General features: G+C 45.0%; 180 protein-coding genes, 17 tRNA genes, 2 rRNA genes and 1 pseudogene (1 of these 200 cut by a window edge). 71 read left to right on the forward strand and 129 right to left on the reverse strand.

The features are described 5' to 3' along the window. The 5 genes from JMA39_RS10230 to JMA39_RS10250 form a co-directional block, all read left to right on the forward strand. Window positions 1-1,854, forward strand: the 3' portion of a protein-coding gene (locus JMA39_RS10230) for a tetratricopeptide repeat protein (protein WP_237732762.1). Its footprint begins 327 nt before the window's first position; the window shows 1,854 of its 2,181 coding nt (coding positions 328-2,181); its start codon lies off the left edge, out of view; it ends in the stop codon at window positions 1,852-1,854. Between the two features lie 118 nt (window positions 1,855-1,972). Continuing rightward, the gene (locus JMA39_RS10235) at window positions 1,973-3,529 is read left to right on the forward strand and encodes a GGDEF domain-containing protein (RefSeq protein ID WP_202721782.1); all 1,557 of its coding nucleotides are present in this window, start codon (window positions 1,973-1,975) and stop codon (window positions 3,527-3,529) included. A gap of 76 nt (window positions 3,530-3,605) precedes the next feature. Further along, a complete protein-coding gene (gene ppnN, locus JMA39_RS10240) occupies window positions 3,606-4,958 on the forward strand; it encodes a nucleotide 5'-monophosphate nucleosidase PpnN (RefSeq protein ID WP_202721783.1) in 1,353 nt (450 codons plus the stop codon). A 139-nt stretch (window positions 4,959-5,097) separates the two neighbouring features. Beyond that, on the forward strand, window positions 5,098-5,868 hold the full coding sequence (gene xni / locus JMA39_RS10245) for a flap endonuclease Xni (protein WP_202721784.1): 771 nt from the start codon (window positions 5,098-5,100) through the stop codon (window positions 5,866-5,868). Between the two features lie 105 nt (window positions 5,869-5,973). Continuing rightward, the gene (locus tag JMA39_RS10250; RefSeq protein ID WP_202721785.1) at window positions 5,974-6,360 is read left to right on the forward strand and encodes a DUF3192 domain-containing protein; all 387 of its coding nucleotides are present in this window, start codon (window positions 5,974-5,976) and stop codon (window positions 6,358-6,360) included. A gap of 155 nt (window positions 6,361-6,515) precedes the next feature. Here the strand turns inward: JMA39_RS10250 and JMA39_RS10255 are convergent, their stop codons facing one another. Then, window positions 6,516-6,740 carry a hypothetical protein gene (locus tag JMA39_RS10255; protein ID WP_202721786.1) on the reverse strand — a complete coding sequence of 75 codons (225 nt, stop codon included), beginning with the start codon at window positions 6,738-6,740 and terminating at the stop codon, window positions 6,516-6,518. Between the two features lie 292 nt (window positions 6,741-7,032). Then, window positions 7,033-9,828 carry an alpha/beta hydrolase family protein gene (locus tag JMA39_RS10260; protein ID WP_202721787.1) on the reverse strand — a complete coding sequence of 932 codons (2,796 nt, stop codon included), beginning with the start codon at window positions 9,826-9,828 and terminating at the stop codon, window positions 7,033-7,035. Window positions 9,829-10,080: 252 nt separating this feature from the next. Between JMA39_RS10260 and JMA39_RS10265 the strand changes: the two genes are divergently transcribed. After that, on the forward strand, window positions 10,081-11,091 hold the full coding sequence (locus JMA39_RS10265; RefSeq protein WP_202721788.1) for an isocitrate dehydrogenase: 1,011 nt from the start codon (window positions 10,081-10,083) through the stop codon (window positions 11,089-11,091). A gap of 109 nt (window positions 11,092-11,200) precedes the next feature. Here JMA39_RS10265 and rlmM read toward each other — a convergent pair whose 3' ends face one another. The 4 genes from rlmM to JMA39_RS10285 form a co-directional block, all read right to left on the reverse strand. Next, complete coding sequence (gene rlmM, locus JMA39_RS10270) at window positions 11,201-12,283, reverse strand: 23S rRNA (cytidine(2498)-2'-O)-methyltransferase RlmM (RefSeq protein WP_202721789.1); 1,083 nt, start codon at window positions 12,281-12,283, stop codon at window positions 11,201-11,203. Window positions 12,284-12,514: 231 nt separating this feature from the next. Further along, the gene (locus tag JMA39_RS10275) at window positions 12,515-12,901 is read right to left on the reverse strand and encodes a DUF423 domain-containing protein (protein ID WP_202721790.1); all 387 of its coding nucleotides are present in this window, start codon (window positions 12,899-12,901) and stop codon (window positions 12,515-12,517) included. An 88-nt stretch (window positions 12,902-12,989) separates the two neighbouring features. After that, window positions 12,990-13,700: an alpha/beta fold hydrolase gene (locus tag JMA39_RS10280; RefSeq protein WP_202721791.1), complete on the reverse strand. Its 711-nt coding sequence runs from the start codon at window positions 13,698-13,700 to the stop codon at window positions 12,990-12,992. Beyond that, window positions 13,681-14,592 (reverse strand): transcriptional regulator GcvA, encoded by a 912-nt coding sequence (locus JMA39_RS10285; protein WP_202721792.1) that lies wholly within the window; start codon window positions 14,590-14,592, stop codon window positions 13,681-13,683. Before JMA39_RS10285 ends, JMA39_RS10280 begins: the two co-directional genes overlap by 20 nt. 181 nt (window positions 14,593-14,773) lie before the next feature. Here JMA39_RS10285 and JMA39_RS10290 point away from each other — a divergent pair, with 181 nt between their 5' ends. Further along, window positions 14,774-15,007 (forward strand): hypothetical protein, encoded by a 234-nt coding sequence (locus tag JMA39_RS10290; protein ID WP_202721793.1) that lies wholly within the window; start codon window positions 14,774-14,776, stop codon window positions 15,005-15,007. Between the two features lie 151 nt (window positions 15,008-15,158). Here JMA39_RS10290 and thiI read toward each other — a convergent pair whose 3' ends face one another. The 3 genes from thiI to pomA all read right to left on the reverse strand — a co-directional run bounded on the left by thiI (window position 15,159) and on the right by pomA (window position 18,553). After that, a complete protein-coding gene (gene thiI / locus JMA39_RS10295; protein WP_202721794.1) occupies window positions 15,159-16,613 on the reverse strand; it encodes a tRNA uracil 4-sulfurtransferase ThiI in 1,455 nt (484 codons plus the stop codon). A 199-nt stretch (window positions 16,614-16,812) separates the two neighbouring features. Continuing rightward, complete coding sequence (locus tag JMA39_RS10300) at window positions 16,813-17,781, reverse strand: flagellar motor protein MotB (RefSeq protein WP_202721795.1); 969 nt, start codon at window positions 17,779-17,781, stop codon at window positions 16,813-16,815. Window positions 17,782-17,785: 4 nt separating this feature from the next. Next, window positions 17,786-18,553 carry a flagellar motor protein PomA gene (gene pomA / locus JMA39_RS10305; RefSeq protein WP_202721796.1) on the reverse strand — a complete coding sequence of 256 codons (768 nt, stop codon included), beginning with the start codon at window positions 18,551-18,553 and terminating at the stop codon, window positions 17,786-17,788. Between the two features lie 442 nt (window positions 18,554-18,995). Here pomA and xseB point away from each other — a divergent pair, with 442 nt between their 5' ends. From xseB to dxs, 3 genes are read left to right on the forward strand one after another with little or no spacing between them, the layout of a single operon-like run. Continuing rightward, the gene (gene xseB, locus JMA39_RS10310; protein ID WP_202721797.1) at window positions 18,996-19,235 is read left to right on the forward strand and encodes an exodeoxyribonuclease VII small subunit; all 240 of its coding nucleotides are present in this window, start codon (window positions 18,996-18,998) and stop codon (window positions 19,233-19,235) included. Continuing rightward, window positions 19,236-20,117 carry a (2E,6E)-farnesyl diphosphate synthase gene (gene ispA / locus JMA39_RS10315; protein WP_202721798.1) on the forward strand — a complete coding sequence of 294 codons (882 nt, stop codon included), beginning with the start codon at window positions 19,236-19,238 and terminating at the stop codon, window positions 20,115-20,117. A 22-nt stretch (window positions 20,118-20,139) separates the two neighbouring features. After that, entirely contained in the window at window positions 20,140-22,005 is a 1,866-nt protein-coding gene (gene dxs / locus JMA39_RS10320) for a 1-deoxy-D-xylulose-5-phosphate synthase (protein ID WP_202721799.1), read from the forward strand. 115 nt (window positions 22,006-22,120) lie between these two features. Here the strand turns inward: dxs and grpE are convergent, their stop codons facing one another. After that, window positions 22,121-22,723 (reverse strand): nucleotide exchange factor GrpE, encoded by a 603-nt coding sequence (gene grpE / locus JMA39_RS10325; RefSeq protein ID WP_202721800.1) that lies wholly within the window; start codon window positions 22,721-22,723, stop codon window positions 22,121-22,123. 100 nt (window positions 22,724-22,823) lie between these two features. Between grpE and nadK the strand changes: the two genes are divergently transcribed. The 6 genes from nadK (at window position 22,824) to JMA39_RS10355 (ending at window position 32,025) form a co-directional block, all read left to right on the forward strand. Further along, a complete protein-coding gene (gene nadK, locus JMA39_RS10330; RefSeq protein WP_202721801.1) occupies window positions 22,824-23,702 on the forward strand; it encodes an NAD(+) kinase in 879 nt (292 codons plus the stop codon). Between the two features lie 659 nt (window positions 23,703-24,361). Further along, window positions 24,362-26,005, forward strand: a complete 1,644-nt coding sequence (locus JMA39_RS10335; RefSeq protein WP_202721802.1) for an L-lactate permease — start codon at window positions 24,362-24,364, stop codon at window positions 26,003-26,005. Window positions 26,006-26,108: 103 nt separating this feature from the next. After that, on the forward strand, window positions 26,109-28,937 hold the full coding sequence (locus JMA39_RS10340; RefSeq protein ID WP_202721803.1) for an FAD-binding and (Fe-S)-binding domain-containing protein: 2,829 nt from the start codon (window positions 26,109-26,111) through the stop codon (window positions 28,935-28,937). A gap of 388 nt (window positions 28,938-29,325) precedes the next feature. Next, window positions 29,326-30,069: a (Fe-S)-binding protein gene (locus tag JMA39_RS10345; RefSeq protein ID WP_012278159.1), complete on the forward strand. Its 744-nt coding sequence runs from the start codon at window positions 29,326-29,328 to the stop codon at window positions 30,067-30,069. A gap of 8 nt (window positions 30,070-30,077) precedes the next feature. Continuing rightward, window positions 30,078-31,451 carry a lactate utilization protein B gene (locus JMA39_RS10350; protein ID WP_202721804.1) on the forward strand — a complete coding sequence of 458 codons (1,374 nt, stop codon included), beginning with the start codon at window positions 30,078-30,080 and terminating at the stop codon, window positions 31,449-31,451. Window positions 31,452-31,455: 4 nt separating this feature from the next. Next, window positions 31,456-32,025 (forward strand): LutC/YkgG family protein, encoded by a 570-nt coding sequence (locus JMA39_RS10355; RefSeq protein ID WP_202721805.1) that lies wholly within the window; start codon window positions 31,456-31,458, stop codon window positions 32,023-32,025. Between the two features lie 72 nt (window positions 32,026-32,097). Here JMA39_RS10355 and JMA39_RS10360 read toward each other — a convergent pair whose 3' ends face one another. The 7 genes from JMA39_RS10360 to JMA39_RS10390 all read right to left on the reverse strand — a co-directional run bounded on the left by JMA39_RS10360 (window position 32,098) and on the right by JMA39_RS10390 (window position 42,280). Next, window positions 32,098-33,240, reverse strand: a complete 1,143-nt coding sequence (locus tag JMA39_RS10360) for a TonB family protein (RefSeq protein ID WP_202721806.1) — start codon at window positions 33,238-33,240, stop codon at window positions 32,098-32,100. A 187-nt stretch (window positions 33,241-33,427) separates the two neighbouring features. Further along, window positions 33,428-34,786 (reverse strand): MATE family efflux transporter, encoded by a 1,359-nt coding sequence (locus tag JMA39_RS10365; protein WP_373316323.1) that lies wholly within the window; start codon window positions 34,784-34,786, stop codon window positions 33,428-33,430. Between the two features lie 139 nt (window positions 34,787-34,925). Further along, the gene (locus JMA39_RS10370; protein WP_202721808.1) at window positions 34,926-36,050 is read right to left on the reverse strand and encodes a CobW family GTP-binding protein; all 1,125 of its coding nucleotides are present in this window, start codon (window positions 36,048-36,050) and stop codon (window positions 34,926-34,928) included. 269 nt (window positions 36,051-36,319) lie between these two features. Next, window positions 36,320-36,673 (reverse strand): hypothetical protein, encoded by a 354-nt coding sequence (locus JMA39_RS10375; RefSeq protein ID WP_202721809.1) that lies wholly within the window; start codon window positions 36,671-36,673, stop codon window positions 36,320-36,322. Window positions 36,674-36,878: 205 nt separating this feature from the next. Then, the gene (locus tag JMA39_RS10380; protein WP_202721810.1) at window positions 36,879-38,216 is read right to left on the reverse strand and encodes a DEAD/DEAH box helicase; all 1,338 of its coding nucleotides are present in this window, start codon (window positions 38,214-38,216) and stop codon (window positions 36,879-36,881) included. A 121-nt stretch (window positions 38,217-38,337) separates the two neighbouring features. Continuing rightward, window positions 38,338-41,385, reverse strand: a complete 3,048-nt coding sequence (locus JMA39_RS10385) for an EAL domain-containing protein (protein ID WP_202721811.1) — start codon at window positions 41,383-41,385, stop codon at window positions 38,338-38,340. Between the two features lie 454 nt (window positions 41,386-41,839). Then, window positions 41,840-42,280, reverse strand: a complete 441-nt coding sequence (locus JMA39_RS10390; RefSeq protein ID WP_202721812.1) for an OsmC family protein — start codon at window positions 42,278-42,280, stop codon at window positions 41,840-41,842. Window positions 42,281-42,453: 173 nt separating this feature from the next. Here JMA39_RS10390 and JMA39_RS10395 point away from each other — a divergent pair, with 173 nt between their 5' ends. After that, the gene (locus JMA39_RS10395) at window positions 42,454-42,930 is read left to right on the forward strand and encodes a thioesterase family protein (RefSeq protein WP_202721813.1); all 477 of its coding nucleotides are present in this window, start codon (window positions 42,454-42,456) and stop codon (window positions 42,928-42,930) included. Window positions 42,931-42,994: 64 nt separating this feature from the next. Here JMA39_RS10395 and JMA39_RS10400 read toward each other — a convergent pair whose 3' ends face one another. Then, the gene (locus JMA39_RS10400) at window positions 42,995-44,470 is read right to left on the reverse strand and encodes a putative bifunctional diguanylate cyclase/phosphodiesterase (RefSeq protein ID WP_202721814.1); all 1,476 of its coding nucleotides are present in this window, start codon (window positions 44,468-44,470) and stop codon (window positions 42,995-42,997) included. Between the two features lie 123 nt (window positions 44,471-44,593). Continuing rightward, window positions 44,594-45,436, reverse strand: coding sequence for an HDOD domain-containing protein (locus JMA39_RS10405; RefSeq protein ID WP_202721815.1), 843 nt, complete (start codon window positions 45,434-45,436; stop codon window positions 44,594-44,596). A 289-nt stretch (window positions 45,437-45,725) separates the two neighbouring features. Between JMA39_RS10405 and trhP the strand changes: the two genes are divergently transcribed. Further along, window positions 45,726-47,093, forward strand: a complete 1,368-nt coding sequence (gene trhP, locus JMA39_RS10410) for a prephenate-dependent tRNA uridine(34) hydroxylase TrhP (protein ID WP_202721816.1) — start codon at window positions 45,726-45,728, stop codon at window positions 47,091-47,093. 212 nt (window positions 47,094-47,305) lie between these two features. Here trhP and JMA39_RS10415 read toward each other — a convergent pair whose 3' ends face one another. After that, window positions 47,306-48,214, reverse strand: coding sequence for a helix-turn-helix domain-containing protein (locus JMA39_RS10415; RefSeq protein WP_237732763.1), 909 nt, complete (start codon window positions 48,212-48,214; stop codon window positions 47,306-47,308). A gap of 363 nt (window positions 48,215-48,577) precedes the next feature. On the opposite strand from JMA39_RS10415, the gene JMA39_RS10420 reads away from it, so the two are divergent. Together JMA39_RS10420 and JMA39_RS10425 are read left to right on the forward strand one after the other, a co-directional pair. Continuing rightward, on the forward strand, window positions 48,578-48,835 hold the full coding sequence (locus JMA39_RS10420; RefSeq protein ID WP_012156237.1) for a YfhL family 4Fe-4S dicluster ferredoxin: 258 nt from the start codon (window positions 48,578-48,580) through the stop codon (window positions 48,833-48,835). Between the two features lie 214 nt (window positions 48,836-49,049). Then, on the forward strand, window positions 49,050-50,753 hold the full coding sequence (locus JMA39_RS10425) for an RluA family pseudouridine synthase (protein WP_202721956.1): 1,704 nt from the start codon (window positions 49,050-49,052) through the stop codon (window positions 50,751-50,753). 69 nt (window positions 50,754-50,822) lie between these two features. On the opposite strand, the gene ubiT is transcribed toward JMA39_RS10425, so the two are convergent. Next, window positions 50,823-51,335: a ubiquinone anaerobic biosynthesis accessory factor UbiT gene (gene ubiT / locus JMA39_RS10430; RefSeq protein ID WP_202721817.1), complete on the reverse strand. Its 513-nt coding sequence runs from the start codon at window positions 51,333-51,335 to the stop codon at window positions 50,823-50,825. Window positions 51,336-51,467: 132 nt separating this feature from the next. Here ubiT and ubiU point away from each other — a divergent pair, with 132 nt between their 5' ends. From ubiU to JMA39_RS10445, 3 genes are all read left to right on the forward strand, one after another. Then, on the forward strand, window positions 51,468-52,469 hold the full coding sequence (gene ubiU / locus JMA39_RS10435; RefSeq protein ID WP_202721818.1) for a ubiquinone anaerobic biosynthesis protein UbiU: 1,002 nt from the start codon (window positions 51,468-51,470) through the stop codon (window positions 52,467-52,469). Between the two features lie 9 nt (window positions 52,470-52,478). Continuing rightward, window positions 52,479-53,336: a U32 family peptidase gene (locus JMA39_RS10440; RefSeq protein ID WP_202721819.1), complete on the forward strand. Its 858-nt coding sequence runs from the start codon at window positions 52,479-52,481 to the stop codon at window positions 53,334-53,336. Window positions 53,337-53,933: 597 nt separating this feature from the next. Next, on the forward strand, window positions 53,934-55,064 hold the full coding sequence (locus JMA39_RS10445) for an S-(hydroxymethyl)glutathione dehydrogenase/class III alcohol dehydrogenase (RefSeq protein WP_237732764.1): 1,131 nt from the start codon (window positions 53,934-53,936) through the stop codon (window positions 55,062-55,064). A 186-nt stretch (window positions 55,065-55,250) separates the two neighbouring features. Here JMA39_RS10445 and JMA39_RS10450 read toward each other — a convergent pair whose 3' ends face one another. Beyond that, a complete protein-coding gene (locus JMA39_RS10450; protein ID WP_237732765.1) occupies window positions 55,251-55,889 on the reverse strand; it encodes a DUF998 domain-containing protein in 639 nt (212 codons plus the stop codon). Between the two features lie 1,245 nt (window positions 55,890-57,134). Here JMA39_RS10450 and JMA39_RS10455 point away from each other — a divergent pair. Then, on the forward strand, window positions 57,135-58,490 hold the full coding sequence (locus tag JMA39_RS10455; RefSeq protein WP_202721821.1) for a YjiH family protein: 1,356 nt from the start codon (window positions 57,135-57,137) through the stop codon (window positions 58,488-58,490). A gap of 466 nt (window positions 58,491-58,956) precedes the next feature. On the opposite strand, the gene JMA39_RS10460 is transcribed toward JMA39_RS10455, so the two are convergent. The 3 genes from JMA39_RS10460 to JMA39_RS10470 all read right to left on the reverse strand — a co-directional run bounded on the left by JMA39_RS10460 (window position 58,957) and on the right by JMA39_RS10470 (window position 63,400). Then, a complete protein-coding gene (locus JMA39_RS10460; RefSeq protein ID WP_202721822.1) occupies window positions 58,957-60,315 on the reverse strand; it encodes an NCS2 family permease in 1,359 nt (452 codons plus the stop codon). A 346-nt stretch (window positions 60,316-60,661) separates the two neighbouring features. Next, the gene (locus JMA39_RS10465; RefSeq protein WP_202721823.1) at window positions 60,662-61,900 is read right to left on the reverse strand and encodes a DEAD/DEAH box helicase; all 1,239 of its coding nucleotides are present in this window, start codon (window positions 61,898-61,900) and stop codon (window positions 60,662-60,664) included. Between the two features lie 519 nt (window positions 61,901-62,419). Continuing rightward, window positions 62,420-63,400, reverse strand: a complete 981-nt coding sequence (locus JMA39_RS10470; RefSeq protein WP_202721824.1) for a type 2 periplasmic-binding domain-containing protein — start codon at window positions 63,398-63,400, stop codon at window positions 62,420-62,422. Between the two features lie 224 nt (window positions 63,401-63,624). Between JMA39_RS10470 and JMA39_RS10475 the strand changes: the two genes are divergently transcribed. The 3 genes from JMA39_RS10475 (at window position 63,625) to JMA39_RS10485 (ending at window position 66,027) form a co-directional block, all read left to right on the forward strand. Continuing rightward, window positions 63,625-64,812: a BamA/TamA family outer membrane protein gene (locus tag JMA39_RS10475; protein ID WP_237732767.1), complete on the forward strand. Its 1,188-nt coding sequence runs from the start codon at window positions 63,625-63,627 to the stop codon at window positions 64,810-64,812. 187 nt (window positions 64,813-64,999) lie between these two features. Further along, window positions 65,000-65,530, forward strand: a complete 531-nt coding sequence (locus tag JMA39_RS10480) for a YgjV family protein (RefSeq protein ID WP_202721825.1) — start codon at window positions 65,000-65,002, stop codon at window positions 65,528-65,530. 131 nt (window positions 65,531-65,661) lie between these two features. Next, window positions 65,662-66,027, forward strand: coding sequence for a PilZ domain-containing protein (locus tag JMA39_RS10485; protein ID WP_202721826.1), 366 nt, complete (start codon window positions 65,662-65,664; stop codon window positions 66,025-66,027). Window positions 66,028-66,084: 57 nt separating this feature from the next. On the opposite strand, the gene radA is transcribed toward JMA39_RS10485, so the two are convergent. Then, window positions 66,085-67,458 (reverse strand): DNA repair protein RadA, encoded by a 1,374-nt coding sequence (gene radA / locus JMA39_RS10490; RefSeq protein ID WP_202721827.1) that lies wholly within the window; start codon window positions 67,456-67,458, stop codon window positions 66,085-66,087. Between the two features lie 417 nt (window positions 67,459-67,875). Between radA and JMA39_RS10495 the strand changes: the two genes are divergently transcribed. Continuing rightward, window positions 67,876-70,293, forward strand: a complete 2,418-nt coding sequence (locus JMA39_RS10495) for a PilZ domain-containing protein (RefSeq protein ID WP_202721828.1) — start codon at window positions 67,876-67,878, stop codon at window positions 70,291-70,293. Between the two features lie 159 nt (window positions 70,294-70,452). Here JMA39_RS10495 and JMA39_RS10500 read toward each other — a convergent pair whose 3' ends face one another. After that, window positions 70,453-70,914 (reverse strand): DUF2127 domain-containing protein, encoded by a 462-nt coding sequence (locus JMA39_RS10500; protein WP_202721829.1) that lies wholly within the window; start codon window positions 70,912-70,914, stop codon window positions 70,453-70,455. Window positions 70,915-71,349: 435 nt separating this feature from the next. On the opposite strand from JMA39_RS10500, the gene JMA39_RS10505 reads away from it, so the two are divergent. Then, on the forward strand, window positions 71,350-72,081 hold the full coding sequence (locus JMA39_RS10505) for a DedA family protein (protein WP_202721830.1): 732 nt from the start codon (window positions 71,350-71,352) through the stop codon (window positions 72,079-72,081). A gap of 479 nt (window positions 72,082-72,560) precedes the next feature. Here the strand turns inward: JMA39_RS10505 and nrfD are convergent, their stop codons facing one another. From nrfD to JMA39_RS10525, 4 genes are all read right to left on the reverse strand, one after another. Next, window positions 72,561-73,508: an NrfD/PsrC family molybdoenzyme membrane anchor subunit gene (gene nrfD / locus JMA39_RS10510; protein ID WP_202721831.1), complete on the reverse strand. Its 948-nt coding sequence runs from the start codon at window positions 73,506-73,508 to the stop codon at window positions 72,561-72,563. Next, complete coding sequence (locus tag JMA39_RS10515) at window positions 73,505-74,077, reverse strand: 4Fe-4S dicluster domain-containing protein (RefSeq protein ID WP_202721832.1); 573 nt, start codon at window positions 74,075-74,077, stop codon at window positions 73,505-73,507. The genes nrfD and JMA39_RS10515 overlap by 4 nt, the downstream gene beginning before the upstream one ends. Before the next feature lie 12 nt (window positions 74,078-74,089). Next, window positions 74,090-76,366, reverse strand: a complete 2,277-nt coding sequence (gene phsA, locus JMA39_RS10520; RefSeq protein ID WP_202721833.1) for a thiosulfate reductase PhsA — start codon at window positions 76,364-76,366, stop codon at window positions 74,090-74,092. A gap of 342 nt (window positions 76,367-76,708) precedes the next feature. Further along, on the reverse strand, window positions 76,709-78,493 hold the full coding sequence (locus JMA39_RS10525) for a sensor histidine kinase (RefSeq protein WP_202721834.1): 1,785 nt from the start codon (window positions 78,491-78,493) through the stop codon (window positions 76,709-76,711). Window positions 78,494-78,721: 228 nt separating this feature from the next. On the opposite strand from JMA39_RS10525, the gene JMA39_RS10530 reads away from it, so the two are divergent. Beyond that, window positions 78,722-79,333 carry a response regulator transcription factor gene (locus JMA39_RS10530; RefSeq protein WP_202721835.1) on the forward strand — a complete coding sequence of 204 codons (612 nt, stop codon included), beginning with the start codon at window positions 78,722-78,724 and terminating at the stop codon, window positions 79,331-79,333. Window positions 79,334-79,370: 37 nt separating this feature from the next. On the opposite strand, the gene JMA39_RS10535 is transcribed toward JMA39_RS10530, so the two are convergent. Together JMA39_RS10535 and serB are read right to left on the reverse strand one after the other, a co-directional pair. Beyond that, entirely contained in the window at window positions 79,371-80,279 is a 909-nt protein-coding gene (locus JMA39_RS10535; RefSeq protein WP_202721836.1) for an alpha/beta fold hydrolase, read from the reverse strand. A 250-nt stretch (window positions 80,280-80,529) separates the two neighbouring features. Beyond that, window positions 80,530-81,537 (reverse strand): phosphoserine phosphatase SerB, encoded by a 1,008-nt coding sequence (serB, locus tag JMA39_RS10540; RefSeq protein WP_202721837.1) that lies wholly within the window; start codon window positions 81,535-81,537, stop codon window positions 80,530-80,532. A 78-nt stretch (window positions 81,538-81,615) separates the two neighbouring features. On the opposite strand from serB, the gene JMA39_RS10545 reads away from it, so the two are divergent. After that, window positions 81,616-82,803 carry an AhpA/YtjB family protein gene (locus tag JMA39_RS10545; RefSeq protein ID WP_202721838.1) on the forward strand — a complete coding sequence of 396 codons (1,188 nt, stop codon included), beginning with the start codon at window positions 81,616-81,618 and terminating at the stop codon, window positions 82,801-82,803. Window positions 82,804-83,011: 208 nt separating this feature from the next. On the opposite strand, the gene deoD is transcribed toward JMA39_RS10545, so the two are convergent. The 10 genes from deoD to pnp form a co-directional block, all read right to left on the reverse strand. After that, the gene (deoD, locus tag JMA39_RS10550; protein ID WP_202721839.1) at window positions 83,012-83,722 is read right to left on the reverse strand and encodes a purine-nucleoside phosphorylase; all 711 of its coding nucleotides are present in this window, start codon (window positions 83,720-83,722) and stop codon (window positions 83,012-83,014) included. A 102-nt stretch (window positions 83,723-83,824) separates the two neighbouring features. Then, complete coding sequence (locus tag JMA39_RS10555) at window positions 83,825-85,045, reverse strand: phosphopentomutase (protein WP_202721840.1); 1,221 nt, start codon at window positions 85,043-85,045, stop codon at window positions 83,825-83,827. 13 nt (window positions 85,046-85,058) lie between these two features. Further along, on the reverse strand, window positions 85,059-86,390 hold the full coding sequence (deoA, locus tag JMA39_RS10560; protein ID WP_202721841.1) for a thymidine phosphorylase: 1,332 nt from the start codon (window positions 86,388-86,390) through the stop codon (window positions 85,059-85,061). A gap of 163 nt (window positions 86,391-86,553) precedes the next feature. Continuing rightward, window positions 86,554-87,327 (reverse strand): deoxyribose-phosphate aldolase, encoded by a 774-nt coding sequence (gene deoC / locus JMA39_RS10565; RefSeq protein ID WP_202721842.1) that lies wholly within the window; start codon window positions 87,325-87,327, stop codon window positions 86,554-86,556. A gap of 585 nt (window positions 87,328-87,912) precedes the next feature. Next, window positions 87,913-88,770 (reverse strand): nucleoside-specific channel-forming Tsx family protein, encoded by an 858-nt coding sequence (locus tag JMA39_RS10570; RefSeq protein WP_202721843.1) that lies wholly within the window; start codon window positions 88,768-88,770, stop codon window positions 87,913-87,915. Between the two features lie 341 nt (window positions 88,771-89,111). Beyond that, window positions 89,112-90,371: a NupC/NupG family nucleoside CNT transporter gene (locus JMA39_RS10575; protein WP_202721844.1), complete on the reverse strand. Its 1,260-nt coding sequence runs from the start codon at window positions 90,369-90,371 to the stop codon at window positions 89,112-89,114. 179 nt (window positions 90,372-90,550) lie between these two features. Next, a complete protein-coding gene (locus tag JMA39_RS10580; RefSeq protein ID WP_202721845.1) occupies window positions 90,551-91,324 on the reverse strand; it encodes a TatD family hydrolase in 774 nt (257 codons plus the stop codon). Between the two features lie 351 nt (window positions 91,325-91,675). Then, on the reverse strand, window positions 91,676-93,256 hold the full coding sequence (prfC, locus tag JMA39_RS10585) for a peptide chain release factor 3 (protein ID WP_202721846.1): 1,581 nt from the start codon (window positions 93,254-93,256) through the stop codon (window positions 91,676-91,678). 157 nt (window positions 93,257-93,413) lie between these two features. Beyond that, entirely contained in the window at window positions 93,414-94,307 is an 894-nt protein-coding gene (nlpI, locus tag JMA39_RS10590) for a lipoprotein NlpI (RefSeq protein WP_202721847.1), read from the reverse strand. 171 nt (window positions 94,308-94,478) lie between these two features. Further along, entirely contained in the window at window positions 94,479-96,584 is a 2,106-nt protein-coding gene (gene pnp, locus JMA39_RS10595) for a polyribonucleotide nucleotidyltransferase (protein WP_202721848.1), read from the reverse strand. Window positions 96,585-96,786: 202 nt separating this feature from the next. Here pnp and JMA39_RS10600 point away from each other — a divergent pair, with 202 nt between their 5' ends. Continuing rightward, on the forward strand, window positions 96,787-98,829 hold the full coding sequence (locus tag JMA39_RS10600) for a putative bifunctional diguanylate cyclase/phosphodiesterase (protein WP_202721849.1): 2,043 nt from the start codon (window positions 96,787-96,789) through the stop codon (window positions 98,827-98,829). Between the two features lie 127 nt (window positions 98,830-98,956). Here JMA39_RS10600 and rpsO read toward each other — a convergent pair whose 3' ends face one another. The 14 genes from rpsO to rlmE all read right to left on the reverse strand — a co-directional run bounded on the left by rpsO (window position 98,957) and on the right by rlmE (window position 112,306). Next, window positions 98,957-99,226, reverse strand: a complete 270-nt coding sequence (gene rpsO / locus JMA39_RS10605; protein ID WP_202721850.1) for a 30S ribosomal protein S15 — start codon at window positions 99,224-99,226, stop codon at window positions 98,957-98,959. Window positions 99,227-99,347: 121 nt separating this feature from the next. After that, on the reverse strand, window positions 99,348-100,295 hold the full coding sequence (truB, locus tag JMA39_RS10610; RefSeq protein WP_202721851.1) for a tRNA pseudouridine(55) synthase TruB: 948 nt from the start codon (window positions 100,293-100,295) through the stop codon (window positions 99,348-99,350). After that, complete coding sequence (gene rbfA, locus JMA39_RS10615; protein WP_202721852.1) at window positions 100,295-100,720, reverse strand: 30S ribosome-binding factor RbfA; 426 nt, start codon at window positions 100,718-100,720, stop codon at window positions 100,295-100,297. The genes truB and rbfA overlap by 1 nt, the downstream gene beginning before the upstream one ends. A gap of 60 nt (window positions 100,721-100,780) precedes the next feature. Continuing rightward, window positions 100,781-103,462 (reverse strand): translation initiation factor IF-2, encoded by a 2,682-nt coding sequence (gene infB, locus JMA39_RS10620; protein ID WP_202721853.1) that lies wholly within the window; start codon window positions 103,460-103,462, stop codon window positions 100,781-100,783. 27 nt (window positions 103,463-103,489) lie between these two features. Further along, window positions 103,490-104,989 carry a transcription termination factor NusA gene (gene nusA, locus JMA39_RS10625; protein ID WP_202721854.1) on the reverse strand — a complete coding sequence of 500 codons (1,500 nt, stop codon included), beginning with the start codon at window positions 104,987-104,989 and terminating at the stop codon, window positions 103,490-103,492. A gap of 27 nt (window positions 104,990-105,016) precedes the next feature. Continuing rightward, entirely contained in the window at window positions 105,017-105,472 is a 456-nt protein-coding gene (rimP, locus tag JMA39_RS10630) for a ribosome maturation factor RimP (protein ID WP_202721855.1), read from the reverse strand. A 161-nt stretch (window positions 105,473-105,633) separates the two neighbouring features. Beyond that, window positions 105,634-105,710: transfer RNA gene (locus JMA39_RS10635), tRNA-Met, on the reverse strand. Window positions 105,711-105,813: 103 nt separating this feature from the next. Then, a tRNA-Leu gene (locus JMA39_RS10640) sits at window positions 105,814-105,899 on the reverse strand. A 113-nt stretch (window positions 105,900-106,012) separates the two neighbouring features. Then, on the reverse strand, window positions 106,013-106,348 hold the full coding sequence (gene secG / locus JMA39_RS10645) for a preprotein translocase subunit SecG (RefSeq protein WP_202721856.1): 336 nt from the start codon (window positions 106,346-106,348) through the stop codon (window positions 106,013-106,015). Between the two features lies 1 nt (window position 106,349). Next, window positions 106,350-107,132, reverse strand: coding sequence for a triose-phosphate isomerase (tpiA, locus tag JMA39_RS10650; RefSeq protein ID WP_202721857.1), 783 nt, complete (start codon window positions 107,130-107,132; stop codon window positions 106,350-106,352). Window positions 107,133-107,329: 197 nt separating this feature from the next. Then, window positions 107,330-108,667: a phosphoglucosamine mutase gene (gene glmM / locus JMA39_RS10655; protein ID WP_202721858.1), complete on the reverse strand. Its 1,338-nt coding sequence runs from the start codon at window positions 108,665-108,667 to the stop codon at window positions 107,330-107,332. 95 nt (window positions 108,668-108,762) lie between these two features. Further along, window positions 108,763-109,551: a dihydropteroate synthase gene (folP, locus tag JMA39_RS10660; RefSeq protein ID WP_373316329.1), complete on the reverse strand. Its 789-nt coding sequence runs from the start codon at window positions 109,549-109,551 to the stop codon at window positions 108,763-108,765. A 112-nt stretch (window positions 109,552-109,663) separates the two neighbouring features. Then, complete coding sequence (gene ftsH / locus JMA39_RS10665; protein WP_237732769.1) at window positions 109,664-111,607, reverse strand: ATP-dependent zinc metalloprotease FtsH; 1,944 nt, start codon at window positions 111,605-111,607, stop codon at window positions 109,664-109,666. Window positions 111,608-111,676: 69 nt separating this feature from the next. After that, complete coding sequence (rlmE, locus tag JMA39_RS10670) at window positions 111,677-112,306, reverse strand: 23S rRNA (uridine(2552)-2'-O)-methyltransferase RlmE (protein ID WP_202721861.1); 630 nt, start codon at window positions 112,304-112,306, stop codon at window positions 111,677-111,679. 93 nt (window positions 112,307-112,399) lie between these two features. On the opposite strand from rlmE, the gene yhbY reads away from it, so the two are divergent. Beyond that, the gene (gene yhbY, locus JMA39_RS10675) at window positions 112,400-112,699 is read left to right on the forward strand and encodes a ribosome assembly RNA-binding protein YhbY (RefSeq protein ID WP_202721862.1); all 300 of its coding nucleotides are present in this window, start codon (window positions 112,400-112,402) and stop codon (window positions 112,697-112,699) included. A gap of 103 nt (window positions 112,700-112,802) precedes the next feature. On the opposite strand, the gene secF is transcribed toward yhbY, so the two are convergent. The 11 genes from secF to dnaK form a co-directional block, all read right to left on the reverse strand. Next, entirely contained in the window at window positions 112,803-113,711 is a 909-nt protein-coding gene (gene secF, locus JMA39_RS10680) for a protein translocase subunit SecF (RefSeq protein ID WP_202721863.1), read from the reverse strand. 1 nt (window position 113,712) lies between these two features. After that, window positions 113,713-115,527, reverse strand: coding sequence for a protein translocase subunit SecD (gene secD, locus JMA39_RS10685; protein WP_202721864.1), 1,815 nt, complete (start codon window positions 115,525-115,527; stop codon window positions 113,713-113,715). A 296-nt stretch (window positions 115,528-115,823) separates the two neighbouring features. Next, window positions 115,824-116,324 carry a hypothetical protein gene (locus tag JMA39_RS10690; RefSeq protein WP_237732770.1) on the reverse strand — a complete coding sequence of 167 codons (501 nt, stop codon included), beginning with the start codon at window positions 116,322-116,324 and terminating at the stop codon, window positions 115,824-115,826. Window positions 116,325-116,497: 173 nt separating this feature from the next. Next, a complete protein-coding gene (greA, locus tag JMA39_RS10695) occupies window positions 116,498-116,974 on the reverse strand; it encodes a transcription elongation factor GreA (protein ID WP_202721866.1) in 477 nt (158 codons plus the stop codon). 340 nt (window positions 116,975-117,314) lie between these two features. Continuing rightward, window positions 117,315-120,536 carry a carbamoyl-phosphate synthase large subunit gene (gene carB, locus JMA39_RS10700; RefSeq protein WP_202721867.1) on the reverse strand — a complete coding sequence of 1,074 codons (3,222 nt, stop codon included), beginning with the start codon at window positions 120,534-120,536 and terminating at the stop codon, window positions 117,315-117,317. Window positions 120,537-120,563: 27 nt separating this feature from the next. Beyond that, the gene (gene carA / locus JMA39_RS10705) at window positions 120,564-121,736 is read right to left on the reverse strand and encodes a glutamine-hydrolyzing carbamoyl-phosphate synthase small subunit (protein ID WP_202721868.1); all 1,173 of its coding nucleotides are present in this window, start codon (window positions 121,734-121,736) and stop codon (window positions 120,564-120,566) included. A gap of 174 nt (window positions 121,737-121,910) precedes the next feature. Continuing rightward, on the reverse strand, window positions 121,911-122,726 hold the full coding sequence (gene dapB / locus JMA39_RS10710) for a 4-hydroxy-tetrahydrodipicolinate reductase (RefSeq protein ID WP_202721869.1): 816 nt from the start codon (window positions 122,724-122,726) through the stop codon (window positions 121,911-121,913). A 63-nt stretch (window positions 122,727-122,789) separates the two neighbouring features. Beyond that, the gene (locus tag JMA39_RS10715; protein WP_202721870.1) at window positions 122,790-123,407 is read right to left on the reverse strand and encodes an FKBP-type peptidyl-prolyl cis-trans isomerase; all 618 of its coding nucleotides are present in this window, start codon (window positions 123,405-123,407) and stop codon (window positions 122,790-122,792) included. A gap of 83 nt (window positions 123,408-123,490) precedes the next feature. Next, a complete protein-coding gene (locus JMA39_RS10720; protein ID WP_202721871.1) occupies window positions 123,491-124,291 on the reverse strand; it encodes a M48 family metallopeptidase in 801 nt (266 codons plus the stop codon). 91 nt (window positions 124,292-124,382) lie between these two features. Next, on the reverse strand, window positions 124,383-125,513 hold the full coding sequence (dnaJ, locus tag JMA39_RS10725; RefSeq protein WP_202721872.1) for a molecular chaperone DnaJ: 1,131 nt from the start codon (window positions 125,511-125,513) through the stop codon (window positions 124,383-124,385). Between the two features lie 90 nt (window positions 125,514-125,603). After that, complete coding sequence (gene dnaK, locus JMA39_RS10730) at window positions 125,604-127,520, reverse strand: molecular chaperone DnaK (protein ID WP_202721873.1); 1,917 nt, start codon at window positions 127,518-127,520, stop codon at window positions 125,604-125,606. A gap of 307 nt (window positions 127,521-127,827) precedes the next feature. Here dnaK and JMA39_RS10735 point away from each other — a divergent pair, with 307 nt between their 5' ends. Both JMA39_RS10735 and JMA39_RS10740 read left to right on the forward strand, forming a co-directional pair. Then, window positions 127,828-128,742 (forward strand): DMT family transporter, encoded by a 915-nt coding sequence (locus tag JMA39_RS10735; protein ID WP_202721874.1) that lies wholly within the window; start codon window positions 127,828-127,830, stop codon window positions 128,740-128,742. Between the two features lie 149 nt (window positions 128,743-128,891). Further along, window positions 128,892-129,215, forward strand: coding sequence for a hypothetical protein (locus JMA39_RS10740; RefSeq protein WP_202721875.1), 324 nt, complete (start codon window positions 128,892-128,894; stop codon window positions 129,213-129,215). Window positions 129,216-129,322: 107 nt separating this feature from the next. Here the strand turns inward: JMA39_RS10740 and JMA39_RS10745 are convergent, their stop codons facing one another. From JMA39_RS10745 to JMA39_RS10760, 4 genes are all read right to left on the reverse strand, one after another. After that, entirely contained in the window at window positions 129,323-130,591 is a 1,269-nt protein-coding gene (locus JMA39_RS10745) for a glutamate-5-semialdehyde dehydrogenase (protein WP_202721876.1), read from the reverse strand. Continuing rightward, a complete protein-coding gene (gene proB, locus JMA39_RS10750; RefSeq protein WP_202721877.1) occupies window positions 130,588-131,706 on the reverse strand; it encodes a glutamate 5-kinase in 1,119 nt (372 codons plus the stop codon). Before proB ends, JMA39_RS10745 begins: the two co-directional genes overlap by 4 nt. Before the next feature lie 245 nt (window positions 131,707-131,951). Then, window positions 131,952-133,241 carry an NCS2 family permease gene (locus tag JMA39_RS10755; RefSeq protein ID WP_202721878.1) on the reverse strand — a complete coding sequence of 430 codons (1,290 nt, stop codon included), beginning with the start codon at window positions 133,239-133,241 and terminating at the stop codon, window positions 131,952-131,954. A gap of 824 nt (window positions 133,242-134,065) precedes the next feature. Next, complete coding sequence (locus JMA39_RS10760) at window positions 134,066-137,341, reverse strand: hypothetical protein (RefSeq protein ID WP_202721879.1); 3,276 nt, start codon at window positions 137,339-137,341, stop codon at window positions 134,066-134,068. Between the two features lie 322 nt (window positions 137,342-137,663). Between JMA39_RS10760 and JMA39_RS10765 the strand changes: the two genes are divergently transcribed. Continuing rightward, on the forward strand, window positions 137,664-137,828 hold the full coding sequence (locus JMA39_RS10765) for a hypothetical protein (RefSeq protein WP_202721880.1): 165 nt from the start codon (window positions 137,664-137,666) through the stop codon (window positions 137,826-137,828). Window positions 137,829-139,140: 1,312 nt separating this feature from the next. On the opposite strand, the gene JMA39_RS10770 is transcribed toward JMA39_RS10765, so the two are convergent. Continuing rightward, window positions 139,141-140,688, reverse strand: a complete 1,548-nt coding sequence (locus JMA39_RS10770) for a M17 family metallopeptidase (protein WP_202721881.1) — start codon at window positions 140,686-140,688, stop codon at window positions 139,141-139,143. Window positions 140,689-140,911: 223 nt separating this feature from the next. On the opposite strand from JMA39_RS10770, the gene JMA39_RS10775 reads away from it, so the two are divergent. Continuing rightward, window positions 140,912-142,372, forward strand: coding sequence for an aminoacyl-histidine dipeptidase (locus JMA39_RS10775; protein ID WP_202721882.1), 1,461 nt, complete (start codon window positions 140,912-140,914; stop codon window positions 142,370-142,372). A gap of 298 nt (window positions 142,373-142,670) precedes the next feature. On the opposite strand, the gene dinB is transcribed toward JMA39_RS10775, so the two are convergent. From dinB to JMA39_RS10865, 18 genes are all read right to left on the reverse strand, one after another. Further along, window positions 142,671-143,747, reverse strand: coding sequence for a DNA polymerase IV (gene dinB, locus JMA39_RS10780; protein WP_202721883.1), 1,077 nt, complete (start codon window positions 143,745-143,747; stop codon window positions 142,671-142,673). Window positions 143,748-143,875: 128 nt separating this feature from the next. After that, a complete protein-coding gene (locus JMA39_RS10785; RefSeq protein ID WP_202721884.1) occupies window positions 143,876-144,103 on the reverse strand; it encodes a hypothetical protein in 228 nt (75 codons plus the stop codon). Window positions 144,104-144,316: 213 nt separating this feature from the next. Further along, on the reverse strand, window positions 144,317-144,784 hold the full coding sequence (gene bfr, locus JMA39_RS10790; protein WP_202721885.1) for a bacterioferritin: 468 nt from the start codon (window positions 144,782-144,784) through the stop codon (window positions 144,317-144,319). A 12-nt stretch (window positions 144,785-144,796) separates the two neighbouring features. Then, window positions 144,797-145,264: a bacterioferritin gene (gene bfr, locus JMA39_RS10795; RefSeq protein WP_202721886.1), complete on the reverse strand. Its 468-nt coding sequence runs from the start codon at window positions 145,262-145,264 to the stop codon at window positions 144,797-144,799. Window positions 145,265-145,597: 333 nt separating this feature from the next. Beyond that, window positions 145,598-145,819 (reverse strand): (Na+)-NQR maturation NqrM, encoded by a 222-nt coding sequence (gene nqrM, locus JMA39_RS10800; RefSeq protein WP_202721887.1) that lies wholly within the window; start codon window positions 145,817-145,819, stop codon window positions 145,598-145,600. A gap of 12 nt (window positions 145,820-145,831) precedes the next feature. Further along, window positions 145,832-146,848 (reverse strand): FAD:protein FMN transferase, encoded by a 1,017-nt coding sequence (locus JMA39_RS10805; RefSeq protein WP_202721888.1) that lies wholly within the window; start codon window positions 146,846-146,848, stop codon window positions 145,832-145,834. Window positions 146,849-146,877: 29 nt separating this feature from the next. Continuing rightward, window positions 146,878-148,125 carry an NADH:ubiquinone reductase (Na(+)-transporting) subunit F gene (gene nqrF / locus JMA39_RS10810; protein ID WP_202721889.1) on the reverse strand — a complete coding sequence of 416 codons (1,248 nt, stop codon included), beginning with the start codon at window positions 148,123-148,125 and terminating at the stop codon, window positions 146,878-146,880. Between the two features lie 48 nt (window positions 148,126-148,173). Next, entirely contained in the window at window positions 148,174-148,782 is a 609-nt protein-coding gene (gene nqrE / locus JMA39_RS10815; RefSeq protein ID WP_202721890.1) for an NADH:ubiquinone reductase (Na(+)-transporting) subunit E, read from the reverse strand. Window positions 148,783-148,787: 5 nt separating this feature from the next. Further along, complete coding sequence (locus tag JMA39_RS10820; RefSeq protein WP_202721891.1) at window positions 148,788-149,420, reverse strand: NADH:ubiquinone reductase (Na(+)-transporting) subunit D; 633 nt, start codon at window positions 149,418-149,420, stop codon at window positions 148,788-148,790. Beyond that, on the reverse strand, window positions 149,420-150,217 hold the full coding sequence (locus JMA39_RS10825) for a Na(+)-translocating NADH-quinone reductase subunit C (protein ID WP_202721892.1): 798 nt from the start codon (window positions 150,215-150,217) through the stop codon (window positions 149,420-149,422). Before JMA39_RS10825 ends, JMA39_RS10820 begins: the two co-directional genes overlap by 1 nt. After that, window positions 150,210-151,409, reverse strand: coding sequence for an NADH:ubiquinone reductase (Na(+)-transporting) subunit B (locus tag JMA39_RS10830; RefSeq protein ID WP_202721893.1), 1,200 nt, complete (start codon window positions 151,407-151,409; stop codon window positions 150,210-150,212). Before JMA39_RS10830 ends, JMA39_RS10825 begins: the two co-directional genes overlap by 8 nt. Further along, a complete protein-coding gene (locus JMA39_RS10835) occupies window positions 151,409-152,743 on the reverse strand; it encodes a Na(+)-translocating NADH-quinone reductase subunit A (RefSeq protein WP_202721894.1) in 1,335 nt (444 codons plus the stop codon). Before JMA39_RS10835 ends, JMA39_RS10830 begins: the two co-directional genes overlap by 1 nt. A gap of 616 nt (window positions 152,744-153,359) precedes the next feature. After that, on the reverse strand, window positions 153,360-153,869 hold the full coding sequence (gene luxS / locus JMA39_RS10840) for an S-ribosylhomocysteine lyase (protein WP_202721895.1): 510 nt from the start codon (window positions 153,867-153,869) through the stop codon (window positions 153,360-153,362). A 48-nt stretch (window positions 153,870-153,917) separates the two neighbouring features. Next, complete coding sequence (locus JMA39_RS10845; RefSeq protein WP_202721896.1) at window positions 153,918-155,015, reverse strand: TRAP transporter substrate-binding protein; 1,098 nt, start codon at window positions 155,013-155,015, stop codon at window positions 153,918-153,920. 56 nt (window positions 155,016-155,071) lie between these two features. Beyond that, window positions 155,072-156,436: a TRAP transporter large permease gene (locus JMA39_RS10850; protein ID WP_202721897.1), complete on the reverse strand. Its 1,365-nt coding sequence runs from the start codon at window positions 156,434-156,436 to the stop codon at window positions 155,072-155,074. Next, entirely contained in the window at window positions 156,436-156,939 is a 504-nt protein-coding gene (locus tag JMA39_RS10855; protein ID WP_202721898.1) for a TRAP transporter small permease subunit, read from the reverse strand. Before JMA39_RS10855 ends, JMA39_RS10850 begins: the two co-directional genes overlap by 1 nt. A gap of 208 nt (window positions 156,940-157,147) precedes the next feature. Beyond that, complete coding sequence (locus JMA39_RS10860; protein ID WP_202721899.1) at window positions 157,148-157,447, reverse strand: BolA family protein; 300 nt, start codon at window positions 157,445-157,447, stop codon at window positions 157,148-157,150. 122 nt (window positions 157,448-157,569) lie between these two features. Continuing rightward, a complete protein-coding gene (locus JMA39_RS10865; RefSeq protein WP_237732788.1) occupies window positions 157,570-158,169 on the reverse strand; it encodes an alpha-ketoglutarate-dependent dioxygenase AlkB family protein in 600 nt (199 codons plus the stop codon). 298 nt (window positions 158,170-158,467) lie between these two features. On the opposite strand from JMA39_RS10865, the gene JMA39_RS10870 reads away from it, so the two are divergent. Further along, window positions 158,468-159,709, forward strand: a complete 1,242-nt coding sequence (locus JMA39_RS10870; RefSeq protein WP_202721960.1) for a methyltransferase — start codon at window positions 158,468-158,470, stop codon at window positions 159,707-159,709. A 109-nt stretch (window positions 159,710-159,818) separates the two neighbouring features. Here the strand turns inward: JMA39_RS10870 and JMA39_RS10875 are convergent, their stop codons facing one another. Both JMA39_RS10875 and JMA39_RS10880 read right to left on the reverse strand, forming a co-directional pair. Then, window positions 159,819-160,883, reverse strand: a complete 1,065-nt coding sequence (locus JMA39_RS10875; RefSeq protein WP_202721900.1) for a DUF2804 domain-containing protein — start codon at window positions 160,881-160,883, stop codon at window positions 159,819-159,821. Between the two features lie 271 nt (window positions 160,884-161,154). Continuing rightward, window positions 161,155-161,715, reverse strand: a complete 561-nt coding sequence (locus JMA39_RS10880; RefSeq protein WP_202721901.1) for a porin family protein — start codon at window positions 161,713-161,715, stop codon at window positions 161,155-161,157. A gap of 227 nt (window positions 161,716-161,942) precedes the next feature. Between JMA39_RS10880 and JMA39_RS10885 the strand changes: the two genes are divergently transcribed. The 4 genes from JMA39_RS10885 to JMA39_RS10900 all read left to right on the forward strand — a co-directional run bounded on the left by JMA39_RS10885 (window position 161,943) and on the right by JMA39_RS10900 (window position 165,254). Continuing rightward, the gene (locus JMA39_RS10885) at window positions 161,943-162,509 is read left to right on the forward strand and encodes a YajG family lipoprotein (RefSeq protein WP_202721902.1); all 567 of its coding nucleotides are present in this window, start codon (window positions 161,943-161,945) and stop codon (window positions 162,507-162,509) included. Between the two features lie 48 nt (window positions 162,510-162,557). Further along, a complete protein-coding gene (locus tag JMA39_RS10890) occupies window positions 162,558-163,184 on the forward strand; it encodes a peptidylprolyl isomerase (RefSeq protein ID WP_237732771.1) in 627 nt (208 codons plus the stop codon). 118 nt (window positions 163,185-163,302) lie between these two features. Next, on the forward strand, window positions 163,303-163,623 hold the full coding sequence (locus tag JMA39_RS10895; protein ID WP_202721903.1) for a hypothetical protein: 321 nt from the start codon (window positions 163,303-163,305) through the stop codon (window positions 163,621-163,623). A gap of 194 nt (window positions 163,624-163,817) precedes the next feature. After that, a complete protein-coding gene (locus JMA39_RS10900; protein WP_202721904.1) occupies window positions 163,818-165,254 on the forward strand; it encodes an AmpG family muropeptide MFS transporter in 1,437 nt (478 codons plus the stop codon). 148 nt (window positions 165,255-165,402) lie between these two features. Here JMA39_RS10900 and JMA39_RS10905 read toward each other — a convergent pair whose 3' ends face one another. Continuing rightward, entirely contained in the window at window positions 165,403-165,888 is a 486-nt protein-coding gene (locus JMA39_RS10905) for a YajQ family cyclic di-GMP-binding protein (protein ID WP_202721905.1), read from the reverse strand. 125 nt (window positions 165,889-166,013) lie between these two features. Between JMA39_RS10905 and JMA39_RS10910 the strand changes: the two genes are divergently transcribed. From JMA39_RS10910 to JMA39_RS10925, 4 genes and pseudogenes are all read left to right on the forward strand, one after another. After that, a complete protein-coding gene (locus tag JMA39_RS10910; protein ID WP_373316328.1) occupies window positions 166,014-166,418 on the forward strand; it encodes a VanZ family protein in 405 nt (134 codons plus the stop codon). A 6-nt stretch (window positions 166,419-166,424) separates the two neighbouring features. Beyond that, window positions 166,425-167,381 (forward strand): ketopantoate reductase family protein, encoded by a 957-nt coding sequence (locus tag JMA39_RS10915; RefSeq protein WP_202721906.1) that lies wholly within the window; start codon window positions 166,425-166,427, stop codon window positions 167,379-167,381. Window positions 167,382-167,554: 173 nt separating this feature from the next. Further along, window positions 167,555-169,051: pseudogene (locus JMA39_RS10920) on the forward strand (sodium-dependent transporter). Between the two features lie 20 nt (window positions 169,052-169,071). After that, window positions 169,072-169,152, forward strand: a complete 81-nt coding sequence (locus JMA39_RS10925; RefSeq protein WP_237732791.1) for a MetS family NSS transporter small subunit — start codon at window positions 169,072-169,074, stop codon at window positions 169,150-169,152. Between the two features lie 97 nt (window positions 169,153-169,249). On the opposite strand, the gene JMA39_RS10930 is transcribed toward JMA39_RS10925, so the two are convergent. Beyond that, window positions 169,250-170,455: a C45 family autoproteolytic acyltransferase/hydolase gene (locus JMA39_RS10930; RefSeq protein ID WP_202721908.1), complete on the reverse strand. Its 1,206-nt coding sequence runs from the start codon at window positions 170,453-170,455 to the stop codon at window positions 169,250-169,252. A gap of 170 nt (window positions 170,456-170,625) precedes the next feature. On the opposite strand from JMA39_RS10930, the gene JMA39_RS10935 reads away from it, so the two are divergent. Continuing rightward, the gene (locus JMA39_RS10935; RefSeq protein WP_202721909.1) at window positions 170,626-171,363 is read left to right on the forward strand and encodes a phosphatase PAP2 family protein; all 738 of its coding nucleotides are present in this window, start codon (window positions 170,626-170,628) and stop codon (window positions 171,361-171,363) included. An 18-nt stretch (window positions 171,364-171,381) separates the two neighbouring features. Here JMA39_RS10935 and JMA39_RS10940 read toward each other — a convergent pair whose 3' ends face one another. The 6 genes from JMA39_RS10940 to JMA39_RS10965 form a co-directional block, all read right to left on the reverse strand. Further along, window positions 171,382-172,257: a DMT family transporter gene (locus JMA39_RS10940; protein ID WP_202721910.1), complete on the reverse strand. Its 876-nt coding sequence runs from the start codon at window positions 172,255-172,257 to the stop codon at window positions 171,382-171,384. A 191-nt stretch (window positions 172,258-172,448) separates the two neighbouring features. Continuing rightward, complete coding sequence (locus tag JMA39_RS10945) at window positions 172,449-174,011, reverse strand: AbgT family transporter (RefSeq protein ID WP_202721963.1); 1,563 nt, start codon at window positions 174,009-174,011, stop codon at window positions 172,449-172,451. Window positions 174,012-174,217: 206 nt separating this feature from the next. Next, window positions 174,218-175,066, reverse strand: a complete 849-nt coding sequence (gene kdsA, locus JMA39_RS10950) for a 3-deoxy-8-phosphooctulonate synthase (RefSeq protein ID WP_202721911.1) — start codon at window positions 175,064-175,066, stop codon at window positions 174,218-174,220. 69 nt (window positions 175,067-175,135) lie between these two features. Continuing rightward, window positions 175,136-176,404, reverse strand: a complete 1,269-nt coding sequence (locus JMA39_RS10955) for a DUF819 family protein (RefSeq protein ID WP_202721912.1) — start codon at window positions 176,402-176,404, stop codon at window positions 175,136-175,138. A 188-nt stretch (window positions 176,405-176,592) separates the two neighbouring features. Continuing rightward, window positions 176,593-177,381: a transglutaminase family protein gene (locus JMA39_RS10960; protein WP_202721913.1), complete on the reverse strand. Its 789-nt coding sequence runs from the start codon at window positions 177,379-177,381 to the stop codon at window positions 176,593-176,595. Next, window positions 177,381-177,776, reverse strand: coding sequence for a SirB2 family protein (locus JMA39_RS10965; RefSeq protein ID WP_202721914.1), 396 nt, complete (start codon window positions 177,774-177,776; stop codon window positions 177,381-177,383). Before JMA39_RS10965 ends, JMA39_RS10960 begins: the two co-directional genes overlap by 1 nt. Window positions 177,777-177,974: 198 nt before the next feature. Between JMA39_RS10965 and JMA39_RS10970 the strand changes: the two genes are divergently transcribed. Continuing rightward, a complete protein-coding gene (locus JMA39_RS10970) occupies window positions 177,975-178,397 on the forward strand; it encodes a GNAT family N-acetyltransferase (RefSeq protein WP_202721915.1) in 423 nt (140 codons plus the stop codon). A gap of 111 nt (window positions 178,398-178,508) precedes the next feature. Here JMA39_RS10970 and prmC read toward each other — a convergent pair whose 3' ends face one another. From prmC to hemA, 3 genes are read right to left on the reverse strand one after another with little or no spacing between them, the layout of a single operon-like run. Beyond that, on the reverse strand, window positions 178,509-179,351 hold the full coding sequence (gene prmC / locus JMA39_RS10975; protein WP_202721916.1) for a peptide chain release factor N(5)-glutamine methyltransferase: 843 nt from the start codon (window positions 179,349-179,351) through the stop codon (window positions 178,509-178,511). A gap of 43 nt (window positions 179,352-179,394) precedes the next feature. Further along, entirely contained in the window at window positions 179,395-180,480 is a 1,086-nt protein-coding gene (gene prfA / locus JMA39_RS10980) for a peptide chain release factor 1 (protein ID WP_202721917.1), read from the reverse strand. A gap of 13 nt (window positions 180,481-180,493) precedes the next feature. Beyond that, window positions 180,494-181,744, reverse strand: a complete 1,251-nt coding sequence (gene hemA / locus JMA39_RS10985) for a glutamyl-tRNA reductase (RefSeq protein ID WP_202721918.1) — start codon at window positions 181,742-181,744, stop codon at window positions 180,494-180,496. Between the two features lie 269 nt (window positions 181,745-182,013). On the opposite strand from hemA, the gene lolB reads away from it, so the two are divergent. The 3 genes from lolB (at window position 182,014) to JMA39_RS11000 (ending at window position 184,536) form a co-directional block, all read left to right on the forward strand. Continuing rightward, window positions 182,014-182,673, forward strand: a complete 660-nt coding sequence (gene lolB / locus JMA39_RS10990; protein ID WP_202721919.1) for a lipoprotein insertase outer membrane protein LolB — start codon at window positions 182,014-182,016, stop codon at window positions 182,671-182,673. Next, window positions 182,670-183,524 (forward strand): 4-(cytidine 5'-diphospho)-2-C-methyl-D-erythritol kinase, encoded by an 855-nt coding sequence (gene ispE, locus JMA39_RS10995; protein ID WP_202721920.1) that lies wholly within the window; start codon window positions 182,670-182,672, stop codon window positions 183,522-183,524. Before lolB ends, ispE begins: the two co-directional genes overlap by 4 nt. Window positions 183,525-183,588: 64 nt before the next feature. Further along, window positions 183,589-184,536, forward strand: a complete 948-nt coding sequence (locus JMA39_RS11000) for a ribose-phosphate pyrophosphokinase (protein ID WP_202721921.1) — start codon at window positions 183,589-183,591, stop codon at window positions 184,534-184,536. 95 nt (window positions 184,537-184,631) lie between these two features. On the opposite strand, the gene JMA39_RS11005 is transcribed toward JMA39_RS11000, so the two are convergent. From JMA39_RS11005 to JMA39_RS11090, 18 genes are all read right to left on the reverse strand, one after another. Further along, a complete protein-coding gene (locus JMA39_RS11005; RefSeq protein WP_202721922.1) occupies window positions 184,632-185,048 on the reverse strand; it encodes a hypothetical protein in 417 nt (138 codons plus the stop codon). 19 nt (window positions 185,049-185,067) lie between these two features. Then, window positions 185,068-185,526 carry a hypothetical protein gene (locus JMA39_RS11010; RefSeq protein WP_202721923.1) on the reverse strand — a complete coding sequence of 153 codons (459 nt, stop codon included), beginning with the start codon at window positions 185,524-185,526 and terminating at the stop codon, window positions 185,068-185,070. A 155-nt stretch (window positions 185,527-185,681) separates the two neighbouring features. After that, window positions 185,682-185,756, reverse strand: a tRNA-Gln gene (locus tag JMA39_RS11015). Between the two features lie 51 nt (window positions 185,757-185,807). After that, window positions 185,808-185,892: transfer RNA gene (locus JMA39_RS11020), tRNA-Leu, on the reverse strand. 121 nt (window positions 185,893-186,013) lie between these two features. Then, window positions 186,014-186,088 (reverse strand) — tRNA-Gln (locus JMA39_RS11025). Window positions 186,089-186,108: 20 nt separating this feature from the next. Further along, window positions 186,109-186,193, reverse strand: a tRNA-Leu gene (locus JMA39_RS11030). A gap of 86 nt (window positions 186,194-186,279) precedes the next feature. Beyond that, window positions 186,280-186,354, reverse strand: a tRNA-Gln gene (locus JMA39_RS11035). 49 nt (window positions 186,355-186,403) lie between these two features. After that, a tRNA-Leu gene (locus JMA39_RS11040) sits at window positions 186,404-186,488 on the reverse strand. 134 nt (window positions 186,489-186,622) lie between these two features. Beyond that, a tRNA-Met gene (locus tag JMA39_RS11045) sits at window positions 186,623-186,699 on the reverse strand. A gap of 5 nt (window positions 186,700-186,704) precedes the next feature. Continuing rightward, window positions 186,705-186,779: transfer RNA gene (locus JMA39_RS11050), tRNA-Gln, on the reverse strand. Between the two features lie 49 nt (window positions 186,780-186,828). Next, a tRNA-Leu gene (locus JMA39_RS11055) sits at window positions 186,829-186,913 on the reverse strand. Between the two features lie 133 nt (window positions 186,914-187,046). Then, window positions 187,047-187,123: transfer RNA gene (locus JMA39_RS11060), tRNA-Met, on the reverse strand. A 5-nt stretch (window positions 187,124-187,128) separates the two neighbouring features. After that, window positions 187,129-187,203: transfer RNA gene (locus tag JMA39_RS11065), tRNA-Gln, on the reverse strand. Between the two features lie 47 nt (window positions 187,204-187,250). After that, window positions 187,251-187,335: transfer RNA gene (locus JMA39_RS11070), tRNA-Leu, on the reverse strand. A gap of 107 nt (window positions 187,336-187,442) precedes the next feature. Beyond that, a tRNA-Met gene (locus JMA39_RS11075) sits at window positions 187,443-187,519 on the reverse strand. A gap of 498 nt (window positions 187,520-188,017) precedes the next feature. After that, window positions 188,018-189,109: a redox-regulated ATPase YchF gene (ychF, locus tag JMA39_RS11080; RefSeq protein ID WP_202721924.1), complete on the reverse strand. Its 1,092-nt coding sequence runs from the start codon at window positions 189,107-189,109 to the stop codon at window positions 188,018-188,020. A gap of 52 nt (window positions 189,110-189,161) precedes the next feature. Then, window positions 189,162-189,746: an aminoacyl-tRNA hydrolase gene (gene pth, locus JMA39_RS11085; RefSeq protein ID WP_202721925.1), complete on the reverse strand. Its 585-nt coding sequence runs from the start codon at window positions 189,744-189,746 to the stop codon at window positions 189,162-189,164. A gap of 264 nt (window positions 189,747-190,010) precedes the next feature. After that, the gene (locus tag JMA39_RS11090; protein WP_237732792.1) at window positions 190,011-191,153 is read right to left on the reverse strand and encodes an FAD-dependent monooxygenase; all 1,143 of its coding nucleotides are present in this window, start codon (window positions 191,151-191,153) and stop codon (window positions 190,011-190,013) included. A gap of 365 nt (window positions 191,154-191,518) precedes the next feature. Between JMA39_RS11090 and JMA39_RS11095 the strand changes: the two genes are divergently transcribed. From JMA39_RS11095 to lnt, 6 genes are all read left to right on the forward strand, one after another. Continuing rightward, window positions 191,519-191,833 (forward strand): hypothetical protein, encoded by a 315-nt coding sequence (locus JMA39_RS11095; RefSeq protein WP_202721927.1) that lies wholly within the window; start codon window positions 191,519-191,521, stop codon window positions 191,831-191,833. Between the two features lie 95 nt (window positions 191,834-191,928). Continuing rightward, entirely contained in the window at window positions 191,929-193,356 is a 1,428-nt protein-coding gene (miaB, locus tag JMA39_RS11100; RefSeq protein ID WP_202721928.1) for a tRNA (N6-isopentenyl adenosine(37)-C2)-methylthiotransferase MiaB, read from the forward strand. Between the two features lie 162 nt (window positions 193,357-193,518). Further along, window positions 193,519-194,559 (forward strand): PhoH family protein, encoded by a 1,041-nt coding sequence (locus tag JMA39_RS11105; protein ID WP_202721929.1) that lies wholly within the window; start codon window positions 193,519-193,521, stop codon window positions 194,557-194,559. Then, window positions 194,552-195,022 (forward strand): rRNA maturation RNase YbeY, encoded by a 471-nt coding sequence (ybeY, locus tag JMA39_RS11110; protein ID WP_202721930.1) that lies wholly within the window; start codon window positions 194,552-194,554, stop codon window positions 195,020-195,022. The genes JMA39_RS11105 and ybeY overlap by 8 nt, the downstream gene beginning before the upstream one ends. Window positions 195,023-195,049: 27 nt before the next feature. Continuing rightward, the gene (gene corC, locus JMA39_RS11115; protein ID WP_202721964.1) at window positions 195,050-195,934 is read left to right on the forward strand and encodes a CNNM family magnesium/cobalt transport protein CorC; all 885 of its coding nucleotides are present in this window, start codon (window positions 195,050-195,052) and stop codon (window positions 195,932-195,934) included. 39 nt (window positions 195,935-195,973) lie between these two features. Next, window positions 195,974-197,518 carry an apolipoprotein N-acyltransferase gene (gene lnt / locus JMA39_RS11120; RefSeq protein WP_202721931.1) on the forward strand — a complete coding sequence of 515 codons (1,545 nt, stop codon included), beginning with the start codon at window positions 195,974-195,976 and terminating at the stop codon, window positions 197,516-197,518. Window positions 197,519-197,672: 154 nt separating this feature from the next. Here lnt and JMA39_RS11125 read toward each other — a convergent pair whose 3' ends face one another. After that, window positions 197,673-198,173 (reverse strand): zinc ribbon-containing protein, encoded by a 501-nt coding sequence (locus JMA39_RS11125; protein WP_202721932.1) that lies wholly within the window; start codon window positions 198,171-198,173, stop codon window positions 197,673-197,675. A gap of 120 nt (window positions 198,174-198,293) precedes the next feature. Here JMA39_RS11125 and leuS point away from each other — a divergent pair, with 120 nt between their 5' ends. From leuS to lipA, 14 genes are all read left to right on the forward strand, one after another. After that, window positions 198,294-200,873 (forward strand): leucine--tRNA ligase, encoded by a 2,580-nt coding sequence (gene leuS, locus JMA39_RS11130; protein ID WP_202721965.1) that lies wholly within the window; start codon window positions 198,294-198,296, stop codon window positions 200,871-200,873. A 33-nt stretch (window positions 200,874-200,906) separates the two neighbouring features. Then, a complete protein-coding gene (locus JMA39_RS11135) occupies window positions 200,907-201,401 on the forward strand; it encodes an LPS-assembly lipoprotein LptE (protein ID WP_202721933.1) in 495 nt (164 codons plus the stop codon). Then, on the forward strand, window positions 201,401-202,432 hold the full coding sequence (gene holA, locus JMA39_RS11140) for a DNA polymerase III subunit delta (protein ID WP_202721934.1): 1,032 nt from the start codon (window positions 201,401-201,403) through the stop codon (window positions 202,430-202,432). The genes JMA39_RS11135 and holA overlap by 1 nt, the downstream gene beginning before the upstream one ends. Continuing rightward, entirely contained in the window at window positions 202,432-203,082 is a 651-nt protein-coding gene (gene nadD, locus JMA39_RS11145) for a nicotinate-nucleotide adenylyltransferase (RefSeq protein ID WP_202721935.1), read from the forward strand. Before holA ends, nadD begins: the two co-directional genes overlap by 1 nt. A gap of 98 nt (window positions 203,083-203,180) precedes the next feature. Next, entirely contained in the window at window positions 203,181-203,510 is a 330-nt protein-coding gene (gene rsfS / locus JMA39_RS11150; protein WP_202721936.1) for a ribosome silencing factor, read from the forward strand. Then, entirely contained in the window at window positions 203,510-203,980 is a 471-nt protein-coding gene (gene rlmH / locus JMA39_RS11155; protein WP_028769232.1) for a 23S rRNA (pseudouridine(1915)-N(3))-methyltransferase RlmH, read from the forward strand. Before rsfS ends, rlmH begins: the two co-directional genes overlap by 1 nt. An 84-nt stretch (window positions 203,981-204,064) precedes the next feature. Further along, window positions 204,065-205,921 carry a penicillin-binding protein 2 gene (mrdA, locus tag JMA39_RS11160; RefSeq protein ID WP_202721937.1) on the forward strand — a complete coding sequence of 619 codons (1,857 nt, stop codon included), beginning with the start codon at window positions 204,065-204,067 and terminating at the stop codon, window positions 205,919-205,921. After that, window positions 205,918-207,024 carry a rod shape-determining protein RodA gene (gene rodA / locus JMA39_RS11165; RefSeq protein ID WP_202721938.1) on the forward strand — a complete coding sequence of 369 codons (1,107 nt, stop codon included), beginning with the start codon at window positions 205,918-205,920 and terminating at the stop codon, window positions 207,022-207,024. The genes mrdA and rodA overlap by 4 nt, the downstream gene beginning before the upstream one ends. A 136-nt stretch (window positions 207,025-207,160) precedes the next feature. Then, entirely contained in the window at window positions 207,161-208,159 is a 999-nt protein-coding gene (mltB, locus tag JMA39_RS11170) for a lytic murein transglycosylase B (protein ID WP_202721939.1), read from the forward strand. After that, window positions 208,146-208,928, forward strand: a complete 783-nt coding sequence (locus JMA39_RS11175) for a septal ring lytic transglycosylase RlpA family protein (protein WP_202721940.1) — start codon at window positions 208,146-208,148, stop codon at window positions 208,926-208,928. Before mltB ends, JMA39_RS11175 begins: the two co-directional genes overlap by 14 nt. A 105-nt stretch (window positions 208,929-209,033) precedes the next feature. Then, complete coding sequence (locus JMA39_RS11180) at window positions 209,034-210,206, forward strand: serine hydrolase (protein WP_202721941.1); 1,173 nt, start codon at window positions 209,034-209,036, stop codon at window positions 210,204-210,206. A gap of 124 nt (window positions 210,207-210,330) precedes the next feature. Next, window positions 210,331-210,597 (forward strand): DUF493 family protein YbeD, encoded by a 267-nt coding sequence (ybeD, locus tag JMA39_RS11185; RefSeq protein WP_202721942.1) that lies wholly within the window; start codon window positions 210,331-210,333, stop codon window positions 210,595-210,597. 94 nt (window positions 210,598-210,691) lie between these two features. Further along, on the forward strand, window positions 210,692-211,351 hold the full coding sequence (gene lipB, locus JMA39_RS11190) for a lipoyl(octanoyl) transferase LipB (protein WP_202721943.1): 660 nt from the start codon (window positions 210,692-210,694) through the stop codon (window positions 211,349-211,351). After that, window positions 211,344-212,309, forward strand: coding sequence for a lipoyl synthase (gene lipA / locus JMA39_RS11195; protein WP_202721944.1), 966 nt, complete (start codon window positions 211,344-211,346; stop codon window positions 212,307-212,309). The genes lipB and lipA overlap by 8 nt, the downstream gene beginning before the upstream one ends. A gap of 82 nt (window positions 212,310-212,391) precedes the next feature. Here the strand turns inward: lipA and rimI are convergent, their stop codons facing one another. From rimI to JMA39_RS11225, 6 genes are all read right to left on the reverse strand, one after another. Next, entirely contained in the window at window positions 212,392-212,829 is a 438-nt protein-coding gene (gene rimI, locus JMA39_RS11200) for a ribosomal protein S18-alanine N-acetyltransferase (RefSeq protein ID WP_202721945.1), read from the reverse strand. Beyond that, window positions 212,829-213,176: a hypothetical protein gene (locus JMA39_RS11205; RefSeq protein ID WP_202721946.1), complete on the reverse strand. Its 348-nt coding sequence runs from the start codon at window positions 213,174-213,176 to the stop codon at window positions 212,829-212,831. The genes rimI and JMA39_RS11205 overlap by 1 nt, the downstream gene beginning before the upstream one ends. 216 nt (window positions 213,177-213,392) lie before the next feature. Continuing rightward, window positions 213,393-213,469, reverse strand: a tRNA-Trp gene (locus JMA39_RS11210). 168 nt (window positions 213,470-213,637) lie between these two features. Beyond that, a tRNA-Trp gene (locus tag JMA39_RS11215) sits at window positions 213,638-213,714 on the reverse strand. A 1,567-nt stretch (window positions 213,715-215,281) separates the two neighbouring features. Beyond that, a 5S ribosomal RNA gene (gene rrf, locus JMA39_RS11220) occupies window positions 215,282-215,397 on the reverse strand. A gap of 140 nt (window positions 215,398-215,537) precedes the next feature. Then, window positions 215,538-215,624 (reverse strand): 23S ribosomal RNA (locus JMA39_RS11225); the annotation flags it as partial.

A 215,624-nucleotide genomic window follows, 5' to 3' on the forward strand; every position in this document is an offset into this window, starting at 1 on the left:
CTAATAAGCAATAGTGCCTTCGATAAGAGCTATGTGCTAATGCTCAAGGGACGCCATGCTGGTAGGAGCCAACAAGATTACACCAGCGCCATCTCCTTGTATCAACAAGCAGTAACGCTCATGGAGATGTCTACGGATGAGACAAGTTTAATCTTGCGCTATACCCTGCAGGAACATCTTGGGATGATGCATATGATCTTGCGGGAGGAAACAACGGCACTATTACATTTAAAAGAGCTATCTAGACTATCTAAACAGCTTCAGAATGACTATTTGATTGCGCATGCCGAGTCCGTGCTAGGTAAGTATTTTTATAAGCAAAACCAGCTTGGTAAATCCCTGTCTCACTACACCGAGGCGACTAAATACTCCCAAGGCGATAAGAGTTCATCTCAGAGTGCTCATATCGAGCTACAGCTCGCTAGGATCTATCGTGACTTAGAATCTTGGGAGGAAGCCCTTAGCGCTGCTAACAATGCAGCGGAAACATTTAGCCAGCTCGGTAACGAAAACTATGTCTCTTCATCGATGACGGTTATCGCCATGATATACGCCAACCAAGGACAGTGGTATAAAGCGATTGATTATCACCTCAATGCGCAACATATCGAGTCAAAACTTGGAAACTATATCGGTCTAGGACTTAATCTGCATAACTTAGGGGAAGCCTATTATAAAATTGGTGATACCCACAGCGCTCTTGAAAACCTTAAGCGAGCTAATGAGATCTTCACTTCGAGAAAGAGTAATCACTACCTCGTTTATAATGACCTGCTTATCTCAGAAGTCGCAGCGAATGACGCTAACTGGGAGATGTCGCTAGATTACGCATCAAAGGCGGCAGACATTGCCGAGTCCAAACAACTGAACGCAGAACTTAAAGAAGCCATATCGAGACAGACTGACGCCTTCGAAGCACTTGGCTTGTATGAAGAGGCCTTTAACAGCGCGAAGAAGTTAAACAGCCTCAACAAATTGATTCAACCACAATCAACTGGATTTGATGAGCAAAAATCAATTATTGCCGAGCAAAAGCTCGAACTCAGTCTTAGCCAAGCACAGAATGAGTTACAAACTAAGATAGAGCAATTTAATAACGCTCGATTGGTGACCATCTTTTGTGTATTTGCACTTTGCTTAACCCTGCTGATATTACTCAAACTTTGGCGACATAAAAACAAACTCAGCATCGAAACCAAAATGCTGCAGCAAACTCAATTATTAGAGCCTTTTACTCGGCTTCATGGTTACTTAGCTTTTAAACAAGACTATGCGAACTCTAGTAATAACCCGATGAAAACCATGGCACTTATCTCACTGTCTGATCAACTCAACGCCGATATCTCTCAAGGTTATGAGTGTAATTCCGAGATGAATAAACAACAAATTCTAGCGATTAAAAACAGCTTAAACTGTCACACCTATGTTATTCGCCCTGGTCTGTTTTTACTCGGCTTTAATGAATCGATAGAGCCTAATCACCTGCTCACTCTGCTTAGGAATATCATCTCGAACCACCATGGGAAAACAAGCCTACATATGGGAATATTGCACCTACCATTACTCGCTGACCCCGCCATAAAACTCACCGCAGCACAGCACTATGGTAGCCTACAGATGATGCTTCATGCCGCCAGAACACTCGGTAACGATAAAGATTACTTTGTGACAATGAAGATGCTCAATTTTGCCTCTGCAGGCATATTTAATAACCCTCTTTACCTTAATATCGAAAAAAGTATCGTACGCGGGATCATTAAAGTCGACACTAATGGCAACAAGGAAAAGATCATTTGGCCCAGATGGAAGAGCCATCAAGACATAGACATTAATGAGGATAAATTAGCCATATAACTCTTTGAAGGCTAGGGAATAACGATGTTAATATCTCTTTTTTAGCACTACTGATAAGATAAGCTCTAAAAAGAGTCTATATTTCGACACTACGTAATTGATAGGAAAAATAAAAACTATGAAGGATGCCGCCATAGGTACGTCTCAAGTTAGTGTACTGCAGCAGAAACTTTACTCTGCAAAGCAGGCGTTAGAAGAGATGAACGAAGAGCAAAATGAAAAGCTGCGCATCCTCATGCAATTTATTGCCCAATTAAGTCTAGCCTGTAAAGGGCAAAGTCTAGAGCTTGATAATAAACTGGCAAAGTTACGACATAAGTTAGCAAGCTTTAGTCAAGTTGAAGAGTCGTTACCAACCCTTTATGAAGCCGAAGCGACATTGAAGCAGCAATATGCCCATGTCATGCTTCAACTTGAAGATAGTCGCAAATCATTATCGAATATAGTCGGCCAAATCCAAAGAGTGGAGTCGCTACCGAGCAAGTTAAAACTTGAGATCTCTTATTTCAAAAAAGACCTGCTTAAGCCATTTCATAGCTACTGGGATTACATACCCAAAGTTGAGAAGATCATTGGCTTCTATGATGCTATCTTGCAAGAGAAACTGAATTTAGGTGATCAGTTTGAGGTGTTACCTCGCCACCGTCAGGCTGCTCATGAATTGGCACAGCTACTTTCTGAGATCGAGTTTCGAAAAGAGCAGCGAATTCAAATTTCTGAAATCAAACAACAACTCACCGAAGAGTTTGAACTCAACATTCTGCTCAACGCCTACCAGATAGTACTCGGCTTATTACTGGATAATATCGCCCGAGAGAAGACGGCATCGCAAGAATTTTTATACGTACTCAATAATGCCTTGAGCAACGTACAAGAGGTCGTCGCAGACTCATATAGCCACTCAATCAAAAACTATCAGGTTGCTAAGCAACTCAACCGCGATATCAACCATCAAGTCGATAACGTCGGAGAAACCGTGATAGAAGTTGATGATATCAACGAGCTAAAGAACCAAATCACGACCCACCTCGCCTCATTACGTAAGTCTCTTAGTCGTAAAGAGCTACTAGAAAATAGAGAGCAAGCTCAGCTGAAGCAGTCAGTAGAGACTCTGCGTCGGGAGCTTAAAGAACTTGGAAAAGAGACGGAGTCTTACAAGGAGCGTTTGTTTGAGCAGCAAAAACTCAATCTACTCGACTCACTCACTCAATTGCCTAATCGCAGCGCATTAGAAGAGCGAATGGATATTGAGTATCGTAATCACAAGCGCACTAAGCAGCCATTATGGGTGGCAGTCGCCGATATTGATCACTTCAAAACCATTAATGATAGCTTCGGTCACAGCACGGGAGATAAAACACTGCAAGTCATTGCTATGGCTCTAAAAAATTCGTTACGCGAATCAGAGTTTGTGGCACGTTATGGCGGTGAAGAGTTTGTCCTTTTGCTACCCGATGTTGCCGAGAGTGATATCCTCCCTCTACTTAACCGAGTGAGAGAAAAGATAAAAAGTATACCGTTTAAGTTTAAAAATCAGCGAATTACAGTTACAGTGTCTATAGGTGCTGCGCAAATAATTGAAAATGAGCTTATCACTGAAACGTTCGACCGAGCCGACGCAGCACTATATAAAGCCAAAAACGAAAGCAGAGATAGGGTCATCATAGACTTCTAAGCTTCTCCCCTTGTGTTAACGCCCGTTACACCTCTCTTTTTGGGATAGCTTACTCATCACTGCTTAAGGAGTTGCTATGATAGTAAAAATAAGTCCTAGAGGAAGCCTAGATCAGCTTTCACAACTGGAAGTTGATCGGTTAAAACAAAACGCCAAAAGTGAGCTTTATCAGCTCTACCGCAACTGCTCACTCGCCGTACTCGCATCAGGCCTTAAAAGCGATAATGCCGAGGGGCTCTTCAACCAATTTAGTGATTTTAATGTTAATGTGTTACGCCGAGAGCGTGGCATTAAAATCGAGTTAACCAATCCACCGGAAGAAGCTTTCGTGGACGGTGAAATCATCGCGGGGATCCAAGAGCATCTCTTTGCGGTATTGAGGGATATCGTCTATATCAACGATAAGTACGATAACCTTAAGCATATCAATCTCACGAATGCGAGCCACATCACTAACGTCGTATTCGATATCTTACGCAATGCGCGCTCGATGCCGATGCTCGACCCAAATATTGTCGTTTGCTGGGGCGGACACAGCATCAACCCCGTCGAGTATCAATATACCCGTGAAGTGGGTTACGAGTTAGGCTTACGTAAACTCGATATCTGCACAGGCTGTGGACCCGGCGCTATGGAAGGGCCGATGAAAGGTGCAGCTATTGGTCACGCAAAACAACGAGTGAACCACGCTCGTTATATTGGTCTAACTGAACCGAGTATTATTGCCGCAGAGCCACCTAACCAGATCGTCAACGAACTGGTCATTCTGCCTGATATTGAAAAACGCTTAGAGGCCTTTGTGAGGCTCGGCCACGGCATCATTATTTTCCCAGGCGGCGCAGGAACAGCCGAAGAGTTACTTTACCTGCTGGGTATTCTACTCAATAAGGATAACCGCGATATCCCATTCCCGTTAGTGCTTACAGGCCCTAAAGAGAGTGAAGAGTATTTTCTGCGCATCGATGAGTTTATTGGCGCAACCCTAGGTGAGGAAGCACAGAGCAAGTATCAAATCGTGATTGATGATCCGGTAAAGGTCGCTCGAATACAGAAACAGGCTATGGAGGAGATCAAAACTTTCCGTAGAGAAAATGGCGACTCTTATCAATACCAGTGGTCGTTAAAAATTGAGCCTGAGTTCCAGCTTCCTTTTGAGCCAACCCATGAGGTGATGAGTAACTTAGACCTGTACTCTCAAGCTAATAAGGCCGAGCTTGCGGCAAACCTGCGTAAAGCGTTTTCAGGGATTGTCGCAGGTAATGTCAAAATGGATACCATTAAAGCGATTGAAACCTATGGCCCCTTCGAGCTTAAAGGTGATCCTGAGCTTATGACGCTAATGGACGACCTATTAGGTGCCTTTGTTTCCCAACAGCGAATGAAATTACCGGGAAGTGAATACATTCCCTGCTACAAAGTTATAAAGTAGTTAAATGGATAAACTGCTTATTTCCATGCTATGAACTTAGTGCGGCGGATCCACGCCGCACAGTCCAATGAGTCAGATGTTACAGGTAAGCGAGTACTTTCCCTGTTATAAAAGAAAGTCATATAGTAAAAGTGATTAAATGAATAAACTGCTTATTATCGATGGTATGAACTTGGTGCGCCGGATCCACGCCGCACAGCCCAATGAGTCTGATGTCACTGGGTTAAAGGAGCGTGTCAATGGTGCCTGTCGCAAGCTACTAAAGTTCCATGCCCCAACACATGCAACTATCGTCTGGGACGGCGATGCTATCTCGTGGCGTAAAGTCCTCTATGAAGATTACAAAAAAGGCCGCAAGCCTATGCCAGAAGCATTAGCTAATGGCCTTAATGACATCAAAACTTATCTAGCAGAGCACCACATTCACTCTATTGATGCAGAATCTGAAGCTGATGATGTGATAGCGACCTTAGCCACAAAGCTTGTCAACATCGATGGCGAAGCGATTATCGTCTCAACCGATAAAGGCTTCAGCCAATTAAATCACCCCAATATCAAGCAATGGGATCACTTTAATCAAACCTATCTGACAATTGAGGAGATGGAGAAAAAGCTTGGGATTGAACGCACTCAATTAATAGACTACTTGGCATTAGCGGGTGATAGTGGTAATAAAATTCCGGGAGTTCCCGGTATCGGACCAAAATCAGCGGTTGAGTTACTCAGAATTTATCGCTCTCTAGCAAACATCTATAACTCCATCGACAAGGTGGGCTCTAAACAAGCCAAAAAACTTGAAGAGGGAAAACAGATGGCGCGCCTAAGTTACAAATTGGTTCAACTAAAAACCGATATGCCTTTATGCGCAAACTTGAAACAGTTTAGAATCGAGAAATCGGATCCCGCTTAAACTTACATTTGTTAACATAAAGTTGTCATCCTAGCGTTTACCGTTGTACGTTCACGTAGTATCTTAAGCTAATTGAAAGAGCCGCATGAAGGAGCCGTTGCTAGGATGAAATCTAAACTCCCCGTTATTATCATCAGTATTTTCGTCGCTTACGTTGCTTTCGTCGCCGTAATAATGCTCACTTACGATCCCAGCCCCGATGAGATGAAATGGGAAGATAGGCAAGCCTACAACAAAGCAATGATGACCGAAATCACCATAGGCCAAAGTATCGCTGAGATAAAATCCCTGTTTGGTAAAGCCGATTTTACCGAAGCTAAAATCTCAAATGAGCAACAGTTACAGGTACTTTTCTATCGAACTCATCATGTTACCTCAGATGGTGAAACCTCAAAGGAGGAGTGTACTCCGTTACTGTTTAAGCAGGGAGTGCTCATCGCTTGGGGTGAAGATACGTATAACCAATATCTTGCCAGCCAGATTGATAGCTAAACCATCATCAAGATTGAGTCACTACTCAATAAAGCCTACTTAGACTTGGGTGGTAGAAAACAAAAAAGCAGCATCTCGATGCTGCTTTTTGAAATTAGAATGGGTAACCTGCACTCATTCTGAGCTAATATTTTTAGCTCTTGTTTCTAGCTAGATTAGTTATCCTGTAGTTCCTTCTGAAGCTCTTTTTCCGCCTGTTCTCGTTTAGCTAATTCGGCTAACAAACGCTGCTCCTCAGTTGGTTTAATCTCACCTTTATCACCCGCTCTTTTTCTCGCCTCCCAATCAGGCTCACCTTCAAGCGGAGCTTTTGCAGTGACTATAGCGGACCAGCCTAACAACATCACAGTAACTAACGTTATCACCTTGGACTTATTCATATACCTTCCTTGAGTATGAATCAAAACTAAATCGTCATTTTATCTGTTACGATACCGACAATATGCTCCTTCCAACAAGATAAAGATGCACCTAGCGATATTCCTGCTAGGCACAACAATCATCATAACTGATTAAGATTAAAACAGCTATTTAGCAGAAGTCTAATATTCGACACCAGCCACACGACCTTGCTGTCAACGCAACCTCGTTGCTCAGCCAAGCGCCCTACTTCATTAGGCAAAAAAATGCCGAGGTAAAGAACCTCGGCAATTTAACAGTTAACAATCTTATTTAATCGGCCTTTTTATATTCGGTATAAGCTTCACCTTCACTCAACCACTTAGGCGCAGGCAAGCCCTTTAGGTAATGATCGAAGTATTCCATCATGCGAATACTGTAATCTAGCTTATTAGGGTACTTCTTAAGATGATGTGGTTCATCTTGATACTGCAAGAACACCACATCCTTGCCCGCACGGCGCATAGCGAGATACAACTCAACCCCTTGCTCCCAAGGCACCGCATCATCTTTATCACCAAACATGATCATCATAGGTGTCTTGATCCGCTCAGCATAAAATACTGGTGAGTTCTCAATATATTTCTGTGGTGATTTAAACAAGCTTTCACCAATACGGCTCTGGCCTGTTTCATATTGGAACTGTCTCGCAAGGCCACTGCCATGACGAATACCGCTATAAGCACTGGTCATATTAGACACTGGAGCACCTGTGACAGCAGCTTTAAAGATATTGGTTTTTGTTACCGCGAAAGCCGTTTGATATCCGCCCCAAGAATGGCCCTGAATACCCACAGCTTGTGGATCGGCAACCCCAATATCAATCAGATGCTGTACGCCAGAGGTCAATGCTTGAACAGAGGTCTCTCCAGGATAACCCACTTCAAAACGAATATCGGGCAAGAAAATGGCGTATCCGTTATCGGCGTACCAAGCAAAATTCGGCCTATGGTTAATTTTCATCTGTGGGAAGGCGTGCAATCTGTCACTCATAAAGCGGTAAAAATAGACAAGTACAGGATAACGCTGACCTTCGACATAATTGGTTGGCTTGATCAATACACCATCAAGGAGCTTACCATCGCCATTAGTCCACTGAACTAGCTCAGACTGTCCCCAGTTAAAAGCGTCACGCTGCTTATCTAAGTGAGTTTGGCGTGCTGCGTTTTGCGGTGCATCCACAGAGGCGGTGTAAAGATCGGGGAACTGATCGTACTGCTCTTTAGAATACACTATTGTTTGTGCATCTTTACTGCGGGCCAGTAACTTAAGTTTATAGTCCCCCTCCAATAAAGGAGTCACTCCCGCAACGCCGATCTGCACCTGATAAAAACCATCGCCCTTAGTATTATCGTTATAGCCATGAAGCAAAACTTTATCATCATTTGCTAGAACACTTGGGTATTCTTTATCTTGAACCAAGCCCGTCACTCGATATTGGATCTGCTGCTTACGTCCCTGACCTGCTGTCAGCTTAAATGTGTCATTAGATAGGGGATTAACCTGCCAAATATCATATTTATCGTAAATCAAAAAACCTGCATCATCACGGATCCAAGGACCAAAGCCATAACTTGGTGCATTTGATGGGTAGTCATGATCTTCATCTGCAAAAGAAACACCTAAGTCTTTAGTGATATTGGTGCGTCTATCTTGAGCTATCTCATACAGGAACACATTTCCATGCAAGTAATAGGACACAAACTTTTCACCCGGAGACAAATTAGGCTCTTCTGAGCTGCTCTGCTGGGTTAGCAGTGGGATCTTCTGTCCAGTGTTGAGATCAACAAGATAGAAGTCACGATAAAACCCGGCCCAAGTGATCATCTTTCGGTATGGTAGATCTGAACTTGCCAGTGCATAGCGCTGCTGTTGCTTCACCTCAACATCAGGTACCTCCAAGTCTGCAAGCTGTACTAAGTTATTCCCCTTAACGTGCAGTACCGCTAAATAGGTTCGTTTAACCTCTTTTTTATACTGCTTTACTTCATGGGATTTAATGCGAGGATCCTCACCATGCCATACTCTGAGCGCACGGTTTGAGGTAATAATATCTTTATTAAATAGATCATCCTGCTGCTCATATTTAGCCAGTTCTAATTGTTGGGCAACTTGGGGAACACGGCCAAAGAACAAACGTTGACTGTCATCGGAAAAGCGAAGCTGTGCGTAACGATTCAGTGTCCAATCTGGTGACTTAGGCGTTTCAACAAGCTGATTATTTTCAAGACTCAAAAGCGCCAGTTCATATTCACGACCAAAAGGTGCAACCTTGGCATCACCATAGGTAAAAGCTAAATACTGACCATCATTCGATAACGCAATCGAACCGAACTGCTGCTGTTTTAAACTATGGACAATTGAAGCGCTATTATCGGCCAGTTTAACTCGCCTTAATTCATGCTTATTGGTTTCGATGTTATTTATCGCCAATGCAAAATTTAACCCTGACTTATCGAAACTAAGCGCGGTAACATCTTTAAAGGTAATTGATTTCAGGCTCTTAAGAGAAACAAGCTCGACTTTAGTCCCCTTATCCTCTTTATCGACTTTTATATCACTTTTAACGCTTTGCCCATTATCTGCTGGTTTTTCATCTTTTTGGGGTTCTTCAGCTTCAAACCAAATAGCTAAATGAGTCCCTTTATCATTGAACTCAAAGGATTTTACGCGCTCATAGCGTATCTCTTCTCCCGTTGAGGTATCTAACAAAACCAAGCCAGACTTAAGTTTCTTCTTGGCTTTCTTACTGGCTTTCTCTGAGTCCAGTAACGGGACTTCATCGACAAACGCCACAAAACGGCCATCTTGGCTAATTTTTGGCTTGCTACCACCTTTTACCTTAAACTGCTTATTGGCAAGGAGGTTCTTTACCAGGCCATGACTATCGCCACGATCCGGGGCGACTTCAACGGCCAGCATATTGCCAGCATCTGAAATAACAGGCTTTTTAAGCGATTCGAATCGCATAATATCGTCGGGAGTGATGCTATTGTTGGCCGCCACCAAGTTTGCTGACAGCAAGCTTGTCGAGAATAGCAATAAAGATGTAATAGGTAATGACTTCAAGGTCTTCCTCATTATTTATTATTAGACTAAAGTAGACTTTTTAACCTTCTAACGATCAATCATCGTCATAAGCAGTTATTTATGCAAGTTACCCTACAGAAAAAAACGTGAGATTGCTCACTATTTCCTGTGAAAGTTGTGTAAAAGTGTTTAAAATACATCGAGCAAAAAGAAAATAATTCCAACTAAGTTGCCGTGTCCTTAGACATGGTCAGACAATTGCAGTAACGCCTAACCGCGGTAGGACTATCCATGACAAAAAGAACGATAACCGTTATCCCTGGTGATGGGATTGGCCCAAGCATTATTGACTCAGCTCTAAAAATTCTTGATAAAGCTGGTTGTGATTTTGAGTATGAGTTCGCAGACGCAGGTTTAACTGCACTAGAAAAGCACGGTGAACTATTACCTCAGCGTACCCTAGAGCTTATTGAAAAAAACCGTATCACCCTAAAAGGCCCATTGACGACACCAGTAGGTGAAGGCTTCACCTCTATCAACGTAAGCCTACGTAAGCAATTTAGCCTTTACGCAAACGTACGCCCAGTGCTGTCTTTTAAAGGTACACAGGCGCGTTATGACAATATTGATATCATCACCGTTCGTGAAAACACTGAAGGTATGTATTCAGGACTAGGGCAAACCGTCTCTGATGACGGCACGACAGCTGAAGCGACCAGTATCATCACTCGCCAAGGCGCAGAGCAAATCACCACATTTGCTTATGAGCTTGCCCGTAAGGAAGGTCGTAAAAAGGTCACTATCGTCCATAAAGCTAACATCATGAAGTCAACATCTGGGCTATTTTTAAAAGTCGCTCGTGAAGTGAGTCAGCGTTACCCAGACATCACTACCGAAGAGATGATTGTTGACGCAACATGCATGAAGCTGGTGATGAACCCAGAAAATTTCGATGTGATTGTAACCACAAACCTATTTGGTGACATCCTTTCGGATCTTTGTGCTGGCCTCGTTGGCGGCCTAGGTATGGCACCTGGTGCTAACATTGGTAGCGATGCAGCAATCTTTGAAGCAGTGCACGGTAGTGCGCCAGATATCGCTGGTAAGAACCTAGCAAACCCAACCTCTGTTGTTCTTGCATCGATTCAAATGCTTGAATACTTAGGCATGTCAGATAAAGCCGAACTAATTCGCGCAGCGATTACTGCTGTGATTGAAGATGGTGATCGCACCACACGCGATCTAGGTGGTACTCACGGAACAACTGATTTCACTCAAGCTGTGATTGAACGTCTATCTTAATCCGCTTTAATCAGCGGTATTAAAACTAAAAGGCCCCATGTTTTCACATGGGGCCTTTTTATATCTATTCGCTATCAGCTAAATAGTTATCTGAAGCATGATTAAGCGATTACCAAGGCTGAGTCGGTCTCAGACAAAGGTGAACGGTCACTTCATCGCGGTCATGGTAAAGATGCTTAGCGGCAATAGAGAAATCATCGACGCCGTTCTCTTTTAAGATCTCATCCATGGTCGCTAAAATGGTCGATACTTCTTTATAACGTGCTTTCATTGGTAGCTTTAAGTTAAAGATAGCTTCTTTAAACCAGCCATTAATCGCCCACGCTTCGATCAACTCTGCCACACGAGATGGCTTTTCAATCATGTCACACACAAGCCAGGTGATGTTCTTTCTTGGTGGTTCGAATCTAAAGCCGTCGGCTTGGTAGTGCTTTACCTGCCCAGTATCCATTAGGCCTTGATCCATAGGGCCATTATCAACAGCGGCGACAAACATGCCGCGTCTCACTAGCTGATAGGTCCAGCCACCTGGACATGCACCTAGATCCACAGCCTTCATGCCACTGCTAAGACGCGTTTCTTGCTCTTCTTTAGGGATAAAGTGGATAAAGGCTTCATCAAGTTTTAAAGTCGAGCGACTCGGGGCATCGGCTGCGATCTTAAGTCTTGGGATCCCCATAAAATATGGCGAGCTATTGTTACTTAACGAGTAACCGACATAGGCTTGACCCGAAGCAACGAAGCAGACATGAATAATCGGACGCTTGCTATTTTCTTTCTCTAACAAGGTGCCCGACTTCTTTAAAGCCTGTCTTAGCGGCACAGTAAACTTACGACAGAAGTTAGATAGCTCTTTCGCTTCGTTAGTATCAGGCGTCTCAACCCGTAACTCACCAGCTTTATGTACTTGAGCTAATGCTTCAACAATCGGACTAATTCTATCTTGCTCAGGCAGGCCTTTGAGTAGTTCCTTGGCCGCAAACATTTGTCTGGCAAAAATAAGTGAGTCCAGACTGATATTTTTAGCTAAGACCTCTGCATCACCGGCTTGGAAGCATTGAAAAATCACATAAGCATCGTTGGTGTTGGTTTTTACAAATCCACCAATATCGAGCTCAGCCGCGCGCACTTGGATCTCTGCTGCGCAATCTTTCTCATAACCAGCACGGCAAAATAAAAATAGGTTTATCATTGAATTTCCTGAAGATAAAAATAATATCAATCAAAGTACCAATAATTAAAATGGCACAATTGCTTCAAAGCATAGCGCTAAAAACGGTCTGCGCTATTGAAATATTGATATAAAAAAGCGGCCAACAAAGTTGTTGCCCGCTATTTTACACTGTTCAAGCTTAGCTGTGTACTGTCTAAAATTTAATATTCACCGCTTAGTCTCAGATTGCTGATGCCAACCGCTATAAGCTTAATCGAGCTCTTTAACACGATTACGCCAAACTGCGACGGCAATAAATAACCAACCTAACAGCAAGCAGACGCCCCCCATAGGGGTGACAGGACCGGTCCATTTAGCGCCTATCAATGCATAGAGGTATAAAGATCCTGAAAACAGCACCATACCCGTGATAAACAGATAGCCAGCCCAGTCCAGTAGTCGTGACTTTAACCAGTGGCCAGATAACGCCACCGCAATCAGTGCGAACGTATGGTAAAACTGATACTCAACGCCTAAATTAAAGATGGCAATGAGCTCTGGCGGTGCCACATTCTTCAATCCATGGGCACCAAACGCACCTAATGCGACGGCAATAAAACCACTCAATGCTGCTAGCAGCAAAAATCCATTACGCATTTATCCTCCAACAATCTATCGGCTCACCTGCCGACAGATAGAAAATTAGCCATACAAATAACTGTATCGTCTCTCGTTATGATGACTGTTAAATAAAGTCTTTGATAAGTGAGACAGCCTGACCTAGATTAGCCTCTAAGGTTGCCCCTGACGACTTCCTAGGCTTAAAACTATGATCGCCATCGGTTAACCAATGTAGTTGTACGCTTTTCATCACAGGCCAAGTATCAACTAACCCCTTATGACCAAACTTATCTCGCTCACCTTGGATCACCATCAGCGGCACCAAACACTTCTCGATCGGCTCTAAACGCGGCTCCCCACCACTGAGCGGAATAAAGGGGTACCCAAGGCAGACGACACCATCAACCTTTAGGCTTTCGGCCAAAATAGCCGACATTCGACCGCCCATAGACTTGCCCACCAAATAGACTTTCTTCGGCTTAAACTGCTGTTTAAGAATACTAAGCTGCAGTGCATAATCGGCAATTAACTTAGGCGCCCTGTCTGGCGGACGACGCTTACCATCGATGGCATTGGCGCGCATGTAGGGAAAATTAAAACGCACCACGGTGGCATCCACACTCAGGGCATTTGCCATATCAGCCATAAACTCATGACACATATTCGCACCCGCACCATGGGCCAGTATAATCAAGGTGTCGCAGTCTTTATCGACGCAGTCAACAAGGTATTGCTGCGCATCGAAAGCTAATTCTTCTTGCTTTAACTCGGCAACGGCCGCAGCTAACTTACCGTCTAGATAGGCTTGCTTTAATTTATCCTGTAAGCAGCTCACTGCGAGTCTCCTCTTCGAACATATCTAGCATCCACTCTCTAAAGGCCGCGACTTTACCAATATCGGCATGGCTTTGTTGGCACACCAAGTAATATGCATTTTTACTGACTAAAACTTCGGGGAAAGGGCAGATTAGACGGCCCGCCTTAATATCGGGTCTTGCCAGTACACTGTAGCCTAGCGCCACACCTTGACCATGAGCGGCAGCTTGAAGCACTAACGAGGAATGACTAAATATTGGCCCCTGGTTCACATTAATATCAGTAATTCCACACTGCCTAAACCAAGCCTGCCAATCTTGACGGCTAGAGTCATGTAATAGAGTATGATTTTTCAAATCACTGGGTTTTTCTAATGGCTTAGGACCGCTTAATAATAGAGGCGAACAGACAGGAATTAATACCTCATTTCTGAGCTTATCAGCTCGCATTCCAGACCAGTTCCCCATACCATAGTAGATAGCAACATCGACGTCATCGGTCAGCGAACCATCTTCATCATCTACCGCCTTAATTCGCACATCGATCTCGGGATTTTTCTCACTAAACTTAGCCAAACGCGGTACCAACCACTGAATAGCAAAGCTCGGAGAAGTCGCTACAGTAAGGGAGCCGATAGCACTTCGAGCTAATAATCTATCGGTAGCATCGGCAAGTTGAGTGAAAATATCTTTGATGTCGAGAAAGTAGCTTTGCCCCTCCTCAGTTAGCAGTAATGAGCGGTTCTTACGTCTAAATAATTTTAATCCTAGATACTCTTCTAATGCCTTGATTTGGTGACTCACGGCGGCCTGGGTAACAAACAACTCTTCTGCCGCTCGAGTGAAGCTCAAATGCCTAGCTGCTGCCTCAAATGCCTTCACCGCATTCAGGGGAGGTAATCGTCTTGCCATAGTGATCCAGATCCCGGTTTTTAATTAGTTTTTCTAATGGCTATTGTTACATTTTATCGTTTGTTAAGGCTAGTACTTTCGTTCAGAATTTGCCCCAACGAAATGATACTAGTTGGACAGCCTCTACGACGTAATTGGGGAGTGTCTAACAACCCGAATACTAGCCTGGAGGCTACCGCGTATGTTAAACCTAAAATCTGTATTTGTTATCGTAATCCTCGGTGCGTCAGCCAGTGTTAGTGCTGATGAGATCTCTATCAACACCAAAGATGTTGAAGCCACATTAACAGCTAACCTAGCAGAAAGCATGGAGTTAATGCAGACTCAACTTACTGCTGAGCTAGATACCATGTTAGCGACTGATGAACTAAAGAAGAGCGAAGAAGCCACGGCCCAAGTATTACTAGCCGACTAGTTTAGCCTAGTTCTTCAACGTTAAAACCACCTTATTAGAGGTGGTTTTTTTGTATCTATTAATGACAAGCTAGAATAGTAAAGCAACAAAAAGGCGACCAATATTGGTCGCCTTTGTCGTTTAAGCCCAAACAAGCGCTCAAAAACGCAGTTTAAGGACGGTAAACCTTAACATTGTTATAACCTTGCTCTTGTAAATAAAGAGCCTGTAGTTTGCTCATGACGCCACGGTCACAATAGAGAAGATAGTTCTTCTCTTTATCAAGATCACCAAACTGTGTCGCTAACTTATAGAAAGGAATCGCCTTCACTTCGACACCTTCGATCTCAAGTGGAGACTTCTCCTCCTCTTCCGGTGCACGGACGTCAATGATGATCTCACCAGCACTAATCGCATCGACTGTTTCTGTTGCGGTAATTTTGGTATCCATCTGCGTAGCAATCTCCCTAATATCGATAACTTCTGCATCTGCGATCACACGATCGAGCAGATCTTCAGAAAACTTCGCTTCTTCGGCTTCAACTTTTGACAATACCGCCTTTACCGTTGGCTTTTGAGAAATCACGCCACAATACTCAGGAATTGACTTGGCAAAGTCTTCAGTACCGATTTGACGGCTAATATTGATGATGTCTTGCTTATCCATTGCAATCAAAGGACGTAAGATTAGCTGTTCAGTACAGCGGTCGATGACATTTAAATTGGTTAAGGTTTGGCTAGAAACCTGCCCCATCGCCTCGCCAGTCACCAAAGCTTGAATACCCAACTTGTGAGCCACTCTAGCTGCTGCACGCATCATCATACGCTTCAATACCACGCCCATCTGGCCGTTATCGACGCGCTCTAGAATTTCTTGTACCACAGGATCGAACGGTACAGAGATAAACTTAACCTTATGTGATTCACCGTACTTCTGCCACAAGTGATAAGCCACCTGCTTAACACCGATTTCGTGTTGGTCGCCACCTAAGTTAAAGAAGCAGTAGTGAGTACGAGATCCACGCTTAATGAACTGGTAACTCGACACGCCAGAGTCAAAGCCGCCAGAAATCAATGACAAAACATCTTCCTGAGTCGCCATAGGGAAGCCGCCTAGGCCTTCGATACGCTTGTCGATAAGATAAAGATTGTCATTATCAATCTCTAGATGCACAGTCATATCAGGATCTTTTAAGCGTACACCTGCCGCTTCAGTGAATTGATTCAATCCACCACCCACATAACGCTCAACTTCAATAGAGTTAAAGTCATGTTTACCGGCGCGCTTAACACGTACACAGAAGGTCTTGCCTACAAGTTGCTCTTTATAAACAGCTAACGTCTGCTGGTAGATATCATCTACTGAAGTGAAAGTACTCACGTTAACTTGTAGTACATGAGCGATACCAGGAATACAGGCTAAACGCTCACCAAAGGCTTCGACCAGATCAGGCCTATCATCTGGCACCATCACCATGATCTTGTCCCACTGACGCTGTACTTTAGCGGACTCATCCACCTTTTTAAGTACATTACGAATATTGGTCTCGAGCATCTTGGTAAAACGCATTCTTACCGGCTTGCTCTTCATCATGATTTCAGGAAACAGTTTTACGATAAATTTCATTGGTCTTCCGCGAGGGGGTAGTTTAAACAGCAATTTTCCGATTATAACAAGAACGCAGGCTAATTGCGTATATCCAATGTCAGTTTGTCACCATAAAAAATCAATTATTCTAGCGCCCAAATGCATCACTTAAGCCTTAAAAACAAAAACACCTAATCAAGTTGCCTCAATTAAGTGCTTTTATCGGGATAAAATATGGCTACTGACTCACTTGGATCTCATGAGATTCTTTAGCTTTGCCCTGCTCTATCGCAATCTCTACTCGGCGATTTCGCGCGCGATTCGCGCTGGAGTTGTTCTCCACTAACGGATCCGATGACGCCATTCCCACCACCTTCATCCGATTCGGATCAAAGCCCTTCACTTTAATCAGTTCATGACCAACAGCCACTGCACGCTTGCTCGATAGATCCCAATTAGAGCTATAAAGCTCATTAGAGATATTCCAGTCGTCGGTATGCCCCGACACAGTAACAATTCCTGGCACATCTTTAAGCAGTTCACCGACGCGGCGTACCACAGGTTTAAACCTAGGTTGCAAGAAACCAGAACCCGAAGCAAAAGCGCCTTTTTCTCGAATCCGGATGATAATCTGTTGCCCAAGAGACTCTATCTCGATGGCACCATCGACGATCTCTTTATTGAGCTCCTGAGCCATCTTCTTCACTTGCTCATTAATTTCATCTTGAGCAGAGGCTTGAGTTTTTGTGGATTGCGTATCCGATTGAGCCGCATTTTCAGCCTTAGCTTCAGCCTCACTCTGCTCCTGTGCCGTCGCCGATGCTTGGCCACCGCGCTGTTCGCCCCGTTGCTGCTGAATACCGCCAGCACTATCATCTTCGCCCTCTTGAAACTCGAGCATAGGCTCTGTCATCTCGTTAGTTTGCTGGTTGATGATCTCAATCGGCGTCGGCTCTGGCCGGCCCGGTCTAAATTCAAGGGCAATCACCGAAGTGCCTTTAGGGATATCTTTAACTTCAACCTTATTCTGCACACCGAAAGCGTATTTCATCGAGCCAGCAATCTGCTTAAACTTCATCACATCCATTTCTGAAAACGCGAGCAGCAGTACGAAGAAACACATCAACAGTGACATCAAGTCTGCGAAGGTTGCCAACCAAAGCGGCGCACCGGGTGGCGGACAATCACATTTGGCTTTTTTAGCCATCTGTTTACGCCCCGTCCAAGGTGTCTATTTTTCTTGATTTTTCAGATAGGTAATTTTTCAAAAAGCCTTCAATCACTCTTGGATTCTGGCCATCTTGAATCGCCAACACCGCATCCATAATAAGGTTACGGTTTAACATCTCCTCACTCATTCTAAGGGATAGCTTATCGGCAATCGGTAGTGCGACCATATTGGCAACCACTGCCCCATATAAGGTCGTTAATAGTGCAACCGCCATCGCAGGGCCAATAGACTTAGGATCATCCATGTTCGATAGCATGCCGACAAGACCGATTAGGGTACCGATCATTCCCATCGCTGGCGCCACATCACCAATAGACTTAAAAATACCGATACCTGTTTTATGTCGCTCCTCGGTCAGGGCGATATCTTTCTCTAACGCGTCTCTGACCACATCCCCATCGTGGCCATCCACCAGCATGTCGACCGCTTTTTGCATAAAGCTGTTACTGATCTCCGCCTCTTCCAATGCGAGGAACCCCCCCTTACGCGCAGCATCGGCCATAGAGATGGATTGTTCGATAAGATCTTCTGGTTTATCTAACTTGAAAATAAAAGCCTTAGCAGCAATTTTAGCGGAGCCTAAAAACTGTTTGAGGTTATATTTCATCATAACCACAAATAATGAGCCGATTAAAACAATGAGAATCGAGGGCACATTGATAAAAATACCAATGCCACCACTACTGACCATTGCCATGATAATGAAGACAAATGCGCCAATAAGTCCAATTAGGGTTGCTAAATCCAAAACCGCTCCTCAAATACCAATCAATACACTGTTTATCGACTGTCTCGAATACCAAGTGCTACATAAAATGCTGAGAATAAAAATAAGTAGCGACAATATTACGCCTTAGATGCTACGGCAAGTGCCAAGACACGAAACATGCCATTAGCCGCTATTTTTTGGCATTCCAACTTATATAACGACCAAAATGATAATCTCTTGAGTGATATTTCCAGCAATTCTTGCTCATTTTCCGCTAAAATACGCCTTCGCTTGCAGGAAGTCGCCAATCCCCTAACTGTTTGGCCGTAGGTCAGCACTGTTAACTCATGGATGTTTTACTTACTTTAAAAGCATGTTTGCGATTTAAAGCGTGCTTTTGCGCAAATAGTCAACGGCTCAATTTGACCCATGTGCCCTGCTGATATACTTTGTGTACCGCTTATTTCTAGGAATGATCATCGTGGCAAAAAAACCAGAAAATCTCTCATTTGAAGATTCACTTTCCGAGCTAGAAAAAATCGTAACCGATTTAGAGCATGGCGACATCGCTCTCGATGATGCATTAAAGCAATTCGAGCGCGGAATTAAACTTGTGCGCAATAGTCAGAGCAAGTTAGAAAATGCCCAACAAAAAGTCGCGGTGCTAATGCAAGATGAGGGTGTCGACACCCTTAAACCTTATGATGTTGAGGGTGAGTAATTGTTAGTAGCGTCACTGAAACAGTACCAAGAGCGTATCAATCAACAACTTGAATTACGCATCGACTCGCTCGCCGATATCGAACCGCGGTTAAAGGCAGCCATGAAACATGGTGCCTTAATCGGCGGAAAACGAATTAGACCCTTTCTGGTTTATGCTATCGGCGATATGTTAGGCGTAAAACTTTCAACCTTAGACTCTTGTGCTGCAGCCGTTGAATGTATTCATGCTTACTCGCTTATTCATGACGACTTACCCGCCATGGATGACGATGCGCTGCGCCGCGGTCAACCTACGGTGCATATCGCTTTTGACGAAGCGACAGCGATATTAGCTGGTGACGCACTGCAGGCACTTGCCTTCGAAATTATCAGTGATCCGATTGAAAACATCACTCCATCACAGAATTTAGCAATGGTTAAAGCCTTAGCCAACGCCTCTGGGTATAGTGGTATGTGCGGTGGTCAGGCGATGGACTTAAGTGCCACCAATAAGCAGATCGAACTCGCCACCCTAATACAGTTACACAAATTAAAAACCGGTGCGCTTATTCGCTGTGCGGTGGAGTTTGCCATTATTGCCGCAAAAGTAGAGGGACAAGAGCGTCAAGCCCTACTCGACTTTGCCGATGCTATCGGCCTCGCCTTTCAGGTACAAGACGATGTGCTCGATATTATCGCGAGCACCGAAGAGCTCGGAAAACCGCAAGGTTCAGATACAGATTCAAACAAAAGCACCTATCCAAAGTTGCTTGGATTAGAGGGCGCCCAAAAAACTGCTAGCAGTTTGATTGAGGACGCACTATCAGCGCTGGCCAAATTACCATACAATAGCCAGCTAATTGCAGAATTCGCCCGTTATATCGTTGAGCGAAGAGTATAATAAAGAGACAAAGAATCTCGATATGAGTTTTGATATTTCTCAATTCCCTGTGCTTGCACAGGCTAATACCCCAGATGAGCTAAGACAGCTCCCTCAGGCCGTATTGCCACAACTGGCAGATGAGCTTAGAGGTTTCCTATTGAAGTCTGTTGGTAAATCAAGCGGTCATTTCGCTTCGGGCCTTGGTACGGTGGAACTCACCGTAGCACTTCATTACGTGTACAACACGCCATTCGATAGACTTGTCTGGGACGTAGGCCATCAAGCCTACCCACATAAAATCCTGACAGGTCGCCGCGAAAGAATGCACACCATTCGTCAGAAAGGTGGCGTGCATCCATTCCCATGGCGTGAAGAAAGTGAATACGACACCTTTAGCGTTGGTCACTCAGGTACCTCAATCAGTGCAGCATTAGCTATGGCAGTTGCCGCCGAAAAAGAGCAAGCTGGCCGTAAGGTTGTAGCGGTTATCGGTGACGGCGCCATGACAGGCGGCATGGTATTTGAGGCAATGAACCACGCGGGTGACTTGCATAACGACATGCTAGTGGTGCTAAACGATAATGAGATGTCTATCTCTGAAAACGTTGGCGCACTAAATAACCATCTTGCCCAGTTGATGTCAGGTCGTTTCTACACCACGATTCGCGAAAGCAGCAAGAAAGTGCTTCAAGGTATGCCTGTTATCAAAGAGATGGCTAAGCGCACCGAGGAGCATCTTAAAGGTATGGTCGTGCCGGGCACCATGTTCGAGGAGCTAGGCTTCAACTACATAGGTCCAATCGATGGCCATGATGTTGATGCCCTCGTCGAAACCATGCGCAATATGCGCAATCTAAGTGGACCACAGATTTTACATATCATGACCAAGAAGGGTCGTGGTTATGAACCTGCAGAAAAAGATCCTATCGGCTGGCATGCGGTTCCTAAGTTTGATCCGTCAACCTTTGAGAAGCCAGCTACCATGCCGTCAGACCCAACCTTCTCTGAAGTGTTTGGTAAGTGGCTATGTGATATTGCTGAAAAAGACGAAAAGGTCTTGGGGATTACCCCGGCTATGCGCGAAGGCTCAGGTATGGTTGAATTTTCTCAACGATTCCCTAAGCAGTACTTTGACGCCGCAATTGCCGAGCAACACGCCGTAACCTTAGGTGCTGGTTTCGCCTGCGAAGGCTACAAGCCTGTGGTGGCAATTTATTCGACCTTCCTGCAACGTGGCTACGATCAAATGATCCACGATGTCGCACTGCAGAGACTACCGGTACTGTTTGCTATCGACCGCGGCGGTATTGTCGGTGCCGATGGCCCAACTCACCAAGGTGCATTCGACTTAAGCTTTATGCGCACCGTACCTAATATGGTGATCATGGCACCATCTGATGAAAATGAATGTCGTCAGATGCTGTATACCGGTTATTGCTATAACGATGGCCCGACAGCTGTGCGCTACCCACGTGGCAGTGCCACAGGGGCCAAACAAGTGGAAACCATGACGGCGATGCCAATTGGTAAAGGCTTGATTAAGCGTCAAGGCAAAAAAGTGGCTATCCTAAACTTTGGTACCACATTAGCGAGCAGCTTAGTCGCCGCCGAAGCACTGGATGCTACCGTTGCCGATATGCGCTTTGTTAAGCCGCTTGATGTTGAACTGGTTAAAGAGTTAGCTGCAAACCATGATGTGCTAGTGACAGTTGAAGAAAATGCCATTATGGGCGGCGCGGGTTCTGGCGTACTCGAACTATTACAGACACTTAAGATGCCAAAGCCGGTATTACTCATCGGTTTGCCTGATGAGTTTATTAAGCACGGTGCACCTGAAGAGATCATCAGCGAGCTAGGGTTAGATGCTGCGGGTATTCAAAGGCAGATCGAAGAGTTTCTTGCGTAACCTTATCTTACTTGAATAGAAGCTTTGATTGAAAAACAGCTAAATAAAAAGGACTGCCATGGCAGTCCTTTTTTATACCTTTGATGCTAAACAACCGCTTAGCATCAATAGCTCATTAACCTTGAGAAACCATCACCATCGCAGGACGAAGTAAACGATCATTCAAAGTGTAACCCTTCTGCATCACCATCATAACCGTATTTGCAGGAAAATCTGCGCTTGGCTGCATACCAATAGCTTGATGTAACTCAGGGTTGAAAGTGTCACCTTGTGGATCGACCTGAACTAAGCCAAACTTCTCAACAGCGCTTACAAAGCTCTTAGCGGTTAACTCTACGCCTTCGTAAATAGCCTTAGTCGCTTCAGCTTCAGCGTCAGTTCCTTGCAGAGCGCGCTCCATATTATCTAATACAGGAAGCAACTCATTAATGAACTTTTCTAAGGCAAACTTGTGCGCCTTCTCAACATCGATTGCTGCGCGACGACGAATATTGTCAACTTCTGCAGCGGCACGGATCACTGAGTCTTTTTGCGCTTCAACTTTTGCTTCAGCTTCTTGCAAAGCTTTTTCTAACTCTTCAACACGGAAGTTAGCCAGAGTAAGCTCATCCATCAAAGAGGCTTCGTCAGTGGTTTCTGTGCCGTTCTTATTTAGCAATTCACCCTCTACGATCTCTTCAACTTGGTTCTCTTGTGCTTTATTTGTTTGGTTGCTCATTTTTGCTCCAGCTAAAAATGCTTTGTTTCTGCATGCTCTGAGCATATTATGGGGATCAAATTTAAGGTTTCAAGGCCTAAAGCCGGATCTAACATAAATTATGAGCAATACGTTTCACACAATTGGTCTAATCGGTAAACCTAACCATAAAGGAACCACGCAAACCTTAAAAAGGTTGCATCATTGGCTTAGCATGCAAGGCTACAAAGTCTTGGTAGAAGAACGCGTCGCTGGTGAGCTTGGGCCTCAAGTCCAATCTGTAGACCTATTAGAAATTGGTCAGCAATGTGATTTAGCCATCGTAGTCGGTGGTGATGGTAATATGCTAGGTGCAGCTCGTGTACTTGCAAGATTTAATATCGGCGTGATTGGTGTTAACCGTGGTAACTTAGGCTTTTTGACCGACCTGCCACCGGACTCTTTTGAAGAAGCCTTATCAAAAGTGCTTGAGGGCGAATTTGAAATTGAGCAGCGCTTTCTACTCGAAGCTGAAGTTCACCGTCATGGCGAGTTAAAGTCGAGTAATACCGCGGTCAACGAAGCGGTGCTTCATCCGGGTAAGATTGCCCATATGATTGAATTTGAAGTTTATATCGATGACAAATTCATGTATAGCCAACGGGCCGATGGCATGATTGTGTCTACTCCTACAGGCTCGACGGCCTATTCACTGTCGGCTGGCGGCGCCATCTTAACCCCTAATCTTTCCGCCGTGATCTTAGTCCCAATGTTTCCCCATACTCTCTCATGTCGACCCATTGTCGTCGATGCCGCCAGCATTATTAAGCTAGTTGTGTCCCCCCATAACGGCGACAATTTGGAAGTTAGCTGTGATGGTCATGTGCACCTGTCTGTTTTGCCTGGAGATGAGATCATCATCAAACGTAGTGAAGAAACCCTAAGGCTAGTGCACCCTAAAGGTCATAACTACTTTCACGTATTGCGCAGCAAGCTAGGCTGGGGCAGTAAACTTTTCTAATGATGTAACACTGCCGATATGCCGACTTAGGCTATCGGCATAACTCTCCCCTCCTTTAAACTCGTAAATTTCATTACTTTCACTGTTAGTAAGCTACTGTATTTTTTGCATCCTAATTTAGGCTGTAAAACCTAATGTGATGCTCGTTAAATAACTAAGCTAGCTGAAACATTAACTTAGATTAATAATGATATTTAAACGCAAAAGAACAACACCCAAAGTGAGACGCAAGTCACACAAGGGATAATAACCAAAGCTATTAGTAAGTACCCAATAAGAAAGTTAACGATCAAATTCAACGCAAATTCACTGCAAAAAGTTACACATCGATACGTTTGACGTGGAAAATGTTGCAAACATCCCTATGCGCATGACAACCTAGCATCAACGACTACATTTAGCGTGATCGCGATCACCTTATGCAAAACCAAAGAATTGTGATCGATCTCACTAACGGTATTATCAACCACAATTAGGGCGGAGCATGATCTAGATCATCTTTATTAATTACTAATTCACGTTTAGTACACACCTCTACCCGTCACAACTAGCAATAACCAGATATTCGGGTAGCAACAATTGAAGTGAATCACTCAAATTTAATCATTTGAAGTAGAAATTGAAGTTAGATACAGAAATTTAAATCAAACGAGGCAAGCATGACCTTTATTCAACTACTCGCAAGCTTAACGCCGATCATCAGCGTAATGCTGTTTTTAGTCCTATTGCGGATGCCAGCATCTAGAGCAATGCCAATTTCTATGGTGTTCACAGGGCTTGCAGCAGTATTTATCTGGCAGATGGATACCACCTTCCTTGCCGCCTCAGTGGTTGAGGGCTTACTTTCAGCTTTAACGCCATTGACCATTATTTTTGGTGCGGTATTCCTGCTTAATACCCTTAAGTATTCAGGTGCAATGGATACCATTCGTGCAGGTTTCACCAATATTAGCGGTGATGCCCGAGTACAGGTGATTATCATCTGTTGGCTATTTGGTTCGTTTATTGAGGGTTCAGCAGGCTTTGGTACGCCAGCTGCAATTGCAGCTCCGCTACTCGTATTACTGGGCATTCCACCGATTGCTGCGGCTGTGGTGGCACTGATTGCCGACTCAACTTCAGTATCATTTGGCGCTATCGGTCTGCCTGTACTATTTGGTATGGAGCAAGGCCTAACCCAAGGTGGCTCAAATATGGCTGCTGAGCAGATTGCTCAGCATGGCGGTAGTTTCTCAGATTTTGCCCAGTTTATTGCGATGCATATGATCACCATCGACCTTGTTACGGGCACTCTGATCCCATTAACTATGGTAGCGATTCTTACAGGCTTCTTCGGTCGAAACAAATCCTTCAAAGAAGGTCTAGCTATCTGGAAGTTTGCCCTGTTTGCAGGCCTTGCCTTCACGGTTCCCGCTTGGTTGATCAACTACTTTGCAGGCCCAGAGTTCCCATCGGTTATCGGTGCTCTTGTCGGTATGGCATTGGTTATTCCGGTTGCTAAGAAAGGTTACCTACTACCTAAAGAACAGTGGAATGATTTTGCAGAGAATGATGGCCAACAGCGCAAAGAGCTAGAGACTGAAGTCAAGTTCTCGCAGCTTGCCGCTTGGTCTCCATATCTTATCATGGCTGCCCTACTGGTACTTTCACGTACAGTCGCACCACTCAAAGCCTGGTTATCTAGCTTCAACATCAGTTGGACTGGCTTATTAGGTACAGAATTAAAAGCAGGTTTTGCAACACTCTACGCACCAGGAGCCTTCTTCATCTTAGTCTGTATCCTTGGTTTCTTCCTATTTAGAATGAAGTCTCCGGCGATAAAGGAATCTATCTCGGTATCGTGTAAGTCTATGGTACCCACCATTATCTCCCTTGGTGCATCAGTGCCTATGGTGAAAATTTTCCTAAACTCAGGTGAAAATGCCTCAGGTCTTGCCTCTATGCCTGTTGCACTGGCCGATACATTAGCAAACAGCATGGGTGCGGTGTGGGCTTGGGTCTCGCCAATTGTGGGGATTTTTGGTGCTTTCCTATCAGGCTCAGCCACCTTCTCAAATATGATGTTCTCAGGCCTTCAATATAGCGTTGCAGATAACATTGGTGCTAACCATGCGCTTATTCTAGCAATGCAAGGTATTGGCGCTAACGCCGGTAACATGATGTGTGTAATGAACGTGGTTGCCGCTGCAACGGTTGTGGGTATGGCTGGACGCGAGTCAGAGATCATCCGTAAAACAATGCCTGTGGCACTAGGCTATGCTTTAGTCGCTGGTACTATCGCTGCGGTTTGGGGTGGCTTCTAAACTCCTCCTCTCCGGCAAAAATAGATAGATAAAATAATAACATCGAAAAGCCGCAGAAACTGCGGCTTTAATTCACTCAAAGTCAGTGTGTGAGAGAAAGTTCATGTCGATTAATTATGAAGCTGTATTAAGAGATTTACGCAGACAAGTTGGCGAGCATGCCGCTACCAACGATCCTGTTCGCCGTTTTGCCTGGTCAACCGACGCCAGTTATTTCCGTATCGTGCCAGAGATTGTGGTTCACGCCGATACGCTAGAGCAAGCTAAGCGCACATTGGCCATTGCCCGTACCTACGGCGCACCAGTCACTTTTAGAGCAGCGGGCACCAGTCTTTCAGGCCAAGCCATCGGTGAAGGTATTTTGCTGATCTTAGGTCATGACGGTTTCAGAACCCTAACGGTCAGTGAAGATGCATCAAAGATCACCTTAGGCACAGCCGTCATTGGCGGCGATGCTAATGCGGTTTTGAAACCGCTAAATAAGAAAATTGGTCCAGATCCGGCAACTATTGCATCGGCTAAAATCGGCGGTATCGTGTCTAACAACGCCTCAGGGATGTGTTGTGGTACAGCGCAAAATAGCTACCAAACAATCGCTTCGGCCAAACTACTGTTTGCCGATGGCACAGAACTCGATACAGGCTGTGAAGAGTCAAAGGCCGCCTTTACGCAGTCTCACCCACAACTTTTAAAAGAGCTAACTGAGCTGGCAGAGCTAACGGTTAACAACACAGTGCTCGCTCAACGCATTCGTAAAAAGTTCTCTATTAAAAACACCACAGGTTATAGCCTCAATGCCTTAGTTGATTTTGCCGACCCCTTCGAGCTGATCAATCACTTAATTGTGGGGGCAGAAGGCACCTTGGCCTTTGTCGAAGAGGTCACTTACCACACGGTCGATGAAGCACGCTTTAAAGCCTCTGCCATGGCGGTATTTTTCAATATGGAAGATGCCGCTCGCGCGGTTCCACCACTTGTGGGTGACAGCGTAGCCGCTGCAGAGCTATTGGACTGGGCCTCTATCAAGGCTGTAACGGGCAAAGCGGGTATGCCAGAGTGGTTAGCACAGCTACCTGAAGGCGCCGCCATTTTGCTGATTGAATCTCGTGCTAACGATAAACAAACCTTAGATAGCTATACCCAAGATGTTATCGCTAAGCTTGCTCATATCGAGACAGAGCGCCCTATCAGCTTCAGTGATGACCCTGCCGTATTTGGCCAGTACTGGGCAATGCGTTCAGGCTTGTTCCCTATTATTGGTGGCGAGCGCCCTAAAGGCACCTCGGTAATCATCGAAGATGTCGCTTTTGAACTTGAACACCTAGCGGCCGCGGCAAATGACTTGACCGAGCTGTTCCATAAGCATAACTACCCAGAGGGGGTTATCTATGGTCATGCACTTGCGGGTAACTTCCACTTCATCATTACGCCGACCTTCAACTCTCAAGCCGATATCGAACGCTTCCACGCCTTTATGCAAGATGTTGCCGAGATGGTGATCAATAAATATGACGGCTCAATGAAAGCTGAGCATGGCACAGGCCGCGCAGTTGCGCCTTTTGTTGAAATGGAATGGGGTAGTGACGCTTACACCTTGATGAAACGCATTAAGCAGATTTTTGATCCTGAAGGTCTGTTAAATCCAGGGGTTATTCTTAACGATGATAACCAAATTCACGTTAAAAATATCAAGCCGTGCCCTGTAGTCGATGACTTAGTCGACAAGTGTATCGAATGTGGTTTCTGTGAAAAGACCTGCCCGACTTCGGCGCTAAATATGTCTCCACGTCAACGCATTGCGACCTTACGAGAGATCGAGCGTCTAGAGCAATCTGGTGATAAAAAAGCGGCAGAAGAGATGCGCGCCGCCGCCAAATATGATGTGGTCGATACCTGCGCCGCCTGTCAGCTTTGTACTATTGCCTGCCCTGTTGATAACAGCATGGGAGAGCTAGTACGTAAACTCAGAACGCCTTATATCACCAGCACAGAACAAAAAGTGCTCGACTTCCAAGCTAAGCACTTTGGCGCGGTAAATCAGGTGATCAGCACTGGTTTCGATGTACTGGGTACCATTCACAAGATAACGGGCAGCGCGATTACCGGCGCGATAATGAAAGCGGGACGCGTAGTCAGCAAAGAAGTGCCCTATTGGAACCCCGACTTTCCAAAGGGTGGGAAATTACCAAGGCTCAGCGCACCGATCCCTGGTCAGGAAACCGTGGTTTACTTCCCCGCCTGTGGCGGCCGCACCTTTGGTCCGACACCAAAAGATCCCGATAACCGAACCTTACCTGAGGTGGTGGTGACGCTACTCGAGCGCTCAGGCTATAACGTGATCACACCAGAAAAGACGCGTGAGTTATGTTGCGGGCAGATGTGGGAGTCCAAGGGGGATTTTAAAAATGCCGATGCTAAACGCAAGGAACTAATTGAGACTGTTGCAGCAATGACACAAGGTGGCAAGTTACCCGTGATCATCGATGCGCTTTCATGCACGTACCGCACTCTTGCAGGTGATAAATCACTGAGCGATAAGGTCGAGATTATCGAGATTGTTGATATGGTTGACTTCATCCATGACAAACTGCTTGATAAGCTAACCATCACACGCCAAAAACCAGCTGTCGCACTACACCTAGGTTGTAGCGCACGCAAGATGAAGATTGAGCCTAAGATGGAAGCGATTGTCGATGCTTGTACTAAGCGAGTGGTTCGTCCTGCAGGTATAAACTGCTGTGGTTATGCCGGCGAGAAAGGCCTGTATAAGCCTGAGATCAACGCTAGCGCACTGCGCAACATCAAGAAGCTTATCCCCGTCGATGTGAGTGAAGGTTACTATGCTAACCGCATGTGTGAAGTGGGTCTAACTCAACATAGTGGGATCTCGTATCGTCACCTCGCTTATCTGCTAGAGGAGTGTACTCGTTAACCCAGTGCAATATTTTGCCTAAATCTGAGCAATATTCAATTAATTAGGGGCAGATACTGTCCCTAATTAATTCATTTTCATCAAGATATCCCCCACCTCAACCAAACAAACCATTTTTAGTCAGTCAGATTACCCACCTAGAGTATCAACTCAATAATTACCATATTATACAAATAGATAGATTATTTTCATTTTTGCAAAAATGCCCGTTATTATTTGCTAAATTAGCACTACTTTTTACAAGGTTATCGGCCTATATTTAGTGTGTGAATAAATATAGGCGAATGACCGCTTACGATAAAGTCGGCTTTTTGAGCAGGCTTTTTGCGGCTACTTTTACAGTTAGAAAGTCGCTAACAATGTCTGCAAATATAGAAGAGAAAACACAATGAAGATCGCACTTTTCATTCCGTGTCTAGTGAATCAGATGGTCCCAGAAGTGGGAATCGCCACCTTAGAATTATTAGAAAAGCTCGGACACCAAGTCATACTGCCAAAAGGTCAAACATGTTGCGGCCAGCCAATGACAAACTCAGGTTGTTATAACGAAGCCAAGAAGACCACCATGAAACTACTTAATGCCTTCAAGGGTGTTGAGTGTGATGCCATCGTCTGCCCAGCCGCTTCCTGCCTCGTTGCCGCTAAAGAGAACTTTCATGAGTTCGATAGCAGCCCAGAGGCTCAAGCTGTCATTGATAAACTGTATGAGTTAACCGAGTTTCTTCACGACATCTCTCCTATTCCAGCCTTTAGTAAGCCTTTCCCACACAAGATCAGCCTACAGATGAGCTGCCACGGCATTCGCATGCTGGATCTTGCCACTCCAAGTGAGCAGATGGGGCCACGCATGAACAAGTTCGAAGCCGTACTTGCTGCGATTCCCGAGATTGAAATTGTCTACCCAGATCGCCGCGATGAATGCTGCGGCTTTGGTGGTACCTTCGCCCTAGACGAGGGGGCGGTATCCGCTAAGATGGGCAAAGATAAAGCACAGGCGCATGCCGAAACAGGCGCAGCTTATGCCGTTGGCTTCGATCCCTCTTGCCTACTGCATATCGATGGTATGGTCAGAAGGCAGAAATTGCCAATTGAGACTCGCCATATCGCTCAAATCATCAACGCAGCGCTTTAGGAGAAGATATGTCTAGCTCTAAATCAGCGGTACATGCCTATAAAGCGGAGATCTTCTGTAAAGATGAGTCTCGTGTCGATTGGCACTCAAAAGCCTTGTGGATGTTACGAGAAAAACGCGACCGCGCTGCTGGCAGCCTGCCAGAGTGGGAGCAGTTGCGTCAAATTGGCTCAGAGATGAAACTGCATACGCTAACGCATCTAGCGGAGTATCTCGAAGAGTTTGAGCAAAACTGCCTCAAAAACAATATTAAAGTGCACTGGGCTAAAGATGGCGCAGAGCATAATCGTATCGTGCATGAGATCTTGGCTAAACATCAGGTCAAGAAGCTGGTTAAGTCTAAATCTATGCTCACCGAAGAGTGCCACATGAATCCATTTTTGGAGCAGCGGGGCATCGAGGTGATCGATACCGACTTAGGTGAACGTATTATCCAGCTCGCAGGGCAGCCACCATCACATATTGTAGTGCCGGCGATTCACCTGAAAAAAGAGGAAGTGGGCGATCTATTCCACGACAAACTCGGCACCGAGGCAGGAGCCTCAGATCCGCTGTACTTAACCCGCGCCGCCCGTGCGCACCTGCGTGAGCAGTTCCTATCCGCCGATGCGGCGATGACAGGGGTTAACATGGCGATAGCAGACAAAGGAGCTGTGGTAGTGTGTACCAACGAGGGCAACGCCGATATGGGCGCCAACCTGCCTAAGTTGCAACTGCACTCAATGGGCATAGACAAAATCGTGCCTAACATCGACAGCGCTGCAGTACTGCTGCGTACACTGGCTAGAAATGCTACAGGCCAGCCTATCACCACTTACAGCTCTTTCTATCGCGGCCCACAAGAGGGCGGCGAGATGCATGTGATTATTGTCGATAATGGCCGTACTGATATGCTGAAAGACAAAATCTTGGCCGAATCACTTAAGTGTATTCGCTGTGGTGGCTGTCTTAATACTTGCCCAGTTTATCGCCGCTCTGGTGGCTATAGCTATAATTACACCATTCCCGGCCCAATCGGTATCGCTGTAGGGGCGAAAATCGATGATACTAACTCTATCCCTTGGGCCTGTACCTTGTGTGGTAGTTGCTCCTATGTGTGCCCAACGAAAGTGCCACTGGATAAGATCATCCATCACCACCGTCGCCTAAAAGCCGAAGCGGGGAAACTGCCTTACGGTAAGTCTAGTTATATGCCATTAGTAGGTAAGTTTATGGCCAGTGAAACGGCGCTTAATTGCTCGATGAGTATTGCCCGTACGGCACTAAAAATCCTGCCTGGTAGCCTATTAAAACCATTCTCAGGCGCTTGGGGGAAATATCGCGAGTTACCTGTGGCACCCAACTCAAGCTTCGAAGCTTGGTTTAAGAAAAATAGAGGGTAGAAACATGTCTAGTAAACACGACATTCTTAACGCGCTAAAGAGCGCCGCAATCGCGCCTCAAGCTATGCCGGTTATCAAGGTTTCACCGCGAATTGATGACTTAGTCGGTCAGTTCGAAGCCAGCCTTAATACCGTAGCTGGCACTTTGCACCGCGAAGGAGGCCTAGCTAAATTACAAGAACAAGTTGATCAACATATTGCACAGGGCATGCAGATCATCTCTATGGTTGATGGCATTAAAGGCAACCGCGAGGTGACCGATACCGCCCACCAGCTAAGAGATATCGATTATGCGGTGATCCCTGGAGACTTAGGTGTCGCCGAAAATGGGGCAATCTGGGTTAACAACAAAAACCTTGGCCACCGCGTGACGCCGTTTATCTGTGAAAATCTATTCTTAGTATTAGATTCGAGCACGATAGTGGCTAACATGCATCAAGCTGCGAGTAAGCTAACTCTGAATTCTGGCCAGTTCGGTACTTTTATCGCAGGTCCATCAAAGACTGCCGATATCGAGCAAGCATTGGTTGTCGGTGCCCACGGCGCGTGTAGCCTGAACGTATATTTGGTTTAACTCTCAGATAAATCAAGTTCGATCAAAAAAGCCCTAACATTATGCTAGGGCTTTTTCATATATAGAGTTTTTCTAGCGTACAGGACCAAGATTATAATGTAGCAGTACTTTAAGCCCTTTAACTTCAACTGCTTTTCCGTCAACAAACTTTGGGGCATAGCGCCACTTTTTGAGCGCTATTAGTGACTCTTTCTCAAACTTACTGCCCCCCTTTAAGTCAACAACCACGACATCTTTAACGAAACCCATTTTATCTATGGTAAACGTCATCTCTGTACTGCCTTCTTTGCCAGCTTTTACATAAGAGATCGGATAATCAGGCGGTTTTCGAAACAGAGGTACAGGTTCGATATCCTCTTTCCAAGGAACCATAGTACCGATAGCAATACAGTGCTGGGTAGACTTGTCACTTTGCCCTTCAAGTTCATATAGCTCAACTAACTTGGCATGAGCAGCAAGCTCATAAGGATGACTAAAATCAAGCTGCTTGAACTGCTTAATCACCTCAAGTAATAACACTTCTGCCTCATCATAATCTTTTTCAGCAAAACGAATATTACCCACAGTGAAACTAGCAAGCACTCGCTTCATTGCGTTATCTGGTAGTAACTCGACATAGATTTCCTGAGCTTCGATAGCATAATTACGCACCTTGCGGCTGTAATAGGAAGAGTTGACTAAGCGCTTAAAATAGGCCATCTGGGTATCGGCAAGTAGCAAGCGATTATCTGAGTCTTCGGCTATATCGAGTGCATCATCTAAATACTCACGAGCATCTTTTTTACTGCTAGCGTCACTTAACCCCATAAGCGGGTCAATCAGTTCGACCGCCTCTTCGCCATATGTTTCTCGATAAGTTCGAAGTGTCACTTGATAAAGCTCAAATGCCTGCTGCTTTAGCTTTTTAGCCTTAGCAGCGTTTTCTTCATCGAAGGTGTACTCAGGCAGGTTCGCAATCAAAGCATCACCCGCATTGAGAGCCAATATCGCCGTATCTAAACTATCGGCGCCGAGTTTTACTTTACCAAGCTCATAAGCCTTAAGTGCATAAGTCTGGGTATCCACTTTATCCTTGGCTGTCACTGCCGCCTTATAGGCTGAATAGGCGTCACCAAACTCTGAAGCTACCAGCTGAGGAGGGAAAACCATTGCACTTGCCAAGAGAGCTGTACAGATCAAATTACGGCAATTTAGGCTATGTCGTCCTTGTAACATGAAAAATCCTTATTCATTGTTATTATCATTGTTATCGACTTCAATCTTCATTGATTTCAAAAGTTATTCCAGTTCAACTTTTGCACTGCAACACATAAAACTAACATAACCACTGACCTCCAAACAAGACTGAAAGTGGTTACAACAATTAAAATCAACGGCTTAACCCCATTTCCTACCGCCAGATTTAGGCTAACAGTTTAGTGTGGGTTCGCTTCATAATCCAGCCCATCCAGATCACCAATATCGTGCTGCAAGTCGCCAGTGAAATCCACACGCCAGGTACGCCAAAGGCCCAAGCAAACACATACAAAATAGCTGCAAACAGGATCAGTTTGGCGCCAGTTAAAATAGAGGCCTCTTTTGAGTAATTGATGGCTTGGAAGAAAGAGGCGCCAACTAATAACAAGCCCTCCATCGGTAACCCCCAGAAATACCAGCGCATTCCTTCGGTTGCTATTGGGGTGAGTAAGGCGTTGTCGCCAGCAAAGATATACACAAACAGCTGCGGTACCGAATAGATAAACACTAATCCAAGCGCAGCACAGACTAAGGTCACCGAGAAGGCCATCTTCAGCGCCTGCTTCACCCTATCGAAGCGCTTGGCGCCAGCGTTAAAGCTTAAGATAGGCTGCACCCCGAAAGCGATCCCCTCAAACAACAGATAGAAAAAGGCTTCGGTATAACTCACCACCCCATATGCCGCCACATGCAGCGGCGTGCCCACCGTGAGAAACGCCACATTGTGCAGCGTTAGCACCACGGTCAGGTACATATTCATTAAGAAGCTGGGAATACCAACACGGATGATATTGGCGCAGTGATCCCACTTAAGCTTCATCTGCTCAAGATTGATGCCGATTTCGGTTCGACTCGAAAAGAAATGTTGTAAACACAGTGCGCCAGTGACGGCTTGGGAGATCATGGTCGCAATTGCCGCGCCCATCAATCCGTAGGGAAACACGACGATGAGTAACCAGTCGAGCACGGTATTAAGTACGCCACCTAGAATTAAAACAAATGTCACAAATCCTGGGCGGCCATCGTTTCTAAGTAACGCGGTAAATGCCATCGACACAATTGGAAATGTGCCTAAGGCAAAATACCAAAACAGATAATCATCGGCGCTACTGAGGATCTCTCCCTCAGCCCCAAGCAACACCAAGATATCTCTTGAAAAATAACAACCTAGTACCGTAGTAATTAAGCCAGAAAGCAAACATAGGCTAAAGGTATTTCCCAATATACGCCGCGCAATATGACTCTCACCTTGCCCGAGGTGGATTGAGACAAGGGCTGCACCGCCCATACCCAGAGTGGCACCAATAGCATAGAGCACTGCAGCGATAGGATAGGCCAAGATCATGCCCGCTAGCCCAACCTCGCCCAAATAATGGCCGATAAACATACCATCGATGGTGACGTAAATTCCCGTCACTAACATAGATAGAATTGTCGGTATACTATAACGCCAAAATAGCTTGCCTATTGGCTCGGTGATCATCGGCGAGTCAACTGCGACTCGATTCGTTTCAGCTGGCGGCATAGGGTGGGTCATGGTCATTCTCTTATTATTGTTATTCTTTCGCCGATTTACAGCTCTACAACTTAATCGCTAATAAGCTACTTAAAATAGTAGCGAGTTAACATGCAAGTGAGCAAAATAGCTATTTCAACATGGATAGCTAGATGCCAAGACGCGAAGATAGTGCGAGCAAAGCCGCCTCTACTGTTTCGATATCGATTGGTGACATAGATAACAGCTCAATTCGCGAGTCCATCGCATCATCGAGCTCAACAATGGATAGCTCTGAATCAACACGATTAAAGCCTGCAATCCCCTCTTCGGTGATCATCACAGCTTTAAGCCTAACCACATCTAACCCTGTAACTAACGTCAGCAGCTGGTCAAAGTCGAACTCATAGCTTGGCTCAAACACCCAGCCACAACTATAAAAGCCATCACCTTGATTGGTCTTACGCTGCAGCCCGCATTGATCAAATTCAATATATTGACTCGAAGCTGAGCCTGTATCTTGCTCAGAAAAGAGTGGACTATAATTTAGATCTATCAGACGCGGCTGCTGAATGCTCTTTGCACTTGCAGCCATTATTTTAGGCTCAACGCCAGAAACTGAATCTTTCGCTCTATTTGCACTGATAGAGGTCACGCCTTTATGGGGAAGGTCTAATAAGGCTAAAATTGACGGACTGAGTTCCTCTGCTTGTTTAAGGCTCCACGGCTTAACAGTAACGGCTTGCCTATCGGCGCCGTTAACTAATTCAAGGTAATCCGTTAATCGTGTCATGAGTGATACTTGGTAGCTATCAACCTTACTCGCCAGCACCAGATCGGCAACTTGCAGCTGCTGATTAAAGATTTCATGTTCGGTATAACGCTTATCATCGAGCTTTCTCGCGTCCACTAGAGTCACGCAGGCTTTCATCGCTAGGACTTGTCGGTAATGAGGCTGAGTCAACACCTTAAGCACCTCTTTGGGATGACCTAGACCCGTAGGCTCAATCAGTAACCTGTCGGGCTTAGCTTTGGCAATAAGCTGGTTGATTGCCACCTGCATAGGTAAGCCTGCCGCGCAGCACATACAGCCGCCCGCCACCTCTTTGATCTGCACCTGGTCGCTGCCCGTATCAAGCAGCCCGGCATCGATACCGATCTCACCAAACTCATTGACTAAAACGGCCCATACCTCTCCCTCTGGCTTATGTTGCAATAGGGTTTTAATTAAAGAGGTCTTGCCGACACCTAGAAAGCCGGTAATGACATTAGTTGGGATTATTTTGTGGATCATAGCCTAACTCATTCAATCTAGTAGCTAGAGATTCTAATCGTTAAGAGGCTTAGATGTCACGTCATAGCCAAATAGCAAAGTGGCCATATAGACTCTAAATCTGTGGCAAATACTTAATCTGCCCCCTCTAAAACAACTGTCTTGGTGTGTATTTGTATGCACTCCCACTACATAGCAGTTTTGAGCAAAGGTCACAAAAATTTTGAAAAGACTGCAACTTAAGTTAACGCGTTAAGTTAACCGCTAGCATTAAGAGCTTAAATTAACAGCTAGGGCCGACTAAGATAATGCTTTTCGATATAATCACACCACTGCTCAGAGTCTAACTTTGGATTTGCCTCATTACCACGAATCCCCAGTTTAAACTCAACGACAGAGCGCCACTCTAACGAGCCAAGATCGGGGCCATGCCCTTGTCCATCTCCAGTGGAAATTTGCTTTTCGACTTGCTTAAACCAGGCTAAATTACAACGATTTGGATTAGACTCAGGCGCCGATGCCTGCTTAACTTCAGTTTGCTGCGCTATCGATTGCTCGGAACTCGCTTGCTCATCATAAGCGGCGCAGCCCAGTAGCAGACTTGTCACGGTTGCAACCAAACCCAAGTTAATTAACTTGCTCATCTTTCTCTCCTCTTTCGCTTTTAAACAATTCGCTTATTCCTCTGCTTAGGAGCCTAAAATAAACTAAACCTAAACTTCTCACTAACAGCGCTTATATTTCCCTTTCGAATTTTTACTTTAAAAGACTTACCTTACCCCATAAAAAAAGTGAACACACGAGTAATCGATATGTTCACTTTCTGCACTTAATTAACGGCGGTGTCCGCTATTTTTTTGCTTTGTCTTTCGAGCGGCCATAACTGCTCTTACCCGATGTCGCGCCGCGGAAGTTGCTCTTACCCACGGCGTTTTTAGCGGTGCGGTTTTTGTCTTGATACTTTCGCTTATTATGGCTCTTCTCTTTAACCGGTTTCGCCACCACGTCACGATAGCGAGCCGGTAAAGGGGCACCCTCTTCATAGCCAGGCATGGTGATGCACGGCAAGCTCTGACCGATTAACAGTTCAATCTCCTGCAACATGCTTTTATCTTGCGGTGATACAAACGAGATAGCATGACCAGCAAGACCTGCACGCCCAGTGCGGCCAACACGATGCACATAGTCCTCGGCGGCAAATGGCAACTCAAGGTTAATCACCAAAGGCAAAGCTTCGATGTCTAAACCGCGTGCAGCCACATCGGTCGCCACCATGACTCTTAATTTTCCAGACTTAAACTCTTCAAGTGCACGATTTCTCGCCCCTTGAGTCTTCTCACCATGAAAAACGGCGTTTTTCACACCATCAAGTTTTAACTCTGTATGCAGATGCTCGGCACTTTCTCGAGTGCTAACAAACACCAATACTTGCTGCCAATTATTACGACCAATCAATTCAGAGAGTAGCTCAGACTTTCGGCGAGTATCGACTAGGTAAACTTCCTGAGTGATAAGACTCGCCGTGGTCGATGTCGCAACATTGATCCATTCCGGCGCAATCAACATCTTCTCGGCTAACTTTTTAACCTCTTCACTGTAAGTTGCTGAGAAGAAAAGTGTTTGGTGACTAGCAGCCACCAGCTTTTTGACCTTTTCGATATCACGAACAAACCCCATATCCAGCATGCGATCGGCTTCATCAACCACTAAGTGAGTCACATTCGACAGATCGAGACCAAATTGACCAATATGATCGAACAAGCGACCCGGTGTAGCGACCAGAATATCGACTCCAGCTTGCAGCGCCTTACGCTGGGGATTCATGTTTGATCCACCATATACCGCAGTGGTCTTAAAGGGTAAGAACTGCGCATAAGCGGTGATATTATCGGCGACTTGAATGGCAAGCTCGCGTGTAGGCGTCAACACCAATACCCTCAGCTGAGATTGGTACTCAAGTTCTGCCTCATCCTGTCCTGAGAGGTTATATTCCTTAACTAACCAGTTTAACAACGGCAGGGCAAAGGCGGCAGTTTTACCTGTACCGGTTTGCGCACACGCCATAATGTCTTTACCTTCCATGGCAACGGGTAAAACCTGCGATTGAACTTGGGTCAATTGCTGGTATCCGCGCGCAGAAACTGCATCTAATATTTGGGGATGTAAATCGAATGCATCAAAGTTCATGGTCGGCTCAATAGGACTAAGTAAGGGTATAAGGAATAAAAGTGAGCGCGGAGTCTAGCAAAATACCGCGTCAGATAATAGCCAAGATCAAGCCTAAACCTTTTCTACTAAGCTCTTTCTATCAAGCTCTCTCTATTAAGGTATTGTCGGGCTCTAGATAGGCCTGCTCAAATTTTTCAACTGGGACAGGTCTTGAAAATAGATAACCTTGTCCGTAATCACAGCCTGCACCTGCTAGTACCTTACGTTGGTAATCAGTCTCAACCCCTTCTGCTATCACTTTCATACCTAATTTATGGGCCATCACAATAATCGCTTCACACAGGGTAAAATCATCACTATTACTGTCTAAGTTGCGAGTGAAAGACTGATCTATCTTTAAAAAGTCTATTTCAAACTTCTTTAGGTAGGCCAATGAAGAGTAGCCCGTACCAAAGTCATCTAGTGAGATCTGTATGCCTGAGTCACGATATTGTTTCAATTTAGAAGAGATAGCACTATTACCGTCAAGCAATAAGCCTTCGGTAATCTCGATACAGATGTTGTTATTGGTTAAATTTAGTGTCTTTAACAAGGATACCCAAGACTCAAAACTTTCACCTTCATCCCTAAACTGTACGGGAGACTTGTTAATACTTATCTGTACCTCAACTCCGAAGCGATCACGCCATAACGCACTCTGCCGAGCCGCTTGCTGAAATACCCAATTACCTATTTCAATAATTAGCCCTGTTTCCTCTGCAACTGCTATAAACTCTATTGGCGAAACCAAACCACGTTTAGGGTGACGCCAGCGGATCAAAGCCTCAGCCTTAAGTCCCTGCTCCCCCTGCAAACAGACTATGGGCTGGTAGTAGAGTTCAAACTCTTGATTAGCAATTGCCTGACGTAAATCTTGGATCAATCGCATCCGGTACTTAGCGTATCGCTGCATCGATGGAGTGAAATAATGAAAACGATTTCGCCCTTCATCTTTGGCAGCATACATAGCCTGATCGGCATGCTTTAATAGCCCTTCAATAATCGAGGCATCATCGGGATAAAGAGTAATTCCGATACTACCACTAATATAGGCCGTTTCCTCGCCTAAATTATAGGGCTCTGCAATACGAGTTAAGATATGCTTCGCCACCTTATCAACACCTTTGATGTCGGTGATCCCCGATAAAACAATGGTAAACTCATCTCCCCCCAACCTTGCCACAACATCGGTTTCCCGAATACACCCTTTAAGTCGCTTGGCGGTTTCTGTTAACAGCATATCGCCCATATCATGACCGAGCGTGTCGTTCACTTCTTTAAAGTAATCTAAGTCTAAAAACATCAATGCAAAATGCAGCTCTCGAGTGTCTGACTTCAAGATCTCAGCATTAAGATAGTCAAGCAACATGCGTCTATTAGGTAAACCCGTTAGCGGGTCGTAGTTTGCCTGTTTCCAAATAATCTGCTCAGCTTGCTTCTTTTCGGTGATATCAGAAAACAGTGCCACCCGTAGCTGGCTCTGGGCTTCGGCATCAAATAGCGCATTTAATGTAAGCCAAACCACGAACTCCTCACCACTTTTGCGCCTTAGCCATATCTCCCCCTGCCAACGCCCCTCCTCCTCGAGGGCCAAATTCATCTGCTCATAGGCACCACGATTGTTACGGCTGCACTGCAATATCCTAATATTTTGATGCTTAACTTCGGCTTCGCTGTAACCAGTAATATCGGTAAACGCCGAATTGATATTAATAATGAAGCCCTGCTCATCCTGTACACTCATGGCTTCGCAGCTGTTGTTATACACTGATGCCGCAAGCTTTAATGACTCCTCAACTCGCTTTCTTTCAGTGATATCGGTATGGATACCGCACATTCTTATGGGGCAACCACTTTGATCGCGGCTCATCACTTTGCCAGAGTCTAAAATCCACAATGTTTCAGCAGCCTGATTACGGATACGGTACTCAATTTTATGCTGCTTAGTTTCACCGTTAAGATGAGCCTGTATCGAGTTAATCACCGCGACTCTGTCCTCAGGATGAATCGAATTAACCCACAATTCTGGCGTTCGATTAAGGGTATCAAGATCACACCCCAGTAAAGCGGCGCTATGCTCATTACGCTCGATGACATCACTAGGAATATCCCAATCCCAAAATCCCAGCGCGCTGCTGCCAAGCACTAACCCTAATTGCTCCTGACTCGCAGCTCTGTCTTTCTCGGCCTCCTTTTGAGAGGTACGATTCAATAACCCGGTAATGATCAACGCAACCTTTGATTGCACTCTTTGACATGCCACCGTCATGTGGGTGTACACAATCGACTCATCTTTTGCGATAAGAGCGACATCGAGTTCAAATTCGTCAACCTCTCCCTCAACCATCTGAGTAAAATAATGCTGATACAGATGAAAGTCATCTGCTGGAATCAACTCCTCCCAAGAGAAACCCAATAGCTCCTCTTCGGTATATTTGAGCATCTGACACAGGTTTGGATTAACTTTAATCCACTGATGATCGACATCGGTTATTGCGATGGCCATATTGCCGCTATGGAAATGTGACTTAAACAACAGGTGATCCTGTAACTTGAGCTTTTGCTCTCGCTCAATTTCAATCCGCCGAGATAATAACAGCCCCAATAACACGGTCGTGATAGGAAAGATAAGCAACAAGGGGATAGTGATCTGCTTTAATAAATCGACAGCCATTTCTGTAGGCATGGTCAAGCCCCAGAGTAAGGCCACACTGTTTGTCAAAAAGCCAAAGGCCAATAACTCAATGATGCGGATATCCTCTATATCGCCTTTACGATACTTTCCCCACAGGTAACCAATAAGCCCTGATGTCACTATGGTACCTACGCCTGACCATACGGCGATTCCACCTTCATTCAAACGATATAGGCTACTGAGAACCACCGCGACGAGTGTGGGAATACCACCAAAAAATAGACCACAAATACTCAGAATAATGGTTCTTGAATCTAAGAAAATACCATCACTGTACTGCCAGGGCATTAACATAATGGCGATGGTGATAACCGCAATAAGGCAACCACTGCCGACACGCCATAAGTTAGCTAATGAACGTTTTTGAGTACGCGGAAAGGCGTCATAGACGAGTACTATCGCAAGTAATAAGGCGGCATTTTGTATGAGTGAGAGAACTAAGCCTTGATCCATAAGAAGCTATTCATCCTTGATAAATTCTTTTTAAAAGTTATTTTTATAGTTCGTAACCTATTCTAGAAGGCGGCGATTACGCCTTGTTGGTAGCGATTAAACCATTAACGCCTACCAAGCCTAAAAAGTGTCTAATGCTCCATAGGTATGGGACAATATTGAACTCAGCGGCATTATTTCCCCTCTTACAAAGATAAACGCTAAATAGCTAAATTTCAAAGAACTTAGGCGAAATATTACACTAAGCAAACATCAGACATGGTGAAGGTTTGGAGGAGTGAGCCGCTAGTACAATAAAAAGTGCGATTGAAAGTATCGAGTAAGAACTATGCGCCCAAAGAGTCTGGGTTGCATAACACTGGTGCGTTCAATTATTTAGGCGATAAACCGCTTAAGCCGTCAAGCAATACTTCACCACCGCTTTAGTGTGATGAAGTATTGCAAATATTTATGATTAGCCCGCTTGATGGGTCACTAACGTTGGCTTTAATAGATTGTCATGCACAGGGCAGCGATGACAAACTGTATCGATAAACGTCTGTTTTTGCGCTTCGGTTAATGGTTCATTATTAGCTGCAGCATCCATCTCAACGGTGATATCGATATGTTTAAATCCAACCGGATCGTCTGTGGTCTTACCCAGCAGACCTAACGTATTTAGCTGTGCCTTAATGGATACATCAAAATGGTTAAGTGTTATTTTTTGTTCTCTAGCGACCATTCGAGCTATGGTGGAGATACAGCCCGCGAGAGAGAATATAAATGTTTCTAATGGATTCGCCCCTTCGTTACCCGCTGTTGGCTGATCGATTATTAACTGGTGCTCTCTTACCTGAGCGGTAACCTTCCAACCTTCACCCATGTGTGTTTTAACTTCAATGCACTTCTCTGCCATCAGACCCGACTCCATTAGATTTAGTTTAATGAGATTATTCTAATGGTTATTTCAACAAAAACTCAAGCACTGCTCACGCTTTCTCCAATTTTTCAGTTAGCGATTTATAGAACGCGACTATGATAAACTGATGACTACAGATCCTACATTGGCAAAAATAAAGCTAAATCACTATGTCACAAACTCAATCTCTGCAGTCAAATACGTCTGAGTCTAAAGCTGTACAGTACAGCAAGACCTATCACTTCCCGGTTCAAATTTACTATGAAGATACCGATTTTTCAGGTGTGGTTTACCACCCTAACTTTCTAAAATACTTCGAGCGTGCGCGCGAGCACGTAATAGGTGCCAACGAGTTAGCCAGCTTATGGGATGAGTATGACTTAGGGTTTGCCGTATATCGTAGCGATATGCTTTGTCACGACGGCGTCGAGTTTGCCGATATTATCGATATTAGAACCAAGTTTTACTTTGAGAGTAAATACCGTACGGTTTGGTTACAGGAGATCTGGCGTCCCAATGGGAAAAAACCTGCAGTCACTGCTCAGATTGAGATGATCTGCATGAATAAGAAACGTCAGCTAAGTCCAATGCCTGCACAGTTAATTGGGCGACTAGGTGAAGCCTTCTCTGAAGCGATTATTTTTTAAAGCCTAACCAAGACTGACAAAGGTAAGTCTCAAAGTTGATCTGGGACTTACTTTTTTTGGAGTGTTACGTCTTACTTATTTTCGCCCAGCGGGACTCCAACTCTTTCGCCGTTAAAGGCTTAGAAAAAATATCACCTTGAATTTTATCAACGCCCATACTGAGCAGTAACTGCAAAACATCTTCTGTTTCCACCCCTTCAACAGTCACCTTAAAACCAAGGCCTTTCGCCAGTCTAATGCTGGTATCCATGATATGCCTCGCCCTGTCATCAACGTCAAGATCATCTAAGAAAGCTTTATCAATCTTGACTTCATCGACAGGTAAATACTTAAGATAAGCCAGAGATGAGTGGCCAGTACCAAAGTCATCAATAGCCACATCGACGCCAATTTGGCGTAAACGCTTAATAGTGGCGACCGCACCGTCAAGATCTTGCATAAGCTTGCTTTCGGTGATCTCTATCGAAATCATTTCCGCGTTGAACTTATACTGCTCAAGCCTAGCCTCTATACCTGTGATCAAAGAGGCATTACGCAGATCTTGAGTCGATAGATTAACCGCTACCTGCAGTTTTATGCCACTTTGCAGCCATTGGGCTTGCTGGGCGAAAACTTCATCCAAGACCCATTGGCTAACGATATCTATCATGCCGGAGTATTCGGCTAATGGAATGAACTCTGCGGGCGAGATCTTCCCCAGTAACGGGTGCTGCCAGCGCATTAACGCCTCAACCTGATGGCAATCGCCTTGGGGGATACTTTGCTTAGGCTGATACACCATATAAAGCTCGCCATCCCGTAGAGCCTTGGCGAGACTATTGATAATCGAAACTTCCCTAAGCTGCACCGCATCATCACCCAACAAGTATTCAGACAGTGCCACATCTCGGGTCTTAGCTTTTTTTAGCGCTAAATCGAGCCGACGTAGCATGGTACTAATATCACTGTGAAACGGCTCTAACGCCAAGTGCCCCATCTGCACTCTTGTGGTTATGATGCTACCAAAGATGTCATAGGGGAGCTGTAGCTTATCGATAAGCTGCTGCAGCTGCGGCTCTGTCATTGCACTAGTGAAATAGATTAGAAACTCATCTTCATTCATTCTGGCAATGAGCGAACCTTCGGGAGCAAGGCTTCTCACTCTCGCGGCTATCTGTTTAAGCAGTTCGTCGCCAAAGTTAAAACCAAACAGATCATTCACGTAGCGAAAACGATAGATATCGAGTAAAACTAAACTGCCTTTATCTAACGGCATCATGGCCGCCATCTTACGTTTCATACTCAAGCGATTATCAAGCTCGGTGAGCTTATCGCGTTCTGATTGCAGACTCTGTGCATAGAGGCTTGCGATGAGTTCTTGTAAGCCTTTCAATTTAGCAGATAAAGAGGCGGGGCTAGAGGGGAGCTGAATATCTTTAAGGCTTAGGTGGTTAAACAGCTTATTAATTTGATTACGCAGTCTATAGTACCGCCACAATACCCATACTAACAAAATAAGCAGTAATAAACACACAGTGGAAATCATCCAAAAACTGTCCATAAATGAGTACTTTACCTGTTATCACGCCTCAACTTATTCTGATATAAACTATAGCGCCTGATTGCATCAACGCCAGCAAACACTATAGTTTAACTTTGCAAACTAGTACCACTAACGACTCACTTATTCGTAGCTAGCCTTAATAGATTGATAATTATCTAGAAACTTCTCACTGGTTAATTCTTCGGTCGATACAGGTAGGCCACGCTCAATAAATACAGCCATTCTTTGTTCTAGATCTGCACCCGCTCTCAACTCGCCGGTATAAAAAGCCGCGGCTCGAATGAAGTCCAAATAGGTCACTCGCTCTGTACTGTAGGTCAGATCAGCCCAGCGCTCGACGACTTCCATCACATCAGGAGAAAACTCCCAACTGCGCAATACCGCACGACCTAATGGCCCCTGCAGCTTTTTAACCAAACCACGCAGTAACTCGATATTATCGAATAACTCAGGTTGCGCTTCTGCTTCGGTCAACACAGGTAATGCCCCGATATTATGCACCAGCCCCGCGAGCGTCATGGTGTCATAATTTAGAGCGCTTGCAGGATGTGTTTCATTGTAAAGCTGTAACATGGCACATGCGGCTGAAGTGACATCAATAGAGGAGTTCCACACCTCATCCATCACCTGCCACACCATCTGATTGGTCGAGATGAAGAGTTGCTCCATCGCTATAGAAGTTGCAATCGATTTTATCTGCATCAAACCGATTCGATTAATCGCAGCATTAAGGTTATCGGCAGGGATCCCACGGCTGTATAGGGCACTATTAGCGATGCGGATCACCCGAGCTGAAATCGCCGCGTCTTGACCAATGATCATCGCCACATCTTTAAGGCTGACATCGTCTCGGCCAACCACCTCCTGCACTCGCATCGCCACTTCAGGCAACGTAGGCAGAATTAAGGCATCTGACTTTAATTTTTTCAACAAACCAACTAATACTTGATGCTCTGTAGACATCCCTACTCCCTTATTATTCGTATTAATTTGCAGCGAATTGAGTATATCAGTAGAACGCTTTAAGCGTGTGTGCAAAATGTTATTAAAGCGCTAATACTTAAACAAGTGCCAAGATTAGCGTCAAATCGCTTAAAAATTGATAACGGGATCACAAGACTTTATAATAAACGACTCAGATCGACCCTAATCCACTTATTATATACGGCTGACTTTCTTGCATTAGCACACCCGCATTCAGTAAAATGCGCGGCCGATTGTCGAGCCCTTATCCGTTAACAGAGAAGCTATTATGTTTAAACCTGAGCTATTATCCCCCGCCGGTACGTTAAAAAATATGCGTTACGCCTTTGCCTATGGCGCCGATGCAGTTTATGCCGGCCAGCCAAGATATAGTCTTCGCGTACGTAATAACGACTTTAAAATGGAGAATCTAGCAGCGGGTATTAAAGAAGCCCACAGCCTGAATAAAAAGCTCTATGTGGTCAGCAATATTGCACCGCACAACGCCAAGCTTAAGACTTACATCAAAGATATGGAGCCAGTGGTTGCTATGCAGCCTGACGCGTTAATCATGTCAGATCCAGGTCTTATCATGATGGTACGTGAAGCGTTTCCAGATCAAGTGGTTCACTTATCGGTTCAAGCCAACGCCATCAACTGGGCATCGGTCAAGTTCTGGGAATCACAAGGTATCAAACGCGTCATTCTTTCTCGCGAGCTGTCTCTTGATGAAATTGAAGAAATTCGTCAACGCTGCCCAGATATCGAGTTAGAAGTCTTCGTTCACGGCGCACTATGCATGGCCTATTCTGGTCGCTGCTTACTGTCTGGTTATATCAACAAGCGTGATCCTAACCAAGGAACTTGTACTAATGCTTGCCGCTGGAAGTACGATGTCCATGAAGCCAAGCAAACAGAGAGCGGTGATGTGGTTGCCGTTAACCCTGAAGTACAGATAGAGACACCGACTTTAGGGGCTGGCCAGCCATCTGATCAGATCGTACTGCTACAAGAGGCGGGACGTCCAGGCGAATATATGCCAGCATTTGAAGATGAGCATGGTACTTACATCATGAACTCAAAAGATCTGCGTGCCATTCAACACGTAGAGCGCTTAACTAAGATGGGCGTTGACTCACTTAAAATTGAAGGCCGCACTAAGTCTTTCTACTATGTAGCCCGTACCGCACAGCTTTATCGCCAAGCGATTGAAGATGCCGCTGCAGGTAAAGATTTCGACCGTACCTTGATGCATAACCTAGAAGGTCTTGCACACAGAGGCTACACCGAAGGCTTCCTACGTCGTCACGTACATGACGAATATCAAAACTACGAGTATGGCTATTCAATCAGCGATACCCAGCAGTTTGTAGGCGAGTTCACCGGCGTTCGTAATGAAGCAGGTTTTGCTGAAGTAGACGTGAAAAACAAGTTCCTTGTTGGCGACAGCGTTGAAGTGATGACACCACAAGGCAACTTGACCCTAAACGTTGATAGTCTAATCAACCGTAAAGGTGAGAGTGTTGAGGCGGGTCTGGGTTCTGGACACTTCGTATTCTTAGACGTGCCAGCAGGTGTAGAGCTAGATAAAGCCGTGTTACTGCGTAACTTGCCACAAGGTCAAGATACCCGTAACCCGCATCAGCCAACAGCTTAATGCTCTTTGCAGAGTTCGTAACACAGCTCTGAAATCTAAACGCTACAAATTTAAAAAAGGCCTCTATTAAGAGGCCTTTTTAGTTTGGGTTGAAATAAGTTTGAACTTGTTAACTATAAGCTTATTAGAAAGTCACTCTCGCCCTTAAACCTATAACCCAAGCATCATCTTCGGTTAAAATAGCTGGGTTTTCAATATACTGAAGATTAAGATTAATCAAACTGACGGCGATACTGACTGGGCGTCATGTTCATTTGGCGTTTAAAAGCCCGGGTAAAATGAGCTGCATCTGAGTAACCCATCCTGATCGCAATTGAGGTGATTTTTAATGAGGGGCATTTTAGTAGATCTAAGGTTTGCTCAAGCACCATCTCCTCTATCACAGCCCCATATTGAACGTCCTCCTTTGCTAAGCGGCGCTGCAAAGTTCTCACATTTAAGTTTAAAATTTGGGCAGCGGTCTTAATCGGTAACTTTCCCATCGACAGGTAAGGCTGGATAGCCAATTTGAAGGTCCCTAGAAAGCACCCCAATCTAGGCTCCGCAGCGAGATGAGCTGCAGTTGAAATATAGGGATGGGTAACAGGCGCCATCATTAGGCTTTCTGAAATAGAAAAAGCCGTTACCGGCCGATTGGTGAAGAACTGAGCGCGACTCAGCTGTGGTAAACTAGAAAATACAGCGTCATTTGTGGATTGGATCCCCACTTGCTTCGGTCGCCATTTATTGTTTGTAAGCGCTGATAACAATTCACAAATAAATATCGCAGAAAATAACTCTGCATGGGTGAACCAGGCTTTATCCACTCCTTCTTTTTCCCGAACTAACCACCACCGGTCTCCACTGAACTGGGTATAGACCTGAGTGTGGGTCATGTTAACTTTTAATTGCTCAGCAAACTCATCTAAGGCCGCTTTTAAGGAGTCCTTCTGGGTTAAACGTCTAATAAAAATCGGGATATAAATATTTTTGCATGCGGTCTGGATAAGTTGAACAAATTCTTGAGGTTCGAGTTTTTCGCCCAGTGTTTGAATGAGGTTTTTAACGGTATTTTCAGGAAGGTAGTCATAGTTGCTCTCATTAGAGTAGAGATCAACCGGAACCTTTGCTTGTTGCAACATAGGATAAATACTTCCATCTAACCCTCTGAGCAAACTTGCAAAAATACCACATCTTGACGCTGAATCAGCGGTATTGCTTCATTATAAGAATCCGAGCGAGAATCAGACGACATAGCTTCCCCTTAATAATATTTTTTAGTTATAAATCAATATAGAATGCCTGTCTATAACCCCCCTAAAGCTCATCTTAACCTTGATAAATTACCTGTACGCATTTAAAGCATGCTATCAGCATGATAATAGTCCGTCTTACCTCACGACTAGCCTAGTCTGTGGCCCTTTGTATGGTATAATTAGCGGGTATCACTTTTAGACTGCTCCGCTAAGCGGAGTTTAAGTACATTTAATAGGCACGCTAATTCAATGGCATTATTAATCGACGACAGCTGTATCAACTGCGACATGTGTGAACCCGAGTGCCCTAACCAGGCCATTACGATGGGGGAAGAGATTTATGAAATTGACCCTGTACTTTGCACCGAATGCGTCGGCCATTACGACAAACCTACTTGTATCTCTGTGTGTCCTATCGACTGTATCGCTGTCGACCCTGACCATAAAGAGTCAGATGACGAGCTGTTAATTAAATATCATATCATCACAGGTAAGCCAGTGGAGTAAACCTAGCTTATTGATATAAATGGAGCCAATTGGCTCCATTTTTGTTTTAACGGTAAATGATAGGTTCTAAGGTCATTTTCGTTTAGTTGTTTAAGGTTGAGGTCACTCAAAAAATACCCACAGACTAATGACTTCGTTATCGTGACAGCGTAAAATCTCGCCTCCCTAAGTGCTAGCCTAGCTTAGCGCTCGTTTATAAAGATGTTAGATGCCCATGTACTCTGCTCAGCACTGTTTTATCCCTTTTAAATCTGCAGTTAATGATTATGAACTGCCACAGCGCTTTACCTTTCCGTTTTATTACGAGCCACACCCGCTATGCTTGTTGGCCGCCAAAGAGCTGCAAAGCTATTTGAGCACCCAGAATGACTGGCAGCATAACTTTGGTTTAGACGACGCTGTCGACAATAAAAGCGGTGCCATTGGCAAGATGTTTGGGGTATTGCTGGTGCGAAATTCAAACGGTGAACTTGGCTATTTGGCGGCGTTTTCCGGCAAACTCGCCGAGCAAAACCTAATCAATGGTTTTGTGCCGCCAGTATTCGATATGCTAACTCAAGGAAGTTTCTTTCAAACAGGGACGCTAACGCTCAATCAATTGACAGAGCAACTACAAAGCTTGGAGAAACGCCCTGAAATTGAAGCCTTAACAGCGAAACTCGCTGAGTTACAAACTCAAGCCGATAGTGAGTTAGAGGCGATTCGAGCACAAATTATTGAAAACCGTAAGGCACGCAAACAACGTCGTACGCTTGCAGAGGCAGAGCAAAACCCAGCACAGCTTAACCAGCTTAATATTGAACTCGGTAAAGAGAGTGTGGCTGAGAAGTTTGAGCTAAAAGCTGCCAAGCAAAACTGGGATCATCGATGTGCCGAGGTGTCATCACAGCTAGAGCGCCTAATCAGCGAAATTGCAGAAATTAAGGCTAAGCGAGCTCAACTCTCTAATCAATTGCAAAAACAATTGTTTGCCCAGTATCGATTCTTAAACCCTGCTGGTGAGTTTAAAGATCTCAACGAGATCTTTAAAACGGCTCCCAATCAACAACCGCCAGCGGGTGCCGGTGAGTGCGCCGCCCCTAAACTACTGCAATTTGCATTTAGCCAAGGCTTTACCCCCTTGGCAATGGCTGAGTTTTGGTGGGGCGCGTCGCCTAAGTCTGAAATCAAGCAGCATAAGAACTTCTATGGTTCGTGTCAGGGAAAATGCCAACCTATTTTGAGCCACATGCTCGAAGGTGTTGAGATGGATCCGAATCCTTTGCTGAGCAATCCCGCCGAAGGTAAATCGCTAGAGATTGTCTACCAAGATGAGGTAATGGTTGTGGTAAACAAACCAGCCGAATTTCTCTCCGTACCTGGTAAAAATGTGACAGATTCAGTTTATGCTCGAATGAAATCGATGTTTCCTCAGGCTACTGGTCCACTCATCGTGCACAGGCTAGATATGTCGACCTCGGGCTTAATGGTGATTGCGCTAACTCGAGATGCCAATAAGTCACTGGCACAGCAGTTTATTGCGCGAACGGTAGAGAAGCGTTACGTGGCGCAAGTTGCCGGTGTGGTACAAGGGGATCAAGGGGAAATTAGCTTGCCGCTTAGAGTCGATTTGGATGACAGACCGCGCCAGTTAGTATGTTATGAGCATGGTAAGCATGCCCATACTCTGTGGCAGGTAAAATCTCGCAGCACAAAACACACCATGCTGTACCTCTACCCTCACACAGGAAGAACCCACCAACTGCGAGTGCATTGTGCTCATCAAGATGGCTTACATCTACCGATTATTGGCGATGATCTCTATGGAAGTAAAGCCAATCGATTACATCTTCATGCCCAAAGGTTGGTACTCAATCACCCCGTGACTAATGAGCGTTTAACCTTTGAGGTCGATACCAACTTTAACTTAGAGGCTTAGCCTTTAACTAAAGGTATCTGGCTTAGCCTAAATGGCTAAGCCAGATTGCAAAACGATTAGCTTAATCCGTTACGCAAAGCTAGGCTGGGCTCTTGCTTGCAAGGTTTGTAGCGCCTCTGCCAACTTTTCAATCGTCACTCTAATGGCCGCAGGCATGGCATCAAACTCCACACTTAACAGTAAGTTTTTCACCTCGAGTCCAAGCTCAGTATCGCCTTCAATGCAAAGCTTACGCTGGAAAAACAGTGTATCAGGATCTTCTTTAGCTGCGGCGATTAATAACAGCTCTTTAGACTGAGCGGTAAAGGTCACCTCAGCACCTTGCAGCTGTCGTACATGCCAGCATTCATCATAGGTGACTTCGAAGGTTAACCCTAAGTCTTCAATGTTAATCGCAACCCAGCGGCCTTCTAAAAAGCTCAACTCATCGTCTTCAGCTTGCTCTGAAAGTAACAAGCCTAAGATACGCTTTAGCAGTTCAGCCTTCATAGCAAAGGGTACGATGGCTAATGGACGAGCAATCACTTTAGGCCCAATTTCGAGTATTTGTTGCGCTAATTTATGAGGAAGAAAACCTTGCATGTAGAAATGTATCCAAAATGTGGCAAAGAAAGGAATATTACCTAGATTTTATGATCACAAACATGTTTTACATCAAAAATATGATCTTCATTCCCTTTTAAACTCCTGTTTCATTCTTTTTGGAGCATCCATATGGAACTGCTGTGCCCCGCGGGAAATCTCGCTTCTTTGAAAACCGCTCTCAATGCAGGAGCCGATGCGGTCTACTTGGGTCTAAAAGACGATACCAATGCGCGCTCATTTGCAGGATTAAACTTTACACCTAAAAAGCTACAACAAGCTGCTGAATACACGAAAAAATGTGGCAAGAAACTATTTCTAACCATCAATACCTTTCCCAAACCTGGCGAAGAGAGTCGCTGGTATCAGGCGATCGATCTTGCTGCCGATACAGGTGTCGATGCGTTAATCATGGCTGACTTATCACTGCTCGATTACGCTCATAGTCGTTACCCCCATCTCCCCTTACACCTATCGGTACAGGCCAGTGCCACTAACTTAGGTGCACTGACGCTATATAAGGAAGAGTTTAATATTGAGCGTGCAGTACTGCCACGAGTGCTATCGATGAAGCAAGTGCGCGATCTTGCCAAAGTGACCCCAGTCGATTTAGAAGTCTTTGCTTTTGGTAGCCTATGCATTATGGCCGAAGGACGCTGCCACCTCTCTTCTTATGTTACAGGGCAATCACCTAACACAGGCGGCTCATGCTCGCCTGCTAAACACGTACGTTGGCAAGAGGCAGGAAATGACCGCCTAACGCTACTAAACGATGTATTGATTGATAAATCAGGCTTAGATGAGCAGATGGGATACCCTGTGGTATGTAAAGGCCGTTACACCACAGATGAGAACCATAGCCCCAGCCATATTCTTGAGTCACCAACTAGCCTAAATACCTTAAGCTTGCTGCCCGAGCTTGCCAAAGCCAACGTGGTATCGCTGAAAATTGAGGGGCGTCAACGAAGCCCAGCTTATGTTGAACAGGTCACTAAGGTGTGGCGCGCAGCCATCGACAGTTATATGTCTGCACCTGAAAAGTACCAAACACAGCAGTCTTGGGATCAGGCCCTAGCAAAAGTTTCTGAGGGACAAACTACGACTCTTGGTGCTTATGAGCGTAACTGGCAATAAGGAATAATAATGAAAACGTCACTCGGACCACTGCAGTATTGCTGGGAAAAAGAAAAAGTTACCGCTTTTTATGACCAAGTTGCCCAGAGCAATATTCCTTTAATTTACTTAGGCGAAACGGTATGCAGTCGCCGACGCCAGCTTAAGTTTTCCGATTACTTCGCTCTGGCACAGATGCTAAAGGAGTCAGGCAAACAAGTCGTCCTCTCGACTCTGGCACTATTAGAGGCGCCATCGGAATACAATGAGCTTAAAAAACATGTCGATAATGGCGAGTTTATGATTGAAGCTAATGACATGGGTGCGGTACAAGCGGCAAAAGAGCGTAACTTACCCTTTGTCTGCGGACCAACAGTGAACAACTATAACTTCGCCACACTTAAAAAACTCCACCAGTGGGGTATGCAGCGCTTCGTGATGCCTGTCGAGCTGTCTAAAGAGTGGTTAACTAGCGTTATTGAAACTGAACAGCCAATACCTTTTGAAGTGGAAGTCTTTGGTCATGGCTATTTGCCATTGGCGCACTCTGCACGCTGCTTTACCGCTAGACAGCAGGGACTACAGAAAGATAACTGCCAAATAGTGTGCTTATCCCATTCCAAGGGGTTGCTTGCCCAAACTATGGATGACCAACCTCTACTCAGGCTAAACGGTATTCAAACCCAATCGGCAAGCTTAATTGATCTCTCCAATGAAGTTGAGCAGATGAAACTGATGGGTGTCGACTACTTTAGAGTGTCACCAAATAGTCTACAGAGCATAGAGGTTGCAGAACAGATCCTGCAGCAACCTAGCAGCGATAAAACTCAGTCCTGTAATGGCTATTGGCATCAAACCGCTGGATTCAATCAAGTCTCCTCAAGCTAAAAATAACTGAGTCTTCAATTATATAGCAAAAGCCCGCTTATCTTTCGATAGCGGGCTTTTTGTTAACAGGAGTTTAGGCTAAACGCACTGCTATACAGTTAACGCCCAAGGCTTTATGTCACAAAGATAGCGTCAGTTTGTTAAGAGACCTATCACCTGGTACAAACATAGATTATCAAACAAAGTGAGCAGCACTCGCTAACAACCAATAGCTCCAAGCTTGACCTATCGGTATCCCTTTGCCACCTCAATACCTGCCGCCTCTGGTTGATGCTTTTACTCCACCAGTAACCTTTAGCCATCTTCAATAAGTACTAATAGTCAAAGCTTCATAGTTATCCCTTGTGATTGGACTAAAAATCAAAACAGCCACTCAAAAGAGTAAAAATTAGCCACTGTGCTTATTATGGGCTATGCATAATAGACGGGATTAACCACAGAGCAATCTTCACCTAGAAAAGTTACCAACTATTACTCAATGGTAAAAGTTATTTGCATTTAGTGGCGATTATCGCCGGCTTGGAATTAGTTATAATCTTTCCCACTAACTACGGTGGTGAGCCGTACTTCTAAATTCATTTAAAGTAGGAATAAAAGATGACAGCAAAAACGATCAAATCAAAAGCGGCAGTTGCTTGGGCTGTTGGTGAACCACTCTCTATGGAGATCGTAGATGTTATGCCACCTCAAAAGGGCGAGGTACGTATTAAAATGATAGCAACCGGTGTTTGCCACACCGATGCATTCACCCTTTCAGGTGACGACCCAGAAGGTATTTTCCCTTGTATTCTTGGCCACGAAGGCGGCGGTATCGTTGAATCTATCGGTGAAGGGGTAACGAGCGTAAAAGTAGGCGATCACGTGATCCCGCTTTACACACCAGAATGTGGTGAGTGTAAGTATTGTAAGTCAGGCAAGACTAACCTTTGTCAGAAGATCCGTGAAACCCAAGGTAAAGGCTTAATGCCTGACGGCACCACGCGTTTCTCTAAAGATGGTCAACCTATCTTCCATTACATGGGGACATCGACATTCTCTGAGTACACTGTTTTACCGGAGATCTCATTAGCAAAAGTGAACCCTGCTGCACCACTTGAAGAGGTGTGTCTATTAGGCTGTGGTGTCACTACTGGTATGGGCGCGGTAATGAATACCGCTAAAGTAGAAGCGGGCTCGACTGTTGCCGTATTCGGTATGGGCGGCATTGGCTTATCAGCCATTATTGGTGCTGTAATGGCTAAAGCATCACGCATCATTGCCATCGATATCAATGAAAGCAAGTTTGAGCTAGCGCGTAAACTGGGCGCAACTGATTGCATCAACCCTAAAGATTACGACAAGCCAATCCAAGATGTGATTGTTGAGCTAACTGATGGTGGCGTGGATTACTCGTTCGAGTGTATCGGTAACGTACATGTAATGCGTAGCGCACTTGAGTGCTGCCATAAAGGTTGGGGGGAGTCTGTCATCATAGGCGTTGCAGGTGCAGGTCAAGAGATCTCAACTCGTCCATTCCAATTGGTAACGGGTCGAGTATGGAAAGGTAGTGCATTCGGTGGCGTAAAAGGACGCTCAGAGCTGCCAGAATACGTTGAGCGTTACATGGCTGGTGAGTTCAAGTTAGATGACTTTATCACCCACACTATGGGTCTTGAGCAAGTTAACGACGCGTTTGACCTTATGCACGAAGGTAAGAGTATCCGTACGGTGCTTCACTTTGATAAGTAAATAGTCGATAAAACAATAAGCGCTCTCGGGCGCTTATTTTATCTAAGGGGCCAAACAGTGGCACCTCATTAGGAATAAATATCAACCCTCAAAGTAGCCACAATCCCCCTTATTACTTTACTTCGAGCTTTATTGAGGACCACCTTCACTTCAATAGTCGTCAATTAATAGGTTTCAAATCCCTTTTTAGGACCTAACATCAACGGCTTTAGTTTTTATCACTAAAGCTGTCCAAAATAGAAATGTCGTTAGGCTAGCCCATTGAATGATGGCTGGCCACCAGATCTCAGCTCTAGACGGCTCGGCTAACAACTCATTATAAAAAGCGCTGTCTCCCACAGTAAAGCCCAATTCGAGTAGAGGCAGTAATAGAAAAGAGGTCATAAAAACAAAGGCAAACAAGGCGCAAATATAGGTCAAAATTGACCCTTGTGTTTCAGAGGCTATCCACTGTTCCAAGCCATAAAGTATTAAAGTGGCGCTACCAAAGATAAAGAAATATTTAATCGCGATAATATGTAGATGGTAGACATTAATAGGAAATAATCCCGTCGCAGCAAGGGCAAAATAGGTTAACCCTAGGCTAACGTAAAAAAAATAGCTCCAAGGCGAGGCGTCAAGTTGTAGGCTTAGCAAACAAAACAGCACTACGCAAAGCCCGCCGAAAAACAGCCCGCCGTTAACGATCACCGCAAAATAGGAGTGACCATAACTCCCCAGCTCACTTAATGTATTGCTCAAAAAACTAAAGTTTGTACCATCAAACTGCTCAAACATCAGCACAGATAAAACCAATCCCAGCACTTGCCCAAAAATACCAAGCATGCCGAACCTGAATGCTAACCTTGAAACTTTACTGTATTTCTTAACGAGCATAGTTCCCTATTTAATCATTTTATTAACGTTTATTAATGTACATCGAATCGGCTAATGGTAAAGAGGCATAGCTCAGAGTTCTAACAAACCGTTACAGCACAGTTATGTAACATAATTGTTATTTTTATAATCTGCGCAATAGAAATTCAAGCTTTTTACTAAAAACAATCTAAAAATAATAGACAAAAAAGAGAATAAACCCAAAACCTTAACTAAATTTTGTCAATAGAATTGTTCATGGTAAAGCCGCATAAATAAGCGGCCATTATAGTTTAAACGCTTGTATCAATGTTACACACTATGAGCATGCGTTAATGCATGGCAACACGTTCAAGAAGATACAATAAACCCCATGACGTCCAGAGATTGGCACCTCAAGTTAACTAGACTGATAATCCCCACCAGCCAATCAGCCAATCAGCCAATCAGCCAATCAGCCAATCAGCCAATCAGCCAATCAAGAGTCAGCCAGTGCAATATCATAGACCATCAGCATATCTAAAAGTGATAATAAAAGCTCTCTATGCTGCCCTCTAGTCGAAGTAGTGGTTAAGAGTAAGTCTCAAGCATTATTATGCAGTGAAGATGCTGAAATTTCCGTTATAAAGGTGGAAACCATCCACCAGACAGTGAAAAACATTCAAGAATTAACCATTCAGAACGCGTTTACTGGCGAGCAACAGTCCTTGGTCGAGACTGGAATTAACCAAAATTTCAACAAAACCAGCCAAACCTTAAGTGAGGATCTATGCGCTACAAGTTTGGTAGAGGTCTAGATGATATAGTTATTGCTCTATGTTGAAAAAGCAAAATCATGGAGAAAAACATTTAGTTAATCCCTCTTCAAAAGCCCATTAAGCCGTCAAGATATAAACTTAACGGCTAAAACACCCCACAAGCAAACAACTCGAGCGCAACATTTATAAACATATGTTTTAAAAAAGATTTAACCAAAAAAAGTTTTGTGCTTTTTCGCAAACTTCCGATACAATATAAATAATCATATTGAGCTAATAACTATTCGACAGTAGTGGGTATCACTACTGAATAACTGAATCGTTTTACTGAGATATTTTAAGGCGGTAACCTCGCCGACTAACAGTTGAATGGATATTCAATAATATTTATGTTGATGCATAGACGTCTATTTATCGTCATATTAAGCAAAAACTCGTTATTTAGGGTGTAGAGAAAGTGTCAGAAAAACAAACCCATAATATAAAAACAATACTTACGTTCATCGTGCCATCATTGATAGGTCTATTGCTGTTCATGATGCCGATCAGCTATCAAGATGCACTGACGATCCCTATCGCAATCATCTCAAAAGGCCTGCAAAATCTTTTAAGCGGCGTACTCGTCGGTATCGTAACAGCGATTGTTATCTTCACCGCTGTCGCCTCGCTAATTACAAAAGTATTACAGCCAAAAATTATTGTTGAGAATCATTTTTTTAACGCTCTCTTTAACGTAAGCCCCATCTGGCTAGTCGTGCGCATATTGGGTGCGATTTTTATCGCTTTGACATTCTTCGATGTTGGCCCTGAAGCAATCCGTTCGGGTAGCACTGGCGCTTTGGTGCTTAACGACCTACTACCTGTACTATTTTCAGTATTTTTATTTGCAGGTATGTTGCTGCCACTGCTGTTGAACTTCGGTTTGCTTGAGCTTCTAGGTACCATGCTGACTAAAGTTATGCGCCCTATCTTTAACCTACCAGGTCGTAGTGCTATCGACTGTATGGCCTCTTGGTTAGGTGACGGTAGTGTTGGTATTTTGATGACGAGCAAGCAGTACGAGGCCCGCTTCTACACTCAAAGAGAAGCAGCCGTTATCGGCACCACCTTCTCAGCGGTATCGATTACCTTCTCGTTAGTGGTCATCTCTCAGGTTCAGCTAGAGCACCTATTTGTTCCTTTCTATTTGACCGTGTGTCTTGCAGGTTTTGTCGCTGCGATCGTCGTGCCTAAGCTGCCACCACTGTCTTGGAAGAAAGATCTCTATGTCGATGAAACACCTCGCCATGCTGATGATGAAACTATTCCTGCTGGCCACGGCGTATTCTCATGGGGTCTGCACCAAGCACTCGCTAAAGCTTCTCAAGCTGGCGGCGTTAAGCACACCCTCGTAGATGGCATGAAGAACGTAGTCGATATGATCTTTGGCGTGATCCCTGTCGTTATGGGTATCGGTACTATCGCGCTAATGATTGCCGAGTTCACCCCAGTCTTTGAATACTTAGGTATGCCTTTCATTCCGCTACTAGAGCTATTACAGGTACCGGAAGCGGCTGCCGCATCTAAGACGATTATGGTTGGCTATGCGGATATGTTTATCCCTGCAATCCTAGCAAGCTCTATCGAATCAGACATGACTCGCTTTATCATCGCGACCTTGTCTGTAACTCAGCTTATCTATATGAGCGAAGTGGGTGCATTACTGATTGGTAGTAAGATCCCGGTTAACTTCCTTGAGCTATTCGTTATCTTCATCCTAAGAACGTTAGTAACGCTACCTGTGATTGCCGGTGTTGCTCACCTAATCTTCTAAAACCGACCTCAAATAGAGTCACGGTTTTAGCTAAGCCAGTTGCTATTGCGACTGGCTTTTTTTATCTTTTTAATTCATTACATTTGTCTGCCTTCAGACTATCTTCAGCAATCTTGTCTATCCAACTTAATGACTAAGTCAAAGTGCTAATGTACAGCTCTTCACAGCCTCTTTAATGACATTCTGCGAAGCTTAATCACTAGTTCCCCCTAGTACGCTATTAACGTTGCGACCCTTTAGCCTCAGCCTAGGAGCCATCCTTACTCACTTAATCTGTCTGTATCTGGCTCAATCTGTCTTTACACAAAGGGGCTTCAATCTAAGCCCTCATATGAGCTTACGCTTCATGAATATGCTTACAACGAGTAAGAGTCTCTAAACACTGGAAGCTATAAACGCAGACAAAAAAGCCAGTCATCAATGACTGGCTTTTCTATTCGTATGGGTAACGCTACGGCTATGCTTATTAAATTGCCCAACCGCCCATGTAGAACACCACTAAACCTAAGGTAATGGCGAGCACACCAGGCTTTAGTTTACGCCACTCGCCGCTGCATAGACGACCAATGACTAAGGTCACAAAACCTAGCATAATCCCCGTCACGATATTACAACTTAGAATGATAAATACCGCACAGGTTAGGCCAGCCATCGCATCAACTTTATCGTCAAAATCAAGCTTAGTGACATTACTTAGCATCAGTAGACCCACATACATCAATGCAGGTGCAGTTGCGTAAGCTGGAACTAGGTAGCTTAGTGGTGCTAAGAACATCATAAGTAGGAATAACACACCGACTATCGTCGCCGTTAGACCCGTCTTACCACCCGCTGCCGTACCCGCTGCAGATTCGATATAAACAGCGGCCGGAGCACCACCGACCGCGCCAGCAAAGATACTGCTCACTGAGTCTGAGGTTAGTGCCTTGCCACCATCGATAATGTTGTCATTCTTATCGAGCAGGTCAGCTTGACCCGCAACTGCACGAATAGTGCCTGTTGCATCGAAGATAGCCGTCATCACCAATGCTAATACGATAGGCAGCACCACAGGATTTAATGCCCCCATGATATCGAGCTGACCGATAAGTGACTTATCAGACATCAGATCTGGCAGAGCGAAAAAGCCTTGGAACTTAACTGCAGGATCGAATATTAACCCAAATACAGATAGCGCAACGATCACCAATAAGATGCCACCAGGCATGCCACGGCGCTCTAGCCCGATAGTCGCCGCCAGGCCGATGATGGTCGCAATCACAGGTAGGCTATGAATATCGCCTAGCGCTACAGGCAAGCCCGTATCGTTGGCAACAATCAACTGCACACTGTTAGTCGCAATCAGTAGTAAAAACAGACCAATACCAATACCGGTTCCGTGAGCGATGCCCTTTGGTAAGTTGGTTAGTACCCACTGACGTACGCCTGTTACGCTCACTAGCGTGAATACGACGCCCATTAAGAAGATAGCGCCCAGGGTCACCGGAATCGAAATCCCCTGCCCAAGTACCATACTAAACGCGGTGAAGGCTGTGAGTGAAATAGCACAGCCAATTGCCATAGGCAAGTTAGCCCACAAGCCCATCAATAGCGAACCAAAGGCCGCGATTAAACAGGTGGCAATAAATACTGCACCAGTATCAAAACCGGCGGCGCCCAACATATTCGGCACAACAATTACCGAGTACACCATGGCTAGGAACGTAGTAAAGCCCGCGATCACTTCGCGTCTTAAAGTACTTCCACGGGCTGAAATATTGAAGTAACGATCCAGAATAGAATCACTAGGAGTAGCAGAGTTTGGCAGAGTCTGTTCAGACTTCATAGTTTTAACCTTTTGATCTCTTAAATATTAGGCAAACCAACTGGGTTCAGTTGGCGACTAGGCTATGGCAGGTAGAGCCCCGACTAAAATATCGGGTGAGAGATCCACTTATGTCAAAATCGACACCGGTGACCTGCGAGCAATATGCCTGGTAAAATTTACTCTTACCAACACAGCCTTTGTTGGCGCGGAGTTTACAACAATCGAGACAGCGGAAATAGCTAACGAGGAATATTTTTGATTAGCATCAATAAAAATATGCGATTAGCTGACGATTATTCTTCTTAGGTGCAGTAAAACGCAAAAAGCAGCACTTAAGCACTGCTTTTTTACTCTAAGCTAATACTTAACGGCGACGCTTACCGCCACCTAAGGCACGCTTCTTTGCTCTTTGGCGCTGAGCTGCCTTACTGTTTTTTCGGCTAACTGGCTCCATTTTAGTAAGATCGGGCTCAAAGCCTGCAAGCCATTGCGGCGCTAGACGTTTATCCAATACCGTTTCAACCTCCTCCAGCAGCAAGGCATCATCTTCACTATAGAGTGTTATCGCCTTGCCAACACTGCCCGCTCTTCCCGTACGGCCGATACGATGAATATAATCTTCGGCAACAAAAGGGATCTCGTAGTTGACCACATATTTAAGCTCAACAATATCCAGTCCTCTCGCTGCTACATCAGTCGCTACCAAGGCTTTAATCTTACCCTGCTTAAAATCGTTCAGTACCTGCTCACGAGCGCCTTGACCTAAGTCACCGTGAAACGCCTTCGTCTCAATACCTGCAGCTAACATCTTCTGCGCGATACTGTCTGCCGTCTGTTTTTTACGGCTAAAAATAAGCACCTGATGCCAGTCGTGCTTGTTAATCAGATGACAAAGCAACTCTGTCTTACGATCGCTATCTACCGCATACACTATCTGCTCGACACTATCTGCCGCACTATTGGCCTTATCGACCTCTATACGCACTGGCTTATGCAATAGTTTCTTACTTAAATCATAAATCGCTGGACTAAATGTCGCCGAAAAAAGCAAGGTCTGACGCTTAGCTGGCAGTTGTTTTAAGATCGCACTAATTTCATCCATAAAGCCCATGTCTAGCATGCGGTCGGCTTCATCAAAGACTAAATAGTCGATACTCGATAAGTTCAATGAGCCACGACGAAGATGATCCAATAGGCGACCTGGTGTCGCCACCACTATGTCACAACCCGCCCTAAGCTTTGTCGCCTGAGCATCAATACTCACGCCGCCATAGATCACCACGCTAGAAATATCGCTATTAGCCGCATATTGACCAACATTGGCATTAACCTGTACAGCCAACTCTCGCGTTGGGGCTAAGATAAGTGCCGTAGGCTGCTTATTTGATAAAGAGGCATCAACCGCCTTATCGAGTAAACGTTGCAATAAAGGGAGGGTGAATGCCGCGGTTTTACCGGTACCGGTTTGTGCACTAGCCATAATATCTTGGCCAGCTAAAATAGCCGGGATAGCCTCAGCTTGAATCGCTGTTGGCTGCTGATAGCCCTTCTGTGCAATCACGCGTTGAAGTTTGTCACCTAAGAGGAGTGATGAAAATGACACGCTGGCATTCCTTAACTTGATACAGAAATCACAATCTAAACGGCTGTAGAGTTTAACAGAACTCAAGGCGAATAAACGCTAACATTTATCCCTATCAGTATAAAGATTTGGTCGCTCAGCGAGAGTTTAGCGGTTATGAGGCAAGGTCATTAAATTCTCCTCGGTAACGGCTCCTGCGTTACTCCACCTTTTACGTACATTAATGACATTCCCTCCATAGATGAAGGGAATGTCATTAATGTATGCCAGGAACATACAAGAGCATGTAGTTTGCAACGAGTGAAGAGCATAGCTGAACTAGGAGTAAGCTCGTTAACACAGCATCAGAACCGCTAAAACTCGCCATTCTGGAGCGTTTTTGGCTGCCTACTTCAGCGTTGAACCACTTCACAAGGGAATAACCATTCTTTCAGTTATTCGCCTTGAATTAGTTTGCCAAAAAACGCTCTGAGTAGCTCAACCCCTTATACTGATTGGTATTAAACATCCACAAAAGAAAGCTCTCTGATGAGCAAAGGGCTAGTGCAGCCACCAGCTTTTATCTATCTCAGGAGTACTTGCAGGCAACGTCGGGTTAGCTAAGTGAAACAGTTTGCGCTGAGGTAATTGCGCTTGCTTTATCAGCCCTTTATGGTGCTTTAAGAATAACTGCTTAAAAGAGCCATCGGCGAGCGCCCTGTTTAGCCCCTCCTCAATACGCTTTGCCAGTGTGGTGTTATTCTTATTCACGAAAAAATACACCGGGTATTCGTATTGTAGCGCGATATATTTATCAACAACCAAGTCAGGGTAAGCTTTTGAGTATTCAGCTATTTCCCGCCAAACTTCATTGACACCTCGGGGAAAATAATCGAAGCGTTTTGCGCTGAGCATAGCAAATAGGTTTTCATAGTTAGGTTGTTTCTGCACCGGAATTTGATTACTTTCCAAGATAGCCAAATCTGCCCAATGAAATACAAAGCCAGCCTCAAGTTGCTTAAATTGCTCGAAGCTATCTGCTGTAGAGCCTGCCACGCTGGCAAACCGATCAATATTATCTCTATGGATCAGTAACACTCTTAAGCCTAAGATCCCACGCATGATAGGTATTTTTACCGCTAAAAATGCTTGCTCCCGCTGCTTAGTTGTCGCTAGAAAAACCACATCTATCTCGTTATCTTGCAACATCACTAGACCGCGGCTCTGAGTAACGACCTGCTCGATAGGCTCAAGTTTGGCAGTACCATACTTCGCAGCGGTTTTCTCTAACACCAAGTTAAGCAGCGCAATACGGTAATTGAAGCGAGAATCCAGTTGATAGTATTTAACCACCTGCGGCTCTGTAGACAAGCCAAAACTTGAAACGGCTTGCCCATGGCTGACTTGAACAGTTCCTGTCTCCACAGGGGTAACGGCGCTTTCATTAGACTCACTAGCGATATCGTTAGCTAATGAGCTCCAGCTAGCGATAGTGAGCGCTATCGTAGCAAATCGCTTAAGAGGCTTACTTCTGCTAGTCATCTGATCACCCTATCACCAACTCTTGGTATACCTTGCTATGCAGCTATGATGGCCGAATAGCCAAATAATTGAAACCGCTTTTATGACTCATCAGCAATGATGAGCAAACTCATTTTACAGCCTATCGTTATCGCATCAAAAATTTCATTACCCACTTGTTATTTGCTTGTTTTTTATACTTTTTCTTATACTATATCTACATCATTAATTATAAGAAAAATAATATGATCCCAAGCAAAATAGCCAACATTAGCCTTGCCGCTATCATCTGCTCTCTAGGCTTTGACTCTACTGCGGCGGTTGAGTTTTTCGATCCTATCGATGGCTACTTTGATGCAGGGCAATACCTTGCAGAAAACGCCTATGGCTTTTTACCCGTCCCCACCATTATCACCGAGCCTTCGGTGGGTAATGGCATTGCCGTTATGGGCATGTTTTTACATGAAAGTCCCCAACAGCAACAAGCGCGTAAGGAGCTTGCCACTCATTCTGTCGATGGCGGCGCTCAGCTATTGACCCCCGGGATCTCAGTTGTCGGTATTGGTGCAACGGATAACGGCACTAAAATGGGATTTGCTGGTCACAGGCAAACCTGGTCACAAGACAGCATTCGCTACCTTGTTGGCGGTGGTTATGGCGATATCAATATGAGCTTTTACAGCCAAAGGGATTTTGCTCAAGGCTTGTCGTTAGATATGAATATGCAGGGTTTTGGTGTGATTCAAAAACTTCAATATCGTATCGGCTCCAGCCCACTCTTCCTTGGCCTATCACAAAAGTATGTCAGCTTAGATTTAAGCAGTCGCCGTGAGTTTGAAAATATTCCACCAGAGCTTATAGATAGGTTAGCTGATATCATAGACACCTCCCCAAGGGTCTCCTCGATTGGAGCCATTGCCGAGTATGATAGTTTGAACAACTTCTTCATGCCCACCAGTGGCTACAACTATCTACTTGAGTATGATTGGTTTAGTAAAGATCTCGGCAGTGATTACAACTACCAAACACTGAATGTTAAGGGGCTGAACTATTGGCCGCTGTCCAACAGCCTCACCTTAGGGTTAAAACTGCATTATCAAACCATAGACAGCGATGGGCGCCTGCCGATTTTCACCTACCCTTTTATCGATCTACGGGGGATCCCTAAGAATCGCTATCAGGGCCAAAACGTCGGCTCAGGAGAGGTTCAAATCATGTGGAAGCTTTCCCCTCGCTGGATGCTCCTTTCATTTGCAGGGAGTGGAGTCGCAGGTAAGAGTAATAGCGATATGTGGGACAGCGAACAGCAAAATGCTTATGGCGTAGGTTTTAGGTACACAATAGCGCGGCGTTACGGTTTACATATGGGAGTCGATGTAGCTCGTGGTCCAGAAGATACCGCTTTATATATCAATGTCGGCAGCGGGCTTTAAAGAAACAACAGCGTCCTTCGCTAAAGACATTAATTTAGGTAAGACTGATGTAATGAGAACTGGCTCACAACTCCTCCCAAAATCGAATAACTAAAACTGGGTAAACCGCTTAAGATCACAGCTTTCAAGCTCAAAAAAACGACAATGACAATCCGTTTTTCCCTTGTGTTTTAGGTTTTGCTGTTTAGTGTTCGAATTATCACATCACGCGTTATTATGGGCTCAAGCCTTAGGCTTCATCTCAATGGCTGTAGGTTGGTGGGCCAACTCCCAGAAAAATGACCGACAATTACTCTCTGGCAACCTCATAGCTTCAAGTATTACAGCCATTCACTTAGGTCTGCTTGGCAGCAGCTTAGGCATGTTTAATCAGCTGCTTAATGCTGTACGCTTCGCGACATGTCAAAAGCGCAGTCGTCGTGGGTTCTTGCCTATTCTATTTTCAACTGTTGCCATTATGCAGGGATTGATATTTGCAGAGCATTGGAGCGAATGGTGCGCCGTTACAAGCGCCGTGTTGATAAGTTTTGCTCTATTTTACTCAAGCGGTGCGAAATTGCGCTCGGCAATGGTGATAAGTAATCTTCTTAACTTAACCCTTTCCGTCTATCTATGCTCTTGGTCTGGGATTTTATATCAAGTTGTGACACTGCTGATATTAACCCGTAGTCTGATGCCTCATAAACAGGCTAAGTGCTTTGATGAACAGACCGCTTAAATGTTCCAACTTGCTATCTAACGTCAATTTATTCGCTGTAAATTTGTACAAGGATAATCACTTAGCTATGATTGCCATAATATTATGACACACGCATAGCTGTTCACAGGCTGTAGGGATCACGGTTAGATATGGATGACAGACGATTATTTTCGCGGGTACTATTTGCAACGGATGCCAAGTTAATCAATCACGATAGGTGCTGGGCGACCAAGCTATTGGATATTAGCCTTAATGGCGCCTTAGTCGAACTCCCCCAAGACTTTAACTTTAATGGCACCGAACTGACACTGGAGTTCAGCCTTCAAGAACCTGAATTTAAGATTTCGATGCTAACAAAGTTAGTACACAGGGAAAATCAACAGCTGGGGCTAGCATGCCAGCACATTGATGTTGAAAGCATTAGTCACCTTCGCAGACTACTGGAACTTAACTTAGGCGATGCCACTTTACTCGACCGAGAATTAGAGCGCTTGTTCAAGCAAAATAACGGATAGCTTCAGATAAAAGCGCCGCAATTTATAGCGGCGCATTTTGTTGTCGTTTATGAATCGCTAGTTGATTAACTCCAGCAACTCATGGATCGTCTTCACCGGAATAATCTTCGCTCCAGATCCTTCCATCGACTTATGATAGTTTCGATAGGGAATAAATATCTCTGTGAAACCATGCTGAATCGCTTCCCTGACTCGCGGCACGCCGCTATCGATTGGGCGAACATCACCGTTTAAACTCAGCTCGCCCATAATGCAGGTGGTTCTCGGCACCACAAAGTCATTCAAGCTACTGAGCAGCGCCGTCACCAACGCCAGATCGATACAGGTTTCAGACTCATCAATTTTAAGGCCGCCCACTAAGTTAAAGTAAGTATCATGGAAAATCTTGGTCTTAGTGTGCTTACGCAAAATACCGGTTAACATCTTAATACGGTTCATGTTCAAGCCTACACAAACTCGCTGGGGGAACTCCGCCTCAGTTTCAGTGGTTAAACACTGGATCTCAAGCAGTAAATTACGATTACCCTTACGGATACAGGTAATTGCTGCCCCCGGTGACTCGGTGGTTGAGCCTGACAGAAAGATCTCACTCGGATTGTCGACACTTATCATGCCGCGCTCTGTCATCTTAAATATGCCCACAGTATCGACATCGCCAAAACGGTTCTTATTCGCCCTAAGGGTACGTACTTGCCCGTCATTACACTCGATATGAGTTAAACAATCGACGATATGAATAAGGGTTTGTGGCCCCGCAGTTTCATTGTTCTTATTAACGTGAGCTACTAAAAACATCGTCACGTTGTTTTGCTTACAATACTGAGTTAATGCCTGCGCACTGCCCTTAACCTGTGACGGCGAACCTGGGCTACCATTCGCTAAATCGGTCACTACGGCCTGAATTGAATCGATGACTGCAAACTTAATCTTCTTCTCTTCTAGCTCGGCGATAATAGCTTCTACACTGGTTTCAGCCATCAAGTAGAGGTTATCTTCATTACAGTCTAACTTAAGACGATTTACTCGGTTTTTAAACTGCGACAAAGACTCTTCGGCAGTACAATAAAGTGATGGCATTAACTGCGACATGCGAGAGACGAGATCCGACAAAATCGTGGTTTTACCTGCCCCCGGATCGCCCGAAATAATATTCACTGAGCCCGTGGTTAATCCACCACAAAGGACTCGGTCCAGCTCACCAATCCCCGTGAGCATCTTTTGAGCTTCAAACTCTTCAATCTCGGTTAACTTTTTGGAGCCGCCGCCCACAGAGCCTGCGTAGCCAGAAACCGAAGCGCGAGCGGGTTTAACCGCCGAGATCTTCAGTTCACTAATGGTGTTCCACTCCTGACAGGCACTACACTGCCCCTGCCAGCGAGGAAAATCCTGACCACATTCATTACATACGTAAGCTGTTTTATTCTTTGCCATAGCCCTTTCTAAATCACATAAAATCGGTAAAGTAATGCCAATATTGGCCGATACTAATTAAAGTAGGGATAATAAGCGAATACTCCCTTAAAAAATTGTCTAATACCAATCAATATAAGAAGCTGATCTACTCAGAGCGCTTTTTGGCAAACTAATTCAAGGCGAATAGCTGAAAGAATGGTTACTCCCTTGTGAAGCTGTTCAACGCAGAAGTAGGCAGCCAAAAACGCTCCAGAATGGCGAGTTTTAGCGCCTCTGATGCAGTGTTAACGAGCTTAACCGTAGAATAACTATGCTCTTCACTCGTTGCCTTGCCTCAGAACCGCTAAACTCTCGCTGAGCGTCCAGATCTTTATACTGATTGGTATAAAATCCTATCAGCCATCGCTCTATTTAGCACCCCAAAAGAAGTGATTAATGACTTTAGAATTGCATAAAGCCCTTATTGAACAGTTAAAACCCCTATTAATGGAGCCTGAGTTTTCGGAATTATTCGAACAACTAACTGCCGATGAAACCAATTCAACTCGCTTTTTGCTCAAGATGGAACTCAATAGACTGGCCTCAGCCTGCACTAGACTGATCGATTTACGCAATAAAACCGAGCTCGACTGTGAGGAATTTACTTTCGCAGGCCAGCAGCACTATCTCGATGCTCCAGCTAAAGAAAGCTTTTTACAAGCCCTTGCGCTTTACCGCGACGAGTATACCTTAGGTGTTTACGAGCAGGTGATAGAGGCGCATAAGCGTCGAGTTTTAAAACAGCGACAATCTAACCAGAGCGAGATCATTAGTGATGCTTCACCGTTTGTAGCCAAGGCTGTGGTATTAGGCAGTTACTTTGCCCGTAGCGAAGAGCGCATGAACTACAGCATGCGTATCAATGTTACTCAGGGGCACCTAAGTTTTAACGGCATCACCGTCGATCTCTCCGTTGGCGGTGTGAGGATCCGCATTCCAGCGAAGCATGGCTTGCAGCCGAATATACCTGTCCGTATTAAGCTGTTGGAGCTTGGGGAGGAGTACTATCATGAGGATCTACAACAAGGTATCGACTATCAAATTGTCGATACAGACCAAAATCATGAATACAGCTGGTTAAGACTAAAGCGAGTTTCCGGCAGTGAAGCATTAGCACAAATGCTAGAAAAACTGATCCAAGGTTATAAGTTTCGCTACAAGGTCGATGTTAATGATGTCTTAGTGACGACAAAAGGACTGGGATTTGAACGCCATTACCTACCGCACCTGCCACATCTACCACTGTTTGTCAGCAACAAAGCTGACGGGACTGATACTGATGAGGCAAAACTATCACTGAGTCATATGCTACTGAGTCGTGATAATCAAAATGTCAGTGAATACTTTAAAGATGAAGATAATATTAGTCAGCTAGGCGCGTTTCTCACCCAAGCTAGAATCAAACGTATTATCGACTCTGAAGACAATAGCCCGCACACTCAATTCTTCAGCTTTACTTTTAAAGCGCAAGGAGCGGTCTACTTTTACTCAGCAAGCCTAGCCGAGCTTAAGTCACTTAACCTGCTGGCACTTTTCCTTAGCTTTGCCTCTACCAAGCCTAGCTTTCGGATTTTTAAAGTCACTAAGCAAATGATTGACCACCAGCAATCCTACAAGGCCAGTATTCTTCCCAGCGAAGAAGCACGCTACTCAGCGCTCACCGAAGCACAACTTGGCACATTTAGCCATGTACTGCAGCTTAGTGATATCACCCCAGAAAAAGCGGCAGAGCAATATCAGAGTTGGAACGAAGTCCATTTAGCTGGCGATACTCAAACCGGAGTGAATGAACTAAAAATCTTTGGTCAAAAGAAAGTTACTCAACACGACATAAATCCGATTTCACTGCAGTTTAGCGAGCGTCGCAATGAGTCGCGCTTCGCCTTTAAAACCGCCGTGATGTTAAGCCAAGGTGAGCTACATACAACGGCAAGTACTGACGATATTTCCAGCCGCGGCATGAAGCTCACGCTCACAAGTCCCGTCAAGTTTAATCAATCTGAGCCTATTTTAACTAGCTTCCCTAAACTGCAGGCTATCGCAGGCAAACGCACGCTCCAATCCCTGCCCTATCGTTTGATCCGTACCCGTAAGGATGGAGTAACCATGCATTTTGCGGCGCAAATAGGTCACACGCCTCATGTGGGGGTCGAGTTCTTAAATCAGTTAATTGAACAGAATCGCGAAAAGCTAGAAAAACTCAGCGAGAACAATCAAGACGTAAAAGAACTGGCCGATGGCATGAAAAACATCGTCATGCGTAAGCTTGCCTCTTTACCTTATTTTCTAGAGCGCACGCCAAAATCGGCCTATATCTCAACCTTAGGTATAGGGACTGAGCAGAACCATATCGCCAATATTTTTGCATCTAAACGTGATAGCACCACTAAGTATGATCTTGCACCACTGTTAAATAACGACAGACTAAAACGTGATTTCATCACCCCAATTCGCACAATGAAACCACAACAGGGTTTATCCCATTTTGAAATCTATGTGCAGATCTCACGTATGTCCCAAGGACAGATAAAAGTACGCTGCATCGGTGAGCAAGATCTAGCTGAACGCTCACAACAACTGAGCTTTATCCAGCGCAGTCAAAACCTTGGTGAATTTGTGGCACTGAGAGTCTATCGCGGCGCGACTGGCAAACCCGACTTAAACTATATTCGCAAAGAACGAGATTACATTCAGACCCATTCCCCCCATAAAGCTAAGAAGCTAGAGGAGCAACTGTGGAATATTATTGGCGTTGGCGAGTTACTCGATGTCACCCATGAGGTTCTATTACGCTTTCCCGAGCTTAACGGTTAACTCATTGCTATTACTATAAAAAGTCATAGGGCACCTGTCACGGCATTCAAATAACGGTGACTAACCCATAACCTGCAGCCGAGGCATATCGCTGCAATGCGCTAAGCCTCAGCTCCTAAACTTAAGAAGCCTGAACTTAAATATCTAAAGTTGAGAAAACTAGACTCGAGGATCTGGGTGATGTTTTATCACCCTATACATATAGCCGACAACCACAAGATTAATCATTAACACGGCAACCGTGATAAAGTTAGGTTTCGTAAATAATTCATAAGCTTCAAAAGGTAGGTAAATTCCGCCACTGAGTAATGCAAACCACTCGGTCCACACCAAACTATGCCACAAGCCATAAGCTTCGATAAAACGTATAGCCGCGTACAACAAGGCGCCAGCTATCACAAACATAATATTGGCCTCTGTCACCTTCCCGGCCTCAGTAATCACCTCCTGTACTAGGTGATTCGCAGGGTTTAAATGAGAGTGCCGCAGTAACTCTTCCACCACTAACTGAATATCTTGCCCGGCCAGTTTATGCAGCCCAAAAACGACTAATACCGATATTAAGCCTTTCGTAGCCTCGAGAAGTGCGATGGCTTTTAAGCCTTTCTTAACTGATGACATGGGATCCTTTAGGGCTACAGGGAGACTCTGTAGCTATCAATGATAAAAAAATAGCGCTATTTACTTATTTTACGTCATTTTACAATATATAAGTGCGGTATTAATTACCTTTAATGGTGAAGTAAATTTTAACAACATTAGTGCAACCAAGGTCGACGTACTTAAACTCATTTTCAAGCTCATTTTTAATGGCCTGAATGACTAATTATTAGCCTCTCATTAATTAATGATGAACTGAAGATGTATTTTTATTAATGAAAGCGAATAGTTAATTAGCCCTGATAACTCCTGAGGTATAGTGCTAACTAAGGCAATTTATGCCTGTAAAGTGGCGATGTTCTAGGTCTGTAAAATCACTACGACTAGCAACAAGCTCACCACTTTGCAGTATTAAGCAATCGCCTTGATAACTATGCCCCTTTAGGAACACCAACAATGCTAGATTCATTCGTCTCAGTCATTACAGCCCTATGGCAACAAGACTTCGCTTTGCTACAAAGCCCTGGCAGCGCAACCATGATATACGTTTGCGTTTTCACCTTAATTTGGCTAGAAAGTGCATTTCTTCCCGCGGCTCCCATGCCCTGTGATAGCGTGGTTATCCTCTCAGGCAGCCTAGCCGCAGCAGGAATCATCAGTTTACCCATGGTATTTGCCGCTTTAGTTATTGCTGGCGCAACTGGCAGCTGGGTGGCTTTCATTCAAGGCAGATGGCTACATAGGCTACCTAAAATCCAGCGCTGGATCGATGCCGTCCCAGAGAAACGCATGAAGACGGTGGATACTTTACTTAATAAACATGGACTGCTGGCCCTGTTTACTGCGCGCTTCATTCCTGTTGTACGCCCTCTATTACCATTAATGATGGGATTACACATAAAGAAAGTCTCAAACTTTCATTACTTTGCCTGGTTAAGCGCGGCGATCTGGTGTGCACTATTAATTGGCTTTGGTTACGGTTTATCTTACCTACCTGAGAGCATTGCACGCGTTGTCACCATGGTACTCATTATCGCTCCATTTGTGACGCTAGCAATTGCCATTGTGAGTCTGCTAAGCGGCTTCATTATTAAGAAGAGGCGCGCTAGAAAAGCTATTGTCAGCGAGCTAATTCAAGAGACAGTGCTACCAAAGGCGCAGCCTATAATGAAGAAAACCATAAAGTAACGTCTTAGACGACAAGCTATCAGATAGCTTGGTTTTACAACTGAAGCCACCTTGGGGTGGCTTTTCTATATCAGCAACTTGAGCTCCAAAGTCACTTAGACCTCGCCTCTGTAAATGCCGTTCACAACACCAATATTCCCTACCAGCACAACCACTTAATCGAATTTATCCAAACGTGCGCTCATGCCAAGCTATTCATATGCGCAATAGCTGCAAATATCAAAACCAATACTGGCTCTTAAACCTACAACCGCACAGTTTAAGGTCTGTTGAGAGGTCAAGCCATCACCACTCCCTAAACCGTGGTTAATACTTGCTATTGCCGCCTTTAAAAGCGCCTGCTATATCCTGATATCCAGCGATTTGAGTGCAGCCTAGGAAAAGTAAAAAATCCACCGCTTCAGTAGATAGTTAGCCTTGAAAACAAAAAGCCCAAACTTACGTTTGGGCTTTCAATGGAGTCTCGAGTTATTTAGGCGTTAGCTGATATAGCTCTGACCCGCGTAAACCACGAAGTGTCTCAGTGCGAGTACGCCAAGAATCGTGCTACAAGATACAGTGATCAAGAAGCCTTTGCTGTGACGCCATGCCTTAGGGGCTAATGTACTGGCCAATACCGGTACCACAAGACCTAAGCCCACAACGCCAATCCAAAATACACTGGCCCAAGTACCCGTCGTTATCGCTGCCGTTGCCGCCTGAGCCGCAGGGCCAGAGAAGTTAAGGCCGACGAATAACAGTACTAAACAGAGTGCTTCGTTAAAGGCCACCGGGTATTCGATACGATGAACCTGCTCGATACAATCTGACTCTTTCTTGCTGAAGAACAAAGTTGCCACTAAGATATTACCCGCTGAGCCCACAGATAAGGCTGAGGCCAAGAACAACGCAGGCAGTACTGCGGTGTTCAGGATTGGGTAACTGATCATCGCTGACAACAAGAAGCCAGTATAAACACCCACACCAAGACCCAGAGCAAAAATCAGCTTATTAAGGCTATTCTCCACCTGACGGCACACTTTAAGCGTACCAGCGAGCCAAGGCGCATATTGCAGAACCTGTTTTTCAAATACCAGCGCCGAAAATACAAACACGAGTGGAATATAAACCAGCAGTGCGATTACACCCCATGCCATCACTGACGTTAAGTTGTAGTTGAGCAGGATATGATAAAACTCAAATGGTTTCGTCAAATCCAGCACCAGCAGCGCCATACCTAAACAGATAGCCACAGGGCCAATCACAGCCGCGGCCTTAATAACAGGCAAACCTTCTGTCGGCTGACCACGACTCTGCTTATACCATTTAAGACCTATAGCCACCAGCATAGAGCCAGCAGATAATCCCGCCATAAACAAGTACACCGCGATGATCCAGTTCCAAACTACCGGATCGTATTGCTCCATCGAGCCCCAGATATTGTTCATGCTTTGATCCCTCCTTTACGGCTAGGAATACGGTAGACGCGAGGCTCGGTGCCAAGGTTTACCTTCTGTTGGTAGTTAGGTTTCGTGTCTAACACTTTGCGTACTTCAGAGTTCATGTCATTTGCATCACCAAACACCAGTGCTTGAGTTGGGCAAACGGTTACGCAAGCTGGCTCTTCACCGCGAGCTAAGCGCGTTTCTTTACAGAAGTCACACTTATCTGGCACTCGTGTTTCTGGGTTAATGAATCGAACCTTGTATGGACAGGCCGCAACACAGTAGAGACAGCCCACACACTTCTTTTCGTTAATAGAGACGATGCCGTCATCATTAACGTAAGCGGCACCCGTTGGGCAAACCTTTACGCAAGGTGCGTTTTCACACTGCTCACAAGAGACACGGTTATACTTAAAATGTAGGTGTGGGAAGTTGCCGTAAGGCCCCTCGATTCTGACCTGAATGCGAGTCACCGACTCAGGCACATTGTTTTCACTGCGGCAAGCCACGTTACACGCTTGGCAGCCAATGCACTTATTTTCATCGTGCACGAGAACATAACGCTTAGTCATAATTAACTCCGATTAAATCTTGGCAATCTTGACACCGGTGGTATGCAAGTTCATACCTGTTACCGGAGAGGTCACATGAGGAAGTAAGTTACCGCAATGCACACCTTTACCGGTCGCACGAGCGAGTTCCTTGTTCTTTGAACCACAGCCCATATAGGCAAAGACAGTATCTGGGCGTATACCTGGCGTAACTAAGGCATGACCTTCCTCACTGCCGGTATCGTTATAGATACGGATCTTGTCGCCGCTGGCGATCTTCAATAGCCCTGCTGTTATCGGGTGGATCCAAACGGCATTATCTGACATCAGATTTGCCAGCATAGGCACGTTCTGCGTACCTGCGTTGGTATGAACGGCAACCTTACCTTGAATGAAAAATAACTCGTCGGCCTTTTTCATCGTCACTTCGCGGTAACGGATCACCCCGCGCCCAGGCGCCATTTTCTCGACTTTGGCAGAACTCAACTCAATCTTGCCTGTCGGCGTTTTAAAACTTAGCTGGCTAGCGTAAGTACCATCTTCATCAACCGCTTTAGCATTCGGGTAAGTATTTACAAAGTCTCTCACCATGCCACGTTCACGCAGCATTAGTGGTTTACCAAAGCTCACATAACCGTCTTGTTTGATTTTTCTCAATAAGTCAAAGTCACGCTGCACTTGGAACAGCTGCAAGGTTTCCATATTCTCCCAAGGGAAGTACTGGCCTTGGCCGAGTCTGTCAGCCAACTCTTTCCAAATTAACCAGCTCGGCTTAGTGTCGCCAATAGTTTCAACCACGCGTTGACGTACATAGTAGGCAGGGTTCTTACCCGACTTATCGGCAACCTCTTCATCACGCTCAAGATAGGTAGACTCAGGAAGGAAGACATCGGCATAGGCCGCGCTCTCACTGATATAGATATCGCACGCCACCACGAAATCGAGTTTTTGCAACGTCTTAACGATGCGTGCTCTATCTGTCATGGTTTGCATAGGGTTTGTACGACTCATCACCCACGCACGTAGCTGATAAGGAGTCGCGTCCAGTGTAGAGTCAAGAATCGTCTGGTAAATACCACCAGAAGACCAAGTTAAGGCATACTGCTCATCCACCATATCGATACGCTTAGCATCAATTTTGGGCATGCCATCGACACCAGGTTTGGCTAGAGTCGGCGCAACAGGCTCACCTGCGAACTTGTTGTAGCTCGAGGCTTTCTTACCAAAGTACAAGCCACCTTTACGCTCAATGTTACCAATCAATACGTTGGCAGCGTATAGCGCACGGCGCATCTCAAACTCTTCGGTGGTAAACGATGAACGGTGACCAAAATCCACCATAGCATGTGGTGCAGCCGCTGCGTATTCATGGGTAATGCGGCGAATATCTTCGGCAGGTACGTCACTGATAGACTCAGCCCACTCTGGGGTGTACGCCTTCACCTCTTTGGCAAAATCGTCAAAGCCTGACACGTACTGTGCAACGAAAGCTTTATCGTATAGATCGTCTTCAATCAACACATGACATATCGCCAATGCAACGGCGACATCGGTACCCGGTTTAATCGCATACCATTCATCGGCTTTGTCAGCCACAATCGAGAAGCGTGGTTCAAATACCACTAGCTTTGCGCCCTTTTCCATCTGTGCATTCATCATGCCTCTGGTTTCTGACATATTAATGCCTTCATAGAGGTTATGACCGAAGTTGATGATGTACTTAGAGTTGCTTAAGTCACGCTTAATCTTGCCACCAAACATCGCTTTGGCTGCGATAACATAACTGCCTGGACAGGTCGATGCATGGGTAAAGGTATTTGGACTGCCAAAGGCCTTGGCTAAATGGAAAAGATGTCCTGAGAGTGAGCCTGACTTTGATGAGAATGCGACAGTTTCTGCGCCATGCTCAGCTTTGATTTTATTAAGGTTCTGTGCAATCAGCTCATAGGCTTCATCCCACTCAATCTCTTGCCAATTGCCTTCACCACGCTCACCAACGCGCTTCAATGGCTTAACGATTCGCTGTTTATCATAAAGCTGGCTATGACCCGCACCACCACGAGCACAGACGGCGCCACCAAATGACTTAGCATTTTTGTTACCGAGAATCGATACGTTCTTACCATTAACGACACGTGCCGATATAGGGCAGCGAGTTGAACACATTTCACAAATACTTGCGACAGACTCTGCACTACCTTGCAGTTTTGAATCACCAAAGGCAGCTAAAGAGCCTGGAAGCGTTGCTAATGCGCAAGTCGCTGTGCCGGCTCCGGCCCCTTTGATAAAGGTTCGCCGATCTAGTTTCATGTTAAATCTCCCAATGACAGTTGTCCTTAGGAGAGCTGTAGGTGAAGCCCTGAGTTAACCGCTTAGCACAGTTAACATCCTCCTAAGGTTTTCATCATTGTTATTGAGGAGAGTAATATTGGATATTGTGGTAAACCACATACCGAATGTGAGATAGCAGCGTTTGTGAAGCAATTCACAGTTCAAATTTGCACCAACACAGCTAAGTAAATGTGTAAATTGTGGTAAACCACATAAAGGAAAAAAGGTTAAAACTTTGCTGGTTACGCCATGTTTTCGATACAAAACGTGCGGCTAAATAGCCGCACATTTCATTAAACTAACGTCACGATTGCGGCTTAGCTAAACCTCTATCGGTGCCTCACTGCCACGCTTTTTCAAGCTCAGCATTGCCACACAGCCTAAGACACCATCATCACGGTTGCATAGCATAAAGTGGCCATCATGGTCGCTAATCACCTCTTTACAGATGGCAAGCCCTAGGCCTAAGCCATCTACCTTAGTCGTGTAGAAGGTCGCCATAACCGTATCGGAATCCATCGCTAAACCTTGGCCATTATCGGTAATATGCACATTGACTTGAAACTCTTTAAAATTCAGTTCGATGTTAATTTTACCAGCACGGGCATTTTCACTATCCGCTATCGCATCTAAACTATTTTTGATGAGGTTTATTAGCACCTGCAGCAGACCGACACGGTCGGCGCTAATAAAGAAGGGCTCACCTTTTATCTGGGTATTAATCTGTATCTCTCGTCTGGCTAACTCGAGTCTTAATAGTGAGATACTCTCCTCGACTAAAGTAAGGATATTCACATCGACCATCACCGCCTCACGGCGCTTAAGCAGGCCTCGAATTCGATGCACTACCTCACCTGCGCGAGTCGATTGCTTATGGATTTTCTCTAAAAGTTCGATACAAGACTCAACATCGGCTTGCTGCTTTCCTTGCAGACGCATGATGCCACCCTCACTGTAACTGGTTATCGCTGCGATAGGCTGGTTGATCTCATGGGCCAAACCAGCACCAATCTCCCCCACAATAGAAGCGCTTTGTAAACGCTCAAGCGCCACAGCCTGCTGTTTAAGTTGGCGCTCTGACTCGATTAACGAGCTGCTCTTTTGATGAAAGCGGTATTCAATCCATAGGTGATAAAGCGTAGCGATAATAAACACGAAAACGGACAGAATGCCCCAGTGACGATTCTCCTCTAGCCACTTTTTCACCGCCTCCCAGCGGCTACTATCAGGAGTTTTAACATGCAATTCTTTAAATAACTTAATCACTGCAAGCTGACTAATGGGAGAAGTCCACCCCTTAAGTTGCGCCTTGATAGCTGCTGGTGAATCCGAAGGCAGCTCCAATAATGCTTGGGTGATCTCTTTGCTCAGTTCAGGACTAACGCTCTCTGTCGCAGCAAATGACCAGTTAGGGTACAAGGTCGTACTGCACTGACACTCAACCCCATCAGGGCGACTCGGATTCAACACTCGAAAATCACTACTTTTAAGTACCCCACGCGCCACCATATCTTCTAAGGTACACAGAGGGGTAATGGCCGCATCCACATTGCCATCTCGCACTTGATAGAGCAGCGGATCGAGTGGGAACCCTAGAAACTTGGTCTCGCCAAAAAAGGTATCAGGATCCATACCTAAACTGTGCATCAAGCCCACAGTTGCTTGATATCCACCCAGCGCATGGGGATCACTCGCCGCGACCACCTTGCCTTTTAAGTCATACAAGGTGCGATAGTTACTGTCGGCCTTAACAATTATCGCCGAGCCAATTGCCGAAGTGGTGCCGTTATGGCGCTTAGAGCGCATCGTCGCCAGCCAAGACAGGGGGTATTGGTTCGATAGGTATAGATATTGTCCTGGGTTGGTGATAATGAACTGGATTTGCCCCAGCTCCATAGCAAGATTAAGCGCCTCAAAATTTCCCGGATACACATGGAACTCGGCATCAGGAACATGCTCATTCAGATACTCCATCATGGGCGTCCAACGCTCTATCGCGTGTTGATGCCCCCAGTTTGCTAACACGCCCACATAGAACTGCTGCGGCTTAGACCAAGCTACCGATGAGAACAAAAGTACACATATACAAAGCAACAACCGAGACAATTAACGTTCCTTAAAATCCACTCCACTCGGTATCTAGCTATAAAGCCATAACGCAACAATATTAGGCGCTCGCTTAGGTAAAAGTGGAGTTATGTTATTTAGCAATAGCTTACGCTAGCCTGTGAATTTTAGAGCGTGATGCAATTCATGCTTTATAGATTATTGTTGGATTAAAGCGGCAAACTGGGATATCTATCATCTAAACACCAACAAACATAAGGGGTTTGCGTGCAACAGGAGATAAATGGGCCAGTCTATCTAGTCGATGACGATGACGCGATTGTCGACTCGATAGGTTTTCTGATGGAAGGTTATGGCTATAAACTCAATAGTTTTAACAGTGGCGATCGTTTTTTGGCTGAAGTCGACTTAACCCAAGCAGGATGCGTAATATTAGATGCGCGCATGCCAGGACTAACAGGACCTCAAGTACAACAACTACTCTGTGATGCCAAGAGCCCACTGGCTGTAATTTTTTTAACCGGACATGGCGATGTACCTATGGCGGTAGATGCCTTTAAGAACGGGGCTTTCGACTTCTTCCAAAAACCGGTTCAAGGTAGCTTACTGGCGCAATCTATCGCCAAAGGGTTGGCTTACAGTACAGAGCAACATCAAAAGCTCACAAACCAAGCCTTAATTGATACCTTATCAGAGCGGGAAGCCCAGATTTTCCAGCTAGTGATTGCAGGCAACACCAATAAGCAGATGGCAAATGAGCTTTGCGTTGCGATTCGCACTATCGAAGTTCATCGCTCAAAACTGATGACTAAGCTAGGAGTAAATAACTTAGCTGAACTCGTCAAACTTGCTCCACTACTTGGCCATAAGGCTGAATAGGTTCAGCTAAGATAATGGCTAGCTGTCATCCAGTCAGCTAGCTATTAAAATTATGGTACCAATCTCGAACCCGAGGAAAATGATCCTTCACCGCATCTTTGTGAGTCAGCATTCCGCCGTGATCATAGTCATGTTTAAAGCCCTGCTTTTTTGACAACAAAGTATAATCGACCTGCTTAATTTGGCACTCGGCGATCATCCGCTGTACGTCACTTGGATTACCCAGTACCGTATCGCCTTTGGCTGCGATAAACCAAGACTTGGGCCAATTAGCGTGACTCGCCGCAAGTTGGTAGTCAAAGCCATCGTCGTGATCGACCCACTTGCCTCGTACCCAATCGATGCTCTGACGTAATGATGCCCGAGACTCATTATCCATGCCAATTCTGAGTTTATCGGCAGGCAGATAACCACTACGCCACGCTATCATCGGTGCCACCTTGTTCCAAACGAGATCGACACTCAGCCACTTTTTAATAGACTTGACCTTAATGCGGCGTTTACTACCAAAAGTCACCAAGGAGGCAACGGACTCTTGCAAACTGCTATAACGAGCAATGGCACTGGCCATCAACACCCCACCCCAGGAATGAGCACACCAATGCACTCGCTTAACCTTAGGGTGAAGCGATAAAATATACTGTTGAATAAGCGGCAGTTGCTCTCGAATAACCTCACCTTGACCCGCTTTAAAACCACGAGCTAGCTTCGGTTCACTCAAGCCTCGCCCTAAGGTATCTAATACATATACCACCACACCCGAATCAGCCAAATAACAGCCCAGCCCTTTGCCCGACTCACTGTAAAACACGCGTCCATTCGACATAGCGCCATGCAGCATGAGCACTGGCGGCTTACTCATATCTGCTTGAATAGGACTTATCTGCCTTAAGTGCAGATGGCCGTGATTGTAGGGGATATAGAGGGATTTCTGCTGAATATTCAAATGCTAAAACTCTTATTTTTTTCTAAAACTACTGAAGTTAGAGGGCAAAAACAAGAGCAAAAACTCTAATCAAATAGCTGTGGTAAGGCATTTAAAACAGACATAATAGCCAGCAGACTAAAAGGATCAAAGTGATAGGGGCCTTTTTTAAACGTAAAAAAGGCTCATAACAAAATTGTTATGAGCCTAAAAGCTGAACGTCAGTATTAACAATCAAACTTGATGTCCAATCCCTAGCACTATTTACCAGCTAAGTGCGTTGAAACAGATAAGGTAACACCTTAAGGTTGAGTCGATTGATACTGACATCCGCAGCTTGAACCAGCTTTGGCTTAGCATGGTAGGCAATACCAAAGTCTGCAGTATTGATCATCGGAATATCGTTTGCGCCATCACCTATCGCCACCCTCTGCCCTACAGCAATCTGCCACTGCTTGGCGCAGTTAAGCACGGTATCGGCCTTATATTGAGCATCGACCACTTGACCTGAAACCGTACCAAGCAGCTTACCGTTATCAATATCTAGCTTATTAGCAAAAGCAGCATCAAGCGCCAAAAGCTGTTTAAGGTGGTTCACAAAGGGAGTAAAACCACCTGATGCCACCACAGTGCGCCAGCCATGACTCTGCAGCTCGGCAACCATCTCCTTAAGACCCGGCATTAATGGTAACTTGGCACATAGGGTATCGATAATTTCAGCATCGGCACCTTTAAGCTTAGCAACGCGCGCTCTAAGGCTCTGTTCGAAATCCAGTTCACCTTGCATTGCCAGCTCGGTAACTTCCGCTACAGCGGGTCCCACCCCCGCCATTGCAGCTAATTCGTCGATACACTCGATTTCAATCGCCGTTGAGTCCATATCCATGACTAAAAGACCCACTTGGCTTAGCTGGGGCGCATCGAAAGTTAACTCAAATAACTCTAAAAAAGCCGTCTCACTAATAGCGGCAATCTGTTCGGCGCTTAAAGGCTCTGGAGTACAGACTTCAATGCAATTGAGGCCGCAATCACGTTTAATCAGGGCAAGGCTCAACTTGCAATTTAGGGACTCAAGCCAACGGTCTACGGCCTCATTAATAATCTGCAGCTGCGTAGCGTTTAGGGTTTCTAGTTCGGAAAACAGGATCCGATAACGAGAAAACCCTTTTGGATATTCCGTCTCATTATGACGAAAATAACTTTGTTCCCCAGCAGTAAAAGACATGCTACCTTCAGTACTTAACCAAGCAAAAACAGTCGATTGACTCAAACTTTCCATTAGTTATAGCTCTCCAGCTACCGAGCACAGACATAATCAATTATGATTAGGTGAGTACACAATAAATTAAGGGTTTCAGTGTTCTATTTAAAAGGCCTAAAAAAGAGCCATCGAATAAGTCGCCTACTACAAATCATTATAGCGATCGCCCTATTCATCGGTCTCGATCAGTTGTGGGAAACTAGCCTACTACAAGGACAGCAGCTTCTAAAGTCCCAAACAGAAAAGATGGCAAGATTGCTGGTTCAGCAAACGGCTTATGGGGCTGCGCCTGCGCTTCAATTGGAAAATGATGAACAACTGCAGTGGCTGGCACAAGCATTGGTGTTAGACCCTAAAGTCATGTCCGCCAGCATCTTCAGCGAAGATGGTGTCAGGTTATCATTCGCTCAAAGCGTTATCGATGAAGAACTAGAGCCTGATTCTGAAGAACTCGCCTCTATTTTAGAGCAATACCCCCCCTATGTTGAAGCCGTGTCTCAAGATGGCAAAAACTTAGGTTATGTTGAGGTGCGTCTAGAACCAAAGTATTTCTTTAATGAGATTAAAGAAGCTCATCATATCAATATGGAACAGCAACAGATAATGCTGCTGATTGCAGGCCTCATCGGCATGTTGCTATCTCGAGCGCTCTCTTTTAAGCGCGCAGACTTTGATAGGCGTAAGGCCAGAGTCAAACTACGACGACTACTGGCAAAAAAAGCTGAGAAGGCCGCGGCAAAGGCTGCAAAAAAACAAGCAAACGATGCCAAAAAGCAGGCTAAAAAAGTAAGCTCAGATGATATGGGAAATGCTAAGTCAGCTCACGATGTAGCAACACTACCGCCCGAAGCTGGACAGGTTGAGTCTGAATCTACAACGCCTAAATCCACTGAGTCAGCAGTGGCTGTCGTCGAAACGAAAGCGAAACCTGCGACGAATATCGTACCGAAAACAGAATCTGAGACTGTGACTCATATTGAGTCCATGACTGAAACGCAGGTAAGGCCTGAAGTCAAAGCGAAGCCAGAAATAACGGTTAAACCAAAAACAGCGGTAAAACCTAAGGCTACAACCAAGTCAAAAGTGACGGTTAAAACGGCATCAAAGCCCAAGGCAGCGACAAAGGCTGGATCTGAAAGTAAGACGAAAGCGAAGGCTACACCTAAGGCTGAATCTAAGACTAAGCCAAAGCCAAAGCCAAAGCCAAAAGCTCAACCTAAGCCCGCTCCGAAGACGACTCCAGACTCAGACTCAGACTCTGCATCAGAGTCAGAATCTGACTAATACTAAAAATCAGACGATGAGCCAGTGCAAAATTCAGCTGACCACATGCTCAGGCAGGCTCTTACGGGTATGAGTTACAGAGAAGCCTTAAATGTATGGGGTATAACTGACTGACAAGTCACATAAATACAACTGAAGCAGAAAACAAAAACGGACGCATAAGCGTCCGTTTTATTACACTGCAGTCTGCGACTGCAAAGCATTACAATTACAGAGTAATTGCAGCTTCTAGAGTCATCTCGATCATTTCGTTGAAGGTAGTTTGACGCTCATCAGAAGAGGTCTTCTCACCTGTACGGATATGATCTGATACAGTAACAACACATAGTGCCTTAGCACCGAACTCTTTTGCTACGCCGTATAGACCAGCAGCTTCCATTTCGACACCTAGAACGTCCATCTTTTCCATTACGTCAAACATAGTTGGATCTGGTGTGTAGAAAAGGTCAGCAGAGAAAACGTTACCAACGCGGTACTTAGTACCTTTTGCGTCAGCAGCTTTAACAACTGCGCTTAGTAGGCTGTAATCACAGATAGCAGCGAAGTCTTGGCCTTTAAAACGTAAACGGTTAACTTGTGAGTCAGTACATGCACCCATACCGATGATTACGTCGCGAACTTTAACGTCAGTGCTAATCGCGCCACAAGTGCCCACGCGGATTAGGTTCTTAACACCATAATCTTTGATCAATTCAGTTGCATAGATTGAGCAAGATGGGATACCCATGCCTGAACCCATAACTGAAATGCGAACGCCTTTGTAAGTACCAGTGAAACCTAGCATGTTACGAACGTCAGTCACTTGCTCAACGTTTTCTAGAAACGTTTCAGCAATGTACTTAGCGCGTAGTGGATCGCCTGGAAATAGAACTGTATCGCCAAATGCACCGTCTACGGCATTAATGTGTGGTGTTGCCATCAGAATAACCCCTATTTGTATTTTTTAGACCGTCGTTAATAACTTGAGTCTTTGTTTACTAACGGTCCAAAGTGAACCGTCAAATTTAAATATTTTCACGGTTTATGAACGAACAAATGACTCGCCATATTCCATAGGTTCAAGCTTAAAGTAACTCGCAATTGACTGCCCCATGTCAGCAAAACTGCTGCGGCGTCCTAATGAGCCAGCGTCAAGACCTGCACCATAAGCTAAAACAGGTACGCGCTCACGAGTATGATCGCTACCAGGCCAGGTTGGATCACAGCCGTGGTCTGCGGTTAGCAGTAAGAAATCATCTTCGTCGAGTAACGCTAAGATCTCTGGTAAACGTGAGTCAAAATACTCAAGGCTACGCGCATATCCAGCAACATCACGGCGGTGACCATAATGAGAGTCAAAGTCGACAAAGTTAGTAAATACAATCGTATTTTCGCCCGCTTGCTTAACTTGCTCTAAAGTCGCATCGAATAGATCTTCAAGACCTGTAGCCTTGACCTTCTTAGTGATACCACAGTGTGCGTAAATATCAGCGATCTTACCAACACTGACCACTTCACCGCCTGCCGCTTTAAGCTTATCGAGCACGGTGGGTGCTGGCGGCTCAACTGCGTAGTCACGTCGATTACCTGTACGAGCGAAATCACTAGGGCCAGTACCAATAAACGGACGCGCAATCACACGACCAATATTGTAATCTGCTAGTTCCTCACGAGCGATAATGCAAAGCTCATAAAGCTTCTCAAGACCAAATGTCTCTTCGTGACAAGCTATCTGGAACACCGAATCGGCAGAGGTGTAGAAAATAGGCTTACCAGTGCGCATATGCTCTTCACCAAGCTCCTCTAAGATAACTGTACCAGAAGAGTGGCAGTTACCAAGAAAATCACTTAAACCCGCTCTGGCTAGAATCTTATCTGTGAGCGCTTTTGGAAAAGAGTCCTGCTTATCACCAAAGTAGCCCCATTCATAAAGAACAGGTACACCCGCCATCTCCCAATGCCCACTCGGTGTATCTTTACCCGAGCTTAACTCGTCAGCATGGCCATAAGCGCCAATGATCTCGACATCATCACCAAAGCCTGCAGGAAACTCACCCGTGCTCTCTTTTGATGCATGACCTAAGCCTAAACGTGCCAGGTTTGGAAGCTTCAATGGCCCTTCTCGACCATCATTTGCCTTACCTTCTGCACACGCTTTAGCGATATTGCCAAAGGTGTTTGAACCCACATCACCAAAGGCCTCTGCATCGTGTGCTGCACCGATGCCGAACGAATCTAGCATCATGATTATAGTACGTTTCATAAACTGTGCTCCGTTACAGATCCGACTCGCGGATATAACGATAAATTTCCGGTGTTTTTTCCGGTTTAGTATCGCCAATGTGAATCGCTTTTTTCACTGCAGCTTCAGCTTCAGCAAAGGCGTTTTCAGATTGAGCATGAATAAAGGCAATCGGCTTATCAGCATTGATCTCATCGCCCAGCGCACAGACCTTAGAAAGTCCAACACTATAGTCCAGAGTATCCCCTGGCTTGCGGCGACCGCCGCCGAGTGTAACAACTGCAAGGCCGAGTTCACGAGTGTCCATTGACGATGCAAAACCAGCTCTGTCCGCATAAACAGGACGAATAATTTGCGAGTCTGGTAGATACTTACTGTAGTTCTCAACAAAATCAGTTGGACCACCAAGACCTGACACCATGCGACCAAAGATCTCTGCGGCTTTACCGTTATCCAGTACCGCGTTCAATTTGGCGCGCGCATCGCTTTCGCTACTTGCAATACCACCAAGCTGTAGCATTTCTGCGCACAGACCCATAGTCACTTCATATAGACGTGGGTTACGGTATGCACCTGTCATAAAGTCGACCGCTTCTTTGACTTCAACCGCGTTACCTGCACATGACGCCAATACTTGGTTCATGTCAGTGAGTAATGCCGTCGTCTTAGTACCAGCACCATTGGCAACAGCAGTAATGCTGCGCGCTAACTCTTCAGAAGCTTCATAGGTTGGCATAAATGCGCCCGTGCCAACTTTTACGTCCATGGCTAATGCATCTAGACCGGCAGCAAGCTTTTTAGAAAGAATGGAAGCTGTGATTAACGAGATAGACTCAACCGTTGCGGTATTATCACGAATAGAATAGAAGCGCTTATCAGCAGGAACCAGATCGCCTGTTTGACCAATAATGGCCACGCCGGCTTCTTTTACTACCTTGCGAAACAGTGCGCTGTCTGGCTCAGTATTGTAACCAGGGATGGCATCAAACTTATCTAGGGTACCACCAGTGTGGCCAAGGCCTCGACCAGAGATCATTGGCACATAACCACCGCAAGCCGCCGCCATAGGGCCTAACATCAAACTAATGACATCCCCCACACCGCCAGTTGAGTGCTTATCGATAATCGGACCATTAAGATCCAATGACTGCCAGTTGAGCACAGTGCCGGAGTCACACATCGCAGTGGTTAACGCAATACGCTCATCCATGTTCATGTCATTGAAATAGACCGCCATGCCCAGGGCTGCGATCTGACCTTCTGAAACCGTATTGTTAGTTATCCCTTTGACGAAGAATTGGATCTCTTCAGTCGTTAGGGCCTGTGCATTACGTTTTTTACGAATAATTTCTTGAGCTAAAAACATGTACTACCTCCAAGAATGTAACTGAGTTTCTACTAGGTGGAAATTTCAGTTATCAATCTGCTTAAGGGGAATCAAAAGTCGTAATATTGTTACATACTAACGAACTTTTGATACACCTAATTAGATTTAGATCACACTTAACAACAAGCTTAATCTTTAAAGGTTAGTAACCTTGTGCACCTTGTGGAGCATCGCCTAACTCAAGCGTATGAAGCAGGTTAGTCAAAAGACTTGAAGCACCAAAACGGAATGTCGCTGGAGTTGCCCAGTCGTCACCTAGAAGACGAGCTGCAACGCCTAAGAACTCAGCTGCAGCTGCAGCGTCTTTTACGCCACCCGCAGGCTTAAAGCCAACTTTAGGATTCTTTTCGCTAATCACTGTCATCATGATCTCAGCCGCTTCTAGAGTTGCGTTTACAGCAACTTTACCAGTAGAAGTCTTGATGAAATCAGCACCCGCATCGATAGATAGCTCAGACGCCTTACGAATAAGAGCAGGATCGGCTAATACACCTGATTCGATGATCACTTTAAGAAGTACATCTTCGCCGCATGCTTCTTTACAGGCTTTAACCAGCTCGAAACCAACCGTTTCGTTACCTTCCATTAGTGCGCGGTATGGGAATACTACGTCAACTTCATCAGCGCCGTAAGCAACTGCAGCGCGAGTCTCTAATACTGCGATAGCGATATCATCGTTACCGTGTGGGAAGTTAGTCACTGTTGCGATTTTAATGTCATCGCCACCGATTTCATTCAACGTTTTACGTGCAATAGGAATGAAGCGAGGGTAAATACAGATTGCAGCGGTATCACCAGCTGGTGTCTTAGCTTTATGACAAAGCTCAATCACCTTCTGATCGGTGTCGTCGTCATTAAGAGTTGTAAGATCCATTAGACTAATGGCTTGTTGTGCTGCTTTTTTTAAGTCGCTCATAATAGCTCTCCGAGAAAGATTCAAATTATTAATTTAAAACAGAAAATTATCGCACGGCGATGCCTAAAACTGGCTGATTTTGATTATAGTTATGGGCCGGGCCTTCGGACATTACCGAATATATGTTTAACGGCCAATAGGCATTAAACACAAAAATACTATACAGGTATCCAACGTTGTTAACTCCAATGAGCGCAACTATCCTGACACTAGTGTCACGACTTGAATCCATGAAGACCGGGAAGGGAAATTGATACTACTTATTTCTGCCTTTCCGCGAAAAATCCATTTTAGCGCGTAATTAATCTATTATAACTTTTTCTGTAACTTCTCTTATGTCGCTTTTTTATTCGAGAAGAGTCGTTAATACTTACCTAAACAAGCTTGTTAGCTGAGCCCCGTTAAGTGAGCATAATAAATATAGCTGATGCTTAAGTAAAAATTAACACCTTAATATTACCGTTTGCGATTTAGCTGACCAAAAATTGAAATAAAATTTTAAGAACAAAAGAACAGTGAGTGGAAGTTAGATAGAGCCGCGAAATTCGCGGCTCTGACATAAACTCACAAAGTTTAAGCTAATGCTTAGAACTTGTAAGTCGCAGTGAAGTAATGTGCGAAACCAGTAGATTCTAGACCGAAAGTACCGTCATCTTTAAGAAGGTAAACATCGTTGTATGCCTTCAGACCGTAACCAAGAGCATAGTTCTCTGAGTGCCAGTGTAGACCGAAGTATGCAGCACCACCACTAGAAGTGAAGGTAGTGTTTACGAAGTCACCATTGTCGTCGTATGCATTAACTTCATCAGCGCCAAACTGGTAATCAACATAACCTTGGAAAGAGATGAAAGATCCGTTGTCGAAGTTAACAACTGGCTTGAACCAGTTCATAGAGAACTGGTAACCGTTCCAGTCTTTAGCATTCATGTCATAGTATGAGTATAGGTTCATGCCAGTTTTACCTAACCATGGAACCATTACGTCAGCACCAATACCAACTGAAGCATTGTTAACGTCTTCACCGATAACACCACCACCCCAGTTAAATAGAGTTGCGATATAAACTTCTTGGATAGGACCAACAGAAAGATCCATACCTGTCATAGCATCGATAGAGAAGCGAGGAGCAAACTTCATGAACATTCTGCTCTTGTCTGCGCCTACAGCTTTGTCGCCTGAGCTGCTAGTTGTTAGGTTGAACACGTCAACGTAACCGTATAGATCAACGATGCCAGCACGGCCACCGAATTCCATCTCTAGGTAATCGTGACCGCCGTCATCAGCTTCAGAACGTGGAAGTTCGTTTACAGCGTACATAGCGTTAAACTGCATCCAGCTGTAATCGCCAGCGCGAAGGTCAGTACGGTCAGCAGCGAATGTAGGTGCAGACATTGTTGCAGCAACTGCAGTAGCAGCTAGTGCTAAAGTTTTAACGTTTTTCATCATCAACCCCATTTCTATTTATGGTTTGCTGCTCCTCTTTATTGAAGAGTCAGCGTTTCTTTTTTATGGCGCGCATTCTACTTTATTTACATCAAACATCAACATTATTAATGTAAAAATGCGAACACTAAGTTTTAACATTCGAACAACTTTATGGTTTTGAGACAGCTTATGCTGTCACATCACTCTTATTGTTGTTTTTAAGCCGAAACAAACCCTAACCCTAGTTATTGATCATTTCGTTAAATGTTAAGTTTGGAAAACGATTGACTTACATTTGTTTTAGCTCGACTAGAGCTAAAACAAAGACTGAGCCATATAGGCTCAGTCTAATTTAAGGCTTACAACGCTAGGAATAGACCCGCAATTGTTGCACTCATTAAGTTAGCTAGAGAGCCAGCGATAACCGCGCGGATACCAAGCTTAGCTAGGTCATGGCGACGAGTTGGAGCCATAGAACCTAGACCACCAAGTAGAATCGCGATTGACGATAGGTTAGCGAAACCACATAGAGCGAAAGAGATAATCGCTTTAGTACGGTCAGACATTGCTACGCCAGTCTCTGCAACAACCATACCGCCGTCAGCAAGATCTTTCAGGTATGGAGCAAAGTTCAGGTAAGCAACGAATTCGTTAATGACAATCTTCTGACCGATGAAAGAACCTGCAACTAGTGCTTCGTTCCAAGGTACACCGATAAGGAATGCTAGCGGCATGAAGATGTAACCTAGAATCAATTCTAGTGTTAGATTTTCCATACCGAACCATCCGCCTACACCACCGATGATGCCGTTGATCATAGCGATCAAACCAACGAATGCTAGAAGCATCGCACCAACGTTTAGTGCTAAGTGCATACCAGATGAAGCACCCGCAGCAGCAGCGTCAAGAACGTTAGCTGGCTTATCAGGATCTTCTGGTAAGTCGCTCATGTCGTTCTTTGCTTCTTCAGTTTCAGGATGCATCAGCTTAGCCATTAATAGACCAGCTGGTGCTGCCATGAATGAAGCGGCAACAAGGTATTCGATTGGTACACCCATCTGCGCGTAACCAGCCATTACTGAACCCGCGATAGATGCAAGACCACCAACCATAACAGCGAATAGCTCAGAGTTAGTCATCGTCGCGATGAACGGACGAACAACAAGTGGCGCTTCTGTTTGACCAACGAAGATGTTAGCGGTAGCTGACATTGACTCTGTACGACTTGTGCCAAGCGCTTTTTGTAGAGCACCACCGATGATACGGATGATCCACTGCATGATGCCTAAGTAGTAAAGAACTGCGATTAGAGAAGAGAAGAAAACGATGATAGGTAGTACGTTAATGGCAAAAATAAAGCCAACTTTGAAGTTAGCTAAATCACCAAATAAGAAACCGATACCACTTTGAGCGTATCCAATAACACTAGATACGGCATCCGACACGCCTTGCAGAATGTCTTTACCGACTGGGACATATAGAACAAAACCACCAAAAGCGGCCTGAATTGCTAATGCACCAAATACAGTACGTTTATTAATTGCTTTTCTATTGTTTGATAACCCGAAAGCTATCGCTAGTAGGGTGACCACCCCTACCAAACTCATTAAAATATCCATTAACCATCACCCTATTGTTAATACTTTTTAATTATGTTGTTAACCAACCTTTTTTTACGACCCCGATTATACCCGACCAAGCTGCTAAAAGCGTTGTCTTGATCAAATTTTTGAGGTTTTATTTCAATGATTTCGTTGAGATTTATGGTGCGAGATACATCTGTTTAAATAGAAAAAAACTAAAGGTCAAAGAGTTGCGTGACATTAAAAAACATCTGTTCTGAAATAAGAACGGCTGATTTTTTTTGTAAATCTGCCATTTTTTCTATGATATTGGGCAAAATTAATGGGGTATTGCGATTATTTCGACTACTTTTGGGTGCCATCGAAGGTGAATCTGTTTCTAAAACGAATGACTCTAACGGTAAATCAACCACGGTTTGTTGTAACTTAGGTGCATTATCATTGAGTAATTGACCGCCTATGCCTAACTTGTAACCTAAATTTACATACTGCCTTGCTAGCTGCGGTCCACCGTAAAAACCATGAACGACCCCTTTTCGTGATGGGCTCTCAGTTTTAAGACACTTTAGGATCTCATCATGGGCTTTAACAGCATGCATTATGAGAGGTAGATCAAATTCCTTTGCTAGACTAATTTGAGATCTAAAGAGCTCTATTTGTGTAACGAAATTACCTTTATGTAACTTATCAAGCCCACATTCACCCACCGCAACTAAACTTGCATCATCTTTATGCCGCTCAAGCAAGGCTCTTAAGTTCCGCATATCTTTCGGCGTTACACCTTCACAGCTCCAGGGGTGAATGCCTAATGAGTAGTAACAACCATATTGCTTAGCTATCTCTATCTGTTTTTTCCACTTATCGGGGGATACGGCAGGGATCAGCAACTGTTTAATGCCGACTCGATGCATCTGCTCAAACAGAGAGTCTCGGTCGTTATCAAATTCGGGAAAATCCATGTGCGCATGACTATCAATAATGGGCAGCATAAGCGTTACTGGTTATCCTTATATGATTTTAGGCTCACTGTAACTGTTTCTTTTGATTGTAAGGGCTGGTCAACTTTCGATTTTATGCTCGTCAACTTAAGTTTAGGATCCGACAAGCGGGGCGCACAACTACGACGATTCTCGGGTGTTAAGCCCATGCTGTCACACCATCTGATATATCTTGCCCAAATCGCGCGAATAAACTTCATATCAGCCTCCTGTAACCTTATTTGAGTTTATCCTAACTAATATGGGTTACCAATATAATTGAAAAGATGAAAACTCAGCGATGTAAAAAGCAAAACCCCAGGCAGAGCCTGGGGTTTTTAGTATTGAATAGTTAACCGCGTATTAGTTTTCGCGCGTCTTAGCAAATTCAATATCTGGGTAACGCTCCATCGAAAGATTGAGGTTAACCATGGTTGGTGCGATATAAGTCAGGTTGTCACCACCGTCTAACGCAAGATTTTGGCTACACTTACGTTTGAACTCATCAAGCTTCTTATGATCATCACAGTACACCCAACGCGCTGTGGCAACACTGATCGCTTCGTAAATCGCTTCAACCTTATATTCGGTCTTTAGACGGCCTACAACCACTTCAAACTGCAGTACACCCACAGCGCCAACAATTAAGTCATTGCTATCGAGTGGTCTAAATACCTGTACAGCCCCCTCTTCAGAAAGCTGAACAAGACCTTTAAGCAACTGCTTTTGCTTAAGTGGGTCTTTTAGACGAATACGACGGAACATCTCAGGTGCGAAGTTAGGCACCCCGGTAAAGCGAAGTTTCTCACCTTGGGTAAAGGTGTCACCAATTCGAATCGTGCCGTGGTTATGTAAACCGATAATATCGCCTGGGTAAGCCGCTTCAGCTCGGTTACGATCGCCAGCCATAAAGGTCAAAGCATCGCTCACGTTAACGTCTTTACCTAGACGCACATGATGCATCTTCATGCCCTGCTCGTAACGACCAGAACAGATACGCATAAAGGCAACACGGTCACGATGCTTAGGATCCATGTTCGCTTGGATCTTAAATACGAAACCGCTAAACTTTTCTTCTTCAGGCTGCACATCACGCACTTCAGTTTCACGAGGTTGTGGTGTTGGCGCCCACTCAACGATACCGTCAAGAATATGGTCAACACCAAAGTTACCTAACGCAGTACCGAAGTAAACAGGTGTCAGCTCGCCTTTTAAGAACAACTCATGGTCAAATTCGTGTGATGCACCAACAACCAACTCCATCTCATCTCGGATATCAGCAGCATAACTACCAATCGCTTCATCTAGTTCAGGGTTATCTAGCCCCTTGATGATCCGAGAGTCTTGGATAGTGTGCCCCATACCACCTTGATAAAGGATCACTTCATCACGTAGCAGGTGGTAAACACCTTTAAACTCTTTACCCGCGCCAATTGGCCAAGTAATAGGAGCACACGCAATATTGAGCACTTCTTCGACTTCATCCATCAGTTCGATAGGATCACGAATATCACGGTCAAGCTTGTTCATGAAGGTAACGATTGGCGTATCACGCAAACGGGTCACTTCCATTAACTTAATGGTACGTTGCTCAACACCTTTCGCAGAGTCGATAACCATTAGACATGAGTCTACCGCCGTCAAAGTACGGTAAGTATCTTCAGAGAAATCTTCGTGACCAGGCGTGTCTAGCAGGTTAACGAGTGCGTCGTGATATGGAAACTGCATCACAGAGGTTGTAATTGAGATCCCGCGATCTTTTTCCATCTCCATCCAGTCAGACTTAGCATGCTGACCTGACTTTTTGCCTTTTACCGTACCCGCTTTCTGCAGCGCGTTTCCGAATAAAAGAACCTTTTCAGTAATGGTGGTTTTACCCGCATCTGGGTGAGAGATGATGGCAAAAGTGCGACGTTTGTCGACCTCAACTTTATAGCCTGACATGTTTACCTGTAATTCTGGGAGTTCACAAAGGCCGCAATTATAGCCCCTCACCTATCTTTTAGCTACCAAACAAGGGCGTAAAATAAGGATGTCCGCAATTTGTAATTCAAGCGCAATAAAAAAGCCTCCCGTAGGAGGCTTTTAAAGCTAATTAACTTTAGTTTGTTGTCGCTTTTAATGCTTCATTGGTTCTAGCTAACTCAAGCCTTGCATAACGGTGCTCAACAAAGTCATAGATGTTGGTTGCCAGTGCTAACCTAAAGTAGTTAGCGGCCTCAGCGTTATCGCCACGCTTTTGCGCAATCTTAGCCATATAGAAGTAGGCCTCACAGAGTCGCTCTGCATATTCATTAGGATGCTTTAATCCCTCTTTTGCGAGATTGAATACCTCTTCCTTACTCTTTTGCCCTAAATAGTAATCGACCAAGGCACTTGACCAGGCGTTAGGCTGAAGGCGCTTACGATTCTCCGTTAGCTGGGCTTGTGCACCTTGCTCATCAACCTCGCGCTCGGCTAAATAAAGCCACAATACTCTATACCCATCAGACGGGTCTCGGTCATAAAAGGCACTCATATCCGATACGGCGAGTTCCATACGCTCACCATAATAAAGCGAAATACCGCGGTTAAGATAAGCATAATCGTAATCTGGCGACAGCTCTAATACTGCATCGAATGCTTCATAGGCACTTTCGAACTCACTTTCTTGGGTGTAATAGATCCCAAGGAAATTATAAGCATCGGCTAAGTTAGGCTGCAATTTTAACGCTTGATGGAAATCGATACGGCTTAATATACGCAGGCCGACACGATCATAGATAACACCTCGGTCATAATGAAAACGCGCACGCTGCTCTGGCGTTAACTCCACCGAAGCCAAGATCTCATTCAACTTAGCTAAGGTAATTTCTAACTTATAATCGGGCGAAACAGGGGCAACCCTTATCGATGCTTGCTGATCACTATCTGGCTGAGTAGATACACATCCTGTCAGCAGCATACTCACACTTGCCATAGCCAATACCACGGCAGTTCGTATCTTTTGATTCATCCATTTAACCTTTTGATTTCGCCAATAGCACCAATCATAGCAACCCCTTATCACTACTGCTATCAAGGAATTGAAAATATTCCACTTAATGTAGATTAATTCAACACCCTATTAAATTGCAGACATAAAAAAGGAGGCCAATGGCCTCCTTTTCATTCAAAGTGCGAGTGCTTATTCAGCAGCTGGCGCTTCAGCTTTAGGTGTCGCTTCTTTCATAGAAAGACGTACACGGCCTTGGCGGTCAACTTCCATCACCTTAACTTTAACTTCTTGACCTACTTCTAGGTAGTCAGACACATTAGCAACGCGCTCTTCAGCGATTTGAGAAATGTGTACTAGACCATCTTTACCTGGAAGAATCGTTACGAATGCACCGAAGTCTACGATACGAACAACTTTACCGTTGTAAACAGTACCTACTTCAACTTCTGCAGTGATCTCTTCGATACGACGGATAGCTTCTTTAGTCGCTTCACCGTTTGAAGATGCAATCTTCACTGTACCGTCATCGTCAAGCTCGATAGTCGTACCGGTTTCTTCAGTAAGTGCACGAATAGTCGCACCACCTTTACCGATAACATCACGGATCTTCTCTGGGTTGATCTTGATAGTCGTGATGCGTGGAGCGTGGTCAGAGATATCTTCACGGTGACCTGAGATAGCTTGGTCCATTACGTTTAGGATATGAACACGTGCGCCGTAAGCTTGCTGTAGAGCAATCTGCATGATCTCTTTAGTGATACCTTCGATCTTGATATCCATCTGCAGTGCAGTAATACCGTCGCGAGTACCCGCTACTTTAAAGTCCATGTCACCAAGGTGATCTTCATCGCCTAGGATGTCAGAAAGAACTACGAAATCGTCGCCTTCTTTAACTAGACCCATAGCGATACCAGCTACAGAAGTCTTGATTGGTACACCTGCATCCATAAGAGCAAGAGAAGTACCACAAACAGACGCCATAGAGCTTGAACCGTTTGATTCAGTGATTTCTGATACGATACGAACGCTGTATGGGAACTCTTCAGCTGTAGGCATAACAGCGTTAATACCACGCCATGCTAGCTTACCGTGACCAATTTCACGACGCTTAGGAGAACCAACCATGCCTGTTTCACCAACAGAGTATGGAGGGAAGTTGTAGTGAAGCATAAAGCGGTTAGTAGACTCGCCCATGATGCTATCAATCTTCTGTGCATCACGCTCAGTACCAAGGGTACAAGTTACTAGTGCCTGAGTTTCACCACGAGTGAACAGTGAGCTACCGTGTGTACGAGGAAGTACACCCGCCATAACGTTAAGAGCACGAACCATATCTGGCTCACGACCATCGATACGTGGGTTGCCAGCGATGATGCGGCTACGAACGACTTTCTTCTCTAGGCTACCAAGAAGGCCATCGATTTCGCGTAAATCAGCGTCTGCGTTTTCAGCCAATAATGCTTCTTTAGCAGCATTCTTAACGACACCGACCTGAGCGTAACGATCTTGCTTAACTTCGATTTGGTAAGCTTCAGTTAGACCAGCTTCAGCCAAATCTTTGATCTTAGCAACAAGCTCTTGGTCTTGAACTGGTGCAGTCCAATCCCATACAGGCTTGTTAACTTCAGCTTGTAGCTCTTTAATTGCTTTGATTACAACTTGCTGCTGATCGTGGCCATAAACAACCGCGCCTAGCATGACTTCTTCAGGCAGTGCGTTTGCTTCAGACTCAACCATTAGTACTGCACTTTCAGTACCTGCAACAGACAGCTCAAGCTGACTATCAACTAGCTGAGAAACTGTTGGGTTAAGAATATATTCGCCATTAACATAACCAACACGCGCAGAACCTAGCGGACCATTAAATGGAATACCAGAGATAGATAGTGCTGCAGAAGTACCAATCATAGAGATAACTTCTGGGCTGATTTCTGGATCGACAGAAACAACAGTGATGATTACTTGAACTTCGTTCTTGAAACCGTTCGGGAATAGTGGACGGATTGGACGGTCAATTAGGCGTGCTGTTAGCGTTTCACCTTCTGATGGACGACCTTCACGCTTGAAGAATCCACCAGGGATCTTACCTGCTGCGTATGTTTTTTCCTGGTAATTAACGGTTAGCGGGAAAAAGTCACGGCCTGGCTCTTCAAACTTCTTGCCAACAACAGTAACCAATACTGTTGTATCACCCATACTTGCCAAAACAGCTGCATCTGCTTGACGTGCAATAACCCCAGTCTCTAATGTGACTGTGTGCTGACCATATTCAAAACTCTTTACGATTGGATTCACGTGAACCATTCCTTAATATTTAATTACCTTAATTACGCGCGTAAGTATACTGCAAGTTTATTCAATAGATAAAGAGAATAGATTGATGACAAAGCACAATCTTTTCTCTAAAGTGAATCAATTCGTCAGTTACCAACGTAACACTAGCTGGCCACCAACGTGCAAAAGAAGCCTAAGCCATTGATACAAGGGAAGATAATTGATGAAGGAGAGTTTCAAATCGCTCACATGGAAACAGACATTCTTACTCGTTTCTTCCACTTTATTTTTTGCCGTGGCAATCTTTTTAATTGAAATTTTTCTACTCGTTACTGAAGCGCGAGAGGAGCTCAGCAAGACCCAACATGAGCTAATCGATTCTGTTGAGCAACCAGCGACGAATGCGATTTGGGCTCTAGATAATTTATTAGCGGCGCAAACCATTCAAGGGATCCTAAAAGTAGAGCACGTTGGATCAGCAATATTGGAACTTGAAGACGGAAGTCGCTTTGTATCAGTCAATAATGGTGCCCCCGCGGTTAATCTAGAGTTTTTTACCCATCTCAGTGCCGAACTGTTTGGCGATCTAAAAGAAATTTCTCGTTCCTTATATCGGCCCTACTACACTGATGTGAATGGCGATAGAGAGCTTATAGGTACCTTAACCGTCTTTTACGACACGCAAGAGCTGACCAACTCTTTAATTTCGAGTCTCAGGTTTAACCTTTGGGCCACCTTAGCAAGGGCTTTTTTGTTGACTCTTGTTTTATCGATTGTCTTCCACCGTTTTCTCACCCAGCCTATCGCTAAGATAAGCGACGCTATCGATAAAATAGATCCTGAGTCCCCGGCTAAACACCTACTTCCTGTCACTCGTTCCCATAGCAATGATGAACTTGGAATGGTCATCTCCAAGCTCAACCTGATTTTAATTCAGTTCGACGCGACGCAAAATAAATTACGCAAAATGGCTACCCGAGATCCTCTCACGGGCTTACCTAATCGAACCCTGCTCCTAGAAACCATCACAGTAAATATTCAGCGAGCAAGAGCACAAGAAGGCCGGTTTGTCTTACTGTTTATTGACTTGGATCGTTTTAAAAACATCAACGACTCCTTAGGGCACGACATTGGGGATCAATTTTTGGTTCGAGTGGCTCGTAATCTCGAGCTTTTTGCTGGCCAGGTAGGCACAGTATCTAGGCTAGGCGGCGACGAATTTGTGGTATTAGCTGATGGCATTCAATCACCAACACTTGCGGCGGAATTTGTAGATAAATTACTCGTTCAACTCAACGCGCCTATGCAGCTTAATGAACATACAGTCCATCCAGCAGCTTCTGTAGGAATCGCCATCTACCCCGATGACGGCCTGCGAGCAGAAGATCTTATTCGCCACGCAGATATCGCCATGTATAGTGCCAAAGCTGCGGGTTCGAATCAGTGGGCATTCTTTAAACCACAGATGACGGAGCGAGCAGCGGTGCGCTTAAGAACCGAAGCCTCCCTGCATGATGCCCTAGAAAATAATGAATTCTTACTCCATTTTCAGCCAAAATTGGATCTTAAAAGTGGAGAAGTCGTTGGTTGTGAAGCACTGATCCGCTGGCAAAAAGAGGGGCGTCTTATCAGCCCTGCCTCATTTATTCCAGTTGCCGAGGAAACCGGGATAATCATCCCCATTGGCCGCTGGGTCATAGAGCAGAGCTGTAAAATCATTCAAGAGTGGAAAGTTAAATATAATCTTTCCATGCCGATAGCAATTAACGTCTCCTCTCAGCAGTTTCAAGACGCAAGCCTAGTACCGGATATAAAACAAGCTGCATTGCGCTACCAAATAGCCCCAGAGCTATTGGAAATAGAGATTACTGAAACTTCTCTGATGAACGATATTGAGTCTGCAATCATTAAACTGAATCAATTAAAATCAGCTGGGTTTGGTATTGCGGTAGATGATTTTGGCACAGGTTACTCCTCTCTGTCTTATCTACGTCGTCTGCCGATAAGCACCATGAAAATTGATCGTGGCTTTGTTTCCGATCTACCTGGTGACAGTGCGATAGCATCGACGATTTTAATGCTAGGAAAACAACTCAAACTGAGCATTGTCGCTGAGGGAATCGAAAATGAGCAGCAACTCGAATGGTTACAAAAACGAGGCTGTGAGATAGGCCAAGGCTTCTACTTTAGTAAGCCTCTAGCAATAGACAGCTTTGAAGCCAAATATCTGGTGCCAAACCACATTGCTATCGAAACCAGTAGTTGAGTATGCAGTGTTAACAGCTACAGTTTGCCATTAAGCAACTGAGGTTTAACTGTATTAAGAAATGCCCGTATCAAACAGGCACAAAAAAAGGAGGCATAGCCTCCTTTTAATAGATCAGACGTTAAAATTAACGACGTAGACCTAACTTCTTGATTAGCTCTTGGTAACGTACGTTTTCAGTACGCTTAAGGTAAGCAAGAAGCTTACGACGAGAGCTAACCATACGTAGTAGACCACGACGTGAATGGTGATCGTGGATGTGCTCTTTGAAGTGACCTTGTAGGTGGTTGATTTGTGCAGTTAACAATGCAACCTGAACTTCAGTAGAACCAGTGTCGTTTTCGCAACGACCGAATTCAGCTAGGATTTGAGCTTTAGCTTCAACACTTAGTGACATTTCTATCTCCAAAATATTACATTAAAATTCTTTAGCCGATCACTAACTCAGCCAAAGGGGCGCGCCATTCTACCTATTTAGACAATAGGTAGCAAGACTAATGTCGGATTAATCTCCTTAATTAGTCTTGTTGCTCCCTTAATACAATAAGGCGCTTAGGGGCCAGTAAGCCGTCATCGTTCATCTGACCAATACCAACAAACTGATGTGATTCACCTATAGTGATCCGTACCAGCTCGTCAACAGGTAAATTAGCCACCTGAACAGGATTACCGTTCATCAAGTAAGTCGCTAACTCATCAGAGACGTTAATCTCTTTAAAGCCACTTACCGCTGTATCCATAGGCAATAACAGTGGGTCTAGCACCTCTGCTAACGGTAAAGATTCGGCATCGGCCTTAGCAACTAACTCTTCTAGCTGCTTAAGCGACACCATCTTATCGTAGGGGTAGCCAGCAACTTGAGTACGGCGCAACATAATGACATGCGCGCCACAACCTAGCATCTCACCTAAGTCATCGGTGATAGTGCGGATATAAGTGCCCTTTGAACAATGAATATCTAAGGTTAATTCATCACCTTCAAGGCTGATAAAGTTAAGCTCAAACACATTGATTGGACGTGCCTCGCGAGGAACTTCAATGCCTTCACGGGCATACTTATACAAAGGCTGACCTTGGTACTTTAGTGCCGAATACATTGAGGGAACTTGCATCGTCTCACCGCGAAAATGTTCCAGAGCCGTATCTAACTGCTCTTGAGTGAAGTTAACTTCTCTCGTTTGAACAACTTCACCGTCTGAATCACTAGTATCGGTACGTTGACCAAGCTTAGCAGTCACCAAGTAACGCTTATCGGCATCGAGCAGATGCTGAGAAAACTTAGTCGCTTCACCTAAACAGATTGGTAACATGCCAGTGGCTAATGGATCCAGAGCACCAGTATGGCCCGCTTTATTTGCATTAAAAAAGCGCTTCACTCTTTGTAGAGCAAAGTTTGAGCTCATGCCGGTGTCTTTATCTAACAGTACAATACCGTCGATAAAACGGCCGCGAGAACGACGTGCCATTATTTGTCGCCCTCTTCCTTGCTGTCTTGCTCAGCATCCGGCTCAATGCCATGTTGCTTCTGCTTTGCTTCATCATTGCTGATAACGCGGCTAACAAGGTTAGACATGCGCATACCTTCAACCAAAGAGCTATCGTAGATAAAGCGCAGTTCAGGCATCACGCGCAATTTCATGCGGCCAGCAACCAGTGAACGGATATAACCTGCCGCGGCATCTAATGCTTCTACTTTCTGTTCAACTAGCTTTACGTCTTCTTCGAAGAAGGTCACGTAAACTTTTGCGTAGTTTAAATCGCGAGAAACATCAACGTCATTGACTGTGACAAACCCAATGCGCGGGTCTTTCATATCACGCTGAAGAACAACGGCTAGCTCTTGTTGTAGCTGCTGTGCAATACGGCGTGTACGACTAAATTCTTTTGCCATAATATTATTGCCATAAATATTAAGGGCGGCTTGCGCCGCCCTTATAACTAATAAGATAGATTACAAGGTACGTGCTATCTCAACGGTTTCGAATACTTCAATCTGATCGCCAACTCTGACGTCATTATAGTTCTTCACACCGATACCACATTCCATGCCGTTACGAACTTCGTTAACGTCATCTTTAAAGCGACGAAGTGATTCAAGCTCACCTTCGTAGATAACAACGTTTTCACGTAGTACGCGAATTGGAGCGCTACGCTTGATGGTACCTTCGGTAACCATACAGCCCGCAATTGCACCAATCTTAGGAGACTTAAACACGTCGCGAACTTCAGCAAGACCGATAATTTCTTGTCTGAATTCTGGTGCTAGCATGCCGCCCATCGCGTCACGAACTTCATCGATCAACTGATAGATGATGCTGTAATAACGCAGATCAACACTTTCGCTATCAACAACTTTACGCGCCTGTGCATCAGCACGAACGTTAAAACCAACCATGATAGCGTTAGACGCTGCAGCTAGAGTTGCATCAGTCTCAGTCAAGCCACCTACACCGCGAGCGATGATGTTAACTTTAACTTCGTCTGTAGATAGCTTCTCAAGTGAGTCAGCAATCGCTTCAAGTGAACCTTGAACGTCAGCTTTAAGTACCAAGTTAAGCTCTTGAACTTCACCTTCAACCATGTTGGCGAACATGTTTTCAAGCTTAGACTTCTGCTGGCGTGCAAGTTTAACATCACGGAACTTACCTTGACGGTAAAGTGCAACTTCACGTGCTTTACGCTCATCACGTACTACTGTCGCTTCGTCACCCGCTGATGGCACACCTGATAGACCTAAGATCTCAACAGGGATAGATGGACCCGCTTCAGTGATAGACTTACCGTTCTCATCTTTCATTGCACGGACTTTACCGTACTCTAGACCACATAGAACGATATCGCCTTGCTTAAGCGTACCTTCTTGTACAAGTACTGTTGCAACTGGACCGCGGCCTTTATCAAGCTTAGATTCAACAACAACACCAGCAGCCATACCTTCACGAACAGCTTGAAGCTCTAGTACTTCTGCTTCAAGAAGGATACCTTCTAGTAGCTCATCAATACCTTCACCCGTCTTAGCTGAAACGTGAACAAACATGTTGTTTCCGCCCCAATCTTCAGACATTACGCCATGCTGAGAAAGCTCAGACTTAACGCGATCAGGATCTGCCTCTGGCTTATCAATCTTGTTAACTGCAACAATCAGAGGCACACCACCCGCTTTAGCGTGTTGGATAGCTTCGATTGTTTGTGGCATCACGCCGTCATCAGCCGCAACCACAAGAATAACGATATCGGTCGCCTTAGCACCACGAGCACGCATAGCGGTAAACGCCGCGTGACCAGGAGTATCTAAGAAGGTGATCATACCGTTGTCTGTTTCAACGTGGTACGCACCGATATGCTGGGTAATACCACCCGCTTCGCCTGAAGCTACTTTCGCGCGGCGAATGTAGTCAAGAAGCGATGTTTTACCGTGGTCAACGTGACCCATGATGGTAACAACTGGTGCACGTGGCTCAACTTTAACGTCGCCGTTACGGTCAGCAAGTACTTGATGCTCTAGCTCGTTCTCACGAGTTAGTACAACTTTATGACCCATTTCTTCAGCAACTAGCTGTGCAGTTTCTTGGTCTAGTACTTGGTTAATGGTAACCATAGAGCCCATCTTCATCATCTGTTTGATGATTTCAGTGGCCTTGATAGACATCTTAGAAGCAAGCTCTGCAACAGAAACTGTTTCACCGATACTTACGTCAGCCTTAACAACTGCTGCTGGCTTAGTGAACGCGTGGTCCATTGACTCAGGAGCAACGCTACGGTTGTTACGTGAGTTACGTGGGTTACGGCTATCGCGACGGTTATCTTTACCACCGCGCTTACCTTTACCTTTACCAGCTGGGCTGCCGCTATTCGCGTCATTACCCGCTTTTGCAGCAGGCTTACGTGGGCGACGACCGCGCTTTTCTGCGTTTGCGTCTGCAGTATCTTCGGCCGCACGCGCTTCTGAAGATGTTGTCACATGGTGATCAACACTCTTCTCAGCTTCTTTACGTGCTTTCTCTTCTTCTGCCCAACGCTTCTCGTTTTCTTCAGCTAAGCGACGTGCTTCTTCAGCAGCAGCGCGAGCTTCTTCGTCAGCCTTAGCTTTCGCAGCAGCTTCTTGAGCCGCTAACAATTTAGCTTCTTCAGCTTTAGCTTCTTTGTCGTCTGCAGTTTCTGCTACTGGCTTAGCGACTTGAGCTTTAGCCTTAGCTTCTGCCTCGGCTTTAACCTTTGCTTTCGCTTCAGCATCGGCTTTAGCCTTTGCTTCAGCTTCTGCCTTAGCTTTCGCCTCTGCTTCTGCAGCAGCTTTAGCTTCCGCTTCAGCCTTAGCGGCTAATTCAGCTTCAGCCGCTGCATCGCGCTTAACGAAAGTACGCTTCTTACGCACTTCAACTTTAACGTCTTTTGATTGACCGCCGCTACCCGCCACGCTCAATGTCGAAACTGACTTACGCTGTAACGTCATTTTCGTTGGTGCTGAATCGCCACCATGCTGCTTCTTAAGAAAATCAAGTAGCTGCTGTTTCTCTGATTCAGAAACGGTATCCGTTGCAGTTTTCTTTATACCAGCTTGTGAAAACTGCTCGACCAAGCGTTCAGCGCTTTTCCCTACTTCTTTGGCCAATTTATCTACTGTAGTATCTGCCATCTATAAAACTCCCCTCTGCTGATCGACTTATGCTTCTTCGCCAAACCAACAGATATTACGGGCAGCCATAATTAGCTCACCTGCTTTTTCTTCTGTTAATTCTTCTATTTCGATCAAATCATCAATGCCTTGTTCGGCTAAGTCTTCAAGCGTAATTACGCCTTTGCTTGCCATTACGAATGCCAAGTGTCTATCTAGACCTTCTAACGCAAGAAGTTCTTCACTTGGTTCAGCACCGTCAAGTGCTTCCTCAGTCGCAAGTGCGCGAGTAGAGATCGCCGCCTTGGCGCGCTCTCTTAATGACTCAACGATATCCTCGTCGAATCCATCAATTTCTAGTAATTCTGATTCTGGTACGTAAGCAATCTCTTCAAGAGAAGTGAAGCCTTCGTCAGAAAGCAGTTGTGCAAACTCTTCATCAACGTCTAGTGCTTGGATGAATAGGTTCACCACTTTAGCGCTTTCAGCCTGATGCTTAGCTTTCATGTCATCAACTGTCATTACGTTTAGTTCCCAACCAGATAGCTGAGTGGCTAGACGAATATTTTGACCATTACGACCAATTGCTTGCGCTAAGCTGTCTGCTTCAACGGCGATATCCATTGAGTGGTTATCTTCATCAACGATGATCGATGCCACGTCAGCAGGAGCCATACAGTTAATAACGTACTGTGCTGGGTTATCATCCCAAAGCACGATATCAACACGCTCACCACCAAGCTCGTTTGATACAGCTTGAACACGAGCGCCACGCATACCAACACACGCACCGATAGGATCGATACGACGGTCGTTAGACTTAACCGCAATCTTAGCGCGAGAACCTGGATCACGAGCAGCGCCCATGATTTCGATCATCTCGTCTTGAATTTCAGGTACTTCAACGCGGAATAGCTCAATCAGCATATCTGGCTTAGTACGAGTCAAGAACAGCTGTGCACCACGTGCTTCTGGACGTACAGAGTAAAGCAATGCACGAACGCGGTCGCCAGGTCGGAATGATTCACGAGAAATCAAATCTTCTTTAAACAACACACCATCTGCGTTGTTACCTAGATCAACAACCACACTTTCACGGTTGCTCTTCTTAACGACACCAACAATCAATTCACCTTCACGGTCACGGAACTGATCAACGATCTGCGCACGCTCAGCTTCACGTACTTTCTGTACGATCACTTGCTTAGCGGTTTGAGTAGTGATGCGGTCAAATGCAACTGAGTCAATTTCATCTTCGATGAAACCGCCTAGCTCAACTTCTGGATCATCAAACTTTGCTGCTTCAAGCGTAATTTCGCGGAATGGGTTCTCTAAAGGAACACCTGCGTCTTCTACAACCATCCAACGACGGAAAGTTTCATACGCACCGGTTTTACGATCAATAGCAACACGAACGTCGATATCACCTTCGTATTTTTTCTTGGTTGCTGTGGCTAGTGCAATTTCCAGCGCTTCGAAAATCTTCTCGCGCGGTACACCTTTCTCATTTGAAACCGCCTCAGCGACTAGCAGAATCTCTTTATTCATTGTCTTGCCTCGTTCACCTTGAATTCATCAAAACTTAGCGATTAAGTTGCCTTTACGGATATTATCCAAAGCAACGATCAGTTCGTTCCCATCTACCGACAGATTAAGCATTTGCCCATCAACGCCAGTAACGGTGCCTTTTAAATTACGACTGCCTGCGACAGGCATCGTTAATTGTACTTTTACGGTCTCACCGATGTAGGCCTTGTACTGCTCAGCAGTAAACAATGGTCTATCTACACCAGGAGAAGAAACTTCTAGTGTGTATTCTGTTGAAATTGGATCTTCAACATCCATTACGGCACTGACTTGGCGGCTGGTTTCGGCGCAATCTTCAATGAAGATGCCTTTCTCATTGTCTATATATAAACGCAAGATAGAATGCTTGCCTGCTTGAATATATTCCAAACCCCAAAGCTGATGCCCTAATGCTTCAACTGGCGCTTTGAGCATCTCTACCAGTTTGCGTTCTAATGTAGCCAAGGTTAACCCCCAGAAAAACAAAAAAGGGCCTAATAGCCCCAGTACACGTCACCCTCGGTGACAGGTTTTATAAGCTCCAGATAACAAAAAACCCCGTAATGACGAGGTTGATATATCCAGAACCTGTAACAGCATAGAAATAAATTTCTTTACTGGGAAGCTGGTTGCGGGGGCCGGATTTGAACCGACGACCTTCGGGTTATGAGCCCGACGAGCTACCAAACTGCTCCACCCCGCGACAACTTGTGCAAGTATATTGAGAAACCTCTCAACTTGCAATAATAAAGGGCTCTTTAGCCACTTTATTATCCTCGATTCCGTCGTTAACGAAATCAGGGATTTGGTGCGGATGGAGGGACTTGAACCCTCACGAGCATAGCTCACCACCCCCTCAAGATGGCGTGTCTACCAATTCCACCACATCCGCATAAAACCGTATTGTTGACTGTTTTTCCTTGCTGCCACTTTGAGAGGTTAATGGCAGTTTTACAGTCGGTATCAATCGATATCGATTGATACCATCATAAGTTAACTTATGATTTAGTCAGGGATCTTATCTTCTGACTTTTCAGCTTCTTGCTGAACTTGTTCTACAACTTGAGCTGCATCGCTTCCTAAATCGTCCCATGCACCTTCTGCTTTAGAGTGATTTGCACTTAAGTTACCGATAGTAAGACTTAGTGCGAAAAACGCTACCGCTAGAACCGCAGTTGAACGAGTCAAAAAGTTACCAGAACCAGATGAACCGAACAGAGTACCTGAAGCACCGGCGCCGAAAGAGGCCCCCATGTCAGCACCTTTACCTTGCTGGATTAAGATCAGGCCAACTAGACCAATCGCAACCAACAAGTAAACAACCATTAGAACTTCATACATATTATGCGCTCATCGCTATCGTACATAAACTGAGAAATTCGGTAGCATTGAGGCTTACACCGCCAATCAAACCACCATCTACATCAGGTTGAGCAAACAAGTCTGCTGCATTACTCGGTGTTACGCTACCACCGTACAAAATCCTGATGTTTTCTCCGATAAATGGAGATACTTCAGAGAGGCGTTTGCGAATAAACGCATGAACTTCTTGAGCCTGCTCTGGCGTAGCACTCTTACCAGTTCCTACTGCCCATAATGGCTCGTAGGCGATAATCGCGTTGTCAAAAGCCATGGTGCCATTCTTTTCGATGACCACATCTAACTCTTCAGCAATCACTTCAAAAGTGCGTCTTGCTTCACGAGCTGGACCCGACTCACCAACACATAAGATTGGGGTCAAACCGTGCTTCTGAGCTGCAGCAAATTTCTCTGCTACAATGTTGCTCGTCTCTCCGTACATACGGCGACGTTCTGAATGTCCGATAATAACATATCGACATCCTGAATCTTTTAACATCTGACCAGATATTTCACCAGTATAGGCACCGAAGTCATGCTGACTTAGGTTTTGAGTTCCCATTCTGACTAAGCAACCGTTTAAGGTTTCTTTGTTTTCATCTAGTAGCTGTCGAACACTTTCTAAGTAAATAGAAGGTGGACACAAGACCACTTCCACTGAATCATCTTGGAGCTTGGTAGCGAATTTTTTGAATAGCTCTTGCGCTAACTGCGCACTGCCGTTCATTTTCCAATTACCAGCAACCATGGGACGTCTGAGTGCCATTACTGTCTCCTTTGAAAGCGGCGTGAATAATAGCGAACCACTTGTGAAGTTACAATACCTAAAGGTGTTATTTTTTCATAATATCGGCGAGAACGCGCACTTTTTACACGACCACCTTTGCAATGACACGATTAAACATCAATTTGCAGAATATTTAATCGCGTCATAGGTTAACACCTTAGTTAATCCATTAATTACTAAACTAAATTACGTACGGCATCGGCAATATAATTAGCATATTCAGTCACTGCAGCTTGGTCATCACCTTCAACCATCACTCGCAGTAGAGGTTCAGTACCAGACTTACGCAGTAATACTCGTCCACGAGCTCCTAGCTTTTGCTCAACCTCTGCTTGTGCAGCAAGCACGATCTCTGAAGACAGTGGATCGTTGTCTCCTTCGAATCGAACATTGACTAACACCTGTGGTAGCATCTTAATCTCAGCAGTTAACTCTTCTAGAGTGGCGTTTTGACGCTGCATCGCAGCTAACACCAAAATCCCCGCAACGATACCGTCACCAGTCGTACCATGATCTAAGTTCAAGATATGACCTGAATTTTCACCACCAATACGCCAATCATGCTCTTTTAGTAGTTCCATCACATAACGGTCACCCACTTTAGAGCGAACAAATGGGATCTCGAGTGCTTGTAGCGCTAGATCTAGGCCTAGATTTGACATCAAGGTGCCAACCACCCCACCGCGTAGCACACCACGTTTTTGTGCATCACAGGCTAAGATATATAAGATCTCATCGCCATCGATTACGCGTCCATGACGGTTAACCATCATGATTCGATCGCCATCACCATCGAGCGCGATACCTAAATCAGCATTTTCAGCCAATACGGTCTCACAGATCTGTGCCATAGATGTCGCACCGACTTTATCGTTGATATTCAACCCATTTGGCTTGTCACCAATCGCAATCACTTCCGCGCCAAGCTCTCTGAAGACACTCGGTGCGATATGGTAAGTTGCGCCGTGAGCACAATCGACAACAATTTTTAGTCCGCTTAACGTCTGCTCCGCTGGGAAGTGACTCTTACAGTATTCAATATAACGACCCGCAGCGTCGTCGATACGATTAACCTTGCCAAGTAAGTGAGACTCAACACAGGTCAGTGGCTTTTCAAGCTCGGCTTCAATTTCAAGTTCGACTTCATCATCGAGCTTGCTACCATCGTTGGAAAAGAACTTAATACCGTTGTCATAATAAGGGTTATGGGAAGCACTGATCACAATTCCTGCCTCGGCGCGGAATGTACGAGTCAAATAAGCAACAGCTGGCGTTGGCATAGGACCAATCAACATCACATCGAGACCAGCAGCTGAAAGCCCAGCTTCTAAAGCCGACTCAAACAGGTAACCAGAAATACGGGTATCTTTACCTATAATCACCTTCTGGGTACCTGAGCGAGATAATACTCGACCAGCAGCCCAACCAAGCTTCAGTGCAAGCTCTGGGGTCATCTTACCCGCGCCGACTTTGCCACGAATACCATCTGTACCAAAAAATTGTCTCTGTTTCACTTGAACTCCAAACTCAATAACGAGGAAGAAATAAATCCGTCATTTCTACCATAAAAACACTAACCTCAGCTTAATGACCTTTGTATTTAAGGGGGTTAAGCTAAAGCCTTATAATCTTTTGTTGCGTTTAATACTGCTATCATATCTGCGGTTTCTTGCACATCATGCACACGCACTATCTTTGCACCCGCTTGTATTGCCAGCATATTACCAGCAAGTGTGGCACTTAATCTTTGTGATACCTCACGCCCAAGTAATTGACCGAACATACTTTTACGCGATAACCCTGCCAACACGGGTAAGTTGAAGCTTGAGAACTCAGCCATCCGATTGAGCAACTCATAATTATGAGCGAGTGACTTACCAAAACCAAAGCCAGGGTCTAGCACAATATGCTCTCGTTTTATTCCAGCGGCAATACAGATATCGATTCGTTCGCTAAAAAACGCACTGATATCGCTCACCACATCATCATAATGGGGCGCATTCTGCATGGTTCTAGGCTGTCCCTGCATATGCATCAAACATACTGGTACATCTAACTTGGCCGCCACAGCTAACGCTCCAGGCTCCTGTAGCGCTCTGACGTCATTAATTAGATGTGCGCCAGCCTTCACCGCAGCCTCCATCACGTCAGCCTTACTGGTGTCGATAGAGATCCACACATCATGATTGTGACTAACATATTCAATTAAGGGCAGCACGCGCGCTAACTCATCCTCAATCGAAACCTCTTTCGCTCCGGGACGGGTCGATTCACCACCGATATCGATAATTTTAGCGCCCTGCGCTACCATCAAGTCGACTTGCTCACAAGCGGTTGCAATCGATGAGTATTCGCCGCCATCCGAGAAAGAATCAGGCGTAACATTGAGGATCCCCATCACTACAGGAGAGCTCAAATCAAGCTGGTTTTGACCACTGGTTAATATAGACAAAATAAAGTTCCGTAAACAAGAAAACCCCTAGACGGGGTTTTCTTTATCAAACTAAAAATTACTTAGCTGGAGATTCGTCAGCATCACTGACATCTGGCTTATCTTCTTTAGTTTCCTTGATCTCTTCTTTCTTTTCAGATGAAGTGTTATTGCTGTCATTATCGTTAGACAGATCATCTTTCTGCCATTCAGCAGGCATACGCACTTCGCGACGAGCCATCAAGTCATCGATCTGTTCAGAGTCGATAGTCTCATATTTCATCAATGCATCTTTCATCGCATGAAGAATATCCATATTTTCGGTTAAGAAAGTATGAGCTCTACCGTAATTGGCATCGATAAGCATCTTCACTTCTGCATCGATAACACGAGCAGTATCATCAGACATATGCTGAGATTTACCCATGCTACGTCCTAAGAATACTTCGTTCTCATCTTCAGCGTAAAGTACTGGCCCTAGCTTCTCAGAGAAGCCCCATTGAGTCACCATGTTACGCGCGATAGAAGTTGCATACTTAATGTCTTGTGATGCACCGGTAGACACTTTCTCACTACCGTAAATCAAATCTTCAGCAATACGTCCACCGTAGGCAACCGAGATCTGACTCTCAAGCTTACGACGGCTCTGACTAATTGCATCCGCTTCTGGTAGGAAGAAGGTCACACCAAGCGCGCGACCACGTGGAATAATAGTCACCTTATGCACAGGATCGTGCTCAGGAACCAAACAACCCACAATCGCATGACCCGCTTCGTGATAAGCGGTCATCTCTTTCTCTTCTTCCGACATCACCATAGTGCGACGCTCAGCGCCCATCATGATCTTGTCTTTAGCACTCTCAAACTCTTCCATACCGACTACACGGCGGCTGTTACGGGCAGCAAACAAGGCCGCTTCGTTAACTAGGTTTGCAAGGTCAGCACCTGAGAAACCTGGGGTACCACGAGCGATAACACTAGCTTTGACGCCATCAGCCAAAGGCACTTTACGCATATGAACTTTAAGAATTTGCTCACGACCACGAACATCTGGCAAACCTACAACCACTTGACGGTCAAAACGACCTGGACGTAATAGTGCAGCATCCAGTACGTCTGGACGGTTAGTCGCAGCGATAACGATAATACCTTCGTTACCTTCGAAACCATCCATCTCAACTAGCATCTGGTTAAGTGTCTGCTCACGTTCATCGTGACCACCACCCACACCCGCGCCACGCTGACGACCTACGGCATCGATCTCATCGATAAAGATGATACAAGGTGCAGACTTCTTCGCTTGCTCGAACATGTCACGTACACGTGATGCACCGACACCCACGAACATCTCAACGAAATCAGAACCTGAAATTGTAAAGAAAGGTACTTTAGCTTCGCCGGCAATTGCCTTAGCAAGCAAAGTTTTACCCGTACCTGGTGGGCCAACTAGTAGTACACCCGTTGGGATACGTCCACCTAGCTTTTGGAATTTCGTTGGCTCTTTTAGGTAATCAACCAGCTCTTTAACGTCTTCTTTGGCTTCATCACAACCTGCAACGTCACCAAAAGTCGTCTTGATCTGATCTTCGCTCATCAACTTGGCTTTACTCTTACCAAATGACATCGCGCCTTTACCGCCACCGCCTTGCATCTGGCGCATAAAGAAGATCCACACACCAATCAGCAATAGCATAGGGAACCAAGAGATAAAGATCTGAGTTAAGAACCCTGACTCTTCAGCTTCTTCGCCCTTGAATGTAATCCCCTTGCGATTTAACTCATTAATTAGATCTAAGTCTGGTAACGGCATAACAGTGACAAACTTTTCACCGGTACGCGTTGTTCCCTCAATAGTGCGCTGATCGCTTTTAACCGTCGCAGTACTGACTTGTCCATCTTTAACGTTATCTAAAAATGTTGAATAATCCATCTTCTGTTTAGTCGTAGAAGAGGGGGAATAGCCCTGAAAAACTGACATCAACACAACGGCGATGACAACCCAGAGAATTAAATTTTTTGCCATGTCACTCAAATTACTCGACCTCTTTTAAAGTCTTCCGAAAACTAATGTTAGAGTACTTACGATAGATTACTATAACTTGTAACCAGTCGCCACAAGATAGACTTCACGAGAGCGTGGTCTCGAAGAATCTGGCTTACGTGTTTTAACGGTTTTAAACGCCTCTTTAACCGCCTTCATGTATTCATCAAAACCCTCCCCCTGAAAGACTTTGACTGCAAAGCTACCATTAGGTGCCAACACTTGATGACACATATCTAACGCAAGCTCCACTAAATACATAGCGCGAGGCTGATCGACCCCACCTGAACCACTCATGTTTGGCGCCATATCGGATAATACAACATCAACCTTGGCATCGCCTACACGCGTGAGTAATGCGTCTAGCACTTTCTCTTCACGGAAATCCCCCTGTAGGAAATCAACACCAACAATCGGGTCCATCGGTAGGATATCACAAGCAATAACTTTACCACTGTCTCCTGCCAATTTAACGGCAATTTGAGACCAACCACCCGGCGCGGCACCTAAATCGACAACCGTCATTCCCGGACGAATGAGTTTATCTTTTTCTTGGATCTCTTCAATCTTAAAGGCCGCACGCGACCTTAAACCACGCTTTTGCGATAGTTTGACATAGTGATCGTCGAAATGTTCCTGCATCCAGCGAGATGAACTAGCTGTTCGTTTTTTTCCTGACATTTAAAATCCGCAACAAAATTGAGAGTTACACAAAGAGTATATAAGGGTAGAATAGCGGGTTTTCAACAGTAACTCAGCATAAAGTTGGTATAAATGAACTTAACAACCAAACAAAAACAGCACTTAAAAGGCTTAGCGCACAGTCTCAAGCCTGTAGTGATGCTTGGTGGCAACGGCCTGACTGAAGGAGTACTGGCTGAAATTGATAATGCACTTTCTCATCATGAATTGATTAAAGTGAAAGTAGCCTCTGGTGACAGAGAGCTTAAAAACGCTATCGTAGACGCCATTGTACGTGAAACTCAAGCTGAAAAAGTACAGCTTATCGGTCACGTCTTAGTACTGTTCCGTCAGTCTGAAGAAATGAAAATTGCTGTGCCTAAGGCAAAGTAATTAGCAAAGGCTTCTTTAAGAAGCCGTTGCAAGATAAATAAAAAGAGCCGCTGTATTAACAGCGGCTCTTTTTTTGTCCAAGTTTTATCCATTTGATAAAACGCTAGGGAGCATCGCTAATAGGTTCGACCTTGTAATGTTCAGCACTTACCTTTAAGTATTCAGGTAAGCAAGTACCTACAGATACCGATGAGATTGTTCCAATCATAATGCCGAGAAACATGGCAATGGAAAATCCCTGCAACGGGGCGCCGCCCATTATCCATAACGCAGCAACGGTAAACAGGGTTGTACCACTGGTGACCATGGTGCGTGAAAAAGTGGCTTGCACCGCACTACTACAGACCTCATCAATCGCCATCTTAGGCTTGGCGATTAGAACCTCTCTCACCCTATCGGCAATCACGATAGAGTCATTTAGGGAGTAGCCTAAAATTGCCAGTACCGCAGCCAGAATCGTTAAATTAAACTCCATCTGAGTTAACGAGAAGAAAGCCAACACGAAGATGACATCATGAAACAGTGCCAATAAGGCTCCACTGGCAAGACGCCACTCAAAGCGAAAACTCAGATAAGCCAGAATACATATCATTGCCGCAAGCAACGCCAAGCCGCCCTGCTCAGCTAGCTCTTGACCAATTTGTGGTCCAACAATACTAGAGTTAAGCACTTCAACATTATCAGTCAACGGTGCCAATACCGTTTTGATATCCTCTGCCCCAGCATTATCTACTTTGGCATAACGCAAAATCCAGCGACCAGGCTCACCCGCGGAAATAACGCTAACCTCCTGCTCAGAGGTTTTTGCTAATAACTCACTGATTTGTTCGGCCTTAATATTGGGATCAAGTTTGACTTCAGTAACAATGCCACCAGTGAAATCTAAGCCCCAATTGAAACCATTGACTAAAATAATGCCGATAGATGACAGCATAATCAGCACAGAGAAGATACTTGAAAGGTAACGTGCCTTAGTCAACTTACTTAATTTACTCATATTTTTAAGTTCCATATTACACCTTCACATTACGACTAAAGTTACGACCATATGCCCAGTTAACTAATGCTCTGGATGCAAATATTCCGGTAAACATACTGGTTAACAAACCTAATCCTAGGGTTAATGCAAAGCCTTGAATGGGCCCGTTACCGATAGCGTAAAGCACGACGGCTGTTATCATGGTGGTGAAGTTAGCATCGACAATGGTTGAAAAGGCACTATCAAAGCCCCTATCGATAGCATGAGCAAAGCTTCTCCCTTCCTTTAACTTGTCCTTAATCCTCTCAAATATTAATACGTTAGTATCGACTGCCATGCCGACGGTCAACACGAGTCCGGCAATCCCCGGCAGAGTTAATACTGCACCAGGGATTAATGCCATTAAGCCAAAAATAAGGATCATGTTGGCTATAAGTGCCACGTTTGCTATCCAGCCTAATCGGCGGTACCAAAGCCCCATAAACAGCAAAGTCACTGCCATACCTAAAGCAAGTGCTGAAAAACCATTGGTGATATTCTCCTCGCCGAGGCTCGGACCGATAGTACGCTCCTCAACGATAGTCACAGGCGCAGTCATCGACCCTGCACGCAGCAATAGCGCTAACTGCTGTGCCGCGGCGTATTCCCCTACGCCAGTAATACTAAAGCGGTCACCAAGTTGTGCTTGTATTGTCGCAACACTGATCACCTCGGTGGTTTGTCTTATCTGGCCTCTGTCGTCACGGCTATACTCGCTGTATGAGGTCGCCATGGGCTTACCAATATTGTCACGAGAAAAGTCTGACATCATGGCGCCGCCTTCCCTATCTAAGTGAATAACCACTTCCGGCAAGCCCATCTCTCCAAGAGACGCTCTCGCATCGACAATATGCTCACCGCCTAGTACCGCACGTCTAGCGACATAGATAGGTTGGCCCTGCTCATCTTTGAGAACTTTGGCGTTAACAGAGCCCTGCTGCTTAACTTGATAAAAAGCGAGGCTTGCTGTAGCGCCGATCACCGATTTTGCGGCCGCAGGATCTTGTACGCCTGGGAGCTCAATGCGAATGCGGTGCTCACCTTGACGCTGAACCACGGCCTCACTGATCCCAAGCTGTTCAATACGGCTACGCATGATCTGTAAGTTTTGCTTCACAGTTAGATCGCGAATATTAATTTTTTCAGCTTCAGATAGCCCAACATTCAAAGAGTGCTCACCGGAATTAGTCATTTGCCAATTAGGATACTGAGTATTAATAAACTCTCTTATCGTCGCTCTTTGAGTTAGGTCTGTTGTTGCAATATTCACATGACCGTCAGCCTGTTCCTGAATCGTGACCCCATATAGCGATTGTTCTCGCACATATTGTCTAACGGACTCAATGAAGGTATTAGAGTGCAGCTTATAGACGGGATCTATTTCAACATCGAGTAGAAACTGCACTCCGCCTCGCAGATCCAGCCCCAGTTTAATGGGTGAAAAACCAAGTGACAGTAGCCAGTTCGGCGCAGCTGGTGCGAGAGTAAGGGTTAACTTTGAAGGATCTTCTACTTGGCTGACAAGTAGTGTCTTGAGCTTGCTCTGTTGTGAATTGTCATCAAGCACAATCAAGGTTTGGCCTGACGCTTGATCGATACGCTTAACCTTGACACCTTGGGACACCAATAGCTGATGCAGCTCCAAGGGATTGATTTTTAGCCCGGCCTCATCACTAACCTGTACCGCAGCATCCTCACCAAAGAATGTAGGTAACGCGCTGAATAACATAATGGTGATAGTGACGATTAACAGCACATATTTCCATGCACTGTAATGATTTAAGATTGTTGGACTCTTGTTTTCTCTCATGATTTTTTTGCTCTTTATATTGCCTAAGAACGCGATAACAACTTGCCAATAGTCCGGGTTATTAACCTGTAAAGATGGACTCGCGCGCAAGTAACATCGCGGTAATCGCTATCGAGAAATTCTGCTTTTAGTGACCTGTCAGGTCATGCTTAAAACAGCAAATAGTTCTTACCAATGCAGTCCTAACCCATAAAAATGAGCGGATAAACACACGGATAGGCAGGAAACTTAGGCTTCTTGCTACTGCACAGAGGCAAAAATATTCTCGATAGGTAAGCCAAAACGGCTTATCGAACTTAGCTAATGAAGCGAGCTTGAGAGAAGCGATAGAGAAGATTGGACTCTTTCCAAGCGGAGAGTCGATGGGTGGAACTTGGGATATGTAACAACCAATCAAGAGCGGGAGTAAACTCCACTCGGTAACCAACCGTTAAAGAAGGGACGGATGGCGATATAAATTCAAACGCAAGTAGGTAATCGGGGCGAGTCTGCTGTGGATCATGCTGTGAAAAGCTAACGAAACGTGATGAAACAAGCGGTGCATATTCAGAGTCATTACCCTGCTTCTTCTCCGCGTGGTTATCCTTTAGCGTAACTGAGTTGACATCTGATGGGCTTAACACAGATAAAATATTATTGGCCAGAGCCAAGTTAGAAGCTTGCAGCGCAATCGCTTGCTCTTTTAATTGCGATGGTTCGTTAGAGTGCTTAGGCGCTGAAACTTCAGCTTGCTGTAGGTTTTGCTCAGACGCACTTGCAGGCACAGGTGTGAGAAATAATCCCCCTATGAACAACAAGATAAATCCAAACCGCACCAATAACTGCAATTAACACCCTAATTATATGTCTTATTTACCGCTAACATAGTAAACACAGTTAGCAGAAGACACAAACCTTTTATCCTAATTAAACCAATAATAAAGCCGCTAAAAAGCGGCTTTATTCAACTCTCTCATTTTAAAGTTATCTGTTAGATATATTCAACTTTAATGATTTCAAAATCGTTAGTGCCACCTGGCGTTACGATAGAGATCTCGTCATCTAAGTTCTTGCCGATAAGCCCACGGGCAATCGGAGAGCTTACAGACAGAAGGTTTTCTTTAATATTCGCTTCGTCTTCACCTACGATGCGATAAGTCACCTCTTCATCAGTATCGACATTCAAAATGGTAACGGTAGAGCCAAAGATAACACGGCCGTTATTATCCATCGTAGTCACGTCGATGATCTGTGCGTGTGACAACTTACCTTCGATATCTCTAACGCGAGCCTCGCACAAGCCTTGCTCTTCACGAGCGGCGTGATATTCAGCGTTTTCTTTTAGATCGCCTAGTTCACGTGCTTCACCAATTGCTTCAGCAATTTTTGGGCGACGCTCAAATTTAAGATGATCTAATTCTTTACGCAGTCGTTCAGCACCGACAACTGTCATTGGAACCGTACTCATAAGCTTCTTTCGTCTCCTTTAAAACAAAAGCATGCCCCACTGAGCCTAACTGTCAGTGAGATAAATAATCTGGTGGAATTGCGCTATTGTAAACGCTGAGGGCAAACGATGCACCCTAATCTATCTGTTGCGCTCGATAACCTATCTTTTGTGTTCAAAATATAAGTCAAGCTGGCGATATAAACGAGGAATACTGCAATTACGATATCGCGGCAGCTAGACTAGAGCTTACTCAACCTTAGCTAGAGTTACTAGCCGCTACAGATAAATTTTTATTAACCCGCTTCTCGCCTGCAATAAAAAAGGCCGCGATAAGCGGCCTTTTAATTGCAAGCTTAACTTACTTAGTAATGCGCTTATGTAGCTCTTGTACTGAAGTCACGTTCGAGCGGTCATCCGCCGAGTGTGCCATACAAGTTGCAAATGCAGCATTTAACGTGGTTGTGTAGTTCACCTTGTAACGCAGTGCACCACGGCGAAGTTGACGCGAGTCTTCAATCGCCTTACGGCCTTCTGTCGTGTTAACTATGTAGGTGTATTCACCGTTCTTGATGCGGTCAAGAATGTGTGGACGACCTTCATGTACCTTGTTCACTAGACGTGGGTTAATACCCGCTTCGCCTAAGATCACTGCGGTACCGTGCGTTGCATCGATTTGATAACCAAGTTCAATTAGCTGCGCCGCCAAATCTGCTACACGAGCCTTATCGCTGTTACGAACAGACAATAGTGCGCGGCCAGACTTAGGTACTTCTGATGTCGCACCTAACTGCGCTTTAGCATAGGCTTCGGCAAATGTATCACCCACGCCCATCACTTCGCCTGTTGAGCGCATTTCAGGGCCAAGTAGAGGGTCAACACCTGGGAACTTGTTAAATGGCAATACCACTTCTTTTACAGAGAAGAATGGCGGAATCACTTCCTTGGTAAAGTTCTGTGACTTAAGGCTTTGGCCGGCCATCACTCGCGCAGCAATCTTGGCTAATGGCACGCCAGTTGCTTTCGATACGAATGGTACGGTACGCGCTGCTCGAGGGTTAACTTCAATCATATAGATCTCGTTATCCTTCACTGCAAACTGTACGTTCATCAAACCGATTACGCCAAGTTCCATTGCCAGCTTACCGACCTGCTCACGCATGCGGTCTTGAATCTCTTGACTCAAGCTATATGGAGGTAGTGAACAACCAGAGTCACCAGAGTGAACACCCGCCTGCTCGATATGCTCCATGATTGAGCCAATCACAACCGTTTCGCCATCACATACTGCATCGATATCGATTTCAATCGCGTTGTCTAGGAAACAGTCCAGTAACACTGGAGATGCGTTTGAGACACTTACCGCTTCATTAAAGTAGCGACGTAAGTCTTGCTCGTCATATACGATTTCCATTGCGCGGCCACCAAGTACATAAGATGGACGAACAACTAGCGGATAACCGATACGCTCTGCAGAAATCACAGCACCTTCAACAGTGGTTACTGTATCGTTTTCTGGCTGCTTCATGCCTAAACGTTCAATCGCTTGCTGGAAACGCTCACGGTCTTCAGCGCGGTCGATTGCATCTGGGCTTGTACCAATAATCGGTACGCCAGCCGCTTCTAGGTCACGTGCAAGCTTAAGCGGTGTTTGGCCACCGTACTGTACGATAACGCCCTTTGGCTTCTCGATACGTACAATTTCAAGCACGTCTTCAAATGTCACAGATTCGAAGTACAAACGATCTGATGTGTCGTAGTCGGTTGAAACTGTTTCAGGGTTACAGTTAACCATGATGGTCTCATAACCGTCTTCACGTAGCGCTAGCGCCGCATGTACACAGCAGTAATCAAACTCAATACCTTGACCAATACGGTTTGGACCGCCACCTAATACCATAATCTTGTCACGGTTCGATGGATTCGCTTCACACTCTTCTTCATAAGTAGAGTACATGTAAGCGGTGTCAGTTGAGAACTCAGCCGCACAGGTATCAACACGCTTGTAAACTGGATGAATTTCAAAGCGAGTACGCAGTTTGCGCACTTCCGATTCGCTCACACCAGCAAGAGCCGCAAGACGAGAGTCGGCAAAACCTTTACGCTTAAGCTTGCGTAGCAAGTCTTCGTTCAAACCTGCAAGACCGGCTTCAGCTACGTCAGTTTCAGACTTTAGCAGATCTTCAAGCTGTACAAGGAACCATGGGTCAATATTCGTTAGGCCAAAGATATCTTCGACAGAAAGACCTGCACGGAATGCATCGGCGATGTACCAAATACGCTCTGCGCCTGGCTCTTTTAGCTCATGACGAATGCGAGTTAGCGCTTCGCTGTCAGCTAGGTCGATATGTGGACATAAGCCATTCTTACCCACTTCAAGACCACGTAGTGCTTTTTGCAATGACTCTTGGAACGTACGGCCAATCGCCATCACTTCGCCCACAGACTTCATCTGTGTCGTTAGGCGATCGTTTGCACCAGCAAACTTTTCGAAGTTAAAGCGTGGAACCTTAGTCACAACGTAATCAATTGCAGGCTCAAATGATGCTGGAGTTGCACCGCCAGTGATATCGTTACTTAGCTCATCAAGTGTAAAGCCAACTGCTAGCTTAGCGGCGATCTTAGCAATCGGGAAACCGGTTGCTTTAGATGCAAGTGCAGATGAGCGCGATACACGAGGGTTCATCTCGATGATAACCATACGGCCATCTTTCGGGTTGATACCAAACTGTACGTTTGAGCCACCAGTTTCAACACCAATTTCGCGCAGAACAGCTAGCGATGCATTACGCATCAACTGGTATTCTTTATCAGTTAGGGTTTGCGCCGGTGCGACAGTGATTGAGTCACCGGTGTGCACGCCCATTGGGTCGAAGTTTTCGATTGAACAGACGATAATACAGTTGTCGTTGCGGTCACGAACCACTTCCATCTCGTACTCTTTCCAACCAATCAAAGATTCGTCGATAAGCAGTTCATTAGTTGGTGACAACTCAAGACCTTGAGAACAGATATCCTCAAACTCTTCTTTGTTATAGGCGATACCGCCGCCGCTACCACCCATAGTGAATGATGGACGGATAATACATGGGAAGCCAACTTGGTCTAATACGCCGTAAGCTTCTTCCATGGTATGTGCGATACCCGCACGCGGACACTCAAGGCCAATCGACTTCATCGCTTTATCGAAACGGCTACGGTCTTCCGCTTTGTCGATTGCATCGGCTGTTGCGCCAATCATATCAACATTGAACTCTTTTAGTACGCCACGGCTTTCAAGCTCTAGTGCACAGTTAAGTGCAGTCTGGCCGCCCATAGTTGGCAAAATTGCGTCAGGACGCTCTTTAGCAATAATGTTACGTACCACTTCCCAGTGAATTGGTTCGATGTATGTTGCATCGGCCATCTCTGGGTCAGTCATAATAGTTGCAGGGTTAGAGTTAACTAGAATAACTCGGTAGCCTTCTTCGCGTAGGGCTTTACAGGCTTGAGCGCCTGAGTAGTCAAACTCACAGGCTTGACCAATAACAATTGGTCCAGCACCTAGGATAAGAATACTCTTTATATCTGTACGTTTTGGCATTGCTTAAATCTTCTCCCGGTGAATTTACTACTTGGCGTTTTTACGGTACAACTCAATCAAATCAATAAAGTGATTGAATAATGGCGCAGCATCGTGTGGTCCAGGGCTCGCCTCTGGGTGGCCTTGGAAACTAAATGCTGGCTTATCAGTAAGGTGAATACCTTGCAAAGAGCCATCAAATAGTGACTTATGCGTCACTTTAATGTTGGCTGGTAGTGTGGTTTCATCGGCAGCAAAACCGTGGTTTTGGCTGGTGATCATCACATTACCTTGCTCAATATTGCTCACTGGGTGGTTAGCACCATGGTGACCAAACTTCATTTTCAGTGTTTTAGCACCTGAAGCTAACGCTAATAGCTGGTGACCCAAACAGATACCGAAAACAGGAATGTCTGTTTTTAAGATCTCTTGGATTGCAGCAATCGCGTAATCACATGGCTCTGGGTCGCCAGGACCGTTCGATAGGAAAACCCCATCTGGGTTCATCGCTAGCACTTCGGCTGCAGGAGTTTGTGCAGGTACCACAGTCACATCACAACCGCGGTCAACCAACATACGTAGGATGTTGCGCTTAACACCATAGTCGTAGGCTACCACTTTATACTTAAGCTCAGCTTCAGGGGTGTCAGATGGCAAACCGCCAACTAAACGCCAGCTGCCGCTGCGCCATGAGTACGTTTCGTTTGTTGTAACTTCTTTGGCTAAATCCATGCCTTTAAGACCAGGGAAGGCTTTAGCTGCAGCTAGCGCTTTAGCTTCATCTAAATCACCCACCATGATACAACCGGCTTGAGCACCTTTTTCACGTAGGATACGAGTTAATTTACGGGTATCGATATCAGCAATGCCAACAACGTTGTGAGCGATCAAATAATCGCTTAAAGATTGCTGATTACGAAAGTTACTTGCGATTAGCGGCAAGTCTCGAATGATAAGGCCACATGCATGAACAGAATCAGATTCTGTATCTTCTTCATTGGTACCAGTATTACCAATATGTGGATAAGTGAGGGTTACCATTTGACGTGAATATGATGGATCAGTCAAAATTTCTTGGTAACCAGTCATTGAAGTGTTAAAAACGACTTCACCAACAGACATCCCTTCAGCACCGATTGCAGTGCCAGAAAAAATGGTTCCATCTTCAAGTACGAGTAAGGCAGACTTTGTCAACGCGACCTCCGGAAAGAGCCAAATCATTGAAATTGATTGTTTTTTGTATGTTTTTAAAATACCAACTTTCGCTATAATGCGAAATTTTGACAAATTCCGCCGATTTTATATGTAAAATAACAACCTGTCCATAGCTCAAATAAATATTTTGTCAAAAAAATTTTATTGCAAAAAAAAACCGCTAATAGCGGTTTTAAATAATTATGCTTTCAAGCCCAAGACTTGCTGCATATCGTAGAGCCCTGCATCTTGCTCAACGAGCCAAGTTGCGGCGCGCATCGCACCATTGGCAAAGGTCATTCGGCTTGATGCTTTATGGGTGATCTCTAAACGCTCGCCGATATCGGCAAATAGCGCAGTGTGTTCACCAACGATATCGCCTGCACGCACAGTCGCAAAGCCTATGGTTTCTCTGTCACGCTCACCGGTAATGCCTTCGCGGCCATAAACAGCACACTTTTCAAGGTCACGGCCTAAGGTTTCGGCGATCACTTCACCCATCTTAAGCGCCGTGCCTGACGGCGCGTCTTTCTTATATCTATGGTGGCCTTCGATGATCTCAATATCGCAGTAATTCCCCATCACCTCTGCAGCCACTTCAAGTAGCTTCCACATCAGGTTTACGCCGACGGCCATATTGGGTGCCATTACAATCGGAATTTGATCAGCATAGGCTAAAACTTGCTCTTTCTGAGCATGATTGAACCCGGTCGTGCCGATAACGATTGCCTTACCGTTTCTTGCACACCAATCGGTATGCACCACACTGGCTTCAGGAGAGGTAAAATCGATAAGTACATCGAAATCGTCCACCGCTTTATCCAATGAGTCAGTAATAGCCACGTTCATCGAGCCGACACCAGCAAGCTCGCCCGCATCAACGCCCATTAGGGTCGAACCTGCACGCTCAATCGCTGCGCCTAGCAAAATAGCGTCATTTTGCTTTGCCGCTTCAATAAGAGTACGTCCCATACGACCACTGCCGCCGGTGATTGCCACTCTTACTCGTTCAGTCATCTCAGTTACTCCCTACATATGTCAAAAAAAAGCCTAAGTATTAACTTAGGCTTATTGTCCAACTTAGATAATATCTAATAATTCAACTTCGAATACCAAAGTTGAATATGGTGGGATCGCTGCACCTGCGCCGCGCTCACCATAAGCTAGGTGCTGTGGTACGAACAGTCTCCACTTAGAACCTGTAGGCATAAGCTGTAGTGCTTCAGTCCAGCCAGCGATAACGCCTGAAACTGGGAATTCAGCTGGTTCACCACGAGCTACTGAGCTATCGAATACATCACCAGAGATGAAAGTACCGTGATAGTGAGTACGTACAGTAGAGTCGTAACCTGGCTTCTCACCATTACCTTCAGTAATGATTTCGTACTGTAGACCTGAGTCTAAAGTCACAACGCCTTCACGTGCACCGTTATCAGCAAGGTACTTATCACCCTCTTCAGATGCAGCAGCCGCAGCAGCTTCTTGAACTTTCTGGATACGCTGACTGATTTCAGTGAATGCAATTTGCATATCTTGCATAGATACAACACTTTCTTTACCTTCGAAAGCGTCAGATAGACCCAATTGAACAGCAGAAATATCGATACCTTCAAACGAGTTAGCAGCTAGTTGCTCACCTAGTTGACGACCAACACCGTAGCTTGCTTGCGCTTCAATTGTACTGAACTTCTCAGACATAATGATTGTACTCTCAATGATTCAAATGAATTTTCGCGCGCAACTTTATCATAATTTCTGTGATATTGCCCTAAAAACCGTAGCTATTTTGGTCTTTGACAACTATTTTTCACACTCAATTTATTCGCTTGATATAAAGGTTGGGCTTTTGCCTGCATCTGTTGCAGTTGAGCGATACGCTCTCCATGGGATGGATGGGTAGAGAGCAGTTCTGGTCCTTGCTCCCCGCCCGCTTTTGACATGTTCTTCCAAAGTTCAACGCTTTGCGCGGGGTCAAAACCCGCTTTTGCCATCAGCTCAACACCGATCACATCGGCTTCTGACTCTTGGTCCCGTCCGTAAGGTAATATGTAGCCCACCTGCACACCGAGCCCAAGTGCTGCCATGTACAGCTCTTTATCAGCGATACCGCCAACACCGAGAGCCAAATCGGCGAGTTGCATACCCGCACCTGTCATCTGCGCCCGAGAAACTTGCTCGTTACTGTGGTTTGCCAGTACGTGAGCCACCTCATGACCAATGACTGTTGCGAGCTGGTCGGCACTTATCGCCACATCAAGCAAGCCGGTATACACGCCAATATGCCCCCCTGGTAAAGCAAAGGCGTTCACTTGATCTGACTCAAATACCACGACTTCCCAAGGTAAGCTTTGATCGGGTAGAGCTTGGGTCACTCTATCTGCAACACAATTAACGTACGCGTTTACCGCTTTGTCCTGACTAATTTTCTCCTGCTGCTTTATTTGAGCAAATGAGGAGTCACCAAGTTGTGACATCTCTTGAGAAGAAAAGAGCAAGGTTTGACCACGACCAGTGGGTGATTGGTGTGTTGCGCAGCCCGTTAAAAACAGCGCAGCGCCAAGCAGTATTAGTATTCCTTTCATAGTGCTAAATTCCCTATTAGGTGTAGAAAGTACAGCCAATAAAAAGCCCCGCAATCGCGAGGCTTAAATTATATACTGGATGAATCCAGTTTTAGCTATTTAGATCTTGAAAAAACTTCTTCACGCCATCGAAGAAACCTTCAGCCTTTGGGCTATGTTTCTTTGACTGACCTGTTAAGGTCTCTTCAAATTCACGAAGTAACTCTTTTTGGCGCTCGTTAAGGTTAACTGGCGTTTCCATCACAACCTTACATAGCAAGTCACCTACCGCATGGCTGCGTACCGACTTAACGCCTTTACCACGCATGCGGAACATACGACCTGTTTGCGTTTCAGCTGGGATCTTAAGGTTAACCTTGCCATCAAGTGTTGGTACTTCAATCTCGCCACCTAAAGCAGCCTTGCTAAATGAGATTGGTACTTCACAGTAGAGGTTGTTGCCATCACGCTGGAAAATAGCATGTTCACGAACACTTACCTGTACATATAAGTCACCTGGTGGTGCACCGAATTCGCCCGCTTCACCTTCGCCAGATAGACGAATGCGATCGCCAGTGTCGACACCGGCAGGGATCTTAACTGACAGTGTCTTGCTCTTCTCAACGCGGCCTTCACCATGACACTTGTTACAAGGATCTTTAATGATCTTGCCGCGGCCATGACAAGTAGGACAGGCTTGCTGTACTGCGAAGAAACCTTGGCGCATCTGCACTTGGCCTTGGCCATGACAGGTACCACAGGTGGTTGGTGAAGAGCCTTTCTTAGCACCGCTACCGTCACATGCGTCACAGGCAGCCAATGTTGGAATACGTAGCTCTTTAGTCAGGCCGCGAACAGCCTCTTCTAGAGATAGCTCTAGGTTGTAACGCAGATCGCTACCGCGTGCTGCTTGGCGCTGACCACCGCGGCGTCCACCGCCGAAGATATCACCAAACACATCGCCAAATACGTCGCCAAAATCGGCTCCGCCACCGAAACCACCGCCACCGCGGTTAGGATCGACACCTGCATGACCAAACTGATCATAGGCTGCTTTTTTATCGCCGTCGGTTAGGATCTCGTAAGCTTCTTTAGCTTCCTTAAAGCTGGCTTCAGCCTCTTTATCACCCGGGTTACGATCTGGGTGAAATTTCATAGCTAAACGCTTGTAAGCTTTCTTAATTTCGCGTTCGCTGGCATCACGTCCGACACCTAATATTTCGTAATAATCACGCTTTGACATAGTTTTAATACTTTCTTTGCTAAAGTTGCACAAACGGGCGTTAGAGTTTCCTCGTAACGCCCGCTACAATAATTTAGGAGTTACCCGGCATTATTTTTTGTCATCTTTAACTTCTTCAAACTCTGCATCTACTACGTCATCTTCAGGCTTAGCAGACTTTGCTTCACCTTCTGGTTGACCTTGCTGTGCTTGCGCTTTAGCTTGAGCGATTTCCATTAACTTAGAAGACGCTTCCATTAGCTCTTGAGTAGACTTTTCAATCGCTTCTTTGTCATTGCCTTTAACAGCAGTTTCAACGTTAGCCATTGCAGCTTCAATCTTCTCTTTCTCGTCCGCTGGTAGTGCTTCACCCGCTTCTTCGATCTGCTTCTTAGTTGCGTGAACCATGCCATCAGCTTGGTTACGAGCTGTTACTAGCTCTTCGAACTTAGCATCTTCGTCAGCGTGTGCTTCAGCGTCACGAACCATAGCTTCAACTTCTTCATCACTTAGACCTGAAGAGGCTTTGATGGTGATGTTTTGTGCTTTACCAGTCTTCTTATCTGTAGCAGATACATGCAAGATACCGTCAGCATCGATGTCGAAAGCAACTTCAATTTGTGGCATGCCACGTGGAGCTGGCTCGATACCTTCTAGGTTAAATTGACCTAGAGACTTGTTACCGCTAGATTGCTTACGCTCACCTTGAAGTACGTGAATAGTCACGGCACTTTGGTTGTCGTCAGCAGTCGAGAATGTTTGTGAAGCTTTAGTCGGGATAGTGGTGTTCTTCTCGATTAGCTTAGTCATTACGCTACCCATAGTCTCAATACCTAGAGATAGTGGAGTAACGTCTAGTAGCAATACGTCTTTAACGTCGCCAGATAGTACACCCGCCTGAACAGCTGCACCAATAGCTACCGCTTCATCAGGGTTAACGTCTTGACGTAGCTCTTTACCGAAGAATGCAGAAACTTCTTCGCGTACTTTAGGCATACGAGTCTGGCCACCCACTAGAATCACTTCGTTGATGTCAGAAACTGAAAGGTCAGCATCTGCAAGTGCAACTTTTAGTGGCTCAAGTGAACGCTTGATCAAGTCTTCAACTAGTGACTCAAGTTTTGCACGAGTGATCTTAACCACTAAGTGCTTAGGACCTGTTGCATCTGCAGTGATGTATGGCAGGTTAACTTCAGTTTGTGTTGTGCTTGATAGTTCGATCTTCGCTTTTTCTGCCGCTTCTTTTAGACGCTGCATCGCGAGAGGATCGTTACGTAGGTCAAGACCTTGCTCTTTCTTGAACTCGTCAGCAAGATACTTAATCATACGGTTATCAAAGTCTTCACCACCTAAGTGAGTATCACCGTTAGTCGCTAGTACTTCAAACGTTTGCTCGCCATCAACACTGTCGATTTCGATGATAGAGATATCGAATGTACCACCACCTAAATCGTATACAGCAACGATGTTGTCGCCTTGCTTCTTATCGATACCGTAAGCAAGTGCAGCCGCTGTTGGCTCGTTGATGATACGCTTAACTTCAAGACCCGCGATACGACCCGCATCTTTAGTAGCTTGACGCTGTGAATCGTTAAAGTATGCAGGAACAGTAATAACCGCTTCTGTTACTTCTTCACCTAAGTAATCTTCAGCTGTCTTCTTCATCTTCTTCAAGATTTCAGCAGAGATTTGTGGTGGAGCCATTTTCTTGCCTTGTGCTTCAACCCAAGCGTCACCGTTGTCGGCGCCGATGATTTTGAATGGCATGATATCAACGTCACGTTGAACTTCGTCATCTTTAAAACGACGGCCAATAAGACGCTTAATAGCAAATACTGTGTTAGTTGGGTTTGTTACAGCCTGACGCTTTGCAGACTGACCAACTAAAGTTTCATCAGCAGTGTATGCGATGATTGATGGTGTAGTACGATCGCCTTCAGCATTCTCCAAGACGCGCGCTTTGTCGCCATCTAATACTGCAACACAAGAGTTAGTTGTGCCTAAATCGATACCAATAATTCTACCCATGGAGTCCTCCGAAAAAACTTTTAAAAACTAAATTTGTTGTCTGTTTATTGAAATGGGGATAGACCGAATCGTTTTCAAGTCTTTTTTTTCATCCCAAATCGTCTCTTAACCCCTATATTGGGACGTTTAGAATGAATACAAGGGAAAATTTAAAAATTATCTTAAGAATGCATTAATTTGATCTGTGACTCGTTCGCAATCACAGTGAAAACGTATAATGGATACAATCTAGAGGTAGCGTGTCAATTGGCTTCATCAAGAATCAATTTACGCTTAGTTGTCATCTCATTTTGTAGAGTAGTAAACATTGAAATCATCCCATCAAGCCTATCTGTTTGGTATCGGTGCCATTTTTCTATGGTCCACCGTTGCAACTGCATTTAAGTTGGCATTGGCGCACTATACGCCGCTGCAATTGGTATTCGTTGCCGTCACCACCTCAATATTTGCTTTAGGCGCCATCTTAATCGCACAAAGAAAGTTGCCACTCATTAAGCAGCAGTTTCTCGCGAGGCCGTTTTTCTACTTACAGACGGGACTACTAAATCCATTCCTATACTATTTAGTTTTATTTAAAGCTTACGATCTACTGCCTGCTCAGCAAGCATTGTCTCTTAATTACACCTGGGCAATTTTACTGCCGCTACTATCGGTACCTTTGCTGGGTCAAGTACTGCGCAAGAGCGATATCACTGCGGCTTTGGTTGCCTATTGTGGTGTGTTCTTTATTGCCACCAAAGGCAATATTACCAACTTTCAGTTCGAAAGCATGGCAGGTGTCGCCCTTGCGCTGACTAGCACCGTGCTTTGGTCGCTCTATTGGATAGTGAATACTAAAGATAAAGGCGATCCCGTGGTCAGTTTGCTGCTCAGCTTTTTAGTGGGCTTACCCTTTATTGTTGTCGCACTCATGCTGACCCAGTCGCTACCAAGTCTAGATATGAAGGCACTATTTGCGGGCGTCTACGTGGGTCTATTCGAAATGGGCGTCACCTTTGTTCTGTGGCTAGTTGCCTTAAAGAAAGCCGAGCGCACTGCCAGTATCAGTACTCTGGTATTTATTACCCCGGTGATGTCGATAGGCTTTATCGCTTGGATATTGCAAGAGAGCATAGAAAAGTCGACCTATATAGGGTTAGGGCTAATTATTCTCGCACTGATATTGCAGCAGGTTTTACCCAAAGTCGGCCAATGGCGAACAAAAAAACGCATATCTGCTTAAACGCCTAAATTAGATAAGTTAGCCCTATAGCCGAACCCAGTGTTCGGTTTTTTTTAGTTTCAAAAGGTATTTATGAACTAAACTATAATTGTAAATCAGCTTAGGCACGGGTATAAAGTAACAACTGCGTAACAAAATGGACCTTAGTTATGTATTACAAATATATGGATGCATTTAAATTTTTCAGGCAACCCAAAGTAGCCATGTTTATCAGACTTAGCTCAATGCTAGTTGCCGTGGCGATGCTATTACATGAGTTACAGCTAGGACGCTCTTACTCTTGGTATTTTGCGTTTCTATACTGCTTTTTTCTCATTCCCTCACTCTACTTTACCCGAGCGAACCGATACCGACATTTCTTCCATATGCGGGACGTGCTTAAACCCTTTAGGATCTATACGGTACTGATGACCCTGACCTATTTTGTGTTGTACCTACACCAAATCATTACTTATGAGCCTCTGCCCACATAACAACCCTGCTCATATAACAACATAGTGTTCAGCCCGAAAAAGTCATAAAAAAAGCCGCTCAATGCGGCTTTTTTATGTGGACTTAAAACGGAGTAAGTAAACCCAGTTTAACCACGAATCGTATAATCGCCCCAAGCTAACCATTTATAGGTCGTCAGTGCTTCTAGTCCCATAGGTCCACGAGCATGCAGTTTTTGCGTACTCACCGCCACTTCGGCGCCTAGGCCAAACTCACCACCATCGGTAAAGCGGGTACTTGCGTTCACATATACGGCCGCCGAATCAACCGCGTTCATAAACTCACTCGCGGTATGAATATTATCGGTCAGAATTGACTCAGAGTGGCCACTTGAGAAAGTGCGGATATGCTCAACGGCATCGGCTAACTCTGCAACCACTTTGATCCCTAGGGTCAGGGATAACCACTCTGTCGCAAAGGTCTCGTCGGTTGCAGCAGCAACAGCGATACCTTCGACAGCCAAGATAGCTTGCGTCTGATCGCAGCCGCAGAACTTAACGCCTAAACTGCTAAGGTGTTTTGCTAAAGCGGGAATGAACGTTTTTGCATGACTTTGGTGAATAAGCACAGTATCCAGCGCATTACACACCGTTGGCCGCTGCACTTTAGCATTTTCAATAACCGCAACCGCTTTGTCTAGGTTAGCCTCAGCGTCAACATAGATATGACAGATACCAATACCGCCCAGGATCACTGGAATGGTGGCTTGCTCGGCACACAGACGCTGCAAGTTTTGCCCACCGCGAGGCACGATCATATCGACATACTTATCTAGCTTTAACAGACCAGAAACTAGTGCGCGATCAGGATTGTCAATTAACTGTACGCAATCTTCAGGCAAGCCCTGTTCTACCATGGCACTACGGATCACTTTACACAGCGCCTTATTCGAAGCGAGGGTCTCTTTACCACCACGAAGAATAACCGCATTACCGGTTTTCAGTGCTAATACCGCAATATCAACGGTCACATTTGGGCGTGCTTCATAAATAACCCCGATGACCCCAAGAGGCACACGGCGACGTGACAATCGTAAACCGTTATCCAACAAACGACTATCGATCTCGCTACCAACAGGGTCGGTCAAACCGATCACATTATCGATGTCGCTAATTACGCCCATTAAGCGTGCTTCATCGAGTAATAGGCGGTCAATCATCGCATCTGACAGGCCATTAGCCTTCGCCTGTGCCACGTCTTGTTGGTTAGCGCTAACTATATCGGCTTTAGCAGCCGTGAGTTTATCGGCTATACAGCGAAGCAGTGCCGACTTTTGCTGTCCAGAAAGATTCGCTAAAGCATAACTTGCCTGTTTAGCATTCTGCCCTAAAGCCGTTAAATATCCGTCGTTACTCATAACACCACCATGTCGTTGCGGTGAACCACTGCATCACCATAATCATATCCAAGCACCTCTTCGATACTATCGGAGTGCTTTCCTGCAATCTTAGTCATATCTACTGAGCCATAACGGCTCATGCCTTTAGCATACACCTTGCCCTTGGCATCAATCAGCTCGATGGTATCGCCACGCTGAAACTGGCCTTTAACCTCGGTAATACCTTTAGAAAGTAAACTTCTGCCCTTCTCGGTCACAGCTGTAATGGCACCAGTATCCAGCACGACTTGTCCGCGAGCTTTAGGTCCGGCCAAAATCCACTGTTTACGGCTTTCTAGTGGGTGCTCAAGCGCGGTAAAGTGAGTACCGACAGGCTTAGCGCAAACCACATTTTGAATAACATCTTTATGGTGACCAGAGGCAATAACCACCTCAATCCCTGCGCGACGCGCAATATCAGCAGCCTCAAGCTTAGTCGCCATACCGCCCGTTCCAAGCCCAGATACCGCACCACCCGCTAGCATGCGCAAACTATCATCGATATTTTGCACTTCGGTGATCAATTTGGCGTCTGGATTTTTACGCGGGTCGGCGTCAAATAAGCCTTTCTGATCGGTCAACAGAATCAATAAGTCCGCATCACACAATAGTGCGGCGCGAGCCGATAAGTTATCGTTGTCGCCAACCTTGATTTCCGCTGTTGCGACCGCGTCATTCTCGTTAATAATTGGAATGATGCCATTGTTAAGCAAGGCATTAAGCGAATCTCTCGCGTTTAAATAACGTTCTCTGTCATGCAGATCGGCGCGGGTTAACAATAGCTGCCCAACATGCAAACCATAGATACTAAATAACTGAGACCAGGCAAGGATCAGTTGACTCTGCCCAACCGCAGCAAGCAACTGCTTACTGGCAATGGTATCGGGTAATTCGGGGTAGCCTAAATGCTCTTTACCTGCAGCGATTGCTCCAGAGGTACACAAGACGACTTCGACACCCGCTTTCATCAAGCAAGCCATCTGCCGTGCTAATTCAACCATGTGCGCTTTATCTAGTTTTCGGCTGCCAGATGTCAGTACACTCGTTCCCAATTTAACCACTACGCGGCGGTAACTAATCTCACTTAAGTTCATTATCTGCTAACAAAATTACATTGAATAAAACCTTATACCCAATCTAGGTTTGAAATGGTAGTAAGCACCAACAAAGAAACTGAAAAAAAAAGATGAAATAGGGTTATCTCATGATAATTGCTGGAAATTTAGCAGAATATTGAAATTTCACGCGAGATTTTTTAACAGTCGACGCTAAATCGTCATAAGAGAAAGCCACACTGAGTGTGGCTTTAAATTGGCTTATGAGCAGTTAACAAGACTGACTAGCCATAGATAAACTTAGCAACAAACAGTGCGGCTAAGATCACCACTCCGACGCTTAAATCTTTATAGCGTCCGCTCATCAATTTTATCACCGCATAAGAGATAAAGCCCATGGCTATTCCTGTTGCAATAGAGAAAGTCAGCGGCATTAAGATACAGACAACCACCACCGGTGCCGCCTCGGTAATATCTTCCCATTCAACATGAACCAGCCCCGCCATCATCAAGATAGCGACGTAAAAAAGTGTCCCCGCCGTCGCATAAGCAGGCACCATTCCCGCTAATGGCGAGATAAATAATGCCCCTAAAAATAGAAGCCCCACGACCACCGCGGTTAATCCTGTACGGCCGCCAGCACTGACACCCGCGGTACTTTCGATATAGCTGGTTGTGGTTGAGGTACCCAACATGGCACCGGCAATGGTTGCGGTGCTGTCAGCGGTTAAAGCTCGGTTTAATCGCGGTAAACGCCCTTTATCATCTAGAAAGCCACCACGCTGCGCCACGGCCACTAAGGTGCCGGAGGTATCAAATAGATCGACAAATAGGAAGGCAAACACCACAGATAGCATGCTGATCTCTAACACACTAGAGAGATCCATCTTCATAAATGTTGGCATGATAGACGGCGGCGTTGAGACAATACCTTGATACTGAACATCTCCAAATAGCAGACCTAACCCGGTAATCGCCAATATGCTAATAATAACGGCTGACTTCATTCCACGATGAACCATGGCAATAATAAGGAAAAATCCTAACGCCGCCATAACCGCTGGAAAAGCAGTAATATCCCCCATAGCCACCAGTGTTGCCGGGTTAGCCACAACAATGCCAGCACTCTTAAGGCCAATCAAAGCCAAAAACAGACCAATACCCGCAGCAATACCGATCCGCAGCGACATTGGGATGCTATTTACCACCCACTCACGAATGCGCACCAAAGATAAAACTAAGAAGCAAATACCAGACAGGAACACCGCACCTAATGCCGTTTCCCATGAGTAGCCCATCTCACCCACGACGGTGTAGGTAAAGAAGGCGTTTAAGCCCATACCTGGAGCCAAGGCGATTGGATAGTTAGCAACGAGTCCCATGACTAAACAGCCGATGGCCGCCGCTAAACAGGTCGCGACAAACACGGCGCCGTGATCCATACCCGCATCGGCTAGCATCATAGGATTGACAAAAATGATGTAAGCCATGGTCAGGAAGGTCGTTAGTCCTGCGATGACCTCTTGCTTTAGTGTTGTTTGATTTTGTTTTAATTTGAATAATTTTTCTAACATGGAACTAAGTCCCTTGGTTTTTATTATATTGATTTGTAGGGTGTAATCATTGGTAACTTAAGTAAGACTTTTCTATTTAGCAAACAATCATTATTTGATTCACAGTGAGCCTTGGTTAACAAAGTACGAATATGGATATGTACAAAAACCGCTCAACCTGTACATTTCGGTGCGATTATACGGGGGGTTTAGGTCAGAGACCAGTTATTTAAAACACCTGTTTGTTTGTGAGTTGGGCAACTTTGGAGGCCACTCGGGAGGCGACTTGGTTCAGCTTCAGTCAGCTTTAGCGATCTGATTGTTTTGCTGTTAACAACAATTAGGAACTGTCGAGTTTTCTACTTGAAAGTTAGACTGCGTCTAACAATTAATACCGTGGCTATGCCACATATCAAGCTGCGCTTGACCAACGTCGCGGCGCTTCGCCCGCACCCGAGAGATTGTATAACATAGCCATAATGTTATTTTTAGGCCAAGCATGACAATCAGCTAAAGTGGTTCCAATGGCCTGCGGCCAGCGCATGTGCAGACACTGCCGTGACACGCTGCAAGTCCATCCATGGAAGCTCGGCCATGACGTCCTTGTCATGGACGGTCACGGCCGTATCTACACCGAGTTAGAAAAGCACAATCTTTAATGTTTAGAGTTACGGCTAAAGTCCTAGCTCGTTTTTGGACAAAAATTGGTTAGAGCAACGAGTCTAAAGCTGGGTCGTGGGAGGAGGAAAAATATGATTCTCAAATAAAGTTTACCCTGACCCCACATATCCTTTTGTGACCCCACATATCCTTTTGTGACCCCACATATCCTTTTGTAGCTTTTATCATTCTTCTTCCATGCTTTTTACTTCTGTTTTAATACAAGAACGATCTTCTGCTAAACCAATTTGCATCCAATAATTTATTGATAATACACCAATATTTTCATTTTCAGATGGTTCATAATTAACTTTAACAAACTGCTTTTCAGTAACCTTACCAATTTCGATAGACTCGAATAAATCTTTAGTAGTCAGCAAGCTGAAGTTAACGTCCGAAAATCGAATACTGTATACGATAATATTACCTATATGACAGATATAATTTCGTCCATAACCATCGATAAACGATATATCAAATTTATCTGCTAAATCTTGTTTATACTCTGCTTCTCGAAGTAATTGATTTAACTCCGAGCTTCCTGAGAACAAAACAGGGTTTAAAATATTTTTGCTTAACTCTGAAATATCAAAAATATTATCTTCTGCATTGGCATAGAGTTTTGAATCAGAGGTTTTGTAGCGCAGTAGCTTCCTTAATATATTGAGTTTAAGATTGTTTCCTGTTGATTCTTTTAGCCAATCGTCCTCGTTAAAAGCTCTATTGGTATCAATCCTTTTCGCAATTTTCTCTTTTAAATACCCCTGTATGTTTAATTTGCATAAATTATCTTCCATAGGGGTACCATTAAAACTAACCGATTTAAAGAGGTTCATAGGAAATTCCAAATTCTGCTCTTCGCCTGTAAAAGCCTCGGAACAAGTTAAACCAAACTCTGTTAGAAGCTCTTCGTCAATTTCAGCATCTGTAACTATGTCATTCTGTCGTTGGTTTATTTGATTAATCACCTGCTGAACTGAAGCTTTAAAGTTATCTAGGTTACTATCAAACTCTTCTCTAGAGATAAGGAATGGCTCTTTGATTTCGTCAGACAATTTAAGCCATTGTTGTAAGTCACGAACAAGGGAATTTTGATCTTGATGGCGAAACGCATCTGAAAAAATGATATCGAACCATTTACGTTCAAGTTGCCATTGGTTATTTGAAAATGAAACGGCAATTTCAACATAAGCACTATTCATACTATGAGGATCGTTGCGTCCCCAGCCTGAATAGGTACGTCCTGATACTCTTCGCTTTTCATTAACGCGCCCAAAAGACTCAAGAACTTTTGAAAGCCATGAGCCGTAGCTACTGTCACCATAATTGGGGTAATCTCTATGCCTAATATACGCCCCAAGGATGTCGTTAGCATTAGATACAGATTTCGTTCTACCACCAATTGAGCCTGTTGGATGGATTGAATCACTAGAAAATAGTGCTCTAACATATTGTCTTATTTTATCGTCATCGTTCAAGTTAGGCTTGAGCAGAATGTAACAAGCAGTAATAATTCTCAGGTCAAACGCAGCATTCTTTAGTGCAATATTAAAAGCAGGTTGAAGCTTAAATTCATTACCATTCAAAGCAGTAATCCATGACGGCGCATCGAAGCTTTTAAGCAACATGTCATGGGTCACCAATTCTGAGTGCCATGCATATTCTTCAAATACATGACCATAATCTTCTACAGAAAACTTTTCGTGCCAGTTATTTAACATGTCTACTCCCCAACCAGCAGCTTCAACATTGTTATACCTCAATGCTGATACTGCGGTATGAGCTGTAAACTCTAGGTGTGCAAGGAACAATGGTAATGAATCAGTAAAATTATCCAGCCGTTTACTTCTTGGTTCAATGTAATCCAGCCAAGACTCCCATGACCCAACAAAATCAAAAAGTACGTCTTCATATTTATTGGCTACACGCATATCTGGTGAAGAAGAGTTATATGAACGCCATTCCATCAATAATGACCAAGTAAAGTAACTACCTTGGATCAATGAAATCCCCTCATGCTTAACTAATTTTTCTCGATCTGAAAATATTCGCTTATGCAAATAAATGACTTCGTCAAAGTATTCAATGTTTTCAGGGATTAGTTCGACAGCAGCTTTAGCAATTTGAAAATATTCTGTCAAAATTTCATCGAGATAACTTCTACTGAAAAAGCCGGCCGTTGGCAGCAATAACCAGTTGTCGTCTTCTCTATTATCATTTAAGAAGCTTAAAGCTGAAGCTATCTCGATGTGCCATTTCACGATGTTGTCTAAAGCATATTTGAATTCTACAGTGTTCTTTTCTCGAATCGAGTCATTAGCTGAGCCAACCAAGCCTAGCATCATGGATGTCAGGCTCTTATCATGTTGTTCTTCGTTTTTCTTAGTTGCAAAACTATTTTTAATCAGTGTTTTAGATAACCAACCTAGATCAAAACCAGTATATCTAACAACTACGAGACCCGTTTCATTTTCTCTAGTCCAAAAAGGTTGTAGTACTAATTCTGGCTTATCATTAAAATCTAAACCCTGCCTGCCAAAACCTTTTTTCGAAACTAGCCACTTGCCCAAACTCCGGCAACTGAACCAACTAAGTACTTTGAACTTCTTAACTTGGTAACGAATTACCGCGTTGATGATTGCGAAGTAGACATTAGTAACCTGAATTGGAGCTGCTGCCGGAACTATAATTTCGTTGTACTTATCAGTAGAGTAGTTATAAGTGCTAACTTTCAGTACGTTTTCATCTGGGCTAGCCAGAATATTATTCTGCACTGAGTTTAGTAGTAATAGCTCATGAATTCTTTGCCTAATATCGGTCTCACACAGTTCATGAATAGTGAACCGAACAACTAACCTGTCACGTTTCGTTTCATCTAGCATAAAAAATGTAGCAGTAAAAAACCAACTAGTTAATAGGATATTAAGAATCAACCATAGAGCTGTAGTTATGCAAATCGCTAGATAAGTTGAGTGATCCATACTTGCACTGAGGAAATAGCCTGCAACTATAAAAATGGACAAAAATAAACCACTCAGACCAGCAAACATGAAGCCAGAGTACATCTGATAAATAGGAAACAGTGTTTTCTTACCTGACTTATTCTGAAAAAGCACACCAATCAAACCAATAACAAGGGGATACACAACGCCGACAATGGTTAGCTGTCCTGCTAGAAAACCTCCTTGCCAGTCAATTAATTTTTTCCAGTGAGGGAAATACTCAATAGCAAATGGAGTTAATTCTTCTTTCCAGAGTAATAAATTAGTAACAAGCAAACTAGCTAAGGCGAAGGTGAGAAAGGTGTAATAACTATGCCTTTGAGACCAGCGTAATATGTTGTGTTCAAAAAAACTCCACTTACTAGATAAGAACGCCTTGTTTTGATAAAGAGTTTCATCAATGTTTTTATTTACATGATACTGAAGTGAATTTAACATTTTCTCGATTTTAACAAACACTTAAGTGCCTCAAACAGCTAGAAGGATCATTTTCAAGTACAACCACTTTACTAGAAAGCGTGTGTTAATCAATGATATGCGTACCTTTATATTGTTTAGTGCTTATGATGGGGAGTCAGGCCTTGCTTTTTGCATTCCGATTAAAATATGTATGGCAAACGTAGCTGACTACTGAGTGTCTTTTTTCGAGATGAAAATGATAAAGGGGCAAAAGTAAGTTACTAAACATACGGGAAACACCCATTCCCCATCGGAGTTGCCGAAGTACGCAGATAAAAATGCCGTGGAGCCATCATGGATGATGGCTCTGGCTCGGAGGGACATGGATGTCCCATCTGAGCCGTTAGGCGATTTTTATTGGAGTATGAGGAATCACAACTTCGTCGGGGCGGCTGGGGAGATCCAAGAGGGGGTAGCTGTTGCCCCCTTCTTGGCCGAGTGTGAGCTGGAAGCTCACGGCTTTGGTCAGGTGCAACCTGATTTATAGCCTTAAATTCAAGGCAAAAAAAACCAGCTCAAAGGAGCTGGCAAGACATGTTTCAAGTGTTCCAAAAGGAAATCGGTTAGCGCGCTAGCGTTAATCAATGGTATATCAACAAGGTCAACATACCACTTGAGTCTAAACACACCCAAAGGGTGTTATAAGGTTGATGGATGATGGAACTACCTTTAAGGAGGGTTAGCCCTTAAAAGTCATGGCGTATAAACCGCCACGCAAAACAGTTGAATCCAACCAAGTGTTTTGCCAGTAAATCGTAGTTTGTCCTGTATAAGGCACAGTCAATACTCCTAACAAAGTTGTAAACATACACTCAAATTAAATCAGTCAAAGGGGTTGAGCCAAACTAATTTAATGAGTCAACTTGTCGCTCGATTCCTTGGAGAATTATCCTTCCTGGATAGACTTCTTAATTGGCAGACATCTGTCTAACCAAGGAGGGTGATTATAGAGCGCTGTAATTTTATTACAACCCTTTCTTGTAAAAAATGCTTAAAAACGATCTAAGCGGTAATTTTACGACAAACTAGAGCGATGCAGATCACAAAACTGGGGCGCTATCGGCTTACATTCACAATCAAACACTTTTTCTGATCAAAAAAACACATCTTTAACTGCTGTTTTATGGATCTTCCATGCTCTCTTAGTAAATAAAATACAAAAAAAAGCCCACTCAATGAGTGGGCAAGACATTTCAAGCGTTCCTAACGGAAATTGGTTAACGCGCCAGCGGTAATCAATGGCAAGCAGCGGGAGTATACTAACTCAGGCTGTCTGCGACTTGGTCTACAAGTATCTAAAAGATACATTAAAGGTTGATGGAAACTGATTAACTAAAAAGGAGGGTTAGCCCTTGAAAGTCATGGCGTATAAACCGCCGCGCAAAACCTCAGTGTTTAACCAAAAGCTCTGCGAATAAATAGTGTTACTAAAAAACATAATTAATACTCCTAACAAAGTTGAATTCCAAATACTCTACTTTCATAAAAGCCGTTCGATGGCTTGTAGAGTCAACTTGTCGCTCGATTCCTTGGAGAATTATCCTTCCTGGATAGACTAAGTGTCGCTAAGCACCTTTGCTTACCCGACGAAAGCTATTATAGATAAATGTAGTTTTATTACAAGCTTTTTATTTAAAAAAGCCTAAAAAAGCTTATTTTGGTAATTTTATTACATCAATTACTAAAGCAAGCAGACTCTCGGGCCATTTCGGTTAGCCAAGAACATAAGCTTTGCATGCAATGAAAGTTAAAAAGCCGATAAAAAAATCGGCTTTTAAAAGTGACGGTGTGGCCTGTAGCTACCTCGTGGTCATATAACTAAATAAGCCGACTAATGGGGTGGCCGTTGGCGTACCATATTGAGGATGCCCCTCGGTTGCGCTACCCGCAATATCTAAGTGTGTATAAGCAATCGGCTTGTGATCATTTAAACCATGGCCACTTAGGCCTGAGGCTTCAATCAAGAATGCAGCAGGATACTGATGGCCTCGTGCCGTCACCGATGAAGGGGCATTATTTGACGACAACATGTCTGCAGCAGCAGAGGGATCGACAATTTTGCTAAAATCATCACGACGTAACTGAGTCACCTCAATCGGCTCACCCCAAAGTGATGCTTGCTCTTGCATGTTATAGGCAAGATTAGCCTGCTTAGCGACACTGTTTTCAACCGCCGCAGTGTATCCACCAAAGCAGCGCACCACATGACCCGTTAATGTCGCTACCGAGAACATCTGTGGATTAACCGCAGCAACAGCCTTTAAACGCAGGTGGGAGAGCAGATCGGCCAAGACTAGACGCCCCTCTGCATCGGTATTACCAATTCGGACGCGTTTGCCTGCATGGCTGGTGATGATCTCATCGGTGACAAATGCTTCACTGCCGATACTGTTTCGCACTAGGCCCAATTCGGCCACAACACGGATCCCCTTAGGTTTAAGCATGCTGATGGTCTTCATCAGGCCTGCGACCGCAGCCGCACCACCTTTATCTCGGCTCATCCCCGCCATACCACCCGCTATTTTTAGATCGGCGCCGCCAGTATCGTAGACCACACCTTTACCGGCAAACAGATAAGTATGTTCAATCTCCCCTTCGCCAACATACTCAAGCTTTACCACCCGAGGTTGATGCCTTAATACGGCAAAAGAGGAGCGACCGACAGCGCTTAATAGTGGATAGTCACGCTCGAGAATATCTCTATCTTCAACCACGCTCATGGTTAAACCTGAATTTGCAAGTGCTGCAACACAGTAATCGGCAAAAGCGGGCGCAGACATACGCTCAGGTTCAGTGCCACAAAGATCGCGCGCAAGTGTACGCCCCGATTCAATCGCGGTTAGTGTGTTAGCACAGGTTGCTCCCTCTTTAGTGTCAGCTAATAGTCCTATCGCCTCTAAAGGTTCATCACCGCCACCGGCCTCTCTTAGCTCCAGTGCTTGCCAAAGCTCTTGCCCACAAGCGAGCGCTGCAACCTGAGCCGCATGTTGGTAACGCTGCTCGGTTGATGCGTTCACTAATAGTAGAGGCCGCTTCGCTCCCGCCTCTTTAGCCAGTTTAATCCCCTCTCTCGCCGCATCGGCAAACACCCGCACATCTTGGTAATCATCATCTGCCTTTTTAACTGGCGCGATAATCAAGCGCCCCCCTGCGAGTCCTGGAGCAAAGAGTAAAGTAACTGATTGACCAACACGCTTATCAACCTTTTGACCATGATTCGCCAGCAGTGAAACTTCATCGAGTTTTACCGAGCTGAGATCTGGGGTAACCACCACCAGCGCATCCCAACCACTGCCTTCGAAAATGGCATCTTGTTCTACTACATCAACAAATTTTACCGACCCCATAATCTATCCTTGTTATATTTTATTTTTGATTACGCATTATTCCCCTATTAAAGCTAGATTGCCAACGAGTCAAATCTATATGTGGAAACTTACCCTGACAAGAGCACTTAAGGGGTGTTGTAAACGACTCTGCTGCGCACTAAGACTATGCTAGACTGTCTGCAATTTCTGCCTTAATGGCAGCTGCGCTGCTATAGACATTACTCGAATAGGGGATTTTTAAGTGACCACTCTAAGTCAGTTACAACCACAAGCACTCTGGCAATGGTTCGAACAGATCTGTGCCATTCCGCATCCATCTAAACACGAGCAAGCTTTGAGTGCTCATATTCAAGCTTGGGCTAAAGATAAACAACTGAGTGTCGTTGAAGACAAAGTCGGTAACCTGATCATTAAGAAACCGGCTACCGCTGGCATGGAAAACCGTAAAACTGTCGTGCTGCAAGCGCATATCGACATGGTGCCACAGAAAAATGCAGACAAAGTTCATGACTTTGAGAAAGACCCAATTGAAGCCTATGTCGATGGCGACTGGGTTAAAGCCAAAGGCACAACGTTAGGTGCCGATAACGGTATTGGTATGGCTTCTGCGCTAGCGATTCTCGGCGCCAATGATATTCCTCACGGCCCACTAGAAGTGCTGCTGACAATTGACGAAGAAGCAGGCATGACAGGTGCTTTCGGCTTAGAAGCTGGCATGCTAGATGCTGAGATCCTAATCAATACCGACTCTGAGCAGGAAGGCGAGATCTACATGGGCTGTGCTGGCGGCGTCGATGCGCAGCTTAGCGTGCCTATGGTTTGGCAATCTCCAGAGCCGACTAATGCCAGTTATAAGCTGTCGATCTCAGGCCTAAAAGGTGGTCACTCAGGAGTTAACATTCATTTAGGTCGTGGCAACGCTAACAAGCTTTTGGCTCGTTTCCTGTTTACTCACGGTGATGAGCTTGCGATTGAGCTAACGCAATTTACTGGCGGCTCACTACGTAATGCTATTCCTCGCGAAGCGGAAGTAAGCTTTATGCTACCCGCTGAAAACATAGCGCTACTGCAAGAGCGAGCGACACAGTTCCAAGCATTAGTGCGTGAAGAGTTAGCGATTGCCGACCCAGATACTGTGCTCACACTGGAAGAGATCCCAGCGCAGATGCAGGTGATGAGTGAAGAGTCACAACAGATCTTAATTGATCTGCTTAATGCTTGCCCTAACGGCGTGATTCGCATGAGTGACGAAGTAAAAGGTGTGACAGAAACCTCGCTTAACGTTGGCGTGATCAGCACCGAAGACAATGGTGTACAAATTCTTTGTCTGATCCGCTCACTTATCGACTCAGGCCGTGAAGAGATTGAAGGCGTTTTAAGCTCGCTGGCAAACCTTGCAGGTGCAAACGTTGAGTTTAGCGGCGCCTACCCTGGTTGGAAGCCAGATAATAGCTCACCAGTAATGGCAAGCGTGCGTGAAACCTATGAGGCAATTTATAACAAAGAGCCGACCATCATGGTGATCCACGCAGGTCTTGAATGTGGTCTATTTAAGAAGCCTTACCCAGAGATGGATATGGTCTCTATTGGTCCAACGATTCGTTACCCACACAGCCCTGATGAAAAGGTTAACATCACTACAGTAGATCAATACTGGAAGCTGTTATTAGCTGTACTGGAACGTACTCCAGTCAAAGGCTAATCAACCTTGAATAGTCAAAAGGCCACTTAGCAATAAGTGGCCTTTATTATTTCTAGCAGAAGTTAGGGGACCGATTACCGTTCTGGCCCAAAGCCATTCGTTATCCACTTTACCAAAACAAGAACCCAGATGAAAAAGTTAGCATCACTACAGTAGATCAATACTGGAAGCTGTTATTAGCTGTACTGGAACGTACTCCAGTCAAAGGCTAGTCCCGCAGTTAACACCAAACTAAAACCCAAAAGGCCGCAAATTAGCGGCCTTTTTAATATCTAAGTATCACTTAACGACAACACGCCTAAAAGCCTAAATCCATCTGCGAGCTATCCACATCTGCCTGATCCGAAACAACGCTATTAGAGGCGAGTCCAACGGAAACTCCCAAGAGGCGGATCCCTCGTTCATGCTGTCTCTCCATCGCTTGTTCAAGCAGCTGGTAAAATAAGTTTACTGATATTTCATCACTTCTATGCTCTATCGTCGTCTGCTTAAAGTCTTCAAACTTAAGTTTAACCACTTGCTTATTGATCACCCTATCCTTTGCGCTGCGGTTCACACGGGCTGCCAGCTCCTGAATCAGTTGCGGCATCACGGCCCTACACTGCTCCAGTGTGTGAATATCTTTTGCCAAGGTGGTTTCAACCCCTACAGACTTTCGCTCTCGGTTAGGTGAAATACCTCGTTTGTCGACCCCTTTGGACCGCTCAATCAGCACGCTACCGAATTTTCCAAAACGTTCAATCAGCTTAGGCTCAGGGTAAGCCTGAATATCGCTACAGGTATGCAGCCCCAACTCTGCTAGCTTTTTGGCAGTGACCTTGCCCACGCCAGGTATTTTTATCAAGGGGAGAGTTTTAACAAACTCATCAATCATGTCCGGTCGAATCACATACTGTCCATTGGGTTTATTAAGATCGGAAGCTATCTTGGCCAAAAACTTCACCGGTGCGATGCCTGCCGATGCGGTCAGACCCGTTTCGGCCAAGATATCGGCCCGAATGGCCTCGGCGATTAAGGTTGCAGAGCCCTTGCAATGGCAGCTGTCGGTTACATCTAGGTAGGCTTCATCTAGCGATAGTGGCTCGATTAGGTCGGTGTAGCGCTCAAATACCGCTCTGATCTGGCTCGATACCTCTTTATAGACCTGCATACGCCCTGGAACCAAAATCAAGTTGGGGCACAGCTTTAATGCGTAACCTGATGCCATCGCCGAGCGCACACCAAATTGGCGCGCCTCATAGTTACAGGTACTGATCACCCCGCGGCGATCGCTGCGTCCACCGACGGCTATCGGTTTGCCTCTTAGTTCGGGAAAATCACGCATCTCCACTGCGGCGTAGAAGCAATCCATGTCTACATGAATAATTTTTTGCAAGCCCATATCCTCCGAAAAGAATATTACTGTATATAAAAACAGTATTCAATATAAAGCACACAGATCAAATGCTAACTTTTGAAATTGGCGGTGAGTAAAAACGCTAAGTAATTATTCTAAAATATGATTTACATTTTAGGCTCGCGGTAAAATAGCTGACTGAGCATCGTCAGCTCTTCTGCAGATAGAATGGATGAAGGCTTTATGTGAGCAGAGAAGCTCTGCCTCGCTGCCGCTATAAGCTGGTCATCACAAATCTGCGCCTCACGGCGCTCGATATAATCAAGCAGGTAGTCAATCTGAAACTGATTATCGACACTAAGGCAAATCTGCTCTGCTTTCGCTATCGTCAACATAGCCTGCTCCCCCACTGTCAAATAGATATTTAAGACTCATAACGGCACAGTGTATTCAAATCACTGCCGTTAACATCGATAACGCTATCATCAGACTAACTCAAACCGGCTGAATACAAGCTGTATAAGCAATTTGTAAAGTGACAATTTGGCTATAGAGGAAATAAAAAAGAGGCGCATTTAGCGCCTCTTTTTATTCATTATTGTATGACTCTACATTTTGCTCTGTAGATAATTTTGTAAACCGACTTTGTCAATCAATCCAAGCTGCTTCTCGAGCCAATACATATGATCAGACTCAGTCTCCTCGAGCAAGACCTCTAAGATCTCTCGACTCTCATAATCACTTTTTTGCTCACAAAGCGCTATCGCACTGCGTAAGTTATCGGCGACTTGATACTCATAAGCTAAGTCATTCTTAAGCATCTGCTCTGTATCTTTACCAATATTAAGCGGTTCTCTGCTCGCCACATCGGGTGTGCCTTCAAGGAACAAAATACGCTGTACTAACTTCTTCGCGTGCTCTCTTTCATCATCTGACTCATGAGAGATCCGCTCATGTAACTCATTAAGCCCCCAATCTTCATACATCAAACCATGAACAAAATATTGATCCATTGCAGACAGCTCACCAGTGAGTAGTTTATTCAGAGTATCTATGACTTCTTGGTTACCTTTCATGTTAGCCTCCAGTTAGCTCATCTTTGACTGCAAGTAGTTTTGAATGCCCATCAGTGAAATAAGCTCTAACTGAGCTTCGAGCCAATCTAAGTGCTCCTCTTCATCTTCTAACAGGTCTTCGAGAATGTCTCGGCTGACATAATCGGCCTCTAGTTCACATAAAGCTATTGCCTCGCGAAGTAACTGTAACTCCTCCTCGAGCATCACCTTGTCACACTCAAGCATCTCTTGGCTATGCTCGCCAATACGAATTTTGTCGAGCTGCTGCAAATTCGGCAGACCTTCAAGAAACAACACCCGCTCAATCAACTTGTCAGCATGCTTCATATCTTGAATCGATTTCTTGTAAGCCTTCTCGTCTAGCTCACCTAATCCCCAATTTTTGTACATGCGCGCGTGGAGAAAATACTGATTAATCGCGGTAAGCTCGCTGGTCAGCACCTTGTTAAGCTGACTAATGACCTTAGGTTGTCCTTTCATCTGTTCATCCTTAGTAAAAATTGATCTATATCAATATTCACAACCTAGAACAAAAAACACCCAAATTCAAATAAACTTTATATTTCAAAACCTTAATAAAGAAAATAATTATCATTAGCACTATATTTTCCACTTGGTAATTGGTGCGGACAAATCAGTTAATTATGTAAGGAAACTAAGCAATTAGTAATGAAAGTCACAATTAAAATAGACAGGTTAGAAGCCCAAGCGGGGGCGGGATATTAGCTCAAGCAGTAATAAACGCGAGATTTAGTGAAAATTGATATAAAAAAGGCTCCTAAAAGGAGCCTTAATCTGCGCCGAGTAAACGAGCTAAATAATACGATTCTGCTCTAATTTTTCACGACGTTCTTGTTCAGCCATTTTGGCCTTACGTTTATCGCAAGGGTCGTCACAATCACAGGCTTTCTCGATTCCGAGTGCACCTAGGCCACCACAGCTGCCAGCCACTGCTTTCTTCTTAAGTAAATAACCGATCGACATTAAGAAAAAGAATGCCAGTAATACGACAAATGCCGCAATAAATGTGCTCATATTCGTCTCCAACTACTGAGTAACGAAAGGTTTGAAGGCTTCGCTATAGAAAACCTTAAAGCCGTCATCTTGCTTTTCAATTAGCATTATCGCTAGATGCTCACGTTTAGCAAGTTCTAATGATGCTTTTGTGCCCAACACCATCATGGCTGTTGCGTAGCCATCTGCAACCATTGATTCAGGGTGCAGTACAGTAACCGAAGCCAATCGATGATTTATCGGGTATCCCGTACGCGGGTCAATCAAGTGAGAAAAGCGCTGTCCGTCCTCTTCATAATAATTCCGATAATCGCCCGATGTGGCCATCGCCATGTTCTTAGGTGAAATGACCTGTTGTACTGCGGTACCTGAATCTGATGGCTGCTCTATTGCGATACGCCATAGTGAACCATCGGCTTTAGTGCCTCGAAGACTAATTTCGCCACCAATCTCAACAAGATAGCCAGTAGGGTGGTACTTATCTAGCAGTGCTGCGACTTTATCGACACCAAAGCCTTTCGCGATAGACGAGAGATCCACATAGATGTCAGGATTCTGCTTACTGATCCTATTACCATCGACCTCTATTGCTTCAATTCCTGTGCGATCCATTGCTGTATCGATCTCTTGCTGCGAAGGGATCTGCGTTGGGCGCTTATCGGGACCAAAACCCCATAAGTTAACGATAGGACCTAGGGTGATATCCAGAGCTCCATCTGTTTTTTTGTAAAGCTCGATACCTTCCTCAATGACGGTCGCGGTATCGGCCGATACTTGCATTCGCTCTGGGCGGGTCATCTGATTAAACTGAGATAACTCTGAATCAGGACGATATGTCGACATCTGATCGTTAACCTTTTCAAGGGCTAAATCGATCTCAGCTTGCAATAAGTGGGGGTCAGGCATCGTTTCATTAGGCACGACCTTAATATGATAAGTCGTCCCCATAGTGTTGCCAGACAGTGAAATCACTTCAGCTTGTTTAGAACAACCTGAAATAAAAAAGGCTAACCCGATAAGGGCCAGCCAATTTACTAAGGTCTTAACCATTTTGACCTAGATCTCCAATAAGCGAGAGGTTAGCCACCGAAGTCATCCAATAGGATGTTTTCATCTTCGACACCAAGGTCTTTCAGCATACCGATTACGGCAGCGTTCATCATTGGCGGGCCACACATGTAATACTCACAATCTTCAGGTGCTTCATGATCACGCAAGTAGTTCTCATACAATACGTTATGAATAAAGCCTGTGTATCCGGTCCAGTTGTCTTCAGGCTGAGGATCAGAAAGAGCAACATGCCATTGGAAGTTATCATTCTCTGCCGCTAGGCCATCAAAATCTTCAACATAGAACATTTCACGGCTCGAACGTGCACCATACCAGAAACTCATCTTGCGCTTAGACTTAAGACGCTTAAGTTGGTCGAAGATATGAGAGCGCATTGGCGCCATACCAGCACCACCACCGATGAACACCATTTCGGCATCGGTATCTTTAGCGAAGAATTCACCAAATGGACCAGAAATCGTCACCTTATCACCCGCTTTTAGGCTAAAGATGTACGAAGACATCTTACCACAAGGCAGAGACAAATTGCGTGGGGGTGGTGTCGCAATACGTACGTTTAACATGATGATCCCTTCCTCTAAAGGATAGTTCGCCATCGAGTAAGCACGGATTGTGTCATCATCAACCTGAGATTCTAGCTTGAAGAAGCCAAAGTGTTCCCAATCACCACGGTATTCAGCAGGAATATCGTAGTCTGCATATTTTACATGGTGCGCAGGGGCTTCAATCTGAATATAACCACCAGCACGGAAAGGAACTGAATCACCATCAGGGATTTGAAGCTTAAGCTCTTTAATGAAGGTGGCTTTGCTATCGTTTGAGATAACTGTACATTCCCACTTTTTAACACCAAAGATCTCTTCTTCAAGTTCAATCTCCATGTCCGATTTTACGTTTACCTGACAAGATAAACGACAACCGCCACGAGCTTCCCCTTTAGTAATATGATCCATCTCAGTTGGTAGAATATCACCACCACCTGATTTAACGTGTACTTTACACTGACCACAAGTACCGCCACCACCACATGCAGACGAAACGAAAATCCCGTTCTCTGCTAAAGCGCCTAGTAGCTTTCCACCTGCAGCTGTTTTAATTGCTTTATCTGCATCATCGTTGATGCCGATTGTGACATCACCACTTGGTACTAACTTTGATTTGGCAAACAAGATGACCAAAACCAAAATCAATACAATCGCGGTAAACATACTCACACCGAGATATACATCGATTGGTGTAGATTCAAGAATACCCATTAACTTATCCTTAAAGGTTCAAATTAAGACGTCGTTATGGTGTCTCTATTACAGAGACACTCCAGAAAACGACATGAAACCTAGAGCCATCAAACCTGCAGTCACAAAAGTGATACCGAGACCGCGCAGCCCATCAGGAACATCAGCATATTTCAACTTTTCACGGATACCAGCCAGTAGCACGAGTGCTAATGCCCAACCGATACCAGAACCTATGCCAAACACCAAGCTTTCACCTAGGTTGTAGTCACGCTCAACCATGAAAGATACCGCACCAAAAATCGCACAGTTTACAGTGATTAGCGGTAAGAAAATCCCCAACGCATTGTATAGTGGTGGGAAATACTTATCTAATGTCATCTCAAGGATCTGAACCAAAGCCGCAATCACACCGATAAAGGTAATGAACTTCAAGAAGCTCAAGTCAGCATCCGGAACACCAGCCCAAGCTAATGCACCTGGAGCGAGTAAACTTTGATAAATAATTTGGTTAACTGGAACTGAGATAGCCAGTACCACGATAACTGCAACACCCAGACCCATGGCGGTTTTTACTTTCTTCGATACCGCAAGAAAAGTACACATACCAAGGAAAAAGGATAGCGCCATGTTTTCAATGAAAACAGAACGAATTAATAGACTAATATAATGTTCCATTATGCTTATCCTTTCGCTTCAACTTGCTCTGGCTTCATCACACGAATAATCCAGATCAATGCACCGATCAAGAAGAACGCACTAGGAGGCAGAAGCAATAGACCGTTAGGCTGATACCAGCCACCGTCTGAAACCTTGCTCAAGATTTCAACGCCGAATAATGAACCATTACCAAACAATTCACGTACGAAGCCAACTGATAACAAGATTGCACCGTAACCAAGACCATTACCGATACCGTCCATGAAGCTCATCATAGGAGGAGTCTTCATTGCATAGGCTTCAGCACGGCCCATTACGATACAGTTAGTAATAATCAAGCCAACAAATACCGATAGTTGCTTAGCAACATCATAAGCGTAAGCTTGCAGTACTTGGTCAACCACGATTACCAATGACGCAATAATCGTCATCTGTACGATAATACGTACGCTGCTTGGAATGTGATTACGAATTAATGAGATAAATAGATTTGACAGAGCACATACTGCTGTAAGTGCAATCGTCATTACCAATGCTGTTTCCATCTTACTGGTTACAGCCAAGGCACTACATACACCCAAAATTTGTAGAGCAATCGGGTTATTGCTGAGGATAGGTCCGATTAGAACCTGTTTAAGTTCTTTAGCATCAGCCATTAGCTAAGTCCTCCATTACGAGCTTTGTCGATGAAGCGTGCAAAGCCTTCATTACCTAACCAAAACTCCAGCGAATACTGCACACCGTTACTGGTTAATGTTGCACCTGAAAGGGCATCAACACCATAAACAGTTTCCGCAATAGCTGGGTTTTTAGTGATAGTAATCGCCAACTCGCCCTTATCGTTATATAACTTTTTACCTTGCCACTTAGCAACCCATTGTGGGTTTTGTACTTCACCGCCTAGACCAGGTGTTTCACCTGCACCAGAAAAGTCGTAATAAACTAAGTTTTGAATGCTATTCAGATCTGGATCCAATGCTAAAAATGCATACATCGTTGACCACAGACCATAGCCTTTAATCGGTAAAATAACGCTAACCAGATGACCAGCATCGTCTTTAACCAAATAGACAACAGCATCATTAGCAACACGCTTTACTGACGCGATATCATTTTTAGGCACAAAAGATGATTTAGGATCTCGAGCGGCTTTTTTCATATCAAACGTGTTGCCATCAACACCTTCAACAAAATCACCGGTACTCAGTGAAACCACTTTTGCTTCAACATGTTTGTCGTAAAGTGCCAAGATGTCAGCCTTAGACACATCGCCATCTTTAGTCGAAATCAAATTTGCCGCTTCTAGGATGTATTTTTGCTTATCGAGAAGCTTGTTTTCCTGCTGAATCGGTTTCAACAAAACTGCAGCTGTCGAAACGAACATAGAGCAGATAAAGCACAAGCCTACAACAACAAAAATTGTTCTTCCGAATGAATCTTTATTACTAGCCACGAGCAATCCTCCGCTTGATATTCGACTGAACCACGAAATGGTCAAATAATGGAGCAAATAGGTTAGCGAACAAGATGGCCAACATCATGCCTTCAGGGAAAGCAGGGTTGATAACACGAATGAAAATGGCCATAGCACCAATAAGAATACCGTAAGCCCATTTCGCGTTATTAGTGAAAGACGCCGATACCGGGTCTGTCGCCATAAACATCATACCGAACGCAAAGCCACCTAATACAAGGTGCCAGTACCAAGGCATTGCAAACATTGGATTCGTGTCACTACCGATAAAGTTAAGTAGGTAAGAAACAGCAATCATACCGACCATCACACCACCAACGATGCGCCATGATGCGATACGGGTGTAGATGATAACCGCGCCACCAATCAAGATAGCCAGCGTAGAGACTTCACCAACAGAACCAGGAATGAAACCGAAGAAAGCGTCCCACCAGTCTGCCGTTAGTCCGTACTCCAGTGTGCCTTGCGCCGCTTGACTCAGTGCAGTAGCACCAGAGAAGCCGTCAGCAACAACCCAAGTGGTGTCACCAGACATGTTTAGCGGGTAAGCAAAGAAGAGGAATGCTCGACCAGCCAGTGCAGGGTTTAGGAAGTTACGTCCTGTACCACCGAAGATCTCTTTCGCGACAACCACACCAAAGGTGATACCTAAGGCTACCATCCATAAAGGAATGGTCGCAGGCAGTGTCAAAGCAAAAAGAATTGAGGTAACGAAGAAGCCTTCGTTTACTTCATGACCACGGACGGAGGCGAACAAGACTTCCCAAAAACCACCGACAGCGAATGTCACAGCATAGATGGGCAGGAACCAACAGGCACCGTACCACATCAACGCGGCAATACCTGAGCTTGCGGTCAATTCCGTACCAAATAACCCAAATAGGGCGACTTGCCATGTGTCTGGAGTAGAGAAGCCAGCAGCAAGTGCTTCTTGCGCCTGAAGACCTACGTTATACATACCTACAAACATCGCAGGGAATGCACAAGCCCAAACCATGATCATCATACGTTTTAGGTCTAAGTTATCACGAACATGGGTACGTCCCTTGTTCACCAGACCTGGAGTGTAAAAGACAGTGTATGCCGCTTCAAAAAGCGCATAAAACTTCTCGTATTTTCCGCCTTTTTCAAATTGCGGTTCAATATTCTCGAAAAACTGTTTTAAGCCCATTAGCCTTCCCTCACTATCGTATCTAAGCAGTCACGTAGATATGATGCATAATCATATTTACCAGGACATACGAAAGTACACAGTGCTAAATCTTCTTCATCTAACTCCAGTGCACCTAAAGTTGCTGCGCCATCATAGTCGCCAGAAACAAGGTCACGAAGTAGCATGGTAGGAAGAATATCTAGCGGCATAACACGCTCATAGCTACCGATAGGTACCATGGCGCGATCTGAGCCACCAGTGCTCGTAGTCATGTTAAACATGCGAGAAGATGAAAGATGGCCTAAGAATGCACGAGTGATTGAGAACTTTTGAGCACCAGGCATCGCCCAGCCAATAAACTCTTTCTCTGTGCCCTCTTCCAACAAACTCACTTGATTATGGTAACGACCAAGATAAGCATGTGGTCCAGTTGCATTGCGGCCATTTAAAACTGAACCGGAAATACAACGGATATTGCCTTGTGCCACTTCGCCGTCAGTCAATTGCGCCATAGAAGCACCCATTTGGGTACGAACTAGACGAGGCTTAAGCGCTTTAGGGCCAGCAATAGCCACTACACGTTGCGTATTTAGCTCACCAGTCACAAAAAGCTGACCGATAGCGATTACGTCTTGATAGTTGATATGCCATACCGTTCTGTTAGCAGAGGCTGGCAGTAGATAGTGAATGTGTGTGCCAGGCAATCCTGCAGGATGCAAACCAGCAAACTCTTCAACTTGAGCATTAGCAGCGGGAATATCAGCACCAGGTGCCTTACAAAGGTAAACCTTACCTTCTGTTAGCTTAGAAAGAAGCTTTAAGCCATTCTCAAAATCTGCTTTGTGCTCAGCAATCACGATAGCAGGGTCGGCTGCTAGCGGTTGCGTATCAATCGCGGTGACGAAAATACCAGCGGCGACAGAGTCAACTGCGGGTACTCGACTGAAAGGGCGTGTACGCAAAGCCGTCCACAAGCCTGACTGGATCAGGTTGTCACGTACTTGCTTCGGTTCAACTGTATCGATTGCAGTGGCGTCATATTTAGCGAAAGAGATAGATTCATCCCCTTCTACATCTATAACAACAGACTGCAGAACACGTTGAGCGCCCCGGTTAACTTCGGAAATTATGCCACTGGCTAAAGCAGTATATATCACGCCAGGGTTCTTTTTATCTTCAAAAATAACCTGACCTTTCTTAACTTTGTCTCCCACCTTAATTTTCATGGTAGGACGTAAGCCGATATACTCTTCACCCAAAGTAGCTACGTGTTTGATGGCAGGGCCATCATGGATAACTTGCTCTGGCCCGCCTGCTATAGGCAGGTCCAATCCTTTCTTTATTGTAATCATATCCACAAGCACTACGTTATGAAGGAAAGACAATGCGCCGCGTTCCTGCTAAACACACAAGTTTAAAACAAACCATTAACGTGTTGAGCTAGCGCAGATTTATCACGGAAATGCGACAGCAATCACGCTAGTCGCGCGCATTTTACCGCAAATATCACAAGGTAGCCATGAAAATTGTGTCTGTTTTGAAAGCTTGCGTACGTTTTGATTACAAACTAGCAAGATAGATGAAGAGATTAAGAGTTTTCGAATATAGCTACAGGCCACATTCCCCATACAATTAAAGGGGTTAATTAACTTTGACCTCATTATAGCAGCAGAAAGATTACATCAAATAATAAAAAATCCGATTATTTCCAACTGCACACTATTTAACCTAACAAGATCTCGCTCACGAAGATTTTCGTCTGTTAAAAAAGCAATTTAGCACGCCCTTTGAGTAGCAACAATTGATTAACAACTCAATATTCTAATGTTATTTCTCATTGAGTTAGATCGCTATAAATAAGCTTCTCAATGAAATTTGCACTAAAAGTCGGTGAAAGAGTGCTCTCTAGTACAACAAAAAACGGCCGTAGCCGTTTTATTGTTAATAGACTTTTGCCTATATGAGCACTTATAGGCCGTTTAAGATCTCAGCACTTAACGCTAACTCATCGTTGCGATTCACATTAACCCCCGCAGAGATGACATTACGGGCAATCTCTTTTGCTTGCTCGAGCGAGTGCATCTCACAGGTACCACACTGATATTCGTTAAGCTCGGGAATATCTGATTGCGCAGCAACCTTAAGCACATCTTGCATGGCAGCAAGCCAAGCATCGGCTACCACAGATTCGCTCGGCGAACCGATAAGGCACATATAGAAGCCTGTACGACACCCCATAGGAGAGATATCGATGATCTCAATGCTATCTCCGTTAAGGTGATCACGCATAAAGCCAGCAAACAGATGCTCTAAAGTATGGATACCACGCTCACTCAAGATCTCTTTGTTAGGCGCGCAAAAACGCAAATCAAATACCGTTATCGTATCGCCTTTAGGCGTCGCCATGGTTTTAGCGACACGAACCGCAGGCGCATTCATTCGAGTATGGTCAACGGTAAAACTATCTAATAACGGCATATTCATTTCTCCAAATTCGCTCTAACGTGCTTATGAGCATGGGTTAAGTTACTGCCTAAATCGACTGTAAGCATCTTCTGAGATTAAGTGATACTTACGTACCCCCGCTTCGTAGTCAACATATGCATCATAAACTTTTTTCATAGCCGCATTCTGCTTAGACTGCTCGGCTATCACTTGCTTAGATAAAACGGCAAGCGTAGCCATCACTTCATCGGGGAACGGTTTGATAATCACGCCGTGATCATTGACTAAAGACTCGAGGGCAGCGATATGACGGGTGGTGTACTCATCTAACATATCTTGATTAACCGCTTTCGCAGCCACTTTCACTATGGCTTGTAGATCGGCTGGCAAAGCATTGAAAACTTTCTGATTAACAAGAAACTCTAAAGTCGTTCCTGGCTCATGCCACCCCGGATAATAATAAAACTTGGCCGCCTTATGTAAGCCAAAGGCTAAATCATTAAAAGGCCCCACCCACTCTGTGGCATCAATGGCTCCTGTTTGTAGCGCGGTATACAGCTCACGGCCTGGCAAGGTTACTGGCACACCACCCGCTTTTTTAAGCACTTCACCACCGAGGCCAGGCAGACGCATCTTAAGGCCTTTCAGATCCGCCATCGAGTTAATCTCTTTATTAAACCACCCGCCCATCTGCACGCCAGTATTGCCACCCGCAAGTGGCATGATCCCAAAAGGCTGGTACAACTCCTGCCACAGATCCATGCCCCCACCATAGGTCAGCCAACTATTCATCTCCTGAGCATTTAATCCAAATGGAATCGAACTAAAAAACTGCGCCGCGGGTACCTTACCTTTCCAGTAATAGGCTGCACTATGGCCCATCTGCACCGTGCCTTGGCTGACAGCATCGAAGACTTCAAATGCAGGCATGAGCTCTCCAGCGCCGTAGACCTTGATCTTAAGTCGGCCGTTTGACATCTGCGTCACCAGCTGGGCAAAGCGCTCGGGAGCCATGCCTAACCCAGGAAAATTCTTCGGCCATGAGGTCACCAACTTCCACTCTATCGGTTTAACTTCAGTAGCATTCACGACACTTGTGTGTGTGTCGCCGGACTCCTGTTGGCAGCCGCCTAACAATGAGACCAAGAGTGTAAACAGCATCCCAAGTAAAAATCTCATAGCAGTATCTCCTTTACTTTCATAAGTCACGATTATCCTTATCTCTATAATAAAACTTAGCCATAAATCTGGGCTGGCAACCAAGTGATGAGTGCAGGCCAAATACTTAACAGTAACAGCAACAAGAGCTGCATCAATACAAAGGGCAGAACGCCACGATAGATCTGAGCGCTACTGAGTAGCTCTTTGGTCACCCCACGCAGATAAAATAGGGCGAAGCCAAAAGGCGGAGTCAAAAATGAGGTCTGTAGATTGACCGCTATCATTATTCCAAGCCAAATGGGGTCTAAGCCCATCGCAAGCAAAATGGGAGCGACGAGAGGCACAACAACGAAGGTTATTTCGATAAAATCCAGAATGAAGCCCAAAAGAAAGATCACCAACATCACTAATAGCGTCGCACCTATGACCCCACCCGGCATATTGGTAAACAGCTGATGGATTAGCTCTTCACCGCCTAAGCCACGAAACACCAAAGAAAATATAGATGCGCCAATTAAGATCAAAAACACCATAGAGGTCACTTTAACCGTGCTTATCATCACCTCTTTAAGCACGGCTAACTGCAACTGTTTTTTACTCATCGCAATCACTAACGCACCAAATGCCCCCACAGATGCAGCCTCAGTTGGCGTTGCCACACCAAATAAAATTGAGCCCAGTACCAAGAAAATAAGCACTAGTGGCGGTATTAAGGCATTAAGGATCCGCAGGATAAAACTGAGATTTACAGGCTGAATCTGTGTTGGCTTGGGAAAACTATCGGGCTTTAACTTAATTAATATGAGGGTATATAGGCAGTACATCCCCAACAGCAACAGTCCTGGCACGATAGCGCCAGCAAACAGGTCGCCAACCGATACCGACTTTGGACTAAAGATCCCCATCTCTAATTGCGCTTGCTGGTAGGCGTTAGATAGCACGTCGCCAAGTAACACTAGGGCTATCGATGGCGGAATAATCTGCCCTAAGGTACCCGTCGCGCAGATAGCCCCTGCACTAAAGGCTGGATCATAGCCCCTCTTCAATAGGGTCGGCAGCGACATCAGCCCCATAGTCACGACCGTTGCCCCAACGATTCCAGTACTTGCCGCCAGCAACATACCGACAAAAAACACACTGAAGATAAGACCACCACGAAAGCGACCAAACAGCTCAGCCATACTGATTAATAGTTGCTCCGCCACCTTTGACTTTTCAAGCACCACCCCCATAAAGACAAACAGCGGCACCGCCATTAGAATCGAATTATTAATAATACCAAACAGTCGGTTAGGTAGCGCGCCAAGCAGCGTGGCATCGAATAGCCCGATGAACTGACCTATACCTGCAAACATCAGTGCGACGCCCGCCAAGGTGAGCGCCACCGGGTAACCAAGCATCAAGACGAGACAAACGGTGACAAAGAGTAAGATAGCCACTATTTTACCTCTCGAGGAGATAAAAATAGCGCCTTACCATGACGAGCCAAGTCAACAATTCCTTGCAACATAAGACTTATAGGTAACAGTAGTAAAAGGGATTTTTGCAGATAAACAAAGGCAAGCCCCCCCGCCTCGACTGACGTCTCGCCATAGCGCCAAGAAGCCATGACATAGTCGAAACTCATATAGGCTATAAATAGCGATACGGGAAAAAGAAACAGTAACGTGCCGAGAAAATCGACCCAGTGTCGGCCTTTGTCAGAAAAGCGCCGATAAAAGATATCCACTCGAACATGGGAGTCATGCTTTAGGGTATATCCTGCGGCTAAGGTAAACAGCGCACCGTGCAGATACAGAGCCGTTTCTTGAAGTGCTGTCGCACCAATATTAAATACATACCTTAAAATCACCACCAACAAGGTAATGACCACCATAAACAGGGTAAACCAACTTATGCAGCGCCCTAGGGTTTCTGTAAAATTCTCAAGCAGCTTTATCATCAACAAGTACGGCCAGAACCAAATATAAATTATTGATAACAGAAAAATAACAACAATGATACACAACTCAAGAAATGATACGGGTCCTCGGATCTGATACTAAAAAGCCACAGCAATTAATACCGTGGCTTTAATTCTCACCCTGATGGGGATAATGACCTAAATAAGGAGGGCCTTTAGTGCGGCCTAATAAACGGGTCTTGGCAGTTTAACCCTTGCACTTAGGTGAAGCTGGCACATCAACCTCTACAGCCCATTCTTCTGGTGTATAGGTGTGCATTGAAAGTGCATGTAGGCCTTTAGCAAACTCTTCTGCTAACGCTTCATTTACAGCTCGGTGACGACCAATAAGACGTTTACCCTCAAATTCACTGCTGGTGATGATCACTTTAAAGTGAGTCTCTGAGTTTGGTGGCACGTGGTGATTCTGACTCTCGTTGATCACTTCAAGATGAGATGGTGACAGTGCGGCGGTGAGTTTTTCGGTAATGATCTGTTCAACTGACATAACGATGTTCTCAATAAGGCATAAATGCGACTGCGGCAGATTACTGCGATAGTCTACAAAGATCAACTTATGAGGCCTCAACCTTTATAGGTTCAAAAAAGCTAAAGCTGCAGCACTTAGCTTTATTCGCGAGCTCTCCCCTGATGAAAACCAACGATTAAGCGCCTAAAGGTGTAGTTAAACCGTGCTTGCTTCTCTTTGAGACGCCTCGGCAGCGAGTGCTCCCACTGCGATTGCATCGGCCAATGCATAATAAGTAAGTCCCCACTATCAAGATGTAAACACACCTTTTGCCGAGTGGTTTTATGACGAATAAAAAAGTCTCGACTCGCACCGAGCGTCACCGAAGCAATATCTGAGCCCGAGTCAATCTCTGGCTCATCATCACTGTGCCACCCCATTGACTCATTGCCGTCTGCATATCGATTCACCAGTACACCATTGGCGATAAGACCAAAATCGCTTGCCAACTTTAAACGGAGTTTTTGGGCATACTTGGGCCAAGGCGACGCCTGAATAAATAGGCCGGAATAGAGGTAGTCACACCCCTCATCGGCAAACCAAACTTGGCTACGGGGAATGGGATGACTCTTTCCAAATAGGCTGACTTGCGGCCGCGTAAATTCATAATGTTGCGATTCATTAATCAGCGCTTGTTGCTGCTGTAGATTCAGGTAACCTTTGATTAGGGTGTAAGGCGGCTTCTCTAGCGGGGCTGGCATGTTCGATGTTGAATCGTGCTTTGTTGGGCTAGACCCAACAGCACTAGCGGTATTAAATTGCGCTCGCTCATCAGAATCAGAGCTCGTATTGGTGTCAGTATTGGTGTCAGTGTTGATGTCAAAATCAAAGCCCTTTTGCTGCATCATTTAGTCCTTCACTAATAATAAGCATCACAAAAATGTTAATCTCACATTGGTCCTCTAAATTCCCCCTTTAACATATCACTACTCCATCATATACCTGCTATAAGAAATCTGCGATAATATGCGCCCTAATTTATTTGGTACTTATTGGCATATGACGACACAGTTTTCAGTATCGGGTATTGAACTCGAACTCTTCCGTTACCCTAGCAAACAAGAGTCTAACTTGCAGGCGTGGGACGCCGCCGATGAGCACCTAATTAAATACCTAATCGATAACGAGCAAGCCAGCGTAAACACAGCCGTTGTTAACGATAGCTTCGGCGCATTGTCTGCGGCGCTATTGTCTATCGACCCAAGCTGGCCGCTCACATTTGAGACTGACGCCAAGACCAGCTTATTAGGCGCCAGCCAAAACCTCAGCCATAACCATTTATCGCAAGAGTCGGTAACTTGGGTTAATAGCCGTGACGAATTCCCCCGAGGGTTTGAATTGGTACTGATGAAGTTACCAAAGAACCTCAACTACTTTAGCCACCAGCTAAACCGACTTTCCCATGTATTGCCAGCGGGCACCCGGGTGTTAATTGGCGCAAAAGCAAAGTCGATCAATAAATCACTGCTAGAAACTATCGAGAAAAATTTAGGTACGGCGAGCGCCAGCCTAACTTGGAAGAAGACCCGCGTTATCACCTGCATTAGCGATGGCAAGGCTCGGGCATTACCAAAAGCTACAATCTGGTCGGTACCTGAGTTTAAGCTGCAGATCAGCAACCTCAGTAACGTGTTTGCCGCCAATAAACTCGATATTGGTGCCAGAATCATGCTGGATAATATGCCAAAGGGTAACTTCAAGTCGATTGTCGACTTAGGTTGCGGCAACGGGATTTTGGGACTACACGCTAAGCAGGTATTCCCAGAGGCTTATATTCACTTTATCGATGACTCAGAGATGGCCGTGGCGTCAGCTAAAGAAAACTGGGCACTGAACCAGTTGGATAATCCGGCGCTTGTGGGCGAACAAGCAACCTTTGCTTGGGATGACTGCTTAACCAATATGAGTGAAGGGTTCCGCCCAGATCTGGTCTTGTGTAATCCACCGTTCCATCAAGGTGAAGCGATTACCGATCATATCGCATGGCAGATGTTTTTAGATGCCTTTAGACGCTTAAAGAATGGTGGAATATTACACGTTGTGGGTAACCGTCATTTGGCCTATCACGTCAAGTTACAGCGGATCTTTAAGAACTGCACCACGGTGGCATCAAACGGTAAGTTTGTAATTTTACAAGCTCAAAAAATCAGTAAAAAGGCTCAAGAGCCAGAGATAGACTCAAGCACTGAAACCGACGCGCCTCATCCTCAGAGCGCGCTATATGGCAAGCCTAAAGCCTAATCTATTGCAGCCTTTGCGACTAAAAAGCCACCTTTGAATAAGGTGGCTTTTTGTTATTGGTGCTGGCTTATGGATGACGGTGAATGGCTTTACACTTCACATTCAAGAGCTACCAGCGCGCAAAATGATCTTCGGTTAAGCCCTGTACTGCTTGTAACAGATGCTTGTCTCCAAAATTATCGATTATGTAACCGTCAAAGAAACCTAGATATTGCCTAAAGTTACTCTTTAGCAGCCAGAGATTTAGCTTTTCTTGGCGACAATTTTGCGCTGTAAAAATCAGCTCTACTTGACCGTTATCGGAATAGACTCGCCAGTGCCCCACAGGCTCGTTTCTGTCTCGCTGGCGGATAAACTCAAAATGAACCGGGCCGAGCAGATGGCGCTCACCATCATGCCAAAACGCATTCTCATGGCACCCCGTCTCGTTGACCCCTGCGGCTAAGTTAAGCCCAATGCTGCCCTGCTCCGTTAAGCTATTAATACTGGCCCAGCGCCAGCTGGTTTCACGGCGCATGTATCCGGCGCTAAAATCATATCCGGCAGTAACACGCTGCAGGGGCTGTGGTTCATGGTTAATCACCAGACTGCCCTTAACATTTAAGCCATTGTGCTTTTGGGTATAGGTCCAGCCGCTATAACCCGTTGGGTTACACATCGCCATGGGTAAACTCAGCGCTGTAGGGTGCAGAGTTAAATCGGCCTCAATCCCTAGGGCTGCTATTTTAATTCGCCATATTCCCTGCTCAATAGCAAACTCAAGCCTACCCTTAGCGCCTTTTATCTTGGTGACGCCTTGCATGGGGGATGACGACATTTGATAGCCCATTCCAAGCGGTCTTAGCCAACGGGTCTCAATAAGTCTATTTCGATGAATATCATACAGATAGCAAAATGCGTTACCAAGATAGCGAATATCGGCTATCGCCATCCCTATAACGAAGTGGGGCGTTACTATGCTGACAAATTGAAACTGCTTATAGTCAAAATGCTTAGACCAAGAGGATGCAGGCTTATCCATCTCATTAAAGTAGGCAAACTTATCGATGGCTAGCTGCTCGACGGGTCCATCGAAATGGCCATAAACAGGGCAACCAGTATCATCGATCAGACTTTTAGGTGCTGCAGCACTGGTCAGGATTGTTGGTGTCCAAGGCTGGCTATTTTCTGGCATAAATCAGGTTCCCAAGAGCATCGTCACACCTTTTACTCTAACTGGAATTGACTGAGGTTAAAAGCCGTTCAATTTTTCCTTAGCTCGATAAAACCTACAAAAACCAGACTGAGACAATCACCTTGCAACAATAAGCCGTAACAGCATTAAGTAAGCTAGAACGATAAAAGCGCCTTTAAAGGCGCTTTTATTCAAAACTGTTATTCCGAAACTGTGTATTGAATGCAGTTTTGAAAGCCGTTGGATCCGAAATTGACCAGTCCGGTCTCAATTAAAAGCGGTAACTCACGCCAATATTAAGATTCTGTACCTCTAATATTTGTACTGGCACATATTGATACTCAATATTAATCCCTATCCCAGAGTTAAACCTAAGGCCCCAGCCAACGGCAGCATATATGTCGGTCCCATCCGTTTCTATATGGTTAACCTCGTCACTCCCCCAACGACCCACATTGTAAGAAAGTTCATTTGCACTAGCACCTAACTTTGCATACAAACGATTACTTTTAGATAGCATGTACTCACCATATAAAGCAGCTCTATAACCTGAGTACTCAATATCGGTAATTCGACTAATAATTCCAGTAAAGATACTCGCAACTCCGCCGCTACCTGCAAAGTATCCAGCCTCAATACCAAAATTATCGTGCCACATGTAACGGTAATAAATGTCAGCAACAAAGTTATCACCACCACTACTGTTGTGACTTTCAGATTGTTCTAAATCTTGAAAACCGTAACCCACGCTTCCGCCCAAAATATGAGGAGACTCTGCAGCAACAGCGTTACAACTTAATAAACCTATAAAAAGCACAGTAAAAATACGCATATAAATCCCTTAATGCACTGGATACACAGTAGTGTATTACACGACATGTTTAACAAATCACGGTTAATAACTTATATCGATGCAATACTACAATAGCGTTGTCGACACTATCTAGGTTTTATAACGCTAATCAATAGCCAAATTAGCAAAAGTTAACACAGACTCTGGAATCACAAACATCTTCTGGTATGCTGATGGCACTTAAAATTAGATAAACTATAGTGACAATGAAACGTTTACTTTTACTTATTACCACCGCAGTTTCGCTTGTAGGCTGTGCTAGCCAAGGTCCGTCTCATATAGCCTTAAACCCTGAGGTGCCGAGCATCACTCAACAAACTGAAATGGAACTTCCTGTCGCACTTGAAACTATTGATACCCGCTCAGCCAACTTTATTGTCCGCTTTAATGATGGTGATAAAGCTGCACGCTTGGTGAGTCCAAGTGAGGCACCACGAGCACAGATGGATCAAGTCTTTAGAGATGGCTTTACCCAAGCTGGATATCGTATAGCTCCAAGTTCAGTCAATCATATGCAATTCCAATTAGAGCAACTGTTAACTGATGTCGATGAAGGTACATTTGGATTCGAAGCTAATAGCCAGATTATTATCAATGTCATCGCTAAAAACGCCAATCAAGAACTCACTAAGCGCTATCGTGCAAAAGGCTTGTTAAAAGGGCCTTTCAGTGCAGACTTTGCCACTCTCGAGCTTGAGATGAATAAACTATTGGGTGAACTGACTCGCGATATCATCAATGATCCTGAGCTTAATACCTTTATTCAACAATAGATATCTGGCTAGGCTTGCTGTATTCAACTTGCCATGAAAAGGGACACTATGAAAACTTGGATAACCAACATAACTAAACTAACAACTAAATTAGCCAAGGCATTCGCGCCATTGGCCCTGTTAGCCGTCAGTCAATGCTCCTATGCTGTGGATATTCAGCCTAACACCCTTTACCCACAAGTCGAACTCGATACGACTATGGGCAAAATAGTGGTGGAATTAGATAGAACTCGTTCACCAATTACTGTCGATAACTTTCTAACCTATGTGGTTAAGGGGCACTATGACAACACCCTATTCCACCGAGTCATCGCCGACTTTGTGGTCCAGGGGGGCGGTTTAGACTTAAACAAAGAGGAGAGACCGACCGATAAGCCTATCGTCAATGAGTCGGGTAATGGCCTGTCTAACCTCACGGGAACCATCGCCATGGCTCGCGAAGCCGAGCCGCACACGGCCACCAGCCAGTTCTACTTTAATGTGGTCGATAATGAGAAGTTAGACCCCTCTTCTCGTCGTTGGGGCTATACCGTCTTTGGTGAAGTCACCTCTGGAATGGAAGTGCTGCAAGCCATGTCACTGGTACCTACTGAATTCAATACTCAGATAGAGTGGCCAGACTTCCCTGTGCAAGATATTGTTTTAAAAAAGGCGACCTTGCTACCTCGAAACTAATCTGTCTATATTGAGCAAATATAGACTTTGAATTTTTTTGAAATAATTTGAAATATTTTGAGCATAACTCCTAATCTTCTGCCTATACTTATTGCGTTAACTAGAAGGAGGCGGCTCAGTGACACCTAACGAGTTCATTGACGATAAAGCGCCCCAGCTGGCTTTCTATGGAAAAGCGTTTTTGAGCGACAAGCTCGATTTCAAAGAGATCCAGTTATATCTATGGGACACCCTAGAAGAATGGCAGATGTACAATCATCAGGGTGATGCGCAAACAGATATGGAACGTGTGTTTTGGCACCTGCTACATGCCTTTGATAGGTGGCCAAGTTGGGCGATTCGTGGCAATCAGTTTTTGCGAAAACAGGTCGACGATTGCTGTGATTACCTCAGCATTGGTGGTCAAATTCCTCAAGGCTGTATCGGGATTAGACCTTAACATCTGACACATTAGTATCCATAAGAAAATATCCACCTAAAGAGCAATCTAGCTCGATCAAAGCCCAGACCACTTTTTTGGTTTGGGCTTTTTACTGCCTTCATAGTATAAACGGGCTAAATCTGGCTAAATACCTTGAACCTCACTGCGCTGAACCGTAAGATTTAGACAACTAATTCCAGTAAAGCTTGTTTATGTCTTCTGCATTCGTGCCCTCTTTTTTTCAGCGTTTTAAAAACGCCGCATCAATCTATTGCCATAAAAGGGTATTAATCTTACTTCTACTCGGTTTTTCGGCTGGCTTACCCCTGATGCTGGTTTTTTCCACCCTATCATTCTGGTTACGTGAAGCAGGAGTTGATCGTACTGCCATCGGTTACTTTAGCTGGATAGCACTCGCTTATGGCTTTAAGTGGGCTTGGTCCCCCCTTGTGGATCGGATGTCACTGCCAATATTCACTCGGCTGTTAGGACGCAGGCGCGGTTGGATGATGTTCGCCCAGCTACTGCTCGTCGCCGCAATTATCGGCATGAGTCAAAGTGATCCCCTTGCCGATCTCGAAAGGCTAGCCCTATTTGCCTTAATGGTTGCCTTTGCCTCTGCCACCCAAGATATTGTTATCGATGCATTTCGAATTGAGTCGGCGCCGGTGAAAATGCAGGCCGCACTGGCTGCCGCCTATCAAGTGGGCTATCGAAGCGCCATGATTGTCGCGACAGCTGGTGCACTTACAATAGCTGCATGGATAGAGCCTAACAGCGAAAGCTACAGCTTAATGTCATGGCAAACAGCGTATTTAGTCATGGCAGGTCTCATGTCTATCGGCATTTTAACCACGCTGTTTAGCACCGAGCCCGCCGTTGAAACTAAAGAGGTCGATGAAAAAGAGGCCGAACTAAAAGTTAAATTTGCCGCACGTTACCCCAAGGTTGTCGCCGCCAGTTTATCTTGGCTCTATACCGCGAGCGTACTGCCTTTTATTGACTTCTTTAAGCGTTATGGTCGCAGCGCAATCCTCATCCTAATACTGATCTCCTGTTACCGCATCTCTGATATCGTAATGGGGATCATGGCTAATGTGTTTTATGTGGATATGGGATTTTCGAAAACTGAAATCGCCACATTGAGTAAGATCTATGGTCTGATAATGACTTTGGTTGGCGCAGGAGCAGGCGGACTACTCATTGCCCGCTATGGCACCATGAAGATATTGTTCTTAGGTGCACTCTTGGTCGCGGTGACGAATCTGCTTTTTGCCTATCAAGCTATGATTGGCTATAACGTCAGCTTCCTCACTTTCGCCATTTCGGTGGATAACTTCAGTGCGGGTATCGCCACTGCAGCCTTTATTGCCTACCTATCGAGCTTAACCAGCAGTGGCTACAGTGCGACGCAATATGCCCTGCTGTCATCGATTATGCTGCTTTTCCCTAAGTTTGTGGCAGGCTTCTCCGGTGCTTATATCGATGCCTATGATTATGTCAGCTTCTTTATCGCCGCCAGCTTAATTGGCTTCCCGGTACTTGGGCTTATTATACTGGTGCAGAAATATGCGCCTAATCCAAGCTTGAGTGAACAAAGCGAAAATGATTCTGTTGAACAAGACAAACAAAAAGAGCTCGGCACTTAGTGATTAACTAAGCCCAAGCCCTTGTTAACATGCGTAGCCATTGAGCTGCGCATTTTTATGCTTTCAGTGATGGTTAACTAAATAGCAATCAATATGAATCACTGGTCAACGTATCAAACGCCTACTTATAAGCGGATAGTGAGTGCGATTAGTCTCTGAAGTTATTAAACTGGAATGGTTGTCCAAGTTCAGATTCGCGAGCAAGTGCCATTACCTGCTGTAGATCATCACGCTTCTTACCCGTAACACGCACTGAGTCACCTTGAATAGATGATTGTACTTTCAGCTTGCTGTCTTTAATTATCTTAACTAACTTTTTGGCGACTAGAGTTTCGATACCTTCTTTAAACTTCACTTTTAAAGAGAAAGTCTTACCGCTATGTACCGCCTTTTCATCGACATCCATCGACTTAGGATCGACATCACGCTTACTCATCTGCATACGTAAAATATCGACCAGTTGACGACACTGAAAGTCATCTTCTGCAGTCAAGGTGACAACATGATCTTTATATTCGATGCTGGCTTCTTTGCCGCGAAAGTCAAAGCGACCTTTCAATTCGCGAACTGAATTATCAACCGCATTACGCAGTTCAACTTCATTTACTTCTGAAACAATATCCATTGAAGGCATAAGTTTGGTCCTTAAAAATTTGCTGTAGCCATATTTTACGCACAGAGCCTGTGAACTTGAAACAAATAAACCATTAAAGCATAGGAAATTGTGGGTTATTGATGACTTTACTGTCGGGTTTTCTTATGATTGAAACAAATAACCCTGATGAATACGACGTGATAAACAGACAAACAATTTTTAAATGGGCACTGGCTATAATGCTTATTCTGGTGAGTTACTTGGTTTTTTCAAAACCTAGCTACCCCACAGGGATCCCTAACTTAGATAAAATTGGTCACCTTGGTAGCTTCTTCATTTTATCTTACCTGACCTATCTGGCCTTTAAACCTAAGTGGTACGTTCTAGCCGTCATTTTAGCGGGCTATGCCGTATTTATCGAAGTCGTACAATCCCAGCTCTCTTATCGTAGCGCCTCTTTTGCCGACTTTATTGCCGACATGGTCGGTATTTCATTGTTCTATTTTACTCATTGGCTTTATTGCCGCTACTTCAAAACAGCTAAGCTCACTGAACCAGACATCCAGTAACCTAACATGCCTTCAAGACCATCGACCCCGGTAAGCCCTAAGCAGATAACAATATTAGGCGCTGGTGCTATAGGCCAGCTCATCTTCCATCAGCTTGCTGAGGCTAATCAGCAAACGGCTTCACGACTAAACTTTATCAGTAAAGAGACTGATTCTGCTGTTACCCCACTTAAATTTACCACACTTGATGGCCAGCAAATCACTCGCCACGCCAAGTTTGTCGGCCTTAAAGATTACGCTCATGAACTTGCCAATACCGAGCTACTGCTAGTCTGTGTTAAGGCATATCAAGTCAAAGCAGCACTTAATTCGGTACTGCCCTACCTGTCCGCAGATGCCCATATTCTGCTGCTGCATAATGGCATGGGACCACATCTAGAGGTTCAGCCAGACCTTGATAGTCGCAGCTTAAGCCTAGGCACTACCTCACAAGGCGCGTTCAGAATAGACAGGTACCATGTAAAACAGACGGGAGCGGGGCTAACTCAGCTTGGGGCATTTATTGGGGCCGAGCTGAGTGAAGAACTTAAGACATTATTACTCAGTAATATTGACCGAAGTACATGGCATAGCGATATCTTACCGCTGCTTTGGCAAAAGCTGGCTATCAATGTGGCGATAAACCCCTTAACGGCGATTCATGATTGCCCTAATGGCGAACTAGCCAAGATTGAATATCGAGATACAATCCACAAAGCGGTCAAAGAGCTCGTTGAAGTTGCCGCAGCAGATGGCCTCAAACTAGAGTTAGCGCTTTTAATTGAGCGTGTTTATCAAGTTATCGAGCTCACCGCACAAAACTTCTCCTCCATGCATCAAGATGTCTACCATCAAAGGCAAACTGAGATAGATGCGATTAATGGCTTCGTTCTGAAACGAGCCCAAACCCACCAAATCTCAGCCCCTTTTAACCTGCGGCTTGTCGAGCAGATAAAGCAGCTAGAAGCGAAATACTCTTATTAGTCTTGTTGTATCGCAAGTCTGGCGAGCCATACATCTTTAACCTATTGCCTTTATCATTAAAATTAAGCATTTCATAAAGTAAAAACCTCAAGCAAGTTCTTCAATTGTGACTAAAATTAGTTCTGTTAGTCCTATTTACAATCGTGTAATAGGAAATAATACAGGCGCACTCAATGCAAAGAGAGCAATGGAACTCAAGGACAGGCTTTATTCTCGCGGCTGTAGGCTCGGCAATTGGCCTGGGGAATATATGGCGTTTCCCCTATATGGCCTACGAAAATGGTGGCGGCGCCTTCTTTATCCCCTATCTGTTTGCCATGCTTACAGCAGGCATCCCCTTTATGATAATGGAGTTCAGCCTCGGCCATAAGTACCGCGGCGCGGCGCCTAAGATCTTCGCCCAACTCGGTAAATCACTCGGCTTTAGGTTAGAGTGGTTAGGTTGGTTCCAAGTGTTTATCGCCGCAGTAATAGCAATCTATTATGTTGCAATTATTGGCTGGGCTATCTCCTACTTCACTTTTTCTATATCCCAAAGCTGGGGAACAGATACCAATGCCTTCTTCTTCAATGAGTATCTGCAATTAGGCGATAACTCTCCAACCAAGCTAGGCTCAATACAGTTTCATATTGCTATCCCAATGGCGATTGCTTGGAGCATTACCACTTTGGCGGTGTATAGCGGCGTTAAAGGCGGTATTGAGCGTGCTAGCAAGATAATGATGCCGCTACTGTTCATCATGGTGCTGCTATTTATTGCACGTATTATTTTTCTGCCCGGTGCCTTAGAGGGCCTCAACTACCTATTTAGACCCGATTTCAGCATGATTTTAGATGCAAGAGTTTGGTCTGCGGCCTATGGTCAGATATTTTTCACCTTAAGTGTCGGCTTTGCGATTATGTTGGCGTACTCCAGCTATCTGCCTGAAAAATCCGATATTAATAACAATGCCTTTATGACAGTGCTTATCAACTGCGGTTTCTCTATCTTAGGCGGTATTATGATCTTCTCCGTTCTCGGCTATATGTCCGAAGAGCAAGCAAAACCCATCACAGATGTGGTGTCATCTGGTGTAGGGCTGGCCTTTGTTACCATACCTGCCGCCATCAATTTACTCCCCGCCCCCTATATCCTGGGTCCGCTATTCTTCTTAGCCCTAGTGGTGGCAGGAATTAGCTCACATATCTCGATTATCGAAGCGGTAGTCTCAGCAGTAATCGATAAACTGTCGATATCGCGAAAAAAAGCCGCACTGCTGGTGTGCGGAACGGGGTTTATTCTCTCCATGGCTTTTTCGAGCAATGGCGGGTTATTACTGCTCGATCTTATCGATTACTTCATAAATAACATCGCCCTACTCTCTAGTTGCCTAATATAATTGGTTATTCTCGCTTGGCTATTTAGGATTGCCGATATTCGCGACTACGCCAACCGATGTAGTGAGTTTAGTATCGGTAAGTGGGCAGAGATCTGCTTGCGCTTTATCTGTCCAATCATGCTAGCAATCATTCTGGTTAAGAACCTTATCAATACACTGGCCAATGGCTATGGTGACTATCCGATAGTGGATCAGTTATTTCTCGGTTGGGGATTAGTGGCCAGCATGCTATTTTTCGCCATCTTTATCAGCGTCATTTCTGGCAACCATTCAAAGGAGCCTGAAGCATGAGTACCGGTGCAATGATAATGATGATATTCGCTTTACTCATCACCTGGGGCGGTGCAGCTGTCTGCATCTCTATCGCGATGAAAGCATCAAGAAGAAAATAACACACTTTAATAAGCCGCTTACCAATAGCAATAAAGGAGCCCTAGGCTCCTTTATTGCTATTGGTATTGGTATAAACATTGATATGAATATCGAGGTTTAATAATTCTTTATATGGACCTCTGGATGAGCATCATCGGTTTTTATGTACATATCAACCTTATCGCCATGAACATCAAAACGGGTCGAGGTCACTGTTCCCATCATCTCGCCTCGCCCTTTCCAAAGCACAGATGTCTCGGCAAAGTGTTGAGATTGTGCCTTGCTTGTATCCACCGTAGCTTTTTGCATAAATGCTTCTGCTGCCGCCTGACGCGCTAAAGACTTAGCGGCAAAGGTATCATCAACGAATTTTTTAGCCTGATACAAAGAGTGGTTAGCATGCACTTTCTTATCGGCATATGAGTAACTCACTTTACCGCCGTTGCTGCCACCAAAGTTATTTTCGATATTCAAAACAGGCTTATCGCTATCGACTACTGTGTAAGTGAAAAATGCCGTGTATTCATCATAAGCATTAAACACAGAGATCAAATCGCTAGGCTGCTCAATATTATAGGCTTCCCAGCTGAGATAATATGATGGCGTTGCATTAGCCGTTAAGATCTCGCCATCGGCTTTTTCACGGGCAGTGCCTTCATCGGCCATGGTGTTCATCAACATGGCTTGGCCACCTTTAGCAATACCGCCATAAGGAATTAATCCGGCCCATGTCTGAATAACTCGAGTTTTCCCATCAGAATCGATGTGATTTAACACTATCAGACCTTCATAGTTAATCCCCATATAGTCAAAATTAGCCTGACCCCATGCACGTCCCTCTTGATCTGACATCCCCATCACGGTGCATTTAGCAGGAGCTGCCGGATCATGTGATGGCTTTTCAGCTTGCAAGAACCCCATACCACCTGAACGCTGAGACTCTAGAATCGCTTCATCGGACATGCCAACAGCAAGCAATAAATTAGGAGAGCGATTAAGTGACTCGGACAGACCTTGAATATAAGCCGCAGCATCGGGTGAGCTTGCTTGAAGCTTACCAAACACATCTTGAGCATCAAATGACTTAGACAAAGCGATAACATTGAGGCCCGGTAACATAACGCCAAGGGTTTGATCAAATCGGTCAATCCCATCTAAGATCTGAGCTTTGGCAACCTCACCAACATGCTTGCCCAACTCATAGCTTGAACCCTCAAACTTAACTTCTGCAATTTGGTCTGTATGCTGAATAATTTCAGCCTGTGCTCCCGCAGTGAATAACGAAGATAAAGCTAGCGATACCGCAATGATTGTTCTGTTCATGCTAAGTCCTCCACAAGATGTTGAGGCTAGAATAGTCACTCTTGCTTTACTATGCATTTCTAAGAGAATTAGTTAACTTAGTAACCAAGTTAATAAGGTATTAAGATAAACTTGTAATTAAGACTAGGTACCCATACCGCTTCAGCAATCCAGTTAGAGTCACCATTTGAATGAATCAAACAGATAAGCAGTCAGCATCGACAGACAGCCCAGCTTTATCCCAACGCCAAGCATGTGCTTTACGCAACTGTGTATGGTTATATCTAGGGGCAATTAGCTGCACTGTTTTTAGCGTGCTGTTTTTAGACCGCCCACTATCAACTTGGCTACACCACAATGTTGATGCCAGTGCCATCTTTAAACCGCTCAGCCAGATGCCTTTGCTGTTCGAAAGCCTCTCTGCCGTCATCATTCTTGCTTGCATTAATTCCGTCTGGCGTAACAAGCTTGCCTCTATGGCGCGAGCACTGTTAATAACCTTACTTATTGCCAGCATCGCCAGAGTCGGCGCTAAATTTATATTTGGTCGCACCTGGCCAGAAACTTGGATCTACACAGATACCAGCAGCAATCTCTCTTGGATCCACAACGGCGTAGAGAGGTTCCATCCTTTTGCCATAGGCGCTGCCTATAACTCCTTCCCCTCTGGTCACGCACTGTTCACTTTTGCGTTGGTCACTGTTTTTTGGTGGCGCTTTCCCAAACTCTATGGTTTGTGGCTATTGGCTATGCTCGGGGCTATTGCTGGACAGTTAGGGCAGAATTATCACTTCCTCGGAGACCTGCTCGCAGGCGCAACCTTAGGCGTACTGAGCGCTCAAATAGCGATCAGGCTCAGTTGCAAGAGTGTTGTGAAAAACCCCTTCAATTCTGATCCTTCAGGCAGCCCTTCTAAAAAAATTCGTTGATATTCAGACCTACGCTAGCTAACTCCACATTACTAAGATAGCGGCAACGGCAATCAGAACCAGCCCTAGCATATCTTTAATTTTCACCTTGTCTTTGAGCCAGAATGTGGCGATAAGCAAGGTGAAGAACACCTCTACCTGACCAAGCGTCTTAACATAAGGCACTGCTTGCAATGACATGGCACTAAACCAACCTATTGAGCCTAGACAACTCGCACTACTGGTAAGCAGCGTCAGCTTTGGCCTTTGCAGTAATCCATCTATGGTGTTCTTGTCTATGACATAGGCGTAAATCAACAGCATCGTTGTCTGTATCGAAATAACTAACAGCAATACCCATGCTGCGCGATGGGGAAAGGGCAGGTCTAGGTTAAGGCTGGCCTCTCTTACCCAAAGAGAGGTCAAAGCAAAAGCTGTACCGCAAGCGAGCCCGAGTAAAACCGTCGATAAGGAGAGTTGTTTAATTCCTTGCTTGCAGCTCATCATAAACACGGCAATACTGCCGACAAACACACCAATCCAACCAAGCAGTGACAGATGAGTACCAAAAAACAGTACCCCAAGAATCGCAGCCACTAAAGCTTCACTCTTAGCTAGGCCGGCCCCCACTGCAAAGTTATTCATTTTGAATAGCTTGACCATCAAAGCCGTTGCAAGAATCTGCACCGCCGCGGCACCAAGCACATAAACGCTAAATTTGAGCGTGATATACGGTAAGCCTACTGGTTGCCAAATATAAAGCGCTACCAAATAGATAATCGCTATCGGCGTAGCCCAGATAAACCGCGCTAGGGTGACGCCTGCAATATTAACCTCTCTACTTAGCTGACTTTGAAAGGCATTGCGCCAAGCCTGCATCGAGGCAGCTAGAAGAGTAAATAAGATCCATGCCATGGAGGTAAGTGCCAAAATTAAAAACGCTATTATGCCTGTAGAAACAAACTGGCGGTGAACAAACGGACAATACTGAAAATAACTCTTGGTGATAATGTGAAACAGTCACAAGTGATGAGCAAGAATAAAAAGGGCAGCGTCTATACGCTGCCCTTTTTCATCATGGAAATTTTCTCGCTAAAAGCTAGAGGCTAGAGCCCGTAGGTGTAGCTAGCACCGAGCCCTAATGGGAAACCTAACGCCCAGTAGGCTAGTAACCACACACTCCATATCGACAGTAGTGCCAAGCTAAATGGCAGCATCATAGAGATCAGCGTACCGATACCGATATTCTTCACATAGCGCTGGCAGTAAACCACCACTAACGGGAAGTAAGGCATCAGTGGTGTAATAATATTTGAGCTTGAATCACCAACGCGATATGCCGCTTGAGACAGATCAGGGCTGATATTAAGCTGCATTAACATAGGCACAAGAACAGGGCCAATCAATGCCCACTTAGCAGATGATGACCCCACAAATAGGTTCACAAAACCCACTAGAATAATCATACCCACAACGGTAATTTCCGCAGGTAAGTTCAGTGCTTTAAGACCACCAGCACCTTCAACCGCAATCAAAGCACCAAGGTTAGATGCTGAGAATGCTGCCACAAACTGAGCACAGAAAAAGGCCATCACGATGTAGTGCGACATACCGCTCATCGATTTAGACATCGCCTGCACAACATCAGCCGATGTCTTAAACGCACCAGTCATATACCCGTATACTAGGCCTGGTAGCATAAAGAAGATAAAGATTAGCGGCACAATTGACTGCATCAAAGGCGCTTTAAAACTCGTCAATGAACCGTTCGCATCGCGTAATGTGGACGTTTCAGGCACAGTTAAAGAGAAGAAGGCTGCAATTGCTACCACCATCACTAAGGTTGCCACACGGAACGCTTTAACTTCAGACGGTTTTTCCTCTTCCATCGCAGGAAGGTCTACTTCTTCACGCTTAACCTTATGAGTGCGGTTTAAGCGTGGCTCCAATACTTTATCGGTCAGATACCAGATAACTAAGGTAATAGGGATACAAGAAGAGGCCGCGAAGAACCAGTTGTTCAGAGGGTTTACTTCGATAGTCGGGTCAACAATTTGTGCTGCAGCTTGGGTAAAGCTTTGCAGTAATGGGTCAATTCCTGACGGGATAAAGTTGGCACAAAAGCCACCAGATACACCCGCAAATGCCGCCGCGATACCCGCCAGAGGATGACGGCCAACGGTGAAGAAAATCACACCAGCAAGCGGAATCACCACCACGTAACCAGCATCGGTTGCGGTGTGAGAGATGATACCGACCAACACAACCGCAGGAGTTAAAAATTTCGCTGGGGTGATTTTTAGCATGCGTTTTAGCGCAGTGTTAATAAAGCCTGAATGCTCAGCGACGCCAACACCCAACATGGCAACCAACACGACACCTAAAGGAGCGAATGCAGTAAAAGTTGTTACCATCGAGGTTAAGAACTTAGTTAGCGCTTCAGCGGTTAACAGATTATGAACCACAATTGGAGAATTAGTCGTCGGGTCGATAGCTTCAAAGCTCACCCCCGATAGCAATGCTGATAGTGCCCACACTGCAAACATGAGTATTAAAAATAACATTGCCGGATCAGGTAACTTATTACCAACCCGTTCAATGCTGTCTAACGCTTTACCTAACATTCCTTTCGGCCCTTCATCAGGAAGCGCGTGTTTGTCTGCTTTCATCATTCAACCTATTTATTATGTTCTTTCACGTTTAAAGCATGCCTAGAACGATGACATCTTAATCACGTGTCTTTTTATAACCTACTAGAATAAATGTCTAATCTGTATCGAAGCTTAATTTACATGGATCAAAACAATAAAACCCTGACTCAATGCAGGGTTTTATATTGTTTAATAAACCTAAAACGGTTTATTACACTTGATTATTACTTGCTTGTGTCGATTGGTTCAAAAGATTTGACCAAATCGTCAATCGCCTTCATCTGCGTTAAGTAGTTCTCTAGCTGGTGTAGAGGTAGCGCACATGGGCCGTCACACTTAGCGTTATCAGGATCTGGATGTGCTTCGATAAACAAGCCAGCTAAGCCAAGAGCCATACCACTACGGGCAAGCTCTGTTGCTTGAGCACGGCGTCCACCAGCACTATCCGCACGTCCACCTGGACGCTGCAGCGCGTGAGTCGCATCGAAGATCACTGGGTAACCCGTTTGCTTCATCTCATCCATACCAAGCATATCTACAACAAGGTTGTTGTAACCAAAGCTTGAGCCACGCTCACATAGCATGATTTCATCATTACCCGCTTCATTAAACTTAGTGATGATATGACGCATCTCATGTGGTGCTAAGAACTGCGGCTTTTTCACGTTAATGATGGCGCCAGTCTTTGCCATAGCCACAACGAGATCGGTTTGACGAGCGAGGAATGCTGGCAACTGAATCACATCAACCACTTCTGCAACAGGTGCACACTGGTGAACCTCATGTACATCGGTGATCAATGGTAGATTGAAGGTAGATTTGATCTCTTCGAAGATCTTCAAGCCCTCTTCCATGCCTGGGCCACGGTAAGAGTTAACAGATGAGCGGTTAGCCTTATCAAAAGAGGCCTTAAACACGTAAGGGATCCCTAGCTTTTGGGTAACTTCAGCATAGGTTTCAGCAATTTGCATTGCCAAGTCACGTGACTCAAGTACGTTCATACCGCCAAACAACACAAAAGGCTTATCATTTGCGATCTCAATCGAACCTAAACTAATGATTTTATTGCTCATCAATCTCTTCTCTCTTCGTGAGCCAAGGCCTGTGCCTTGGCATTAATCAAATAGGCTTTGGTTGCAACCTTAACTGGCTACAACTTGTAAAATTTGGCCACAAATCCACGCCATATAGGTGCCTAAAGCATAGCCTAATACTGCAAGTAACACACCTACAGGTGCTAATGCCGGGTGGAATGCAGCTGCAACAACAGGTGCTGATGCCGCCCCTCCGACGTTAGCTTGACTGCCTACCGCCATATAAAACAGTGGCGCTTTAATCAGCTTGGCTACGATCAGCATAAAGCTTGCGTGCACTAGCATCCAGATCATACCAATGGCAAAGTACCAAAGGTTGTCAGGGTCTGCTAACTTCGAGACATCCATATGCAAACCAATGGTTGCCACTAGGATATATAAAAATGCCGATGCGACCTTAGACGCACCTGCCGCCTCGATATGTCGTACCCGTGTAAACGACAAGATTAAGCCTATTGTTGTCACAGTAACAATTAACCAGAAGAACTTAGAGGTTAAGCTGTAATCTCGAGTCCACGGATAGTTAGTTTCAAAAAATGGTCCTAATAAATCAGCGATGATATGAGCAAAGCCTGTAACACCAAAGCCGATTGCAACAATCATCATCAAGTCGCTCAAGCTTGGAATTCGTGCATTCTCGGCGTGATACTTCTCAACTTTATCCTTCAATGCTTCAAGTGCTGTCGTGTCTGCGCCTGTTTTAGCGTCTATTTGCTTAGCCTTTGATGCCATAAACAGCAGCACTGCCATCCAGATATTTGCCACGATAACGTCCACCGTCACCATGATGGAGAAAATATCACCGCCGACATCGTAAATTTCTTTCATCGCAGCCTGATTGGCTCCGCCGCCAATCCAACTACCAGCAAGAGTTGTCATACCGCGCCACACAGCATCTGGGCCGGTAACATTGAGTATCTCCGGGTTAATCGCCGAAACGATAAGCAATGCAATCGGCCCACCAATCACAATACCCACTGTTCCGGTCAGGAACATCACAATGGCCTTAGGGCCTAGAGATAAAATGGCCTTTAGGTCGACACTCAAAATCAGTAACACTAAACATGCAGGTAGTAGGTAACGCGATGCAACAAAATAAAGTTGCGAAGTATTACCATCGATAATATTAAATGTGTTTAACAAAGAAGGTAAGAAATAGCACATCAACAATGCAGGAACGAAAGTATAAAACTTCTTCCAAAATGGATGACTACTATTACTGGTGTAAAACACAAAACCTAGCACTACAGCTAGAATACCTAATGCGGTGGCATCATTCGTCACCAGTGCACTAGTCACTGAATCCGTACTACTCATGAACTCTATCCCCTTGATATTGGCAGTCATTTGCCTACTTATTATTTTTTTACTTCAATTTGTTGGTGTAACACTTTCTATGTTGACGCTTTTATTGCCATCGCTATGTGGCTGCGCCTTTTTATTTCTATCGACGATCAAACAACACTATCAACACAAAAGGGCCTATACGGCCCTATTGCTTTACGTTAGTGGAAAGTTTCGACTTCCTCTTTAAGTTCTTTTAACTGCATCTTCACCAGTTCAATCACCGGATCATGTGGACTATTTTCCACAAAATGCGTTAAATCTGCAGTTGCAACACTGATACACCCAAGCTGTTGAGCAATGAAAGCGCGCTCTCGATTAAGATTTAAATCATCGCCATGCCATTGAAGTAGCAAGTTGCAACACTCCATTGCAGGTTCGAAGTTATGGCCAACAATGCTACCCGCTTTCATCTCATGTAACATACGAGAAATGATGCGCTTAATGCTCGCAGGCTTTAAGTAGCTAGGCTTAAACTTAGCTGCATTACCGAGTTCACCACGCACAAAAACATGCAACTGATGTTTAGTCAACTCAGCCCCAGTTAGTGGGTCGATGTAGCGAACTTCATCATCAATTCGGCTACAAAGTACGGTATGCCCTGGTAATAACAATAACTCCAAGCTCAGGTCTAGTTGCTTGGCCAGCAACATCAATACGGTTGCGAGCGTTGTACTATTTCCCTGCTTTGAGGTTAGACACTTACCTAAGTCAGCCGCTTCGACGCTATAATACGCCTCTCGCGGACAGAAGCCTAAGTCGTTGTAAAACCAGTTAAGAAGCCCTTGCAAGCGAGCATGCCTATCAACAACATAAAAGCTCAATACTGAACCGGCTAATTCGAGCCAAGCCCAATTAGCGTTTTTAACCTTTGAAAAACCAAGATGTTCAGCAATTTCTAAGGCTGTTTCTGGAAGTTGAATCGAGTCGTGAAGTTTCAAATCTGTCATTAACCTAATAATACTGCTTGTTTAAACATCGCCAGCTTAGCGGCATACACCACCCAACCAATCGCGCCTAATGCAGCAAACACTTTAAATAATTTATTACGATCGGCTTTGAGCGCAATAGTCGCTAACAGGATATATGCCGCAACGGCACCAAGTTTTTCAGTCATCCAAGGGTCGACAAATGGATACTGCTTGATTGAAAAGCACAAGATTAATCCTGAAATCAGCAAGAAAGTATCAATAACATGGGGAGCGATCTTAATAACCTTTTTTTCCAAAACTGGCGACTGGCGTAGATGCATGACAAAACGCACTAAAAAAAACAATACGCTAGCTACGATAAGCGTCATATGAAGATGCTTAAACACTGGGTATAAACCGTAAAAAGTTTCCATGATAAAAATCTATTAGCCGATAAAGGCGGCTAGTGTACCCCATACATTAACCCATAACCAATATACCGCCGCGCAACAGGAAGAAACGCACAAAGTTTAACCAAAGCGAGTATTGCTGCGATTTATTGCAAGCATGCTTGTACCAAGTTTTACCTTATGGTGTTATTTGGGCCTAATAATAAAGAAGAGACACAAATAATGAGCTTAGATATGCAGTTTACCCAAGACGACAGTGATGAATTTGCCGATGTCATTAAACAGAAAATTGCGGAGTTTAACTGGCAACACTGGGAAGTATCAGAAAGGCTACCTCTAGGGCTAAAGCTTGAAGACGATAATGGCCAACTTGTCGCAGGATTTTCAGGTAGAACCTTTGGCAACTGGCTTATGATAGACAACCTGTGGGTCGCTGAAAGCCTACGAGGACAGCAAGTCGGTCACCAACTGCTTACCGAGGCAGAGACTATCGCCAAGGCTCGTGGTTGCCAATCAGCAATTTTAGATACGCTCAACTTCCAGGCTAAGCCATTTTATGAGGCAAGAGGTTACCAATTGAAGTGGACCCAACAGGCCTATCCCAAAACAGGGTGTAAATATTTTATGGTAAAACAGCTCTCATAACCCTCTTACATGTTCGTCCTAGTAAAGACCAGTACTTGCAGAGATCTCTTCTGGGCTAGAAACAAAAAAGGCACTAACAATAGTGCCTTTTGTTTAATTCGCAACAACATACTACCTAGGCCAACGTCCTAGTGTGCAGCGGTCGTTACTACCAAAGTCACGAACCGTCGCCACGTTTTCATAGCCCAGCTCAATTAACTTCTCTCTTAACTCGATAGCTTGCTGATAACCATGCTCGAGTAACAAGTAACCACCCGGTGCTAAGTAATCGCGAGCCGACTCTGCAATATAAAACAGATCGGCAAAGCCTCGCTGTGGCGCCGTTAATGCGCTGGCAGGCTCAAATCTGACATCGCCTTGAGAAAGATGTTCATCTTCCTCATCGATATAGGGCGGGTTAGACACAATCAAGTTAAAATCATAACACTCAACAGCATCGAACCAATCGCTTTGAAACACATCGACTTGCTCAAGCTTTAAGTTGGTACGGTTTTCTTTAGCTAACGCCACCGCATCTTCAACTTTATCAATCGCACAAACTTGCCACTCACTACGCTCATGGGCTAATGACAGTGCGATAGCCCCTGTCCCCGTGCCCAAATCGAGCACCTTGGCATTATCAGCCAAAGGCAGATTCAGCGCCGTCTCAACTAGGATTTCGGTATCGGGACGAGGAATGAGTGTGGTCGGGTTGACCCTAAAAGGCAGCGACCAAAACTCCCTTTCACCCACAATATGTGCAATAGGATTACCACGTAAACGCTTGGCTAACATCTGCTTAAACTCAAAAACCTGCTCGGGTTCTAAGCTTCTATCGGGCCAAGTGTACAGATAGCTGCGCGGCTTGTTGATCACATGAAGCAGCATGACCTCGGCATCAAGAGATGCCGAGTCTGAAATACTTTCAAGCTGAGAAGAGGCCCACTTAAGCGCCCCTGAGATAGTTAATTGCAAGGAATATCCTTATTCATCTGTAGCACAATGAGTTTGCAAAGGTTTAAGCTTCACCCAGCGCTGCAAGCATATCCGCTTGGTTTTCTTGGATTAAAGGCTCGATAACCACATCGATATCCCCTTCCATAAACTCACCTAAGCGATATAAGGTTAAGTTAATTCTGTGCTCACTCACTCGGCCTTGCGGGAAGTTATAAGTACGGATACGCTCCGAACGATCACCACTGGTTACCAAGTTACGACGTGTGCTTTCTTCAGCGCTGCGACGCTTCTCGTCTTCTACCGCTTGAATACGTGCAGACAGAACACTCATGGCTTGAGCACGGTTCTTATGCTGTGAACGCTGATCTTGACACTCAACCACGATACCCGTTGGAATATGGGTAATACGAATAGCCGAGTCGGTTTTGTTAACGTGCTGACCACCGGCACCAGATGCGCGGAAAGTATCGACCTTCAAGTCAGCCTTGTTGATCTCAATCGCTTCTGCTTCTGGAATCTCAGGTAGTACAATCACAGTACAAGCCGAGGTATGTACACGGCCTTGAGATTCAGTTTCTGGTACACGTTGTACACGGTGGCCACCTGACTCGAATTTCAGTCTACCGTAAACGCCTTCACCGCTGATCTTAGCAATCACTTCTTTAAAGCCGCCATGCTCACCTTCGTTGGTGTTCATGACTTCAATTTGCCAACGCTTACTTTCGGCGTATTTGCTGTACATGCGGAATAGATCACCGGCAAAAATCGCCGCCTCATCACCACCCGCACCCGCGCGGATTTCGATAAAGCAGTTATTGTCATCGTTTGGATCTTTTGGAAGTAATAGGATCTGTAGTTCGGCCTCAAGTGCAGCGATAGCTTCTTTAGCGGCTTTATACTCTTCCTGAGCCATCTCTTTAAGCTCTGGATCATCCTCTTCCATCATCTCTTTAGCCGACTCAAAGTCTTCTTCGGCTTGTTGGTAAGACTTAAAGGTCTTTACCACATCTTCAAGTTGAGAATACTCTTTAGACAAGGCGCGAAAACGCTCCTGATCGGCAATAATGCTTGCATCGCTCAGTAACGCCAACACTTCTTCATTACGTTCAAGTAAGCCTTCAAGCTTACGAATCACACTGTCCTTCATTAAAACGCTAACCTTAGTCTTTATCTAGTCCAAGCACAGCTCTTAATTGTCCAAGAGAATTCAGGTCCCCTTGTCGACTCGCAGCGGTAAGCGCTTGTGTCGGCGCATGGATCAGTTTGTTGGTAAGCTTATTGGCTAGCTCTAGTAAGACCTGCTCACTATTACCACCTTGGGCCAACTTGTTGACCGCTCGCTCTACCAGCTCATCTTTAATCGCCATACTTTGGGTGCGATATTCACGGATACTGTCTACCGACTCTAGTGAGCGGATCCATTCCATGAATTGATAAGCTTGATCTTCTGCAATTAATTCTGCTTGCTCGGCGGCTTCTCTTCGAGACGCCATATTCTGTTCAATAATGCTTTGTAGGTCATCCACGGTATAGAGGAATGCATCCTCTAGATCCGCAACTTCAGCCTCGATATCTCGAGGAACTGCTATATCAACCAACAACATAGGTTGATGACGACGCTGCTTAAGCGCTTTTTCTACCATGCCTTTACCAAGAATTGGTAATGGGCTAGCCGTAGAGGATATCACGATATCGGCCTTAGGGAGAAAATCTGGAATCTGTTCTAGTGTAATAGCTGTCGCACCGAACTCTTCGCACATAGCTTCCGCACGTGAAACAGTACGGTTTGCAACCACCATGGCTTTAACACCATTGTCTTTTAGGTGACGCGCAACAAGCTCAATTGTCTCACCCGCACCGACTAATAATACCTGAGTCGTACTGAGTGATGAGAAAATATGCTTGGCCATGCTGACAGCAGCGAATGCTACAGAGACGGCAGCGGCGCCAATCTCGGTTTCGGTACGAATTTTTTTAGCCACTGAAAAGGTGTTTTGAAACAACCTATCCATAGTCGTCGCAACGGTACCCGCCTCTTTTGCTTTCACAAAAGACTGCTTTACCTGACCGAGAATTTGCGGTTCGCCTAAAATTAGTGAATCGAGTCCAGCAGATACGCGCATCAAATGTTTGACCGCTTCCTGACCATTATATTGGTATAGACAAGGCTCAACGTCTTCGTGGGAAAGTTGATGATAATCTTCCAGCCATGCAACCACGTCAGCGGCTTCACTGTTGTTACAGTAAAGTTCTGTACGGTTACAGGTGGAAATGATGACGGCTTCGCCAGATTGAGTGCTAGCAGCTAGACTCTTCATGGCATCATGAATTTTATCTGGGCCGAATGCGACTTTTTCTCGCAGGTCGACCGTGGCCGTTTTATGGTTAATTCCGATTGCTACAAGGCTCATTTGACTCGTTCTGGACTCTTGGGCATCTCATTTATTGGTGCCATTCTACTGAATTGGTATTGTTAAAAACAGAATACGCTTAACAAAACCGAATAATAATCTCTGTTCTTACCCATTTTTTCAATTAGCATCACTTTTTTAACTATTCATATATAGTTATGTCACGCATTAACGACATTGAGCATTGTATAAATTTATATTTTTGCATATGGGCATTGGTAAATCATTCAACCCCTCGTATCATAAGGGCTCTTTTATATCAGTAATAGATGAATAATTTGAGACGCATCACAAAAAACACTTATCTATGGGTGATTCTGGGCACTCTTTTTGTCAGCGGTTGCTCAACTACCATACCAGACAACCTGGTTCCCGTCTCTGTTAACAAAGTGCAGCAGGCTGACGCGTGGGAGATGCAGGGCAAACTTGCGGTCAGAACACCTCAAGACAAGTTCAGCACCAATCTTTATTGGCTTCACAGTCCCGACCGCGATGAACTAAAGCTGACGACCATGTTGGGTACGACAGTACTGTCGCTATCAAACCATGCAGGCAACGCCACTCTGGAAGTTGACGGCAAGACCTACACAGATAGTGATCCTCAGCGCCTTCTCACTCGAGTATCGGGTTGGTCAATACCGATAGAGTCACTGCCTCTTTGGATCACTGGCCAGTTAACCGTCGGTGATAAATTGATGGCTAAAGACGCCCAAGGTCGTCCTGCGAAGCTGGTTAATTCTGAGCAGTTTCCCCCCTGGGAAGTGGACTTTAAGAGCTGGCAGGAGCAAAGCGGCGCCGAAGTGCCGCGTTTACTTAACCTGCAGCGTGGCGACGTACGTTTAAAGCTACAGCTCAATCAATGGCAAGCTTTAGCCCCTCAAAGTCAAATACTTATTCAACAGACGTCAAAACCCGAGAGTTCTTTATGACAGCGTCACTTTCTCTAGGCTGGCCAGCACCAGCTAAACTTAATCTGTTTCTGCATATCAACGCTCAGCGTAGTGATGGCTATCACGAGCTGCAAACTCTGTTTCAATTCGTCGAGCATTGTGACTACCTAGACTTTAAAGTGTTAGAGACGTCGGAGCTAAAATTACACTCCAATATGTCGGCAGCTGTTGCCGACAGCGATAACTTAATTCTCAGAGCCGCAAAATCACTGCAACAACGAACAGGCTGTCAGCTTGGCGCTGAAATTTGGCTCGATAAGCGTCTGCCTATGGGCGGAGGTCTTGGTGGCGGTTCCTCCGATGCGGCCACCACTTTGGTCGCCCTAAATCAGCTTTGGAAAACTGGCTTATCAGCAACTGAACTTTGCGAGTTAGGATTAAAGCTAGGCGCGGATGTCCCTGTTTTCGTTAATGGTTTTTCAGCATTTGCCGAAGGTGTGGGTGAGAAACTGCAAAACGTTGAACCCTCAGAGCCTTGGTATCTTGTGTTGGTACCTCAGGTGCATGTCTCTACAGCTGAAGTATTTCAAGATCCAGAGTTGCCTCGCGATACGCCAAAGCTAAGTCTCGAGTCATTAATGAACAGCCCTTGGAAAAATGACTGCCAAACATTAGTCGCAAAACGCTACCCTCAAGTTGCCAAAACCTTAGACTGGCTGCTAGAATATGCGCCGTCCAGAATGACCGGAACAGGAGCATGTGTTTTTGGTCAATTCGAACAGGAGCAACAAGCTAAAGATGTATTGGCGAAATTGCCTGCATCGATAAAAGGCTTTGTCGCGAAAGGGGCAAATAAATCGCCGTTGATGCTGAGATTAGCTCAGTGTTAACCACTTTCTGGGATACTTTAATATCCCAGCCACAATCATGAAGCATACGCCTGAGGTTCCTACAGTGCCTGACATTAAACTTTTTGCCGGTAACGCTACACCTAGTCTCGCTAAGAAGATAGCCGATCGTCTATTTTGTAAACTTGGAGACGCGGAAGTAGGCGTTTTCAGTGACGGCGAAATCAGTGTCCAAATTAATGAAAATGTACGTGGTGCGGATGTATTCATCATTCAATCTACTTGCGCTCCTACTAACGATAACCTAATGGAACTTATCGTTATGGTTGACGCGCTTCGTCGTGCATCAGCTGGTCGTATTACAGCGGTTATTCCTTACTTTGGTTACGCGCGTCAGGACCGTCGTGTTCGTAGTGCTCGTGTACCGATCACTGCTAAAGTTGTTGCAGATTTCCTATCAAGCGTTGGTGTTGATCGCGTATTGACATGTGATCTACACGCTGAGCAAATCCAAGGTTTCTTCGACGTTCCAGTTGATAACGTATTCGGTAGCCCAGTGCTACTAGAAGACATGTTAGCTAAGAACCTAGAAAACCCTGTAGTTGTTTCTCCTGATATCGGTGGCGTTGTACGCGCTCGTGCTGTCGCTAAGCTTCTGGATGATTCAGACTTAGCAATTATCGACAAGCGTCGCCCACAGGCGAACGTTGCTCAAGTAATGCATATCATTGGTGACGTTCAAGGCCGTGACTGTATCATCGTTGATGATATGATCGACACTGGCGGTACACTATGTAAAGCTGCTGAAGCATTGAAAGAGCATGGTGCAAACCGCGTATTCGCATACGCTACTCACCCTGTTTTCTCTGGCAACGCTGCTAAGAACATCGCTGAGTCTGTAATCGATGAAGTTATCGTGACTGATACTATCCCGCTAAGTGCAGAAATTGCAGCGCTAGATAAAGTATCTCAGTTGACTATGTCTACTGTTATGGCTGAAGCAATTCGCCGTGTAAGTAACGAAGAGTCAATCTCTGCAATGTTTAAGCACTAATCCTTAGCGAACAAGCTAATAATTAGGCTAGCAAGATAGAGAATAAAAACGCACTCCTTGGAGTGCGTTTTTTATACCTAAAAATCATCATTACCCTATTGAACAAACCTTCGCTTCAGTGCATCGTCTCTCACAGCCTTAGTCACATCGTAAGCGATACTACGGCGCAGTTTAACCAACCAGCCATCAACCCTATCCATATCGACTTTACAGCTCTTTTTACCACAATCAGGTCGCTCTGCACTTATCAGCTTAACAGCAACACTGTTATCCTTTACCACCAGCTCAACTTTTACCTTATAGCTCTTATAATCTAAATTAGCAGACCTTAGTCCTGACTCCTCTTTGCTAAATACCCAATGATGACGTTTAGCCGCATCGCTCAGCATCCTATCGAGGTCTGTAATATAGTTACCGTATGGGATCGGATCTTGGTAGAGTTGCAGCTCACTCGCCGCTACAGGTATCGCCCCCAAATAGCCTACAAGCAAACCTGCTATGATTTTTCTCATCTTGTTATCCTTAACGTTATTAAAGCCGAGCTAATTGTTTGCTGATGCTATTTCTAAGGTTTTTAATGTAGTTGTAGTAGCCTCGGCTGTTTTTATAACAGATATCGTCTACTAGCTTCTTACACACATAGTCACCAAGAGCATCGTGATACTTTAGCTGGACCAAAGACTGGTCATACTCTATTCGCATCACATTGGTATCCCCACGGTAGTCAAACCGCGCTAATATATAACCTTCTCCCTCACCTTGGTACACCCAAGCGAAGCCTTTGGTGGTCAACATTCCCTCTAAAATTCCATAACGGATCTTAGCTAGCTCATGGGTTCCGGTTTCAATTTCTTTATGAACCGCTCTTATATAACGATCAGAAGACTTAGGCGTAATCTTGTCATTGACCTCAAGTGTCGATGGTGCGGCTTGAATGGCACAACTCGCTGCCAGTAAACACCCAAGAGATAAGGCTGTTAAAGGCCTCATAGTATTCGCTCCCTGAAATGATAAAGCAGAATCCTAGCATAGAATTTAAGCAATTGTGTAAAGGGAAGGGATGGGGCTGTGAGCATGAAGCAGTTTGCAGAGTTTCTAAAACGCGAAAAACAAAAAGCCCATCCGAAGATGGGCTTTTTTGTATATGGCTGGGGTACCAGGATTTGAACCTGGGAATGCCGAGATCAAAACCCGGTGCCTTACCGCTTGGCGATACCCCAATCAAACTTTTACTACTAATGAAGAGTTAAACTCATCATTATTTAAATAAATGGTACGGGAAGAGAGACTTGAACTCTCACACCTTGCGGCACCAGAACCTAAATCTGGCGTGTCTACCAATTCCACCACTCCCGCACAACATCAGTTTTTACATCTTGATTAAGATGACTCTACGTTTAATATCCTGAGCAGGATCTTTTCCACATTCAACAGTAATGCATATATCTTATACTGCAAACCATCAAGGTCAAGAATTTGGCTGGGGTACCAGGATTTGAACCTGGGAATGCCGAGATCAAAACCCGGTGCCTTACCGCTTGGCGATACCCCAATAAATCTTGTTAAATTCGATGGTACGGGAAGAGAGACTTGAACTCTCACACCTTGCGGCACCAGAACCTAAATCTGGCGTGTCTACCAATTCCACCACTCCCGCATCGAACTTTACTGCAAGTTGCCTTGCTTTTATCTTACAAGCTCTAAAGCTTATAAGACAAGGTCAATTACTCAACCTTTTAAAAATGGCTGGGGTACCAGGATTTGAACCTGGGAATGCCGAGATCAAAACCCGGTGCCTTACCGCTTGGCGATACCCCAATCAATCTTTCTTACTCATAGCCAGCTTAAGCTCGCTATGCTAAATAAATGGTACGGGAAGAGAGACTTGAACTCTCACACCTTGCGGCACCAGAACCTAAATCTGGCGTGTCTACCAATTCCACCACTCCCGCACTGCATCAAGTTTTACATCTAGATTAAGATGATGTTTAAGTATGGCGTGTCTAAAATCAACATCCACAACTCTCACACAAAATCAGATTTTACATCTTGATTAAGATGCTCACTATTTTACATCCTGAGAAGATGGTAGCAATGGCGGGACTTGAACCTGCGACCCCAGCATTATGAGTGCTGTGCTCTAACCAGCTGAGCTACATTGCCAAAGATGGCTGGGGTACCAGGATTTGAACCTGGGAATGCCGAGATCAAAACCCGGTGCCTTACCGCTTGGCGATACCCCAATCAAACTTTCAAACTCACAACCAGCCTTGGCTAATCATGCTAAATAAATGGTACGGGAAGAGAGACTTGAACTCTCACACCTTGCGGCACCAGAACCTAAATCTGGCGTGTCTACCAATTCCACCACTCCCGCACTGCATCAGTTTTTACATCTAGATTAAGATGGCGTTCAAACAGCCGTGCCTAACATCAACACTCACCATTTTCACACAATATCAAGTTTTACATCTAGATTGAGATGCTTCTAGTTTACATCTAGAAAAAGATGGTAGCAATGGCGGGACTTGAACCTGCGACCCCAGCATTATGAGTGCTGTGCTCTAACCAGCTGAGCTACATTGCCAAAGATGGCTGGGGTACCAGGATTTGAACCTGGGAATGCCGAGATCAAAACCCGGTGCCTTACCGCTTGGCGATACCCCAAAAATCTTGCTTTCAGTAACAAGCCTAAGCTCATTACTTAAATTAAATGGTACGGGAAGAGAGACTTGAACTCTCACACCTTGCGGCACCAGAACCTAAATCTGGCGTGTCTACCAATTCCACCACTCCCGCACAACATCAGTTTTTACATCTTGATTAAGATGATGCTCGAATATGGCGCGTCTAACATCAACATCCACCACTCTCACACAACATCTAGTTTTACATCTTGATTAAGATGGTAGCAATGGCGGGACTTGAACCTGCGACCCCAGCATTATGAGTGCTGTGCTCTAACCAGCTGAGCTACATTGCCATCTTTCTTTTTCGCCCCCCAGTCTGGGGAACGGGGCGTATTATGCTTATTCGGGTTAATCAGGTCAACTGCTTTTTTCTGCAAATTTACCGAAAAAGCATTGTTCGGCGATAAGTTCACCAAACTGAGCAACAGACATTCAAAAAAGCACCTTTTATAAGAGAAATTTAGCGCTTTTTACTCACGAACTTGCCAGAGACAGTGAGTTTTACACCGCAAGGCCACTGTATTCATCGGCTCAAAACCACTTGTTACCAGTGAAAACTCCCGCTTTTACATGTGCAGTTTACGAAAACCAAGCAACTGATTATCACCCTTATTATCACTTTAGTTCTGCAATACTTCTATTAATACCTTGGCCCACTGCAGCCAAAAGCTATGTAGGTGTGGCAATAGCAATCAGTATAAGACAATACGAAAGACGGATGTTTGTTCAAGTCGCAGATACAAAAACGGCGACTATAGTAGTCGCCGTTGGCTATTAACGTGCCGTCTGGCTTATACGTTAAATAGGAAATGCATTACATCACCATCTTTTACGGTATAGGTCTTACCTTCTACACGTAACTTACCCGCTTCTTTCGCACCAGCTTCACCTTTATAGGTAATGAAGTCTTCATAAGACATAACTTGAGCACGAATAAAGCCACGCTCAAAATCTGTATGAATCACGCCTGCAGCTTGTGGAGCACTCGCCCCCACTCTTACAGTCCAAGCACGAACTTCTTTAACACCAGCGGTAAAGTAAGTCTGTAGACTTAACAGGTCGTAACCTGCGCGAATGACGCGATCAAGACCTGGCTCTTCTAGACCAAGATCGGCCATAAACTCTTCACGGTCTTCTGCGTCCATCTCTGCAAGCTCTGACTCGATTGCCGCGCATACAGCAACAACCACAGCATTCTCTTCAGCTGCAATGGCCTTTACGGTATCTAGATGAGGGTTATTTTCAAAACCATCTTCAGAAACGTTAGCGATGTACATAGTTGGCTTAAGCGTTAGGAAGTTTAGGTAACCAACTGCTGCTAGCTCTTCTTTAGTAAGCTCCATTGAACGCAGCATTTTGCCTTCGTCTAATACAGGGCGCATTTTCTCAAGCACGCTTACTTCAAACTTAGCTTCTGCATCACCGCCCTTCGCACGCTTAGCTTGACGAGTGATAGCACGCTCACATGAGTCAAGGTCGGCTAGCGCAAGCTCAGTGTTGATCACTTCGATATCGCTTGCTGGTGATACCTTATTAGCTACGTGAACGATGTTGTCATCTTCAAAACAACGAACAACATGGCCAATCGCATCGGTTTCACGGATGTTAGCTAGGAACTTGTTACCTAGACCTTCGCCTTTAGATGCACCAGCAACTAGACCAGCAATATCAACAAACTCCATTGTTGTTGCCAATACACGCTCAGGCTTCACAATTTCAGCCAATGCGTCTAGACGTGAATCTGGTACAGGAACAACACCAGTGTTAGGTTCAATTGTACAGAACGGGAAGTTTGACGCTTCGATACCAGCTTTAGTTAGTGCGTTGAAAAGTGTTGATTTACCAACGTTTGGCAGGCCTACGATGCCACATTTGAAACCCATATTGTTACCTTTATATCAATGAATGACTTGGAGCCTAGCTCCAAGCACTTGTTTAAGCTTTAAAAGAATGCAGTCTATGCATCGCCTTTGCCATATCTTGGTTGAACAAGACTTCTGTCGAACGTACTGCTTCATCAACCGCTGCGTCCATCAGCTCTTGATCCGTTGGGGAGGCCTTACTCAGCACATAATTGCTCACCTGATTCTTATCACCAGGATGGCCTATGCCAATCCGTAGTCGATAAAAGCCTTTATCATTGGCCAATTTTGCAATGATATCTTTAAGACCGTTATGACCACCATGACCGCCGCCCAACTTAAACTTTGCTACACCCGGTGGCATATCTAGCTCATCGTGTGCAACTAATATCTCTTCGGGTGCGATGCGGAAAAAATTTGCTAGCGCACCAACCGACTTACCGCTTAAATTCATAAAGGTAGTCGGAATTAATAGACGAACATCTTTGCCATGTAACGTCACGCGTGCCGTCATGCCAAAGTATTTACTGTCTAATGTTAAAGTGGCACCACAGACTCTAGCGAGTTCTTCAACGTACCACGCACCAGCATTATGGCGAGTCCGTTCGTACTGTGCGCCGGGGTTTGCAAGCCCAACTATCAGTTTTATATTGCTCATAGTACCCAGTCTGTTATTACCTAACTCAGGTTTTGTCGCCGAGCAAATCACCCAGCAGCAAAATTAAAAACGCGACATTTTAGCACTCAAATAGCCTGCCAACAAATTATACGCAAATTTCTGCCCATCACAGTGCTAAACGAAGTTATTTTCGGCACTCGCTTTACTCACATATCTTCAATAAAAAACAGCTGTGGCGGCTAACGCCCATAAAAAAACCGAATGCATAGCACTCGGTTATTCTCTTTAAGAAACGGTTATAACTTAAAAACCCATTGCGTATTTCAATACCTGTTTCTTTATTGGTGTGTCGATATTAGCAAGCTTTAATGCGCCATTACGCAGTAGTTTAAGTGGCAATATGTCATTACTAAAGCTTGCATAAAACAGATCCATCGTCGACATCATCAACTGATTATCTCGGTAACGACTCTTCTGGTACTCGGCTAAGACAGGCTTTTGCCACCAGCCCGTTTTATCTTCGAGGTGACCTGCAATTGTGCTAACCAAGGCATCGACATCTTTAAAGCCTAAGTTAACCCCCTGCCCAGCTAGCGGGTTGATCGTGTGGGCTGCGTCTCCAAGAATCACTAGATTACTCTGATAATAAGTTTGTGCATGACGTCGAGTCAGTTTAAAGCTCGCCTTATTTATCACTCTGAAGTCACGATCTAATCGCTGTGGGAAATATTGATCAATTTGCACTTTTAATGCTGAATTATTGAGTTGGCTAAGTTGCGCAATCCTATTAGCCTCATCATACCAAACTAATGAAGCATTATTGCCCGGCAACGGCAACAGTGAACGGGGTCCACTGGGTGTAAACTGTTGCCAAGTGACATCTTGCTCACCGCATGCGGTTTCAATATTAATTAGCATTGCCGATTGGGCATAATCCCACGCGGTAATGCCAATGTTTGCCCATTGGCGCACCATCGAGTTAGCACCATCAGCCCCAATAAGTAAACGAGCCTGTATGACCTCGCCATTATCAAGCCCAACCTCTATTTGGTCTTGAAGTGGCTTACGTGACATCTCAGCAATTTTTACAGGGCAAAACAGAGTGATATTATCTAGTTGCTGCATTCGCTGCCATAGTGAGAGTTGGATCAAGCGATTCTCTACAATATGACCTAAGTGGGGCGAACCAATTTGGTCGCTGTGAAAACGGGTAATACAACCGTCCAGCTCCCAAGTCTCTAATCCTTTATAGGCAACTTTGCGCATCGAATCGAGCCCAGCCAACGCCCCCAAACGTTCAAGCAATGCCTCGGACGCCGCGCTGATGGCTGAGACGCGCAGATCCAAAGGCTGTTCGCAGTCATAAGACTTCGGAGCAAACGCTTCAACAATTGCCACCTTTAACCCAAGCTGGCCAAGACCTATTGCCGTTGCAGCGCCAACCATTCCACCACCAACAACAACCGCATCATATAGATGGCCTTTACTATTCGTCTGTTCCACTGCTACTCGTCTCCTGACAACTAATACTGCTTCTCGTATCCGAGTTTACACTTAAAAGATAGCGAAATTGAGGCTTTATATAACAAAGTTGCACTAATTTGAAGCAAACCTGATTCTCCTACCTGAGTATGCAAATCAACCTCGGCCAAATATGTCATTTGATGTCATATTTGCCTCTAACGTATACAAATGTGTCTGAACTAGGATTTCCTCACACCTGCTTACAAACAGCAAAACCAAGAACCAAACTATGCCATACACTCAAACTATCAAAAGAATGCATACATTGAGAAATGAGTGAGGATATTATGAAAGCCATTATCTGCGCCATACTATCAACGGCATTAATAGTGCCATCGATAGGCTATGCCAACTCCAGCGATGATCAGATGGAACGCATCACGGTCACTTACCGAACCCCATTTGAGTATGCGCTATACCAATACACTACTGATATGCTCCAGGAGTTCAACCAACAAGTGCGAGTTGAAATTCAACTACAAGCAAAGTTAAACAGTATGCAAATGGCTAAAGAACAAGGCATGATGATTAATGAGCTATCTAAGATGAACAAGCCGAACAAAACCTTATTAAGTTCAAGGACATTAAAATCAGCTGAATAATTTCACTTTAATAGCGGCTAAATGCTAGCCACAGGCTAACTTAGGCGTTAAAATGTCGCGCTATTTTTTCGGTGCTTCTAGAGTGATACAGACTGATGAGTAAAAAACTCCATATTAAAACTTGGGGCTGTCAAATGAATGAGTATGACTCTTCAAAGATGGCTGATCTTCTTGACGAATACGAAGGTTACACATTAACAGACAATGCTGAAGAAGCTGACGTACTGCTACTTAACACCTGTTCTATTCGTGAGAAAGCACAGGAAAAGGTTTTTCATCAGCTAGGGCGCTGGAAAACATTAAAAGATAAGAAACCCGAGCTGATTATCGGCGTGGGTGGTTGCGTTGCCTCACAAGAAGGCAAGGCTATCAAAGAGCGTGCTCAATGTGTGGATCTTATTTTTGGACCACAGACTTTACACCGCCTACCTGAGATGATCGATCAGATCCGAGCGGGTAAGAAAGCTGTTATTGATGTGAGCTTCCCTGAAGTTGAGAAGTTTGACCGCCTTCCAGAGCCACGCGCCGAAGGTCCAAGTGCATTCGTATCAATTATGGAAGGTTGTAGTAAATACTGCTCTTTCTGTGTGGTGCCTTATACCCGCGGTGAAGAAGTTAGCCGTCCACTTGATGATGTCATTCTTGAGATCGCACAACTTGCAGAGCAAGGTGTACGTGAAGTTAACTTGCTTGGCCAAAACGTAAACGCTTATCGCGGTGCAACCCACGATGACGAGATCTGTACCTTTGCAGAACTTTTACGTTATGTGGCGGCAATCGATGGTATCGACCGTCTGCGCTTTACCACCAGCCACCCAATTGAGTTTACACAAGATATTATCGATGTGTATGAAGACACTCCAGAACTGGTTAGCTTCTTGCACCTGCCAGTTCAATCTGGTTCAGACTTAATCTTAACGCAGATGAAACGTGGCCACATGGCAATCGAGTATAAATCGATTATTCGTCGCCTCCGTAAAGCGCGTCCAGACATTCAGATCAGTTCAGACTTCATCATCGGCTTCCCTGGCGAGTCTAAGCAAGATTTTGCTGACACAATGAAGTTAATTGAAGATGTACAGTTCGACCATAGCTTTAGCTTTATCTATAGTGCGCGTCCAGGTACGCCAGCGGCAGATCTACCCGATGATGTTAGCTTAGATGAAAAGAAAGAGCGCCTCGCTATTTTGCAAGACCGTATTACTCAGCAAGCGATGCGTTATAGCCGTCAAATGTTAGGTACCGTACAGCGCATCTTAGTTGAAGGCCCATCGGTTAAAAACCCAATGGAGCTTCGCGGTCGTACTGAAAACAGTCGAGTAGTGAACTTTGAAGGCCTGCATGAACATATTGGTAAGTTTGTCGACGTAGAGATTGTTGATGTTTACACGAACTCACTACGCGGCGAATTTATCCGCGGTGAAGATGAGATGGACTTGCGTCGCGACCTACGCCCATCTGACATCACGGCTAAATATAAGCAAAGTGATGACTTAGGTGTGACTCAGTTTAAGCCTGCTTAAGCCAATAACACCACTGAGATAGAACACGCTAAAGGCGGCATCCTTAGATGCCGCTTTTTTCTTCTCATTCATCACGCAAAAATACCATTCGCAATTATTAAGTATGCCTCGTAAACTAGCACTATTAACGTATAACCTTACGTCCATAGATGGAGTGATTTTTTGTCAAACAAGTTAACAACGCTCAACCTGTATTTAGAGCCTGCAGACACTCGTAGACTGGCTTCGCTTTGTGGCCCTTTTGATGACAATATCAAGCAGCTAGAACGCCGAATTGGCGTTGAGATCAGCTACCGTAATAACCATTTTCAAATTGTTGGTATACCGCGAAACTGCTTGACCGCTAACAACTTGCTCAAAGATCTCTATATCGAGACTCAGCCAGTCAAAGGTAGCACCCCAGATCTTGAGCCTGATGCTGTTCATATCGCGATTCAAGAGGCGATAGCCTTAGATATGGAAGCGCCTCGCGATGAGAAAGAGTTGTATATTAAGACTAAGCGTGGCGTCATTAAGCCTCGCAACCCGAATCAGAGTGACTATGTTCGCAATATCGTCACCCATGATATTACCTTTGGTATTGGTCCCGCAGGTACAGGTAAAACTTACCTAGCAGTGGCCGCGGCAGTCGATGCATTAGAGCGACAAGAAGTGCGACGTATTTTACTGACCCGCCCTGCTGTTGAAGCGGGTGAAAAGCTTGGGTTCCTGCCTGGCGACTTAAGCCAGAAGGTCGACCCTTATCTGCGCCCACTTTACGATGCATTATTTGAGATGATGGGATTTGAAAAGGTCGAGCGTCTGATTGAGCGTAACGTCATCGAAGTGGCACCACTAGCTTATATGCGTGGCCGCACACTGAATGATGCCTTTATTATCCTCGATGAAAGCCAAAACACCACGGTAGAGCAGATGAAGATGTTCTTGACCCGTATTGGCTTTAATTCACGAGCAGTGATCACTGGTGACATTACTCAGATAGACTTACCTAAGCATCAAAAGTCTGGCCTGCGCCATTCAATTGAAGTGCTAGGGGAAGTGGAAGAGATTAGTTTTAACTTCTTCCAAGCAAAAGATGTGGTACGTCACCCAGTAGTGGCTCGCATCGTTGAGGCTTATGAAGCCTTCGACTTAAAAGCACAATCGAGTAAAGGCAATAAAGACAGCCAATACCAATTACAGGAAAGCGCAACCCATGAATGATAGTCAAACGGTTATCGATCTCGATCTTCAGGTCGCAGTTGAAGGCTTTGAGCTGCCATCGCAAGCCGATCTTGAACTTTGGGTAAAAACAGCACTCAGAGATACTATGAGTGAGGCTGAATTAACGATTCGCATCGTTGACGTTGAGGAAAGCCAAGAGTTAAACAATACTTACCGTGGTAAAGATAAACCGACTAACGTTTTGTCTTTCCCGTTTGAAGCACCACCGGGCATTGAACTACCGCTACTAGGCGATTTAGTGATCTGTGCGGCGGTTGTTAAGCAAGAAGCAATTGATCAAAACAAACCGCTAATCGCACATTGGGCACACATGGTTGTACATGGTTGTCTCCATCTGCTAGGGTATGATCATATTGACGATTCTGAGGCTGAAGAGATGGAATCATTAGAGATTCAACTCATTGAAAGCCTTGGTTATACTAATCCTTACAAGGAGCAATAATTGGCTCAAAAGAGTCAAGAAAACACTATGAGTGACGATATCCCACCGAGTACTAACGCCCACAAGAAGGGCTGGTTAGAGAAAGTAAGTCAGTTGTTCCAGGGCGAACCACAAAATCGCGAAGACTTGGTTGATGTAATTCACGATGCAGAGATGCGTGAAGTGATCAGCGAAGACACCCGCGAAATGATTAAAGGTGTTCTAGAGGTTTCCGATCTGCGTGTACGGGATATTATGATCCCACGTGCACAGATTGTTGCAATCCAGATTGAAGATTCTGTAGAAGAAGTACTATCTACCGTGATCAGTTCAGCACACTCTCGTTTCCCAGTAGTCAATGAAGATAAAGATCATATCGAAGGCATTTTGCTTGCGAAAGACCTGCTTCAGTATGGCTTTAAAAACAGCAGCGAGAAGCCGTTTGAGTTACGCCAAGTAATTCGCCCAGCTGTCGTTGTACCAGAGAGTAAGCGTGTTGACGTACTACTAAAAGAGTTCCGTTCTCAACGCTACCATATGGCGATTGTTGTCGATGAATACGGCGGAGTATCTGGCCTAGTGACCATTGAGGATATTCTCGAAGAGATCGTAGGTGATATTGAAGACGAATTTGACCATGACTCAGCTGAAGAGACTGAGATCAAGCAAGTCGGCAAACAAGTATTCATGGTGAAAGCACTAACGCCAATTGATGACTTCAACGAGCAGTTTGGCACTGAATTCAGTGACGAAGAGTTCGATACTGTCGGTGGTATGGTGTCTCACGCGTTTGGCCACTTGCCAGAGCGTGATGAAAAAGTCATGATCCAAGATATCGAGTTTAAAGTGGTTAATGCCGACACTCGTCGCTTAATCCAACTTAGAGTGAAGTTCCCTGATAACAATCATAGCAATGATGAGACAGTAGCTTAATTACTGACTGACGTTATCTCGACCCAATGATGAGGCTGTATGCTGAATAAACTTCGGGCATTAGCCCATCATCCGCGCTCGAAAATGGTGCTGGCCTATGCGGCTGGCGCCACTACCGCGCTCTCATTTGCCCCCTATTCTATCTGGCCTATCTATCTGCTTGCGATGGCCTATGCTGTCCATCAAAGTGCCAACTTAACTGCAAAACAAGTGTTTAGCTATTGGCTTAGCTTCGGTTTCGGCTGTTTTTCTGTCGGAATTAGTTGGGTGCATGTCAGCATGGATGTCTATGGCGGAATGCCGCTTATCGCCTCCATCGCACTAATGGCACTGCTTGCCTTGTATCTCGCGCTTTACCCTGCACTGGCTGGCTGCCTACTGCAAAAGCTTGCGCCGAAGACATCTGTTATTCGTAACTTGCTGGTATTCCCTGCGCTGTGGACCATTACCGAATGGGCGAGAGGCTGGGTGTTAACAGGTTTCCCATGGCTATGGGGTGGCTACAGCCAGACAGAAGGACCATTAAAGCCTATTGCCTCCATGTTTGGTACATTAGGATTAAGCTTCATTGTCGCCTTACTAGCAGGCGCTATCGCGCTATTAGCCGTTAAACGTTGGCAAAGCCTAGCGATAGCGATTCCTGTACTTGCCGTGCTGACAATTATTGCGCCTATGACCTCACAAGTTACGCCAAACGGCGAAACCATCAAGGTCGCGTTAGTGCAAGGCAACATCCCACAAAGTATGAAGTGGGATCCAGATGCACTGTGGCCAACCATGCTCAAGTATATGGACTTGTCTCGCCCAGAATTCTCAGCCGACCTAATTATTTGGCCTGAAGCGGCGATCCCTGCACCTGAGTATATGGTGAAAGATTTTCTTTATAACGCTAACAAGGTGGCCAATTTAAATAATACCGCCATCATCACAGGCATTATTAGTAATCACGGTGATGCTTTCTACAATTCGCTGATTGTGCTGGGTAACTATAATCATAAGCAGCAATCAGAAGCCGATTACTTAGGGGACGGCACTAATGAGTTTAAGAAACATCATCTATTGCCTATTGGAGAATTTGTACCCTTTGAGTCGCTCCTGCGCCCATTAGCACCATTTTTTAACCTACCGATGTCCTCCTTTAACAGGGGCAACTTTATTCAGCCTAACTTGAACGCTGTAGGTCACCAAATATCACCCGCTATCTGTTACGAAATCGCCTTTCCAGAACAGCTACGCGCCAACATGAATGACACGACGGATCTGTTAATGACCGTCTCCAACGACGCTTGGTTTGGTACCTCTAATGGTCCACTGCAGCATATGGAAATAGCTCAGATGCGCTCGGTAGAGCTAGGTCGGCCGTTAGTGCGCGCAACCAATAATGGCGTCACAGCCGTTGTCGACGAGCAAGGAAATATCACCCAACAACTACCGCAGTTCGAAGCCGGTGTTTTAGTCGCTGACATTCAACTAATGAAGGGACACACACTGTTTACCACGATTGGCCAGTGGCCAGTGTTGATACTGAGCTTTTTAATCGCCTTAGGCGCGATGATTAGGAAAAGAATGCAGTCACACTCTTAGCAACTTTAGATACCAACAAATGATAGCCACCAGCAAGTCTATCCACTTGCCCATTCACTATGGTGGCTAACGACTAGTATAAAAAAATAGCGCAGCCAAGGGCAGCGCTATTTTTTTATCAGCCTCAAGGCTTATAAACTCTAAGTGCTACCAACTATGGCGCTAACGCTTCACGAGTAAACTCGTTATTGTCACACTCTGTACAGTCAGGCAATATAGTTGGAAATTCAATTTTTGACTCATGTCCACAGGACGTACACACCATAGTGCCTTGGCCGACAATCTCGCCACTCTCATAATAACCATGATGTTTAAAGTCTTGTGCAACTTCATGCCATTCCACTTGGCTGCGATCGGTTATCTCACCCAACCAGTGCCATAACGTGCTTTCGACGGTGATAACAGTCGGGCTATGACTCAGATCGGTGGCATTTTTTTCCTGTAAGAAACTGGCAATGTCACGTTTTAAAAATTGTTCGACTAAAGCGAGCTCTTCTTCCTTCGCCTGCTGTTTTATAGCCAAGTATTCTTTACATGTTTGCATTTGTGCATATAAACTCTTTACAGTCAAAGAGTTATCATCATTGTATTGAGATTGCAATTGGCTAATAAGTGCCTTATACAGCGAAAGTAGCTCAGTACTTTGTTCACTCATGGTAAATACTCCTTCAACGAACCTTTTTAATGACTCACTTCTAGTTTATTCTATGCCGATATAACTCGCGCTGAAATAGCGCTAGATCAAACAATGGGCGGCATGGCCGGAAATAGATTGATGCAAGAGCAATATACTCCTTCAGAAATTGAAGCAAAAGTGCAGCAGCACTGGCAAGACACAAAAACATTTGAAGTCACCGAAGACGCAAACAAAGAAAAGTTTTACTGCCTTTCTATGTTCCCGTATCCATCGGGCCGACTGCACATGGGTCACGTACGTAACTACACCATAGGCGATGTTGTGTCTCGTTACCAACGTCTGCAAGGTAAAAACGTGCTTCAACCTATCGGTTGGGACTCTTTCGGTCTACCTGCTGAAAACGCTGCAATCAAGAACAAGACCGCACCAGCGCCTTGGACATACGAAAATATCGATTACATGAAGAACCAGCTTAAAATGCTAGGTTTTGGCTATGACTGGTCACGTGAAATCGCTACCTGCACACCTGAATACTACCGCTGGGAACAGTGGTTCTTCACTAAGCTTTATGAAAAAGGCCTAGTGTACAAGAAGACCTCTTCAGTTAACTGGTGTCCAAACGATGAAACTGTATTGGCAAACGAGCAGGTTATCGATGGCTGCTGCTGGCGCTGTGATACCACTGTTGAGCAAAAAGAGATCCCGCAGTGGTTCATTAAGATCACTGAGTACGCAGAAGAGCTACTTAACGATATCGACCAACTAGACGAGTGGCCAGAGCAAGTTAAGACCATGCAGCGTAACTGGATTGGCCGTAGCGAAGGTATCGAAATGACCTTCCAGGTTGCTAACAGCGACCAGAGCTTCGATATCTATACTACGCGTCCTGACACGGTTATGGGTGTAACTTATGTGGCTATCGCTGCAGCGCACCCATTAGCAGAGCAAGCCGCTATCAATAATCCAGCACTAGCTGAATTTATCGAAGAGTGCAAAAACGCCGATACCACCGAAGCCGCTATGGCTGCGATGGAGAAAAAAGGTGTTGCCACAGGCCTTAACGCTATTCACCCAATTACTGGCAAAGAAGTGCCAATCTGGGTAGGTAACTTCGTATTGATGAACTACGGTACTGGCGCAGTGATGTCAGTTCCAGCTCACGATCAGCGTGACTATGAGTTCGCGAAGAAGTACGAGCTTAACATCGAAGCAGTTGTAAAGCCTGTTGACGGCGAAGTCGACATCAGCGAAGAAGCTTACACCGAAAAAGGCGTACTATTTAACTCTGGCGAGTTTGATGGACTAGATTTCCAAGCAGCATTTGATGCAATCGATGCCAAGCTTACAGCTGAAGGCAAAGGCAAGCGTCAAGTGAACTTCCGTCTACGCGACTGGGGTGTTTCACGTCAACGTTACTGGGGCGCACCAATCCCTATGGTGACTTTGGCCGATGGCACAGTGATGCCAACACCTGAAGACCAGCTGCCAGTAATTTTGCCTGAAGACGTAGTTATGGATGGTATCCAAAGCCCAATCAAGGCAGATAAAGAGTGGGCAAAGACGCAAGTTAACGGTCAAGAAGCGTTCCGTGAAACCGATACCTTCGATACCTTTATGGAATCATCTTGGTACTACGCACGTTACTGTAGCCCGCATGCAGACCAAATGCTTGATCCTGCAAAGGCTAACTACTGGTTACCAGTAGACCAATACATTGGTGGTATTGAGCATGCTTGTATGCACCTATTGTATTTCCGCTTCTTCCACAAGTTGCTACGTGATACAGGTCTAGTGAACTCTGACGAGCCAGCTAAACGTCTACTCACTCAAGGTATGGTATTGGCTGATGCTTACTACTATAACAACGAGAAAGGCGCACGCGTTTGGGTTGCACCATCAGATGTAACCGTACAGGAAACTGACGACAAAGGCCGTACTGTTAAAGCGGTAGACAGCGAAGGTCATGAACTGGTTTATACTGGTATGAGCAAGATGTCTAAGTCTAAGAACAACGGTATCGACCCTCAAGAGATGGTTGATAAGTACGGTGCCGACACGGTTCGTCTATTCATGATGTTCGCCGCGCCTCCAGAGCTAACACTTGAGTGGCAAGAGTCGAGTGTTGAAGGAGCACATCGCTTTATCAAGCGTCTGTGGAAAACCGCACACGACCATATCGCTACAGGTCCAACAACTGAACTAGATGTGAAGTCACTCAACGCTGCTCAAAAAGAATTGCGCCGTGAGCTACATAAGACGATTGCTAAAGTGGGTGATGATATTGAACGTCGCCAGATGTTTAACACCGCTATCGCATCGATTATGGAACTGATGAACCGTCTACAAAAGGCGCCATCTGAAACGGAACAAGATAAGGCATTAATGCAAGAAGCCTTAAACGCTGTGATCCGTTTACTTTACCCAATCATCCCGCATACTTGTTTTGTACTGTGGAACGAACTAGGTAATCAAGGCGCGATTGAAGATGTACTTTGGCCAACCGTTGACGAGTCGGCGCTGGTTGAAGATAGCAAGCTTATCATCGTACAGGTTAACGGTAAGCTACGCGCTAAGATCACCGTTGCAGCCGATGCTAGCAAAGAAGAGGTTGAAGCTGCGGGTATGGCCGAAGAAGGCGTAGTTAAGCACACCGAAGGTAAGACCGTTCGTAAGGTTATTTACGTACCGGGCAAGCTGCTCAATATCGTGGCTAACTAACCCTTCGCAAACAAGGAAGACTAAACAAAGATTATGCTAATTAAACGCATACTTTTAGCAACCTTGGCACTGAGCGTTTTGCTCAGTGCTGGTTGCGGCTTTAAACTCCAGGGTAGCTACTCGATTCCTGAGCAGCTACAAACCTTAAGTCTGAGTAGCCAAGACGAATACAGCGAACTCACACGCTTAGTACGTGAACGCCTACGTTTAAACAGCATTGCTGTAGTTCAGCCAGCTGATGACATTCCGGCGCTTCGTATTCTCAATGACTCACTAGACCGTTCTACACTCTCTATCTACCCAACGGGTAACGTGGCCGAGTATGAACTCATCTATCAAGTCAGTTTTTCTGTACAACTGCCACACGCCGAATCACAACGCTTCGATGTCGCAATTCACCGCGATTACCTTGATGATCCCCGCACTGCACTAGCAAAGAGCCGAGAGATGGAGCTTTTGCTAAAAGAGATGCGTATCCAAGCTGCCGACCGAATTATTCAAGCTTTGGCAGCGACTAAGGTCAATTAATGCGGGTCTACCCAGATCAATTAGCGCGTCAGCTTTCTCCCTTGCCACAATGTTGCCTGATTTTTGGCGACGACCCTTGGTTATGTGAGCAAAGCCGTGCAGCACTGCACAGCGAAGCCAAACGCCAAGGTTTTGAGGAAAAGATCCAGCTGACCCAAGAAACCGGATTTAGCTGGAATGAACTATACGAGCAGTGGCAAGCGATGAGCTTGTTCTCTAGCCGTCGTATTATCGAGCTAACTTTACCTCAGGCGAAGCCCGGCACCGAAGGCAGTGCCATGTTGCAGTCACTGATGCAGATGGATAATCCTGATGTATTACTGATCTTAACTGGCCCTAAACTCGCTAGCGAGCAAACCAAGACTAAATGGTTTAAGAGTCTCGACGCCAAAGGCATCTATGTGCCTTGTACCACACCAGAGGGCGCACAGTTTCAGCGCTGGTTAGACGGTCGTATAAACCACTATGGTTTATCACTAGCAAGGGATCCCCGTGAGATGCTGTTTGCACTTTACGAAGGAAACCTACTCGCAGCAGATCAAGCATTGCAATTGTTGCAGCTACTCAGTCCTACGGCGCCTATCGATTGTGAGCAGTTATCGCAATACTTTGAAGATCAATCTCGCTTTAGTGTATTTCAACTAACCGATGCCATGCTCAACAATCAACAAGATAAGGCGCAGCACATCCTGTCGCAGCTAAAAAGTGAAGGGGTGGCTATGCCTATTATTCTCTGGTCACTGTTTAAAGAGCTCGCAGTCCTGTTGCAGCTAAAGACAGCACTGAATAATCGCGAAGCACTGCAAGGGCTTTGGGGCAAGCTGCGTATTTGGGATAAGCGTAAGCCTATCTATCAGAACGCCTTAAATAGACTAGAGCTGACCCATATTGAAACTTTACTTGCTAGCGCTTCTGCCATCGAGCTTAAGCTAAAGCAACAGGGTGTTGAAGATTGGACCGGTCTTAGCCATATCAGCTTGCTGTTTGATGCCAAGGCCCATAGTAAACTGGCCCATATAGTCTTAGATTGATGAAAATTGGCATCTTAGGCGGTACATTCGACCCTATCCACTTTGGCCATATTCGCCCGGCACAAGAGGTTAGGCAGCAGCTTAACCTGGATGAGGTTTGGCTCATGCCAAATCATATTCCACCACACAAGTCTAGCACTCACGTTTCCAGCCAAGATAGACTCGCCATGGCACAGCTGGTCTGCGATCAGCTGCCCCATTTTAAGCTCTGCGACATCGAAGCTAAGCGCGATACGCCGTCATATTCGGCGATGACCTTAACCCAATTAACTAAGATCTACCCAGAACATGAGTTTTACTTCATCATGGGGATGGATTCATTTTTAAGCTTTACTCGTTGGCATAAATGGCAACAACTACTGGATTTATGCCACCTAGTGGTCTGCAAACGCCCCGGCTGGCAACTCGATACTAACGACCCGATCCAATCGGTCTTAAGGCCTCGAGTGCATGACATAGCCACGACCACATCTGAAAAATTTGGCCGGATCTTTATGGTCGATATTACAGAGCAAGATATCTCTTCGACTCAGGTACGACAGCAGCTGTCTTTGGGGAACTTACCTAAAGGTCAACTTCCCACTGAAATTGAAGCCTATATTGTTAATCATCACCTCTACCAAAACCCAACTGCAGACAATTCAAACTAAAGCCGATTGAAACGCAGATATTTATGCCAATAGCTATTAATCTAGATCTGAAATACTGCTATACTATCGCGCTGTCTTAAAATTAATGGGGTACCAGCGTGGAAAGCGCAGAGTTAAAGCAATTTGTAATCGATAAGGTTGAAGACCTTAAAGCAAAAGATATCGTTGTAATGGACGTATCTGAGAAATCTAACATCGCCGATTTTATGGTTGTATGTACAGGTAACTCAAAAACACACGTTAAAGCAATCGCTGAAAATCTAGTGGTTGAATCTAAGCGTGCTGGCATCACTATTCTTGGTGTCGAAGGCCGTGAAAGCAGTGAATGGGTTCTAGTGGACCTAGGCGACGTGATCATGCACGTTATGCAAGATCAAACTCGCGATTTCTACCAGCTTGAAAAACTTTGGTCAGAAAAGCCTGAGTAATGAAGATTCAGTTAGTCGCAGTTGGGACCCGCATGCCAGATTGGGTCGAAACAGGTTTTAAAGAATATCAGCGCCGCTTTCCTAGAGATATGGCGCTTGAATTAGTTGAAATCCCCGCTGGCAAACGCGGTAAAAATGCCGATATAGCTCGCATCCTCCAAAAAGAGGGCGAGTTAATGTTGGCTGCGATCCCGAAAGGGAATCATATCGTCAGCTTAGACTTACCCGGTAAAAACCTGACCACTCCACAGCTAGCTGAGCAGATGAACAAATGGCTACTCGATGGCCGTGATGTTAGCTTGCTGATCGGTGGCCCTGAAGGTTTATCACCAGAATGCAAACAGGCCGCAGCGCAAAGCTGGTGCCTATCAGCCTTAACCCTACCTCATCCATTGGTACGCGTGATTGTTGCCGAAAGCCTTTATCGTGGCTGGAGCATTAACAATAATCACCCCTACCATAGAGAATAATATCGAATCATTATTTGGTTAAACTGACCTTAACAGGACTAGCATATGTGCTTGGCACCCTTTTTTAAGCTGGAGAGAATGTAAGTGTCCCCAAGAAAGCGCATAACGATGAACGACCACGCGGCCGAAGCTTCATTGTTTAAGAGTCGCGCGCTGTTTACTTTCTTCAGTGTCGTTACTCTCCTGAGCCTGTTGCTGGTTAATCTTTATAATCTGCAGATCACCTCTTTTAAAGACTACGAAACTCGCTCAAACGACAACCGTATCCGCGTTGTTCCCGTTGCACCTAGCCGCGGCTTGATCTACGACCGTCATGGGCAACTACTTGCCGAGAACCAACCTTTCTTCTCATTGGAATTAGTGCCTGAAAAGGTCAAAAATATCAGCGAAACCTTAGATGAGCTGAGTAAAGTGATTGAGCTTTCCAGTGATGAAAAAGAAAATGTACTCGAAGCCCTTAAGTATCATCGCCGCTTCAAGCCACTGACGATAAAGAATAAACTCACCGAAGAGCAAGTTGCCGAGTTCAGCGTTAACCAGCACCGCTTTCCAGGGATCACCGTCGAAGCAGGCCTTAAGCGTCACTACCCCTATAACGGCTTAATGACCCACGCACTGGGTTATGTCGGCAAGATTAACAGCAGAGACCAAGACTCGCTTATACGTAATAACTTATGGGCAAACTATGCTGCGACCAAAGATATCGGTAAGCAAGGCATCGAAAAATTTTATGAGGGCTTGCTGCTAGGAAAACCTGGCCACCTCGAAGAGGAGGTCAACAACCGTGGCCGCACCATTCGAACCCTAAAATCTGTTCCTCCAGAGCCCGGACAAGATATCTACCTAACCTTAGATCTAAAGCTTCAACAAAAAGCGATGGAACTACTCAATGGTCGACGAGGTTCGATTGTCGCAATTGATCCTCGAGATGGTGGAATTTTAGCCCTTGTGTCTAGCCCGACCTACGACCCGAACCAGTTTGTTCATGGCATTAGCAGCAAAGCCTATAGTGAACTATTAAACTCCAAGTCTAAGCCGCTGATTAACCGTGCAACTCAAGGGCAGTACGCCCCCGCTTCGACGGTTAAGCCACATTTAGCCTTATTGGGGTTAGAGAATAAAACGGTTACCAGCAAGACACGGATCTGGGATCCAGGCTTTTGGCAGATCCCTGGTGTCGAGCGTAAGTACCGCGACTGGAAACGCTGGGGTCATGGCTGGGTAGATGTTAACAGCGCTATTGTTAGCTCTTGTGACACCTACTTCTATGATCTCGCCTATAAAACAGGCGTAGACTCGATAGCTAACTTTATGGAGCCATTTGGTTTTGGTGAACGTACAGGTGTAGATATCTTCGAAGAGTCCGCAGGTATTATGCCCTCTAAAGATTGGAAGCGCCTACGCTATAACCAGCCTTGGTACATTGGCGATACCATCTCTGTCGGTATTGGTCAGGGCTATTGGACTACGACACCATTGCAACTTGCCAATGCGACTGCGATATTAGCCAATAATGGTCGCCGCTTTGTACCGCACTTTCTAAAGTCTATCCAAGATCAGACTGCCAAAATTGATACACCGGCCGATGAACTGCCACCTATTGTGCTAAAGGACCCGAAGAACTGGGATATCATCAACGAAGCGATGCGCGATACCGCCCATAAATCACGCTTTACTGATGCGCGCTATACCGCAGCAATGAAGACAGGTACCGCTCAGGTATTTAGTGTTGCCGAAGATGCAGAGTACGATGCAGAAAACATTGACGAGCGCCTACGAGATAACGCCTTGATTATCGCCTACGCTCCCTATGAGAACCCCAAAATTGTACTCGCGGTAGTACTTGAGAACGCTGGCTGGGGTGGAGTTAATGCAGGCCCTGTTGCTCGCGCCTTGTTAGATGAGTATTTATTAAGAGATTCATGGGATAAGACAAAATGAGCGCACACCATCACCGACCAAATATCTGGCAGCGCTTACATATAGACTTGCCATTGTTACTCGGCCTTTTAGCTTTGATGGGCTTTGGGCTAGTTGTTATCTATTCTGCCGGTGGTGAAGACTTAGCCCTGATGGACAGACAGCTATTTCGTATGGGGCTGTCACTGTTGGTGATGTTTGCTGTCGCACAGATTAATCCTGAGGTACTCAGGCGCTGGGCTTTTCCCATCTATCTCGCCGGAATCATATTACTGATTGGTGTGCACTTTTTTGGAGAGATCAACAAAGGTGCTCAGCGCTGGTTAAACCTCGGCTTTATGGAGTTTCAGCCATCAGAGCTGATTAAGCTTGCCTTCCCTATCACCATGGCTTGGTATATCAGTAAGTTTCCCTTACCACCAAAGAAACGCTACTTAGCGGGTGCCGGGGTTATCTTACTGGTTCCAACCCTACTTATTGCAAAACAGCCGGATCTTGGTACCTCTATTTTGGTTGCAGCCTCAGGTATTTTCGTGCTGTTTTTATCAGGCATGAGCTGGCGAATCGTGGGTAGTTTTATCGGTAGCGTGCTAGCAATGCTACCTGTGCTTTGGTTCTTCCTTATGCACGATTACCAGCGTACTCGCGTACTGACCCTACTCGACCCAGAAAAAGATCCGCTTGGTGCTGGCTACCATATTATTCAGTCTAAGATTGCCATTGGATCCGGCGGCCTTTGGGGCAAAGGTTGGCTACAAGGCACACAGTCACAACTCGAATTTTTACCCGAACGCCATACCGACTTTATCTTTGCCGTAATTGGAGAGGAGTTCGGCCTTATCGGTGCACTACTGCTACTTTCTCTCTATATCTATGTTATCGGCCGTGGACTGGTTATCGCCTCTCGTGCACAAACCAGCTTTGCTCGATTGCTGGCAGGTAGTATTACCCTAACCTTCTTCGTCTATATTTTTGTCAATATTGGCATGGTTTCAGGCCTTTTACCGGTTGTAGGTGTACCTCTGCCATTAATCAGTTATGGTGGTACATCGATGCTGACATTGATGACAGGATTCGGCATCTTAATGAGTATTCATACCCATAGACGCTTTATCGATAGATAGCTTCTAATTCAAACCAATAGATAATTAATTCTCGAAAGCATTGTGTCGTCTTCGAACACTCATACATAATGCTTTTCGATAACTTTCGATAATTAACTTCAACAATTACTTTTCGACTATTAAGGATGGCCTAAAGATGACGCTGTTAAAACGTATTCTTGCACCTTTGGCACTTTCGCTATTTTCATATTCTGCCGTAGCGGCGACCTCCGACGCCAATGTTGAAACGCTTAAAACCGAATTTATCAAAGCCCAAAGCTCGAAAGGGTTTGATACAACTGAAACAGCAGATTTCATCAAAAATGCCAACTACAACCAAGCCGTTATTGATGCTATGACCAAGCCATGGGAAGCTAAGCCTTGGCACCAGTACTATCCTATTTTTCTCACTGAAAAACGCCTAGAGACAGGCCTAGCATTCTGGAAAGAACACGCAAAAACAATCGAACGAGCATCGAAAGAGTTTAACGTTGACCCACAGATCATCGTGGCGATTATCGGTATCGAAACCTTTTATGGTGGCTACATGGGTAACTATCCCGTAAAAGACGCACTATACACTTTAGGATTTCATTACCCGCCACGAGCCACCTTCTTTAGAAGTGAATTTGCAAACCTGCAATCGCTAGTCAAAGAAGAGCACTTAGACATCAATAGCCTAAAAGGCTCTTATGCGGGTGCGATGGGATTCGGTCAGTTTATTCCATCGAGCTACCGCCATTACGCGGTGGACTTTGACAATGATGGCAGCCGTGATCTGTTAAATAGTACAACAGATGCGATTGGCAGCGTGGCTAACTATTTTCACCAACATGGTTGGCAGAAAAACCAACCTGTCACTCTTCAATTAACCTTGAGTAAAGACTTACCTGATACAGTAAAAACTTGGTCTGGAGAAAAACTCCATTACAAGGTTGCCGATATCCTCTCGCCGAATGTTGCACTCGCTGAGTCGATGGATCTCGATGTCTCGCAACCAGCTCTTGTAGTCAAGCTTGAGCAAGCCGATCACGATGAGTATTGGCTAGGCCTTAAAAACTTTTATGTTATCACTCGTTACAACCGCAGCCCGCTATACGCCATGGCTGTGTACCAGTTTAGTCAGGAATTAAAGAAAGCCTATGCCGCGCAATAATACTCTCGCCATCTTACTGTTAACTGCCACCCTAGCTGCATGTTCGAGTGGCGGACGCTATGAACTTGATGACGATAAAGCACCAACTTCAGCCCCAGATGTCACTAAGGTCGAAGATGCTCACCCCAAATATGAGCCTTATAGTCGTGGCGGTAATAAAAAGCACTATACGGTATTAGGCAAAACTTACCAGGTGATGGATACGGGCGAAGGCTATGCAGAAAAAGGTATTGCCTCTTGGTATGGCGCCAAATTTCATGGCCATCTAACCTCTAACGGTGAAACCTATGACATGTACTCCATGTCAGCCGCTCATAAGACCTTGCCACTGCCTAGTTATGTGAAGGTGACAAATCTTAAGAATAATAAGACAGTCATTGTACGGGTAAACGATAGAGGGCCATTTCATGAGAACCGTATTATCGACCTATCCTACGCAGCCGCACACCGTCTAGATATGCTTAAAACTGGTACTGCAAATGTTAGCTTGGAGGTGATCTATATTGCCGATCCTGAGTCTACCGCCCTAGCCGAACTTAAAGGTACAGAGCTGCACTATATTCAAGTGGTGGCTTCATCGAATAAAGAGCGTTTAGACAGCTTAGCTAATAGCTTAGAGCAGAAATATCAGGTTAAAAGCCGTGTGCAGAGCGCAAACAACCTCTACAGGCTGCAACTGGGTCCTATCGGGCAGGCGCAACTAGCGAACAAGCTCACCGAGAAATTAAAACAAGAAGGTTACCCTCAAAGTTACCTGCTAACTGAATGAACCAAGATTAATGAACCAAGGCTGAATTCCCTTGTCCACTAATGTTATACTCGTGGGAATTACACTTTCTTCATACTTCAACTTATTAAGACGTGCATTATTAATATGAATTTACTGAACAAACCATTAAAAACACTTTTGTTCGCGACCTCCGTCGCCGCCTTATCAGCGCAAGCGGCACCTGTCGTTACCCCAAATGCACCAACTGTTGCAGCCAAAGCTTATGTGCTAATGGACTACAACACCGGACAGATCATAGCTGAAGAGAACGCATACGAAAGCTTAAATCCAGCCAGCTTGACTAAGATGATGACCAGCTATGTAATCGGTCATGAGATTAAAGTCGGCAACGTGTCTCCGACTGACGAAGTGACCATCAGTAAGAAAGCTTGGTCTAAGAACTTCCCAGACTCTTCAAAGATGTTTATTGAAGTGGGTAAAAAAGTCACCGTAGAAGATCTAAACAAAGGCATCATCATTCAATCGGGTAACGATGCCTGTGTCGCAATGGCTGAGCATATTGCAGGTACCGAAGATGGTTTCGTTGATCTAATGAACTCATGGGCTAAGCAGCTAGGTATGCAAGATAGCTACTTCGAAAACAGCCACGGTCTAGATTCTGATAACCACAAAAGTACAGCTTATGATATGGCAATTCTAGGCGCAGCGATTATTCGTGATGTACCAGATGAATACGCCGTCTACAAAGAGAAATCATTTACCTACAACGGTATCAAGCAGTACAACCGTAACGGTTTATTATGGGATAAGAGCTTAAGCGTTGACGGTATCAAAACCGGCCATACCTCAGGTGCTGGCTTTAACCTAGTCACTTCTGCAACTAAAGACGGCATGCGCCTTATCTCTGTTGTAATGGGCACTAAGAGTGAAGCTGCGCGTAAAGCTGAAAGCAAGAAACTACTTAACTATGGTTTCCGTTTCTTTGAAACCGTTACACCATACAAGGCTGGTGACACTTTCGTTACTCAAAAAATCTGGTACGGCGATCGTGAAACGATTGATTTGGGTGTAGTAACGGATACACCGATTACCATTAGTCGTGGTCAAGCTAAAAACCTACAGGCAAACTTTGAATTAACTAAAGAGCTAAATGCGCCAATCGCTAAAGGTGAAACTGTTGGCCGTATCTACTTCCAATTGAACGGAAAAGATATCGCCCAGTTCCCACTTGTCACCCTACAAGAAGTAAACGAAGGCAGCTGGCTCAGCCAGTTGATGGATTATTTCAAGCAGATGTTTGCGGGTTGGTTTAGCTAATCATACTCAGCATAACAAGAAGCCACCTTAGGGTGGCTTCTTGCGTTTATCCAAGCTAACTACCCTTGAATTAGGTATAATTGCCACCATATTAGTGAATATAGAAATCTTAGAGAGTAAAAAAATGTTAGATACTAAATTTGATGAGTTAATGGAGTTCCCAGCATCTTTTCCATTTAAAATTGTTGGTGACGCAAGTGATACACTAGCTGACCGTGTTGTAGCTGTCGCTCAGAGCCTAGCACCTGGCGATTATGCGCCAACAACAAAAACCTCAAGCAAAGGCACCTACAACTCAGTAACCATACGTATAACGGTTACAAGTAAAGAGCAGATTGAGAAGCTTTATACTGAACTTTCTGCGATTGAAGGCGTAAAGCGCGTACTATAAATATTAATCATTACTGATAAATGTGATCTGTATTACATTTATCATTTTGAAGCGTATAATAGCCCGCACAAATATTTGAGGGGAGAGGTTGCCCTTGCACGATAACGCTTTGCATATTCGCCATCTAGGTAAACAAGATTACCAATCAGTGTGGCACGCGATGCAACACTATACAGATAATCGCGATGAAAACAGTCCAGACGAGATCTGGATTGTTGAACATACGCCTGTCTTCACTCAAGGCCAAGCAGGTAAGAGTGAGCACATCCTAAACCCAGGTGATATCCCTGTTATTCAGGTCGACCGCGGCGGTCAGGTAACCTACCACGGCCCAGGTCAGCTTGTTGTGTACCCTCTTCTCGATATTAAGCGACTCAAGGTGGGTGTGCGTCAACTCGTCACCCATATTGAACAGAGCATCATCAACATGCTTAAGCGCTATCAGATTGAGGCCTATGCCAAAGCTGATGCGCCTGGCGTTTATGTTGATGAACGCAAAATTGCGTCTCTCGGTCTTAGGATCCGCAAAGGGTGCTCTTTCCACGGACTGGCCCTCAACGTCGACATGGATATGTCACCCTTCCAGCGTATAAACCCCTGTGGTTATGCTGGCATGGAAATGATCCAATGCAAACAGCTCGGTGGACCACAAACTGTTGAAGAAGCTGGTGCCCAACTGATTGAAACCCTCAGCCAAGAACTCGGTTTAGATAAGCTAGTTCACCACCAAGGATTACCAGAGTCATATGAATAGGCCTGAAAGATTACAACCTGGCGTCAAACTCAGAGACGCAGAAAAGGTTTCCCGCATCCCTGTTAAAGTGGTGCCATCAGAGCGTGACACCATGCTAAGAAAACCTGACTGGCTACGAGTCAAACTACCGGCATCAAACCAGCGCATCACAGACATTAAACAAGCTCTGCGCAAGAACGGTTTACACTCTGTTTGTGAAGAGGCTTCTTGTCCAAACCTGTCCGAGTGTTTCAATCACGGTACGGCAACATTCATGATCCTAGGGGCTATCTGTACCCGTCGCTGTCCATTCTGCGATGTGGCTCATGGTCGTCCACTCAAGCCTGACGCCGAGGAGCCGAAGAAGCTTGCACAGACCATCAAAGATATGAAGCTTAAGTATGTAGTGATCACCTCTGTAGACCGTGACGATCTCCGTGACGGTGGCGCTCAACACTTTGCTGACTGTATCCGTGAAATTCGCCTACTGAACCCAGAGATTAAGATTGAAACCTTAGTACCTGATTTCCGTGGTCGTATCGATGCAGCCCTCGATATCTTAGCCACTGAGCCACCAGATGTGTTTAACCACAACTTGGAAACGGCGCCTATGCATTACCGTAAGGCTCGCCCTGGTGCTAACTACCAATGGTCATTAGATCTATTGAAGAAGTTCAAAGAGCGCCACCCTAACATTCCAACTAAGTCAGGATTGATGATGGGCCTTGGTGAGAGCAACGAGGAGATCGCACAGGTATTACATGATTTGCGTGAACACAAGGTAGAGATGCTAACGCTAGGTCAATATCTGCAGCCATCTAAATTCCACCTGCCAGTTGAGCGGTATGTCTCGCCAGCAGAGTTTGATGAACTTAAAGAGCTCGCCGAAAGCATTGGTTTTACTCATGCAGCTTGTGGTCCGCTAGTTCGCTCTAGCTACCATGCCGACCTTCAGGCACAAGGCAAAGAAGTTAAGTAATCCAAGCTTTGCTAATGACTATAGATAGAAAAATAGCGCCAATGGGCGCTATTTTTATTTCCATTTCAGAAATCGATATGAGTTATAACGACAGCTGCATCAGTATGGCATCTTCACTGCCAACCTCAGTCTTATAGTAGCCCTTACGAACACCTGTTGTTTCAAAGCCTAGTTTTTCATATAAAGCTCTAGCTGTGCCGCCTGATTGCCTCACCTCCAGCAGTAAGACCTCTGCGCCTCTATCTTTGGCTATAGCTATTACAGCGTTTAACAGGGCCTTACCAAAGCCTCTTCCCTGATAACCAGGCTCAACACAGATATCCATCAAGGTCGCATCTTCAAAAATCTGATGCAAAATAGCAAAGCCACAAAGTGTTTCACCATCAAAGATGCCAAAGCTGCGATATAAATTCCCAAAACAGCTTCTGATACTCCCTTCGGACATAGGATGGCTATGCGCTTTAGCCGCAACAGAGGCCATCTGAGAAGCAAAACTATCGCTCAAGACAATAGGTATCATCAAACTTCCTTTTGCACCAAAAAAGGCTGCATATTGAGCCATAGTATCTTTTTAGCTTCTGCTTTCGCTTCGAGCTCATTAATAGGTGCAGAAACCAAAACCTCGTCATTAACTACAGCCTGCTTCCCTCGCATGTCCCATATCACCCGGCTCCCCGCTTGAGCACGTACAGCGAAGCGACAATTAGCCACATCATGACCTAGCATACTAAGCACAGTACTAATGATCGGGCTGCTGACATCGTTAACCCGCAGCGGATTGACCAGCACTGTTAACACCTCTGACGGGTGAACGGCTTTCTTCCAGCGCACTATGCCCATAGCGTCTAAATATGCACTTGTTTTCATTAAGACTCGACCAAAAGGATTTAAAACGATAGAGAGCATAGCAGCTAGCCTATGCCTAAGTGAAGCAGCCAAGATGAAGTCTCTGAGATAAAGTCACTCAGCTCCAACAGCTATCACGTAACTAAAACATTAGGTAAAGCGTTAGGTAGAGCTTCAGTTGTAATGGTAAATCGCAGATACGAAAAAGCCGAGCTAATGCTCGGCTTTCTCTGAATTTGGCAGGGGTAGCAAGACTCGAACTCGCAACCATCGGTTTTGGAGACCGCTGTTCTACCAATTGGAACTATACCCCTGTTGTTGGAACGCATTATGCTTAAACAGCCCTAAAAGGTAAAGCACTTTTTTATAAAACACGCATCAACTGTAGGAATTTCGGCCAATTGCGCAATTAAGCGATTAAAAGGTATTTGATAAACTTCAGATACGAAAAAGCCGAGCTAATGCTCGGCTTTTTCTAAATTTGGCAGGGGTGGGGAGATTCGAACTCACAACATCCGGTTTTGGAGACCGGCGCTCTACCAATTGGAGCTACACCCCTGTCGACGAAACGCATTTTGCTTAAAATCACCGAAAAGGTAAAGTACTTTTTATATAAAAGCTATCGCCTGCGGCTTTTTCAAGCGCTTAGTACATGCTTTAAACATTAATCGCTAAAATATGCACCTATAGACCACATGGTGAAGGCTCGCTAGCTTCGCCTTCGACAATATCGTCAACCCGCTTAATGCCTTGCCGTTGCAGATGAGAATCTTCACTTAATAGCCGTTCCTAGTTGTTTACTTCACCATGAAGTCCCCCTCAAACCGATACCTTACTCATATTTGCTTCCCCCCCCTTTTTTGAGACGTACGCATTCACTTTGAATCAAGAGTTCATTCAAAGGATTCTTAGGTAGTTGTTCAAATTATTGAAAGCTACACCACTCTCAGCAATCACAGAGCTTAAGTTAATCGCACAGCTACTTACTTCATCAGTTTACGATAATAGCCTCTACGCTCACGTGAGAGCGCTGTAAAAAGTAGAAGTAGGCAAGGAAGAACGCTGACTTGCTCTTGAGTTTTCGATCCCTCAACTCCCCCCTGAGAAGCCCTGATTATGCACGACTATATGGATATAAGAGGTAGAGTAACGCTGGAGCAGTTACCGATGAGCATATCAGTGACATCACGCAGCGAACACATGGAGGTGAAAGTTCGGCGCTTTGAATACGCAGTATTCAGCCTGACTTGAACGCGGAGCAACTGTGACCGCCAAGAATAGCGGAAATGCAGTTATTGCAGGAGCAATAATCTATTCGAAGTAGGGGTGGGCATTTATGCCTGCTTAAGTGGATAAACCACCTACTCTTCTCATATAAAGAGGGGTGGCTTCTTCACTGTTAAATCAGGGGTGCGCCTGGAAATACCCACTCGGTTCGCGCAGCGAACACATGGGGGTGAAAGTGAGGCGCTTTGAATACGCAGTATTCAGCCTTACTTGAACGCGGAGTAACTTGTTACGAAGCTGGAGCCCCCGCTCAGCGGCGAGGCGACGTCGGGAATAGGTATTGCATGTACGTGCTTAAGTAGAAAAGCCACCTTTACCAATAACGAGACATTAATTAGGTAACCTAGATTATTTTAGTTTCGCCCAAACACAACTCCTCTCCTATGCCATCCATGGCATTCGAGGATAAGTACTTCCTGTACAAAAAAGCCACCGACTCTTCTCATATAAAGAGGGGTGGCTTCTTCACAGTTAAACTGGAGTGAGTCTGGAAATCACAAATTCAAGACGTAAAAAAGCCCGCTACATCGTAGCGGGCTTTCTTGTATTTAGCGCCTGGAAATGACCGAATCGGTTCGCGCAGCGAACACATGGGGGCGAAGAAGCCCTGCAGTGGATGCAACGCATTCAAGGGCTTTGTAGCGCGAGTAAATTGTTACAAAGCTGGAGACCTCGCTCAGCGACGGGTCGACGTAGGGGGTTGGCATTTATGTCTACTTTAAGTGAAGCAGTCACCTTAACGGGTAGGTATATACTAGATAAGTTAGCGTTCAGTATTTTACAAACACCCAAACGCAAAAAAGCCACCTTATTCAGGTGGCTTCTCTACTTAAATAGGCGCCTGGAAATGACCTACTCTCACATGGGGAGACCCCACACTACCATCGGCGATACTGTGTTTCACTTCTGAGTTCGGAATGGATTCAGGTGGGACCACAGCTCTATGGTTTCCAGACAAATTTGGTAAATTTGAAAAGCTGTTACTCGCCAGAGCAAGTAAACTGAAATTAAGTTTGAGTCCACACTACATTAAGTGCTTCATTCTAATTTTGTCTTAGAAACATTAGTCTCTCATACAAAACCCATCAGGGTTGTATGGTTAAGCCTCACGAGTCATTAGTACAAGTTAGCTCAACGCCTCACAACGCTTACACACCTTGCCTATCAACGTCCTAGTCTCGA

The organism is Shewanella schlegeliana (genome assembly GCF_016765635.1).
GTDB lineage: Bacteria > Pseudomonadota > Gammaproteobacteria > Enterobacterales > Shewanellaceae > Shewanella > Shewanella schlegeliana.

Coding starts and splice junctions, on each gene's coding strand:
- JMA39_RS10580 (WP_202721845.1), bottom strand. CDS start 91,324: ATGCTGCCCATTATTGATAGTCATGCGCACATGGATTTTCCCGAATTT.
- ubiU (WP_202721818.1), top strand. CDS start 51,468: ATGGAACTGCTGTGCCCCGCGGGAAATCTCGCTTCTTTGAAAACCGCT.
- JMA39_RS10885 (WP_202721902.1), top strand. CDS start 161,943: ATGAAACGTTTACTTTTACTTATTACCACCGCAGTTTCGCTTGTAGGC.
- secF (WP_202721863.1), bottom strand. CDS start 113,711: ATGGAACTTAAAAATATGAGTAAATTAAGTAAGTTGACTAAGGCACGT.
- JMA39_RS10275 (WP_202721790.1), bottom strand. CDS start 12,901: ATGCGTAATGGATTTTTGCTGCTAGCAGCATTGAGTGGTTTTATTGCC.
- JMA39_RS10415 (WP_237732763.1), bottom strand. CDS start 48,214: ATGTTGCAACAAGCAAAGGTTCCGGTTGATCTCTACTCTAATGAGAGC.
- rlmH (WP_028769232.1), top strand. CDS start 203,510: ATGAAGATTCAGTTAGTCGCAGTTGGGACCCGCATGCCAGATTGGGTC.
- trhP (WP_202721816.1), top strand. CDS start 45,726: ATGTTTAAACCTGAGCTATTATCCCCCGCCGGTACGTTAAAAAATATG.
- nqrM (WP_202721887.1), bottom strand. CDS start 145,819: ATGAGCACATTTATTGCGGCATTTGTCGTATTACTGGCATTCTTTTTC.
- JMA39_RS10285 (WP_202721792.1), bottom strand. CDS start 14,592: ATGGCAAGACGATTACCTCCCCTGAATGCGGTGAAGGCATTTGAGGCA.
- JMA39_RS11205 (WP_202721946.1), bottom strand. CDS start 213,176: ATGAAAACAAGTGCATATTTAGACGCTATGGGCATAGTGCGCTGGAAG.
- JMA39_RS10485 (WP_202721826.1), top strand. CDS start 65,662: ATGGATGACAGACGATTATTTTCGCGGGTACTATTTGCAACGGATGCC.
- JMA39_RS10945 (WP_202721963.1), bottom strand. CDS start 174,011: ATGAAAGCAGACAAACACGCGCTTCCTGATGAAGGGCCGAAAGGAATG.
- JMA39_RS10395 (WP_202721813.1), top strand. CDS start 42,454: ATGTCACAAACTCAATCTCTGCAGTCAAATACGTCTGAGTCTAAAGCT.
- carB (WP_202721867.1), bottom strand. CDS start 120,536: ATGCCAAAACGTACAGATATAAAGAGTATTCTTATCCTAGGTGCTGGA.
- JMA39_RS10575 (WP_202721844.1), bottom strand. CDS start 90,371: ATGGATATTTTAATGAGTTTGGTAGGGGTGGTCACCCTACTAGCGATA.
- phsA (WP_202721833.1), bottom strand. CDS start 76,366: ATGAAACTAGATCGGCGAACCTTTATCAAAGGGGCCGGAGCCGGCACA.
- nadK (WP_202721801.1), top strand. CDS start 22,824: ATGAGCAATACGTTTCACACAATTGGTCTAATCGGTAAACCTAACCAT.
- JMA39_RS10400 (WP_202721814.1), bottom strand. CDS start 44,470: ATGGACAGTTTTTGGATGATTTCCACTGTGTGTTTATTACTGCTTATT.
- dnaJ (WP_202721872.1), bottom strand. CDS start 125,513: ATGTCAAAGCGTGATTATTACGAAATATTAGGTGTCGGACGTGATGCC.
- JMA39_RS10495 (WP_202721828.1), top strand. CDS start 67,876: ATGACTTTAGAATTGCATAAAGCCCTTATTGAACAGTTAAAACCCCTA.
- ispE (WP_202721920.1), top strand. CDS start 182,670: ATGACAGCGTCACTTTCTCTAGGCTGGCCAGCACCAGCTAAACTTAAT.
- luxS (WP_202721895.1), bottom strand. CDS start 153,869: ATGCCGTTATTAGATAGTTTTACCGTTGACCATACTCGAATGAATGCG.
- JMA39_RS10925 (WP_237732791.1), top strand. CDS start 169,072: ATGATATTCGCTTTACTCATCACCTGGGGCGGTGCAGCTGTCTGCATC.
- nadD (WP_202721935.1), top strand. CDS start 202,432: ATGAAAATTGGCATCTTAGGCGGTACATTCGACCCTATCCACTTTGGC.
- JMA39_RS10880 (WP_202721901.1), bottom strand. CDS start 161,715: ATGCGTATTTTTACTGTGCTTTTTATAGGTTTATTAAGTTGTAACGCT.
- JMA39_RS10555 (WP_202721840.1), bottom strand. CDS start 85,045: ATGAAACGTACTATAATCATGATGCTAGATTCGTTCGGCATCGGTGCA.
- JMA39_RS10930 (WP_202721908.1), bottom strand. CDS start 170,455: ATGAACAGAACAATCATTGCGGTATCGCTAGCTTTATCTTCGTTATTC.
- proB (WP_202721877.1), bottom strand. CDS start 131,706: ATGAACTTAAGTGAGATTAGTTACCGCCGCGTAGTGGTTAAATTGGGA.
- JMA39_RS10770 (WP_202721881.1), bottom strand. CDS start 140,688: ATGGGGTCGGTAAAATTTGTTGATGTAGTAGAACAAGATGCCATTTTC.
- JMA39_RS10935 (WP_202721909.1), top strand. CDS start 170,626: ATGAATCAAACAGATAAGCAGTCAGCATCGACAGACAGCCCAGCTTTA.
- kdsA (WP_202721911.1), bottom strand. CDS start 175,066: ATGAGCAATAAAATCATTAGTTTAGGTTCGATTGAGATCGCAAATGAT.
- JMA39_RS10300 (WP_202721795.1), bottom strand. CDS start 17,781: ATGGCTAAAAAAGCCAAATGTGATTGTCCGCCACCCGGTGCGCCGCTT.
- JMA39_RS10355 (WP_202721805.1), top strand. CDS start 31,456: ATGTCTAGTAAACACGACATTCTTAACGCGCTAAAGAGCGCCGCAATC.
- rimI (WP_202721945.1), bottom strand. CDS start 212,829: ATGATACCTATTGTCTTGAGCGATAGTTTTGCTTCTCAGATGGCCTCT.
- bfr (WP_202721885.1), bottom strand. CDS start 144,784: ATGAAAGGTAACCAAGAAGTCATAGATACTCTGAATAAACTACTCACT.
- JMA39_RS10505 (WP_202721830.1), top strand. CDS start 71,350: ATGCTAGATTCATTCGTCTCAGTCATTACAGCCCTATGGCAACAAGAC.
- dnaK (WP_202721873.1), bottom strand. CDS start 127,520: ATGGGTAGAATTATTGGTATCGATTTAGGCACAACTAACTCTTGTGTT.
- greA (WP_202721866.1), bottom strand. CDS start 116,974: ATGAGTACGGTTCCAATGACAGTTGTCGGTGCTGAACGACTGCGTAAA.
- corC (WP_202721964.1), top strand. CDS start 195,050: ATGAGTGACGATATCCCACCGAGTACTAACGCCCACAAGAAGGGCTGG.
- JMA39_RS10970 (WP_202721915.1), top strand. CDS start 177,975: ATGAGCTTAGATATGCAGTTTACCCAAGACGACAGTGATGAATTTGCC.
- rbfA (WP_202721852.1), bottom strand. CDS start 100,720: ATGGCAAAAGAATTTAGTCGTACACGCCGTATTGCACAGCAGCTACAA.
- JMA39_RS10830 (WP_202721893.1), bottom strand. CDS start 151,409: ATGGGCTTAAAACAGTTTTTCGAGAATATTGAACCGCAATTTGAAAAA.
- bfr (WP_202721886.1), bottom strand. CDS start 145,264: ATGAAAGGACAACCTAAGGTCATTAGTCAGCTTAACAAGGTGCTGACC.
- JMA39_RS10450 (WP_237732765.1), bottom strand. CDS start 55,889: ATGCTTGGTATTTTTGGGCAAGTGCTGGGATTGGTTTTATCTGTGCTG.
- JMA39_RS11180 (WP_202721941.1), top strand. CDS start 209,034: ATGAATTTACTGAACAAACCATTAAAAACACTTTTGTTCGCGACCTCC.
- dxs (WP_202721799.1), top strand. CDS start 20,140: ATGAGTTTTGATATTTCTCAATTCCCTGTGCTTGCACAGGCTAATACC.
- JMA39_RS10960 (WP_202721913.1), bottom strand. CDS start 177,381: ATGACAGATTTGAAACTTCACGACTCGATTCAACTTCCAGAAACAGCC.
- JMA39_RS10845 (WP_202721896.1), bottom strand. CDS start 155,015: ATGAGATTTTTACTTGGGATGCTGTTTACACTCTTGGTCTCATTGTTA.
- JMA39_RS10390 (WP_202721812.1), bottom strand. CDS start 42,280: ATGGCAGAGAAGTGCATTGAAGTTAAAACACACATGGGTGAAGGTTGG.
- grpE (WP_202721800.1), bottom strand. CDS start 22,723: ATGAGCAACCAAACAAATAAAGCACAAGAGAACCAAGTTGAAGAGATC.
- JMA39_RS10875 (WP_202721900.1), bottom strand. CDS start 160,883: ATGCCAGAAAATAGCCAGCCTTGGACACCAACAATCCTGACCAGTGCT.
- JMA39_RS10365 (WP_373316323.1), bottom strand. CDS start 34,786: ATGCCGCCAGCTGAAACGAATCGAGTCGCAGTTGACTCGCCGATGATC.
- nusA (WP_202721854.1), bottom strand. CDS start 104,989: ATGAATAAAGAGATTCTGCTAGTCGCTGAGGCGGTTTCAAATGAGAAA.
- JMA39_RS10865 (WP_237732788.1), bottom strand. CDS start 158,169: ATGCCAGCCCCGCTAGAGAAGCCGCCTTACACCCTAATCAAAGGTTAC.
- JMA39_RS10905 (WP_202721905.1), bottom strand. CDS start 165,888: ATGCCTTCAATGGATATTGTTTCAGAAGTAAATGAAGTTGAACTGCGT.
- JMA39_RS10890 (WP_237732771.1), top strand. CDS start 162,558: ATGAAAACTTGGATAACCAACATAACTAAACTAACAACTAAATTAGCC.
- JMA39_RS10475 (WP_237732767.1), top strand. CDS start 63,625: ATGATCCCAAGCAAAATAGCCAACATTAGCCTTGCCGCTATCATCTGC.
- nqrE (WP_202721890.1), bottom strand. CDS start 148,782: ATGGAACATTATATTAGTCTATTAATTCGTTCTGTTTTCATTGAAAAC.
- tpiA (WP_202721857.1), bottom strand. CDS start 107,132: ATGGCACTCAGACGTCCCATGGTTGCTGGTAATTGGAAAATGAACGGC.
- JMA39_RS10915 (WP_202721906.1), top strand. CDS start 166,425: ATGCCTTCAAGACCATCGACCCCGGTAAGCCCTAAGCAGATAACAATA.
- rlmE (WP_202721861.1), bottom strand. CDS start 112,306: ATGTCAGGAAAAAAACGAACAGCTAGTTCATCTCGCTGGATGCAGGAA.
- JMA39_RS10940 (WP_202721910.1), bottom strand. CDS start 172,257: ATGGCATGGATCTTATTTACTCTTCTAGCTGCCTCGATGCAGGCTTGG.
- JMA39_RS10470 (WP_202721824.1), bottom strand. CDS start 63,400: ATGACTAGCAGAAGTAAGCCTCTTAAGCGATTTGCTACGATAGCGCTC.
- JMA39_RS10360 (WP_202721806.1), bottom strand. CDS start 33,240: ATGTTACAAGGACGACATAGCCTAAATTGCCGTAATTTGATCTGTACA.
- serB (WP_202721837.1), bottom strand. CDS start 81,537: ATGGAAAGTTTGAGTCAATCGACTGTTTTTGCTTGGTTAAGTACTGAA.
- JMA39_RS10235 (WP_202721782.1), top strand. CDS start 1,973: ATGAAGGATGCCGCCATAGGTACGTCTCAAGTTAGTGTACTGCAGCAG.
- JMA39_RS10860 (WP_202721899.1), bottom strand. CDS start 157,447: ATGTCAGTTGAACAGATCATTACCGAAAAACTCACCGCCGCACTGTCA.
- JMA39_RS10820 (WP_202721891.1), bottom strand. CDS start 149,420: ATGGCTGATGCTAAAGAACTTAAACAGGTTCTAATCGGACCTATCCTC.
- mltB (WP_202721939.1), top strand. CDS start 207,161: ATGACGCTGTTAAAACGTATTCTTGCACCTTTGGCACTTTCGCTATTT.
- JMA39_RS10370 (WP_202721808.1), bottom strand. CDS start 36,050: ATGATCCACAAAATAATCCCAACTAATGTCATTACCGGCTTTCTAGGT.
- truB (WP_202721851.1), bottom strand. CDS start 100,295: ATGGCACGTCGTTCTCGCGGCCGTTTTATCGACGGTATTGTACTGTTA.
- thiI (WP_202721794.1), bottom strand. CDS start 16,613: ATGAAATTTATCGTAAAACTGTTTCCTGAAATCATGATGAAGAGCAAG.
- JMA39_RS10785 (WP_202721884.1), bottom strand. CDS start 144,103: ATGTTGACGATAGCGAAAGCAGAGCAGATTTGCCTTAGTGTCGATAAT.
- JMA39_RS10600 (WP_202721849.1), top strand. CDS start 96,787: ATGAAGGAGAGTTTCAAATCGCTCACATGGAAACAGACATTCTTACTC.
- carA (WP_202721868.1), bottom strand. CDS start 121,736: ATGATTTGGCTCTTTCCGGAGGTCGCGTTGACAAAGTCTGCCTTACTC.
- JMA39_RS10375 (WP_202721809.1), bottom strand. CDS start 36,673: ATGAGCAAGTTAATTAACTTGGGTTTGGTTGCAACCGTGACAAGTCTG.
- JMA39_RS10500 (WP_202721829.1), bottom strand. CDS start 70,914: ATGTCATCAGTTAAGAAAGGCTTAAAAGCCATCGCACTTCTCGAGGCT.
- leuS (WP_202721965.1), top strand. CDS start 198,294: ATGCAAGAGCAATATACTCCTTCAGAAATTGAAGCAAAAGTGCAGCAG.
- JMA39_RS10335 (WP_202721802.1), top strand. CDS start 24,362: ATGACCTTTATTCAACTACTCGCAAGCTTAACGCCGATCATCAGCGTA.
- infB (WP_202721853.1), bottom strand. CDS start 103,462: ATGGCAGATACTACAGTAGATAAATTGGCCAAAGAAGTAGGGAAAAGC.
- ychF (WP_202721924.1), bottom strand. CDS start 189,109: ATGGGTTTCAAATGTGGCATCGTAGGCCTGCCAAACGTTGGTAAATCA.
- JMA39_RS10290 (WP_202721793.1), top strand. CDS start 14,774: ATGTTAAACCTAAAATCTGTATTTGTTATCGTAATCCTCGGTGCGTCA.
- ubiT (WP_202721817.1), bottom strand. CDS start 51,335: ATGCAAGGTTTTCTTCCTCATAAATTAGCGCAACAAATACTCGAAATT.
- nlpI (WP_202721847.1), bottom strand. CDS start 94,307: ATGAATCAAAAGATACGAACTGCCGTGGTATTGGCTATGGCAAGTGTG.
- JMA39_RS10755 (WP_202721878.1), bottom strand. CDS start 133,241: ATGTTAGAAAAATTATTCAAATTAAAACAAAATCAAACAACACTAAAG.
- ybeD (WP_202721942.1), top strand. CDS start 210,331: ATGTTAGATACTAAATTTGATGAGTTAATGGAGTTCCCAGCATCTTTT.
- secG (WP_202721856.1), bottom strand. CDS start 106,348: ATGTATGAAGTTCTAATGGTTGTTTACTTGTTGGTTGCGATTGGTCTA.
- JMA39_RS10955 (WP_202721912.1), bottom strand. CDS start 176,404: ATGAGTAGTACGGATTCAGTGACTAGTGCACTGGTGACGAATGATGCC.
- JMA39_RS10515 (WP_202721832.1), bottom strand. CDS start 74,077: ATGACTAAGCGTTATGTTCTCGTGCACGATGAAAATAAGTGCATTGGC.
- JMA39_RS10745 (WP_202721876.1), bottom strand. CDS start 130,591: ATGAGTAACGACGGATATTTAACGGCTTTAGGGCAGAATGCTAAACAG.
- JMA39_RS10405 (WP_202721815.1), bottom strand. CDS start 45,436: ATGTCTACAGAGCATCAAGTATTAGTTGGTTTGTTGAAAAAATTAAAG.
- JMA39_RS10965 (WP_202721914.1), bottom strand. CDS start 177,776: ATGGAAACTTTTTACGGTTTATACCCAGTGTTTAAGCATCTTCATATG.
- JMA39_RS11125 (WP_202721932.1), bottom strand. CDS start 198,173: ATGAGTGAACAAAGTACTGAGCTACTTTCGCTGTATAAGGCACTTATT.
- nqrF (WP_202721889.1), bottom strand. CDS start 148,125: ATGGGTATTCTTGAATCTACACCAATCGATGTATATCTCGGTGTGAGT.
- JMA39_RS10385 (WP_202721811.1), bottom strand. CDS start 41,385: ATGGATCAAGGCTTAGTTCTCTCACTCATACAAAATGCCGCCTTATTA.
- ppnN (WP_202721783.1), top strand. CDS start 3,606: ATGATAGTAAAAATAAGTCCTAGAGGAAGCCTAGATCAGCTTTCACAA.
- JMA39_RS11095 (WP_202721927.1), top strand. CDS start 191,519: ATGAAAGCCATTATCTGCGCCATACTATCAACGGCATTAATAGTGCCA.
- JMA39_RS10460 (WP_202721822.1), bottom strand. CDS start 60,315: ATGAAGTCTGAACAGACTCTGCCAAACTCTGCTACTCCTAGTGATTCT.
- rodA (WP_202721938.1), top strand. CDS start 205,918: ATGAGCGCACACCATCACCGACCAAATATCTGGCAGCGCTTACATATA.
- JMA39_RS10805 (WP_202721888.1), bottom strand. CDS start 146,848: ATGGTTAAGACCTTAGTAAATTGGCTGGCCCTTATCGGGTTAGCCTTT.
- JMA39_RS11175 (WP_202721940.1), top strand. CDS start 208,146: ATGCCGCGCAATAATACTCTCGCCATCTTACTGTTAACTGCCACCCTA.
- xni (WP_202721784.1), top strand. CDS start 5,098: ATGAATAAACTGCTTATTATCGATGGTATGAACTTGGTGCGCCGGATC.
- JMA39_RS10855 (WP_202721898.1), bottom strand. CDS start 156,939: ATGATAAAGCTGCTTGAGAATTTTACAGAAACCCTAGGGCGCTGCATA.
- JMA39_RS10265 (WP_202721788.1), top strand. CDS start 10,081: ATGACAAAAAGAACGATAACCGTTATCCCTGGTGATGGGATTGGCCCA.
- JMA39_RS10425 (WP_202721956.1), top strand. CDS start 49,050: ATGTACTCTGCTCAGCACTGTTTTATCCCTTTTAAATCTGCAGTTAAT.
- JMA39_RS10350 (WP_202721804.1), top strand. CDS start 30,078: ATGTCTAGCTCTAAATCAGCGGTACATGCCTATAAAGCGGAGATCTTC.
- deoD (WP_202721839.1), bottom strand. CDS start 83,722: ATGGCAACACCACACATTAATGCCGTAGACGGTGCATTTGGCGATACA.
- prfA (WP_202721917.1), bottom strand. CDS start 180,480: ATGAAGGACAGTGTGATTCGTAAGCTTGAAGGCTTACTTGAACGTAAT.
- lnt (WP_202721931.1), top strand. CDS start 195,974: ATGCTGAATAAACTTCGGGCATTAGCCCATCATCCGCGCTCGAAAATG.
- JMA39_RS10870 (WP_202721960.1), top strand. CDS start 158,468: ATGACGACACAGTTTTCAGTATCGGGTATTGAACTCGAACTCTTCCGT.
- lipA (WP_202721944.1), top strand. CDS start 211,344: ATGAATAGGCCTGAAAGATTACAACCTGGCGTCAAACTCAGAGACGCA.
- ftsH (WP_237732769.1), bottom strand. CDS start 111,607: ATGGCAAAAAATTTAATTCTCTGGGTTGTCATCGCCGTTGTGTTGATG.
- pth (WP_202721925.1), bottom strand. CDS start 189,746: ATGAGCAATATAAAACTGATAGTTGGGCTTGCAAACCCCGGCGCACAG.
- JMA39_RS11005 (WP_202721922.1), bottom strand. CDS start 185,048: ATGAGAAAAATCATAGCAGGTTTGCTTGTAGGCTATTTGGGGGCGATA.
- JMA39_RS10445 (WP_237732764.1), top strand. CDS start 53,934: ATGACAGCAAAAACGATCAAATCAAAAGCGGCAGTTGCTTGGGCTGTT.
- prfC (WP_202721846.1), bottom strand. CDS start 93,256: ATGTCAGGCTATAAAGTTGAGGTCGACAAACGTCGCACTTTTGCCATC.
- miaB (WP_202721928.1), top strand. CDS start 191,929: ATGAGTAAAAAACTCCATATTAAAACTTGGGGCTGTCAAATGAATGAG.
- JMA39_RS10715 (WP_202721870.1), bottom strand. CDS start 123,407: ATGTCTGAGAAGTTCAGTACAATTGAAGCGCAAGCAAGCTACGGTGTT.
- ybeY (WP_202721930.1), top strand. CDS start 194,552: ATGAATGATAGTCAAACGGTTATCGATCTCGATCTTCAGGTCGCAGTT.
- JMA39_RS11090 (WP_237732792.1), bottom strand. CDS start 191,153: ATGGTTGGCGCTGCAACGGCAATAGGTCTTGGCCAGCTTGGGTTAAAG.
- holA (WP_202721934.1), top strand. CDS start 201,401: ATGCGGGTCTACCCAGATCAATTAGCGCGTCAGCTTTCTCCCTTGCCA.
- JMA39_RS10900 (WP_202721904.1), top strand. CDS start 163,818: ATGTCTTCTGCATTCGTGCCCTCTTTTTTTCAGCGTTTTAAAAACGCC.
- JMA39_RS10720 (WP_202721871.1), bottom strand. CDS start 124,291: ATGAAAGGAATACTAATACTGCTTGGCGCTGCGCTGTTTTTAACGGGC.
- deoA (WP_202721841.1), bottom strand. CDS start 86,390: ATGTTTTTAGCTCAAGAAATTATTCGTAAAAAACGTAATGCACAGGCC.
- JMA39_RS11010 (WP_202721923.1), bottom strand. CDS start 185,526: ATGAGGCCTTTAACAGCCTTATCTCTTGGGTGTTTACTGGCAGCGAGT.
- JMA39_RS10345 (WP_012278159.1), top strand. CDS start 29,326: ATGAAGATCGCACTTTTCATTCCGTGTCTAGTGAATCAGATGGTCCCA.
- rlmM (WP_202721789.1), bottom strand. CDS start 12,283: ATGATAAACCTATTTTTATTTTGCCGTGCTGGTTATGAGAAAGATTGC.
- JMA39_RS10255 (WP_202721786.1), bottom strand. CDS start 6,740: ATGAATAAGTCCAAGGTGATAACGTTAGTTACTGTGATGTTGTTAGGC.
- JMA39_RS10340 (WP_202721803.1), top strand. CDS start 26,109: ATGTCGATTAATTATGAAGCTGTATTAAGAGATTTACGCAGACAAGTT.
- rpsO (WP_202721850.1), bottom strand. CDS start 99,226: ATGTCACTAAGTGTTGAAGCTAAAGCTCAAATCCTAGCTGAATTCGGT.
- JMA39_RS10440 (WP_202721819.1), top strand. CDS start 52,479: ATGAAAACGTCACTCGGACCACTGCAGTATTGCTGGGAAAAAGAAAAA.
- JMA39_RS10740 (WP_202721875.1), top strand. CDS start 128,892: ATGTATTACAAATATATGGATGCATTTAAATTTTTCAGGCAACCCAAA.
- JMA39_RS10250 (WP_202721785.1), top strand. CDS start 5,974: ATGAAATCTAAACTCCCCGTTATTATCATCAGTATTTTCGTCGCTTAC.
- nrfD (WP_202721831.1), bottom strand. CDS start 73,508: ATGAACAATATCTGGGGCTCGATGGAGCAATACGATCCGGTAGTTTGG.
- JMA39_RS10910 (WP_373316328.1), top strand. CDS start 166,014: ATGATTGAAACAAATAACCCTGATGAATACGACGTGATAAACAGACAA.
- hemA (WP_202721918.1), bottom strand. CDS start 181,744: ATGAGCCTTGTAGCAATCGGAATTAACCATAAAACGGCCACGGTCGAC.
- JMA39_RS10420 (WP_012156237.1), top strand. CDS start 48,578: ATGGCATTATTAATCGACGACAGCTGTATCAACTGCGACATGTGTGAA.
- JMA39_RS10765 (WP_202721880.1), top strand. CDS start 137,664: ATGGATGTCCCATCTGAGCCGTTAGGCGATTTTTATTGGAGTATGAGG.
- JMA39_RS10570 (WP_202721843.1), bottom strand. CDS start 88,770: ATGAAAAACGTTAAAACTTTAGCACTAGCTGCTACTGCAGTTGCTGCA.
- deoC (WP_202721842.1), bottom strand. CDS start 87,327: ATGAGCGACTTAAAAAAAGCAGCACAACAAGCCATTAGTCTAATGGAT.
- JMA39_RS11135 (WP_202721933.1), top strand. CDS start 200,907: ATGCTAATTAAACGCATACTTTTAGCAACCTTGGCACTGAGCGTTTTG.
- yhbY (WP_202721862.1), top strand. CDS start 112,400: ATGAACTTAACAACCAAACAAAAACAGCACTTAAAAGGCTTAGCGCAC.
- secD (WP_202721864.1), bottom strand. CDS start 115,527: ATGAGAGAAAACAAGAGTCCAACAATCTTAAATCATTACAGTGCATGG.
- JMA39_RS10380 (WP_202721810.1), bottom strand. CDS start 38,216: ATGAACTTTGATGCATTCGATTTACATCCCCAAATATTAGATGCAGTT.
- JMA39_RS10835 (WP_202721894.1), bottom strand. CDS start 152,743: ATGATTACAATAAAGAAAGGATTGGACCTGCCTATAGCAGGCGGGCCA.
- folP (WP_373316329.1), bottom strand. CDS start 109,551: ATGGGGATCCTCAATGTTACGCCTGATTCTTTCTCGGATGGCGGCGAA.
- lolB (WP_202721919.1), top strand. CDS start 182,014: ATGAATAATTTGAGACGCATCACAAAAAACACTTATCTATGGGTGATT.
- dapB (WP_202721869.1), bottom strand. CDS start 122,726: ATGACTGAACGAGTAAGAGTGGCAATCACCGGCGGCAGTGGTCGTATG.
- radA (WP_202721827.1), bottom strand. CDS start 67,458: ATGGCAAAGAATAAAACAGCTTACGTATGTAATGAATGTGGTCAGGAT.